Here is a 230,686-nt window from a genome sequence, read left to right as displayed (position 1 = left end):
CTTCCAGCGAAGCCAACCAGGGGGCGGCAATCGCGATGGGGGCATTGAACTCGCTTGGTGCACCCAAGCAGATCGAGGCCGGTGTCCTGAATGTCGGCTATGCGGAGTTGGGCCCAGCGAAAGGTCCGCCGGTGATCCTGCTGCATGGCTGGCCCTACGATATCCAGACCTACGCGGACGTCGCACCTGTTCTGGCATCGCGGGGCCATCGGGTGATAGTGCCTTACCTGCGCGGCTACGGCACGACGCGGTTCCTGTCGGGCGACACGACGCGTAACGCCCAGCAGTCGGCGATTGCATCCGACATCATAGCTTTGATGGATGCGCTGGGGATCGAGAGAGCCACCATCGGCGGCTGCGACTGGGGCGCCCGGACAGCCAACATCGTCGCCGCGCTCTGGCCAGAGCGTTGCAAAGCTATGGTCTCGGTGAGCGGATACCTGATCGGCAACCCACTGGTCGGCGAGGTCCCGTTGCCGCCGAAGGCCGAGCTGCCGTGGTGGTATCAGTACTACTTTGCCACCGAGCGCGGTCGCGCCGGTTATGAAAAATACACGCGCGATTTTGCCAGGCTGATCTGGCAGCTTGCATCGCCGCAATGGAAGTTCGACGACCCCACCTTCGAGCGCAGCGCTGGTGCGTTCGACAATCCCGATCACGTCGCGATCGTTATCCATAACTACCGTTGGCGCCTAGGTCTCGCCGAAGGCGAGACGCAATATGATGCGTTGGAGCAGCGGCTGGCCAAAGCACCGATGATCACTGTGCCCACGATAACGCTGGAGGGCGATGCGAACGGCGCCCCCCATGCAGAGCCCGGCGCCTACGCACGGATGTTCTCCGGCAAATATGAGCACCGGCTGATCAGTGGCGGCATAGGTCACAACCTGCCTCAGGAAGCGCCGGAGGCCTTTGCCCGGGCCATCACCGACGTGAGCGCAACGTGATCCGGGCCCTCCAATCAGCCACCGCGCCATTGCGGTAATTCTATTTCCGAACTCCTACCGCGAGGCGGATGGGCGCGACCTCCGTAGGTGGCGGCTTTCGTCCCGCATGTACCGGCCGCTGCCCGGCGAAGGCCTGAGAACCGTCGCCCGACGCCCGCATGCAAAAGCACGCTGCCTCCCCTTCAACGCAATTCAATGCTCTGCCGCAATCTTCGAACTTGGCTTCCGGTAGGGATAGAAAAGCTCCGTTTGGCCCATTTGCCACGCCGACCTGAGTTCGGATCTCGAAATGTCCCAGTCCATCCGAGATTTCATAGTCACCGCGCGCATATCCTGACGCAGCTCTTCCAATGTGGGTCGACCAAAGAACCAGTAGCCATTGTAGATCTTGTAGACGACCAGGCCAGGCTCCAAGACGACCACGTGAGGAATCATAGGATTGTGCAGGGGGTCCGTGTACTCCGCGATATCAAGGTCCTTTTGGATGATGCGCCGCGGGTCGGAAAGAAAAGGCCAATGGGCGCCAGCCCCCAATCGATACTCGTTCGTTTCGAGAAGATTGTCCGTCGTGATGGTCACGAGCCTGCAATATCCGACTTCCATTTCACCATAGAGCCGTACGAGCCCGTCAGTCTGCCGACGGTCCCGAGGACAAAACCCGCCTCTGCCGAGAACCACCACCATTGGGTCTTCCCCCTGCAGATCGGAAAGCTTTCGCCGTACCGCCGTGTGATCCGGTAACTCGTAATCCGGGAAATTGGACCCTGGAACGATGTCTGAGCGCATTTCGAAAAAATCCGCTAAATTGAGACCCGGGGACAACAAAGAGCGGAAGAACAATCAAAATCCATTATTCCAAGGTATCGGCAACACCATGGAACAATGAGTACCCCGGTGCGGGTTCCGACCGCTACGGCTGGAGACACCGTCGCAACCCGATGTCCCTCATCAAAACCGACACCAACGCATAATAGACCTTGGTATTGGCCGCGTGCATGGTGGGATGGGGCGAAGCTCACGTCCCGTGAGGCAAACATGCATAAGAAGACGCCAGCCATTCCCTTCGCGGGATCCGAACTGGGCGAAATGCGGCACGCCTGCGCATTCTTTAACGGCGACGACGAGGCGTCTCGGGTCTTGCTTCCCTTCCTGAGGGATGGCTTCGAGCGCGGTGACAAAGTCATCCACGTCGTCAATCCGGGCGAGCGCTGCAAGCATTTGCATCGCCTGGCAGCTGCGGGCGTCGATACCACGGCGGCGGAACAAAGCGGCCAGCTTGAATTTCGCACCAATACCGGAGCCTACCTTCGGGATGGTCGTTTCGATCAGGATCGGATGTTGGAGGTATTCGAACAGCTGGCCAGCGGCAATGTCAGAGGCGATTTTCCACTTAGTCGCATTGTCTGCCACATGGACTGGGCTTGCGAGGTCAGATCGCACATCGACGATCTGGTAGAGTTCGAAGCGCGGGTGAATGGGGTGTGGTCCCGTCACGAGGACGCGGTCATCTGTGTGTACGATCTGGCGAAGTTCGGTGGCGACACGGTCGTCGATATCATGCGGACACATCCCATGATCGTCATAGGCGGCATACTGCAGCAGAATCCATTCTTCGTACCCCCGGAGGAGTTCCTCCGCGAGCTTCGCCAACGAAGAGCCGGACAGATGCCGCGCAGCGAGACGGAGCTTTAGCGTGGAACCGCCGCTCGAGACCCCCTGGGATCAACGGCTCAAGCGCTTGATGAACGACTTGGTGAGCCTGCTAGCTCTCCCTGCGATCTGGGTAGGCGGAGATCCCAAGCACATCGCAAGCACATTGCTTGATGTGCTAAGCGCGATGTTGCCCGTTGATTTCGTTTATGCACGGCTGTTCGATGGCGAACGCCCGAATGAAATCGTTCGGGTCGGCCAGGCCTTTGCATTGGGGGTAAGCGAGATAGGCAAAGCGCTCGACCATCTGCTTGGAGATACGGAATCGAATTGGCCGTCTAGCGCCAGAATGGATGTCGAAGCGGGTGGCGTTTTTCTGGCGGTGGCGCGACTGGGGATCGAGGGGGAAGCTGGAGTCCTGGTTGTGGGTTCAGCCAGGTCCGATTTTCCCAGCCAGTCCGATCAACTACTTTTGAGTGTTGCTGCCAACCAGGCGAGCGTGGCGCTCCAGGGGGCACGCAAGGCAAGAGATCAGAACCGCCTTGCCAAAGAGCTCGACCAGCGGGTTACTGAGCGAACGAGCGAACTCGTCGCCGCGAATAGAACTCTGATGCAGGAAATTGAAGAACGGCGGCGGACAGAAGAAGCCCTGCGAGAAAGCAAGGAAGCTCTTGCGACGAGCCGGCACGATCTCCAGCTGATTGTCGATACCATTCCGGCCTTCGCTTGGTCGACCCGTCCCGATGGCCATGTCGAGTTTTTCAGCCAGCATTACCTTGACTACGCCGGTCTGTCTGCCGAGCAGTCGCATGGCTGGGGATGGACCGCCATAATCCATCCCGATGACCTGGATGAACTGACCGCCAAATGGAAGGCGTTGATGATCGCGGGTGTACCAGGCGAAGCCGAAGCACGAGTGCGTCGATCTGACGGAACCTATCGCTGGTTTCTGATCCGCGCCAACCCGTCGAGAGACCAATACGGCAACATTATCAAATGGTACGGTGCCAATACCGACATCGACGAACGCAAGCGCGCCGAGGAGAAAGTCATCGATGCTGAGCGCGAGCTTCAAAGGATGGTCGACGGTATCCCGGCGCTGGTTGGAGCTTTCGGCGCCGATGGCTCACAAATTTCCAGCAACAAGCGAGGACGCGATTTCACCGGGCTTTCTTCCGAAGATATCGCAAATGGTGGTTGGAGAAATAGAATCCATCCAGAGGACGTCGAATTCGAAGAGAACAAATGGCACGAATGTATCGCGACCGGAGAACCGTTTGAACTAGAGTACCGAGTGCAGGCGGCCGATGGTGCGTATCGCTGGCACATGGCGCGTCGCATACCGATCCGGGACGACGCCGGTAAAGTGGTGCGCTGGTATGGCGTAAGCCACGATATTGATGGTCGCAAACAGGCAGAAGCCTTTCTGGCGGGTGAAAAGCGACTGTTGGAGATGATCGCGTCGGGCAGTTCACTGCGTGATGTTCTAAACGCCTTGTGCACGTTCGTCGAAGAGGCTGCCCCTGACTGTTTCTGTGATGTTCACATGTTCGATCAGGATAGCCTGACAATTGCCTACGCCGTGGCTCCTTCCCTGCCTTCAGCCTACAGCGATCCAATCGCGGGTACGCCTCTAAGCGGTGATTTGCTGCCATGCGGCATAGCGGCCGTTGAAAAAGTACAGGTCGTTACAGAGGACATTGAGCGGGATCCTCGCTGGTATAACTCGCCAGTCAGGTCCCATGTGCTGCGACACGGATATAGATCGGTCTGGAGCACGCCGGTCTGTTCCAAGGAAGGGCGGGTGCTGGCCACCTTCTGCATCATTCAGCGAAAGCCCTCGTCGCCATCACCACACCAGCAGGATCTAATTGCGCATGCCACGCAGATAGCCAGCATTGCCATCGAGCGCTCGCTCACCGAGGCCGCACTCAGGCGAACCGAAACATTGCTTTCCGAAGCTCAGCGTCTGAGTTCGACCGGAGCGTTTTCATGGCGTGTGGATACGGATGAAATCGCGTTTTCCGAGGAGCTCTATCGCATTTTCGAGTTTGACCCTGCGCATCCAGTGACGATGAACCAAATTCTCGATCGAATCCATCCGGACGACATTCCATCCCTATCAACGCAAATGGCACGGGTTCGCGCCGGTGAGGGTAATCTGGGCTACGAGATCCGAATACGAATGCCGGACGACAGCGTCAAATTCCTGCGCACCTTCGGCCGCGTCGTGCGTCGCCAGGACGATCGGCTGGAGTGCCTCGCCGCGGTTCAAGACGTGACAGAGCACAGACGCGCAGAGGAAGCGCTTGGGAAGGCCCGGACTGAACTTGCATACGTATCCAAGGTTTCAAGCCTTGGAACCTTGACAGCGTCGATCGCGCACGAAGTCAATCAGCCGCTATCCGGCATTGTCACCAATGCTAGCACGTGCCTGCGCATGCTGGCTGCCAATCCGCCGAATATCGACGGCGCGCTCGAGACGGCGCGTCGTACAATACGCGACGGCAACCTGGCGGCGGATGTAATCGCTCGGTTGCGCGCACTTTTTAGCAAGAGGGCTCCGATAATAGAGGCTGTGGATCTGAATGAGGCTGTGCGCGAGGTCCTTGCGCTGTCGTCAGCAGACATTCGTGACGGTCGCGTAGTTCTGCAATCCCAACTGGCCGAAGGGCTGCCGCATGTCGCGGGCGATCGAGTTCAACTCCAGCAGGTGATCATGAACTTGTTGCGCAACGCCGCCGACGCCATGAGCGAGGTCGAAGATCGTCTCAGGCAGGTTGTGATCAGGACCGAGCCGGAGGTGAACGGCCACGTGCGGCTGTCGGTACAGGACGCTGGCAGTGGATTCGGTCCAGACGGCCCCGACCGTCTCTTCGAAGCTTTCTACACCACCAAGAACGATGGCATGGGAATAGGATTGTCCATCAGTCGATCCATTATCGACAGTCACTGTGGGCGTCTGTGGGCAGCCGCAAATGATGGGCCAGGGGTTACGTTTTCGTTTTCCGTGCCCGAGTTTTCCGAGGCCCTGCCGAAGCAAGATATGAATGTGACCCATAATGATAAAAAATCAGTGGGGGTTAGATGAAGACTGCGCATGTACTAATTTCTGTGGTCGATGATGACCGGTCGGTGCGCGAATCTTTACCAGATTTGCTCAAGGAATTCGGCTTCAGCGTGAAGACGTTCTCTTCAGCAAATGAGTTTCTCATATCGGATAGCATTGATGAGACCAGGTGCCTGATTCTTGACGTAGCCATGCCCGGGATGACGGGGCCTGAATTGCAACTTGAGCTGGCGCGTCGCGGACAGCTGATTCCGATTGTCTACATAACAGCGCGGAAGGATAGCACGGTCCGGCCGCGTCTGATGGAGCAGGGTGCGGTTGAGTGTCTGTTCAAGCCTTTCAGTGACCGAGCCCTTCAGGCGGCGCTTAGCTCGGCACTACGTGCACCTTAAACGTGGCGGTTGTTAACGATGTGCGAGAAGGATAGTCTGCTATGCATCCAGATTTGGCGACTGAACTGGGCGTTGGGGCAAGGTCGGCATCCATGTCGCAAGGAACGCCTGTCGTGTTCGTCGTCGACGACGACATCTCGGTGCGTGAATCGCTTGAGTTGCTGATCGGCTCCGCAGGCTGGCGGCCAGAGACGTTCGCCTCGGCGGAGCAATTTCTCAACTGTCCCCCGGCGCTGGTTCCAAACTGTTTGATTCTTGACATCAATCTCCCGAATCTCAGCGGGCTTGACCTGCAAAGGCATTTGTCCGTCGGTCGCCCCGACATGCCGATCATCTTTGTCACAGGTTATGCCGACGTGCCGATGAGCGTAAAGGCAATGAAAGCCGGTGCGGTGGAGTTCCTAACAAAACCATTTGGTGACGAAGAGCTCCTGGCGGCGGTTCAGTCAGCGCTGGAATGGAGCAAGACTGCACTCGCTGCCGGTTCGGAACTGCACGAGCTCAGGGGTCGGCATGCGTCGCTCAGCCGTCGCGAACAGGAGGTTATGGCACTGGTCGTCTCCGGTCTGTTGAACAAGCAGGTCGGGTTTGAGTTGGGCATCAGCGAAATAACCGTGAAAGCACACCGCGGTCAGGCCATGCGTAAGATGAGAGCTCGCTCGCTCGCGGACCTGGTGAACATGGCTGCACGGCTCAGCGGCGCTCACTAGCCAACCTGTCTGCGCCAAATCACGCTTCAGGTCCGCAAGACGGGAGGATTGCCGGATGGGGAAGCGTTCGCTTCAAGTGGCACGTTGGAAATCACTCCCCCCGTTTAGGCCAGCTGGCGAGGTAGACAGGCCCGTCCCCAATGTCACGGACGGAACTCTCCGCGCAAACAATGGCGGGCACTCGGCCCGCCATTGTTCGGCTCGGACAGGGATCGCGCCCTGGCTTGGAAGATCACGAGCCGGCGAACGCATTCAAGTCCGCGCAGAACTCCGCGTAGGGCTTCGTCATTGCGGCATCCTGGCACTCCCTCATCATCGCCTTGCGCTTCGTGCTCGGGAGAGTGGCCAGCGCCGCCCTGAACCGCGATCTCACGACGGGACTCGTGTGTCCCGTTTCCCTGACGGAACCGGTGTAAAATGGGTGCTGCTGGTTGATTGGGTCAATGACGTCAAGAGCCCCCGCAACCGCAATCCCGCCAAACGCCGAAAAAGAAAACGCCACTCCTAGACATACGCCTCTAATATTCACGACAAACTCCTTCCCCTGTTGATTGTGCCTCGCACAACATCGGCAACGACATTACGTTCCGACCACCGATACACTGGAGGAAATCCAGATGCGGGTATTAGGTATCCGCGTCTCAGCAAGCTTGCCATTGTTCGATGGTATCGCCGATACTTTGGAATGATTTGCCGGACAACTGCCAACCTTTTTTTTGGAAGCGCCGAATGTCCAAGCCGCTTCTCCGACTACGAACTTCCAGGATTCGATTGCGATCGGCGTCGCCGGCAGTTGCCGATACCAACATGCAATGGACTTATCTCCATCGGGATTGGATGGTGTCTCAACCGAGCCGATGGAGCGTGAGGTGACAGGAGCAAGATCGCTGACTCCCTCCGAGCGCGAGCTGATTACCGCGACTGCAAGTGTTGGTATCGTCGGCGCGCTTCCAGGCACGACGCAAGCGTGGAGGCGCGACCAGTATTTCGAACTGGCGTTGCCTGCGTCCGCGGGGCAAAGCGGGCGTGACGGCCGGAGGATGTCATTCGGCGGCGCCATGGCTCGGTTGATGCAGCTGACCGGTCTTCGTTGCCGCACGTCTATAGCGCCCGAAGGCTCAACCCAAGGAGTTCGACATGAGTAACGATGCAATGAGCGTTGCAACTGCGACTGAATCTGCGAAAACGGCCAGCATCGAGATGAAGGTGGAGGCCATCGTCATTGCTGTCTCCGACGTCGATCGCGCCAAGAGTTTTTACAGCCGTCTGGGCTGGAGGCTGGACGCGGACTTCGTCGTCGGCAATGCGTTCCGCGTTGTTCAATTCACGCCTCCGGACTCAGCATGCTCCTTGCAGTTCGGCAAAGGCCTGACTTCGGCCGAGCCTGGATCCACGAAGGTAATTTACCTTGTCGTCTCCGACATCGAAGCGGCACGCGCTGAACTCGTGGCGCGTGGTGTCGACGCTAGCGGGGTGTTTCATCGGGCCGGCCCCGGCCAACCCCCTATCAGCGGCCGAGATCCCGAGGGACGCAGCTATTCGTCTTTTGCCACATTCAGTGATCCCGATGGCAATGGATGGCTACTGCAGGAGATCACGCACCGGTTGCCAGGTCGAGAGGCCGCGCAGGACACGACATTCTCGAGTTCCTCTGAGCTTGCCGCTGCGTTGGGGCGGGCGGCTTCGGCACATGGCGAGCATGAAAGGCGGGCTGGTGGCCAGCGTGACGACAACTGGCCCGACTGGTACGCGCAGTTCATGGTGGCGGAGCAGACCGGTCGTCCGCTGCCGACATAGCGACCGCGCGCGCGGAGATTTCCGCTCCTGGGATCCATAGCTCCGGTCTGGCAATACCCCGGCAGTTCAAAGGTCGAGAACGACGTCCCCATCGGGGCGCGAGCAACAAATCAGCGTATTGGCCGTCGCCGGCGGATCGATTGGCTCGGGGCTATAGGTGACAGTCCCAGTGACAAGTCCCGTCTCGCAAGTATGGCAGACGCCAGTTCGGCATGACCATCGCGTGGGCACGTCGCACGCTTCGGCAAGTTCAAGTAAGCTCTGAAATCGTGGCCCCCAACGGACGCTCAAGCCGCTCCGGGCAAACGAAACGAGGGGGCCTGCGCTGGAAGGTTGAACGGGCGGATGCGGCGATCGCTGTGTAGCGCCGGCTATCCCAGGCGTGGTCGAAGGACCGGGACCAAACAGTTCCGTATGGATTCTGGCTGGGGCGATGGCCCATGCGGCAAGACCCGCAGTCATGCCACTCATGAATGCCGATGGTCCGCAGATATAGAAGTCGGCGTCTGGCGGCACACCCAGCTCTTGGAGCGCGCGGACATCCAAGCGCCCGATAGCATCGAAATCGACGCCTAACCTGTCGTCGCGATCGGGCGCGCTGTAGCGTATGTGGGAATGGCTGCGGGTCAACACCTCGAGCAGGTTTCGGGCCTCTTCGGCGAAAGGATGCTCGCGGCCGCAACGAGCCCCATGGAACCACCAAACTTCTTGCGTCGACTCTCGGGCTGCCAATGCGTGAAGCATCGACATCACAGGCGTAACGCCCACGCCGGCGCTCAGCAGCACTATCGGGCGATCCTCGTCCCCGAGGATGAAATTGCCGCGTGGCGCGCTGACGTCCAGGAAATCTCCAACCTGGACGCTCTCGTCTATAAAGGCGCTCGCCTCGCCATGCGGTTCCCGCTTTACGCTTATCCGATAGCATCGATCCCCTGGTGCGCTCGACAAAGAATAACTGCGCATAAGAGCTGGGCTATCGGACGAAACCGCGAGGCGTAGCACGACAAACTGGCCGGGGATCGCGGCGTACAGATGAGAATCATCCGTAGGCTCGAGGACCAACGACACCACAGTCCGGCTTTCGTGGACCTTGCGAGCTACCTTCAGCCGCCGGAACCCCAGCCATGCCGGTGGCGGTCCGGAGACAGGGTCCAGACCGGCATTTCCCGTCGTGGTTCCCTTCTCGGCTTGTGCGAGAAGTGCCCGGAATGATCCCTGCCAACCGGGGCTCAGCGCGGAAATGCGCAGTGCGCGCTCAAGCTGGCTCCGCGGATGGCTGGGCGTGTAAAGCAGCGCGTCCACCTCGGAGACCGTCATCGCCTCTGGGCCGATTTCCACCCGAGTGATTTCATCTCCCGCCTGAACCTGGCCTTCTTCCAGTACGCGCAGATAAAAACCAGGCCTGCCATGCGCGACCAACAGCGCGGCCATACGCGGCTCATTCATACGGATGCCAACACGGTAACAGGTGACGCGCGGCTGCGTCACTTCCAACAGCGCACTGCCGATGCGGTAGCGATCGCCAATGCAAACCTCATGATCTGACAAGCCATCGACCGTGAAATTCTCGCCAAATTGACCGTAAACGAAGTCGTTGCGACCTAGCTCTCTTTGCCAGAACCGATAAGAGTCGATTTGATAAACCAGCACGGCGCGTTGTTCGCCACCGTGCCCCGCGACATCTCCTTGCCGGTCGCCGTCGATGTTGAGCCGTCGCACCTGGCAGGAGCCTTCGACTGGCGCTTTCCAAACGGCGGTGTCGACGATCTTGCCTTGCCATGGAACGCCGCGCGGCAATCCCACATTGACCGATAGCAAGCGAGCCATGCTCCCTCCTTCTCCGTCGGCAATCGCGGGCTGCACCGCCCGCCAACATTCACCGAGGATGCCTTCGGATGACTACCACCGTAAGTACCATCGCGGGCCTACCGATGCGACCGAGACCAAAGTATTGGAGATACCATCGTTCAATATATTCTGTCTCGTGGCGCTGCCACAGTTTGTCCCGTTGAAGTTGCCGATGGATGTTGTCTTGGTCACGGTTTACAGATGGTACCCTCGTTTCTCCGGATAAATGTAGCCTTCGGCTTCCGCTTTGGTTTACCGTTTGGAGAATGTGATTATGTCCCATCATTATTCAGGTCCTGACTTTGGCTTTCCCCGCGGAGACGCACGTTTGGACCTCACTGACATTTATGCCTTCCCCAAACCAGGAGACGCGAGCAAGTCGATCCTCATCATGAATGTGCATCCATCCTCGACGGTGATTGATCCTCATTCCACAACCGCGGAGCCATTCGCCCCCGACGCGGTGTACGAGCTGAAGATCGACACAAACGGCGATGCGGTCGCCGATGTCGCGTATCGAATAAATTTTGCGTCCTTATCGGAAGGAAGGCAGATCGCCTCCATGCGTCGTGTGGAAGGCGCCTTGGCGGCTGGGGTCGACGACGGCGGGGAGGTCATCGTTATGGCGGCACCAGTCTCGACAGGAAGCGATGCCGAGGTGACGGAAGCAGGCGATTACCGTTTCTTCGCGGGTTGGCGAAGCGAACCGTTTTTCTTCGATACTCTCGGGGCCGTCGCCGATTTGCAGTTCACGGGGGCTGATTTCTTTGCCGACAAGGATATCTGCAGCATCGTGCTGGAAGTAGCCAATTCCGCGCTGGGTTCCAAGCCCATTGGTCTGTGGGCCCGCATTTTGGACAGACAGGGCGACCGTTGGATGCAGGTTGAACGTGGTGCTCGACCCCAGCAGGCAGTGTTCCTGCCCGGCGAGCAGAGAGAGGACTATCTCTCTGCCGAGCCGGCGGACGACAACCAGTTCATCAAGACGTTCGCGCACACGCTTGAGCACTCGGGAGGATACCGGCCCGATGAAGCAGAGCGCGTGGCAAGAACGCTGCTTCCGGACATTCTCGTTTATGACCCTGGACGACCTGCGTCATTCCCGGAAAACGGCAGAAGCCTGACTGACGATGCCGCCGATGTCTTTATGGCCATTTTCACGAACGGCAAGGTCCCGGGGGATGGAGTAGGGCCGCACCGCGACCTGCTTGCAGAGTTCCCCTATCTGGGGTCGCCGCACAACCCGCACCTTTGACAGTTGGCAATGCGCCTTGGGTTTGTTCGGCCTACTGACGGGCCGACAGCCGACCCGTGTGCTTCACTGAGGAGATAGACATGCGATTGATCCCGATTTCGATAGCTATAATGGTGGCCTTGGAAACGCCGGCCTTTGCCCACCCCGGCGCTGGTTCTGTCGTTTCCTTTAACGCAGGGTTCAGCCATCCCCTCACTGGCCTCGATCACATCACGGCCATGATGGCCGTCGGGATGTGGGCTGCCGCCAAGGGGAACCGTGCGACCTGGGTATGGCCGTCAACCTTCCTCGCGGTGATGTTGATTGGCGGTGCTCTCGGCCTGGCGCACATCGCGGTGCCGCTGGTGGAGCCGGGCATCCTGGCTTCGGTGGTCGTGCTGGGGCTCATGGCGGCGTTGGCAGTAAATCCGCCGGTTTGGGTCGGAGCTGCCATCATTGGTCTTTTTGCGCTGCTGCATGGTCACGCCCATGGGGCTGAGCTGCCCGAGGCCGTGAGCGGGGCTGAATTCGTCGCCGGATTTGCGTCTGCCACCGCGGCCTTGCAAGCAATCGGAGTCGGATTGGCGCTCGCCTTGCAGCGCTCAGCGTCAGTTCCCTTGAGCCGCGCGGGCGGCGCGCTCTGCGTCGCTGTCGGGGCGGGCCTGTACGCGGGAGTTCTTTGAAGCCGGGCCAAGCAAGAGCCCTCCTGGCCTCAAATTCATTGGTGGATTGCAGCGCAGGTCGGGCTGTGTGCTGGGACTGACGCAAGACTGTGGAGCGGGCAAACGGAGGAATGGAATGTCAGGACCAGAGATGGACGATGACATATCTCTCAGCCCAGGCGTCGTTCATGGGGGTCGCGTGCCTTCGCAGTTATCCACGGCGGGGGTGGTCCATGACCTCGGCAATCTCATCCAGGTGGCTTCCTCTGCGTTGAACCATCTGGCTCGCGAGCCCAGCATCTCAGCGGTTCCGGGAATTGATATTGTAATTGCCGGCGCCAGAACCGCATTGGATCGAGCGGGCGGCCTTGTCAGGCAGACGATCAAGACGGCCCGGGAGATTCAGGGCAATGTCGAGCAGGCGAACATAAGCGTCTGCCTGGTCGAGATTGAATCTCTCGTCCGAAGCGCTCGATATGAAAACGTTCGTTTTGAGTTTCGGGTAGATTCCAACCTCCCCTTGGTAAGGTGCGATCGGGCAGGCTTGCAGAACGCGGTCCTGAACCTTGTGTTCAACGCTCGTGACGCAATGCCTGACGGCGGTTTGATCTCAGTCGACGCCTTTGCCCCGGAAAGCCTTCGTCAGGTCGCCATTCGCATTCGGGACACCGGAATTGGAATGACCGGCGAGACAGTGGTCCGGGCGTTTGATCCCTTCTTCACGACAAAGGGCGGAGGCTTTGGTGGTGTTGGCCTGCCGATGGTGAAACGTTTCGCCGAAGAGTCCGGAGGAAGCGTGCATATTGAGAGCGTGCTCGGGATGGGCACAACCGTGACATTGCGATTGCCCGCCACAAGCTGACGAGACACTGCGCGCAGCCCAATCGTGAAGCGTCCGGCGCAGGTGTGCTGTGCCAATCCCCTCTCACCCGAGCCGGAAACCGTGAGGAGCAACAATGGAAAAGCCGTCCATATCTGAAGGCATCACACCACTAAGTGGGTTGGCGTTGGACGAAGCGGTGGCATCCGCGCACGGGGGGATGATCACTCCGCCCATGGAAAAATCTCTGATAGCGCGGTTTCCCGCTTCGTTCTTTGCGATCGGCCTGGGGACAAGTTCCTTCGCTGGTTCGTGGCAGTTGGCGCATCAGCTCTGGGCGGCTCCAGAGGGGATTGTTGTGGCGTTGATGTTGCTTGCCGCGTGCCTGTGGGCAGTCCTTCTGACACTCTACATTCTGAAGTTGTCGCTGGCTCCATTGGCGATGCGGGCAGAGCTCGCCAATCCCGTTCAGAATTGCTTCCCTGGTCTGGCGGGCGTCGGGATGATGCTCACGGCAGTGAGCATCATGCCCTACAGCAAGGTCGGGGCAGTCGTGCTGCTTTCTACGGGAGGTGTGCTCGCAACAAGCTACGGCATCTGGCGGACCCAAAAGATCTGGCGGGGAACGATTTCCCTGTCCGACGCGACCCCCGCCCTATATTTGCCGGTTGCCGCGGCCTCCTTTGTCCTGAGCATTGGCTTGTCGACATTTGGCTGGTTTGACTGGGCCGAGCTGGCGTTAGGAGCGGGACTCTTCTCATGGCTGGCGACCGAGTCGCTATTGTTTGGCCGGCTCTATTTTGGTGAGCCGCTAGCCGGCCAGATCCGATCGACGATGGGTGTCCAACTGGCGCCGCCGGCGGTGTGCTCACTGGCCTACGCTGATTTGTCGGGTACCGCTGGGGACGTCTTCATCCACTCCCTCGTGGGTTACGCGCTTCTGCAAGCAATTGTCGTTGGCGCCATTCTCTCACGGGTCGTACGACGCTTCTCGGCCGGACTTTGGAGTGTCAGCTTCGGGGCCACAGCGTTGGCAACGTCAATTGAAAAGCTGGCCGTTCGAGGCGACACGAATGTTGCGACGGTCCTTGCTCTTCCGGTCTTTGTTGGCGTCAACCTGCTTATCCTGTGGCTAGCCGTCAGAACGATCATTTCGGCTGTCTCCGGTTCTCTACTGCAGGTCACCCAGGAGGAGAAATGATCCCGTGTGAAAATTCCGCCCTGGAATAGCGGCCGCGTATTGCCGTGATCCGTGGTCTGAAGGGCCGCGACTTGGTAGGTGCTTCGGTCGGCACTGCAACGTCCCCTTGCCGCGAGTTGCTCACAACTGCCGACCTGCAAAGGAGACCCCGCGCAGGATTGGCAGCCAAGTAAGGTCGCGAAGATTTGAACTTTGTCTCAATAGGAGTCCCCGATGACCCAAGCAATCGTAGCGGATCAAATCTATGCAATGCCCCCGCAAAAGGGCTTTACCGTCGCGCATTTTTTGACAGTGGCCGACATCGGTCGTTCGGCGCGGTTTTACGAGAAGGTCTTCGGAGGCCGCATTCTGAGCCTGGGAGATAGCAGTGGCGCGCCGGGCTACATTCAGATCGCGAATACTTGGCTGATCGTGAATGTCGGCGGTGGGCCTACCCCCGACAAACCGTCCCGCCAAGCCGTCGGTCTCGTAAGATCTTGAGCACGGAAGCAGCGACTTTGAACGATCGAGACCCGTCACCGTAGCTGTGTAACAAACTGCGTAACACGCAGTGTAAAAAGCAAAATGTTTTCAATGTGATAGGCGTCGAATCGAAAGACGCTCGGTCCGCCAACTCGCCGCGTGCTTGCAGTACAATCCCATGTGGCCGAATACTCAAAGCTAGGGCTCTCACCTGCCGCGATTCTTTCCTTTGGCCAAGACGCCACCACCGACCGGCCACGGCCTCAGCAGCCAATTAAAAACGGCCGAAATGAGACCGAACGCGGTATGTCCGCTTTTGGGATAATTGGACAGAAAACCGACCTTGCATGCGGCGGCCGCAAGCCAGTTTCTGATTAACACACTTGGCGTAATTTGAGCCCAAGTGAATCTCGGCATAACCGCCTCATTGCGAACCGGCCCACGGTGTCACTTCAACAGCGCCATGGTCCTGTCCACTGCGCTGGGAAAGCCGTTCAGCGAGAGCGCCAGGTTGGTCTCCTTGCCGCCGTCGGCGACCACCTTGATCTTGAGGCTTTTGCCGTCGCGCAGGGAAGCTAAGGTCTCGGAGTCGAGGCTGATGTCCACGAGACAGCCACCGGGAAGGCAGGTTCGGAAGCGCAGTGGCGGCAGGGCCGGGCCGTCATCGACCTGAAGGGTTACCCCTTGGTCCAGCGACAGTCCGAACGGCAGCACGAGCGTGCCCTGGACGGCCTCGCCGGCCGGGCGCAGTTCCATCGCCAGCACGCGCTGGCGCGACTGGCTGTCGGTCTGCTCCTGCGACAGCGCGCAGACCTTAACGGCGGCGCCGTTCTGGCTGGCGAGATTGCAGGAGACGGTCCAGTCGCCATGCCCTTCCCTGAGCGAAGTCGCACCGCCAGGGAGAGCTGCGGTGTCTTGCGCGAATGCGGCCGCAAGGGAGAGCAGGCTTGCGGCGATCAGCGTGGCATATCCAATTCGTTTCATCTCGTTTCCATCTTCAAGAAATTCATCACGCCCAAGAGGCGAACGGAGAGAGTGCGCACATCTGCCCGCATTCCGATTGTCCAGCCTCGTTGACGCCGCTACCAGTGCACGCTGAAGCCGAGCTTGCCGCTGACGACATTGCTGCCGCCGAAGCTCGCCAGGCTGGTCTTGGCCAGCGCCTCGCCATAGACCGAGTATTTGCCGTCGCCGAAGTCGAGCGAGCCGCCGAGGCCGACGCCGCCCCAGACCTTCTGGTTCTGGCTGGAAAGCTTCACGCCCGAGACATCGACATCGGTTCCGTCAAGGAAGTCGTAGTAGAGGTTGGCGATGCCGTAGACATGCGCCCGGCTCACCTGCCCGGCGCTGTCGGCCCACTGGTCCTCGTAGTCGGCCGAGATGCCGAGGCGGCCGATCAGGCTGTCGCCGCTGCCGGGCGACACGATCGTGCCGAACGGATCGGTGAAATTGTCGAAGTCGACGGCCGAGTAGGAAAGCTGCGCCTGCGGGGTCAGCGACCAGTTGGAGCGCAGCGCGATCTTCTGGCCGCTCTCGATGCTAAGCGCATAGCCGAACCCCTTGTTGCCGTCGGCAAGCTTGCCCAGCACGGCCGAGTTGATGTCGCTGTCATACCAGGTCGCCTGGGCCTGGCTATCGACATAGAAGCCGCTGTTGCCGAGCCAGGTCAGCGTGCCGCCGACGCCGTAGCCGGTGGCCGAGATCGAGCCGGTGCCGAAGCTCGATGACACGTCCGACGAGACGGTGCCGTAGTGAACGGTGATGCCGCCCAGCAGGATGCCGGCCTCGCTCTCATGCAGCAGGCCGTCGACGCCGGCATTGAGCTTCCAGGTCGTCACGTCGTAGTCGGTGCCGGTGGTCGAGGTCTTGGGCTCGAACTTGCCATGGGCGGCATCGATACGCGCCCAGATGGCCTTGCCGTCGACAGGTCCCTGGCCGGGCACGTCCGCGCCCTGCGGCGTCGCGCCCTCGCCCCAGGCCCGATTGCCGATGCGCTGCTGCAGCGTGCCCAGTTCGTTGAAGCTCTGCAGCACGCCTGCATAGGCCTCGTAGAGCGGCGTGCTGGGCGCATAGAGCGGACCGGTCTGGTTGATCAGGGTGGAGCGCAGATACCAGTCGCCATCGGCCGGCGTGCTGACGCCGTTCTTGTAGAGCCGGTAGGCGTAGGCGCCGCCGACCACCGCCTGGTCACCCTCAAAGACATAGTCGCCGGCAAGCGTGAAGGTGCCGGCCGAGCTGCCGTCGATGTCGACGATCTTGATGCCTTCGCTGGTCTGCGCGCCCGCGCCGCCGACATTGCTGACCGCCAAGATGCCGGTGCCGGAGGTGTTGCCATGCACGACCAGCCTGTCGGTCGCAGAAGCATCGCCGTCGAGCGCGGCGTTGATGAGGATCTTGCCGCCATTGCCGACATAGTCGCCGCTCACGGTGAGCACTGTTCCCGGCGCCGCAGCGCCAAGCCGCACCGCCCCGCTGCTGTTGAGCGAGGCCACCGTCTGGTCGAAGCCGGCAAGGTCAAGCGTGCCACTGGAGGCGACGGTGAAGGCGGACAAGGGGCTCAGCACGTCCGCAGCGCCCGCCGCGAGCGTGCCCTGCTGGACGGAGGTGGATCCCGAGAAGGTCGAGCCAGCGGACGTCAGGACAAGCGTTCCATCTCCCGCTTTGTTGAATGCGCCCGATCCGGTCAATGCTCCGTTCAGGGTCAAGGTGGTACCGGCGTCGGTCGAGATAGTGCCTTGGCCGAGAACGTCGATGGCGCGATCGCTGGCGAAGCTGGCGGTGGAGTTGAGCGTGCCGCCGTTGAAGGAGAGCCCGCGCGCCGCATCGCCGAGGTTGGCATCGGCCGAGATCCGCAGCGTGCCGCCATTGATCGCGGTGCCGCCGGTGTAGCTATTGGTGCCGGTCAGCACCAGCGTTCCGGCATCCGTCTTCACCAGCTGGGCACTGCCGGTGAACGCCGAGGCGATCGTTGCCGTATAGCCCGCACCCGCGTTGGTGCCGTCGCCGACCCGGATCGTCGACTGCGGCCCGAGAAGGCCGATATCGCCGCCCTGGATGACATAACCGTCGGTCGAGAACTGCATGCCGGCGGCCGTTACCTGGCCGAGCCCGTTGTCCACCGTCACCGTGCCGGCCTGGCCGGCGAAGATGGCGAAGGCGCTGTCCGAATAGGCTGCGTTGATCGACCCGGTGTCTTCGGTCCAGTTGTCGTTGCCCGAAGAGCTCTGCCAGGTGCCGTTGCCGCCATTGATCGTGCCGTCGAACTTCGGACCGGCATCGCCGTCCCAATAGTTCAGGTTCAGTCCGTTTGCGTTGACCAGGTTCACCTGATGATCGACGGACGTCTGCACGAAGTAGTTCGAGGACGGGATGGAGCCGACGGACAGCCCGTTATTGGTCAAGGTCCCGCTGTAATCGAACACGCGGTAGATACCGGGGCCGAAGGTTCCACCCGGCGAGACAGTGACATTGAGCGTGCCGTCGAGCACGAGATCGCCGCCGACGGTGGTCAGATCGTTGAGAGCCCCGCCGGCGATATTCGCCTGGCCGAAGCTGTAGTTGAGGATCGAGCCGCCGGAGAGCGTCAGATCGCCGGCGATCGCCAGCGTTCCCGGCGTGCCATCGGCCGATCCCGGCGAGAGTGTCGCGCCGTCGGCGACCACCACGTTGCCGCCGATAATGCCCTTGCCGCCAAGCGTGGCGCCGATACCGACCGAAGTAATCCCTGTGGCCAGGCTGTTGTCGCCGTCGATATAGAGCCCGCCTGCCGTCACCGTGGTCGGCCCGGCATAGGCGCTGGCGCCGGTCAGCGTCAGCGCCGCCCCGCCCCGCTTGGTGAAGCCGCCCGTGCCGCCGACCACGCCGGAAAGCGTGAGATCGGCATCGGTCTGGAACGTGCCGCCGCCGGCATTGAGCGTGACGTTACGCGCCGAGCCGAACGCGGCGGTGTTTCGCAGGGTCGCGCCATTGTCGAATGACAATACGCCCGCCGCATCGCCGAGATTGGCGTCAGCCGAAACCTGCAACGTGCCGCTATGGATGGCGGTGCCGCCGCTGTAGCTGTTGGCGCCGCCGAGCACCAGCGTGCCGAGATCAGTTTTCACCAGTTGGCTCACACCGGTGAGATTCGAATTGATAGTTGCCGTGTAGTCTGCACCCGGCAGGGTGCCGTCGCCGACGCGGATCGTGGCCTGTGACCCGACCAGCTCGATGTCTTGTCCCTGGACCAAGTAGCCGTCGGTAGCGAACTGCATGCCCGCGGCCTGCACCTGGCCATTGGTGTTGTCGACCGTCACCGTGCCAGCGCTACCTGCGAAAATTGCGAAGCTGCCGTTCGAGAAGGCGGCGTTTATGTCGCCGTCGGAGCCGGTCCAGTTGTCGTCGCCGGCCGCCCGCCAGGTGCCGTTGCCGCCGTCAACGCCATCATTGGCCTTCGGCCCGGCATCGCCGTCCCAGAAGTTGAGGGTCATCGCGCTGATGTCGACCAGGTTCACCTGGCCTGCGACCGAGGTCTGCACCACGTGATCGCTCGACGTGGTATCAAGCCCGTTGTCAGTCAGAGCGCCGTCGTAGCTGATGACGCGATAGATACCCGGGCCGAAATTGCCGCCGGGCGCTTCCGTCACGTTGATCGTGCCGTCGAGCGCCAGATTGCCGTGGACGACCGTGAGGTCGTTGTAGGCGCCGCCGACCACGCCGGCTTGGCCGAACGAGTAATCAAGGTTCGAGCCGTCGGCCAGTTCGAGGTTGCCGTGGATGGTGAGCGTGCCGGGCGTCGGGCTAAGCGCACCAGGAGCCAATGTCCCCGCGACATCGACGAACACATCGCCGCCGATGATACCATTGCCGCCCAGTGTGCCGTTGTTGACGTTGGTCAGCCCGGTCGCTGCGCTCTGGTCGCCATCGATATAGAGCCCGCCGCCGCCGACAATTAGGGTGCTGCCGCCGTAAGTGTTGTCGGCCGTGAGCACGGTGTTGCCGGTCCCGTCCTGGGTGACGCCGCCGTTGCCCGAGATCGTGCCGCCGAAGGTATAGAGGTCGGAGCGGTTGAAGCTGAGGGTACCGTTATCGACCACGTCGCCCAAGATGGAGCCCGTGGTGCCGCCGGTGCCCAGCATCAGGATGCCGCTCGCAATCGTCGTGCCGCCGGCATAGCTGTTGTCGGCGCCGAGGATCAGCGCGCCAGCGCCGGTCTTGGTGAGCGCGCCCGCGCCGTCGATCGCGCCTTCCCACTGCACAGTGCTGTCGACCTGGAACGTCCCGCCGCCCACCTGAAGCGTCGCGTCGCGGCTGGCGACGATGCTGGCCGCGCCCTGCTGGTAGAGCGTGCCGCCATTGAAGGTGACCTTGCCGGCTGCGTCGCCGAGATTGGCATCGGCGGTGATCTGGACCGTGCCGCCATTGATGACGGTGCCGCCCTGGTAGCTGTTGGCGCCGCTGAGAACCAGCGTGCCGCCACCCTCCTTGGTCAAGGTCCCGGCGCCGCTCACGGTGTTGGTCAGCGTCAGCTTGGTCGCGCTGTCGGTGTCGAAGGTGCCGCCGCCGACATTGAGGGTCACGGCGCGGGCAGAAGTAATATCCGCCGTCGTGTGCAGCGTGCCGCCGTTCAGCGAAAGACCGCCGGCAGCCGCGCCGAGATTGCCGTCCGACGCGACCTGAACCGTGCCGCCATTGATCGCGGTGCCGCCGCTGTAGCTGTTGGTGCCGGACAGCACCAGCGTGCCGAGCTCCGTCTTCAGCAGCTGGCTGCTTCCGGTGAGGTTCGAGGTGATCGTCGCCACATAGGCCGCACCGGCTGCAGTGCCGTCGCCGACGCGGATAGTCGATTGCGGCCCGACCAAAGCGACGTCGCCGCCCTGGATGAGATAGCCGCCGGTGGCGAACTGCATGCCCGCCGCCTGCACCTGGCCATTCGTGTTGTCGACCGTGACGGTCCCGGCGGCACCCTGGAAGATGGCGAAGCTGGCGTTGGCGAAGGGCGCGGCGAAGGTGCCGCTGGCATCGGTCCAGTTCTGGTCGCCGGCCGCCCGCCAGGTGCCGCTGCCGCCATCCACCGCACCGTTGGAATGGGGGCCGGCATTGCCGTCCCAAAAGCTGAGCGTCAGCCCCGCGGAATTGACGAGGTTGACCTGGTTGGCGACCGCGGTCTGCACGAAATAATCGGGTGACGTGACGTTCAGTCCGTTATTCGTCAGCGAACCGCCATAGTTGAGGATGCGATAGACGCCTGGCCCGAAGGTGCCGCCCGGCGTCTGCGTGATGTTGAGCGTGCCGTCGAGCGTCAGGTTGCCGCCGACATTGATGAGATCGTTGAGCGGTCCGCCCGGCACGTTCGCCTGGCCGAAATTGACGTTGACGGCCGACGTGTTGTTGAGCGTCAGGTTGCCGCCGATGGTGAGCGTGCCGGGCGCATTGCCCGCGCCGCCGGGAGCGAGCGTGCCGCCGTCGGCCACGGTGACGCTGCCGCCGATCGTGCCGGTGCCGCCGAGCGTCGCCCCGCTCGCGACAGTAGTCTGGCCGATAGCACCCGACTGGTTGCCGTTGATCAGCAATGTCCCGGCATTGACGTTCGTCGCGCCGATATAGGTGTTGGTTCCGGTTAGCGTGGTGGTGCCGGTGCCGAGCTTGTTGACCACGCCACTGCCGGAGATGGCGCTGTCGAATGTATAATTGTTATTCAGATTGAAGGCGAGCGTGCCGTTGTTGGTCACATTCGGCGTCGCCAGCGCGCCGGCCACCCCGCCATTGCCGATCTGCAGCGTGCCGGCCGAAATCGTCGTACCGGACGTGTAGCTGTGATCGCCCGTCAGCGTGAGGGTGGCGGCGCCTTGCTTGTTCAAGCTTTCGAAACCGGTAATCTGAGCGCCATTGAGCGTACGGCTGAAGGTTGTGGTCACCTGCAGCGTGTCGGAGCCGCCGCCGCCGTCCACCCCGACTCCGGCGATCGTCGCAAGACCGCTCAACAGGAAAGTGTCGTTGCCGCTGCCGAGATTCAATGCGGCTGCGCCGGTATTGAGCGAACCGGCGGCGAGATTGACAATGTTGCCGCCTCCGCCCAGCGTGCCGTTGCCGAGCAACGTGCCGCCAGTGAAGTTGATCGTGGCGCCGCCGGTCCCGCCCGTGAACAGCGTCTGCGTGCCACCGGCTGCCTGGACCGTGCCGCCGCCGACGTTGAGCTTCGAGCCGGAGTTCATCGTGATCGTCGGCGTGGTTATGGAGGCGCCCCCTCCGTTGCTCTGCAGCGTGCCAGCGTTGATCGTAATCCCCCCGCTGCTCGTCAGGCTGCCGTTCACCTGCAATGTGCCGGCGTCGATCCGTGTGCTGCCGCCGATCGCGTTTGTTGCCGAAGTGAGGATTGTCGTGCCGGTGCCGATTTGGGCGATGTTGCCGGCACCGCTCAGCGTGCCCGTGAAGCTGAAGCTGTCGGAGCGGTTGAATGATAACGTCGAGGTCGAGTTGACGACAACGACGTTGCCTGTGCCGGCATTGCCCGACGTGCCGCCATTACCGATGATCAGGTTGCCATCATTGATGACGGTGTTGCCGGAATAGGTGTTGTTGCCCGTTAGCACCCAGGTGCCGCTATCATTCTTGGCCAGAGTCGTTTTTCCGGTCGCGGCGTTCTGGTCGATAATCGTGCCGCCCATGATGTTCAGGCCGGTGTTGGTGCCCCCCAGCGCCAGCGTGCGCGGCCCGGCGCCGCTGTATAATGCGGAGCCGGTATTGGTGAACTGGATCGCCCCGCTGCCGGACGATTCGATGAAGCTGACTCCCGTCTGTAACGTGAACAGCCGGTCGGTCATATCGCCCGTGCCTGTATAGCGAAGCGTCGAACCGCTGCCGATCACCAGGTTCGATGCCAGGTTTGATGATTGCCCGATCGAACTCGCCTGGCCGCCATTGGCCAGCTTGTCGACGGCAAGCACGCCGCCGCTGATCGTCGTGGCGCCGGTATAGGTGCTCGTCTGGTTCTTGAGCACCCAAGTGCCGGTGCCGGTCTTGCTGAGTGAAGTCGTGCCGCTTGCGGGATTGTCAATACGCGCCGAAAGCGAGTTGTTGGCCGTGCTGAGGCCCGCGAGCGTCAGCGTGCGGTTACCGTTGCCCGACATGGTGACGGGCGCCGTGCTGGTGAAATTGATCGGCCCCGGGCCGGAGGCGTACGCGTCGAGACCGCCGCCATTAGGGCCGAGCGTGAACTGCCGATCGGTGCTGTCACCGGGACCATTATAACGCAGCACGCCGCCATTGATGATGAGATTGTTCGGCGCGGAACTCGATGCTCCAATAGAGCTGTTGGTGCCCCCATTGGCAAGGCTGGCCACGGCGAGGATACCGCCATTGATGACAGTCGGGCCGGTGTAGCTGCTGGCGCTGCCGGACAACGACTGCGCACCGGCGCCGTTCTTCACGAGCCCGCCACTGCCGCTGATAGCGCCGTTGTAATTTCCGTTCGACCCGTCGCTGATCGTCAGGTTGGCGCTTCCAAGCGTGATGTTGCCGCCGGTAATCCCCAGATTGGCCTGGCTGATATAAAGAACTGTGTTGTTAAGATTGTTGAGGTCCAGCGTTGCGCCGGTTGTGTCCATCCGCAGGCCGCTCGAGCCAAAGGCACTGGTCGATCCCGCGCGCAGGATGCCGCCATTGACGAGGGTGGCGCCATTATATGTGTTGGCGCCGGAGAGCACCAAGGTGCCCGGACCGGTCTTTTGAAGCTGCGTCCCAGTCGCCACACCACTGAACTCGAGCGTGGTCCCGGCATTGGCTACATTGATGGTGCCTGCGTTAAGCGTGAAGCCCCGATCCGTGGTAACACTACCGCCGGTGTAAATCAGTGTGCCGCCTATGAGCTGCAGATTTGCCGATGCGTTGCTCGATGCGCCGATGTCGCTCGCCTGGCCGCCGTTGCGTAGGCAACCGACGCTCAGCACGCCGTTGATGGTGGTTGCACCCGTATAGCTGTTGGTACAGCCGCTGAAAGTCTGCGCACCGGCAGCGAGCGTGACGCCGCCCGTGCCGCTGATCGTGCCTGAAAAGGCGTTGCCGCTGTTATTGATCCTGAGCGTGGCGGAGCCCAGTGTCACATTGCCCGCGCCGATGAGACCGCCGACGGTATTGTTGTTACCGGCGAGATCGAGCGTTGCGCCGGCTAGCACGTTCATCTGCCCAGCGCCCGTTCCGTTCGCGTCCGTGCCGCCGAAGGCGCGCGTCGAGCCCGCCCGCAAGATTCCGGCACTCACCGTGGTAGCGCCGGTGTAATTGTTGGTCCCCGACAGCACCAAGGTACCGGCGCCGCCCTTGGCGAGACCGCCCGCCCCGGTGGCTACGCCGCTCATCGTCAGCGTGGTGCCGCCGACTACGTCGATGGCTCCGCCGCCGGTGCCGAGCGTGAAGCCGCGGTCGCTGGTGGTGGTTCCGCCGATATAGCTGAGCTTCCCACCGTTCTGTAGCAGAAGATTGGAGGAAGCGTTGCTCGCCGCGCCAATACCGCTCGTCTGCCCGCCATTGGCAAGCGCGCTTACGGCCAGCGTGCCGCCGGCAATGGTGGTGACGCCGACATAGTCGTTGCCCGCGTTGGTCAGCGTCAGCGTGCCGGCGCCGGTCTTGGTGAAACCGGCATCGTCCGGGCTGGTCACTTGGCCGGAGAAGGTCAGGTCGGTGGCGGCATTGGTGACCTCGACGATGCGAGACGGACCACCGTTGACGAGGGTGAAGCCGCGGTCGGTCGAGGCCGTGGCGCCGGTGTAGCGCAACGTCCCGTTTTCGATCACCAGGTTCGAAGGCGCGTTGGACGAGGCGCCGATGCCGCTCGCCACCCCGCCATTGGCGATACTGTTGACGGCGAGCGTGGCACCGCTCACCGTCGTCGCACCGGTGTAACTGTTGCTGCCCGTCAGCGCGACGACACCGGTGCCGGTCGAGCCTCCCGTGCCGCCTACCGTGAAGGACGTCGCGCCCCCGTTGTCGACAATGTTGGAGGCGACCGTGAAGGTGCCGCCACTATTCTGCTGCACTCCAAGCGCGCTGCCACCGGCGCCTCCGGTCAAGGAGCCGCCCTGGATGGTCTGGTTAGCGGTGCCGACTAAGGGAGAGATGATTATAGTGCCGTCAACGCCGAGTATATTGCCGGCGCCAACAGTGACGGTGGAATTGGCCGCCGCAGTGTATTTGAGGCCCCCGAGCGCGACATTGCCATTCACCGTGCCGAAATAGGGCGTATTGGCGCTGCCGCCTTCATCGCTGAGGATGTTGCCGGTTGCCCACAGCGCCGCATTGTCCTGATTAACATAAGCGGTGAATGCTGTGATGAAGCCGCCCGACACTTGCGCATAGTCGGTGCCGTTGACGGTTGCCCAGCCGCCGAGCGCGCCGTCGGCATTGCTGGTGGCCATGGACGTTCCCGCGCTTATGCCGAAATCGACCAGACCGCCGGAACGGCTGACTGCGCCTAGATTGACCGCAAGCGAGCCGCCCGCGCCCGCCGTCGCGGTGATCCTGTTGTTGCCCGCCGTGACGTTCAGTCCGCTGAAATTTTGGCTATTCGCCCCCGTGCCACCTTTCACGGTAAGCGTGCCGCCGTTCATATTGAGCGCCGAGGAAGCGGAAATGATATTGTTCGTCGGCGCGCCGGGCGCTGTGAAATCGAGCGCCAGCGTGCCGCCGCCGATTGTAGTCGCGCCGGAATAGGTGTTGGCGCCGGTGAGCGTCTGCGTGCTGGCGCCGAGCTTGGTGAGGCCGCCGGCTCCGGTGATGACGCCGGCATAGGCGGTGCTACCTGATGTGCCGTTCAGCGTCAGGTTATTGCTGCCGAGATCCATAGTCCCGCCGGTGCCCGCCAACGAGCGAGCGGTCATGTCGAAACCGCCCAGGTTCAGTGTGCCGCCATTGACGACAAGCGGATTGGAAGGCCCGAATGCAGCAGAACTTCCGGCGGTGAGCGTTCCGCTCTGGACCGTGGTGGTGCCGGTGAAGGTGTTGCTGCCGCTCACCACCCAGGTGCCGGCGCCGTTCATGGTGAGGTTGCCGGCGCCGGAGATCACGCCTGACAATGTGCTCGTCCCCGCGAAGCTGCCGCCGAGCGTCAGCGTGTCGGCGACGCCGCCGGCGACGAAGCTCGCCGGGCCGCTGAATGTGAGCGCGCCGGTGCCGTCATTGCTGATGGTGCTGGGACCTGAGATCGTCAGCGTGCGGTCGGTCGCCGAGCCTGCTCCGGTATAGCTCAGCGTGCCGCTTTGAAAATTAATGGTATTGCCGGTGCCGAACGAGCCGCTGGTGCCGCTGTTCGCCAGTGTCGCGGCTTTGACCGTGATGGTGGTGATGAAGGTTGGTCCGGTATAGGTGTTGGCGTCGCCAAGCGTGATGGTATGGCCCGCGTTGCCGCTGAACTGAATGTTACGAGCGACCGAGGAACTGATGACACCCAGCAGGTCCATGTCGGCGGCCGCCGCGGAGAAATTCATGGTGAGCCCGAACCCACCACCGGCCAGAATGTCGCCGGTCAGCGTCAGCTTGCCTGTTCCGGCGTTCTGGAAGGTGTTTCCGCCGCTGGATGTGTTGTTGAAACGCCAGTTGCGGTTGGAGCTGTCGCCGTCACCGAAATAGACCAGATTGCCGCTCAATCCGCCGCCGGCGCTTACAGTGATGGTACCCGATGCCGCATCCGTTGGCGCGCCGAGCGAGCTTGCCACGCCAAGGTCTGCTACCGAAGTGAAGCCATTGGTGCTCTGGCCAAAAACCGTTGCCCCCGTATAGTCATTGGCGTCATTGCTGATTGTGCCTGAAACCTGTAGCCCGCCAGCCCCGGTGAAGTGCGCTGTGAGCGCTCCGCTAGCTGCGAACGCACGCCCACTAACAATCGTAATAACCCGGTTGGCGGCAAGTGCGCTGGTCGAGCTGATCGAGGTTCCATTCGCAAGCGATACGCCATTGCCGGCAGCGCCGAGCGACGCATCGCTGGCGAGCCCGAGTCCTCCGGCCGAGACGGTGATGTCACCCGTGAAAGTATTCGCACCCGTGAGCGTCAGCCCGCCCGCGCCGACTTTGGTGAAGCCCGATCCGGCGATCACCGAACTGATTGTGGTGTTTCCGGCAGTGGAAATCGTCGGCGTCGTGCCGGTGAGCGTCAGCGTGCTGCCGGCGATTGTATAGCCCGCGACACCGAAGGTCAGATTGTGGGCCGTCATCGGCCCCGCGAGCGTCACCGTTCCGGCGATGCCGTTGAAGATAGCATTGTCGCCGCCCACGGCGGCATTGTTCCAGATGGCCATCGGCCCGGTGACGCCGTCACTGCTCGGATTCCAAAACAGCGACGAGGTGTTCCAGGCTCCGGTACCCCCGAGTCCCACAGCCGTGCCGTTGACGTCCCAATAGAGATCGGCCGCCCCCGCCGGCACGGCGCCAAGTCCGGCCAATAGCGTGGCTGACACAAGCGCACCCCGCAAGATCGGAGCTGCCGTCGAAGCCAGATTGGTAAGGCTCGGCGCATAGCTCGCCGCCTCGCCTTTCCATTTGGTCATCCGGCCGCCGCGCAGGAACTGCGTGAACAGAGGTCCGCGTTTCCGCCCTTCCGGCCGCCCCTGCGAGCCCGAACGCGCCTGGGAGGATGCGCGTTCGGGGTGTCGGGTATCGGCTTTCAACTTTCGGTCGCCGGCGCCATCGCCGGATTCTACGCGGCCGTGGATCGTCCCAGCGCAGGCCAACCCAGCCATCTATCCCCCTTTGTATTAGTAAGTAATAATGTTCATGTCCCGATGGAATCAGGACACAATTTAAGAGAAAGGCATGGAACGTGCGTTGCGTATTTCAGAAAAGTTCGACGTTTTGTAAAAACGTCCGGCCGATTGCCGCCTTAAAGCAACTTAGATAAAAGTGTTACTCCAACAGCACAAGTTGTTATTCCGTAAGGCTAATATAGCTTTAACGAGCGAGCCTCGGTTCGACGATTTCAGATCGAGGAGCGGAAGCGCGTCGGCGTTGTCCCGCGATGTTTCTTCATCGCAGCCGTTAAATGGCTCTGACTGGAGAACCCGCTGAGATAGGCGACATCCGTGATGGTCGCGTCCCCCTCAGAAAGCAGCCGCGTTGCGTGATCCAGCCGCAGATCCAAAAGATAACGATGCGGCGACTTCCCAAAGGTTCTGCTGAAGGCCTGGGTGAAATGCTTGGGCGAAAGATTGGCAAGCGTCGCCAACTCGCCGACCGAAACTTTCCGAGCAAGGTTAGCCTGCAGGAAGTCCTCAAGATTGTGCGCCGCTTTTCGCGTCAGCCCGCCTTTGAACTGCTGGGGCTCCTTGTCGCGCGACGTGTAGGCATGAAGGATATGAACTCCGAGGATAGCTATGAGGCGCTCGACGTAAAACTCGGCAGCGCCCTGCTCTTTGGTAAGTTCGGCTTTGAGCAACTGCCCAACGCGCAGGGCGGTGTGATCGAGCGTGCCGAGGGGCGGAGGTTTCAACTCGACCTGTTCAGTGCCGAACTGTTGTCTCGCAAGTTCCTTCAGGCTGTTGTCAGGGTAGACGATAATCGAACTTTCGCGCGCCTCCGACAAATGCAGGCGAGCTTCAAGATACGCCGGCTTCACGATGATGGCTCCTGCCGGCGCGTCATAGCGCTCGGCCTTACCCTCACCCAGTCTCGCGCAGGTGCCGGGCGCGGAGTCGAGGCCGACATATACGACATGGTGACTGGCCGGAAGAGTGTATGGTCCGGGCGGTGAGATTGAATAGGCGGCCGTTCCCCGCCTGGTCGCTATCGCCCAGCCATCGGCCACCGAATGAAGAGATTCCAGGTCAGCGTCGGCTGAAGGCGGATCAGCATCTAGATCGCATTCTGAGGACGTCATGCCATTTTAGCCTGTAACACAGGTTATCCTTTAGCTTCGCCTAAAATATATTCGCCTAACCGGCCTTGAAACCCAACGTTGGTTGCGAGTGCCTGGTTCCCATCCAATTCACACTTGTGAAATCTCAGCAAGCCGCGTGACATTGAGCCAGCCGCGGGTCGAGTGGCGGATTTTCGATTTTGGAACGAGCAATATTCGGAAGAGCAGGCGGCCTCGATCCTCTATCCTCTATCCATGATAGATGCACGTCAGTACGTCAAAATTGCCAATCTGCCGTGTTGCCAAACGATCATCGCTGCACCAGTTTCCCGCCGCCAAATCCCTGACTCTCGGCAGCGTCGAGGACGGTAAGCTGAGCTCTTAATCGACAACAGATCGCATCATCGAACCCTCCGTTCGGGATTTTGAACATGGAAGCCAATCCGTCTTATGAACTGAAGGACATACGCTGCTTTGTTCAGATCGCCCGCGCTGGAAGCATATCGAGAGCGGCGGACACCTATAGCGTTCCCAAGTCGACGCTCAGCCATTATTTGCAGACATTGGAGGATGCGCTTCAGGTAGAGCTGTTCGTGCGCAGGCGCAGAGGGCTGGAACTTACGGACGCCGGGAGGGAGTATCTCGACAATTGTACGGCCATTTTCGACAGCTGCGATAACGCGGCCAGCGCTGCACAGCGCGCTCACTCGTCCATCAGCGGGAGTGTCCGTGTTATTGCCAGTTCCGAATTTGGGACGGCAATCATCGGCGCTGCGGCGCACTTCCTCCTGCGCGATAACCCGAACATCGATGTAGACGTGAAGATCATCCCGAACGACAAGCTTATCGTGGGGGACTTCGATTTCGACTGCATGATCTATGTTGGCGAGCCTCCAAACTCGGTCCTGATGCGTCGAACCCTGGGCGCCATCTCCTACGCATTGTATGCCAGCCCCGACTTTCTGGCCCGGCACGGAACGCCGGAAACCATTGCCGACATCGAGCGGCTGAACGGCGTGGTTTACATGCGCAACAGCGTGGTCGAACGATGGCGGCTTCGCAAAGACAAAGGCCATTGCCGAGGCGAAGCCGATCGGCAAGTTCAAGGTCAACGACTATTGGATGACGAAGTACTTCACGGCGATAGGATCGGCGATCAGCTACCTGCCGGATTTCTTGGTTGAGTACGAAGTGGCGGCAGGCGCGCTGGTGCCCGTCTTGCCAGACTGGCGTTCCGAGAAGCGATCCATCTATGCGCTCTACCCAGCGCAAAGACACCGCAGTCCCCGGGTGATGAAGTTCGTGGAAACCGTTTCTCGAGAGTTCGATCGGATCATCCGCTATCCCGGCTACCTGCTGGTGAAGCTGCAGGAGAGCTCTAACGATGAGACTCACCGCGGTGCGCCTCCGCCGACGGACGGCAACGACATTGCGAGGCTCCACACCGCACCCGATCCATTTCCAACAGGTCACGGCAAGTAGTCTCTAGTGGCCTGGATTCGGGGCGTTGAGGGTGCCCTCCGGGCATGGCGGCGAGGCCTGGTCGTTTTGGACAGCGTTCGGCATCGGCGCCGAATTGGCATTCACATTGTTCCAGTCTCGCTGACGATATCGCCCGTGCGCAAAATGCCGGGCAGATTATCGGCGCATCGAAAGTCGCCCGGGATATCACGGCAACGAAGGAGCACGAGCATCGCATTCGAATGTTGATGCGCGAAGTCAACCACCGGGTCAAAAAACCAATATTGCGTCATTCCTCGATGATCAGGGAAACCAACAAGCTGCGCACAATCCCACAGCTTTCGAGCGGCAGGTTCGTGAGCGGATCATGGCTCTGTCACGCTCGCATGATCTCCTTGTTAGCGGCGACCGGGAGGGAGTGACGGTTTTCGAACTTCTGCTGTCGCAGGCCGAACCGTTTGAGAGTGAGGGACGAATCTCCATGTCCGGACAGTCGGGCGCTGATCGCCGGCGCCTGAGGTTGATCATCGATTTCAAAGACGTTCGTCGACCCAACCTTTGATGTCGGCCATGACCACCTCTTTATCCTTGTCATTGAGGAGGTCATGGAAATGGCCGTCATACAGCTTCAGCGTCCTGTCGACGGCGCCGGCGGTGTCATAGAAGAGTTGGCTGCTGCTCGGTTTCGTCGCCTTGTCGGCCGTGCCGTGGAGGATGAGCAAGGGCAGCTTAATCAGTGGGAACTGCTCCTTGAGCTTCTCATCGGCGCGAACCATCTCGGCAATTGTTTTGGTCGGCTGGGTTTCATGGGCGATGAGTGGATCGGCATTCATAGCCTCAACGACGGCCGGATCGCGAGAAAAATCCTCGTTCTTGAGGTGCAAGACATGCGCGTGTGGCGCGATGTGGCTAAGCCCCTTGAGCACCGCAAGGGCGAAGTCGGGCGCCGGCACCTGGAACGCGAAGCTCTCGCAAATCAGCCCCGCCAGCCCAGCTTGGTTTTTCAGCGCGTAGAGGCAGGCGACCACACCGCCTGCACTGTGTCCGAGCAGAAACACCGGCAGACCGGGCTCCCGCGACTTGGCGATCTCCACGACACCCGCGACGTCGCTCACATAGTCGTCGAAACTGTCGACATAGAAGCGCTCGCCATCCGACCTGCCGCGTCCGCGCAGGTCAACGGCATAGACGGCCAGCCCGTCGCCTATGAACTGCTCGGCCACCCAATCATCGTAGCCGCTGTGCGAATTGAACCCGGGGACGATAACGACGACGCCGTTCGGATTGGCGAATGGGCGCCACGACCGAAAGGTTATCTTCAAACCGCCGCGGCTCTCGAAGCGATCATCGACGGGGTTGAGGACTTCCTGGTTCATTTTCTTCTCCCGTCGAGCGCGAAGCTGAGGCTTTCGAAGATATCGGCTCAATGTCCTTCGACCGCGAAGACGATTTCCGCGAAGGCCGGAACCGTCTTTTCGCGGAGCCAGTCGCGCTGCAGTTCGCAGGCGAACTGAACCCAGCTGACTGGCACCGCCCCTGCTTGCAGAATGCGTTCGAGCCCGGCCCGGTGTGCCTCCATGGAGGTGCCCCCGACGGCATCGACCACTGCATAAACCTCGAAACCGTCGCGCAATGCATCGAGCGCGGGAAAGGCCAGGCAGACCTCGGTCCAGAGAGCGGCCATAACGAGCTTCTTTCGGCCGGTTGCCCTGACAGCGTCGGCAAAGTCCTTGTCTTCCCATGCATTGATCGCGGTGCGGTCGATCGCTTCAACGGCCGGGAAGATGTCGCGCAGTTGGTGAATGAGGGGCTGGTTGCGACCGGTATTGACGTTCACTGTCGTCAACACGACAGGTACATCATAGAGTTTCGCCGTCTTCGCCAGCGCTACAATGTTGCTGACAAGGGTCCGCCGGTCCATTGACGCTACGGAGGTTACCTGGACCGGTTGATAGTCGATGATCACGACGGCGCAGTTGCTGGGTGTTAAGAGGTGGTCCTCGACTGGATTGCGCGTGGGTCGGCTTGCCATGGGTCTGTGCCTTCAGGTGCTGTACTTGGCCATGTTGCCGGGCAGCTATCTGGCGAGAAAATCCGTGACCAGCTTTATCGTGGCGTCGGGATTCTCCTCCATGATCCAATGTCCGGAGCCGGGTATGATCTCGGCGGTCACATCGGTTGCGACAAAGCGCAGAACATCCGCCTGACCCGCGCCGAAGGATTTTTCGGCACCCAGCGCCAGCACCGGCATGGCAACCTTGCCGCCCTTTTCGACGAATTCCTTGTTGTCGGCCGCATCCTGGTTGAACGCGGCGAACTGCTCGAAGGCATCGTGCATGGCACGCGGTCGGGCGTAGAGCTTCGAATAATGCTTACGGGTCGCTTCATCGATGGCCTTGGGGTTCGCCGACAGCTCATTCCATCAGCGATCGAGATAGATGCGCTCTCTGCCCGCAACCAATCGCTCCATGTCGGGGCCGCGGAAGTTGAAGTGCCACAAGAGCGGCAAGTGGATGATGTTTTCCCAATCGCCGATGCCTGGCAGCGGCGCATCGATGACGGCCCAGCGTGTGACGCGGTCGCGATACTGGGCGACGAAGGCATAGCCGACCATGTTGCCGATATCGTGGGTGACGAGATCCACCTTGTCGATCTTCAGATGATCCAGGATGCCGGCAATGTCGAGCGCCTGGTTTTTCTTGGTGTAGCCGGTATCTGGATGGGCCGAGAGCCCCATGCCGCGCAAGTCCGGCACGATTACGGTATGGTCCTTCATCAGCCTGGCGGCGAGCGGCGCCCACATGTCGCCGCTGTCGCCAAAACCGTGCAGCAAGAGCACCGCAGGCCCCTTGCCGCCAACTCGGACGTAAAGGCTGGTGCCGTTGGTGTCGATCGACTGCGCCTTAAATTCAGACGGAAAGGGGACAATCCGAGCCGACGCCGGCAACGTAAGAAGCATCACGCCTAACGCCGCTATCACTATCTTGAGCATGTTGTTCTCCCGAAGCTTTGAGCATGTGAACCGAGCTGTGTCGGCCCGGCTGACGACCTGGCCTCGGGAACAATAGGTTTCCGTGCTCCTATTGGATTGCTCGAATCTGACCTGGATTGAAGGAAGCAGCCCTTTTCTCGCGCCGCCCTTGCGCGCGGACGATTTTTTCGTTCCGAGCGAAACCTAGGGTGATAGGCTGTTGTCCCACGGTCGAGGGCGCGTCATGGACAGAAGTGGGGGAATGGTTGACGATGCTGGCGCGAAGCTGAAACTGCTCGAGCAAGAACTTGCCCATGCGAGGAGCGAGCTCGATGCCAGCCGGAAGATTTCAGCTCAGCTCACCGAAGAGAAGGAGGCACTTCGTATCCATGCGGACCGGCGGCAGTGGGAGGCGGGCTTCCGGCTGGCGACTGATACGACACCCGGATTGATCTGGTTCGGCCGAGCGGACGGTTCGGTCGAATTTCTGAACAGCCAATGGTGTGCCTACACCGGGCTCAGCATGGAGGAGGGGTTGGGCTGGAACTGGGTAAGCGTCATCCATCCGGAGGATCTCCCCGGCCTGATCGAACATTGGGGCGAGATCATCAAGTCGGCACGTCCAGACGAGCATGAAGCGCGGATGCGCCGGTTCGACGGCGCGTATCGATGGTTTTTATTGCGCTGCGCGCCGCTACTCGAGGAGTCGGGCGCCGTGATTCGATGGTACGGCACGAATACGGACATCGAAGAGCGTAAACGCGTAGAGCAGGCGCTCAGTGCTTCAGAAAATGTATCGCGTGGCCAGGCCGAGGCACTCAAGAGCACGCTCGATGCACTGGCGATGGAACCCGTCGCCGACAAGTTGGTGGAACACGTGCTGCGCATCATCACCGAGCAATTCGGAGCTCATAGCATCAGCGTCTGGCGACGGGATCCCGCGACTGGAATGATAGGCATCGAGATGGCCTTCGAAGAGGGCCGGGTGGTAACCAGCGCCGATCCGCGGTTCGCCGGAATGGACAAGTGGCTGCCGATGGAAGAGCGCTGGCCTTGGCCGGAGGTCTTTCGTACGGGTAAGCCCAGCCTCATTGAAGACATCCGCACGGTCCCGGCATTTTCTCTGCGCGATCGTCTGCTGCCGATGGGCATTATCACTGTGTTGCTGGTGCCAATGTTCGTCGCTGGCCATCTTGAAGGGGCGATCGGTCTTCGCTTTGTCGAGAAACGGGTGTTTGGCACGGAGGAGATGGACCTTGCTCAGGCTTTGGCCAACCAAGTGATGCTGATGATCCAGTTCGCGCGCCTTTCCACTCAGACCCGCGAAACGGCCGTGATCGCGGAACGCAATCGCATCGCTCGCGACATACACGACACTCTTGCCCAAGGGCTGACGGGCGTGATCGTGCAGTTGGAAGCCGCCGAGGACGCAAACCTGCGGGGGCTTTCTGCGGAAGCTGGAGAGCATCTGGACCGCGCCCGCCGCCTGGCTCGCGAAAGTCTTAACGAAGCCCGGCGTTCAGTACACGCGTTGCGTCCGCAGGCATTGGCCGACAGCAATCTCAGCGGAGCGCTGGCGGAGCTGTTCACGAAGATGACGGCAGGAACGAGCCTGAAACTGGATTTCGCGGTGCTTGGCGCACCACGATCACTGCCTCCCGATTCGGAAGAGAATCTGTTTCGTATCGGCCAGGAGATCCTTACGAACGCCTTGCGTCATGCACGGGCGAAACTGGTTGTCGCCAAGCTGATCTTTTTACCGGGAGAAGTCTGCCTTGATCTGACCGATGACGGACGCGGCTTTGATCCTTCGAGCAAGAATGATGGATACGGTTTGCTTGGAATCAGGGAGCGGGTCGAAAGAATAGGCGGTCGGCTCGTTGTTCAAAGCTCAGCGGCGAAGGGCACGGCCGTGCGCATCACCTTGCCATCGCAGAAGGCTTGAACGTCATGAGCATTGCTCCCGAAAACACGCCAGCCGCCAAGATCAGGGTTCTAATTGCTGACGACCACGTAACAGTGCGCGAAGGTCTGGCGGCAATTATCGGCCGTCAGCCGGACATGCTGGTCGTCGCGGAAGCCGCAACCGGCCGTGATGCCGTCGATTTCTGGCGGCAGCAGCATCCTGACGTCGTGCTGCTCAACCTGCGTATGCCGGTTCTCGACGGTGTCGCGGCTATGGGCGAAATCCGGCAGCAGGATCCTTTTGCGCGCGTTGTCGTTTTGACGACCTTCGACACGGACCATGAGATTTCCCGCGCCATCAAAGCCGGTGCCCGTGGCTACCTGCTGAAGGACGCTCAGCGGGAAGATCTACTCGACTGCATTCGCAAGGTTCATGCAGGCGAAATCTGTATCCCGTCGCTGCTGGTCGCAAAGCTTGTAGCTGCCGTCAGCAGCGAAGAACTCAGCGGCCGCGAGATGCACGTGCTGACGCTGCTGGCGCAAGGCAAGGGGAACAAGGAGATCGGCCTAAATCTGCACATCAGCGAAACGACTGTGAAGTCGCATTTACGCAGCATCTTCAACAAGCTCAATGTTCTAAGCCGGACCGAAGCGATCTCCGTCGCCAGCCGGCGGGGTCTGGTTCAGCTTTAGCAGATCACAGGCTCAAGGTCTTCTCGCGCTTCTGTCGGCGTCCCGGCTGCGCTTGCGGGCTTCGTTCGAAAGTATGAGTCGACGCCGGGCCATTGGAAGTATCGGAAATTCCACCGCTTCACCAATTTCGCGAGACCTCCGCGAAGTGCATCCTATCGGCATTGCAGGGACGTTGTGCTGCCGCGAGGGACAACCGGTGAACAGTCAAACGACCGATCGTTTAGGCGAAACGACGACGGGCTTCATGGCAGCCGCCGAGAAAAGGGTTGCGCACAGACAGATGCGATGCTTGACCGGCGTTAGTGTCGAAGTCGCCCACCTGCATGGTCCCGGTCGGCATCTGGAGGACCTAGGGTCAAACCGGCCGCGACTGACCGCGATCCTGGAGCAGATCGGCGGCCGCGCGGAAATGCTTCTGACGCCCTTCTGCCCGACCCAGTCCATGCCTCCCTCCGCGGGAGGGGCTGTCAGACATCTCACCTTCGTGCCAGCCGGGGTTACCTCTCTGGCAGTTTACCCGACAGTGCCACTACATCCGCCGGCTGGTCGTCGATTTCGATCTTCCTGAACTGGCGGTACACTTCGGTGAAGCCTTCGAGTTTACATCCCGCCTTACGCCGCGTGTAATGTTCCACGACAACCGCCTCCTGGCTCTGGTTGAATTGCTGGCCGATGCCTGCATTCACACCCACCCAGATGATCGCCTCTATGGAGATAGCCTCGCCCTGGCGATATCGTACAATCTGTTCGGCTTGAGAGGGCAGGAGGAAAAACGGGGTGGACTTGCCCCCGCACGGCTCCGCCGAGTGACCGTGCTCATGGAGCAGAGTCTACCCAGAGCCATCCCTTTAAAGGACTTGGCCGATATGATCGGACTTTCCGAGGGCTATTTTGCTCGTGCTTTCAAGGCTTCTACAGGAATGTCGCCGCATCGCTGGTATCTTGCCGCGAAGATACGAGAAGCACAAAAAGCGCTGCTTCAAACAAGCGACGCGCTGGCTCAAGTGGCACTTGCCAACGGATTTGCCGATCGGAGCCATTTTACGCGTGCCTTCAGAACGATCACTGGCTACTCACCCGGGGCTTGGCGCAGGAGCCATCCGACACAGGAATCCGATTTTGCCGCTGCCTAAGCGCGATACATCGCGCCTGGGCGTCCTAACTTGCTCGATCGCGTATCGATCAAACAATAAGGCCGCCCCGGTTAGACCGGGACGGTTATTGATTTATGATGAAAGTGTTTGCGGGGACGGCCAGCCACTGAAACCGACATTCGCTGGCTGTGAAGTCTGAAATGGCGCAGATATTCGGAAGAAGTCACCGCTTCCTTGTTTGTCATTTCGGCAGACCAAAACGAGTGCTTACCGCGTTATCGCCGCATTCCGAGCTTCACCAATCGTCGTCCGCTAGCCTCAAGGGACTGCCCTCCCAATGAATGTTCGAGATGACCGAATTGAAGCCCGAAGAACGAACCCGCTGCGCGGGATGGGCGCGTGGGGTGAGGTAGAGATCACGAGCCGGACGTCGCTCTCGCATTGAGGGTGGTTCGGCAGCGGCAGAGCATCACGGGCTTCTTCAACAAGGAGCCTGACCATGCCCTATCCTGTTCTTGATGCACCTATCAGTCCACTTCGTCAGCGGCTGATCGACGACATGAACATGCGGCGTTTCTCACGGGAGACGCAGCGCAACTATCTGGGCGACATCGGACGCCTGGCGACGTTCCTCGGGCGTTCACCAGACACAGCGACCACCGACGACCTGCGCCGGTTCCAGATCGAGCAGCAGGACGACGGTGTTCCCGTGCCGAGGATGAACAGCATCGTGTCGGCGCTGCGCTTCTTCTTCACACATACGGTCGATCGTCCCGATCTGGCGACGGGCCTGCGCAAGAGCTACGAGCAGATGGAAGTGTTGAAAGGCATCGACTTCGAGATGGCCGCCGGCCAGAGATCGCGCTGATCGGCCCCTCGGGCTCGGGCAAGGCCACCTGCCTGCGCTGCCTGAGGAGCCGAGCGCCGGGAAATCCATCTCGATGGCGAACGGATCGGCGTCAACCGCGGCCGGCCGATGAACGATCGCCGTTCGCCCCGCAACGCGCCGAAATGGGAATGGTCTTCCAGCTGTCCAATCTCTGGCCGCATCTTTCGGTGACGGAGAACGTCGCGATCGCCGTGCGCAAGGTGCGCGGGCTTCCCGCCAGGGAAGCGAAGGAGCTGGCGCTGGAGATGCTCGCCAAGGTCCACATGACCCACCGCGTCCACGACGAACCAACCTCGGCGCTCGATCCGGAACTGGGTGCATGAGGTGCTGAAGCGGCCGGCAGGACGAACTTGCCGTCGACCTGCTTGAACTGGGCTCATTTCTCCTCCAGCCTCTTTCGAAACATCACCGAATGCGGCAATGATCGGTCCGAGGGACACGGAAAGAAAGAGTATCCCTGCCACGGGCGATACGCGGAAAGCTGTACTGTGACTCGCAGGTGTCACAGCTTTCCTACTCCGTTGTGCTGGCTTTTTTTCTGCGCCGATTGGTGTGCGACTGCGCGACGGCCACTTTCAACTCGGGTGTGATCTCCAACGGCGCGTTCCCATGTGGGTTCTGCAGCCCCTCGACGTGGACGGTCGGGAATGGGAGTTCGATGCCCTGCTCCTTGAAGACCTGGCGGAGACGTACATAGAATTTGCGTTTCATGTTGAAGGCGCCTCCCGGTCTGGTTGTGGCCTTGACCCTCAATACGATGCCGTACTCGCCGAACTCCTGTACGCCCTGCATTTTGATCGGTTCGAGCACCCAGTGTTTGAACTCGGGATCTTCCGCCAGTTCGAGCCCGATCCGCTTGATTAGCTTGCGGGCGAAGTCGATATCGGTGTCATAGCCGACGGTGATATTGAATTTGTCGATAACCCAGTCACGGCTCTGGTTCTGAACTGCCCCGAGTTCACCGAAAGGTATCGTGAACAGCGGACCACGATGGTGGCGCAACTTCACCGAGCGCAGCGAAAAGCTTTCCACAGTACCCTTGTAATTGCCCGAGGAAATATATTCGCCGACACGAAACGCATCATCGAGCAGAAAAAACACGCCCGAAATGATGTCCTTGACGATGGTTTGTGCCCCAAAGCCCACCGCGACGCCGACGACGCCAGCGCCAGCGATCAGCGGGCCAATCTGGATACCCAGCGAGGCGAGCATCATAAGCACCGCCATCACTATGATCGATGCGAGCAGAATGTTCTGGAGGATAGGCAAGAGCGTGTGCAGCCGCGCCTGCTGCGGATCGAGGATCGGGACGTCCTCGTCGCCGATCACAGGGTGCGGTGTTTCGATGCCCAGCTTTCGTTCGATCAAAGCTTTGATGATCGACCAGCCGAAATCGGCTGCGAGGGCAATGACCACGACATTGATCAGGCCGCGCAATACGACCGTGGTCGTCGTATCGCTGTCCCGCATCGACTGCATGTCCAGGCCCCAGACACGCGCGAGAAAATAAGCCGCCGCCAGGATCAAGATCATCCGGACTCCGCGGTCGATGACAGCGATCGTCACCGCCGGGATCGTAGGCCGGCCAGCATCCTCAGAACCCGGCCGCAGGACGAAATTGACCCCGCGCTGCGTCAGCACGACCGCCAAAGGCAGGAAGAATGCGGCGAAGGTAAACCAGAATAATATATTGAGGCCGGCGATGCGCAGCAGGAACAGAACGACGAAATAAGCAGTCAATAGCCATGTCGCTGCCGTGTGGCCGCTTTGGTGCGCACCGTCTCGCTGTGTTCTTGGTCGACGCCAAACCGCAAGCAGCAAGAGCAACAGCAGTACGAAATCGGCGCCCGTTGACAGGACCAGCATTCCGTCCCGATCGATGCCGAGACCCGGCAAGAGGATAAACGCCGCGCCGAAGAAGGCGAAGACGCCGACGATCCGGGGTAGCCAATAGAACCAATGGTCGGCCGTTTCGTTGGTGATCGGCAAAGCACGAACCTCGACGGCGTTCTCGACTTTCATGAAGGAAGGGACGAGCATGGCTGCGAGGTACATGCGCACACCCGCCGTAACGACCGCAGCCATCAGAAATGTCAGCACGATCTCGCGGATAAGCATTGGCCAGTCGAACAACATGAACGCGCCGGCGCTGCCCAGCGCGAACGATACGATCAGCAGGCTGGAATAAAGCGTGCGGCCGCCAATCTTCTTGGCTCGCCCAATCGGCGTATCCTTCGACTGCGCGATGATCCAAAAACGAAACGGACGGGTGAGCCTGTACATTGCCCAGGTGAGCGCCACGCCGGCGGCGATGAAGATCGCAATCAGCATGAATACGCCGGCAGAGCCCTTGCTTGACATATCGTCCATGGTCTCCGTGCGAACGCGCGCGAACTGACCTGGCAGCAAGGGCACGGTTCGCGCAATTCTTTCGATATGATGCTTGATCCGATCGAGCGTCGAGGATGCCATCGTATTCATCTGGCCCGGTGCGGCCGCGGGGTCGGACGATATGTCGGCCGGCGAAGCTCCCGCCTCGGCAGGCGCTCCCGTCGGCCCGGAGCCCTGCTTTCGCTGTTCGGCCACCCAGGCCTTCACTGACGGATCGTCGAGAAGCTCGAACAGCTGTTTGACCTTTTCAGGCGGGACGGCCGCCGGCGCCTGTGCCTGTACCGGACCGGCCAACAAGAGGGCGATCCCAAGGACGAGCGGCCCGGCAATCACCGCCAGCAGTGCCGTCAGATCTCCGAAATGTCGTGCCGGTCGCGCCAGATACCCGGCTCCCAATCGTCGATTCATGAGTGGCATCGTGGTTTAACCTTCCCTCAAATCGGCAGGCAACGACGTCTATGTCCCCCATTACTCCTACCTTGAAGAAGCCGAAGTTGTGGTGCAAGACTTCATCGTTCCGAGCTAGACCGTTGCGCCGGGCACGTTTTTGACATTCGCCGACTCTTGCCGAAGAAAACGAAAGCTCGATGATCCAGGACAATGCTACCGCAGGCGGTGTGATACCGATGTTCGATGCCAAGAAAACCATCGGCGCAACGCTTGCCGGCATCCGGCGGAAGACCTACCAGGTACTGGATATAGTCGTGATGGATGATGGGTCGACGGACGGATCGGCGTCGATTGTGACGGCCTGCGCCGAGAAAGACCAACGCATCCTGTTCCACCTTCGAACTAGGCGCGGGTAGGACGGCGTGGCGTCTAATCCTTTGGTTTCAATCGTGGTTCCTGCGCACAACGCGGAGGTAACGCTGGCGCGCGCGCTCGATTGCCTTCTCGATCAGGAAATAGTGGATTGGGAGGCGATCATCGTCGACGACGCCTCCACGGACTGCACCCCCGCTATCATTGCCGGTTATGTGGAGCACGATGCCCGATTTCGGGCGTTGAGGTCTTGTGCGTATAGCGCCGCCGGCGCGCGCAATAGCGGGATTTCGACAGCGCGCGGCCAATGGCTCATGTTTCTGGACGCGGACGATTGGGTGGATGCCAGCTTCCTTGCGAAAATGCTGGCCGCGTTGAAAACCACGCCCGATGCAGTGGCCGCCTATTGCGGTTCTCGGCGCGTGATGCCCGATGGCGAACTCACCCCGTCGAGCATCTCAACTGAGGTTGCGATCCAGCCCTTCGAAACTTTCGCCCGCCGGTGTGCCATTCGCACTCACGCGTTGCTGGTCGACCGGGAGACAATTGTCGAGTTGGGCGGTTTCGATGTGTCGCTGCGCACCTGCGAGGACTGGGATCTGTGGCAGCGCCTCGCACGTCTAGGCAAACGTTGGGTGATGGTCGACGAGCCGCTCGCTTTCTATAGCGTCAGCCCCAACTCGCTCTCCCGCAATTCGACGCAGATGCTGGCAGATGCGGAAATCGTGATCGCCCGCGGCTTTTCTCCTGATCCCAGGGTCAAACACCCAGCATCGGCTCACGCCAATGGAGCGATCGAGGCGAACGGCCGCACCGCTTCCCAGGCACTCGCGTGGTTCGCACTGTGGAACGCCGCGTCGGATTGCGGCGGCGGCTCGCACTCGATCAACCCGCAGTCCCTGCGCGCGCTCCCGGCAGGACGTAAGTGGGCGCGTGAGATCGCCAAGGTGGTCTTCGATGGCCTTTTGGTAGGAAGCCTATCGGTGCCAACGCAACTGGCTGCCAGATGGGAGAGGTTCGGCGGCTCTCTCGCCGAGCTGATCATCGAACTCGGCAAGATCTGGGACGATCCCGCTGCGGGTCGCCGCGTCCAGTATCACCTTGAGCAAATGCTTCTCGACTTCGACGATCTCGCCGCGCCGCGCAGACTGGCACGGACACTGGGAATTCGCGTCGACGCTCGAAATCCGATCTCGATAGAATTGCCGGAAGGAATCGACCAAATTTATGCCTATCTGATGGTGGACGGCCGGATCGGGGCCCGCGTGCAGTTCGGCGCGCTCGGGAAAGTGACAAGGAGCCATTGGATTAAGCTGGCCTCGCAGAGCGGCGTTGCCGACGATTCAAACCTGTCTGCAGCCGAGGCGTCTTTGCCCATGGCGGAGCATCCGTCTGATCCGGACAGCCACTTCGGCGAACTCGCCCGATTGGTCGCTGAAGCGCAGGGGCTGGTTCGGTCGAGCGCCGAAATTACAGAGCCTCTTGCAGTGCCGCGCCGTCCACGGGCCGCGGATGACCACGACAATGATCGCACGTCTTTCTGGAATCGTTATTTCGCGACGGAGGACCCCTGGAACTACAGTTCACCCTATGAGCAGGAAAAATATGAGCGGCAGCTCGAAATTCTGCCTGCCGGTCCTATCGGACGGGCGCTTGAGCTGGCCTGCGCGGAGGGCCACTTCACGCGGCAGCTGGCGCCGCGAGTGGGCCATTTGACCGCAACTGACATCTCCGCCATAGCCATCGGGCGGGCGCGCGCGCGATGCAGCGATCAGCCGAATGTTGAATTCGGTGTGCTGGATTTCTCGGCGGACACGCTGCCAGGTGGGATGGATCTGATCGTCTGTTCGGAAGTGCTCTACTACCTGGATGATCTCGCCGAGTTGCGGCGTATCGCCAAGAAATTTGTTGAGGCGTTGGCGCCTGGCGGCAGTTTCATCAGCGCACACGCATTCGTACTCCGTGACAATGTTGAAAGGACGGGCTTCGACTGGAACACTTTCGGCGCACAAGCGATCTCAGAGACGCTGGCAGCGACTGAAGGCCTCGTCCTCGAGCAATCGATCCAGACCGAGCTCTATCGCATAGACCGCTTCCACCGCCTGTCACCAGACGACGTGGCGACGGAACCGATGATTGATCATGTGCCGATCCGCGCACCCATCGGTATTGGGGTCGCGCGAAATATCGTTTGGGGCGGGGCACGGGCCTTGCGCCGCGACGTCGCACGTAGCGAGCGGCGGCAGCGTATCCCTGTCCTTATGTATCACAGCGTCGCCGATGATGGTCCGGCCGCGCTCGCCCGTTTTCGGTGCACGCCCGCCGCATTCGAAGGCCAGATGGCATGGCTGCGTTCCAATGGCTTTCACGCGATTATGTCCGAGCAGCTGGAATGGTCCATTGCCAACCGCCACCCTTTCGTTGGCCGCCCAGTGCTCATCACTTTCGATGACGGCTTCCAGAACTTTGCCGACCATGCCTGGCCGACCTTGCGGAAGAACGACCTGACCGCGGAAGTATTCCTGGTGACGGACTTGGTGGGCAAAAGTGCCCAGTGGGACGCCCACAGTGGTCCGCCGACGCAGCTTATGGACGCCGGGATGGTGCGACGCCTCGCCGGCGAAGGTGCGTTCTTCGGAAGCCATCTGGCGACGCATCGCGCGATCGATGGTCTGTCGAGTTCTGACTTGGCCGCCGAGCTCCTGCGTTCTCGTATGTTCATCGAACGGTGGACCGGTCGTCCAACCACGACGTTCGCGGCACCCTTCTCTGTCACCGACCGACGGCTTGGCCGGCTGGCCAAAGAGTGCGGCTATCGGATCGGCTTCGGCGGCAAACACGGGCCGGCGGACCTCGATTGCGACCCCATCGACCTTCCGCGCATCGAGGTTCGCGGGGATCGCTCGCTCGACGACTTTGTTGCCACTGTCGAGGCCGTGCTCGAATGAACGGTGAACAAACCTCTTCTGCTTTTTTGTCGGTGTCCGCCGACTACCTTGGTCGCAAGCCTATTGGGCGACCTGGGACACGGCTGACATCAGCTCCTGCGGGTTCGGCGCCCCAAACATGTATCGCCCACCCTCTGGGACTTCAGTGAAGCTCCAGCGGACGACCCCCTGCCGGTCCAGCAGGAACTGACCGATCAGTTGTCCGTGACCCGTTGCCATCATCTGCTCGTCGGCCTCGGTCACTTCGTAATGGTCCTTCTTGTCGAGGAATTCGCTGGCCGCAAAAGGATCCATGGGAGCGGGCAACTCGCCTGGTATGTCGACCCGCATATCCTTTGCCGCTGCCATCGAGACCTTGTACGGCCAGTTCGTTTCGTCTTGGGTGAATTCGAGGTTGGGCAGTCCAAAGGCACGATGTGAAGCGCGTTCGGGGTCGGAAGCCGCAAGCAGATTCGGCATCGGGTGGTAGCGGAAATAGAGACGCGCCCGCTCAATCGGCGTGTTGACCACCGTCAGGCTTTCCACCCCCTTTTCGCGCAGTTCCGGATCAAGCCGCGCCTGGGCTGCGATATGGCGCCGGCAGAACGCACAATGGAGACCTCGAAACAGACCGACCAGCACCGGTTTTTGTCCGCGGAAGTCGTCAAGCGCGATCTTGCCTTCCTGGGTGATGGCGTCGAGCACCACGTTCGGCGCACGATCGCCCGGTTGAAGCGGTACCAAGTCAATACGCGCGGACATTTTTCAACCTCCCACCCGGCTAATCGAGAAAAGGCAGCACCACAAGCGCTTCCGGGTCGAGCCCGTGCTGGGCGCATATTCCCTGCGCCAGGGAAAAGTAGCGTTCAGCCTCGGCCAGATTGTCGAGGTCGAGGTTAAGCGTTGCAAGGCCATCATAGCACGGAAACAGCAGTTGAGGCTCACTCGTTTCGCGCGCTACGTCCAGTGCTTCTTGGAACAAGCCAACCGCCAGTTCCGGACGACCGTTGCACTGGTGGATCTGCCCAAGCACGATCAACGGCACCGGCAGGTGCTCGCGCTGGTCGAGCGCCCGGTCGATCTCGATGGCCTTCTCGGCAGCAGGCACGCCCTCCGTTGGGCAGCGATCCGTGAAAGTGCAACAAGCAACCGCCAGGTTAGCGAGGAGGCGCGCCTGGAAGCCCAAATCACCAATATGGCGCGCCACTTCAAGACCGCGGCGACAGACCTTTATGGCCTGTGCCGGATCGATGGTCGTGTAGAGCACGCCGAGATTGGTGTAGCCGCGGCAGGCCGCGCCCAGCAGACCGGCGGCTTCGGCCAATTCGATGCTGCGCTCAATCTGACGCACGGCTTCATGGTCTCGCCCAAGGCGAGCCAGCGCAACAGCCTTGGTATTGAGTGCCTCGGCGGTCACAAGAGTGGCATCACGCCCCATCTCTGAGGCATGCTCGGCTGTCAGAGTACGTACGCAATCCAGCGCCGCGTCTGCCCATTTTGCCGCGAGAGCGTGATCTCCGCCACGAAACGCCTGTCGGCCACGTTCTTGCCAGAGATGCGCCTGCTCGACCGGGGCATCCGCGCCATCGAGAAGCGCTGCCGCTTCGGCATAACGGGATTCTGCGTTGTCCCGCTTGCCGACGTCCCAGAACAGCCGACCGATCTTGCGCAAAACTCGCGCCGAAGCGACGCGATCGCCCGACTCGCGATATGCCTGCAAGACCGTCTCGTAGTGCTGGTGCGCGATCTCGCGGCGGCCTAGCGGACCGCTCAAATCGGCAATGCGCTCTGCAATTGCCAGTTTGAGCGGTGTTTGCCCGACCGCGCCCAACGCAGTCATGGCTCGCTCGTAGAAACGAAGGGCGTCGTCGTTGGCATATATCATGCGAGCGCGATCGCCCGCCGCCTGCAGGTATTGCGCGCCCCTTTCCCGCTCGGCGCTCTGTGCGAAATGATGGCCGAGCACGGTCAAATCCTCGAGCCGTTCCGGCTTGTCGCCGCACAGTTGCTCCAAGGCGGCACCGACCCGCCCGTGGATGTCGGTCCGGCGTTGCAGGAGCAGATTCTGATAGATCACGTCCTGCAGCAGCGTTTGCGTAAAGCGGTAGCTTTGCGATGAGACCGAACCTGATCCGGCAACTTCCTCGATGATTTCCGCATCGCAAAGCAGTTCGCAGCCGGCTTCCAGGCGTCCGGGGTCGGCTGTCACGGCTTTTAGAAGTGTGGCATCGAAGCGTGGGCCGATTACCGCGGCTTCCTGGGCCAACCGCCGCACCTCTTGGGGCAGCCGGTCGACGCGGGCAAGCAACATTGCCTGGATAGTGGCGGGAATGCCGGTTGCGACTTCGCCTGCCACCGTCCGCCATCGCTGGCCCTCGCGCACCAGAATACCGCGATCGATAAGGCCGCGAACAATCTCCTCTATGAAAAGCGGGTTGCCGCCCGCGCGCTCGAGGATCTGGTCGGGAAGCCCTCCTGCGGTGTTTACCCAGCTCTCGCCGAAAAGCGCCGCCAGCAGGCTACGACCGTCATCACCGTTGAGCGGCGAAAGCCTGAGCGCCGTGTGACTGACTCGACTTGAGTCGAGCTGGTTGTTGTGCGGCGCCGGACGATGCGTGACCAGCAACATCAACCGCGTGCGTTCCAACCTGTCCATCACGAAACGCAGTGCCTCGAGCGACACGGCGTCGGCCCAGTGGAGGTCTTCGACGACAATCAACAGCGGCGACAACGCAAGCCGCCGTTCGATGATCGTGCGGACCGCGTAGAGAATTTGCCGCCGCAGTTGCTCGGGCTCGACATACTGCAAGGTGGCGTCGGGGTCGCCAAGCCCAAGCACATGGTAGAGCAAAGGCATCAGCCGCTTCACCTCCTCGCCCTGCAGGCCGAGATCGGTAAGCAAGTCTGCGAGCTTGCCCCGCATTTCCTCCCCACTGTCGTTTTGCATCATCCCGGCAGCGCTGCGCACCACTGCACCCAAAGCGCCGAATGATTGTTCGCCAAGCGGCGAGCACGTGGCCTGCCGCACGGCGACGTTGCGAAAACGATCCTCGTCGCCGACGCGGGCGACGAACTCCCTCACCAGCCGCGATTTCCCGATACCGGCTTCTCCGACGAGGCGGACAAGCTGGGCCGAGCCGCCGCACGCCTGATCAAGGCTGGCCAGCATTCTATTGAGCTCCGCACCGCGGCCTATTATCGGCGCGCTGAGGCCGAGCGCCTCGAGCCCGCGCGCTGCACGCGGCGCCGCAAGCGGTCCATCCAGTCGGTGGACGAGCACGCTGCCAGCCTTGCCGCGAAGCACGACATCACCCAGCGACTCGTAAGCAAAGGCATGCCGGGTCAGCCTGTGAGTGAGCTCGCCAACCAGCACCTCACCCGGTGCGGCCAGCGATTGCAGGCGTTGCGCCGTATTCACCGTATCGCCGGTTACCGAATAGGATTTGGCGGTACCGATACCCAATCCCCCAGTAACGACCGGACCAGTGTTTATGCCGATGTGAAGCAACAGAGGCGAGCCGGAGTGGAAGGTGCTTTCGCCGAGCCGTGCCGTCCGGGCCATCATGTCGAGAGCGGCGCGAAGCGCGCGTTCCGGATCGTCCTCATGCGCGACCGGTGCACCGAACAAGGCAAGCAGTGCATCGCCGATGAACTTGTCGACAAAACCACCAAAGTTTCGCACTGCCGCTGTCAATTCCTTGAACAGTTCGTTCTGCAGCGTTTGCATGACCTCTGGGTCGAGCTGCTCGCTGAGTGTGGTGAAGCCGCAAAGGTCGGCGAACAAGACCGTTACCGTCCTGCGATCGGCGTCAGAGACGGGATGCAGCCCGTCTTCGCTTTCGATGTTTGCAAGCAGCGACGGAGTTCGAGAAGGCGGCACAATGGTCCGGCTTGGTGTCGGAGCAGGCCGTTCGACGGCTTTTGCCGGCGCACCGACGCTTGTCCCACATTTCGGACAGAACTCGAAATCAGGTGCGCAGACGTAGCCACAACTGGAGCATGGCACGGGCTGGCGCCTGCCACACCTCGGACAGAAAGCGTAACCGTCCTCAACCTCGAAACCGCAGCCCGCGCAGTCCATCGAACAAGACCTCACCAGGGGCCGTGACGGCGTGATCTAGCTACGCACTTCACGGTCGGGTATTCACACAAGGATGAACCGATAGCCGTCGACCAGCAAGCGGCAACGCAAATGGGCATCGAGCGATTAGTGTGGGTTCTGTGGCAGAGCGCTGTCGATTCGGGCGGCTGCCTGGCCGTCCCTTGCGAAAGTTCCCTCTTACCCTCCGTCTTCCTGCTATCCTGGAGATGAGGAGACGACCCATGAGCGAGAATCGTAAGCTAGCGGCAATCCTGGCTGCCGATGTGGTCGGATACAGCCGGCTCGCGAGCGCGGACGAAGATCGTACTTTGGCGAGGTTGCGGGCGCTGCGCAGCGACCTGATCGATCCGACCATCGAAGTGCACCACGGGCGGGTGATCAAACGCACCGGGGATGGGGCGCTGGTTGAGTTCCGCAGTGTGGTGGATGCCGTGCGCTGCGCCGTTGAGGTTCAGAATGGTATGGTCGAGCGCAATGCCGGCGTGCCGCAGGACCGCCGCATCGAGTTCAGGATCGGCATCCATCTGGGCGATGTGGTCGAAGAGAGCGACGGCGACCTGATGGGCGACGGCGTCAACATCGCCTCGCGTTTGGAGGGCGTCGCGGCGCCCGGTGCCATCTGCCTGTCCGAGGATGCCTATCGCCAGGTCAAGGCGAGGCTCGACCTCTCGGTCAGCGATCTCGGCAGCACACAGCTCAAGAACATCGCCGAGCCGATCCGGGTCTATTCGCTGCAAGTCGGCGCCGGGACCAAGGCGGCCGCGACCCCGGAAACCGCGCCGAGCCGGCCCGCGACGGCAGCGCCGCCGAAATTGTCGATCGCCGTCCTGCCGTTCGCCAACATGAGCGGTGACGCCGAACAGGATTACTTCGCCGACGGCATCTCTGAAGACATCATCACGGCGCTGTCCAAACTGTCGCAGCTCTTCGTCATCGCACGCAATTCGTCGTTCACCTTCAAGGGCCAGAACGTCCAGGTGCAGGAGGTGGGCTCGAAGCTCGGCGTGCGGCATGTACTTGAGGGCAGCGTACGCAAGTCGGGGAACAGGGTGCGCATTACCGCGCAGCTCATCGATGCAGCCTCCGGCGGCCATCTTTGGGCCGAGCGGTTCGATCGCGACCTGACCGACATATTCGCCGTGCAGGACGACGTGACGCAGCAGATCGTCGGTGCGTTGGCGCTCAATCTGACTGAGGGCGACCGTCAGCGGCTGGCGCCCGAGTATGCGCGCAACACGGAGGCGTATGACTATTTCCTACGGGGCCGAGAGCTGTGGCACCGCCTGACGAAGGAGACGAACGTCGCAGCCCGCGACCTTTTGCAACGTGCCATCGAACTTGATCCGAAATTTGCCTCTGCCCACGCCTTCCTCGCCCTCACGCACGGGCTCGATTACCTGAACAGGTGGAGTGGGTCGCCGCCGGAATCGATGGCGCAAGCGGAAGAGGCTGCGACGCGAGCGGTAACGCTGGATGAGAGCGATCCCTGGGCGCACTGGGCGTTGGCTATCGTCAAGCTGTATACACGACGGCACGATAAGGCCATCAACGAGGCCAAGCACGCGATAGCCCTCAATCCGAACTTCGCCGAAGGGCACGTGATCCTCGGCGAGGCGCTGCACTATTCGGGCAGGTCCGAAGAGGCGCTCGAGAGTTTCGCCCGGGGCAAGACCTTGAATCCATACTTTCCGGATGTGCTTCTGCATTTCCAGGCTTTGGCGTCGTTTCAACTCGGAAGGTACGAAGAGGCCGTTGACCTCTTGCTGCAACGGCTGGCTCGCAACGCTGCCACCGATGTCTCGCGCGCGCTTCTGGCCGCCAGCTACGGCCATCTGGGCCGTTTCGACGAGGCCCGTGGGGCATGGCAGGAGGTGCTGCGCGTCAATCCGGACTATTCGCTGGACTACCGACGCAAAGTCTTGCCCTACAAGAACCCTGCCGATTTCGAACTCGTCGTAGACGGGCTCCGCAAGGCCGGTATCGTGCAATGACAGGTGAGGCCAAGTCAGGTCAGGCCTGAACTGCGGCCGATCGCGATGGACCCTCGTGACCGTTTCGTTTTTCCGTTTGGCTGCTGCTAACCCTCAAGGAAGCGGCCGGATCAGACGCCAGAGGCTCACCGATAGATCGCCGTCGCTTGCGGTTGCACCCTAGAAAAACAGCCTGAGATAAGGGCTGAGTGAGGCTCAGGTCGCCTTGATCTCTGCCTGGCCGATCTTGCGCCACCGGGCGTCTTCGCGAACGAGTTTCAGGTCGTCGGTCGTCTCGGCAAATGTCCGCAAACGATATTGCCGGAGTAGTTCCGGGAAGAGCGCCCCCTCGGGTAGGCCGGCAAGCTGCTCGCGGACCGAGATCTTTTCATCGATGACCCGCATTCCCCAGGCATTTTCCCGGACCTGCAGCTCGGCAGCCAGATCGCGCTCTTCCGGCGCGTTTTCGTCTAGCGCAGCCAGCAGGATCGAGTGGAAAAGCGCTACATAGCCAATCTGTCTCAAACCGCCCACAGCCCGCACGCGCGGCAATATGGCAAGAACGAGGAACATCAGGAACAAGTTCGGCAGCAGCACGCCGTCCAGCAGCGCCTGCTTGAGATACGGCCGCTCGAACGGGATGGAAAGACCATGCGGCCTGTCGGGCTCGACCAGGTGCCCGTTCTCGAGGACGAGCTTGCGCACGCGCTCCTCGCGGATGCCCCAGAAATAGGCCGTGGTATTGGGCAGGAATCTGCCAAATGGGCTCGATGCGGCCTCTTGCAAGGCACGTTCGAGACGCTGGCGCCTTGCGGGCTCAACGAGCAGCCTGGACAGAAGGCTGTCGTCATATTCCAGATGCCGAGCCATGGCAGCCGCGGCGAGCCGATCATCGATGAAAACCGGCAGGGCCATGCCGGATCGATCCCAATTGGCGACCAGATCCTGGTTGAAGGCTGTCAGCGCATCGGCAGCGGTTCCAAACACCTTGTCTTGACTAGCAAGCAGTGTGCCCAGCCAGCGGCTGGCATCCGTTTCATCGCCCACCGCTTCAAGCGCGCGCTTGTTGAGGGAGACGGGACCGGCCAGGCAGACACTTTTGCGGCACAGTTTGTGGCGCCCCATGCCGAACAGGTTGATCTTGTCGTCGCCGACATCGAGCCATCCCGGCCCCTCCCGGCCAATTGTTTCCATGGTCATCGTCGTTCCCATGAAGCCGACGAAGGCCGACAGCCTGTTTTCGACCGCGCCGAGCCAAGCAAGCAGGAGGGCATCGAAGGTGATCCGGTCCATCAGAAGCAGGCAGTGCAGGCCGGACTGAATCACCGGTCTGTGCTCGAACTCTTCGAGGGCCTTGCCGATCTCCTCAGGCTGCATAATCACACCGAGGCGCTGATGCAGGACTTCGCGCAGGATCGAGCGGGCAGCGATCGCGGGGCCGGATGTGGGCCTTGCCACCGGCCGCCACAGATGGCGGGCGTAGTCGGAAACCGGTGCATTCCAGTTCTGCTCGATGTCACGCACGACTTCCGGGCAGAGTGGCGACAGCAAAGCCAGAATTTCCACCGGAGGCGTAGGGGTCGGGTCAAAGACGGCGGTCATTGGTTCCCGTCAGCCGCTTGCGGTGCAGAGGCCAAGGGAACCAGACTTGCTGGACGCGCTCGGCCCACGCAACGCGATCAAATGGTGTAAGACGAAATTGACCGTATCCCACGGAGTTCTCCATCAGCAATCACCCGTTCGCCGACTCGGCACAAAATGTCAGATCGGCTGCACGGCCAAGGCCAACAGCGGATCTCAGAACCGCAGCCGGGCCATGCTCAGGAGGTCGTGGTACCGCCCGTCGGTAAAACCGGCCTTCACATGCCGACCTTCGATCTCGAAGCCGTGGCTCGTGTAAAGACGGATAGCCGGTTCGTTGTCGGCATAGACGGTCAATTCGACCCGCTTCAGGGCCCGCCAGTTGTCGGCCACGTCAAGCAGCGCGCCAAGTATGGCGGAGCCGATCCCCTTGCCGACAAAGGCGTCGTGAAGGCCGATGTTGATCTCGCCGATATGCGAACGGCGCGGCGAGCCCTGCACGACCAAGCTGCCATGGCCGACGATCTTGCCGTCCACCTCCGCAACGATCCAAGTGGTTTCCTGGCCGGCCTTGGCGATGCGCCGCTCCACCTGCTCCACCATCTCGAAAGGCATTCTGAACGTGCCCCGGCGGAAGCCCGGCATGTTGAAGATAGCGCAAAGTGCCTCCGCATCGCTTGGCCGGACAGATCGGAGCTGCGGCTGGATTTTGTTGGAGGATGGCGAGGTCGTGCTGGTCATGGCGTTCCCGGCGAAGGCAATCGGCCCTGCACGATGCACCGGACCTCACCTGGAAATCCAGCCGTGTCTGCAAGCTATGATGCCGATTGCGAGCTAAAATACCGGGAGGCGGCGTAGAGTTTGAAGACGCCGCTGATGCCGATCCAGCCGAAAAGAGCGAGCCAGCACAACGTCCCGGTCGCCGTCCAGTCGATCCGGTGCACCGCAGCGTCGGTGATGACGAGGCCAAGGATGGCAAGCAGGCCAACCAAAAACTGCGCCAGGCCGAGCACCACCAGCTCCTCGCGCGGCGCGCTTCTCCAGGCGAGAAATATGCCCCCCGCGCCGGCGAGGAAGATGGCGCTGTAGACCTGCGCGTGGAAGGCATCGATCGGCCATGGCCAGAAGCTACTGAATGTCAGGGGAAACACCAACAGGCCGATGCCATAGAATCCGAGGATCGCCAATTCCACCGGCATGTAGCCGCGCCATGCCGGGTTTAAGGTGACGCCCTTTGCAGAAGGACGATCCCAGGCCTGCCACAGGAACAGCCCCGATACTGCGACCGAGCCAAGATAGACCAAAAACCACAGCCACGGCGCTTTGCGCTCGAAGTTGAAATAGCCGAGATTGATGAACGAAGCCGCCGACACGATGACGGTGAAGATGAAGGCCATGACCAGCACGAGTCTGCCGGGCGACCAGCGGTTCCAGAACAGCAGCGCCGCCATCACGACCATTTCGGCGGTGTAGAAGCCGCCGAGGAAGCGGGCATTGAACGGGGTGACGGCCCAAGGCCACCTCGGCTTGACCAGCACGGGCGCGAAAAACAGGCCCGCGCCCACGATCAGGACGATGATGACGGCCACCGAAAAAAGGCGCAGGGCCGCGGGAAATGGCGGATTGTCGGATGTCGGCATGGGAGAGAGTCCCCAAGGTGAATGCCCGTGGACCATCATAGTGCCGCTTGCGGCCGGTGAAAATCTGCCGAATGGAATTGAACCGTCATCAGGTTTGTCTATTCGAATGGTCGCACGGTCCGTTTCGAAGTAAAATGCAGCGGCCGGACCAAGGAGCGGTCCGGTCAACATGGCTTGGGCGCATTTTCGGAGCCTGCACGATGAACGAAGCTCAGGATCTGTTCTCGCTTTTGCGGCAATCACCAGATGTCGATCCACTGGCAATCGACGCGATCCAGCGAACCATCGCGGAAGGCGGGGACCGTGAGCTTTGCCGCATCAATGCGCCGGCCTTCGCCAGCAAGCATGGCCTCGACGAGGAGCGCACCATAGGCGCCTTTCTCCATGCGGCGCGGGTCGGCATCTTCGACATTTCGTGGAATGTTCTGTGCCCCGGCTGTGGCGGCGTGCTCGACACCAACGCCACGCTGAAAACGGTGCAAAAGGACGAATACACCTGCACGCTGTGCGCCGAGGGTTATTCACCGACCCTCGACGAGATGGTCGAGGTGACGTTCACCGTCAGTCCCCGCATACGCAGGATCGCCGCCCACAATCCGCATGAGCTGCCGTTGATGGAGTATTTCCGGCAGATCTACTGGGCGTCCGGCGTCGATCTGCCGGATGAAGACTTCGCGAAAAGGATGGAAGAAATCTCGCTGGAGGACATCGAGCTTGCGCCCGGTGAAAAGGCGGTTCTGACCGTACAGCTTCCGTCCGATTTCATCATCGTCTTCGAGCCGGTTACCCATTCGGTGCAGTTCATCGACGTGAAGGGTGAGCCGACAAAGGAGCGCCGAAGCCTTTCGTTGGTCTTCGACCGCGACCATGTCCAGAGCCAGACGCTGGAGATGCAACCCGGGCCGTTGCGCATTTCGCTGGAGAACAGGACCGACACACGCGTGCTGCCGACGGTCTTCATCGCCAGTCAGGGCTTGCACGATCTGCTGGGCAGGCGCCGGCCCTTCCTCACAGCCAAGCGCCTGCTCACCAATCAGACGTTCCGCGATCTCTATCGCACGGATACGCTCGACATCAACCAGCGCCTGAAGATCACCAGCCTGACCTTCCTGTTCACCGACCTGCGCGGATCGACCGCGCTTTACGAGCGGGTGGGCGATCTTTCGGCCTTCGATCTCGTGCGCGCGCATTTTCAGGTTCTGCACGAGATCGTCGCGGCGGAGGCTGGCGCGGTGGTGAAGACGATCGGCGATGCGGTGATGGCGACCTTCGCGACGCCTGATCGTGCGATTGCCGCGGCCCTCAGGATGCGCGATGCCATGCGTGCGCTCAACGACGAGAGCGGGCGCGAGGATCTGCTGCTCAAGATCGGAATCCATTCCGGCCCCTGCATCGCCGTGTCTATGAACGAGCGACAGGACTATTTCGGCCAGACGGTCAACATTGCATCGCGGGTCCAGAATCTTGCCAATGCACAGGCGATCTTCGCCACTCGTGCGGTGGTCGACGACAATCTCACCGCCGATCTGTTGCAAAGGAAGGCGCTGACGCCCGTGCCTCATGAGGTCTCGCTGCGCGGCATTGAGCGGGAGATAGCAGTCTATACGATCCCTTGAAGACTTGGTCCCTAAAGACCCGTCTCCACCCTCACACGCGCTTGCAGAGAAAATAACGATCGGCGGGCTCCGGAGTTGGCGCCGGCAGGCGTTGCAGCTGCGGGTGATCGAGCGGCGTGCCGCTCACCGCGAAGCCGCCGACGCGAAGCATGCGCGCAATCAGATCGGGAAGCCAGGTGGCAGTCACTGCATCGCGATCGTCATAGCCGGTGCCTATGTCGGCATGGACGAGAGCGGCGTCGATGCCGATGAACCTCCTCGCCGTCTCGCGTATATCGCCGAGCACGAGATTTTCAGCTTCGGGAATTGAGCTGGCGTGTGCGCCAACTTCGCGGTCGAACACCACGATCCGGCGTCCGGGCAGGCGCTCGCGCAGATGGTGGAACGTCCGGCCATTGCCGAGGCCAAGTTCGAGCACAAGCCCCTCCATCTTCGCCACCTCGGGGCAGATTTGATTGAGAATGTCGCGCTGTGCGGTCATCCGGCTGATGAAATTGTCGAGGCGACTCATATGCGATTGTATGTCCTGAACCAGCAGCCCCGATCGAGGCTTGCCGCATATAAAGGCGAATGACGAACCCTGCAATAACGCACCGGCCGCCGACAAGCGTCATTCCGGGTGGAGCCGTCGGCAGGCCGCGCGGCGGAATACAACGATGTCACTTGTAGGGGTCTGCGGCGTCCCGCAGGCCGTCGCCGAGGAAGTTGAACGCCAGGATGACGAGAATGACGGGGAGGATCGGCAAAAGCAGCCATGGATAGAACGCGATCACGCTAACGCTGCGCGCCTCGGTGAGCAGGATGCCCCAGCTGGTTATCGGCGCCCTCAGGCCGAGCCCGAGGAAGCTCAGCGCCGTCTCGCCCAGGATCATGCCGGGTATGGAGATCGTCGCCGTCGCGATCAGATGCGACATGAAGCCGGGAATGAGGTGCCGCCGGATAATGCGGCTGCTGCTGGCGCCCATCAATTGCGCGGCCAGAACGTAATCCTCCTCGCGCAAGGCTAGAAGCTTTGAACGCACGGCCCGCGCCAGCCCGGTCCAGTGGAGCAGCCCGAGGATGACGGTGATGCCGAAATAGATCAGGATCGGACTCCAGGTTATCGGCATGATCGCCGCCAGAGCCAGCCATAACGGAATGCTGGGGATAGATTGCAGAACTTCGATTATCCGTTGAACGATCAGGTCGAACATACCGCCATGATAGCCGGCCAGCCCGCCGATGACGATGCCGAGCAGGAAGCTGAAACCGATGCCGACCAGGCCGATTGTCAGTGAAATGCGTGCGCCGTAGATGATGCGCGAGAGCACATCGCGCCCCAGCCTGTCGGTGCCGGCCAGGAAGAGCTGGCCGTTTTCGGCAGGACAGACAAGATGCCTGTCGCCTTCGATCAGGCCCCAGAACCGGTAGCTGTCGCCCTTGCAGAAGAAACGGATCCGCTGAACATCATCCTGCTTGTCCATATAGTTCCGCTTGAGCGTGTCCATATCCAGCGTCATCTCGCGGCCATACACGAACGGCCCGACAAACTGGCCGTTGTGGAACAGGTGCACCCACTGCGGCGGCGAATAGATGTAGTCCATGTTGCGCGTGTGCAGATTGTAGGGCGCCAGGAACTCGCAGATCAGTATCCCAAGATAAAGCGCTGCCAGGAATATGCCGGATATGAGGGCAAGCCGGTGCCGTCGGAATTTCCACCACATCAGCCGCAACTGCGACGCCTGGAAGACTTTCGACTGCTCAGGCGTCATCGCCTCGACCGACTGCAGGTCAAAGGGCGCAATGGAAACGTAGTGTTGTAGTGGAGCACCCGGAGCGGGCAGCGGCGATTGCGTATTCATTTGGTGCTCCCGCCCTGCAAACGAATTCGCGGATCAAGCAGCGCCAGCGCGAGGTCGGAAATCAGGACGCCGATGACCGTAAGGAAGGCGAGGAACATCAGGAACGACCCTGCCAGATACATGTCCTGGCTTTGCAGCGCCTTGATCAGCATCGGCCCGGTCGTTTCCAAAGACAGCACGATTGCCGTGATTTCGGCGCCGGAAATGATGGCCGGCAGAATAGAGCCGATGTCTGAAATGAAGAAATTGAGCGCCATGCGCAGCGGATATTTGACCAGCGCCTTGAAGGGATGAAGGCCTTTGGCGCGCGCGGTCACGACATATTGCTTGTGTAGCTCATCGAGCAGATTGGCGCGCAGCCGCCGGATCATGCTTGCCGTGCCACCGGTGCCGATGATCAAGACCGGGATCCAGAGATGGGCGAGGATCGACTTCGCCTTGGCCCAGCTCATCGGCTCGCCGAGATATTGCTGGTCCATGAGATGGCCGATGGACGTGCCGAACCAGATGTTGGCGAAATACATCAGGATCAGCGCCAGCATGAAATTCGGAATGGCAAGGCCGAGAAGGCCGAAGAAAGTCAGGCCGTAGTCGCCCCAGCTGTATTGATGGGTGGCTGAGTACATGCCGATCGGAAAGGCGATGAGCCAGGTGAAGATGATCGTGACGAAGGAAACCAGCACGGTCAGCCACATTCGGTCCCCGATGACGTCGCGAACCGGCAGCTCATATTCGAAGGAATAGCCGAAATCGCCGTGCAGCATTCCGCCGACCCAGTAGAAGTAGCGAATGACCGGCGGCTTGTCGAAACCATACTCCTTGCGCATCATCTGGATGCGATCGGAATCCACCGCTTCGCCCTGAGCCCGAAGCTCGGAAACATAGCTGTCGAAATAGTCGCCCGGGGGAAGTTCGATGATCGTGAACACCAGCGCCGATATGATCAGCAGCGTCGGAACCATCACAGCAATGCGCCAGACAATATATCGAAGCACGCTCAGGACTCTCCAAGCCAGAATGTGTCCATCATATAGACACCGAAATAGGCGGTCGGGTCGTAGCTGTAGAGCGCCTTGTCAGGCAGATTGCGCAGCCGCGAGGACGCCAGAATCGGCTGATGCGTTCCGTTCACCGTGCCGATCGAAAACACCTGATCGGTGTAGATCGACAGCATTGAATTCCAGATTTCGGCGCGCTCAGCGGCTCCGGTCGAAGCGTTCCAGCGCTTGAGCAAAGCCATCAACTCGACGACAGACGGAAGATCGGGCGCCTCACCGAGCGTGCCATGGGACAGGTAGTGAGCACCCCAGAGCGGCCATTGCAGCTGGTCGTCCATGGTGGGAGCCAACTGGTACGGATTCATATCGGCGGTCGGCACGCCATTGTCGATGCCCGACCATATCGACATCATGATCTCGCCGCCAAGCGCGCGGCTGCGGAAGATGTCGCGCTGCGAAGTCCGGACGAACAGGGCGAGGCCGATCTCGCGCCAGTGATCGGTGATGAGTTCGAGCGCGTCGGTTTCCAGTGTGCTTTCGCCGGCCGTTTCCACGATGATTTGCGCCGGGCGTCCGTCGGGAAGTATCCGCAAGCCGTCACCGTCACGCGTCTGAAGCCCGACCTCATCGAGCAGCGCATTGGCCTGGTCGGGATCATGGGCTACCCAGGCTTTCGCGAATTCCGGCCGGTAGAGCGGGCTCTCTGGCAGGACCGTATCGGCACTTTCCTGCGCCAATCCGTAGAACACCGCCAAATTGATCTCGCGCCTGTCCACAGCAAGCGAAAGTGCGCGACGCATGCGCACGTCACGAAAAAGGCCACGCCACACCTGGTCGGCACAATTCAGATTGGGCAGCAGCGCCAGCCGCGAACCCTGTGTGCGTTTCCACAGATGCATCTTCACCGGGTAGCGCTTCTCCGCATCCTTCAGGAAGGAGTAATCGGCAAAGTCAATTCCCATACATTGCAGGTCGCTCTCGCCGGCACCGGTCTTGGCGGAGATGATCGCCGACGAGCTCACATTCATGATTACCCGGTCAACATAGGGCAGTTGCCGGCCATTCTCGTCTATTCGATGAAAGAACGGGTTTCGCTCGAAGACAAACTGCTCGGCCGGCGGCTTGGTCCGGTTCTGCCAGGGATCGAGCGTCGGCAGTTCCGGGTTCTCCGGGCGATACTGCCGAGACATGCGGATATGCAGGAGCGTCCATTTCTTGGCCCTGTTCTCCTCCATCAGGCCGGCGAGCCGGAATGGATCCTGGTATTTCTTGTGGAACTGCTTGAGATAGGCGGCCGGCAGAACAAGCGATAGCGGCGAAGCGGCAGCGAGCTTGGGCAGGAAGTCGGGATTTGGCGCATCCCAGCTATAGCGGACCGTCAGCGGATCGACGATCTCGAAGCGTGGCGGCTTGCCGTCCGCCAGCAGCGTCGGGGGGAGCCCGCCTTGCGTAAGCTCATCGTTCAGCCAGACATCTTCCCAGCAATAGCGAAAATCCTCCGGCGTCAGCAGGCTGCCGTTAGACCATTTATGTCCTTCCCGTATCTTGAAAGTGAAGACGCGATCGTCCGCCACGTCGAAACTTTCGAGAATGTCGGGTTGCAGGTTGAGCTTTTCGTCATAGCCGACCAGGCGAGCATATCCGTAGATGGTCATCAACCGGATATCTTTCTGGCTGCCGATGATCGTGCGCAGCGTGCCGCCATACTGGCCGGGCTGCCGGCCCATTGCAGCGAGGTTCACCACGCGCGGGCTCTTGGGCAGGCGTTTGGCGAGTGCCGGCAGCGCCAGGGCCTTCAGCAGCGGCTGAAGAAATTCTGGCTCCAGATCGCCGGCGTGCAACGTGCTCGGCACAAATGCCGAAGCCAAGAGTCCGAGGACGGTGCGCCGGCTGATCAATGGCGCAGCTCGCTGACATCGGCCGAACGCCGGGCCAGCACGAGGTGGCCGCCGCCAAGATCGAGCGGCGATAGCATATCGTCGCTGCCCTCGTCGCGGAATTGCGGTCCCCAGGCGCTACTGTCGGAAGCGCCGCTGAGCTTCAGCGTCTTGAAATCCATCGGCCTGTCGAGATCGGGGAAAGGCACTGCGGCGACCAGTGAGCGCGTGTAGGGGTGGATCGGTTTCCTGAGCAGGATTTCGCGCGGCGCAAGCTCGACGATACGCCCGCCGCACATCACGGCTATGCGGTCTGCCATGTAGTCCACCACCGCCAGGTTGTGGGATATGAACAGGTAGGTCAGTCCCAGTTCCTTCTGCAGATCCTTCAGAAGGTTCAGGATCTGCGCCTGGACGGAGACGTCGAGCGCCGAAACCGGCTCGTCGCAGATTAGCAGTTCAGGCCCCAGCGCTAGCGCGCGCGCGATGCCGATACGCTGACGCTGCCCGCCGGAGAAACTGTGCGGGTAACGTTTGATAAAGCGCGGATCGAGCCCGATTGCCTGCATCAGGTTCTTGACCATGGCTAACCGGGACGCGGCATTGCCGCGCTGATGGATTTCCAGCGGCTCGCTCAAGATGTTCTCCACCGTCATGCGAGGTGAAAGCGACGAAACCGGATCCTGAAAGACCATCTGGATTTTCGCGCGCAGCATGTGCAAGGCCTCTCCCTCGCCTGCCAGGACGTCGATCGGTCCCTCGCGGCTGTTGAAGATCACAGAACCACCGCTGGGAGTGACGGCCCGCATGAGGATCTTGCTGACGGTGGTTTTGCCGGAACCGCTTTCGCCGACCAGACCCAGGCATTCACCTCGCCTGATGTCGAAGCTCACACCGTCGACGGCGCGAACAGAGGTTTGATGATCCCCGCCGAACCATCCGGACTTGCGGATGGTGAAGGTCTTTGTCAGATCCCTGACCGACAGTAGGATGTCGTCCGGCCCCTCCGATGCCGGCGCGGTCTGCTTGCCGAGCAGGTTTCCGACATTCACCGGCACCTCGCGTAGCGCCTTTAGCCTTTCGCCAGGCTTCAGGTCGAAATGCGGAACGGCTGCCATCAGGCCCTTAAGGTAAGGATGGCCTGGCCGGCGGAATATCGCCTCGACAGGTCCCGCCTCCATGATCTCGCCATGGTACATGACCACCACCTCGTCGGCGACATTGGCGACCACGCCGAGGTCGTGCGTGATCAGCAGCATCGCCATGTTCAGCTTGGTCTGAAGCCCGCGCAGCAATTGCAGGATTTGCGCCTGGATGGTGACGTCCAACGCCGTCGTCGGCTCATCGGCGATCAACAGGGCGGGCCGGCAGATAAGCGCCATGGCGATCATGGCGCGCTGACGCAATCCTCCAGAAAGTTCGAAGGGATACATGTCATAGGCGCGCTTGGGATTGGGAAAGCCGACGAGGCTGAGCATTTCCTCGGTCCGCGCCTTGCGCTCCGCCCGAGCCATGGGCGTATGAATCTGCAGGGATTCGCTGACTTGGTTGCCGATCGTGTGGAGCGGCGACAGCGATGTCATCGGCTCCTGAAAGATCTTGCCGATGCGGCTGCCTCTCAACGCCCGGATTTCGGGCCCATCACGCGACATCTTGAGAATATCCTGCGTCGTGCCGGGCTTTTCAGGATCGGAGAACAGGATCCGGCCGCGAACATGGGCTGTGTTCGGCAAAATGCCCATCACGGCTTGGCTGAGAACCGATTTACCGGAACCTGACTCGCCCACAAGCGCGGTAACCTTACCGGGCAGGACGCGAAGATTTGCGCGCCTGACGGCATGCAACGGCCCCCCCATGATGGCAAAAGAGATGCCAACGTCTTCGATCCGCAGCAGATCGACACTCGAATTCATTCTCACACCAGCCCCACTCTGGCAGCTCTCCAGAAAGCGAGACTAGCGCATTGTCAGCGCAGAGCAACTTGGATTCGAAGCGGTCGCCAGTGGCGGTACCGACGACCAAACTGGCTACCAAAGGCGATCGGGCCAGATCGCGGCGGTTTACTGGAGCTTACTCGGGTCGCCCGCCGCCATCCGCGCGGCATCGCGATGAAGCAGCATGACCTGCTCGGCGTCCGATCTTCGGTCGTGAATCGGCTCCGGCGCACCGTCTTCATCGGGTACGAGGGCTCCCGACAGATCGGGTGAAAGCACCATCAGCTTCTGCTTGATGCCAGCCAGTTCCTCGTGGCCGAGCGTCAGCCAGCTGTTGGCGCCGCAATAGCCGGCGAAGTCTTTGCTGGCCAGAACGCTGTGCGGATATTTCTTGGTCAGGGTCTGCAGGCGCTGGACCTCGTTCACAGCCGAGCCGAAGACAGAGAATGTGAGCCGGTCTTTAAGCCCGACATTGCCAAACATCACATTGCCGACATGCAGGCCGATACCGAATTTGATGTCTGACAACCCCTGCTCCTTTCGGCGCAGGTTGAGATCCATCATGCGCGCGCTGGCCTTGTGCGCGGCCGCAAGCGCAGCCTGGCAGGCGATCTCGGACTGCGAACGGTGCCTTTCGCAAGGGTAGACGGCAATGAAGCCATCACCGATGAAACTCATGATCTGCCCGCCGTTGCGATTGAAAGGTGCGGCAACGGCGTCGAAAAACTGGTTCAGCGTATCGATATAGACTTCGCGGCCGGAGGTTTCGGCGAGCCTCGACGACCCGCGCATATCTCCCATGACCAGTGCGGCCCGGATTGTATCGCCCTCGCCGCGCTTGATCTGGCCGTCAAGAACGCGCCTGCCAGCGTCGCCGCCGAGATAGGTGGTCATCATGTTGTCGGCGAGCTTGGTGAGCACCGCCATCTTGGTGGCGATAGCGAGATGGCTCTGGATGCGCAGCAGCGCCGAAATCATGCTGTCGCTGAAGCCCGCGGCGCTGTCGGTCGACCAAGATCCCATCATGCCCTGACTGGCGTTGCCGCTGAAGGGATGGACGAAAGCCATGTAATCGGTGATGCCCATAAGTCGGAGGTCATCGAAAACAGGAAACTCCGACACCACCGACGGGTCGAGCCGGCGTCGCAGATGGTCGAGCTTATTGCTGAGCAGATGGTAGTATGGGCTGGTCAGGAATCTCTCAGACGGCACACCGGCCTCCTTGCGGAAGCCTTCCACTTCCATGCCCTGGCCGCGAACCCAGGTGAAGCCAAGCGCGTCATAGAGCGGGTGAAGCATCGAGAAGCTCAAATGCACCCGCTTCAGCGGCAGGCCGGCAGCAGCCAGCCGTTCGCAAAAGCCATTTACCAATGTTTCCAGGTCGTTGCCCGCCAGCGCCGATTCGTTCAGCCAATCGGCAACCTTATCCATGAGAATGGTGGAAATTTCTGCGTACGATGTGCTCATGCTATCTCGAAACCCGTCGGAAGACGGAACCATTATCCTCTGATCTGCCATAACACAGTCCGTCAACGACCCAACGATAAGACACCCGAAGTCAACAAGGCCGGCCTCGGCGGCAAAAGCGGCGAAGAATATCCCGGATGACTATCCTTGCGGCCAAGGGGAAGGCATAAATGCATCTGTATTCGGTGGCGTTATGTGGCGAGTCAGCCGACGGAGTGCAACCACGATCCTGACACCGCACAAGAAATTCGCCGGCTCAGATGCCGTCAGGCCTTTAGCACTGTCTCTCGGTCCAGCCCGAGGCGGCCAAAAACATTGCGTGTGTCGACGATTAGAGGGGCGTGATCGGCGATCGTCTGATAGTCGATCGCGTCGTGGTCGGTTGCAACGACGACAGCATCGAAATCCTTCAGAGCCGCCTCGGTCAATTCGACCGAGCGGCGCCCCTTGATCGCCATATGCTCCCGCGTGGTCGGTATCTCGGTAACATGCGGATCGTGGAACTCCGCCTTGCCGCCCCATTCCTCGATGAGTTCAATGAGCCGCAATGAGGGGCTTTCGCGGATATCGGGCACATTCTTCTTATAGGCGAGCCCGACGATGAGAATGCGCGAGCGGCTGAGCGCCTTACCACAGCGCCGGTCCAGCGCCTTCGCCAGTTCATCGACCACATGACGCGGCATGGCCGTGTTGATCTCTGCCGCCAGCTCGATGAAGCGGGTCGGCAGTTCGTATTCGCGCGCCTTCCACGTCAGGTAGAAGGGATCGATCGGAACGCAGTGCCCGCCAAGTCCGGGGCCAGGATAGAACGGCATGTAGCCGAAGGGCTTGCTCTTTGCCGCCTCGATCACCTCCCAGATGTCGATGTCCATCGCACCGAGCACGACCTTCAACTCGTTGACGAGTGCTATGTTGACCGAGCGGAAGATGTTTTCCGTCAGCTTGACCGCCTCGGCGGTCGCCGTGGTGGAAACCGGAACGACGGTCTTGACCACGCCCTGGTAGAAAGCCTGCACGAGCGTCGCCGCTTCAATGCCGTCGCCTGCCACGACCTTAGGGATCGTCGCGACTTCGAAGCTGCGGTTGCCGGGATCCTCGCGTTCGGGCGAGAAGCCGAGGAAGAAGTCTATCTTCGACCGCAAGCCGGTTTCTTCCAGTATGGGCTTGATCACGTCATCGGTGGTGCCGGGATAGGTGGTCGATTCCAGCACGACCAGCTGGCCGGGACGCAGATGCTTCGCAATGGTGCCTGCCGTTTTCCTGACAAAGGAGAGATCCGGCTCACGGTTTTTCGTCAGCGGTGTCGGAACGCAGATGATGATGACCTCGCAGACGGCCAGTTCCGCAAAATCCGCAGTGGCGCGGAACCGTCCGCTCGCCACCTGGCCGGCAAGGGCTGTCGACGCCACCGCCTCGATGTAGGATTGGCCGTTGTTCAGGCTCTCGACCTTGTGGGCTTCGATGTCGAAGCCCGAAATCGGGAAGCCGGCGCGTGCGACCGCAACCGCCAGCGGCAATCCGACATAGCCCAGTCCGATCACGCCGACTTGTGCAGCGCGCGTCGAAATCCGGTTTAGAAGATGGTCATATATCGATCGTGAGGCGTCCAAAAATCTGCTTTCCCGTCAATTCGGACAGGCTGTCCGTTCCCGTGGCGAGGCTCACTTGGTCTCAAGGACCATGGCCGAGGCATATTGCGGAAGATCGGTTTCCGCAAGCCGTCATCAAACCGGCACCTTCGCCTTCAGGCTTGCGGCAGCCCTCGCATAGCCGCCGGCCGCGCCATCGATGAAATGAAGGTGGTCGCGCTGCAGCGGCGAAGCGACGAGGCATGTCATCAAGGCCGATTTCTGGCGGTGCAGGCCATAGGTGCAGATGCCCGCCTCTTCCGCCTGTTTCAGCCGGTTCTCGATCCGTTGCAAGACGTCCGAGTCAACGTCGATGGTCATCTTCAAGCCGTCGTCGAACTTCCGGAAATCCGAATTGCTGGCCACGTCGCGTTTGTAGACCTTCGGATCGAAACGACCGATCGTCCACCCGAATCGATCGGCAACGGCCGCTAGCGTCAGCAGGAACAATATCCACAGCTTCGACAACCACCGCCGTCCTGCCGGCGCCACGGCCCTCGCCTCGAGATCGAAGCCGGCGGGCGAAAAACTGTAGGCCGGCCCGTTCACCGGCACTGGATGGCCATCGCGTTCCTGCCTGCCGGCAAGGGCAATGATGTCGGAAACCAGAGACTGAAAACCGCGCAAGTCGCGCGACGGACCCGGTATGGCTATGATCGAGACGATGTCGCCATGCCGTGCTTCGATCGGGTTCCAGCGGCAGGAGAGGCCGGTCAGATCCGGCCGCGCGCCGGCCGGCGCAGGATCGACGCGGTAGCGCCCGGCTTTCATCTCGGTTTCCGCCCAACTGCCACCACCGCCGGCGAACATGGCATAGAAGACCGCTTCGGAGGCTTGGAACCTCGCCACGCGAACGTCGAGACCTTGCGCTCTTATATCCTTTATCGGCACGATTGCGGCACGCAAGGTCAGGTCCAGTTCGTCCGCCACCCATCTCTGGACAGCCGCCAGCGCGTTGCGGGTGATCTCCAGCGCCGAGCCGGGAAACGCCACGAGCGCGCCGTCGCCGCCGAAAACAAAGGGAAAATCTTGCCGACCCAGCGCATTGAGCAGCGCCGAAATGACACTGGCCCCGGCCATATTGACGGTTTTATAGCGCCCAGCCTCGATCGCCTTGGTCGAGCCGACGATGTCGGCGGTGGCCAGCGCCCAGCCATCGGGGAGAGGCCGATAGTTGTCGATATCGGCAACGCTTTCGAACTTTGCGAAAACCGGCAGAGAAGCCACAAACGGGTCGGACGCGGCAGCTGTTTCCATGGGCATCAGATAGCACATTCCACTGCTTGAAGGGTGAAGTCGATCATGCTGCGAAATTGACTTGCGCCGGCTTTCCGATGATAGGGTCCGGCAATGCGAATTGCCTTCTACGCGCCGCTGAAGTCACCCAATGATCCCGTTGCCTCAGGCGATCGCCAGATGGCACGGACGCTGATCAAGGCGCTGGAGCATGGAGGGCATAGCGTCGAACTGGCATCCGAATTGCGCTTCTACCTACGCGAACCGGAGCCGAAAAGTCTCGATGCGCTCAAGATCGAGGCCCGAGAGGAAGCCGCGAGGCTGACAAGGCTTTGGGATCGTGACGGCAAGCCCGATCTCTGGTTCTCCTATCATCCCTATTACAAGGCGCCCGACCTGATCGGGCCCGAGCTGGCGTCGGCCTTCGCTGTCCCCTATGTGACGGCGGAAGCCTCCTATTCGAGACGGCGCAACGCCGGTTTGTGGGCCGATACGCAAGCGTTGGTAACGCGAGCCGTCGAACAGGCGGCACTGAACATCTGCTTCACGCAAAGGGACCGCCAGGGACTGGCGGATGCGGTACCCGGCGCCACTTTCGGCACGCTTTCGCCCTTCATCGACACATCGGCATTCCGTGAAATGCCGGCACGGGGTTGTCCGACGCGCCTCGTTACCGTCGCCATGATGCGCCGGGGCGACAAACTCGAAAGCTATCGCATGCTGGCGCAAGCGCTCGGTTCGATCGGTCACCTGCGCTGGACCATGTCGGTCGTCGGGGACGGGCCCGCCCGTGACGAGGTTAAAGCGCAATTCGCCGGCTTGCCCGCCGACCGTATCGAATGGCTCGGCGCGATTGAGCCGGCCGCCGTGCCGGATGTCCTCTACAGTGGGGGAATTTACGTCTGGCCGGGTTTCGGCGAGGCCTATGGCGTTGCCTATCTTGAAGCACAGGCCGCCGGCCTTCCGGTGGTGGCTCAGGACATCGCCGGCGTGCCGGAGGTCGTGCGGGATGGCCAGGCCGGGTTCCTCACCCCGCCGGGCGATGTGACGGCGTTCGCTTCTGCCATTGAAAGGCTTCTGGCCCGTAACGACGAAAGAACCATCATGGCCGCAGAAGCCAGACGTTTCATCCTCGAGGAGCGCTCGCTCGATACGGCGGCGGCGCGTCTGGCCGAACTTCTTGCGAAGATCCCGGTCTCATGACATCCGATCCGATCTGGCAACCTTTGGTGGAAGAACTGGCGCGCTGGCAACGGGCGGACCGCAAGGCAGAATTCTGGCTGCGCGACGATGACGCCGTGGATCCGACGCTTGCGCTTGATCGGCTGCTCGACCTCACCAGTGAATTCGGGGTTCCGGTCGCTCTGGCCGTCATTCCAGCCCTGACTGATGAGAAGCTTGTCGTCCGGCTTGACGAGGCGCCGCATGCCACGGTCGCCATCCATGGCTGGGCGCACCGAAATCATGCGCCCGAGGACCAGAAAAAGCAGGAACTCGGGCCGCATCGGCCACCCGAGGCGGTGCTCGATGATCTGGCTCGCGGGCTCTCTCGCATAACCGGCTTGCACGGCGCACGTGCCGTTCCGATGCTGGTGCCACCCTGGAACAGGATCGACGCCGGCTTGGTATCCGACCTTGGGTCGATAGGATTTTTGGCACTGTCGGTCTTTGGGCCGCCGAAGCCGGCTTCGCTGGCGGTCATCAACAGCAATGTCGACATCATGGATTGGCATGGCACGCGCGGCTGCCGCGATCATGGCCTATTGGTTCAGGCCGTCGCCGCGCAATTGCGGCATGCATTCGACGGCGGCGAACCGGTCGGCCTGCTCACCCATCATCTCGTGCATGATGAATCGGCCTGGCTTTTCCTCGAACGGCTGTTCGCCGTCACCGCACGCAATGCAGCCTGTGCATGGCATCCGATCAGGACATTGATCGGGCGCAGCGCCAGCAGAGGAAAATAGCTCAGCCCGCTTTGTGCGATAAGACTGGAAATTCGAGCGTCTGACCATCCCGCGCGGCAAAAGAGCCGGCAAACCTGTTCTTGGCCAGTTTCTCGATCTCGTCCAGTTCCTCGTCGGTGCGCGCCGGATCGTGGTGAACCAGCGCAAGCTCCCGCGCACGGGCCGCCTCGCAGAGCTTGACCCCCTGTTGCCATGTCGAGTGCCCGTTCCCGCGGTAGCGTTCCATTTCCTCCTCGGTGTAGGCGCAATCGTAAATGACGAGGTCGGCATCTTCGATTAGGCCGAGCACCGCCTGATCGAGTTTACCCGACTCATGTTCGGTGTCTGTGATCACCGCCACGACGCGGCCACCCCATTCGACCCGATAGCCTATACAGCCACCGGGATGGGTGAGACTGCCGGTTCGGATCACCACCCCTTCACGCGGCCGAAGCACGTCTCCTGACACGAAATCGCAATAGTCGAGGCTTGCCTTGCAGACGTCCAGTCTCACCGGAAACCAAGGCGGCCGCATGAACTCATCGACCATCTGTCGGGTCGTCATGCGTCCTGCAAGATGCCCGGACCAAAGCCTGACTTTGACGCTGCGGTCATAGATCGGCTTAAATGCCGGCAGCCCGATGATGTGGTCATAATGGCAGTGGGTGAAAAACAGGTCGAAATCGGTCACGCCCGACGCCCGAAGCGCCCAGCCGGCAGGCCGCAAGCCGGAGCCGGCGTCGAACAGAAGCGTATGCTTGCCGCATCGCATCTCAATGCAGATCGTGTTGCCGCCATAGCGGGAGAAGTCTGGCCCCGATACCGAAATGCTGCCGCGGACGCCCCAAAACCTGACCAGGAAAACGTCGTCGTCCATGCAAGCCCTTCATAGTCCCCTAGGCCATCGTAGCCAAACAACTGCTGCTAGGCGAGACAGGTTTTCCTCCTGATGACCTTGTCCATGAGAGGTCAGTGCCATCACGACGGCAAGGATCGGCGCAAATCATTCGTTATTTGGCGCTTCGTGCGTCGATCAGATCCGCGGTCGTATGGCTTAGGCGATCGGCGAGAACCCGAACCATCTCGACGGTCATTTCCGGGAACTCCTTCATAAGCCTCAGGAAATGATCCTTGCGAATTCTCAAGGCTTCCACCGGACTTGCGGCTCTGACGGTGGCCGTGCGGGAGCTGTTGCACAATATGGCGATCTCGCCAACGATCGAATTTGGCAGCAGTTCGGCAACTTTTATCGGTCCGCTCTCGGAATCGACCAGAATATCGGCCTTGCCTGAAAGGATGACATAGGCGGCGTCTCCCTCGTCGCCCTGCCGGAAAAGGATCTGGCCGGCGCTGTAGCTTACGCGATCAGATGTGAACGCAAGCAGCTTGAGCTTTGCCGGCTCGATGCCAGAGAACAAGGGAACGCGTTGCAGCATTCCGACCTCATCCTTGAGCAGCATTGTCGCAAACCTCCCAAAATTCACGTTTGCCAGACTAGAACAACCGACATCCAGATGGAATCAATTCTGCTTGCGGATAGCGGGACGAACCGCGCGAACGTGGCGGCCTGATCAGTTGGAAACGTTAATCTCTTGAGCTTGCAGCAAGTTCCCATCGGCGGAACGATCCCATCTGAATGTCCGGGCTCTATGACAGCAGTTCCTTGAAAATACCGCTCCCCGCCAAAAGCGTCTCGTGTGGTCCGTCTTCCACCAAACGACCCGAGTCGAAGACGACAACGCGATCGAACATCATCGCCATTGCCGGATTCGTCACGACCCACACAATTGCCGGCGAACGGCCGTCGCGTCTGGCTTCCTCGAGCACGTTTTGCAGCACCTTTTCTTGTACGCGCTGGTCGAGCGCCGACAGCGGCCGGTTGAAAATGAGAAAATCGGGACGCTTGAGCAGGGCCCGGGCAACATCGAGCTTCTGTCGCTGTCCACTGGTCAACCGCCTGCCGCCGGCGCCGACGTTGAAGTCCAAGCCGACATCCAGCAGTTCGGCATAAAGCCCCAGTTCATCAAGAATATCATAGACAATGGAGCGTATGCGGTCCGGCGCATCGGGATGGTTGCTGCCCAGACGCCCGAACAGGACATTGTCCATGACAGTAGCCGCAGCAATGTATTTGGCAGGATCGTAGCGTTCGACGGCGTTTTGCAGCTCGGGCGGCAGGTCTTCATAGAACTGGTTGCGTGCGGCGACGATCTTGTTCATCAATTCGTCGCTGAGCAGGCCGAAGCGATGCCGGGGCTCGATATAGGCAAAGCTCAGGGTGACGATCATGGCGCGGTCGTTCTCCGAGACCGTCTCGTAGGGACGGTTCTTGAGCCGTTGCAGCAAGGTTTCGTAGGCTGGTATCTCCTCGGCGCTCATGAAGGCGAGCTGCTGGAAGAACTGGTGATCGGGCGGCAGGTCGGCAAACAGCTCGATCGCTTGTTTGGCGATATCCATGCCCATTTCGTAGAGCGTGCGATCGAGGCCGGCTTGCCTCAGCACGGAAGCAAAATAGGGATTTGCCGCCAGAGCCCTGTCGGCCAGCTCCGGGCCGGCGGCAGCGCCGAAGAGCAGGTTCTGGCCGATCGTTGCTTCCTTATTGTAGGCGCCCGGTTCGAAAGGAACCACCAGTCCGTTCAATCCTTCGTGTTCCAGCCGGGTTCGCAGCGCCGCACGCAGTTCGACGATCCGCCCAGCAAGCGCCGTGTGACGCGTGAGGTCGGCCGAAGAACGCAAGCCTAGATCCAAAATGTCGCGCGACAGAAGAACCGCGTCGAGCACCTGGCGCACGGCTTCAAAGAGGTCGTGCGGGCCGGTAGCGCCGACGGAAGCATAGTCGATCCAGTCGCTGTGGATATCAAGGTCCGGGTTGCCCGACCGGCGCGCCTCGTGGATGTTCCAGCGGTGCTGGTCCGCCGCGGCACCGTCATAAGTCACCGATGTCAGCGGCGCATGCTTCAACCCGTAGAGCAGATTGTCGCGGAGGCTTGCCTGGAACAGGAAAACGTCCGACGAGGCATAGGACATGCGCCGGCCGGTCACCGCTTCGGGGAGTTCAAGCAGGTCGTCGGCACCCGAAGCGACCTTTCCGCTTTCCGGCCAGTTCAGCCGCGCGAAGGCCTCTGCAAGCGCCTCCGCTCCACCTGTTGAGGTGCTGACCAGCGCCACCGTCTCACCCGGCTTGACCTGGAGAGAGATACGGTCGAGGAGCATTGCACCGCCATCGTCTGCCATGGACAGACCGATCGCCGAGAGGGGGTTGGTCATCGGACCGGGATCGTCGATCGTCAGTGCCCCGATTCGCGGCGCAATGAGACCCTCGACGGTGAATTGTTCGACGACCTGCTGGTATTTGACCTGGACATCCTGCCGGTCCTGATCCCAGTCGATCAGTTCCTTCATCGGTCCGGGCAGGTCCTTGTAGGCGCCGATCACGGCCACGAGCTGACCGACGTCCAGCCGCCCCTGAATGACCAGATACCCGCCGACCATGTAGAACAGAAAGGGCGTGATCTGCGCGAGAAAATTGTTGAGGAACTTCACCATGAATTTCCATTGGTAAAGATCGAAGCGGATCTTGAAGATGAGCCCGAGCCGGGCAGCTATGTCGGCGCGCTCGTAGTTTGACGTATCATGGACGTGGACCGCGCCGATGCCGTCGACGATTTCGCCGACGCGGCCCGATAGCGCGCGCGCCGTCAACTGCCGTTTGCGCCCGAGCACGATCAGCCGCCGCCGCATTCGCGGGATCAGCACGATCTGGATCAAGACGATCACGGCGGCGATCATTCCGAGCCAGAAGTTCTGGACCACAATGAACAGCATGGCCGTCACCGCCTGGCCGCCGAGCAGCACCGGCTGCAGGAAAGCATCGCCGATGAAACCGCCCAGCGGCTCCACCTCGTCCTTCACCATGGTTGCCACCTCGGCGGATTTCACGCGCTTGAAATAACGCGGCGGAAACCGCAGCACACGATCGACCAGTTCGAAGCGGATACGGCGCAGCATCCGTTCACCGAGGCGGCCCTTGTAGGTATTGATGTAGAATTTGAACAGGCCGTTGATGATGACCAGCAGGAGGAACACAAGGCTCAGGGCAAGCAGCGTCGTCGTGCGGTCGAGCTGAAAGCCAGGAAAGAACTGGACCTCTCCGATGAACGGCAGGTTATAGTGTAGCCTCATGAATGGCTGGGTCGCGCCCGGCTGCTCGAAGCCGCGACCTTGGATCGGGCCGTTGACAATCAACTTCGGCAGGTCAAAGGACATGAAATACGGGATCATCGAAAGCAAGACGATAACCAATATCCAGAGCTGCTGCTTCTTGGTGTGCGTCCAAATATAGCGAGCCAGGCTGGGTTCCATATGCGACTGTGGACCTTCAGTTTAAAGAACAAAGTAAAAGCATCAGCTGGTGGACGGCGCATCGGCAATCATCACCGACGACATGTTCGAAGCCTGCGAGGCGGCTTGGCGGGGCAAGATTGCGTTGTGTCGCCCGAAATCCCAACGTACAAGGCGAATATGATGGATGTCACGCAACCGCGCAATGCCGGCATGGACGGGCACGAGCAGGCCTTGGACCTCACGCGGGGAATTGCTGCCTATGTCAACCACCCTCTCGTGGCAGGGCTGGCGCGCGTCATCGCCAAACATCCGAAGGCGGACATCGCCAACGCCTTCAACCACAAGCAGGTGGCCTGCAAGATGTGGGCGCTTGACAGGCTGTTCGAAAGCTGCGGCGGGCGCTTCGGGCGCATATGGGTTCTGGGCGGATGGTACGGCATATTGCCGGCAATGCTTTTCAACGACCCCCGCTTCGATATTGCGGCAGTCGATAGCATCGACATCGATCCCGAAGTCGCGCCAGTTGCCCGGACCCTCAACCGGGAAGCCGGCGGCCGGTTCCGGGCGCTAACAGCAGATATGTACGCACTCGACTATGCGGCCGGGCCGTCCGATCTGATAGTCAATACGAGCTGCGAGCACATAGCCGATCTGCGTGCCTGGCTTGCTCTGCTTCCGCGGGGCACGAATGTACTGCTGCAATCAAATGACTATTTCAGCGAGCCGACGCACATCAACTGCGTGGCTTCACTTGCAGCTCTCGAAGCAATGGCGGCGCTGCGGGAGATACGATTCTCTGGCGAACTACCGACAAAAAATTATTCGCGCTTCATGCTAATTGGAACTGTTTGATGCATTTAGGACAACGACATGCATCAAAACAAAGACTTAAAGCGCGGCGCCTGAATCCGGTTCGGCGCGACGCGCTTTAGGCCCCGCCATCTGCTTGATCATGTCCTATTCCGAGACCGGGCCTCATTTTAGGGACCGTGTTCGATGCCGCTCGCACAGGATTTGCGCCGAGTGACGCGCCCCTTCCAGATCGAGACGATGCGCCGACGGCCTCGGTGCCACAAGCGCCTGTTCGATCGCCTGCGCCAAACCTTCAGGCGTCAGGTCCTTTTCCATGAGCACCGTTGCAAGCCCGAGTTCTTCGAGCATCAGGGCGCGAACTGTTTGTTCGGTTTCCCCGCCGGCTGCAAACGGCACGAGCAGGGAGCGACAACCCGCGCGCAGGACATCGCAGACCGTGTTGTAACCCGCTTGCGAGACCGACAGGCGGGCGCCGGTCAGCAAGCTGGCAAAATCCTCGCGGAAGCGGAAGATGGACAGGCCCGGCGTGGCATCGCGTGCGATCGCGTCAAACTCGTCTTTCGGCAGGTTGGGGCCGGTGATCAAACACCATTTCCAGCCATTGTTGGCATTCCGCGCCGCTGCGATGGTGGAACCGACAAGGCCCCTTCCGGCAGCCCCGCCGCCAACCGACACCAGAATGTCGAAGCGCTCGGTGGCCGCGGGCGATGGCGGCGCGGCAACGAGCCCTGTGTAGGTGACCTCGGCCCTGATTGCCCCAGCCAGCGGAAATGTCTTGTCGATGGTTGCGAAAGCCGGATCGCCGTGGACCATGACAAGGTCGAAATGCCTGTTGATGAGATCGACCGTTTCCTCATTTCGGCCCGGCTTGACGCGCTCCTGAAGGATATCACGGACGGACGTCACCAGCAGCGGCCTGGGCGACGTCGCGTCGATGGCCTCGATCAGCGGCAAGAGTTCGAAACGCATCTGCCGGCGTCCAAATGGAAACGCCTCGACAATGACGATATCAGGCCTGCAATCCAGGAATGCCTGCAGCAGCATTCCTGAACGCCGTTTCTTGAAATCATCGTCGATGGGTTTGCCCTGCAGGTCGACAAGTCCGGAAAATCCTTCATCACCGGAGGTGACGGGTGGCAGGGACACAGATTTTACACCCAGTCCTGGAAACCCCGCGATCGACGCTCCGCCAGTCACCACGGTTACGTCAAACCCGTCATCGACCAGCGCCGCCGCAATGCGGCTGGCGCGCGCGAGATGGCCGATACCGAGGAGGTGCTGGACATAGAAGAAAGCGCGCGGTCGCTTCATTCGGCGGCCCGCCACTCCCGCTCGAACAGTTCCTTGAGCTGTCCAATGCTAGCCATATGGTCGAAATTGCAGCGCACGCACTGCTCCGCGGCGTCGCCGAGGCGGGCGCGCAGCACGGGATCACGGATCAGGCGCTCCAGCGCCTCTGCCAGGGCAATTGGGTTTTCCGTCGGAACCAGCAGCCCGGTTTCATCCGGCGATAAAAGCTCCGGCACGCCGGAAATATCGGTCGACACGCAGGCAAGCCGCTGGCTGGCCGCCTCCACCAGGACATTCGGCAGACCGTCCCGGTCGCCATTTGCGGTGATCCTGCAGGCCAGGGCGAAGATGTCGGCGAACCGGTAGTGCTCAAGCACCTCCTCTTGCGCAAGCGCGCCCTTCCAGGAGACGCGTCCATCCAGTCCGAGCTTTTGCGCCAGCGCCTTGAGCCGTTCCAGTTCCTCGCCGCCGCCGATATGCTCGAAACGCCACGCCAAATCGCCAGGCAAGAGGGCAAGGGCCTCCAGCAAGGTATCGTAACCTTTCTTTGCAACGGCGCGCCCGACGCTCAGAATGATGACCGGTTCGTCCGGCGCCGAGCCGTCCCGCTGTTTTCGCGCCTCGCCGAAACTGCCGAAGCGATCAAGGTCGAGCCCATGGTAGCTCAGATGCACGGACGAGTTGCCATTGGCGAGTTCGTTCAGACGGTCGAAGCCGGTTTTCGTGCAAGTGACCGTCCAGCGCGCCGAGGAAAGCTTGCCGGCCAGATCCCAGTCCGCCGAAGTCCAGATGTCCTTGGCATGGGCTGAGCAGCTCCAGGGCAGATTACGAAGCAGGCTGGCATAGCGCGTCACCGAGGCCGGCGTGTGCGCGAAATGTGCATGCAGCCATCCCGCGTCTTGCGGCCATTCGGCCGCCAGCACGAGCGCTTGCCCGAAGCGGCGCACGCGATTGCGCGTAAAGTCGCGGGGGATATCGGCAGCCAGCGATCCGAGCGCGCGCCAGAACCCCGGCCGCAGCAGATAGGCAAACAGCGAGCGAACCACGCGCAGCGGCTCGTGATGCAGATATTCCGGCAGATAATGGACGGGCGCTTTGATCTCGTCATGCACGGGGTGGCGTTTTGCGTCGGTCGGCCGCCTGAGCGCGACGAGTATCAGGTCGAATCCCGCGCGCTCCAGACCGAGCAGTTCCTGCGCGATGAAGGTTTCCGACAGCCGCGGATAGCCCTTCAGAACCACGACGATCTTGCGACGTTGCAACTCAGCTCATTCCCTCGATGACCGAAAGGTGAGGGCTGGCCCGCCGATCGAGCAGTTCTGCAACGATTTCGGAAATATGAGGCAGCCCTTCCAGCCTCAGATGCGGATTGCTCTGGGATGGGCGGGGCCGGTCCGGTAGCGCCACCAGTGCATCGGCAAACCGCTGGGAATCCTTGGCTTCGTCCGGCAAAAGCATCTCGATGAGGCCGAGTTCGGCTGCGCGCCGAGCGCGGATCAGTTGTTCCTGGCGGGGCTCGACGCGCGGCACGATCAGCGCCGGCTTGTCGAAAGACAGTATCTCGCAATAGGTGTTGTAACCACCCATTGCCACTACCGCCTTGGCGCCGGCAATCAGGTCTTCCATGCGGTTGTCGAACTCGATTATCTTGACGCAGGGGATCTTGGACCCCTTCTTGAGCAGCTTGTTGCGCTTGCGCGCCGGCATGTAAGGCCCAAGCACGATCAGCGCCCTATGCTGCAATTGCGGGTCCTGCTGATAGGCATCGATGACGTCGTGGATCAGTTCCGCGCCGTCACCGCCGCCCCCCGTGGTAACGAGGATATACTCGCCCTCGGGCCGGTGGCCGGGCAACTCGTTCCGCTGCAGGCTCCGTTGCAGGAAGCCGACGAACCGCATCTTTGCCCTGACAGCCGGCGGCACATCCAAGCCGGTCAACGGATCGTAGAAATCCGGCGGGCCATAGGCCCAGACCTTGTCGTAGAACAGGCCTATCTTGCGCATCACATCCCTGCGTGCCCACTCTGCTTCGAGCAGATGCGGCGCATCCATCACCTCGCGCAGGCCAAGCACGAGCGTGGTACCTCGCGTCTTGAGGTAGGACAGCGTGTCCTCGATCTCACCGCGCAGGCCGAGCGGTTCCTTGTCGACGATGAAGATTTCCGGCCGGAAGGTCTCGGCTGTGTGGCGGATGATCGACTGCCGCATCCTGAGCGTCTCATGCAGATCGATATCCTTTTCCAGCGAGGTGTATTCGCCGTTGCGCAACTTGATGACGCTGGGGATCTTCACGAAGTCGACACGGGCGCGATAGTCGAAGGCGCCGGCGATAGGCGCGCCTGAAATGATCAGCACCTGAAGTCCGCGGAAATCCTCGACCAGCGAATGCGCGATCGTCCGGCAGCGCTGCAAGTGGCCGAGCCCGAACGTGTCGTGGCTATACATGAGAATTCGAGCGTCTTGTACGTGCTGCGTCATATTGAACGTCTTTCAGAATTCTCGCGTTGAGAACCGGGGACGACCCGCTGGATTCGAAACCACCCTCGCGAGCCCACCGACCTGTTGTGAAACATGAGGGCAAAATTTTCAATTTGTATTCCTCAAAGGGTCCATATGCTGAAGCGGGAGCCGCACCCGCTCAGTTGCCCGCTTGCCACGGATCATGAAGAACCTGCACCATTCGCTGGTATTGATCATCCCCGATTTTCCATCTTTGGCTGCCGGCCCTGAGCGCTGCCGCCGTCGTTACGCGGTTGATCGCCTTGCGGTTGAACGCCCGTGAGCGCAGAGATTGCGGACCGTCACACTGCTTCGACGACCCCGCGCCTGCCGGCTTGATCGCTGATAAGTCGCGGCCGCTTTTAAGATGGAACCGCTCCAACTTCCATTGCCACGTCGGTGACGTGGCGTTCGGCTGGGTCAAACCAACGGATTCCGTCTTGCGGGCTTGGTATTTGTCTGACATAGTTTACCATCTCCTAATGTTGCAGTGGGTAATTGGGGCACAGAAATGGCGAAGGAATCTTCGAGTGCCGCTTCTTCGGCAAGTAAAGCGGACGCAAATCTGATAGGTAATGCAGAGGGAAACGGGCTGAACTTCATGGCCTCCCAGGCTCGCGAGGGCGGGGCCGGCGGTGATGCTCCAGGTGTCGACAAGATACGCGATCTTTTGTTCGGCAATCAGATGCAGGACTACGACCGCCGTTTCTCCAAGCTTGAAGAGCGGTTCCTGCAACGCTTCAAGGATGTCGAGTCCGAAACCAAGCGCAATCTTGAAACCTACGAGTCGAATGCCAAGAAGCAGGTCGACTCGCTGGCGACGCAGTTGCGCAACGAAAAGGATGCGCGCGCCGAGGCTGACAAGGAGATCGACCGCAATCTTCGCGATCAAAACCAGGCGCTCGAAAAGCAGGTGCGCGCCTTGTCGGACCAATTGAGCGAGCTCGAGCGTGAATTCGCGGATCGCATGAGCAGAAGCGACCATTTGCTGCGCGAGGAAATCAAGCAGAAGAACGAAAGCGCTCAAATGCTGATGGAGAAGATCTTTTCCGATCTCAGCAACGTCAAGACTGACCGGAATCTTCTGGCCGGCCTGTTCGTCGAGGTCGCGAAATGTCTCAACCAGGATCCCGTCGGCAGCAAGGGCAATTCGGAGCGTGGCTGGAAAGTGAGTTGATCGGAACTTGACGTCGAGCGTCGAACCAATCAGCCTATCTCAAAGACAAGCTTCGAACGATACCGGTATTGATCGCGAGGCTTTGGCCCGCCTTTTGGTGGAAATTGCCCGGAACGTCGATCCGGACAACCGTGCCCTTTACGAAGGCGTTCCGGCCGCCGACCATCGGCTTGAAAGGCTCCGCCAACTGCTCGTCGGCGGCGAGATCTCGGAGTTGTCACGCGTTACGCACCTGCTCGACGAACCCGAGCAGCTTGCCGCCGCGGTGGGAAACGTTCTGCCCGAAGCAACGGCGCGCGCGTCCCATGCGCAACTCGGCGAGGCCCTTGCCCCGGCCGTCGAGAGAGCCGCGCAGCGGTCCATCCAAAAGAACCCGAACACGCTGACCGATATATTGTATCCGGTTTTTCTGCCGGCCATTCGCAAGTCGATCGGCGAAAAGATCGACCAGACCTTCCAGTCGTTGAATGAGTCTCTGAGGCATATATTCACTTGGCATGGGTTGAAGTGGAGGTTTGAAGCCTGGCGAACGGGGACAAGCTTCTCGGCAGTTGTTCTCAAGCATTCTCTTATCTATCGCGTGGAACATGTCTTTCTCATCAGTCGCGCTTCTGGGCTCCTGATTGCGCATGTAACATCCCAAGACGCAACCAGCGAAGACCCTCAACTGATTTCCTCGATGCTGAGCGCCATCCAGGATTTTGTGAAGGACTCTTTCAAAGAGAAGGAAAACAGCGGCCTCGACACCATCCGGTTTGGGGAACTTCGCCTCTGGTCGGAAGTCGGACAGTTTGCGACCCTGGTTGCGGTGATCCGGGGAAATCCTCCGGAGGAACTGCATGAAGTCATCCGCGACGTACTGCTTCGCATCCATCAAGAATCCTCGCGAGCCCTGGAGCGGTTCGACGGCGATAGTTCCCAGTTGCCCGGCGTGGAGACGCAGTTGCAGACCTGCGTCGAGCTGCAGCACATGGATACGAAAGAGGGATTTCCGTGGCTGGTGGTGACGGCGGTCCTGCTGGCATTGATCGTGGGGGGCGGCTGGTTCTTTCTGTCCTGGCAATCCGCACACCGCTGGCAGACCTACCTGTCGCGGCTGGCAGCCCAACCGGGTATCGTCGTTTCGGACCAAAAAATCCGTGGCGGCGAGTTCTATGTCGCCGGCCTGAGAGACCCGCTCGCCGCGGACCCACAGTCGCTGCTGCCGGGAACGGAGGTCGATCCCGCCCGCGTTCATTCAAACTGGCACTTCTATCAGAGCCTCGAGCCGGAATTCGTGCTGAAGCGGCTGTCGGCGTCGCTGGCGCCGCCGGATTCGGTACGACTCTCGGTCGTCGATGGTCGCATCGTCGCCGAGGGCGAGGCGACCACCACGTGGATCGACCGGGCGCGGGCCGCTGCCCAGCAGCTTTCGGCAGGCGGCCCGGTCTTCGATATTTCCGGGGTCAGCGATGTGAGCGCCGAGGAGCGCTGGCAGGCCTACGTGTCGCAACTGGAGACCCAGCCTGGCATCATCGTCGCCGATCACAACGTGCGCGACGGCCAATTCTACATTACAGGTCTGAGAGACCCGCTTGCCGCCGACCCAAGGTCGCTGTTGGCGGGAACGCAGGTCGATCCCGCGCGTGTTCATGCAAGCTGGCAATTCTACCAGAGCCTTGAGCCGCAGTTCGTGCTTAAACGGCTGACGGCCTCGCTTGCTCCGCCGGATTCGGTGCGGCTTTCAGTCGTCAATGATCGCATCGTTGCCGCGGGTGTAGCCACCACCGCGTGGATCAACCGGGCGCGCGCGGCCGCCCAGCAGCTTTCAGCCGGCGGCCCGGTCTTCGACATTTCCGGGGTCCGTGATGTGAGCCCCGAGGAGCGCTGGCAGGCCTATGTGTCGCGCCTGGAGGCGCAGCCCGGCATCATCGTCGCCCAACAGAATGTGCGCGATGGCCAATTCTATATTGCCGGCCTGAGAGACCCGCTTGCCGTCGACCCGCAGTCGCTGCTGTCCGGGACGCAGGTCGATCCCGCGCGCGTTCATGCCAGCTGGCAATTCTATCAGAGCCTTGAGCCGCAGTTCGTCTTGAAGCGGCTAACGGCGTCGCTGTATCCGATGGATAAAGTGCGACTTTCAATCGTCAAAGGTCGCATTGTTGCCGAGGGTGAGGCTCCCGACACCTGGATAGATCGGGCGCGCGCAGCGGCAAGACAGCTTTCAGAAGGCGGGCCGGAGTTCGACATCTCCAAGGTTCGTGATGTGAGCCCCGATGCACGCGCGGCGGAGCATTGGCAGTATTATGTGTCGCGACTTGAGGCCGAACCGGGAATCATCGTCGCTCAGCAATCGGCGAGGGGCGGAGATTTCTACATTTCCGGTCTGAGAGATCCTCTTGCCGTCGACCCAAAAGCTCTGCTGTCCGGAACACAGGTCGATCCCGCTCGCGTTCATTCACAGTGGCAATTCTATCAGAGTCTTGATCCGAAGTTCGTGGTGAAGCGGCTGACGGCGTCGCTGTCCCCGCCGAAATCGGTTCGGCTTTCGATCGTCCAGGGTCGCATCGTCGTTGTGGGCGAGGCACCTGCCGGCTGGATCAGCCGAGCGCGGGCCGCCGCCGACCAACTTTCGGCGGACGGAGTGGTTCTGGATGTCTCGCAGCTGAGCGAGCTAAACCTTGCAGAGCTTAATCAGTTGAGAGAGGCCATCCAGACGACCGATATTTTCTTCTCTTCCGGTAGAGTTGTCCCGGGACCGGAGCAGACGCCGGTGCTCGACAGACTGGCTGATCAGCTGAAGGAATTCGCAGAAAATGCCCACAAGGCAGGCGTGACGGCGCGGTTCATGTTGACCGGCCATTCGGACATAACGGGTCGCGAGACGGCCAACGCGTCGATCAGCGCCGCCCGCGCCGAGACAGTTCGCGCGCTTCTCAACAAGCGCGGCGTCGCTCCGGAACTCCTGCAGGTTCGGGGCGCCGGCACCTTCGAGCCGGCGGTGCCCGAAAATGAAAATAGCCGAACTGGGAACTCCACCAATCGCCGGGTTTCGATTACGGTGAACCTAGAGTAGCGCGGAGCCCAGGATGCTGCAAAAAAAGATCTGCATGTTGGGCGGGTTCGCCGTCGGCAAGACCAGCTTGGTGCGCAGGTTCGTCCAAAGCATCTTCTCGGAAAACTACCTGACCACGGTCGGCGTCAAGATCGACAAGAAGAGCGTCGCGTTTCCGGACAAGACAGTGGACCTGATCTTGTGGGATCTGGCCGGCGAAGACGATATCGGCTCGTTCCGCGTCAGCTATGTGCGAGGCGCGACCGGGCTCGTGCTGGTCGCCGATGGAACCCGGCCAGCCACTCTTGCGGTGGCGCTCACGCTGCGCGAACGGTGCGAGGCCGAATTCGGCGCCATGCCGTTCATATTGCTGTTCAACAAGTCCGACCTGACTGATCGGTGGGCGGTACCGGAGGGCGAGATCGACGAACTCAAGCAACGTGGATGGCAGATCTATCTGACGAGCGCGCTTTCGGGCGAACATGTCGACGATGCGTTTCGTCAGCTTGCTTCGATGGTCGCCAACTAGACCATGTCCAGTTTGCCGAAAGAAGTCAGAAGCTGGATATACGACTTCTTCTCGAATGAGCGCTTCGCAGCTTATCTGATGATCGATACCCGGCAATGCATAGAAGCCAAGGGCGGCAATCTCGACTTTTACGGGCTCTCGTCGCTTCGCCTCGGCGAGTCCGTTGCCCAGCAGCTTGAATTCATGGAAGGGCTGCTGCCTTGCCCCGAGCTTCCATTCCATATGCCCATGATGGAACTGCCCGGCGGGCATGTCGCGGACCTTCACTTCTTTGGCGATGGCGACTCGGTGTGGCTGGTCTTTCTCGACGCCACGCCCGAACGCGACCACCAGCAGCGGCTTCAGCAGAAGGCATACGAAATGACGCTTCTGCAGGAGAGGGAGCGTCAACTCAATGCGAAGCTGCAATCGACGAATGAGGCATTGAGGGAGAGCCAGGAGGGTTTGTCGCGCGAGTACCGGCGCGCCGAATCCCTGCTCCTTAACATTCTTCCGGCCTCGATCGCGGAGCGGCTGAAGGCGGACGAGCAAATTGCAGACAACCACGCGGAGGTCAGTGTGCTCTTTGCCGACATCGTCGGTTTTACGGAAAGAGCGCGGAGCGTCGGAGCCACGACGACGCTCGCTATCTTGAATTACTTCTTCAGGGCTGCGGATCTGCTCTCGGAACAGCATGGCTGCGAAAAGATCAAGACCATCGGCGATTGCGTCATGGCGGTCGCTGGCCTGCCCGTCGCGCGACCAGATCACGCGCACGCCCTTGCACATTATGCGCTCGAGCTGCGGGAGGCGGCCAGGTGCGAGCGCTTCGCAGGAGAACCGCTAAGCCTTAGAATTGGAATTCACTCAGGGCCAATCGTCGCGGGCGTCATCGGCAAAAGGCGGTTCGTCTATGACCTGTGGGGCGACACCGTCAATCTCGCCGCGCGCATTCAAAAAGCCGCAGAGCCCGATGAAATCCGTATTTCGGATGCGACTCATCAATTGCTTGGGCCGGAATTTGCTTGCGAGCCGCTCGGGGAAACGGAATTGCGTGGCACAGGTCGCGTGCGAATGTGGCGGCTCTAGGCACCTTTACGCTTGCCTCGAAGGCATTCTATTTTGGAGGGCAGCAGCCACTCGCGGGCATAGAAATGTCGGTACTGCCTTTTGTAAGAATTTACGCGCCGCTCAACGCGGTGCTGGCTGCGCCGGGGCTTCTGGCGGTGGCTGGGCTCACGATACCGGACATGTCCGGACGAAGCAGGCTGGCTCTGGCTGTGGTGCTCGCTGTCATTTGGGGCGCCTATCTCCTGCAAATGGCCGCGACGCTGCTCAAGCGCCAGGCGGTAGACGCTAGGGACAGGACGCCGGCAATCGCCATCGATGTGCTCGCGGTCTTGGTTCCACTCGCCGCATTTCTGCTCGTTGGCACGCCCGACCGGAGCCTCTACTGTGCTGTCTGGCTCCTGAAACCGCTGCGCGACTCGACTTTCTTCCCGGTGCTGGGCAGGGTGCTGGCCAACGAAGCGCGCAACCTGATCGGCGTTACCACGCTCTTCGGCGTCGTTCTGTTCGGTGTCGCTCTCGCGGGCTATGTCATCGAGCGCGATATCCAACCGGAAAAGTTCGGCAGCATCCCCCAGGCAATGTGGTGGGCGGTGGTCACGCTGTCCACCACCGGCTATGGCGACGCTATTCCGCAAAGCTTCGCTGGCCGTGTCCTTGCTGGGGCTGTCATGATGAGTGGCATCGGCATCTTCGCCCTCTGGGCAGGCATTCTTGCCACCGGCTTCTATCAAGAAGTCCGTCGCGGGGACTTTGTCCGTAATTGGCAATTGGTCGCCGCCGTGCCGTTGTTTCAGAAGCTCGGACCGGCCGTGCTGGTCGAGATCGTGCGCGCGTTAAGACCTCGCACCGTGCCGGCGGGCGCCGTGATCTGCCGCAATGGCGAGAGCGGTGACCAGATGTTCTTCGTCGTGGAGGGGCGCGTCAGCGTCGCAACACCGAATCCGGTGGAGCTTGGCCCTGGCGCCTTCTTCGGCGAGATGGCGCTGATCAGCGGCGAACCGCGTATGGCGACCGTCAGCGCCGCAACGGCGGTCTCACTGCTATCGCTGCACTCGTCGGATTTCCAGATGCTATGCGGCAGCAGCCCGGAGATCGCGGAAATCATCCGCAAGACCGCGCTCGAGCGGCGCGGCGCGGCGCCGATGCCTTGACGGCGAGCCGGTGCTTGGAGAGCTCGAGACCGTCCCAGGTCTCCACGTTGCCTTCAGCCACAGTGGCGCCACGCTTGGACTGATTGTCGGAGAGTTGCTTGCCCGTGAGATTGTCTCAGGCAACCCGCACCCAATGCTCGCGGCCTTCCGCGCCAGCCGTTTCAGTTGAGAGGCAACGTTAATTGTCTAAATGGGCTATGGTAGCTCAACGTTAGACTCCATAAGCACGCCGATTTCACCGAATGCGACGCCCCTTCGAAATGCCAAAAGACACTTCAAACGAGAGGGTTCGAATCCATAATATGAATCGACTCTCAAAAATTCAGCGAGAACAGTAGATGTAGGCATAGTGTGGTAGGCTCGGAGGGCGTGAGAACAAACGGGAAAATCAATACGTTAGCGGCTGGCCCGCCAACCTTTTTCCCTCGTACTCTCTCGTATGGTCTGACGAACCCAAAGACCAAGATGGAGAGTGATTTGAAGCTGTTCCATGCGCAATTCAACCCTACGCTAAGACGATCCCTCCCCTCTTTGAACGCCCTCGACACTTCCTCAAGCTTTCCGCTGAACCAGCCGTTCTGAGCCGAATCCGACTCAAGCATTCCACGGGTAAACGGCGGCTCTGCGCCAAGAAGTGGGCTTGGCGATCGCGCGGCCACCGAGCGAGTGGTCAGTGGTAGTAGATGCCGCCGTCGACGTTGAGCGCCTGGCCGGTGACGAAGGCCGAGAGATCCGAGGCGAAGAACAGCACCGGTCCGACGATGTCTTCCGGCGCGCCGAGGCGCTTCAGCGCCGCGACCTCCTCCCAATGGCGGATCGCCGCTTCGCTGCCCAGATTGTTCTTGCCCATCTCGGTCAGAATGATGCCGGGGCAGATGGCGTTGACGGTGACGCCGTCCATGCCGACCTCCTGCGCCAGCACGCGGGTGAGCGTGATCACCACCGCCTTGGTCGCGGCGTAGTGGCCCTGCGTCGGCACGCCCTGCCTGCCGGCGATCGAGGCGATGTTGATCACCCTGCCCGACTTCCTGGCGCGCATATGCGGCAGCACCGCCTGGCACATCATCAGCACGCCCTTGGCATTGACGTCGAAATGCGCATTCCAATTGGCCTCGTCGAGATCCTGCAGTAGACTTGGCTTCAGGATACCGGCATTGTTGACCAGAACGTCGATGCTGCCCGCAGCCTTGAGCAGGGCCTGCGCGGCCGCCTCGATGTCCTTCTTCTTGCTGACGTCCATCGTGTAGACATACGCTTTGCGGCCGGCCGCCTCGATCTCGCCCTTGGTCAGGTCGAGCTCCGCCGCCTGCGACGGCAGATCGGTGATGGCGACATCGAAGCCCGCTTCGGCGAGCCCCTTGGCGAGCGCCCTGCCGATGCCGCGGCTGGCGCCGGTGACGAGAGCCGTCTTGCCCTTGGCTTCGGGGAGAATGGTCATGCTGCTTCCACCTTTGATGTCTTGACCGGGAGCGAGTTCATCGCCGCGATCGTGTCGTCGAACGAAACGAGTTTGCCGTCGGAGCCGAGCCCCATCGCCACCTTGGCGGCGACCGCGCTGGCAAAGCGCGCGGACTGTTTCAGGTCCCAGCCCTTGACGATGCCGACGATGATGCCGGCCGTGAAGGAATCGCCGCAGCCCGTGGTGTCGAAGACCTCGACCTCGAACGCGGGCAGATGGAAATCCTCGCCATGTTCGGGCGAGACATAGACGCCGCCGGCACCGAGCGTCAGGATGCAATTCTTCACGCCTCTCGCCTTGAAGAAAGCGGCGACGCGGGCCGGATCGCGGTCGCGCGCCATCTCGCCGGCTTCGTCGATGCTGGGCACGAAATAATCGATATAGGGCAGGCAAGGCTCGACCAGCTTCCAGGTCTCCGGCGTCGCCTGGATGAGGTCGAAAGTGGTGATGCGGCCAAGCGCCTTCGCGCGCTTCAACAGCCGTACCGTTGGTTCGCCGTCAAAGCGCTTCAACAGGCCGGTGCCGCCGACATGGACTACGGTCGCGTCGAGCGCGGCATCGAGATCAGCATCGGCGACCTCGAACAGGGCGGCTGTGCCCGGCACATGCAATGCGGGACGCTCGCCGTTCGGCCGCACCGGCAAAATCGTGGACGAGGTCTGGACGCTTCCGTCGCGGCGCACGAGGCTCGTCTCCAGGCCGTATTTCTTGAGCTTGGCGAGGAACCAGTCGCCCATATCGTCGGTGCCAAGCGTGGTGACGGCCCGCGTCTTCAGGCCGAGGATGGCGCAGTCCATGCCGGTCGCGCCCGCCGTGCCGGCGACGGTCATACGGATCTCCTCGATATAGTCGGCCCGGCCGCCTTCGGGGATGCGCGAGACCGGCCGCCCGAGAATGTCGAGGACATAGAAGCCGATCGAGCTGACGTCGAATTGTGGCATGGTTGACTTAACCTTTCGAGTTCAATGGGCGGCGCGGCGCAGGCCGAAGCTCGCGGCCAGCACCAGGAAGACGAGCACGCCGATGCCGACCTGCTGCCAGTAGAAATTCCAGCCGACAAGCAGCAGCCCGTTCTTGACGATGGCGAGCAGCAGCACGCCAAGCAGCGTGCCGATGACCGAGGGCTTGCGCTCGCGGCTCAGCGTCGTGCCGATGAAGGTGGCGCCGATCGCATCGAGCAGGAAGGCGTTGCCGGAGAGCGGCACGTAGGACTTCACGGTCGCCGAGAGCAGGATGCCGGTGACGCCGGCAAGCAGCGCGCACAAAACATGCACCATCGACAATTCGCGCGGCACGCGGATGCCGGAATACCAGGCTACGCCGGGCTGCGCGCCCATGGCCTGCACGTAGCGGCCGAACACCGAGCGATGCAGCAGGACATGAACCGCGACGGCGAGGACGATCAGCACAATGACCGGGGTCGGTATCCCGAACAAAGCGGTGCGGGCGATGGCGTTGAACTGGTCTGCTGCATACCCGCTGGTGAGATAGATCGGCTGGCCGCCGCTGGTGGCGAGCTGCTGCGTGCTCTGGCCGATGAAGAGCACGCCGAGCGTCGCCAGGAAGGGGCTGATGTTGAGCCTGGTGATGAGGATCGCATTCAGCACGCCGACGATCAGCGCGGCGCCGAGCCCGCCCGCGACGCCAACGATGCCGCTGTAGCCGGCGGCCAGAAGCATGACGAAGATCATGCTTGCCATGTCGACCGAGACGCCGACCGACAGATCGATGCCACCCGACGAGATGACGATGGTGAGACCCAGCGCGACGATCGCCAGCATGACGACGTTGTTGACCAGCACGTTGAAGAGGTTGGCCGGCGTCAGGAAGGTCGGGCTCGCCACGGCGAATAATATGACGATAACCGCGAAGGCGATGAGCACGCTGTATTTGGCGAGGAAGCCGCGCACACTCACCTTGGCTGAATTGTCGTTGGCTGAGACGCTCATCGCGAACCCTCCGAACCGCGGGCAAAGGATGTGATGGCCACCACCAGCAGGATCAGCGCGCCCTGCACGCCGTTGACCCAGTAGCTGGAGACGTTGAGCAGCTGGAAACCGTTCCCGAGCAGGCCGATGAACAGCACGCTGAGCAGCGTGCCGCCCATGGTCGGCACGAAGCGGCGGGAGAAGACGGTGCCGAGCAGCGCGGCCGCCAGCACCGACAGGAGCAGCTCGCCGGAGCCAGGCGTGCTGGCCGACAGGCGCGAGACGGTGAGAATGCTCGCCACCGCCGCGCAGAGGCCGCTTAGAACATAGGTGAAGGAGACATAGAAGGGCACGCTGATGCCGGCCGCGCGCGCCGCCTCGGGATGGCCGCCGACAGCGTAGAGCCTGAGACCGAAAGAAGTACCGTGAACGAGCACGATCATGATCGCGGAGAAGACGATCAGCGCCCAGGCAAGCGCGGAGACGCCGAGGAAGCTGCCCGAAACCAGCACGCCGAGCAGCGGGGAGGATGCGCCGACCACCGTGTTCTGGGTGAGCGTGAGTTCCATGCCGGCTGCGACGTTGAGCACGGCAAGCGTTGCGAGCAACGGCAGGATGCCGAGGCCGACCACGGCAAGGGCGTTCAACGCGCCGACCGCCATGCCGACGGCGATGGCCGCGAGCACGGAAAGGAAATCGCCATAGCCCATCGACAAGAGCGTCGCGTAGACGGCGGCGCAGAGCCCCATATTGGCGGCGATCGACAGATCTATGCCGCCTTCAGTGACATCGGAACCGCCGCCGATGATGACGGCCGTCATGCCATAGGCGAGCACACCCAGAATCGCCGACTGCTCGACGACGTTGATCAGGTTGAAGGTCGAGGTGAAGCCCGGCGCGAAGATGACGAAATAGGCCATGATCGCGGCGAAGGCGGCGATCGCGCCGAGCCGCACGACGAGCGCGCCAAAGCGCCGGCCGGCGCTCTTTGCGGCGGTCTGCTTCTCGTCGGAAACGCCGACTTCGGTGTGGAGAACAGTCGCGCTCATGCGGCCACCCCATCGGTGTTCGAGCGCGCGCCGGACGAAGCCGCCAGCAGCGCGTCGCTGTTCATCGCGGGACCGGAGAAGCTGCTGGCAAGCCGGCCGCGATAGACGACCAGGACACGGTCGCAGACGCCGACCAGCTCGAGCAGGTCGGAGGACAAAAGCAGGATCGCCGCGCTCTCGCCCGCCAGCCGGTTCAGCAGGTTGTAGATCTCGACCTTGGCGCCGACATCGACGGCGACCGTCGGCTCATCCAGCACATAGACGCGCGACTGGCAGCTCAGCCATTTGGCGATCGCCACCTTCTGCTGGTTGCCGCCGGAGAGCTCGCGCACCAGCGCGTCGCGATGCGGTGTCTTGATCGACAGTTCCTTGATCAGGCCGTCCACCGCCTGGTTCTCAGCGCCACGGCTGACCATGCCGCTGCGCGAATAGCGGCGCAGGCTGGCCAAGGAGATGTTCTCGCGCACGGACAGACCAAGCGCCACGCCATGCGCACGGCGATCTTCCGGCAGCATGGCGATGCCATCGCGCACGGCCTTGACCGGCGTGGACAGCGACAGCTCCCTGCCCTCGACCTTGACTTGGCCGCCATCGGCAGTCTTGAGGCCGAACAGGCACTGGACGATCTCCTTGGCGCCGGAGCCGAGCAGCCCGGTGAGGCCGACGATCTCGCCGGCGCGCACATTGAAGCCGATGTTCTCGAAACTGCCGCCTAGGCGGAGGTTGGAAACCTCCAGCACCGGCGCGCCTAAAGTGACCGAGCGCTTCGGGAACATCTCGCCGACATCACGGGCAATCATCATCGCGATGATCTCGTCGATCGGCGTCTGGCGCGGATCGACTGTGCCGACATCGGTGCCGTTGCGCATCACGGTGACGCGGTCGCAGAGTTTTTCGATCTCCTGCATGTAGTGGGAAATGAAGACCACGGCGATGCCGTCGTCGCGCAGCCGGCGCAGCACGTCGAACAGGCTGTCGACCTCGCGCTTTACGAGCGCCGCCGTCGGCTCGTCCAGCACCAGCACCGACGCCTTCTGCGCCAGCGCCCGGGTGATCTGCACCACCTTCTGCTGCGCCGTGGTGAGGTCCTTGACGAGGGTTCCGGCCGGCAGTTCCATGCCGAAGAAGCGCTTCAACAGATCAGCGGCGCGGCGCTCCATGGCACGGCGGCTGACGAATGGACCGAGGCCGATTTCGTGGCCGAGGAAGACGGCTTCGCCGACGGTCGCGGTCGGCACCAGAAGCCTGTCCTGATGGATGAAGTGCACGCCGAGCTTTTCGACCGACGCTGGTGTCAGCGAGGTAATGACCTCGCCATTGATGACGATCGTGCCGCTGTCCGGCTTGATGATGCCGGCCAGCACCTTGATAATGGTCGACTTGCCGGCGCCGTTCTGGCCGACAAGGCCGAGGATCGAGCCTCGCGCGATCTCGAGGTTCGCGTTTTCCAGCGCGCGCACCGGACCGAACCGTTTCGATATGCCCGTCATCGATACAGCAATTTCTCTTGTTGCTGTCTGCATGGCCGTCAATCCTGGTTGGCTGTGACGGGCGGCCGCATAGGCGCGGCTGCCCGTCGTTCCGTTCCGTCCTATTGAACGCCAGCCTTCTCGGCGGCGTCGAGGAACGGCTTTCCTTTTTCGGCGGCGTTTTCCTTGTTGATCAGCACCGAAGGCACGAAAGTGAAGGGCGGCACCTTTTGGCCGGCCAGATATTTGGCGGCGTTGTCGACCGAGGTCTTGCCGATCTCATAGGGCTGCTGAGCCGCGACCGCGCCGGCCGACGACTTCGGGTCCATCACCATCTTGATGACTTCCGGGCTGCCGTCGATTCCGTAGGTCTTGACCTCGTTGCGGCCGGCGGCTTCGACCGCCTGCGTGGCGCCGATCTGCGGCACGTCCCAGCACGCCCAAACCGCGCCGATCGACCCCTTCTCGGGCGACTTGGTCAGCATGTCGGTGACATTGGAATAGGCGCTCTGCACCGTGTTCGGGATGACGTCGCGCAGTTCCGGCTCGATGATCTTCACATCCGGGAACGAGGTCAGCACGTATTTCAGCTGGTCGTAGCGGATCTTGCAGACTGGCACGCTGTAGAAGCCGTTGAAGACCAGCACATTGCCCTTGCCGCCCATGTCGGCGACCATCTGCAGCGCGATCTCGGCGCCGATATTGTAGTTGTTCGACGTGGTGTTGTTGATGGCGTGCGGCGTCGCGGTGTCGACCGTGAACAGCGGAATGCCGGCGGCGCGGATCTTCTGCAGCCAGGGGTTCAGCACTTCGAGGTTGCCGAGCTGCTCGATGATGGCGTCGGGCTTCTGGGCGATCAGCGTCTGCAGCTGCGCGATCTGCTGCTGGTCCTTGCGGCCGGCATCGAGCGCGATGACTTCACCGCCGAGTTCCTTGACGCGATCCTGGATGCCGCGGAACGCCATCAGGTCCCAATAGTGGTCCGTGCCGATGGCGGAGACACCGATGCGCTTGCCCTTGAGCGACAGCTCCTCGGCACTCGCGCCGGAGACGGCGGCAACGCTGCAAGCCGCCGCTAATCCAAAAGCGAGCGCCTTGACGAGGCCTTTTATGGATCTGGTCATTTTCATTCCTCCCTTGTTGATCGCTCCGGGCCTTCCCGGAGGATATGCGAAACTGTGAAATTGCTGCCCCTCAAGCAGCGGCGTCATTGTCGCGCAGGCCGTAGCTCGCCATGCGCTTGATGACGTTTTCGATCTCCTCGTCGGACAGGATCGGCGGCTCGCCGATCTGCAGGGCGCCGTGATACTGGCGCGCCAGCGTCTCGACCTCGACCGCCAGCCACATCGCCTGGGCGAGGCTCGATCCGACGGCGATCATGCCGTGCTGGGCAAGCAGGCAGGCCTTGCGGTCGCGCAGCGCCTCCACCGCATGCGCCGAAAGCTCCGCCGTGCCGAAGGTGGCGTAGGGCGCGCAGCGTATGTCGCTGCCGCCGGCAACCGCGACCATGTAATGGATCGCCGGTATCTTCCGGCCCATGATGGCGATGGTCGTGCAGTAGGTCGGATGCGCGTGAACGACGGCGTTGACCTCGGGCCTGGCCTTCATGATGTCGAGATGGAAGCGCCATTCGCTAGACGGTGGCAGGCGTCCGTCGACCTCGCCGTCCCAGCCCATGAAGACGATGTCTTCCGGCTGCAGCGTGTCATAGGGCGTGCTGGTCGGCGAGATCAGCATGCCCTCGCCATGGCGCCGGCTGATGTTGCCTGACGTGCCCTGGTTGATCCCCAGCGCGTTCATCTCGATGCAGGCATCGATGATGGCCCGGCGCGCCTCAAGGTCCGAAAGGGTCATGCGGTATTCCAATCCTTGCGAGGCCAATTACCAGGCCGTGTAGCCGCCATCGATCGACAGGATCGCGCCCGTGACGTAGCTCGACGCGGGCGACGCCAGGAACAGGATCGCCGAGGCGATCTCCTGCGGCGTGCCCAAGCGCCCCATCGGCGTCATGTCGATCCAGGTGTTGAAGAGTTCGGGACGCTCGCGCATCTTCAGCGTCATCTCGGTGCCGACATAGCCCGGCGCCAGCGCGTTGACGCGCACGCCTGACTTTGCCCATTCGACCGCTAGCGCCTTGGTCATCATATGCACGGCGCCCTTGCTCACCATGTAGGACGGCGCCGTCTGCGGACGGTTGATGATCAGGCCCGACATCGAGCCCAGATTGACGATCGAGCCCTTCTTGCGAGCGACCATCGAGCGGCCGAACGCGCGCGAGGCCCAGTAGACGCCGTTGACGTTGACATCCATCACCAGGCGCCATTCCTCGTCCGGCGTGTCGAGCGCGGCGTTGAGTCGCGCGATGCCGGCGCTGTTGACCAGGACATCGACCTTGCCGAAGTCCGCGACGATCTGAGCGGCCATCGCCTCCACGGCTTGCGGATCCGTGACGTCGAGCACGCGGCCATCGACCCTCGCGACGCCAGCCGCCTTGAGCGCCTCGGCAGCAGCTTTCAGCCCGTCCGCATTCATGTCGAGAAGCACGATACGCGCGCCGCAAGTCCCCAGCGCCCTGGCGGCCTCGAGACCGATCCCGCTGGCGCCGCCGGTGACGACGGCGACCTCGCTCGTTAGGTCGAATTGCGACCGGTAATCCATGCACGTCCTCCATCAGGACGAACTTGAGCGCGGGCAAAACACTGCCCTCGCCGCCGAAGCAGCGCCGCAAGCCAGCCGATCCTGATAATGCCTCCGGGGTCAGGCTCCTCCCGACCCCGTGACAGGGACGTTACAGAAGCTTTTTCCACCCGTCAATCTGGTTATAACCAGAAAACAGATTCTTTTTTGGTGACTGGCAAGTCAGGTGCGATCGACGCCGTTCACCGTCGCTGACGGCTGCTCGACCGCCATATGGATGCGGGCGACGGAGGAATTATAAAAGGCCTCGTAATATTCGAGCGCGGCACCGTCCGCGTCATAGGCGATTGACTCGATCTCGATCAGCGGCGTGTTGGCGGCGACGCCCATTTCGTCGGCCTCTTCCTTGGTGGGGAGCGCGGCGCGCAGCCAGCGGTCGGCGCGCTTCACCGTCAGGCCGAACACGGCGCGGATAGTGCCGAAGATGGACTGGTTTTCCGACAGGATGTTCTCCAGACCCGGCACCCGGTGCCCCGGCAGACTGATGCGCGTCATGGTGATCGGCGTGCCGTCAGTCATATAGACGCGGCTGATGCGGACCACGCTGCCATTGGCGGGAATGCCGAAGACCTTCGACTCCTTGTCGCTCGGCGGGCAGCGGTAGATCTCCAGCGTGCGGGTCGAGACCTTGTGGCCCTTGGCGGTCAAATCGTCGAAGACACCGAGATTGGCGGTCATGAAGTCGACATGCTCGCGGGGTGCCGCGACGAACATGCCCTTGCGCGGCATCTTGATGATGCGGCCTTCGTTGGACAGCGAGCCGATCGCGGCGCGCACCACAGGGCGCGAGACGCCGAAGAAATCGCAAAGCGCCTGTTCCGAGGGAATGCGTGAATTGGCGGCAAGCAGGCCGGTGTTGATCGCTTCCTCGACCTGGTTGCGCAACTGCACCCAGAGCGGTGCGGCCTCGTCGCGGTTGAGCTGCACTTTCGAGCCGATCGAGCGGAAGGCCTCGGCCGCCTCGGCGTCTTCCTGATCGTAACGAGGACGCCCGCGCGTTCTGGTTGCTTGTTCCATCCGGTCCTGCCGCAATTCATTTGCCGCGACTCAGATAAGCGGCAGCGCCTCCCTAGCGGAGACCGCCGGTCATTTTCACGCTCTCCGGCAAGTTTCGCAACCATAGCATGGCGGCCGCCCCCAAAAGTGGTCCGGGAACCAGGAGCAGGAAGGCCCAGCGCCAGCCGCCAATGAAGTCGGCGAAGCGTGGGGTCAGCCAGATGGCGAACACCGTCAGCGCAAAACCGGCGCCGAGTTGCACCGATAGTGCCGTGCCGACGAAGCGGCGGTCGGCAAGCTCGGTGACGGCGGCGGAGAATTGCGCCGAATCGCCGATCACTGACACGCCCCAGACAATGGCCACCAGCATGAACAGCCAGGGCGGGCCGGTGAACAGAAAACCCATCAGCAGCGCGCAGCTTCCCGAGATGATCATCATGCCGGCGGTGGTGGCGGTGCGGCCGACGCGGTCCGACAGATAGCCTCCGAGCAAACACCCCAGAATGCCGGAGGCGACGACGAGGAAGGTCGAGAGCGAGGCAGCGGCCGCCGTTCCGATCGCCTGTGCTTCGAAGGCGGCGCGCGTGTAGGCGAGCAGCCACGCCCACATGGCGTACAGCTCCCACATATGGCCGAGATAGCCGAGATTGACTAACAGCAGCGGCTTTTCGCGAAAGACCTGGCCGATGCGCGAGGGCTCAAAGATAGCCTTGCCGAAGGGATGGGGTCCTTCCTTCGCGAACAGCAGGAAGAGCAGCGCGCCCGCCGCAGTGGCCAAGCTTGCCCCGGCAACCACCGGACGCCAGTCGAGCGCGGTCGAGACAGCGCGGAAAAGATGCGGCAGCGCCGAGCCGACAGTCAGCGCGCCGATGACGGCGCCGAGCGCCAGTCCCCTGTCGCGCGCGAACCAGGTGGCGACCAGCTTCAGCGCCGGCGGATAGACGCCTGCGAGCGCAACACCGGTGGCGACGCGCGCGGCGATCATGCCGCCAGGCCCGGGATGGAAGAGCAGCGTCGCGTTGGCCAAAGCGGCGACGAGCGCCGCCGCCGCCATCAGGTGACTCAGCCGTACGAGGTCGGGAAGATTGACCAGACTCGCCGCCAGCGCGCCTAGAACGAAGCCAACCTGGACGCCATTGGTCAGCCAGGCCTCGGCGCCCGCGCCCAACGCCAGCTCCTGCCTCAGTTCAGGAAGGATCGCGGTCGCCGAGAACCAGGTGGTCAGCGACAGGACGACTGCGAGGCAAAGCAGCGACAGCACGCGCCAGCGCTCGCTGTCGGCCGCCGTGCCAAGCCCGCCGGCCGTGCTCATGCGCCTTGCAGCGGTACGGTGAAGACCGTGGCTGTGCCGGTGAGGCAAAGCTCGCCCTGGCCGTTGCGCACGCTGGTCTCGATCTTGCAGATAGGCTTATCGGACCGCACTTCCTTGACCTCCACGCGTCCGGTGATCTCCTCGTCAACGCCGACCGCCTTGACGAACTTCCAGGCCACTTCGAGGAACACGGTTCCGGGGCCAGGCAGATCCTCCGCGACCAGCGCGTTTAGGATGCCGGAGGTGACGCCGCCCTGGACAATCAGCTTGCCGAACACCGACTTCTCGGCCAGCGTTCGGTCGTAATGCAGCGGGTTACGATCGCCGGTGATGTCGGTGAAGGCCTCGATGTCGCTCATCCTTGTGCGGCGCGTGCGCTCGGCGAAGGCCCCGACCTGCGGGCGACCCTTCACGACACCCACCCAACCGTCTTTCGTCTCGGTGCTCATTGCGGCTTCTCCTCTGCTCCGGGTTCGACTGGTTTGAAGGCCGGCAGGACGCGACCGCCGATGGCTGTCGGCGCAAGCCGAAGCATGTCCCCGATCTGTAGCGGCCGTGTGCCGGCCAGGATGAAACTCAGCATCGTCGGGCCTTCGACCAATTCGATAAGGCCGACCACATAAGGTGCCACAGGCAGCCAGCCGGCATGGCCGGGCTTGTGCACCTCCGAAAAAGACTTGAGCCGCCCTCTGCCCGATGCGTCTTTCCAGACCAGGCGCTTGTTCCAGCAATGCGGGCAGATCGGGCGCGGATAGAAGATAGCCTTGCCGCAGTCCTCGCAGTGCTGGATGGTCAGCCGGCCTTCGGCGGCGGCATCCCAGAACGGCTTGGTCAGCGCGGTGATCGTCGGGCCAGGGGTTTTCAGCGTATTGAGATCGACGGACATCAGGCGGCTCCCAGCACGAGCGCTGTCGCTTCGCTCATCGTCGCGCCATTGCCGGTGACCAGCGCGAGCCCGGCCTTGCCGATCTGGCGTTCGCCCGCCTCGCCGCGCAGCTGGCGTACCGCCTCGACGACATGAGTCATACCGCCGGCAAGGTCCGGCTGGCCGAAGCCGAGCTGGCCGCCATGCGTGTTGAGCGGCTTGTCGCCCTTGTGGGAAAGGTCGTGGTCGTTGAGCCACGCGCCGAACTGGCCCGGCGCGCAGAGGCCGGCATCCTCGATCGTGGTGGCGACCAGGATCGTATAGCAATCATAGAGCGACAGAAGGTCCATCTCATCGGCCCGCGTGCCGGACTGTTGGAAGGCCCGCGCCATGGCGCTCTTCAACGGACCGGAGGTAAGACTCGGCGCCTGGCTGACCGCGCGGTGCGTGACTTTCTCGCCGGCGCCGAGCAGATGCACGGGCGGCTTTCGCAACGACCGCGCGCGTTCGACCGAGGTGACGACGACCGCTTCGCCGCCGGCGACCGGCATGACGATTTCGAGGAGGTGCAGCGGCGAAGCGATTATCGGCGAGGCCAGCACCGCCTCCACATCGGCCGGCTTGCCGAAGAAGATGGCGTCGGGATTGAGCTGCGCATTGGCGCGCGCGGCCGCGGCGATCAGGGCGAAGTCCCGCGCGGTCGAGCCGTATGCGGCCATATGCGCCTGCATCAGCAGCGCATAGGAGATGTTGGCGCCCGAGGCGCCGAAAGGCACGTCGAACTCGCGGATCGGATTGCGGTTGGGAGAACGAGGCGGCGTCTCCTCGCGGTTGTTGGCGAGCACGCACAGCACCGTCTCGCACATGCCTGCCTCGATCGCGGCGGTCGCGCGCCAGACCATGCCGGCGCCGGATGCGCCGCCGAGGTCCACGACATTGGCCATGGTCGGCGCGAGACCCAGATATTCGGCAATCGTCGCCGGCACATGCTGCGGCGTCTCGCCGACCTGGGGACCGACCAGCAGCCCGTCAATTGCCGCCGGATCGAGCCCGGCGTCGAGCACCGCCAGGCGCGAGACCTCGGCGATCATCTCCAGCGTCCTCACGCCGCTGGTCAGGCGCTGCGGCTTCAACTCGCCGATGCCGACGATCGCTCCCTTCGGCCGGCTCATGCCGCCTTGCTCCGGTCGAGCGTGCGGTATTCCTCTAGGCATGCCGGATTGGCGAGCGAAGCCATGTTCTTGACCGGCTTGCCCTCGAGCGTGGTGCGGGCGGCGCCCTCGACACGCTTGCCGTTCAGCGTGTAGGGCACGGCCTGCACGGCATGGATGCGATGCGGCACGTGGCGCGGTGAAGCGCCTTCACGGATCGCGCGGCGGATTTGCGCGGCAAGCTCGGAGGTCAGCGTATAGCCATCGTTGAGCTTGACGCAGAGCACGATTTCCTCGTCGCCCTCGACGGGCGCCCCAAAGACCAGGCAATCGTCGATCTCGGCGAAATTCTCGCAGGCCGCGTAGATCTCCGCCGTGCCGATACGCACGCCGCCGGGCTTCAGCGTCGTGTCGGAGCGGCCATGGATAACGGCTGAGCCGTAAGCCGTCATCTCGGCGACATCGCCATGCGTCCAGATCTCGTGGCGCGCGGCGAAATAGGTGGCGTGATAGCGCGCATCGCCGTCCTTGCCCCAGAAGGTCAGCGGCATGGACGGGAACGGCTCGGTGCAGACGAGATCGCCCTGGCGGCCGACCACCGGCGCATTGCGCTCGTCCATCACCGCGACCGCCAGACCAAGCCCCTTCACGGTCAGCTCGCCGCGCCGCACAGGATGGATCGGCGATCCCAGCAGGAAGCAGCCGACGATCTCGGTGCCGCCGGAAATGGAGGCGAAGATCATGTCGCGCTTCACATGCTCGTAGACCCAGTCGAACTGCGCTGGAGAAACCGGCGCGCCGGCCGACAGCAGCGAGCGCAGCGGCGAAAGGTCGTGCAGGCGCCCCGGCGCGTAATTTTCGGCGGCAAGCGTCGCCAGATATTTCGGGCTGGTGCCGAAATGCGTGACGCGGGCACGCTCGGCCATCGTCCATAGCGGACTGGGGTCGAGGCCATCGGCCGATTTCAGGATCGGCGCGCCGTCATAGAGAACCACTGTCGCATCGCAGGCGAGGCCGGAGATCAGCCAGTGATACATCATCCAGGCGGTGTTCGTGTACCAACTCATGACGTCGCCGGGGCGAACATCGCCGTGCAGCAGGTGCTCCTTCAGATGCTGGAGCAGCACGCCGCCGGCCCGATGGACGATCGCCTTCGGTGCGCCTGTCGTGCCGGAGGTGTAAAGCACATAGGCAGGATGGTCGAAGGGCACGCGTTCGAAGGTGAGTGGCCTTTCGCCGCCGAATTTGTCAAACGCAACGCTAGCCGCCGCGCAATCCGGCTTGGCGGCCGCTTCGCCGGTCAGCACCAGCATCGTCACTGTCGGCATCGCGGCGACGATCTCGCCCAGCCTGCCGGAAATGTCGTGCTCCTTGCCCGCATAGCGGTAGCGGGGCGCGGCGAACAGCGCCTTGACGCCGATCTGGCCGAGGCGGTCGACGATCGCGGCGGCGCCGAAATCCGGCGAACAGGACGACCAGACGGCGCCGATGGAGAGCGTCGCCAAAAGCGCCACGAGCCCTTCGACCCTATTGGGCAAGATACCGCCGACACAATCGCCCTCGCCGATACCGGCCGCGCGCAGGCCGTCGGCCGTTCGAGCTACAAGCCGGCGCAATTCAGCGAGCGTGATCGCCTGGAAATGGCCGCCCTCGTCGGCCTCGATCACCGCGACCCTCTCGCCGTCGCCACGCAACAGGTTTTCCGCAAGATTAAGCTTTGCTTCCGGCAGGAAGCGGCTCCCGGTCATCGGCGCATTGTCGTCGCGCAGGAAGGAGATCGCGCCTGGATCGCCGACGATCTCGGCGAAATCCCACACCGCCCGCCAGAAGGCCCCGGGATCGCCGATCGACCAGCGATGCAGCGTATCGTAGTCGCGCGGGTCGAAGCCGTTGGCGGTCGAAAAGCGCGCAAGGTTGGATGATTGGAACGCGGCCGGCGCCGGCGTCCAAAGCACGGATGACATGGATTTCCTCCCGCAACGCAGGCCGGGCTCGATGCCGCGACCTTGCCTGCCGATGCATTTCATGATTATTGGTTATAACCAGAATGTCAAGCGGCGATCCCGCCTGTGTGGGTCGCGCGTGCGGAGGATCGGAAATGGATGCGGTTTATGTCGTTGCCGCCAAGCGCACGCCCATCGGCAAGCTGAACGGCGCGTTCGCCAGCCTGTCCGCGGCGGAGCTGGGCGGGCAGCTTATCCAGGCAATGCTTGCCGATGCTCAGCTCGCGCCCGATGCCGTCAGCGAGGTGATCATGGGCCAGGTGCTGACCGGCGGCGCCGGGCAGAACCCGGCGCGGCAGGCCGCGCTCAAGGCTGGCCTTCCGGTCAGTATCCCCGCCATGACCGTCAACAAAGTGTGCGGCGCCGGCCAGAAGTCGATCCATCTCGCCGCCCAGGCCATTCGCTGCGGCGACGCCGATTGCGTGATCGCCGGCGGACAGGACTCGATGACCTCGGCACCGCACTTCATTTCCGATATGCGCGGCGGCATCCGCATGGGCGACCGTACCCTCAAGGATTCGATGATCACCGACGGGCTGTGGGATGCCTTCCATCAGGTGCATATGGGCGTAACGGCCGAGGCGCTGGCGCAGCGTTACCAGATCACCCGCGAGGAACAGGACAGGTTCGCGCTGCGCTCACAGGAGAAGGCGGACGCCGCCATCCAGACTGGCCGGTTCGACGAAGAGATCGTCCCGATCTCGATAAGGACAAGGCAGGGCGATCTCGTCATCGACCGTGACGAACATCCCAATCCCTCCACCACCATGGAAGTCCTCGGCCGGCTGAGGCCGGTCTTCGATGCGGCTGGCACGATCACGGCCGGCAACTCGTCAGGCCTCAACGACGGGGCGGCGGCGGTGCTGGTGATGTCGGAGGCGCGGATGAAGAAACTCGGCCTGACGCCCCTAGCCCGCATCGCCTCCTACGCTTCAGCCGGGGTCGAGCCTATGGACATGGGCCTCGGACCGGTGGCGGCCTCGCGCCGCGCGCTCGACAAGGCCGGATGGCACGCGTCCGATCTCGACGTGATGGAGGTCAACGAAGCGTTCGCCGCGCAAGCCATCGCGGTCAACCGCGAGATGGGCTGGAACGAGGACATCATCAACATGAGCGGCGGCGCCATCGCGCTTGGCCATCCGCTGGCCGGCTCCGGCTGCCGCATCGTGGTGACGCTGCTCCACGAAATGATCCGCCGCGACGCGCGGAAGGGCCTCGCCTCGCTCTGCATCGGCGGCGGCCAGGGCGTGGCGATCTGCCTGGAGCGGTGAGCCTGAAACTCTGAGCAGTTAGTTGCCTGAGGGAATTGGGCAATGAGGCTTGGCCAGAATCTGGCGAACGACAGCTTTGGGTCAACGATAGAGCTCAAGACTACGGCCGACATTAGGCGCGAAGCAGACGTTCAAGACTTTGTCAGCAGGAGGTCACTTCGGTCAACTTGCGCCATGCGCTTGACAAAGTCGGACTGCCTTAATGGCGACCGGCAGCGGTCCAGCTGCGCCGAGTTGGGACCTGCGAGTAATATTCGGGAACCAAACCAATCCACAGAAATATTTTGTTGGTCAGCACTGCTTTTGCGCGACTCTTAACCATTTGAAACGACAGCCAGATTTCTCTGACTTGGATTCCGCCTCTGGCACCATCCCCTCTTCTCCCGACATTCCCCTGCGCCGAAGCTTCTACGCTCAGTCGAAGAAACCCGCATCCTCTTCCCTGAGATATTTCCTGGCCGCCTCGGCATCGATATCGAGCCCCAGTCCCGGCGCTTCCAGCAGGTCCACCATGCTGTCCTTCACGATCTGCGACGGCAGGCCGATGACGATGTCTTCCCACCAGGGATCGGAGGCGCTCGGATATTCGAAGGCGATGTAGTTGGCGGGCAAGGTGGCGCAGACATTGATCAGCGCGCCAAGACCGAGCAGGCCGTTGGCGGTGCCGTGCGGCGCCATCAGGATGGAATGCATGTAGGCGTGCTCCGCCACCCATTTGAGTTCGGCGATGCCGCCTATATCGGCCGGATCCGGGCCGATGACGCGCACCGCTTGCGTCTCGATCAGCTCCTTGAAATTGTGCCGCAGATAGATCTGCTCGCCGGTATGGATCGGCGTCGAGGTGGAGGCGGTCAGCTCGCGATAGGCCTGCGGATTGACCCACGGCACATAGTCGCCGGTCAGCATGTCCTCCAGCCACATCAAATTGTACTTCTCGACCGCGCGGGCGAATTTGATCGCGTCGGGCAACATCCAGCCCGGGCCGCAGTCGAGCGCCAGGCTCACCTTGTCGCCCAGCACCTCCTTCATCGCGATCACGCAGTCGAGCATGTGATTGAAGCCGCGCTCGCTGATAACGCCCTGATCCATGGCGCCGTGATAGCCGGCCTTCTTCTGCGTCACGCCGTAATGGAAGCCCTCGATGGTGTCCTTCATATTGGAGTGGAACGAGATTCCCTGCTTGATCATGAAGAAGTTCTGCGGCTGCTCCATCATCCATTTGACGTCGGCGGCGTAGTCCTCCGGCCGGTCGCCGGTGCGCTTGCGGCGGATCGAGCCGTTGTAGACGCGCACCTTGTCGCGCACCTTGCCGCCAAGCAGCTTATAGACCGGAACGCCGGCGGCCTTGCCGGCAATGTCCCACAGCGCATGTTCGATCGCGCTCACCGCCGCGCCATAGGGCTTGAACGAGCCGCGCTGGCGGATCTGCAGCATCACTCGCTCGACATCGGTCGGGTCCTCGCCCATCAGCGCCTCGCGGAAATGCAGAACAAAGGGCTTGAGGTAGGTCTTGGTGAACTCGACTTCGCCAAGGCCGTGAAGACCTTCGTCGGTCACGATGCGCACGATGGGGTGCTTGCCGATGACGGCGCAGCGCAGGTCGGTGATCTTCATGGCGCAGTCCTAGTTCACAGACGAGAAAGCTGTCGGCGTGAGCAGCTGGCTGCTGATATTGGCAATGATCTGCCCGTCGCGCTCAGACTCGTCCCGGGCCCTGTGCCATGCCGGATCGGTGACGAAAGCCACCCATTTCGCCTCACGCTCGGCCAGCGATTCCCAGGCGAGGAAATAGGTGAGACGATTGCTGTTTTCGCCGATCGCCGTGGTGAAAAACCCGGCCTGGCGGATGCCATGTTTCTCCCAGATGGCCAGCGTTTGGTCGGAAAAGCGCTTGAGCAAAGCCGGCAGCCTGCCCGGCAGGCAGTCATAGATACGCAGTTCGTAGATCATGGTTTCGTCCGTTTCCTTCTTCATCTCCGGCTTAGGAGCGGTCGACACGAATGGTCGGTCGTTGGTCCTGTGAATCTGGGGGAATGAGGGCGGGCGATCCGGCTAACTCCAGGTCCGGTCCCAGCTATATTCATTGTCCCAATGCTCGGTGGATTGCCATATCCCCGTGACACCGGGCTGCAGATGCTGCGCGAGCACCTCGTCGACGACGTCGTCGATCCCCAGGCCCGGTCTGTCCGGAACGGTGATGAAGCCGTCCTTCACCAGCGGTTTGGGCAGGCCGGTGACGATATCGTCCCACCAGTCGACATCGGCGGAATGATATTCGAGCGCCATGAAGTTTTCGGTCGCGGTCGCGACATGCGCCGCGGCCATCGCGGCGATCGGGCTTTCGGCCATGTGGATCGCCATGGCAACGCCGTGGTCCTGCGCCATGTCGCCGATCTTCTTGCTCTCGAGGATACCGCCGCTGGTGAGGAGGTCCGGATGGACGACGGAAAGGCCGCCGCTTCTCAGCAGAGGGTCGAAGGCCTCCTTGAGGTAGATGTCCTCGCCGGTGCAGATCGGCACCGAGGTCGCTTGCTGCAGCTGCCGGTATTGCTCGGTGTATTGCCAGGGAATCACATCCTCGAGCCAGGCCGGGACGTACTTCTCGATGCGGCGCGACAGGCGGATGCCGTCTTGCAGAGAGATGTGGCCGACATGGTCGATGGCCAAAGGGATCTCGTAGCCGATGACCTCGCGAACCTCGTGGATGTACCGCTCGAGAAGATCGATGCCCTTCTCGGTGAAATGCAGACCGGTGAACGGGTGCCGCACGTTCTGCGCGTCATAGGCGAGATTGCGGGCCTTGCGCTCCTCGATCGTGCCGCCGCGGCCGCGCGGATTGGCGTGAAACCCTTCGAGCGCGCCGGCGGGCGATGTCACAGCACCCGGAATGTGGGCGATCTGCATCAAGCCGAGATCCATCTTGAGGAAGGTGAACCCGCGGTCCATGCGTTCCTTGAGGCGTTTACCGGTCTCGGTGCCGCTCGGTTTCTCGGCGTCGGTATCGCAATAGACGCGCACGTGATCGCGGAACTTGCCGCCCAGCATCTGGTAGATCGGCACGCCATAGGCCTTGCCGGCGAGATCCCAGAGCGCGATCTCGACCGCCGACACGCCGCCACCCTGCCGCCCGTGCCCGCCGAACTGCTTGATGCGGCGGAATAGCCGGTCGACATCGCAGGGATTCTCGCCGAGCAGCCGGCTCTTCAGCATCAGCGCATAAGTGGCGCTGGCGCCGTCGCGCACCTCGCCAAGCCCGACGATGCCCTGGTTGGTATAGATCTTGAGCAGCGCCGAGGTGAACGGCGCGCCGACGATTTCGGCCACCCGCATGTCGGTGATGCGAAGCTCGGACGGCCTGGAATTGGTGTTGATCCGATTGAGAGCTTCGTCGGCTCCACTCGTCTTTGGCATGGCTTGTCCTCGTTTTGGTCGGCGGAACTGGTCGCCCGTCGCGCGGCCGGCAGTAGCGCTAGCCCAACTCGATCTCGTGGGCCTGCAGGTAGTCGCGATTCATCTCAACACCGAGACCCGGCTTCGAGGTCAGCCTGAGGCTGCCGTTCGAAACGTCGAGCGGCCTGTCTATGAGGTGGTCGTATTTGGAGAGGTCCCACTCCGAGGTTTCGAGCTTGTAGAAGTTGGGAACCGTCATCATCACCTGCGCTCCCGCGACCACGTTGATCGGTCCGGCGGCGTCATGCGGCGAGACGGGCACGTAATAGGCTTCGCACAGGGCGGAAATCTTCTTGAGCTCGGTGACGCCGCCGGTCCAGGTGACGTCCGGCATGATGTAGTCGGCGAGCTTGCCCTCGAGCACCGGCACGAAATCCCACTTCGTGTGGCCGCGCTCGCCCCACGAGACGGCGGCGCTGACCTTGTCGCGCACCTGTTTGAGGGCATTGAGGCTCTCGGGCGGACAGGGCTCCTCGAACCAGTCGATCTGGCCCGCCTCTTCGAGGCTGCGGCAGAGGCGAATGGCGGTCGGAACATCGAAGCGGCCATGCGCATCGATGAGGATGTCCACATCGGGGCCTGCCGTTTCGCGGATCAGGGCCGTCAGTTCGGCGGCCTCGCGCTCGTCCTTGCGGGTCATGCTGCCGTCGAGATAACCGTCCCGCCTTTCGCGGGCTACGCCATCGACGCTGGGGCCCTGATGGGGAAAAGGATCGAATTTGAGGCCGGTGTGACCGGACTCGACGATGTCGCGAATTTCGCGGATCACGGCTTCCTTGCTGGTGAATTTGGCCTGGTTGGGATGGGTATAAAGCGCGATTTCGTCGCGCACCGGTCCGCCCAGCAGTTCGTAGATCGGCTTGCCGAGGACTTTGCCACGGATATCCCAGAGGGCGATGTCGATGGCGCTGACGCATTCGACGGCGGCGCCGCGGCTGCCCATATAGGTGAAGCTGCGGAAAATCTTGTGCCAGAGATACTCGATACGCGCCGGATCCTCGCCTGTCATGGCGGCGCCGATCTGCCGCAGGATCGTGCAGAGCGCGCGGTTGGCGAGCTTTGTCGTCGTGGTGATCTCCCCCCAGCCACTCACCCCCTCGTCGGTCGTCACTTCGACGAACAGGAACTCTCCCCAGTAAGAAGCATCGGACTTGATCAGCCATGGCCGAATGCTGGTGATTTTCATCTGGACTATCCTCTCTGAAACGGCCAGGCTGACGGTGTTGCGGATCGGCTACCCTGCCCGGGCGGCGCTTCGCGCGCGCATGTGTTCGAGGACATGCCGGCCGGAGCCCTCGACATGGCGGGCAATGAGTTCGGCCGCCTTCTCGGCCTCTCCCGATTTTACCAGCGCGATGAGCTCGCGGTGCTCGCGGATGATCGCGGCGCGCCTGGCAAGCGTGAAATTGAACCGCCGGCTGACCGCCCTCAGCACCTCGCGATGCTTCCACCAGAGCTCGGCCGCATGGCGGTTATAATGCCGCTGGTACATCACGGTGTGGAAGGCGGTATCGAGCTCGCTGTGCCTGAACGTGTCGGCAAAATTGTTCTCCTCGATCAGGTTCTGGAGACGTTCGAGCTCGGCGATGTCCTCGTCGGTGGCCATGTTCACGAACCATCGCGTCAAGGCGGGTTCGATCAGGACGCCGATCTCGTAGATATCCCGGACAAAGTCCTGATCTATGGGTCGCACGCGTGCCCCGCGATTGGGACTGAAGATGACAAAGCCCTCTCCGCGCAACAATTGCAGGGCCTCGCGCACCGGGTTGGTCGAGGTGCCGTGACGCCGGGCGAGATCGGCGACCACAAGCCGTTCGTTGGCGGCCAGCCGTCCTTCGATGATGTCATCCCTGATCAGTTCATAAAGCGAGGCGCCCTCGCTGGAAGCCCCGATGGGGTCTATTCCCGCAGGTGGCTCCGCTTTGAAATCGCTTGTCTCGGCCAAGGCCCATCTCCCCCAAGTGAATACACCCCCGCCCTATATCACGCTCGGTTTCGATAAAACAATGTACGATTCTTCGCGTTGACAGATAATCTATGATCTGAAAACGTACAAAGTCGTCGAAGGGATACATTAGAACCGGCAAATATCCCGCGATCGAACGAGCAACGACCGCTTGCCTCGACGCAGAGCGGCACGGGAGAGAAACCTGGAGGATACCTATGACGAGGATTACGCTCGGCGGTGCCGTCCTGCGCGGCACTGTCTCCACTGCGTTAATGGCATTGTTGATGGCCGCGCCGGCGCTGGGCGCGCCGCCGGTCGACCTGAGCAAGTGGTCGCCGGAATATGTGCGCTCCATTGCGGGCACGCAGGATTTTGACACTGCGGGCGATTGCGCCAAGGTCACCCCGCTCGACTACAAGGGCCGACTGACCTTCTGGTACCAGGGCGTGTTCGAGGGCGACCCGGACCTTTTGCGCCAATACTACAAGGATTTCTTCGCAACCTTCCGCAAGACCTATCCGAACATCCAGCTCGAGGAACAAGCCCTCACCTACAACGACCTTCTCGACAAGTTCCGCACGGCGCTGCTCGGCAACGCGGCGCCAATGGCGGTCCGCCTGCAAATCCTGGGCGGCACCGAATTCGCCTCGAAGGGCTATCTGCAGCCGCTCAAGCCTGAGGATGTGGGGTATTCGACCGAGGACTTCTGGCCCGGCGCCATGAAGGCCGTCACCTGGGACGGCGTGACCTACGGAATTCCGACCAACAACGAGACGATGGCTTTCATCTGGAACGCCGACATTTTCAAGCGCGCGGGCCTCGATCCGAACAAGCCCCCGGCAACCTGGGACGACGTCGTCAAATATTCCAAGCAAATCCACGACAAGCTCGGCATTGCCGGCTACGGCCTGGTGGCGCGCAAGAATGCCGGCAACACGCCTTATCGCTTCATGCCGCAGTTGTGGGCCTATGGCGGCGGCGTCTTCGACGAGGCTACCCCCAACCCAACCTACAAGCAGATCGAGCTCGACAGCCCGCAGAGCAAGGCGGCGCTGCAGGCCTCCTACGACATGTATGTCCGCGACAAATCGGTTCCGGTCTCGGCGCTCACCAACCAGCAAGCCGACAACCAGCCCCTGTTTCTCGCCGGCCAGCTCGGCATGATGATCTCGCATCCGTCCGACTACAACGTCATGCTCGATCTGCAGAAGAAGGCGACGGGCACCGACAAGGACAAGGCACAGACCGTCATCGACAACATGCGCTATGGCCTCATTCCGACCGGCCCCGACGGCAAGCGCGCCGTCGTGTTCGGCGGCTCGAACATCCACATCCTGAAGCCCGAATATGTCGAGGGGGGCAAGGTGGACGAGCCGGCCGCAAAGGCCATCATCTGCATGTGGACGAGCCCGGAATGGTCGCTGAAGATGGCCTATGCCGGCTCGAACCCGGGCAACCTCAACGGCTTCAAGACCAAATGGATGAAGGAACGTCTGGACAACATCAAGTTCCTCGACGTCACGACCTCGATGCTGCCATACGGCATCCCGTTCCCGGCGCTGCCGCAGTCGCCCGAAATCATGAACATCATCATCCCGGACATGCTGCAGAATGCCCTGACCGGAGCGATGACCGTCGATCAGGCGGCGGAGGACGCGGCCAAGAAGGTGAAAGACCTGATGGGAGGCGGGCTCTAATCCGGGCCTGACCGACGATCGGATCGGCTGCGCCGTGAGCGCAGCCGATACTTCCCCAAGAACAAGGGCGCGCTACAGTGACGATCGCGACCGGCAAGGCCGAGGCTCGCCGCAGATTGCAACCCGCCGGGTCCGGCGTGCTCCGCAGTGTCTGGGAGCATCGCGCCGACTACGCGTATGTGCTTCCCGCGATCGCCGTAATGCTCATCGTCATCGCCTATCCGATCTACTACACAATCGAGCTGTCCTTCTTCAACACCCCGCCCGGCCTGCAGCTCCGCGACAAGATCTTCGTCGGCATCAACAACTACACGGCCATCCTCACAAGCGAGGTGTTCTGGAAGGTCACCTGGAACACGCTTATCTGGACAGCGGCCTCCACTTTCATTTCCTTCGTCCTTGGCTTTTGCGCCGCGCTGGCGCTCCACCGCGACTTTGTCGGCCGCGGTATCCTGCGCGCCATCCTGATCATTCCCTGGGTCATCAGCGCGGTCGCCGCTTCCTATATCTGGAAGTGGATCTACCATTCGGATTTCGGGGTCATCGGCGCGGTTCTGGTTGGCCTCGGATTGGCCGGAGGGCCGCCGAATTTCATCGACAATGTCAGCACGGTGCTGCCTTCCCTGATCGTCGTCAATATCTGGCGCGAGTTTCCGTTTGCCATGATCATGATGATGGCCGGCCTGCAGACGGTTCCCGACCAGTTGCTGCGCGCGGCGACGGTCGACGGGGCCAATGCATGGCAGCGCTTCTGGCACGTCACCTTCCCGCATTTGAGAAACGTCTCGACGGTGACGATCCTGCTTCTGGCGGTAGCCAACTTCAACTCCTTCATCATCCCATGGATCATGACCGGCGGCGGGCCGTCCAATGCGTCGCATATCTGGATCACCCACATTTATGAGCTTGCCTTCGGCCGGCAGCGCTGGGGCGTGGCGTCGGCCTGTTCGGTGCTGCTGTTCTTCATCCTGATGACACTCGGCTATTTCTATGTCCGTGCGCTGAGCGGCAACGAGCGGAAGGATGGAAGCGCATGAGCACGATTGCCGAGACAGCCCCTCGAAACCAAGCCCGTCGCCGCATGCGAATCGACGGATGGCGGTGGGGCGGCCGCATATTCCTGGTGTTCATGCTGCTTTACACCGCGCTGCCGATGATCTGGATGCTGCTGACCTCGATCAAGTCCGGCTTCGCGGCGATGCAATTTCCGCCGCAATGGTGGCCGGATCAGCCCACCCTTGCCAGCTACCAGAAGCTGCTCGATCCGCAGAACAGCGTCGGTCAGGATTTCCTGCGCTTCTTCTGGAACAGCCTTTACGTTTCCACTGCCACGACCATCCTTTCGGTAATCGTGGCGGTTCCCGCGGCTTACGCGTTTTCGCGCTTTACCTTCCCGGGCCGAAACTTCCTGTTCTTCGCAGTGCTGCTCCGAAACATGTTCCCGGCGGTGATCTTTCTCGTGCCGCTGTTCATCCTGATGCGTGCGCTCGGGCTGGTGAACACGCATGGTTCGCTCATCCTCACCTATCTGACCTTCGGCTTGCCGCTGGCGATCTGGCTGCTCAAGGGCTTTTACGACAACATCCCGGTGCAGCTCGAGCAGGCGGCACGCATCGACGGCGCTACACGGTTCCAGGCCTTCATCCTGATCGTGATGCCGCTCTCGACGCCGGGGATCATCGCCACCGCGATCTATTCCTTCATCGGCGCCTGGAACGAGTACATCTACGCCTACACCTTCCTCTCCAAGAACGAGCAGTTGACCCTGCCGGTCGGCATCCAGCGCTTCTTCTCGGAAAATACGACGGACTTTCCGGGCCTGATGGCGGCAAGCTTCATGATGAGCGTGCCCGTCGTCGTGCTGTTTCTCGTCCTGCAACGATACTTCGTACGCGCCCTGACGGAAGGCGCGGTCAAGCACTAGGAGTCGCTGCCGATGGCCCACGTGGTCCTCAAAGATCTCGTCAAGACCTATGGCGGCTTCAAAGCTGTCAACGACGTCTCGCTGACGGTCAATGACGGCGAGTTCGTCGCTCTCGTCGGCCCTTCAGGCTGCGGCAAGACAACCACGCTCAATCTCGTGGCGGGTCTGACCTCGGTAACATCGGGCGATATCATCATCGGCGACCGCGTGGTCAACCACCTAGATCCCAAGGACCGGGACATCGCGATGGTGTTCCAGAACTATGCGCTCTACCCGCAGAAATCGGTCTACAAGAACCTGGCCTTCCCGCTGCAGATGCGCAGGCTGCCCAAGAACGAGATCGACAAGAAGGTCAGGGAAGCGGCGCGCGTGCTCGATATGACGCAGTTGCTCGAGCGCAAGCCGCGCGAACTTTCAGGTGGTCAGCAGCAGCGCGTGGCCCTGGGCCGCGCCCTCGTTCGCGATCCGGCGGTGTTCCTGATGGACGAGCCGCTCTCCAATCTCGATGCGAAGCTGCGCGTGCAGATGCGGTCCGAGATCAAGCGGTTCCACCAGGACCTGAAGGCGACGATCATCTATGTGACGCACGACCAGCTGGAGGCCGTCACCATGGCGGACAGGATGGCGGTGATGAACGGCGGCTACCTGCAGCAATATGATTCGCCGGCGCAGGTTTTCGCGCATCCCGTGAACATGTTCGTCGCGAGCTTCGTGGGCAGTCCGGCGATGAGCCTTATTCCGCTCGAGGCATCGACGGCGAACGGCGGCACGGTGTTGACCAGCGCGGAGGGCTGGAGCCTTGAGCTGTCGCCGCCCAATGCGCGGAAGGTCGCGACAGCAACGACCCGGAAAGTCGTGCTCGGCGCGCGACATTCGACGATCAAGCTGCACAAGAGTGCGGTGCCGGGCAGCGTTCCGGCCAAGGCCTACACGGTGGAGCCGACCGGAGACGTGACTTTCGTTCAGGCGTTCCTGTCCGGCGCCATTGTCAACGTCAGCGTGCCGCCGAGCATTGCCGTCGCGCCCGACGAGCGGATCTGGCTCGAGTTCGACCAGGAGCGCATGCATCTGTTCGACAGCGAAACCGAAATGGCCCTCGGGGCCGATTGACGCGGCGAACGCGTGTGGACGTGGCGCGAATGACGACGAAACTTAAGATCACCGCGATCAAGCCCTACCCAGTGTGGGTGGGAACGCGCAACCAGATGCTTGTCAAGGTCGAGACCGATCAGGACATCTTCGGCTGGGGCGAGAGCGGCTTGAGCGGCCGCGAGAAGGCCGTGGCCGGCGCCGTCGAGCATTATCGCGAGTTCCTCGTCGGCCGCGACGCCATGCAGATCGGCCGGATCTGGCAGGAGCTTTATCGCAGCCAGTATTTCGAGGGCGGGCGGGTTCTGCAGGCGGCGATTTCCGCCATCGACATCGCCCTTCACGACATCAAGGGCAAGGCGCTGGGAGTGCCGGTCTACGAACTGCTCGGCGGCAAGCAGCGCGACCGCATCCCCACCTTCGCCTCGACCGGAGACGAGGCCGAGGGCGATGCTGCCATCGAACGCGCCCATGAGTTGCGCGCGCAGGGATGGCAGGCCATCCGCTTCTTTCCCGCCGGCCAAAACAGCAAGGACATCTTCGAGCCGCGCGAGTCAATCGGCGCTACGGCGAGCATGCTGAACAAGGCGCGTGAGGCGCTGGGCGAGGATGTGGTGCTCGGCATCGACTACCATCATCGGCTGTCGGTGGCGGAGGCCGCGAGCTTCTGCAACAAGCTCGGCCGCGGCGTGCTCGATTTCCTCGAGGAGCCGATACGCGACGAGACGCCGGAGGCCTACGAGTCCCTGCGCAGGATGACCGACATCCCCTTTGCCATTGGCGAGGAATTTGCCAGCAAGTGGCAGTTCCTGCCCTACATCGAGCGCGGCATTCATCAGTTCAATCGGCTCGATGTCTGCAATGTCGGCGGGCTCACCGAGGCGATGAAGGTCGCGGGCTGGAGCGAGGCGCATTATGTGGACCTGATGCCGCACAATCCGCTCGGTCCGGTGTGCACCGCCGCGACCGTGCATCTGGCGGCCGCCGTGCCCAACTTCGCCTGGCTCGAAACCAGGGCGCCCGAAAGGAAGCTGGGCTTCGACAGTTCCGACTTCTTCCCCGTGCAGCCGCGGCTCGACGGGACCGATTATCCGGTCGGCGATCTGCCGGGGCTCGGCGTCGAGGTCAATGAGAAGGCGATCAAGGCGCAGAGTTTCCGCTTCTGGGAAGCGCCGCATCTCAAACGCCGCGACGGTTCTGTCACCAACTGGTAGTTCCAACTCATCCGGAGTTCGACAATGACGCATATTCCCGACATCACGCGTCCGCCCAAGGACCTGATCGACGCGCTGAAGGAGATCGGCGCCGCGACGGTTGCCGGCACGCTCGGCCACATGGGCTTCCGCAGTCCGCATATGGTCGGCCCGGTGGCGCAGAACCATGGGAAGTCGATCGTCGGGCCGGCGCTGACGCTGCAATTCCTGCCGCAACGGCCGGACCTGTTCGACGAGGGAGAATATACCGATCCGGAAACGCAACTGCACCGGCATGTGCTCTATCATGCGCAGGAGGGCGACGTGGTCGTGGTCGACGCCCGCGGCGACATGAGCTCGGGCGTCTTCGGCGATATGATGTCGACCTATTTCAAGGGCCGAGGCGGCGCCGGCATCGTCATCGATGGATGCATGCGCGACCGGCCCAATGTCGAGAAGCTCGATCTGCCGCTATGGCTGCGCGGCTGGACGCCAAACTATCATGTGCAGACCAGCATCTATCCCAATGCGGTCAACGTCCCGATTGCTTGCGGCGGCGTGACAGTGATCCCCGGCGACATCATCGTCGCCGACGATGACGGCGCGGTGGTGGTTCCCGTCGCAATGGCCGCCAAGGTCATCGAGGAGGCTCAGAAACACCACGATTGGGAAGAGTTTTCACGCGAGAAGCTGATGCAGGGCGCTCCGTTGCAACGCTACTATCCGCTGCACGACGATGCCCGCGCAGAGTATGAGGAGTGGCGCAGGACAAGACGCCTTTAAGTCGGCAAGCGGGCCTCCCGACCGGCGGCGCAAGGCATCGACCATTCGGTCGCGCAAAGACGGCTTCCCTCGCCGTGAAGGCCTATTCGAACGAATAGGTAAATCCTTCCGGCGACGCGCCGACGATGACTTTCGCCATCTTCTTGCCCTCGAGCGAGCGGTTGAGGACGCCGCGGCTGAGTTCCGGCAGCAGCGTGTTGGTGAGGATGGCGTCGATCATGCGGCCGCCGGATTCGATCTCCGTGCAGCGCGCCTTGACCAGGTCCATGACACCGTCGCCGATCACCAGCTCGGCGTCGTTGGTATCCTTGAGGCGCTTGGCGATCTTGCCGAACTGGTGACGGGCGATCGCCTCGATCATGGAATCCGACAACGGGTAATAGGGTATCGTGACGACGCGGCCCAGGAAGGCGGCCGGGAAGACCTTCAGCAGCGGGGCGCGCAGCGCGGTATCGAGATCGTCGATGCCGGTCCGCACCGTGCCTTTCTTCGTGCGATCCATGATGACGTCGGATCCGACATTCGAGGTGAGCAGGATCAGCGTGTTCTTGAAGTCGATGCGACGGCCTTCGCTGTCGTCCATCATGCCCTTGTCGAAGACCTGGAAGAAGATCTCGTGCACGTCGGGATGCGCCTTCTCGACCTCGTCGAGCAGGATCACCGAATAGGGTTTTCTGCGCACCGCCTCAGTCAGGATGCCGCCCTTGCCGTAGCCGACATAGCCGGGCGGCGCGCCCTTGAGCGTCGAGACGGTGTGCGCTTCCTGGAACTCCGACATGTTGATCGAGATCAGGTTCTGTTCGCCGCCATAGAGCGTCTCGGCAAGCGCCAGCGCGGTCTCGGTCTTGCCGACGCCGGAGGGGCCGCAAAGCAGGAAGACGCCGACCGGTTTTTCCGGCGCGCCGAGGCCGGCGCGGCTGGTCTGCACGCGCCGGGCGATCATCTCCATCGCGTGATCCTGGCCGACGACGCGCTCGGACAGGGTCGCGGCGAGCCTGAGCGCCTTTTCGGTCTGGCTGGAGAGCATGCGTCCGGTCGGGATGCCGGTCCAATCCTGCACCACGGCGGCGACCGCATTGCGGTCGACCGAGGGCAGGATGAGCGGTGTCTCGCCTTGCGCCGCGGCAAGATCGGCCATCAGCTCGCGCAATCGCGCGAGATTGGCAGCGGCTTCGTCTGCCGGCTCGGCGGACACCGCTTCGGCCTTCGCAGCCTTGGCGTTCGTGGCCTCGGCATTCCTGGTCTCGGCAGGCTTGCCGTCGCCAGTCTTGCTCTCGCCGATCTTGCTCTCGGGCGCCGTTTGCTCAGGCGCCTTTGCCGCGCCCTCCGCGCTCTCGGCCTCCGCAGTGACCTCATCGTCGGCCGCATCGAGCGGCACGCCCTCGCCGCGCAATTTTGCGCGCAGGTCGAGTATCTCGGCCACCAAGGCCTTTTCCCGGTCCCAGCGCGCCTGGGCAGCGGCCAAAGCAGTCTCGGTTTCCGCCAGTCCGGCGTCGACACGGGCCTGCCGGTCGGCGACGTCGATGCCGATCGCGGCTTCGCGGCCAATGATGCCGCTCTCGACCTCGAGTGCCTGGCGGCGGCGCAGGATGTCCTCGACCTCGGCCGGCGTCGCATGCTGCGAGACCGCGACGCGGGCGCAGGCGGTGTCGAGCAGGCTGACCGCCTTGTCCGGCAATTGCCTGGCCGGGATGTAGCGGTGCGAGAGCGAGACCGCGGCCTCGATCGCCTCGTCCAGGATCTGCACCTTATGGTGCTGCTCCAGCACGCTGGCAACGCCGCGCAACATCAGCACGGCCACCGCTTCCGAGGGCTCATCGATCTTGACCACCTGGAAACGGCGGGTGAGCGCCGGGTCCTTCTCAATATGCTGCTTGTACTCAGCCCAGGTCGTGGCCGCGATGGTGCGAAGCTCGCCGCGCGCCAATGCCGGTTTCAGGAGATTGGCGGCATCGCCGGTCCCGGCCGCGCCGCCGGCGCCGATCAGCGTATGCGCCTCGTCGATGAACAGGATGATCGGCACCTCTGAGGCTTGGACCTCGTCGATGACCGCCTTCAGCCGCTTCTCGAACTCGCCCTTGACGCTGGCGCCGGCCTGCATCAGCCCGACATCGAGCATGCGCACGCTGACATTCTGCAGCGTCGGCGGCACGTCGCCCTGGGCGATCCGCAGCGCAAAACCCTCGACCACCGCGGTCTTGCCGACGCCGGCCTCGCCAGTCAGGATCGGGTTATTTTGCCGACGGCGCATAAGGATATCGACGATCTGCCTTATTTCCGGGTCGCGGCCGACGACAGGGTCGATCTTGCCGTCGCGGGCGCGCTGGGTGAGGTCGGTGGCGTATTTCGCCAGCGCCGAATCCCCGCCCGGACCGCGCTTCATCGGCGTCTCGGCAGCGTGCTCGGCGGGCGGTGAGCCGGCCTCGAGCGAGCCTTCGGTGACATCGGCGAAGCGGGAGATGACCCCATCGGCGTCGATCTTGTCGAATTCGGCGCTGATCTTGGAGACCAGGCCTTCCAGCACCGGCGTCTTCAGGCAGGCAAGCAGGATATGGGCGCTGCGCACTTCCTCGACGCCGAACTCCAGCGTCGCAAGGTTCCATCCTTCCTGGATGGCGTGGAAGATGTGGTCGGAGAATTCCTCCACCGAGGTGGCGCCGTAGGGCAGCTTATCGATGGCTCGGGTCATGTCGGCCGTCAGCCGGCTGGCATCCAGTCCGGCGTCGGCGATGATCATCTGCACATCCGAGCGTTCTGACAGCACCAACTGCTGGATGAAATGGACAAGCTCGACATAAGGATTGCCGCGCAGCTTGGCCGTGTCAGCCGCGGCCTTGAAGGCGCGCACCCCGGTGGCGTTCAGCTTGGCAACCAGTTCCTTACGCTTGAAGCTCTGCGATGACCGGCGCTGTTCCATCGAACCTGCTCCCGCAACCTGCCGACCGTACCCTGCCATATAAGCGGCTGCTTGACAAAGCCGCATGGCGGATAAGGTTTTTGAATCTATCCGGGCGGCACCGCCCGGATACACAAGCCTTGCAAACTCGTGGCCAACAAACACGATTGCTGCCCGGGCTATGCGAGCCATTTCACATACCGGGTCCGGCAATCGCGCAATGGGTTTCGCCGAAGAGAACGGTCGCGTTTAGCTTCCGTTAGTTTTTGCGCAGGTGCTCAATTGTCGTCGCGCGAAGCCGGTGATAACGTTACGTTACATAGGGGTCTCAGGGCCGCTGGCTGGGGGTTGGTGTGATTGATCTCGCACTCTGGCTGAATCCTCTGAACGGTGAGAATCCGTCGGGAGAGGACTTGCGCAACGACCCGGCCTTTCATGAGCTGGAGCGCCTGGCCGAGCCTCAGCTCAAAGTTGTCCATGACGGTAACGGCAAGCCCACCTCGCAACCCAGTCCTGTCGACTGGGCGGCGGTGCTCGAAAAGGCCGAAGAGTTGCGCGCCCGCGGCCGGGACCTGCGCCTGCTGGTCATCGTCGCGCGGGCCTTGGCCAACGAGGAAGGGCTGGCCGGCCTCGCCCAGGGCCTGACGCTGATCGCGCGAACCTTTGAGCAGTATTGGGACACCATGCACCCGTCGCTGCGGACAGGCGCGCCGCGCGATGCTGCCTTGCGGCGCATCAACGCGCTGCTCGATCTGCAGAACGGCCACGAAGGCTTGCTGGCGAACCTCAGGCAGATGGTCTTCTTCTCCCCGCGCGCGATCGGACCGATTAGCGGCCGGGACCTCGAACAGGCTGCGCTCGACGAACGCGTCATGCTCCAGGAAGCGGCCTCTGGCCTTGGGGCCGCCGAAAAGGCGGCGCTGACGAGCGCCCACAATCAGCTGTTGAACCGCGTGCGCACCGGATGCGCGGCGCAAATCGATCAAGCAGCGGATGTGATGACCTCGCTGCTCGCCGACGCGCGGGCCGCGATCGCTGCCCTCGACGCGGTGGACGCCGCGCTCAACGCCCGCATCGATGGCCATGGCGCCACTGTCCCGGAATTGAAGAAGTTCCTGCAGCGTTTGCTGACGACGCTGGAGCGGAATTCCGGTGCCGGCGCCACGGCGAATGGTGCCGCGAAGGCCGCTCCGCAGGCGGCGGCGGAACCAGCAATGCCCGCCCGCAACGGTCATGGAGCCGAGACGATGGCAAGTGTGGCAAGCGCCGTGGAAGCGAGCACCGGTCTGCCGGACCGGATCAACTCGCGCGACGAGGTCGTCAAATGCCTCGACCTCGTGGTCGCCTTCTACGACCGCACCGAGCCGTCCAGCCCCATCCCGCATCTCGCCCGGCGCGTGCGCCGGATGGTGCACATGGATTTCGTGGAACTGATGGAAGATCTCGCCCCGTCGGGGCTGAAGGAGTTCCGGCTGCTTGCCGGCGTTCCCGATCCCAAGAAGCCGGCCCAGAAGGATGAAAGGTAGAAAAGCATGCCAGCAGAGAGCAAAGCGAAGGTCATCGAAAGAAACCGCGCGCCGCGCGTGCAGATCGCCTACGACGTCGAAACCTACGGCAGCCCGACGACGATCGAACTGCCGTTCGTCATGGCCGTGATGGCCGATCTTGCCGGCGCGTCGCAGACCAAGGAAGCGTCGAAGTCGGTGCTTGACCGCAACTTCGTCGAAACCGACGCCAACCGCTTCCCGAAATTCATGGAGGCGATGGGGCCGCGCGTGAAGGCGCGGGTGAAGAACACGCTGCCGCAGGCCGAGGGCCAGGAGCGTGAGGAAGAGCTCATGGTCGATCTCACCTTCTCCAAGATGGGTGACTTCGCGCCGGACAAGATCGCCGAGCAGGTCCCGCAACTGGCCGAGATCCTGAAGATGCGCCGTCAGCTCGAGGAGCTGCTGGGCTTCATGGACGGCCGCGTCGACGCCGAAAAGCGCATCGCGCAGCTTTTGAACAACGAGCCGCTGCTGAGCAAGATCGCCAGCCAGGCGATGGATGACGGCAAGGGCGAGGAGTAAGTCATGGCCGAACAGCAAAAGACCGCAGCCGCCACCGCCGAGGCGGAAGCCATCGATCTCGGCGAATTCAGCGGACTCCTTGAAAAGGATTTCAAGGTCAAGAAGGACGACAGCGAGAAGCTGCAGCAACTGGTGCGCAACCTGGCTTTGGCCGCACAGTCGCGCTCCGAGACCACAACCATCTCTTCCAATGCGATCAAGTCGATCAAGTCGCTGATCGCCGGCATCGACAAGATGCTGACGACGCAGGTCAACGAGATCCTGCATGCGCCGGAAGTGCGCGAAATGGAAGGCACGTGGCGCGGCCTCTGGTACCTGATCAACAACACCGAGACCGATACCAAGCTGAAGATCCGGGTGATGAACATCTCCAAGGAGCAGCTGGCCGACACGCTCGAAGACTATGAAGGCCAGATGTGGGACCAGAGCCCGATCTTCAAGAAGGTCTACACGGACGAGTATTCGATGCTGGGCGGCGAGCCGATCGGCTGCATCATCGGCGCCTATGAGTTCTCCAACCACCCGCGCGACGTCGGCCTGCTGCGCAACATTTCCGGCGTCTGCGCCTCGGCGCACACGCCGTTCATCGCCGCCGCCTCGCCGCGGCTGTTCCGCATGGACAGCTGGCAGGAACTGCCCAACCCGCAGGACCTGCAGATGATCGTGAACAACCCGGCCTATGCCTCGTGGCAGTCGCTGCGCGAGAGCGAGGACGCCCGCTATATCGGGCTCACGATGCCGCGCGTGCTGGCACGCCTGCCCTACGGCTCGGAGACCGTTCCGGTGAAGGGCTTCACCTTCGAAGAAGAAGTGGGTGGCGACCACAACAAATATGTCTGGATGAATGCCGCCTTCCCGATGGGCGTCAATATCAACCGCAGCCACAAGCTCTATGGCTGGGGCACCCAGATCCGCGGCGTCGAGAATGGCGGCACGGTGCTGAACCTGCCGGTGCACGCCTTCCCGACCGACGACGGCTCGATCGCGATGAAATGCCCGACCGAAGTCGCCATCGACGACCGGCGCGAGGCGGAACTGGCGAAACTCGGCCTGATGCCGATCCTGCACCGCAAGAATACCGACCTCGCGGCCTTCATCGGCGCGCATTCGCTGCAGGACGACGAGACGCGCGCCGGGCGCCTGGTCGATCCGGACGCGCAGGCGAACGAACGGCTGAGCGCCAACCTGCCCTATCTGTTCCCGGTCTCGCGCTTCGCGCACTACCTCAAGGCGATTGCGCGCGACAAGATCGGCTCGTTCAAGGAACGCACCGACATGGAGATCTGGTTGACCGAATGGATCAACCGGTATGTGCTGGCCAATCCAGCCTTTGCCGATGACAAGGCGCGCGCCAAGCGCCCGCTCGCTGCGGCCGAGGTCCAGGTCGACAGCGTCGAGGGCCGGCCCGGTTACTACAATGCCCGTTTCTACCTGCGTCCGCACTACCAGCTGGAAGGCATCAACGCCTCGCTCCGGCTGGTATCGGAACTGCCGTCGGTGAAGGGCTGAAAATCGTTAAGCAAAGTCATCTTGTTTGTAGCGGTGGAGAAAGACAATGCCAGAGAGAACCGATGCGCCTTCGACGAAGATCGACGGCTTCCTGAAAGTCCCGGACATCAAAGGCCCGAGCAAGCGCGACGGCCATGAAGACGAAATCGAGATCCATGGCGTCGACTATAAGATGATCGCGCCCTACGACCCGAATTCGCTCTCGCGGCGCGGCCGCGTGTCGATGGGTATGATCAAATTCATCAAGCATTACGACAAGTCGTCGCCCTATCTGAAGAAGGCACTGTTCGAGAACAAGGCGCTCGACGAGGTGGTGTTCTCGGCACGCCGCACCATCGACGGCGAGACCAGCGACTATCTGGTGGTGACGCTCACCGACGCCTCGATCATGGAATACGACATGCGGCAGGCGCACGACGAACCAGACCTGATCGAGGAAGAGGTCAGCTTCGCCTACAAGAAAATCAAGTTCGTCTACGACAAGGACGACGAGATCGAAATGGACGTCTATGTCGGCAAGTGAGGCCAAGCGGCCGGCCGCGAAGGCGCAGCTCGCCGGCAGCTCTCGGGCAAAGCGCGAGGCCGTCCAGCCCTCCCTCTGGGACCGCCTTGTCAACGATTTGCCCGGGCTGACGTCGGAGATCGATGGGCTGCGCCGCCTGCTGGATGAAGAACTCGGCGCCGAGCGCGTCGAGGCCCTTCTTGCCGGCAGCGCCCGCGTCATCGATGCCGATGCGGAATTGACGCCCGAGCAGAAACGGCGACTGCACAGGCTGGTCTTCCAGACCGAGCACCGCACCGAGATCGAAAGCCGCGGCGTGGTGGTGTCGGCGCGCGTGCTCAGGGAAGCGGTCCGGCGCGATATCGAGGCCCTGTTCAACACAGAGCGTTTCGAGTCCGTCCCGATGCTTTCCGACGCCGAGCATGAACAGTCCTTGGACGAATTGCCGCCGCTTGCCGATTTTCCGGAGGTGCGGCGCAGCGTCGTCAATTACGGCGTGCCGTCCTTTTCGGGCCGTTCGTCGCGGGATTTCGACCGCGATACTTTAGCGCGCGAAATCCGTGCGGTGCTCGCCACTTTTGAGCCGCGCCTCAAGGAAAGCGCCACGACCGTCAACGTCACGCTTGGCGACAAGACCGTCGGTCTCAAGATCGAGATCGACGCCGTGCTGATCATGACGCCGACGCCGGAACGCATGCGGCTGCGCACCACGATCAATCTCGACAACGGCCTGGCGCGAACCGAATTCCGGGAGACCTGAGATGGATCGGGTCTTCGTGGAGTATTACGAAGAGGAACTGACCCATATCCGCGCGCTGGCCGCGGAATTCGCCGACATGCATCCGGCGGTGGCCCGCAACCTTTCCCTCGATACCGTCCCCTGCCCCGATCCCTATGTCGAACGGCTGCTCGACGGCGTGGCCTTTCTTGCCGCGCGCACGCGGCTGAAGGTCGACGCCGAGCGCTCGCGCTTCTCGCGCGCCGTGCTCGACGTGCTCTATCCCGACCTTGTGACGCCGGCGCCGGCGACGGCGATGGCCGTGCTGAAACCTGGACAGCAGGTGCAATCGATGATCGCCGGCCATGCCGTGGCGCGCGGCACGCGGTTGGTTTCCGGCCTGCATCCTGGGCTCTCGACGCGCTCGACCTTCACCACCGCGCAAGAGGTCACGCTGTGGCCGATCGCGATCAATTCGGTCAGCTATTTCCAGGACCGCAGCGCGCTCGCCGCCGCCGGCATCGCGCCGGTCGGCGGCGTGCGCGGCGAAGCGGCATTCCGCATCGCGCTTACCCGGACCGGAAAGGGCAAGCTCAGCGAATTGTCGCTCGACCGCCTCGATCTCTATTTCGCCGGACGCGCCAAGGCGCCGCTCATCTTCGACGCGATCTTCGGCGCCTGTTCGGCCGTCGGCGCGCGGCCGGAAGGCAAGACCAATCCGCTCGCCGCGCTGCCCGAGCCCGAAATGGTCGGGATCCACGACGATGAAGCGCTGATGCCGCGCACGCGGCCGACCTTTGAGGGATACCGGCTGCTGCGCGAATATTTCATGATCCCCGAACGCTTCCACTATGTGCGCGTCGCCGGCCTGCAGCCGGTGGTGCGCAAGTGCGATGGGGGAATGGAGATCGTCCTCCTGTTCCGGCGTCCCGTGCCGGAGCTCGCCGATGTGACAGCGGCCGATTTCGAGCTGTTCGCGACGCCGATCATCAATCTGTTCGAACGCGAGTGCAACGTCATCGAGATCGATCCGCGCCGGACGCGCCAGGTGCTGCACGCCGACCGCACCCGGGCGCGCGATTTCGAGATCTTCCGGGTCACTCGGGTGGAAGACGCCGATGCCGAAGGCAGCGAGGCGACCATCCCCGAACTGTTCAGCCTGGGACAGAACCGCGGCAGCGGCTGGGTCTATTCCGCCGAGCGGCGCCCGCGGCGGGCCACGGAGGATGAACGGCGCGACGGCCTGACCCGCACCTCCTACACCGGCGACGATGTCTTTATCGCAGTCTCGCGTCCGGCCGGCAGCCAGCCGAACCGGCCGCTCAAGCGGCTCGACGTGATGGCGCTCTGCACCAACCGCGACCTGCCGATCCTGGACGATACGCCGTCGCTGACGCTGGAGACCGCCGACCCGGTGGAAGCGGTACGCCTGCTCGGCGCGCTGCGACCGCCGCAGCCGGCGATCCCGGCGGCGCTGCCGGCCGGCGCCGAAGGCGAATCCCGCGCCGACAATCTCGCCTGGCGGCTGGTGGCGCAGCTCTCGCTCAATTTCCTGAGCCTCGCCAAAGAAGGCCGCGGCGTCGATCCGCTGCATGCCTTGCTCGACCTCTATGCCGATCGTGGTGATCCGAGCCTTGCCCGCAACGTGCATTCGATCACCCGGATCGATTCGCGGCCGGTGATCGAGCGGCTCAAGATCGACGGGCCGATGTGTTTCGGACGCGGCACCGAGGTGACCCTGCATGTCGATCAGTCGGTTCTGGCGGGCCAGAGCACGCTGCTGCTTTCGGCCCTGCTGGCGCGGCTGTTTGCCCGCCATGCCGGGATAAACGGTTTCGTGCGGACGCGTACGCGGCTGCTGCAGAAGCAGGAGGATGTGCCATGGCCGATGACGCCCGGCAATCGCTACCTGATCTAGCGCAGCCCGCCCCAGCCGAGGCCGAGGCGCTGTCGGAGAGCTTCGACTTCTTCGAGCTGTTGCGCCGCCTGGAGCAGCGGCGCGGACTGTTCGGGCATTCCGGAACCGCGGACCGTGAGCCGGCAAGGCTCGGCCAACATGTGCGCCTGAGCTTCTCGGCCAGGGACGTGATCAAATTCCAGGACGCCAGGGACAAGGCTCCGGCGCGGGTGACGATCGCCAATCTCGGCCTGCTCGGGCCGGAAGGGCCGATGCCGCTGCATCTGACGCGCTGGGTGCTCGACCGGCTGTCGCAGCGCTGGTTCAGCGGCGCCGACGCCGAGCAGACCAGCGACACGACCTTCGTCGACTTCGTCAACATCCTGCAGCATCGCATGATCGCGCTCTACTACCGCGCATGGGCCGATGCGCATCCGGCGGTGCAGGTCGAACGTTCGGTCGGCGGGCGCGTGCGCGCCATGCTGGAGGCCATGGCTGGCATCGGCCTTCCCGGCACGCAGGATTCCGAACTCGATGCGGTGCGGCTGCGCCAGGCCGGGTCGCTGGCCAACCAGGTCGACGGCGCGGAGCGGCTGACGCTTTTTCTCGCCACGGCCTTCAAGGTGCCGGTTGAAATCAAGGAATTCGTCGCCGCCTGGATCACCATTCCCACGGCGCTGCAGAGCCGCGTCGGCAAGGCCTATGCGGCGCTCGGCGGCGGGGCAACGATCGGCCCGCGCGTCTTCAGCCGGCAGAGCCGGATCGAATTGCGCGTCGGCCCGCTGAGCCTCGACGACTTCAAATCGTTCCTGCCTGGAGAACGGCGCCTTGCCCTGTTCAAGAAGGCAGTGCGCGACATGATCGGCGAGGCGCTGGACGTCGATCTCAGGGTCGTGCTCGCGCGCGAGGCGGTACCCGCGCCGAAGATGGGAACCATCCAGCTCGGCCGTACCTCCTGGCTTTCGCGCCCTGTCGAAAAGGGCGACGCCGACGATCTCAGGCTGCGCACCATCGTCGGTTGGCGACCGGACATGGCGGAGGCAGCCTGATGAGCCTCCTGCTGACCCTGGAACAAGGCCCGCGCTCGCAGGTGGTCAGACAGGCCCGGCTGGACGAGGGCGAGCTGGTGATCGGCCGCAGCGCCGATGCCGGCTGGCAGATCGACGATCCGGACATGTTCGTCTCACGCGCGCACTGCAAGATCAGCGGCGGCCGCGACGGCTATTACGTCACCGACACGTCGAGCAGCGGACTGTTCATCGACGATTCCGACAGCCCGCTCGGCACCGGCAGGTCGACGCGCCTGCAAAGCGGCATGCGGCTGCGCATGGGCGACTATGTGCTTCATGTCGAGGTGCAGCCCAGCGCCGGCCACACCTCCATCGGTCAGGCGCCGATCGCCAATGCCGCGCCGGCATGGTCGCCACAATCGCGGACGCCGGCCAGCATCGGCGGCGACGACTTCTTCTCGGCCAAGGTCGAGGAAGAGCCGCTGCGGCCGCGCCCGGCCGGGCTGCCGGATCCGTTCGAGCAGCCTGTGCCCGGAGCTTACGATCGCAGTTCCAACCAGCGCAGCTCGCCCGCCTTCGACGACCCGTTTAGCCTCGATCCGGTGGCGACGCCGGCATCGAACAACGAGCCCGCCGTCGGTCGGTCGGATCCGTTCGGCTTCGGCGACATGCCGTTGCGCAGCGACACGCCCGAACCCGCGGCGAAACCGTCCGGCTTCGACGATTTCGGCTTCGGGCCGGCCGCGGCGCCCGCTTCCAGCAACAGTGCCGATCCAGCTGGCCGCGTCGAGCGGCCCGCGGAGAAGCCGCAGGCCGCCCGTCCATGGGAGATGCCGGTGCGGGCCGAACCCGGTGCGCCGCCGCGTCCCGCTCCCAAACCGTCACGTCCGATGCAACCGGCGCCCAGCGACATGGCGTTGCGCGCGGCGTTCCTGCGCGGCATGGGCGTCGAGGAGGCCGATTTCCCCGGGCGCGATCCGATCGCCGAAATGGAGAAGTTCGGGCGCGAATACAGGCTGATGCTCGATGGGCTGATGCAGCTCTTGCGCAAGCGCGCCGAGGAAAAGGGCAGCGCGCGCGTCGCCCAGACCATGGTCGGCGCCTCCGAGGTCAACCCGCTCAAATTCCTGCCGACGGTCGAGGATGTCATCGTCACCATCATCGCGGAACGCAGCCCCGGCTTTTTGTCCGGCGAGGCGGCGATCGGCGACGCGGTGAAGGACCTCGCGCAGCACCACGTGCGCGCCTGGCGCGGTGTGCAGGCGGCGCTGCGGCGCATGATCGACCGCTTCGATCCGGCCGCGATCGAGGAAGAGCTCAAGTCCAATTCGGCGATCGGCAATCTGCTTGCCGGCGGGCGCAATGCCAAGCTGTGGGAGCTTTACCAGAAACGCCATCGCGACATCGCCCAGAGCGCGGAATCGAGCTTCCTGGGCGAGATCGGCGCAGATTTCAGGGACGCATACGAAGAGGAGTAGGGACATGATCGACAGACGTGAATTCATCGTCGCCATCGGCGCGACGGGGCTGCTTGCGGCTTGCCAGAGCGGCCCGCCGAAACCATCGGTCATCTCGGTCAACGTGACCGGTGGCGCGGGCATGAATCCGGGACCGGGCGGCGGCGACAGGCCGGTGACCGTGCTGGTGATGCGGCTTGCCAGCACAGGCAAGTTCAACTCGGCCGATTATTTTGCGCTGCAGGGCGATGCCGGCTCGGCGCTGGGCGCCGACCTCATCGGATCGGACGCGATCTCGGTCGCTCCGGGCAAGACGGCGGCCAAGACCATCACGGTCGAACCGAACGCGACGGCGCTCGGCTTCGTCGCGCTGATCCGCGAGCCAGGCGGACGCAATTGGCGCACGACCAAGTCGGTATCGCCGGGGTCGAAATTCACCATCAACGTCAGCCTCGGCAAGGGCGGCATTTCCGCCTGACGACGAGACAGCACGGCAGTGCAGAGAGCAGTGGCATGAGCGACGCAAACAGGGTGCTGTGGTCCGAGGGACTCTTCTTGAGGACCCAGCACTTCCAGCAGCAGGACCGGTTCTTCGAGGGGATGGTGCGCGGCGCGTTGCAGGCCGGCCAGCTCCATACGTTCGGCTTCCAGCAGCTGACGCTCGACCAGTCGCTGCTCGATGCCGGCCAGGTGTCGATCGTGTCCGCCCGGGGCATCTTCCCGGACGGCACGCCCTTCTCCATTCCGGAACTGATGGACGCGCCGAAGCCGCTGCCGGTCACGGCCGACACCGGCGCCGGGCCGGTGCTGGTGGCGTTGCCGCTCGAGCCGCCCGGCGGCGTCGGCTTCGATCCGGCGCATTCCGCGTCGACGGGCGCGCGCTACCACGGCAAGATCGTTGCGGTGCGCGATGCCGTGCAGGGCGGTGCCGATCCGGAGGAGATCGAGATCGCGCGGCCGCAAGCGGTGCTGCTGGCGCCCGGCAAATCGGTCGGCGGCTACACGGCGCTGCCGGTCGCCGACATCAAAGGCGTGCGCGCCGATGGCGGCGTCTCGCTCGACCAGGCCTTCCTGCCGCCGACGCTGATCACCGGCGCCGTCCACTGGTATCGGCAATTGCTGCAGGAGGTCGTCACCGGCCTTGACCAGATCGCCGAGGCGCATGGCAAGATGGTGATGGGCGGGGCCGGCCGCAGCGTCGAGGACCTTTTGATGCTGCACCTCGCCAATGCCGCGCGGCCGCGCCTTGCGCATATGCTGGCGCAGGATGTCTTCCATCCGGCCGAGCTCTATCTCGAGCTTGCCGGCCTCGCCGGCGAGATGGCCACCTACGGCTCGAGCTCGCGGCGGCTCGGAGAGCTGCCGGCCTACGACCACATGGCGCCCGGCCCCGCCTATATGGCGCTGGCCGACGCCTTGCGTTCGCTCATCCTCAGCCTGCGCTACATCGAGCCGAAGTCGCGCGCGCTGCCGGTCATGCGGCACGCGACCAATGTGTGGAAGGTGCGCATCGACAACCCGAAGCTTTTGGTCGCCAGCCGCATCGTCATCCGCGTCGGCTCCGAGCTTTCGGAGGATGCGCTGCGCAAGATCTTTGTCAACCAGGCGACGGTCGGCTCCGCCGACCAGTTCGAAGGCCTATGGAAGTCGCGCCTGCCGGGCATTCCGCTGAAACCGCTGCATTCGCAGCCGCGCGAGATCCCGTATGACGGCGACAGGCTGTGCCTGGAGCTCGACCAGAAGAGCGAGCATTGGGCCTCGCTGCTCGACGCGCCCGGCTTCGTCATCGGTGTTTCCGGTGTACTGCCGAGCGAGCCGCAGGTCGACTGCTATTCGGTGAACAGGTGAGGCCATGAGCCGGGATGATCCTTTCGGACTGTCGGAGGATCGCGAGCGAACCCGCATCCGGCTGACGGGTGCCGCGCCCCGGCCGATGGCGCCGCTGGCGCCCGGCGCGCCGGTCAAACGGGCGCGTGCCCATCCCAACACGCTGATCAACATCTTCGCGCCGCTGCTCGAATTCGCGCCGGAACTCGAAAGCGCGCTGGCGCCGGAGAACCCGGAAGTCATGCGCACGCGCCTGCTCGACGAGCTGGTGCGGGCGCGCGATGCCGCTGTTGCCGCGGGCTCGTCGCTGGAGCGCGCCGACCAGGCGGCTTGGGCGGTGGCGGCGCTGCTCGACGATCTCGCGCTCAACACGCCGTGGGGCGGCGCCAGCGCCTGGCCGCGCCAGCCGCTGGTGGTCATGCTGCACGGCGATGTCGATGCCGGCACCCAGTTCTTCACCCGCCTCGACGAGCTGGAGCGGCATCCCAACCGCGACCGCGAAATGCTGGAGCTGCAATATTACTGCCTTGCGCTCGGCTTCCGCGGCAAGTACCGCGTGCCCGGCCGCGCCGGCGACCGTTCGCTCAATGCCGTGCGCGTGGCGGCGGCGCGCTTCCTGCGCAATGCGGACGCCGAGGACGCACCGCTGTCGCCGAACTGGAAAGGCGTGATCGCCTCCGACGAGCCGCAGCGCTTCATCGTGCCCATCTGGGTGATGGCGCTTGCCGCGATCGTCGTCGCCGCAGCCGCCTATATCGGCCTGTCGATGGGCCTGAGCAGCCAGGCGGTCGAGCTCTCCGCGCTGGTGCGCACGCTGCCGCCGGCCTCGCGCGGCGACATCACCCGCGCCGCGCCCAAGCAGGATGCACCCGCGCCCGAGCCGCAGCCGGTCGATTTCGCGCTGCTGCCGGAATTCAAGGCCGAGGCGCCGGACAACCTCAAAGGGGCGCTCAGCGGCACCGAGAGCGTCTCGCTGGCCAAGCTGATCATCCAGTCCTCCAATCCCGAGCTGTTCCAGTCTTCCCGACCGACGCTGACGGAAGGCTACGAGCCGCTGATCGCAGCGATCGCCAAGGTGATCCTGGACAATAAGGAACTGATCGGAAAAATCACCGTCGTTGGCCATACCGACAATGTGCGCCTGCAAAAGTCCAACCCGCTGGCCAGCAACCAGCGGCTGTCGGAAGCGCGCGCCGAAACCATAGCCAAGCTTCTGGTGCAGGCCGGCGTGCCGCCGGAGAGCATCTCTTCCGAGGGCCGCGCCGAAACCGATCCGGTGGCCGACAACTCGACGCGCGAGGGCCGCGCGCTCAACCGGCGCGTAGAGGTTCTGGTCGAGAAGAGGCTCTGAGATGTTCATCCTGCGCTTCCTCTGGGCCGTCATCACCTCGCGTTTTCTCTGGACGCTGATCGGCATCGCGCTGCTTTCGCTGCTGATCTGGGTGTTCGGCCCGATCGTGCAGGTCGGCCCTTACGCGCCGTTCGAATCCGACAATGTGCGCATCGCCATCATCGCCGGGCTGATCATCCTGTGGCTGATCTGGCTGATCATCGCGCAGCGCCGCGCAATCCGCGCCAACCGCATGTTCGTCGCCGAGATCGCGGCGCCGGTCGCCGAAAAGCAGCTTACGCCCGGCGAGGAAAGCGTGGCCGCCGTCGGCGCCAAGTTCGGCGAGGTGATGGCGGAGCTGAAGCGCCGTAAGCTCGGCGGCAGAAAATTCCTGCGCGAGATGCCCTGGTATGTGATCGTCGGTCCGCCGGCCACCGGCAAGACCACGGCATTGCGCCAGTCGGGCCTCAATTTTCCGATCGACCTCACGGACGACCTGCAGGGCGTCGGCGGCACGCGCAATTGCGACTGGTTCTTCTCCGAGAACGCGGTGCTGATCGACACGGCGGGCCGCTACGTCCAGCAGGAAAGCCAGCCGGATGTCGACGCGGCGGAGTGGCTGGGCTTCCTCGACCTTCTAAAGAAGCACCGAGGCCGGCGCGCGCTCAACGGGGTGATCGTGGCGTTGTCGATCGATGCGCTGTCGGAGGGCGACGACGCGATCAAGGCGCATGGCAGAAAGATCCGCCGCCGGCTGGCGGAGCTGAACGACCGGCTGGAGATCCGCCTTCCTGTCTACCTGATGCTGACCAAGGCCGATCTGATCAAAGGGTTCGAAGCGTTCTTCGGCGGCTTGTCGACCACGGCGCGCGAGCAGGTGTGGGGAACCACTTTCCCGCTCGATGCCCGTGTCAGTGCCGGCACGATCCAGACGGAACTCGCCAGGCTTGCCACCGAACTGGAGCGGCGGCTGGTGCCGCGGCTGGAGGACGAGGACAAGCTTGGCCAGCGCGCCGAGATCTTCCGCTTCCCGGCGCAACTGGCGAGCCTCTCCGAGCCGATCCAGGTGCTGGTCGAGGCGATGTTCGGCGAGAGCCGCTATGAGGAAGCCGCCTGGCTGCGCGGCCTCTATCTGACCTCGGCGACGCAGGAAGGCGCGCCGATCGACCGGCTGACGGCGGCGCTGTCCTCATCGTTCGGGCTGCCGCCGCGTCGCGCCATGCCGGCGGCGCGCGTCGAGAAGCGCAGCTTCTTCCTCAGGAATCTGCTCACCGAAGTGATCTTCAAGGAAGCCGGCCTCGGCACATTCGATCCGTTGGCGCAGCGCCGCCGCGCCTGGATCTGGCGCGGAGCCGCCGCCGCCTGTGCGCTCGCCGCCCTGCTCGCCGGCGGACTGTTCACCTGGTCCTATCTCGACAACCGCAATGCGATCGCCGAACAGGCCGGCCAATTCGAGGCGCTGCAGGCGCCGCTCACGGACGTCGCGGCGATGCCGGCCGCGGTCGAGCAGCCGACCATGGACGGCGCGCTGGCGGCAATGGACGCGGTGGCCACGGCCCGCACGGCACCGCCGGATGCCGTCCACAACCTGCTCGGCCCGACCGCCTCGGCCGAGCTCATACGCGCGCAGACCGATACCTACGACCATGTGCTGCGCAACGTGCTGGAGCCGCATATGGTCGCGTTGCTGGAGGCGACGATGTGGCGGCAGATCCGCGATCCGGATTTCATGCTCGGCGCGCTGAAAACCTACCGGATGATGACCGGCCTGTCGCAGATGGATACCGACTTCGTGCAGAACTGGTGGGTGAACAGCCTGCCACAATTCGCGCCGGCCGCACCCTTCCCGACCGCCGATGCCGAAGAGCACCAGCTTGCCGCGATCCGCCGCATGGCGGTCGACGACAGCTACATCGCGCCGGACAAGGAGCTGGTCGCCGAGGCGCTGAAGACGGTCTGCACGATCTCGCTGCCGGAGCGCGCCTACAAGCAGCTTCTGGCCGACCCGGAAGTGGCGGCGGTCAAGGAATGGGTGCCGGCGAATTTCGCCGGACCGAACGGCGCCAAGGTGTTCGCGCGCCGCTCCGACAAGACGCTGCGCGTCGGCGTTCCGGGCCCCTATACCTATGCCGGCTTCCACGACGCGATCCTCGACCGGGTCGAAGATGTCGCCGGACAGGCGGCGCTCGACCGCGCGGTATTTGCCGGCGGCTGTTCGGAGAATTCGGAGACGTCGGTCTCGGCGCTGTCGGAAGACATTCTGAAGCTCTATTACGACGACTATATCGCGCAGTGGGATAGTTTCCTGCGTGACATGCGGCTGGCGCCGCTGACCGACCTCAACGTCGCCAGCGAGAACCTCAAGGATCTTTCCAGCGCCGACTCCGCGCTGAAGCGCCTGCTCACCGCGGTGGTGCAGGAGACCGACCTGACCCGTTCCGACGAGGCGTCGGCCGACGACAAGAGCGGCGCTGCCAAGACCGGCTCGAAGCTTTTGAGCAAGCTCGGCAAATTGGGCAAGGTGGTGAAGACGGGAGCGAAATTGCTGCCCCGCGCGGGCTCGGCCGATCAGGTCGACATGACCGGCAGCCTGGTGGCCGAGCACTTCAAGCCGCTCAAGGGCACGATCGCCCAGGTCGACGGCCAGCCGCCGGCGCTCGACGCCGCCATCGTGGCGCTCACGGCCCTGTCCAATGTGTTGCAGACGGTGACCGCCAACCCCGATCCGCAAGACGCCATCAAGAAACAGGGTGGGCTTGCCGAACTGACAGGCGCAGTCGCAAGGCAGGCGCAGATCCTGCCCTCGCCGATCAACGACTGGCTGGGCGGAATTGCCGGCGACACAAGCGGCCTGTCGCAGAAGGCCGTCACCAACGAGCTCAACGCCATCTGGCGCGCCGACATCCTGCCCTTCTGTCAGGCGGCGCTCAACAACCGCTATCCGTTCAGCCCCGACAGCGCGGTCGACGTCAATGTGCGCGACTTCCAGCGCCTGTTCGGCCCGACCGGGCTGATCGACGCCTTCACCAATGACCATCTGATCAACTATGTCGACACCGCCAGCGAGCCATGGAAATGGCGCGCCGATTTCGGCCTCGACCCGGCGGCGCTGGCGGCGTTCGAGCAGGCGCGCCACATTCGCGACGATCTGTTCCCCGGCGGCACCGGTCCCGTGATGAATTTCACGCTGGAACCCAAGGATCTGTCGCCCAACGTGGCGCGGGTGACGCTCAACCTCGATGGCCAGAACCTCGTCTACTACAACAACGCAACCAGGCCGCAGCCGATGACATGGCCGGGCAAGGACGGCACCGGCGTGATCTCGCTCGCCTTCCAGCCGGTCGACGGCTCGCCCGAGGTGATGCTCAACGAGACCGGCAGCTGGGCGTGGCTGAGGATGCTGCGCGGCGGCCGCTTCAACGCGACCAAGCTCACCGACGTCTACAGCCTGCGGCTCGGCACCAAGGGGATGTGGGCCGATTTCGAGCTCAAGGCGGCCAGCGTCGAGAACCCTTACACGCTCGAAATGTTCAAGAAGTTCACATGTCCGCCGCAGATCTGATCCTGCCCGGCTTCTACGGCAAGATGCCCGCCGCCGGCGATTTCGTGACGCGCCGGCTGCCGGGCGATTTCGTGCGCGTGTGGGACCGCTGGCTGGCGCAACATATCGTGCCGCTGTTCGGGGTGGAAACCTGGCCGGCGGACACGGCGCTGCGGTTTCTGGCCGGCCCTGGTTCCTTCGGCGCCTCGGCAGGCATCGTGCTGCAAAGCGCCGACCGGGTCGGCCGGCGGTTCCCGCTCAGCGTCGTCGCCCGGATTTCGGAGGCGCCGCTGAAGCTGGCTTATGCGGATAGGTGGTTTGACGGCATCGAGAATGCCGCCCTCGCCGCGCAACGGGGCGAGCTGACGCCCGACGAACTCGACGCGGCGCTTGCGGACCTGCCCATTCCGCCCGTCGAGGGTGAGGGCGATGTCATCGACGGCCTCGTGGCATGGACGGCGCATACGGATATTTTCGACGTCGATCCGCAGGCGCCGCAGCCGGTGCTGGAGCAGATTTTCGCGGCTAGTTGGGAGACCAGCTGATGCAGATCTGGAACCAGATGGGCTATCCGCACCAGTTCACTATGGGCATGGACAAGGCCGGCCATGAATGGCTCGTCGTCGTGGTGAAGGGTACGTTCGACTTTCCTGAGAAGCCTGGCGGACTGGTGCAGAAATCGGCCGAGCAGGTGCCGCTGGTGATGGCCGACACGCACACCGGCGTGCCGGGCTATTCGGCGACGCTGTGGGAGACGGATTTCGCCTTCCGTAAGCCGCGCTGCGATGTCATCGCCAATGGCTGCGCCTATGCGCCGGGAGGGCGCCCGGCCGAGCGCGTGCCGGTCGGCATCAAAGCCGGCAACTGGTCGAAGCTGTTCGAAGTCGTCGGCCACCGCGAATGGCGTGCTATCGGGCCCGTGTTCACTGCAACGGCGCCGCAGCCCTTCCTGAAACTGCCGATCTCCTACAACGTCGCCTGGGGTGGCGTCGACCGGCTGGATCCGGAGGACAAGCTGCCTGCCAGCTACAAACACAATCCGGTCGGCACCGGCTGGTCGCGAACCAGGAACCAGCGTCTCATTCCTGGCCTGCGGCTGCCGAACACGCAGGCCGTTGGTGAAGAGATCCGTTCACCCTTCGGCGACTACAAGCCGATGAGCTTCGGGCCGATGGGCCGCGGCTGGCCTGGCCGCATTGAATATGGCGGCACCTATGACGACAACTGGACGAAGAACATTTTTCCGTTCCTGCCGCCGGACTTCGACGAACGCTATTTCCAGATGGCGCCTGAGGACCAGCAGATCGATCACCCGCATGGCGGCGAGGAGATTGCGCTTGTGAACCTCACGCCCGATGGGCGTGTTAGCTTTCGGCTGCCGTCGACTGCATTGCCCATCACCTTGTTCAAGGGGAACCAAAAGGCCTACGAAGGTGATATTTTTCCCGACACCGTCCTCCTTGACCCCGAAAGGCGTCGCTTCTCGCTGGTCTGGCGCGTCTCACAGCGAATCCAGCGGACCATCCTCGATTTCTCCGAGTGCTGGGTCGGTCCGCCCACGCCGGCAATGCTGAAGGCGCGCGCGACAGGCCGCACCTATATCCGCGCCAACGGCACGGCGCCGGAGGAGGAGGAAGCATGACCTCCCCGGTCGAGATCGTTTCGGTTGGTATGGTGACGGCCGTTGGCCTTGACGCGCCCTCAGCCTGCGCAGCGATGCGCGCTCGGCTCGATGGCTTCCAGGAAACCCGTTTCGTGGGCTCACCCGCGGGCTGGCTTACGGGTGCGCCGGTGCCGCTGCCACGCAACTGGATCGGCGAAAAACGAATGGCCCACCTAGCAGCAGGGGCGATATCGGAAGCGTTCGGAAATCATCCGCAAGCTCGAGGGCAGACGGCGCTCATCCTCTGCCTACCGGAGGAGGATCGCCCCGGCCGCCCGGTCCGGGACAATCTCGCCTTGCTCCGCCGGATCAGCGAAATCGTCGAGATCGAACCTCATCTGCGTTCTCGCATCGTGGCTTATGGACGTCCTTCCGGGCACGTAGCGTTCGATCAAGCGCGCAGACTGCTTGCATCTGGCGAAGCTCCCTATGTCATGATTGCAGGCGTCGACAGCTATCTGACCGGATCAACAATTTCCCACTACCTCAGCAAGCGCCGCTTGCTTACGGCGGATAATTCCAACGGCTTCATTCCAGGCGAAGCCGCTGCGGCCATTCTCTGCTCGAGACCGCAGGGTAACGGTTTCCGGCTGTTCGGGCTCGGTCTTTCGCGCGAGGAGGCTTCTATTTACAACGACCAAGATCTGCCGTTGCGCGCCGATGGCATGACGGCTGCCTACGATGCGGCGTTCCACGAAACCGGGATTGATATGAACCGGCTCGGCTATCGCATCGCCGACCTGATCGGCGAGCAATACTGGTTCAAGCAGACCGCGCTGGCCTCGATCCGCCTGCTGCGGGGGCGCCATGAGTTCCAGGACCTATGGTCGCCCGCGGAGTCTCTGGGCAACATCGGTGCCGCAGCCGTTCCGCTTATGGTAGGCATGGCGTGGACCGCAGCCGGCAAAGGATATGCCGCCGGCAATCCGGTCCTCATCGAGGCGTCTTCCGACGCAGGTGCGTGCGGCGCCGCGGTGTTCGCTTACGGGAGAAGGGCATGACCGTCTACGCCAATAGTCTTGAGATTGCCTGCAAAGCGCAGGCTAACCAGGTCATCGCGGCCTTTCCTTACGTCTGCTTCACCCCGCCACAAACTCCGGCAACACCGCCCGGCGTCCCGGTACCCTATCCAACGTTTGGAATGGACAGCGACACGGACAACGGAACAGGCACAGTCAAGATCGGCGGAAAGACTGTCACGCAGAAAAACAAATCTTACTACACCAGATGTAGCGGCAACGAGGCGGGCTGCGCGCCAAAGAAAAACATCATCACCTCGGTCAATACGGGCAAGGAATACGCCCATGCCTGGTCCGGCGACGTCAAGATGGATGGCGAGCCGATCAGCCGTTTCACCGACATTTCATCGAACGATCACGCCTCCCCTACCGCGGGCGGACCTCCAATGCCGAAGGTCGCTACGGCCACGCCGGCAACCTTCAAATGCTCGGATCTCGAGATAAAGCCGTACAAGGAGCTGGAATGCCCGGAAGGCTATGAAAAGGAGCATACCGTTGAGGTCCAGTTCTTCACGGCCGAAGGTGTGCGCGACCTGACTCTGGACTGCTGCAAGGACTACGACGACAAAGAAGCGCCATGCATTTGCATGAAGGCGAAATGGATGGCGGGCGAAGCGGCAAAAGCCAAGGCTGCGGGCGCGCCCGGCAAAAAGGTGGTCGGCAAGAAGCGCAAAACCCCGCACAATAAAAAGTCTGCGGATGCCCGCAACTGGCTGAGCAACAATTCTGCCGGCAAGCTGGGCGATTTTACTGACGAATGCGTGAACAGCACGGTGAAAAACCTTGACGACCCCAAGATTCCGCCTGCCGTGCACGCCGCTGCCACAGAATGCCTCAAGACTGCGAACATGGAATACTTGAAGAAGAGCATGAACAAGTCCGAGAAACAGGTGAAGGACAAGAAAGCCTGCCACGGGACTTGCCCTAAGGCGAAGGATCAGGCTCGTCTTGTTCAAGTCGCCAAAAAGCGCCTCAGGAAGGCGGCGGGTGGGGAATCCGTCGTTGTGACAGCCGCGGATGTGGCCCCCTCGAAAGTTTCCTGCTAGCCGGAAAGGACGAAGCGAATGAAGATGGACAAAGAAGACCTCGAGGGATTCGCAACCGATCCGGACACCGACATCGAATGCCTGCAGGTTGCGCCGTTGAGCGGCAACAAAGTGGCCATCCTGTTCCTGCTCAGCGATGCCGACTACGTCACCACTGTCTCGGTGATTTTCGTCGTCGAGAATTTCGACCCCAAGAAATCCCGTGGTGCCCTGGTAACGTCTGAATGGCTGATGGCGCTCTCAGCCGCGCCTTCTGGCGAGTTGTTCGCACTTGAGGCGACCACCTGGATCTGGCGATACGCTGGTACGACTTGGGCACGTGACAAAGTCAGCGACAAAAGCCTCAGGCAGGTCTGGGCAGAGGATGCCGGAGGGCCGATCACGGTTGGCACGGACGGCGTGGCCTTCCGGCTCGTTGGGCCGCGATGGCAGGCGATTACGCCGCTCGGATCCAACGAGTACTTGGATATTCATGGACACCGCAAGCACGGCATCTATGCATGCGGTGAGATGGGCACTCTCCACCGCCTGATGGGTGCAGGCTGGCAGCCCTTGGAAACACACCGGCACGATCAGTTGCGCGGTATCGACGTCGCGCCTGACGGCAAGATCAGGGTCGCCGGCGATGACGGCGTCTGCCTTCGAATTGCAAATGACGAAATAACCGAGATAACCGCTACCGCCGACATGACTTATCTCTCCGTGCGAACCTTCAATGGCAATGCCTATTGGGGCGACGAGGCCGGGCTGAACATCGAAAAGGCCAACGCGCTTCTGCCATTCGAGGACACCGGCATTGCCTCAGACCTCCGCACGGATGGCGAGTTCCTGTACGTCGCCGGCATCGACACGGCGTGGCGGTTCGATGGCCGCAGATGGAAGACGCTGACTCTTGTCTACGATGACGGGCTTCGACTTATCTGAAACTGCCCAGCGGGGGCAGTATTTCTTTACCTCCGCAGACGAGGTTCACACTACGGACGTCTCACCAGACTGATGGCCGTTCTGCGACAGGTACGCTCGCACCTTGGCAAGGTCGAGGTCGGCAACGCGTTTCGGCGCGCCGTCGATCAGCATGCGCAAGACGAACATCTCTCCCGCTTCGGGATACTCGGCATAGAGGGCCTCAGCAATTTCCCGTCCGGCATCGCCGGCGGTCCGGAGGCCATCGAGATGAGCATCCAGCCTTTCGACAAGGCGCTCGAGCCGCTCCTCGTCCATATCGGGATTCTCGTCGGGATGCAGCAAATGATGGTCATAGACGGTCCAAAGAAACGCCGCCATTTCCGCGTGCTGACGCACGATCTCGCGCAGGACAACCTTGGGCATCAGTTGAGATTCACCGATGCCCCACGAACACGGTTGGTTGCGCTGGCATGGCTCGTTACGTAGGTGCCGCGGATCGTGATGCGTCCGTCTTTTTCCATGATGATCGTGGCCTTTCCGCAGCGAAGTTCAATGCGCTCATTTGCGTTGATCCTCACACGTTCTCCGTCCCGAACCACGTGCGGCGCATCAGATTTATGCGCGGGGTCAACAATCCGCCCGACAATCAGCGGCCGGCCTGGATCGCCCTCCTGGAAGAGCAGTGCCACCTCGGCGCCGATCATGTCCGAGGTCAATTCCGCGAGGCTTCGCGCCGACACGGCAGTTTCCTTTGGATTGCCCGGGAAAACCACAAGGGGGGAATCCTCACCGAAGCCCAGGAAAATGCCGATCACAACGCCATCAATCCGTTCTTTTGTCACCGCCATGGCCAGCCCTCAGTTCTGCTTTATCTCTGACCCCTTCATCGTGATGTCGCTCGAGGCCTTAACATTGATCTTGCCGGAGCCCTTGATGGAGATGTCGTTGCCTTCGATGGTTATGGTGCCGTCTTTCTTCATCGTAATCGCTGCGGAGCCGCATTTGAGGGCAATCGAATCGCCGGCCTCGATCAGGAATGTCTTGCCGACATTTATCTTTCCGTCCTCGCCGATTTGAACCATGCTCCCTTTGGCGATCCGCAACTCGTAGGCGCCCCCCACCTTGGTTCCGTCGTCGGCGGCGATTTCCGCACGCCTTCCCTTGCCGATCTTCGACTTCTGATCGCCGGCGATGTTGACGGTTTGGCCGCCGCCGATCGTCACGTCCTGATTTGACGCGATGTTCCAGCTGTCGTCGGCACCAATTTGGTGGCTCTGCGCCGACCCCACAGTGACCGACCGTGTCGCCCCAATCGTGTTCGTCTGCGAAGCGCCGACAGTTCGCGCTTCAGCCGCCCCCACCGTATCCACACGCGCCGCGCCCACCGTGACCGTCTGCACTAGCCCCACCGTCTGCGAGTGGTTCGCGTCGATGTTCTCCGTCGAATTCGAAACGACGTGAATCGTCTCGTTTGCCATCACCGTCAGCGACCTGTTCTTGCCCACCGTCTCGGTGTCGTTCGACCCGATATTCGTCGTCTGGTCGACGCCGATCTTGACCGTCTTGTTGTTGCCGACGTCCTCGTCGAGGTTGTGGCCGACGGAGTGCTTGGCGTCGTGGTCGATGCGGTCGGACTGGTCGTGCTGGACCGTCTTGTTGCGGTCGTGCTTGATCAGCAGGTGGTGATCCTTCTGGGCCTGGAAGTTGACCAGCTCGGAGCCGGCCTTGTCCTCGAACATCAGCTCGTTGTAACCGCCGCCGCCTTTCGAGGAATTCGACTTCCAGCCGGATTGCGTGGCGTTGCCGGGCAGCCCGTAGGGCGGCATCTGCGAGGCGTTGTAGACGCGGCCGGTGATGATCGGCAGGTCCGGATCGCCTTCGATGAAATCGACGATGACCTCCTGGCCGATGCGAGGGATCTGGATGAAGCCCCAGTTGCTGCCGGCCCAGGTCTGCGAGACGCGCACGAAACAGGAGGAGTTCTGGTCCTTCTTGCCGAGCCGGTCCCAGTGGAACTGCACTTTCACCCGCGCATATTTGTCGGTGAAGATCTCCTCGCCCGAAGGGCCGACAACGGTCGCGGTCTGCGGACCGCGCATGATCGGCCGCGGCGTGATGCGCGCCGGCCGGTAGGGCAGTTTGGTGGGCGCAACGCCGAGCACCACCTTGAAATTCTCGCTGTGAGCCTCGTTCTGGGTGCGGTAACCCGGGTCGAACAGCCGGTATTCGGCGCTGACCACCAGATAGTCCTGGTTCTGGTCGTCGCGCGGAAAGCTCTCCAGCGTGAACTTGCAGCCGGAAAAAAGGCCGCGCACCGTGCCAACCGCCGTGCTGTGCTGATGCACCGCCTGGAGCTCCTCGCGGCGGATCCCGGCGATCTTGTCGCCGCGCCCGACATCGAGATGCGCGCCGGGCTGGCGATAGTTCTCACCCGAAGCCTCCTTGTGGGCGAAAGGCTGGGCGGATTTCGCCATCAGATCGGCGCCGGGCTTCTCGAAATCATAATCCGTATGGGCATAGGCGCCCGGCCGCACCGCGCTGCCCGGAATCCACTCGGTGATGTATTCGACATCGCGCCGCGAGGCCTGGCCCTCGAAATTGTAAAGCACCTTCTCATAACCGGGCGCCGGCTTTAGCTTGCTCATCGCGTCACAGAGGATGAGCGTGTGCTTGCCCTCGTCATGCTCGAAGAAATAGAAGATGCCTTCGTGCTCGAGCAGCCGCTGCACGAAATCGAGATCGCTCTCGTCGTACTGAACGCAATATTCGCGCTGGGGATAGGACCCCTGCAGCCGCTTCTCGAATTTGGCGATGCCGTATTTCGAGAATATCTTCTCGACGATCTCCACCGCCGTCATGTTCTGGAAGATGCGGCAGTCGGTGGTGTTGCCGAGAAACCAGGGCCATGGCCTGACGGTCGCCTCGTAGAAGGCCAGGCGGTCCTCGATGCGGGTCAGTTTGAAATCCGACACGAGGCCGCTGAACCAGCGCTTCGGATCGGATTCGCCCTCGACCGAAACGACGCCACCCAGCATCTTCAACGGATCGATGTCGCGGTTCTTCGAGACGAAGCCGACCGTATAGGCAAAACAGCGGCTGATCTCATCGCGGCCGATGAGATGGGTGAAGGTCAGGTCGGCGCCCGCCGGCGTCTGCACAACCGTGGCGCGTTCGTTCGGCATGGTCGTGCCCCTCCTGGACGCGGCCGCCAGTATGATGGATTGAAGCCCCCGCTATGTTAACCGCATCACGTTCGGGAACTTTTCACGCCCACCGCACCGGACCACTTTCAGCCTAGCACATGTTTGGCGGCCGCCAAATAACAGCCGTGGCTAAACTGCCCATGCGCCGGTGTGAAACGCTGCTCTCCCGCCGCGCTCGCTAGCTGCTAGAATGCCAGAGCATTTCCAGGAAAGCTGCGTTGGCGTTTCCGCCTGGAATTGCGCGGAAAATAAGCATTTGTTGACCAAGTTGGGCGACGCTTCCGGATGTTCATCTCGCTCCAGATCAGCAATGTCGACAGGCTGCCGGCCGGCACTGTCGACAGCTATGCCGCCCGCGACCGCAGTTTCGAGATCGGCCGCGAGAATTGCGACTGGACGTTGTCCGATCCGGACAAGTTCATTTCGGGCCGGCACTGCGAGATCCGCTACCAGGCGGGTTCGTTCTGGCTCTACGATGTCTCGCGCAACGGCACTTTCGTCAACGGGTCGAGCCAGCGCATGAGCGGACCGCATCGGCTGGCCCAGGGCGACCGGCTGCTGATCGGCCGCTACGTCGTCGGCGTTTCAATCGAAGACGAACGGGCCGCGACCGGACATCCGCAGACCAGGACAGGATCGACGCAGCGCGAGCTGCCGCCCTCGCCCGGCGGCCCGTCGGTTCCCAGCCATGAGCCGTTCTTCACTCCGGCGGAACAGCGCCCGACCGGGACGGCGCCAGTCTCCAGATCGTCGGCCCCGCAGCCCGGTCCGGTGGCCCCGGCCAATCGGCCGGCGGAAGCGGACGCGATGCTGCGGGAGATTGCCAGGGCGGCGGGCATCGCGCCTGAATTGCTGCAGTCGCGCGACCCGCACGATGTCGCGGCCGAGATCGGCTCCGTGCTGAGGACCACGGTTGAGCAGCTATCCCTGCTGCTCAAGGCGCGCGCGGCGGCAAAGGTGCTCGCCAAGAGCTCGCACCGCACGATGATCGGCGCCGAGGACAACAACCCGCTGAAATTCGTGCCGGGCACTGACGACATATTGGAGATCATGTTCGCCAGGCGCAGAGCCGGCTATCTCGATGCCAGGCGCAGCATCGAGGATGCGTTCCGCGACCTGAAGACCCATGAGATCGCGACCTATGCCGCCATGCAGGCCGCGCTGTCCAGGTTGCTTGACGACCTGTCGCCGGAGGCGATCGCCAGGAAGATCCCGCCGGCTTCCTTCTCGTCCAGGAAGAGTCAGGCCTGGGATGCGCTTGTCGCGACCTGGCGGACGATGGAAGACAAGCACGAGAACGGCATGCTGGATGTCTTCCTCGCCTATTTCGCCGAAGCCTACGCCAAGGCCGACAAGCAGAAATAGCTGCGCGGCACGACCGCGCCGGCCGTATGTGACGGGTCTCATAGAAGAAGCCGCCCCTTCGAGCATCTTGCTCTCCGATTTCAATCGGCGGGCCGTTTCAATTGGGTATCCGGGCGACTAGAATGCCCAGGGACGCTTGCCCGGCGGGCAACGCGGCGTGGCTTGGGGCGTGTGCAGCAATGTCATGTTTCGGCGAGATGAGCCTGTCCATGCGGTGCACCGCCGAGGCTCAGGCTGGAACGCGTTTCCCCGGACCAAAACCTGCTCATTGCAATTCGAAGGCGGGTCGTCGCCGATGAGTTCCAAGGACGATCCTTCCAGGTCGGCGGATAGAACCGTCATCCGCGCGCCGCGGCCGAAGCAGAAGCCGCTTGCGGCTCCCGAGAGATCCGGTCCGGAAGGCGCACGTCCTGCTCCATCGCCTGCCAGCGAGGCGACAGTGTTCGACCCCGGCGGCGGTCGACAGATGCCAACCGGTTGGTCGTCCGGAACCGTGCTGTTTCAGGGGCCTGCCCCGGGAGCGGTGGACAATGCGACGCCGGGGCTGCCGCAGGACGCCGTGCTCGCCGCCGCCGAGGGCGTGCGATATGCCGCGACAAATCCGATCCTTGCCGCGGCGGCGCCGCTGCTGATGCTCTTCGGCCAATTGCGGCTGATACCGGTCGAACGGCAAGCCGCACCCTTGGCGGAGCGTATCGCCGATGCGATCGAGACCTTCGACCGCGCGATCGCCAAAGCCGGCGTAGCCGAGGAAGACGCACGCATCGCCAAGTTCGCCCTTTGCGAAACCGCCGACGACCTCGTCGGCAATCTACCTTGGTCGGACAAGGACAGCTGGCTTCAGCACAGCCTGGCGGCGCGGTTCTTCCACACCCAACCGACGGGCACGGGCTTCTATGGGGCGTTGAACAAGATTCTCGCCAAGCCGGAAGCGCATTACGACCTACTCGAATTGATGCATGCGTGCCTGTCGCTGGGCTTCGAAGGCCAGTATCGGGGGCTGGCGGGCAAACGAAACATGCTCGAACGCGTCCGGCGCGACGTCTACGACACGCTGCGCTACCTCAAGCCGCGCGCCAATGATGACATCTCGCCTCGCTGGCAAGGCATGGCGGCGGCGCTGCCGAAGGCAAGGGCGCGGCTGCCGCTCTGGGCGGCAGCGGCCGCCGCGGCGACGCTGGTGACAGCGGCCTTCTTCGGGCTGCGGGTGCTTATCGCCGACGAAGGCGACGCGACCGCCGGCGAATTGCTGGCGCTCAACCCGTCGACGCCCGTCACCATCGAGCGCGCCAGCGTGGCGGCGCCCACTGAGCCCGCGCAAGCCAGCCCGCCACCGCCCGCGGTTCCGGGCACCACCCAGATCGACCGCATCCGCGCCGCACTTGCCAAGGAGATCGCCGGCGGCGGACTGAGCGTCGGCGAGAAGGGCGAGTTCATCGTCGTCGAGATCAACAACCAGCTTTTGTTTGCGCCCGGCCAGGCGGAGCTGAAGCCGCAGTTCCAGCCTGTCGCCGCCGACATCGCCACGGCGCTCGATGCCGAACCCGGGCCCATCAATATCATCGGCCACACCGACAATGTGAAGCCGAAGAAATCGAGCACATTCAAATCGAATTTCGATCTTTCCGTTGCCCGGGCGAAGGCCGTCCAGGCGATGATGGCCAAGCAATTGAAGGACCCGTCGCGGCTGAGCGCCGACGGCAAGGGCGAGGATGAACCGATCGCCGACAATGGCACTGCGGAAGGCCGCGCCAGGAACCGCCGCGTCGACGTGATGATCCCGAAACAGGAGACCCTGCAGACGAGCGCGGCGGCGGAGAACGGCAACTGATGCGCTGGATGCTGCGGATCTTCAGCCTGGCCGCGCTTGCCGGTTTCTCGGCGGCGGTCTGGTATGCCGGGCCGCTGATCCGCTTCGCCGATACGCGCCCGCTTGGACCTGTGTGGCTCAGGGCCACCATCATCGGCGTCACCATCGTGGCACTCGCACTGTTCTACGGGATCCGCTTCTGGCAGCGGCGCAAGGCGCAAAAGGCGCTCGAAACGGCGATCGTGCGCAGCGACGAACGCAACGACGATTCGCAGGTGCTTGAAGCGCGCATGAGCGAAGCCATCGCGACGCTGAAGCGGACGAGCGGCAAGCGCAATTTCCTGTATGACATTCCTTGGTACATCATCATCGGCCCGCCAGGCGCCGGCAAGACGACGGCGCTGGTCAATTCCGGGCTGAAGTTCCCGCTTGCCGGCTCCGGCAGCGCGCAGCCGCTGGCTGGCGTCGGCGGCACGCGATCCTGCGACTGGTGGTTCACCGACGAGGCGGTGCTGATCGACACGGCCGGCCGCTATACGACGCAGGAATCGGACCGCGAGCGCGACAAGGCAAGCTGGCTCGCCTTCCTGGGACTGCTCAAGAAGCACCGCACCAGGCAACCGATCAACGGCGTGATCCTCGCCATCAGCCTTGCCGACCTGATCGGCTTCGACGACCGGCAACTCGACGCGCATGTCGCCGAGATCAGGAGCCGCCTGCGCGAGCTGCACGAGACGCTGAAGGTCCAGTTCCCGGTCTATCTGCTCTTCACCAAGGCCGATCTCATCTGCGGCTTCATGGATTATTTCGGCGATTTCGACGAGGCGCGCAGGCGCAAGGTATGGGGGGCGACGTTCCAGACCGCCGACCGCACCAAAAACATGGCCGGCGAGGCGCCCGCAGCCTTCGACGAGCTGGCGAAGCGGCTCGCCGAAGAAGTCGCCGATCGCTTGCAAGAAGAGCCCGACCCGGTGGCGCGGATCGCGCTGTTCGGCTTCCCGGCCCAGTTCGGGGCGCTGAAGAACCGGATAACGCAGTTTGTCGGCAGCCTGTTCGACACATCGAGGTCGCAGGTCAATGTCAGCCTGCGCGGGCTCTATTTCTCGTCCGGCACGCAGGAAGGAACGCCCTTCGACCAGGTGTTGGGCGCGATCGGCCGCAGTTTCGGCAGTGCCTCGCAGGCGCATCTTTCCGGCGCCGGCAAGAGCTTCTTCCTGCACGACCTGCTGGCCAATGTGATCTTCCCGGAATCGGGCTGGGTGTCCTTCGACCGGGCGGCCGAGCGGCGCGCGCAGCTCGCCAGGTTCGGCGGCCTTGCCGCGATCGCGCTGGCGGCGTTCGCGGCGCTCGGCATGCTTGGCTTCAGCTTCTTCGCCAACAAGGCGCTGATCGCTTCCACACGCCAAGCCATGGCGCATTATCGCGACAGCGCCGATAGCCTGCTCAAGAGCACCACGGTGACGGATGTCGACCTCGAAAACGTCATCGGTCCGCTCGACCAGCTGCGCAACCTGCCGGCCGGTTTCGAAAATAGCGACCAGGGAAAGCCGATCGAGGAGACGTTCGGGCTCAGCCAGCGCGAGCGGCTGCTGTCGGCCTCCAAGACGGCCTATCGGCAAGCGCTGGAGCGGACCTTCCGCTCGCGGCTGCTGCTTCAGGCGGAACGGACGATCCAGGCCAGGATGGCCGATCCGATCGCGCTCTACGAGCCGCTCAAGATCTACCTGATGCTGGGCGGCAAGGCGCCGAAGGTCGACGACGAGCTGATCGTGTCCTGGATGAAGCAGGACTGGGAGGAGAACCGCTACCCCGGCGAGAACAATCGCGAAGGCCGCGCGCAGCTCGAAAAGCATCTGCGCGCCATGCTTGCGCTTGACGACGCCTATGATCCGACCTTCGCGCTCAACCAGCCGCTGGTCGAGGCCGCGCAGCGCTCGCTCGGACGCATGAGCCTCGCCGACCGCGCCTCGGCGCAGATCAAGTCAGCGGTCTACGCGGCAAAGCTGCGGGATTTCTCCATCGCCGCGAAAGCCGGTCCGGAAGCGCAGTTGGTGTTCGAGCGCACGGATGGCAGCGAGCTCGCCGATCTTCAGGTCCCCGGCCTTTACACGCGCGCCGGGTTCAATGGCTTCTTCCTGCCGCAGCTCTCGCGCATCGCGCAGATGCTCGTCGATGACCAGTGGGTGCTCGGCGGCGGCGGGGAACAGGGCGGCATCGACCAGGACCTGCCCAGGCTCGGTCCCGAGCTCATCGACCGCTACGGCAAGGAATTCGCCGCAGCCTGGAACGGCGTGCTCGACCAGTTGAAGCTCAAGGCGATGCTGAAGGACAAGCCGCAATATCTGGCGCTCTCCGCCCTCGCCGCGCCGGACTCGCCGCTCGACCAGCTCTTCACCGCGATTGCCGATGAAACCGCATTGACGAAGGATAGCGGCGCCGACGGCGATATCGGCACGGCGCAGCAGGATCCGGCTAGCATGGCCAAGGGACTGGCTCGCATCGGCCTGCAGATCGCCGGCGGCAAGTCGCAGAGCCGCGCCGGCGCAAGCTCGGCCGTTGCACAGAATGCCGGCGCTAGCATCGAGGTGCAGTTCCGTTCGTTCCAGGCGCTGGTCGGCGGGGCCGCCGGGCGCCGGCCGCTTGATGCGCTGACGCAGAACTTCCACGACATTTTCCAGAGCTTGAAGCTCGCGGCCGATGTCCCCACACAGACCGAACGCATCAACGCCAATTTGCAACTGCAGATCTCGACGCTACGGGCCAATGTCTCGCGCCTGCCGAAGCCGCTGGCGCGCATGGTCAACGCGGCGGCGGACGAGCTCGAAGGCAATGTCGCCGAGGCCTCCGTAGCCAACCTCAACCAGACGCTCGACCAGACGGTGACGCGCGTCTGCGAGGAGGCAGTCAACGGCCGCTATCCCTTCACACGCGACGGCACCGACGAGATCTCGATGGCGGATTTCACCAAGCTGTTCGCGCCGGGCGGCCTGATGGACCGCTTCTTCGCGCAGAACCTCGCGCCGCTGATCGACATGACCGGCCAGGAGTGGACTTGGAAGCAGGACGCCCGTTCCAGCCGCGACCTGGCCAAGTCGACCTTGAAGGCGTTCCAGTCGGCGGCGGAAATCCGCGGCGCCTTTTTCCCTTCCGGTGGCTCGGTGCCCTCGGTGTCGATCACCATAACGCCCGCCTCATTGAACAGCGAAGTCGACAGTGCTTTGCTCGACGTCGACGGGCAGACGGTCCAGAGCGCCCAGGCCGGCAACGCGCCGAGCATCGTGACATGGCCGAGCGGCGCCGCTTCCGGATCGGCGAGCCTCAGCCTCGTGCCGGAAATGCCCGGCCGGGAGTCCGCGCTCAAATTTGAAGGACCATGGGCATTGAAGCGGCTTTTCGACAAAGCAACCATCACCGGCGACGGCGCCAACACCGAAGCGCGCTTCGTGATCGGCGGACGCGATGTCGCCTACACCATCCAGGCCGGCTCGGGCGCCAATCCGTTGCTGCTGCCGGCCTTGTCCGGCTTCAGCTGTCCGAAGGCGTTCTGAGATGGTCGGTCCCAGCCTTCATTTCGGTACTCTAATACATACGCTTGTGGCAGAGTGGCCTGGGCACGCGGCCCATGGCTGGTCACAGAGGACGCCTGCTGAGCGCTTGGTGGCAAATTGAGTACTGTCGCCTTCCCCATCGACAGCTTCGGCGTGAGCCACAAGGGCTGCGTGCGCGACCACAACGAAGACAATTACCTCATCGAGCCGCAGACCGGGCTGTGGGTGGTGGCCGACGGGATGGGCGGGCATGAGGCCGGCGAAGTGGCCTCGGCCAGCATCGTCGACCATCTGGCGACGATCGGAATTGCGAGCTCGGCGCCGGATCTTCGTGCCCGCTTCGAGGACAGGCTCAGCCGCGCCAATGCCGAGATCCGCAACATATCGCGCTCGCGCGGCATCACCATCGGCTCCACTTTCGCGGCCCTGCTTGCCATGGATGGGCGCTTCGCCTGCCTGTGGGCCGGCGACAGCCGCATCTATCTCGTCCGCAACGGCTCGATCTTCCAGGTTTCCAAGGATCACACCGAGGTGCAGGAATTGCTCGACCGCGGCATGATCAGCGCCGAGGAAGCGCGCGTCTGGCCGCGCCGCAACGTGATCACGCATGCGATCGGCGTCAGCGACGAGCTGGAGATCGATTTCCAGCAGGGCGAGCTGATGGCGGGCGATGTCTTCGTTCTGGGCACCGACGGATTGACCGCGCATGTCAGCGACGCCGAGATCGAGGCCGCGGTCAGATCCGCCACGCCGCGGACGGCATGCGAGAACCTCTTGAAAACCGTGCTGGCGCGCGGCGGAACCGACAATGTGACTATCGTGCTCGTGAAGATCGGCGACGGGCAGAGCGGCGCGCACCATTCGGATCGGTCCGCAGCGGAGGGGCTGGCCGGATGAGCGACGACGACAAGACACGGCTGTCGACGAACGTCACCTATACGGGTGTCGGCACGCAGCTCAGCGGCATCTACGAACTCGACGAGAGGATCGCCTCCGGCGGCATGGGCGAAGTCTATCGCGGCCACAACATCCAGACCGGCGACCATGTGGCGATCAAGATCGTGCTGCCCGAATTCGCCCGCGACCAGACGATCCTGTCGCTGTTCCGCAAGGAAGCATCGATCCTCAATCATCTGTCGCATGACGCGGTGGTGCGCTACCACGTCTTCACCATCGATCCGGGGATCGGCCGTCCCTATCTTGCGATGGAGTTCGTGGACGGCCAGTCGCTGTTCGACGTCATGCGCCGCGGGCCGATGCCGGGGGATGATGTGCGCCGGCTTTGCCATCGCCTCGCCTCGGGGCTCGCCGCGGTGCACCAGGCAGGCGCTGTCCACCGCGACCTCTCGCCGGACAACATCATCCTGCCCGGCGGACGGGTGGAGCGCGCCAAGATCATCGATTTCGGCATCGCCCGGTCGGCCACCGTCGGCGGCGAAACGCTGATCGGCGGAAAGTTCGCCGGCAAATACAATTACGTCTCGCCCGAACAGCTCGGCCTCTATGGCGGCGAGGTCAGCGAGCAATCCGACATCTACAGCCTCGGCCTGGTGCTGGCCGCGGCGTTGCGCGGAAAGCCGCTCGACATGAGCGGGTCGCAATATGAGGTCATCGAAAAGCGCCGGGCGGTGCCGGACCTGTCGGATATCGATCCCGATTTCCGCGAGCTGATCGAAGCCATGCTGCAGCCGGATCCGCGCGACCGGCCGGCCAGCATGGCCGAGATTGCCAGGGCCTCGCGCGGCGAGGATCTCGAGGCGACATTGCCGCCGCCGGTGTCGTTTGGGGCACGCGAACGCTCCGGCCTGCCGCGCGCCGGTTGGACGGCGCTGCCGGATTCCAAACCGCAGCCGCCGGCGTCTCCCGGCGAGCCCCGCTTCGTTGAGCATGTGCGTCCCGCACATCTGTCGGAGCCACGGCCCGCGCCGGCAGCCGCCCCGGCCAGTGCGCCCGCACCGGCCGCACCCAAAAAGACTTCGCGCATGCCCGCCATCGCCGGAGGGGTCGCGGCTCTCGCTGTGCTGGTTGGGGGCGGCGTTTATTTCAGCGGTGTCCTGGCGCCCCCGCCGGCAACGGTAACACCTAAGCCACTGACGCCGAAGCCGGTCGCCGAAGCCGCCAAGCCGGCGGCCGAGGCGCAGCCACCGGAGGCGCCGAAATCTCAGGCGCAGGCACCGGCCGCGGCTCAGCCGCAGGCGCCGAAGCCTGACGGCGCCGCCACCATCGAGACGGCGAAGCCGCCTGTCCAACCCGATGCGGAGGCCAAGACGCCCGTCGAGAGGCCGGCCCGGCCTGCCACTCAGCCGGAGAGCGAGGCCAACAGCCAACCGCATCTCCCACAGGTCGAGACCAAACCGGCGCAACCGCCGGCGGCGCAATCGCCGAAGCCTGCGCCAGCTCCCGCGCCAGCGGCCGCCGAAAGCCACAAGCCGGCGCAGCCTGCAGGCAAGCCGGCAGCCAAGACGCCGGAACCGAGCCAGGCGGCTGAGAACAAGCCGGCGCAGGAGGCAAGTCCGCCGGCGGCCAAGCCGAGCGTAAAAGAGCTCGTGGAGATGCTTTCCAAGTTGCCCAAGCCGGCGGCTTCCCCACCTCCAGCTTCGCAAAGCCAGGCATCGACGCAGCCGACGCCTCCGCCGGCCGAGCCGAAGGCGCAGACCCCAACACCTAGTCAGCCGGAAACGCCGATCGCGCCGGCACAACCAGCGCAGCAAGCGCAGACACCGGCGGCCAAGCAGCCCGACAACACCGACGTTGCCATCAATGTGCCGAAGCCGGCGCTTCCTTCAGCGGAAGACGACATGATCAAGTGGAACGACCAGCGCTCCTGGGTGCGTGATTTCAGCGGCGGCAGCTGTTTTTACGCGAACGTCACTTCCGGACCTGGCGCCACCCCGACGATCGAGGGATACGCAACGGCGGTGCAGCCCTTCGAACAATTGCTCAACGATTTCCAGACGAGGTTCCATGTCGAGCCGGACATCAGCGTGCGCCTGATCACCCCGCCGCAGTGCGGCGTGCCCACCTTCCTTCGCTTCCTCGACCGAAGCTCGGCTGCAAAGCCACAGCTTGTCCTCGACCGGACATCGGTCCCCGACGGATCGCCGGTCAGCGGCGCGCTGTATACGGGCGGCGGGCTTGTCTCGAACATCATGCTGATCGACCACAAGGGCATCGCCTTCAATCTCGACGACCGCATGGTGCCGCAGACCGACAAGGTGACCTTCAACATCCCGATCGGTCTCGCTGCCGCGGACAAAGCAGCCGGCAAGGCGGTGCCGCAGATCATGCTGGTGATCACCGGCCCCAAGGACATCCAGGCTGCCATGTTCTCCAGACCGACGCCGGCCTCGGAGCTTTTGCCGAGGATCCTCGAGGAGATCGAGGCCGATGGATCGCAGTTCTCCGCCACGGCCACCTATTTCCGGCTTGGCGGATAGCATGAACGCCGATGGACCTTCGCCGCCTGCGTTATTTGCACCAGCCCTCGCCACGCAAGCAGCGTAACCGGCTCCGATTGCCGGGCCGCATGACGCTTGTGGCGCTGCTCGGCGCGGCGCTGTTCTCGATCCTTTCGCCCGGCAAGGCGCATGCCGAATTCACCGTCTGCAACCAGACGCTCGACGTCGTCAATCTCGCGGTCGGACAGAAGGTCGACAATGCCGACCAGACGGATGGCTGGTGGACCATCGGCGCCAACCAATGCGTCAACGTCATCCGCGAGGAGCTGGCCAATCGCTACATCTACCTCTACGCGACGGACGTCTTCGGCCACGCGATCCTCAACGGATCGACCGAGATGTGCATCGACCGGCGGCGCTTTTCGATCCGTGGCATCGAGGAGTGCTGGCAGCGCGGCCATATCGCGGCGCGTTTCGTCGAGGTCGATACGCAGGAGCAGGTGCGCTGGACCTACTTCCTGACCGGAAGCAGCCCGTGACGCACTCGATCGACAGGAGCTTCAAACAGAAGAAGCTGGCGCGCTTGGCCGAGCGCCGGCGCAAGCTCTGGCGCGGAATCCTTGCAGGGGCCGCAACGCTCGCCGTCGTCGCTTTGGCCACCGGCTTCTACCTGACCAAGGACTATTGGTCGTTCGGCGACGAGGACGAGGAGTTGCATCCCGTCGAGGGCATGGAAGACGTGCCGCCCGACGCCTCGGTCTATGTACCGGCGATCATCGACCTCGCCGGCGATCCGATGTGGATCACGCTGGCGCCCGATGCCGACAGCGCGACGAAAGGCAAGACCGTCGCGCGCCCTGCTGAGCTCGACAGTTCCGGGGCTTCGCCGCAGATCGAGATCCTGTCCGACGTGATGCTGAGCGCCAGCGAGAAGTTCATGACGACGATCCCGTCGACGCAGGAGGATTTCGCCTTCTTCCAGGCGCAGCGGCAGGCCGCTTCCAAGCCTTCGGCGGCGACGCCCGACGACGCGCAACCGGCACCGCCCGCTCCGGCCGCGGCGCCAGACGATCAACAGGGCGATCCGCAGGGCGACCTCGAGAACGACCTCCAGGCGGCGCCTGACGAGAGCGACGCCGGCCCGGCGCCCAAGGCCGACGCCGACGATCCCGAGGCCGGCTGGGGCGAGACCATCGACCAGGGGGAAGCCGCGCTCCCGGCTTTCAAGAAGACCGCGGTCGAGAACAACACGACCGTGGCGACCGTCGCCAGCGAATACCAGCGCTTCGAGGCGACCGAGGATACCTTCGTGAAGATCCTCAACGACCGCAGCCTGGACAGCGTGGCACTCGACGCGCATTTCTCCGCCGACGACGCGAAGCTTGCGGGCGAGGCGCTGAAGACGCTGTTCAACCGCGACGGGCTGGAGCCCGGCTTTGTGGTGGCCATGCGCGGGTTCCGGCCGAACCGCGAGACGACGATGATGTCGCTGATGCAGGTCTCGATCTACGCCAAGAATGTCTATGTCGGCACGCTGACGCGCAATGCGGCCGGCGCCTTCGTGTCGGGCGTCGACCCCTGGGTCCGCGAGGACCTCTTCAACTATTCCGGCGCCTCGGACCAGGGCGGGCCCAAGCGGCAGTACCGCCTGCTCGACGCGATCTATTCGACGGCGGCGCGCAACAAGGTGCCGACCAGCGTCATCGGCGAGGCGATCATGTATCTGTCGCGGGGGCAGGATCTCGATGCCTTTGCCAGCGAGGACCAGCGGCTGGTGCTGATCTACTCGCAGACGCCGCGCGGCCAAGGCGAGATCTCCGGCCGGGTGCTCTATGTCGGCGTCCAGGGCGCGCAAAAGAGCCTCGACTGTTTCGTCTTCCAGCAGAGCGATGGCCAGTATGCCTGCGTGACGGGTGACGATCAGGTGCGATCGCTGACCGTCACGAACGGCATGGTCACACCGGTCGCCGGAGTGATGACCTCGACCTTCGGCCCGCGCAAGCATCCGATCCTCGGCACGGTTCGAATCCACAAGGGCGTCGACTGGGCGGCTCCGGTCGGCACACCGATCGTGGCCGCCTTCGACGGCGCGATCTCCTTTCAGGGCGATGGCGGCGGCTACGGCAATCTGGTGAAGATCACGCATGCCAACGGCCGCGAGACGCGTTATGCGCATATGCAGAAATTCGCCATCGCCAGCGGGGTCGGCACCAAGGTGAAGGCCGGCGACGTCATCGGCTATATCGGCACAACAGGGCTTTCGACCGGCCCGCATCTGCATTTCGAGCTCTACCAGAACGGCGAGGCCATCGATCCGCTGGGCACGGTCACTTCGGTCGCCACCGCGGTTTCCGTCAGCTCCGGCGGCTCAGGCGATTCCGCCGTCGAGACGCTGACCGACCGGATCGTGCACGTCGAAAGCGGCGGCAGCGCCCGTGCCAAGAACCCGCTTTCGTCGGCAACCGGCGCCGGCCAGTTCATCTCCAAGACCTGGATCCGCATGATGAACACCTATCGTCCCGATCTCGCCCGCTCGCTTTCGACCGCCGACCTTTTGGCGCTCCGCTACGACGCGACGCTGTCGCGCGAGATGGTGCGCAACCTGGCGCGCGAGGGAGAAGCCTATCTGCGCGCCCGCGGCCACCAGATCACCGCCGGTCGCCTCTATCTTTGCCATTTCCTCGGCATGGAAGGGGCGCATCAGGTGCTGGCGGCGCCGGGCTCGTCGCAATTGACCGCGGTTCTGGGATCAGCCGTCATCCAGGCCAACCCGTTCCTTACCGGCAAGACCGCCAGTTATGTCGTGGACTGGGCCGAGCGGAAAATGGGGCAGAAAGCGCCGCGCGTGCTGACTGACCAAGGCCAGCCGGCGACGACAACGACCGAAATCCGGCAGACGTCTCCGGAATTCGAAAAATACAAGCAGGCGATCACCGCGCTGATAGGTTCGATCCAGAATACGCTGGAGCCCGGCTAACGGCACTGCACAGGGATTTTGACCTCTGTTTGCGTTGGCAGATGGCATGCATTGAAGATTGGCCGAAACGCCCATCGCGATCGTCATTCCAGGGCGGAGCGGGAGCGAAGCGACGCGCGCAGACCATGGAATGACGAGGTTGGGGCGGCTTCAATCAATTCCCAGCGTTTGCGCCGATTTCACGGAAATGATCAAGGCGCTGATCTTCGGCACCGGCATCGCGGTAGGCGGTGCGCTCAAGAACTGACCGAGGACAAAGCCCGGCCGGTCGGCGGGCCGGCTGTCTCGCCATGAGCCGTTTGGAGAGGGGCGGCCGCCTATTGCGTCCTGATCCGCATTTCCACCCGGCGGTTGACCGGATCGTAGGGATTGGCGACGCGCGGATGCGACTTGCCCAGGCCGATCGGCTCGAGGCGGGTCGATTGAACGCCGTTCGCTGTCAGGAAGGCCGCCACCGATTGCGCCCTTCGCTGCGACAGGTCCTGGTTGTAGCGATCCGTACCGGTCGCGTCGGTGTGGCCTTCGACGACGAAGCTGAACGTGCTCAGCCTATTGTCCTTCAGCGCCTTGGCGAACTCGTCCAGCTCCGTGCGGGCGGTCTGGTCGAGCTGGGCCGAATCCAGGGCGAAATTGATCATCATGTCGAGGCTGCCCTTTTGGGGCGCCTCGTTCTTGTCGGCTTTGCTCTTGCACTCTTCTTCGGTGCCGACGCAGATACCCCGCGACGCGCCAAGATTACCCTGGCCGGCGAAGAACTTCACGATGTCTTCCGATTTCTGTAGCGGATCGGCAAAAACGTGCGTTGAAAAAAGCACGGTCGCCAATGCCAAGGCTGAGCTGCCCCACCGCATGACCGTCACTCCTGTTTGAGCGGGTTTCGCTGGCGCGCACCATATCAAATCTTGAAGCGATTGTGTGTGAACAAGCGCACGTTGCCGATGGCCGCCACCTGCTAAAAGCTAGAGCATGATGCCGAAAAATATGAAGCGGTTTCGGGCGGCATCATGCTCTAGTTCTTTGATTTAGAGACGGGTTCATCCGGCTCTAAGGCTTGACCGGCTCTCGGCTAAAGGCTTGAGTGGTTATCAGCTGGCTCTCGGGGTTTGGCAGCCATGGCCAACGAACTCGGATACAGAACCGCAAGGGATCTCTTTCTTGCCTGTCCCGCGATCGCCCGGGACATGAAATCGCCGCCCGCCAATCAATCCCCGCTCGAGTTCTGCCGCGCCCTGCTCGCCGGGCGCGTGCCGGAGGAGGCTGTCACGTTCTGTGCCTATCTCCTGCCGGAACGCGCCGCGGTCTGGTGGGGGCATGAATGCCTGAGCCATCTCTCAGAACTCCTTGCCGATAGGGACCTCGAATTGCTGGCGCTCGTCAATGACTGGGTCGGCGAGCCTGGCAATCCCCGTCATCGAATGGCGCTGGGCGACGCCGTCGATCCGTCGCCGACGACGCCGGCTGCTTGGATCGCTCTGTCCGCGGCGTGGCGCGACCCGGCCTTCGATATGCTGTCGACTGGATTTCCCGCCGCCCACGCCGTCAACGCCGGGATCCTGGCGGGGCTGGCGCGCGTCTCGACCGCGGACCGCTTTGGCGTGCTTTCGGCCTTCGTCGATATGGGCATCCAGATGGTGGAGATGGAGGCGCAGCGGCAATCGGTCGACGCGTATTAGGGCCTACCGCACACAGTCATTTGCAGCCGCCTTGCGCCCACCTGGCCAAAGCGACCTTGAAGCGCGTGCCGAGCGGATGCTGCAGGCGCAGCACGGAGACGTCGTTGGCAGCGAAATTCTTCGCCTGCTCGCAAAGGCGGGTCTCGTTCCACTCGTGGCAGCCGTCGCAGTGCTTGCCTTGCCAGACCGACTTGTCGAGGCCTTCGACCGGACTGAAAAGCGGTTGTCCCTTGATCAGTTGGGCTATGCTCTTGCCGTCGATCGCCGGGTCGCCGAACTTGACCGGGCGATCGAAAAAGATCGGCCCGTCCGTCGCCAGCCTCGGGATTCTTTCACGCAGCGCATTGAGCGCAAGCTGTTCGTCGCTCTGGCCGGACGCCGCGCCGGTGTTGCGCGTCCCGGAGCCCGCTTCGGCCTGCGGCGGGCCTGCCTCGCCGACGATCAGCGGCGCATTGAGATCGATCCTGTGCAGGACGACCTCGGTGGTCAGCGAGACGTTGATCCAGGGGCGCTGCTTGCCGGCAGTGGCCTTGAAGACATCGCTGGTCACCCTGTTCATCGCTTCGGTGATGGAGACGTTCGCTTCACCGATATGCTGGAGCAGCGCCGTGGTGAACGGCGAGTGGTCGCCCGAACCGTCATAGGCGAGCTGGTTCGGACTTGCGGCGAAGGCGACCAGCGTGCCGGCGCCGCCATTCTCGATCGGGATTTCAGCGAGGCCGCTGCTTGCGCCCTTGATGCCGGCGGTCTTCGCCAGCACGTCGGCAAGCGGATTGTCGCGGCAAGCGTCCAGGAAAACCAGTCTTATGCTGGTCTCGCGCGACATCTGGCGCAGGACGAAATCGACCGAGACGGCCTCGAAATCGAGCGAGGTCTCGTCCTCGAGCGCGGCGTCGACCGGAAGCAGATAATTCTTGCCGGAGACCTGCAGGCCATGGCCGGCATAGAAGAAAAGCGCGATGTCGGCGCCCCGCACCTGCTTGGCAAACTGCGCGACCGTAGTCTGTGTCTGCTGCTTGGTGAGGTCGAAGCCGGAGACCACCTCGAAGTCGAGGTCCTTGAGCCGATCGGCCATGGCCTGCGCATCCCGCGCCGGATTGGCGAGCGGCGCCGCGTGCTGATATTGCGAGTTGCCGAGCACCAGCGCGACGCGCCGCTCGGCATTGGCGGCCGCCATCGTCAGAATCAGGGCAAGCGCCACAACTCCCGCGGCGCGAAGCAGGCCACCGCAAAAGGCGATCGGACCAGGACCCACCGCCACCTCAGTTGGCGAGCTTGCTGGCGGAGAATTCGATCCGCCGGTTGAGCGCCTTGTTCTTGGGCGTGTCGTTGGCGGCGACCGGCTTGTCCTCGCCATGGCCGGCCGAGCTTATCTGGTTGCGCGGCACGCCGTCGGCGATAAGCGCATCGGCGACCGCCTGGGCGCGCCGCTCGGAGAGCGCCTTGTTCGCCTCGGGCGATCCGTCGGAATCGGTATAGCCGGACACTTCGACCTTAAGGGCCGGGCATTTGCCGACGACGCCCTCGACCTCCGCCAGCAGCGGGCGGCTCTTGGCGTCGAGCCTCGCGCTTGCCTGGCGGAAATAGATGGCGCCGGTGCGCGAGAGCACGGCAAAGCGGTTGAGGCACTCCTCGTCGCTGAAATTGGCTTTCGCGGCATCGGTGGCGACGGGGCCGACCTCGGCGGTCGAGGCGGCAACGGTCTGCACGGCGGCCGGGTTGGCGCCGTCGGCGGTGAAGACGAAATCGAAGGACACCGACGCCGTGGGCACGATGTTGGTCACGTTGGCCGCCTGCTGCAATTTGTCGATATTGGGCAAGAGCCCGAAATCCTCGACATGGACCGCGACGGGCGCTTCCGAAGCGACGGAAACCTGGGTGTCGCTGATCATGGTGACGACGACGCTTGCCTCGAGATCCTTGTCGACGCCATGCAGGCTGAGGCGAAACGGCAGTGTCGTCTTCACGCGGCGCTTGGCCGGCAAATCGGCGAACGCCGCCGGATCCACCTTCGCCGTCACCTCGGCCGTCGGATAGGTGAATGTCTCGAAAAACAGGAAACGCATGCGAACGTTGCGCAGGTCGACGCCCGTATCGACGGAATTGAGGTCGAAGCTGATCCTGGCGTCGCCGGCGGAACTCAGCGTGCCGGTGATGTTCCTGATCTTGTTGGTCTCGACGATCGTGTTCTTCTTGACCGATTGGTAGGTGAGCACCGAAGCGGACGGATCGAGCGTCCAGTTCGGCGCGGCGCTCGCAGCCTGCGATCCGAAGACCAGCAGCGCGGCAACGACCAAGCCAAAAGCCGCGGCCTTGGCTCGCATTTTTCGCCAGAATGCGACGACTTCGAACATGGAACGCCCCCGCCAGGACAACCCGATCTCGATACCGGCATGTGATCGGAGCATAGAGCACTTGCCTTTGCTTGGCGAGCGGTTCTACTCGACCTCGAAGGATGTGACGACACCTATCGCGCGACGGCGGCCCTGCCTGCTATCGACCGCTTATCCGCCCCAACCACCGCCACCGCCGCCACCGCTATTGCCACCGCCAATTGAAGGCGGAGTGACGACAGGCGCGGTCTCGGTCTGAACGGGCTTGATCAGTTTCTTGGCGGTAACCTTCTTGCGCTCGACGACTTTTGGCGCGGTCGTCGTGCGAACAGCCTTCGTCCTGTGCTTCTCCGTCGGGGCCGGCTCGACCCTGGGCGTCACGGTCGTGCAGCCTGCGACCGCGAGAGCACCGGATAGGATTGTTGCGACGATTGCGTGTTTCGATGCCCAGCCCACAACATTGCCTCCTTGCTGATCAGAACAGGTCCCGTCGCGGATTGGCTTGTTCCCAGACCGCCCTGGCCGTCTTGACCAGCTGATCGTCCAACGAGCCGTCCGCCGAAATCTTGGATTTGAGTTCCCCACGCATCTGTTTCAGAGCCGCTGTCTTCGCCTTGGCTCCAAATTTCGCGAGCGTCGCCTTTGCGTCCGGAATCTCGTTGCGAAGATCGAGCGCGGCCGCGAAAGCAAGATAGCGCGCGGCCACCGCCTGGTCGGCCTTGTCGCCTCTTTGCATCTCCAGCGCCGCGCGATCATATGCGGCCGACTGATCGCCGCGATCGGTCGCCAGCTCGAACAGCCTTTGCGCCTCTGCCAGATCCTGCTGCACGCCGACACCGTCCCTGTACATGCGTGCAAGGCTGCCGGGGGCATAGGGCTGGCCGAGATCCATCGATTTCTGGAACAGCGTGAGCGCGGTTTTTGGATCCTTCTCGACCCCCGTGCCGGAGAGATAATTGCGCCCAAGCAGGTTCATCGAATACATGTCCTGCCGCTCGACGCCGGCCTTGAGGAAGGCCACGGCGCGAGCCGGATCGGCCGGCACGCCGTTGCGGCCTTCGGTGAAGATCGCCGCAAGGTCGTTCATCGCATAGGTATGGCCCATCGCCGCCGCCTTGAGCAGCAGGTCCAGCCCCTTGCCGGTATCGCGGTCGACGCCGTAACCGTTGAACAAGGCGCGGCCCCATGAAGTCATTCCATAGGGATCGCCTTTGTCGGACGCCGCGGCATAGAAAGCGTTGGCCTGCTTGCGGTTGGCGGGCATACCCGTGCCGGTCGCGTTGAGGTAGCCCAGCTCGAATACAGCGCGGACATGTCCCTGGTCAGCGGCTTCCTTGATCGCCTTCTTGGCCTCCTCGACCTTGCCGGCGGCGAGCAGCGCGCGGCCGAGTTCGTAGTGGAAGCGGGCGACATCGGGATAGGCCTTCACGGCCGCCCGGCAGGCCTCCACCGCGCCGGCGCCGATCTCGTTTGGCAACAGGCCGGGAACGACGCCCTGCAGGTCCAAGGGTTCGCCTGCCTGCGTGTCGCAGGGATCGACGCTTGGCGACAGCTTCATCGTCGCCGGCTTCGACGATGTGTTGTCAGCTCTGATTTCGACGCCGACTATCAATGGCTTGACCGCGCCTATCTGCGGTTCGTAGCGCAGTTTATCGACCTCGTCGGCCATCAAGCTCGATTGCGGCGACAAGGTCCGGTCCGGCAGGGACAGCGTCCCGGTTGCCGGATAGCTCGCAAGCTTCACGCTTACGGCCGGATCGTTGGTCGGGAAATCCAGCTTCAGCGGCACCGGGCCGACACCGACCGGAATCTTGACGTCGCGGTTCTCGATCGCCTCGGCGGCGCCGGCGATGTGGATGCCGCGCTCCACCACCTGCTGCTTCTGTTTCGACTCGAGCGAGGCGACAAGCTGCTTGCCCGCGGCACCCTCGCCATTCTTGACCCGGAACACCAGTATGCCCTGCGATCCGCCGCCCCATTCGTCATGCGCGGCATAGGCCAGCATATCGACCTGGTCCTCGGCGTCGGCGCCCTTCGGCACATCCATCGCGAGCCGCGGCAGATCCTTGCCCTCTATCGGCTCGCCCGTCGCGACCGGCTTGCCGTCCAGGATCAGACGCCCCAGCGCCGGCGGCCTTTCGATGCTGATGGTGACCGAGCCGCCATCGACATCGACCGGCACCGGCAGGTCGAGCGCGACCGGACCGACGCCCGACGGTACGGTCTTTTCCAGCACTGGCGGCAGAGCCGGCCGGCTGGCGCGGCGCATCAGCACCACCTCGTCGATCAGCGAGGAATTTTCCCAGGGAACCTGCGCGCCCTTGGTGGCCTCGACCACATCGCGGCGGACGGCCGCCATGACCGAGCGTATCTCCTGGTTCGGCGCCAGCGCGCGGCGCGAGAAGGCGGATGAAAACGGGCTGAGATCGCCGGACCCGTCATAGGCGACGGCGCCGGGTTCCGTGGCGAAGGCGATCAGCGTGTTCAGCGAGCTTTTCACCTGCGCGAGGCCGGTGCCGCCGGCCGCGATCAACTGGTCGCGCAGCCAGTAATCCTTGCGCGGGAACGGGTTGTTGCGGCAGGCATCGAGGATGATCACCTGGATCTTCGATTTGGCGCGCAACTGTTGCAGGACGTCGTCGAGCTTGACCGCCTGGACCTCGATGTCGGCCGCATCCTTGAGCGACGCATCGACCGGAATCAGGAAATTCTCGCCGCCGATCTGAAAGCCGTGACCCGAATAGTAGACGACCGCCAGATCGGCGCCGTCCGCCGCCGCGAGATAATTGCGAAATTCCTTCTCGAACTGGAGCTTGGTGAGATCCTTGGCGACGAACACATCGAAGCCAGCCAGCCGGAACGTGCTCGACACGTCGTCGGCATCCTTGTCCGGATTCTTAAGCCCAGGGATTTCGCGATATTCGGAATTGCCGATGACAAGCGCAACCCTTCGATCGGCGTGCGCCTGCACCGTCGCGAGGCCCACGAGGATCAAGGCTGCAATCAGCGCGCAGCATCGCAGCATGGTAAAATCCCTAACTGCTATCACCTGTCGGCCACAAGAACGCAGCTTGCGGCATCGCGGTCTGTTAAAGACTTCACAATCTGCCAAGACGGCAAGGAACGCGCCTGCGATGGCAAGGCAGATCGCGCATTCAACCAGCTGCTAAAATAACCCAGAGACCTCGGCGCCGCAATGACCTGGGTAAGCGCGTCGCCGTCTGTCGATGCAGGATCGCCATCGGCGAGCCACGCCTCCGCGCAGCGCTGCGTGTCCGTGACGCCACAGCGTTTCATGGAAGCGGCGAAAACTCCTGGTCTCTTTGCTTTTACGCAATTCCGGACGGAAGGCTACGGCGACCCGCCGAGCCCAAGCCGGCCTCTTTCCTGGGTCAGGCGCCGCTCCACATCGCGTCCGGCACCACCACCAGCTTGCCGACGAAGTCCTTGGCCATGAAGTCGGTCTGAGCGCGGTGGAAGTCCGACAGTTTGTAGACGCCGCCGACCAGCGGCTTGATCTTCTTTTCCTCGATGTAGCGCACGATACGGCGGAAGTCCGCGCGCGTGCCTTGGCTCGAGCCGTGGAGTTGGAGCTGCTTCAGATACATGGTGCGGAGGTCGAGCTGCACGACCGGCCCGGCGATCGCGCCGGCAGTCGTGTAGCGGCCTTCGGGCCGCAGGATGCGTAGGAGGTCGTTGAAGATGGCGCCGCCGACGAGGTCGGCCACCACATCGATGGGCTGGCCATTCGTCGCTTCGTTGACGGCGGTGAGCAGGTCGGCCACGCCGCGCGTGATCACCTTCTCGGCGCCGATGTCGAGCACGGCCTGTTCCTTGCCCTTGCCGACGACGGCATAGGGGATCGCGCCCCGCGCCCTCGCCAATTGCACGATGCCGGAGCCGACACCGCCGGAGGCGCCGGTGACCAACACACGCTCGCCAGCTTTCAGCGCCGCCCGTTCCAGCATCTGCTCGCCGGTGAGATAGGCGCAGCAGAAGGTGGCTAGCTCGACGTCGCTCAGATCGGTGTCGACGACATGCGCGTTCTCGGCCGGCAGCGCCTGGTATTCGGCATAACCGCCGTCACGGCCGTGGCCCATATAGTCGATGTCGGCCAGCGAATCGTCGTCGCGATTATAGATCGAGAAATCGACCATGACGCGCTCGCCGATGCGCTCCGCGGACACGTCGTCGCCGACGGCGACGATCGTGCCAACAGTGTCGGTGCCCTGGATGCGCGGGAAGGTCAGAGTGTTGCCTTGCCGGCGCCACGTCGACACCGCCCCGGCATCTTCCTCCGTGCCATAGGCGCCCTGGCGCACCCAGACATCGGTGTTGTTCATGCCGCAAGCGCTGACCTTGACGAGCACCTCGCCGGCGGCAGGTGCCGGCACCTTCACATCCGTGCGGTAGACGAGCTTCTCAAGGCCGCCATGGCCCGTAAGCTGCACGGCGGCCATGGTGGCGGGAAGAGTTCTTGTCATGGCATTCATGTCGCTTCTCGGATGTCACTTCTCAGATGCTGGCCAATACGCTGTTCACCGCGTCGGCGGTCTTTGCGACGACGATGTCGGCTTCCTCGCGCGTCAGGCAGAGCGGCGGCGCGAAACCGAGGATATCGCCCTGCGGCATGGCGCGGCCAATGACGCCGCTGGCGGCGAGCGCGGTGGCGATCTGCGGCCCGACCTTCAGCGCCGGATCGAAGAAGACGCGGTCGTCGCGGTCCTTGACGAACTCGATTGCGGCCAGCATGCCATCGCCACGCACCTCGCCGACATTCCGGTGGCCGCCGACGGCTTTGGCCAACTCGGCGCGGAAGTAAGCGCCGGTCTCGCCGGCGTTCCGCACAAGGTCCATCTCGTCGATCAGCTCGAGATTGGCGACACCGGCGGCAACGCAGATCGGGTGCGCCGAATAGGTCCAGCCATGGCCGAGCGAGCCAAGCTTGTCCGAGCCCTTGACCAGCACCTGCCATACCTTGTCGGCGACGATGACGCCGGAAAGCGGCGCATAGGCTGAGGTCAGGCCCTTGGCGATGGTGATCAGGTCAGGCTTGATGCCGTAATGGTTGGAGCCGAACATGGTGCCGAGACGACCAAAGCCGGTCACCACCTCGTCGGCGACGAGCAGGACGTCGTATTTGTTGAGCACGGCCTGGATCTTTGCCCAATATCCGGCCGGCGGCGGAACGATGCCGCCGGTGCCGAGGATCGGCTCGCCGATGAAGGCCGCGACCGTGTCGGGGCCTTCGGCCAGGATCATCTCTTCCAGCTTGTCGGCGCAATGCTGCGAGAACTGCTCCTCGCTCATCGAGCGGTCGGCGCGGCGGAAATAATACGGCGCTTCTGTGTGCAGGATCGGCGCCCGCGGCAAGTCGAAGGCGTTGTGGAACAGCTCGAGCCCGGTCAGCGAACCGGTCATGACACCCGAGCCGTGATAGCCACGCCAGCGCGAGATGATCTTCTTCTTCTCCGGCCGGCCGAGAACGTTGTTGTAATACCAGATCAGCTTGATGTTGGTCTCGTTGGCATCGGAGCCGGAGAGACCGAAATAGACTCGGCTCATGCCCTTCGGCGCGCGGTCGATGATCATCTTGGCAAGCGTGATCGAGGCCTCGGTGCCATGCCCGACATAGGCGTGGTAGTAGGCAAGATTCCTGGCCTGCTCGGCGATGGCATCGGCGATCTTCTGGCGGCCGTAACCGACATTGACGCAATAGAGGCCGGCGAATGCATCGATGCTCTTCTTGCCATTGTTGTCCCAGACGGTGACGCCTTCGCCGCCGGCCATGATGCGGGCTGGTGACTCACCCCGCGCATGCGTGCCCATATGCGTCGACGGATGGAAGAAATGGTCGCGATCCCAAGCGGAGAGTTCGTTGGACTGTTCGAGCATTTTTGACTCCTGACGAGAATGAGGCCCGCGTAGCTTAGGCTACGTCGAGGCAAAGGGATTTGAGGTCTGTAAAAGCTTCGAGGCCGTGGCGAGAGCCTTCGCGGCCGATACCTGATTGCTTGACGCCGCCGAAAGGGATCGGCGCGCCGGTGATCTTGACCCGGTTTATGGCGACCATGCCGTACTCCAAGGCGCGGCCCATGCGCGCCTGGCGCGCGCCGTTTTCGGTGACGACATAGGCGACCAGGCCGTATTCCGTGGCATTGGCGCGGGCGACGACTTCCGCCTCGTCGTCGAATGGCGTCACAGCCGCGACAGGGCCGAAGGTTTCTTCGCGCATGATCAGCGCTTCGTCCGGCACATCGGCGAGCAGCGTCGGCTGGTAGAACAGCGGCCCGGCCGCGTGACGCTTACCGCCGGCCAGGCAGCGCGCGCCGTGGGTGAGCGCATCGGCGACTTGCTCCTCGACCTTCTTGACCGCGCGCTCATGCATCAGCGGTCCGATATCGGCGTCTGCCGATAAGCCATTGCCGGTGCGGAGTTGCTCGATGCGGCGGACGAAAGCGGCGCAGAAGCGATCATAGATCGGCCGCTGCACATAGATGCGGTTGGCGGCGAGGCAATCCTGGCCGGAGGTGGCGAATTTGGCATCGAGCGCTATCGCCACCGCCTTATCGATGTCAGCGTCGTCGAAGACGATCAGCGGCGCGTGGCCGCCGAGCTCCATCACCAGTCGTTTCATCGTCGCAGCGCTCTGCGCGGCGATCAGCCGGCCGACCTCGGTCGAGCCGGTGAAGCTCATCGCGCGGACCCGCGCATCGGCGCACATCGCGCCGACAATCGTGCGCGCATCGCCGGTGACGACGTTGAAGACGCCTGCCGGCAGTCCGGCACGCTCGCCGAGCTCGGCCAGGGCCAGGGCCGACAGCGGCGTCTCCGAGGACGGATGCGCCACGATGGTGCAGCCAGCGGCCAAAGCTGCCGCCGCTTTGCGGGTGAGCATGGCTGACGGAAAATTCCAGGGCGTGACGATGCCGACGACACCGAGTGGCTCGCGGCGCACCGACATCTCCGCATTCGGCAGATGGCTGGTGACGCTTTCGGCGTTGAGGCGTTTCGCTTCCTCGGCATACCACTCGACGAAGGACGCAGCGTAGTCGATCTCGCCCAGCGATTCCTTCAGCGGCTTGCCTTGTTCCAGCGTCATCAGCAGCGCCAGATCATCCTTGGCGGCGATGATCAGATCAAACCATTTTCGCAGGATTTTCGAGCGCTCCTGCGGCAGCGCCAAGCGCCAGCCAAGAAACGCGCGTGACGCGGCATTGATCGCCTTTGTCGTCTGGGCAGTATCGAGCGCGGCTACGAAGGCGACGGTAGCGCCGGTGGCCGGATCGGTAACCTCAAAACTTGCCGCCGCTTCGCTCGCCGTCCAATGGCCATCGACATAGGCGAGCGCGCGCAGCAGCCGGCGATCGGCGAGGCGGTCGAGCGCTTCATGGTGGTTGGTACGGGCAAAATGCGCGGACATCAGTCGGGTCTCCCGGTGCCGAGGCGATGTGGAGAGACTAGTCGTGCAATCGGGACAAAGAGGCTGTTTCGACAGGCTGATAGAGAGAGATTGTCTCTATTTGTCCGGGAGAGCAGGTCAATCTCTCTGGCTTACCAGCCGCCGGATGTCACCAACCGGTGAAATTGGCCGCCTCCACAACTTCGTCATCCACGGGCGGAGCGGAAGCGAAGCGGACGCGTAGACCCGAGGATCCATTCGGTGACCTTGATCGAAGGGCGCAGCGGAGCAGAATTCTGCACCGTTGCAACGCCTTGGCCTTACGGAATGGATCCTCGGGTCTGCGCCGCGTCGCTTCGCTCCTTGCTCCGCCCGTGGATGACGAAGTGACGGACGTTTCGGCTAATCTCCACGCTGATCGTGAGACCGACTCACCCTTATTCCGGCAGCAGATCGGCCACCGGTAGCACGGTCTCATCCTTGACCGTCTTGGTGACGATGTAGGTGAAGTAGCGGTCGATGCCGATCTCGCGCTCAAGCAGGCCGTCGACCAGCCGCTGATAGGCGTCGATGTCGCGCGCCATCACTTTCAGCACGTAGTCGACGCCGCCGCCCACCGACCAGCAGGCAATGATCTCCGGGGTATCGCGGACCACCCGCTCGAAGCGGTCGAAGTCAGCCTGGCGATGATTGGCCAGGGTCACCTCCATCAGCACCGTCGCCACCGGCGCGATGACACGCATGGCGATCGCGGCGTGATAGCCGGAGACGATGCCGGCCTTCTCCAGCTTGCGCAGCCGCATCCAGCACGGCGTCGGCGACAGGCCTACCTTCTCCGCCAGCGCGAGCTTGGTGATGCGCCCGTCGCGCTGGACGGCGTCGAGAATCCTGAGGTCGATCGGGTCGAGTTTCGCTGCCGCCATGCGGGTCCGCCTTTCGTTGCGGACACCATGACGATGCATTATTTCGATTGTCAATTGCACTGATTTCGATCTCTAATAAGTCATGACATTTTGGCAGCCAGATCCTGCTCTCATCCGCCGACCGGCCTATCTCTCGCTGGCCGACCAGTTCGCGCGCGCCATCCATGACGGGCGGCTGGCCAACGGCACGCGGCTGCCGACGCATCGCCGGCTGGCGGACGATCTGAAGCTTTCGGTGCAAACCGTCAGCCGCGCCTATGAGGAGTTGATCCGCCGGGGACTGATTTCCGGCGAGGTCGGCCGCGGCAGTTTCGTGCAGACGCAGCGTCGCGAGCCCGAGCCGCCCTACATCCCGGAACGGCTGGGCGAGGTCATCGACCTCTCCATCCTGAAGCCGGTCTGCGAGCCGATGCATCTGGAGAAACTGAAGCAGGCGCTGGGCTGGCTGGCCGAGAACCTGCCGTCGAGTTCGGCGCTATCGTTCCGGCCGAACATGGTTTTCCCGCGCCACCGCGCGGTCGCGATCGAATGGCTGAAACTTTGCGGCCTTGAAGCCTCGCCGCAGAACATCAGCCTGACCAACGGCGCCACTGCCGGCATGACGGTGGCGCTGATGAGCGTCGCGCCGCCCGGCTCGACGGTCGCCACCGAGGCGATCGGCCACCACACGCTGATCCCGCTCGCCCGCTATCTCGGCTTCAATCTCGAAGGCCTGCCGATCGACGGCAACGGGCTGGTCCCCGAAGCGCTCGACGAGGCCTGCCGCCTCTCGGACATTCGCGCTGTGTTCGTGCAGCCGTCGGTAATCAACCCGACGGCGACGCTGATGGACGCCACAAGGCGCGAGCAGATCGCGGCGGTCGCACGCAAGCATGACATCGCCATCATCGAGAACGACGTGCTCGGGCCGCTGGTTGAAGGCAGGCCGCCCGCGGTTGCCGCCTTCGCGCCGGAACGGACGCTCTACGTCACCTCCTTCACCAAAATCGTCGTGCCAGGCCTGCGCATCGGCTATCTCGCGGTACCGGACCGCTATGTCGCGGCTGTCGCCAACCGCCATCTCGTCTCGAACTGGATGGCGACGCCGATGGTGGCGGAGATCGCCACGCGCTGGGTGACCGACGGCACCGCGATGGAACTGGTCAACTGGCAGCGTGGGGCGTTGAAGCGGCGGCAGGAGATTGCCGCCGAAATGCTGGCCGGCGTCGATTACCGCTGTCACCGCGACGGGCTGCATCTGTGGCTCGAGCTACCGGGCGACCGGGCCGAGGAGAGCTTTGTCGCGCAGGCGCGCCTGCGTGGGGTGGCGATCGCGCCAGGCACCTCGTTCCGCATCGCCGACACGCCCTGGCATCCGGCCGTGCGCATCTCGCTCGGATCGACCACCGAGGGGGAACTGCGGGCGGGCCTGAGCGTTGTCGCCAAACTGCTGCTCGGCGATCCGGAGCATCTCCTGCTCGCCATCTGATGCACAAAGGAAACTCAGATTGCCCTGAAATTGTGCCGCGCCGGAAATATTGTCATGATATTATTTTCCCAATTGACATGATTTGGCGCGTTTCGCATCGTTAAGGGCATAGGCTCCAGAACGGGGGAATGGATTGCCCGCGCCCATCATCAAGGTTGATGCGATTTCGAAGAGCTTCGGCGCCTTCAAGGTGCTGGACGGCCTGTCGATGGAGGTCATGCCCGGCGAGAAGCTGGCGCTGATTGGTCCATCCGGCTCAGGCAAGACGACGATCCTGCGCATCCTGATGACGCTGGAGAAGATCGACGGCGGCCATATCCAGGTCGACGGCGAGCAGCTCTATCACATGGAACGCAACGGCCAGCTGCTGCCGGCCGACGAGCGGCATCTGGCCAGGATGCGCCAGAAGATCGGCATGGTCTTCCAGCTGTTCAATCTCTTCCCGCACAAATGCGTCATGGACAATGTCACCCTGGCGCCGATGCTGACCAAGGGCGTCGCGCGCGCCGCCGCCGAGAAGCGGGCGATGGAACTGCTCGACATGGTCGGGCTTGCGGACAAGGCGAAGGCGATGCCGGCGCAGCTCTCCGGCGGCCAGAAGCAGCGCGTGGCGATCGCCCGGGCGCTGGCGCTGTCGCCCAAGATCATGCTGTTCGACGAGGTCACCTCGGCGCTTGACCCCGAGCTCGTCGAGGAAGTGCTCAACGTCATGCGCAAGCTCGCCGCCGAGACCGACATGACGATGCTTCTGGTCACCCATGAGATGGGCTTCGCCCACGACTTCGCCGACCGCGTGCTGTTCTTCGACCGCGGCAGGATCGTCGAGGAAGGCAAGCCCGATGAGATTTTCCGCCATCCCAAACAGGAAAGAACGCAGAGCTTCCTGAAGAAGATCATCGCGGCCGGACATCGCGTCTGACCGCAATGCGAGCGGGCGGCGCAAGCCGTCCACGGGCGGCCAAAGGCCGTCCCGAACCAGGCAAACCAAGAAGACAAACAAGGAGTTGGGAACAATGAAGAAACTTGGCATTCTGGCTGGCGTCGCCAGCCTCGCGATCACCGCGATGCTGCTCGCCCCCGGCGCGCGGTCGGCGGATGACGCCAAGCTGGAGCAGCTCAAGCAGCAAGGCTTCGCCCGCGTCGCCATCGCCAACGAGCCGCCCTATACGGCGGTCGCGGCCGACGGCAAGGTGTCGGGCGCGGCTCCCGACGTGGCGCGCGAGATCTTCAAGCGTCTCGGCGTCAACGACATCGTCGCTTCCATTTCAGAATATGGCGCGATGATCCCCGGCCTGCAGGCCGGCCGCTTCGACGTCGTCACCGCCGGCCTGTTCATGAAGCCGGAGCGCTGCGCGGCGGTCGCCTATTCCGAGCCGGTGCTTTGCGATGCCGAAGCGATGCTGGTGAAAAAGGGCAATCCGAAGGGCTTCAAGAGCTATGAGGACATCGCCAAGGACAGCTCCGCCACGGTCGGCGCGCCGGGCGGCGGCACCGAGGAGAAGCTGGCGCTCACTGCCGGCGTGCCGCGCGATCGCGTCATCGTCGTGCCGGACGGCCAGAGCGGCCTGAAGATGGTGCAGGACGGCCGTATCGACGCCTATTCGCTGCCCGTGCTCTCGATCAACGACCTGATGAAGAAGGCCAACGACCCGAACCTCGAAGTGATCGCGCCGGTGCAGGGCGCGCCGGTCTATTGCGATGGCGCGGCCTTCAAGAAAGGCGACGAGGCACTGCGCGACGCCTATGACGTCGAGCTCGCCAAAATGAAGAAGTCCGGCGAGTTCGCCAAGATCATCGAGCCCTACGGCTTCTCCGCCAAGGCGGCGATGTCGACGACGCGCGAGAAGCTCTGCGCGGCGAAGTAGTGCTCCTTTGCCTTCTCCCCGCTTGCGGGGAGAAGGTGGCTCGAAGAGCCGGATGAGGGGCGCCAAGTTCTGCAAGGCTGGCTCCGCCCCTCATCTGCCTGCCCATCCTACGCAGCAGCTGCGCTGCAGCTATGGAGGGTAACCGGCATCTCTCTGTCGATGGGAGGCGCCAAGCACATCAATGTTGGGAAACTTCTAGTTTTATGACCCAGTGGTCCGGCTATCTCGGCCTGATATTGCAGGGAGCGCTTGTCACCATCGAGCTGACGCTGATGGGGTCGGTGCTTGCGCTGATCATGGCCTTCCTGGCCGGCATGGGGCGCGTGTCGCGCTTCTTCATCATCCGCGCGTTGGCGACGACGTACATCGAATTCTTCCGCGGCACCTCGATCTTCGTGCAGCTGTTCTGGGCCTATTTCGTGCTGCCTTTCGCCGGCCTGTCGCTGACGCCGCTGCAGGCCGGCGTGCTGGCGCTGGGCTTGAATGTCGGCGCCTATGCCGCGGAAGTCGTGCGTGGCGCCATACTGTCGGTCGGCCGCGAGCAATACGAGGCCTGCACGGCGCTCAATCTCGGCCGTTGGCAAGGCATGCGCCATGTGATCCTGCCGCAGGCGCTGCTGGTCATGCTGCCGACCTTCGGCAACAACGCGATCGAGCTGCTCAAGGCAACCTCGGTCGTGTCGCTTATCTCGCTCGCCGACCTGACCTTCCAGGCGCAGGTGGTGCGCTCGCAGACCGGCAGCACGCTGATGCCCTTCCTCTCCGTTCTCGTCATCTATTTCGCGCTGGCGCTGATCATCTCGTGGGGCATTCGCACGCTGGAGCGCCGCATGGCGCGCGGCCTCGACGGAGTGCGCGTCTGATGGAATGGGATTGGAACTTCGTCTGGGAGATCATGCCGACCCTTATCCAGGGGGTGAAGATCACCATCCTGGCGACGGTGCTCGGCTCGGTCCTGGCGGCGATCGTGGGGCTTGGGATCGCGCTGGCGCGGCGCTCGGAGAACCGCATCGTCGCGCGCAGCGTCGGCTGGTTCGCCGAGTTCATCCGCGGCACGCCGCTCCTGGTGCAGCTCTATTTCATCTTCTACGTGCTGCCCGACATCGGCATCCTGCTGCCGCCGCTGGTGGCGGGCGTCATCGGGCTCGGCCTGCATTACGGCACCTACACGGCCGAGGTTTACCGCGCCGGCATCGACAATGTGCCGCGCGGCCAGTGGGAAGCTGCCAAGGCCTGCAATCTGGGCGGCCGCCACACCTGGACGCATATCATCCTGCCGCAGGCGATCCCGCCGATGATCCCGGCCCTGGCCAACTACTTCATCGCCATGTTCAAGGAGACGCCGCTGCTGTCGGCGATCACCGTGCTGGAACTGATGAACCAGGCCAAGAGCGTTGCCAACACCTATTACCGCTACATCGAACCAATGACGTTGGTCGGCGCCTTCTTTCTCGTCATCAGCCTCTGCTCCGTCGTGCTGTTGCGCTGGCTGGAGCATCGCTACGGCAGGATCGAAAGATGAAAGTCATGAACGCATTGCCCGAGATCCGCCTCGAAACAGCGCGTCCCACTCTGGACTCGCGTCCGCTGGAAAAGCGCGTCGGCCTGATTGCTTTAGCTACGGATCACACCAGCGAAGTGGATTTCCGGCGCATGGTGGCGAGCGAGCGGATCGGCGTCTATGTCGCGCGCATCCCCTACGCCAATCCGACGACGCCGGAAAACTTGCGCAAGATGCAGCCGTCGCTTTCGGCGGGCGCGGCGCTGATCCTGCCGGACGAGCCGCTCGATGCGATATGCTATTCGTGCACCTCTGCGTCGGTGGTGATAGGCGACGCCGAGATCGAACAGGCGATCCATTCAGCCAAGCCAGGCGCGCCCGTCGTCACCCCGCCGATGGCCGGCGTGCGCGGCCTGAACGCTTTCGGGGTGAAGCGCATCAGCATCCTGACCCCCTACACCGTCGAGACCAGCCGGCCGATGGCGGGCTATTTCGCCGCGCACGGTTTCCATATCGAAAGCTTCACCTGCCTCGGTTTCGAGGACGACCGTGAGATGGCGCGCATCACGCCGGCGTCCCTGGTCGAGCTGGCGCGCAACGTCACCCATCCGCAGGCCGATGCGCTGTTCGTCTCATGCACCGCGTTGCGCGCCGCACTGGCGGTTCCCGGCATGGAAGAGGCGATCGGACGTCCGGTCGTCACCAGCAACCAGGCCAGTGCCTGGAACTGTCTGCGGCTGTGCGGCGACGAAACGCCCCGGCCCGAATTCGGCCGACTGTGGACGAAGCCGCTGGCCCAGTGAACGAAATGCCCGTGATCGAAATGATTGTTGAGCTTCAGCATATTCGCGCGGCGCGCGAACGCATTGCCGGCAAGGTCGAGCGGACACCCATGGTGCTGTCGCAAAGCCTCTCGGACCGCGCTGGCCGTCCCGTTCATCTCAAGCTGGAGCATCACCAGACCACCGGCGCGTTCAAGCTGCGCGGCGCTTCCAATGCGATCGCAGCATTGAGCGCGGAAGAAAAATCGCGCGGCGTCGTCGCGGCATCGACCGGCAATCACGGCCGCGCGCTGGCGCATGCGGCGAAGCTCGAAGGTATCCGCGCGGTGATCTGCATGTCGAGGCTGGTGCCGGAAAACAAGCTCGACGCCATCCGTCGCCTCGGCGCGGATATCCGCATCGTCGGCAACAGCCAGGACGACGCCCAGCAGGAAGTCGACAGGCTGGTGGCGAATGAAGGGCTGGTCATGCTGCCGCCCTTCGACCATCCCGATATCGTCGCCGGGCAAGGCACGCTCGGATTGGAAATCATGGAGCAGGTGCCGGATGCCGCGGCCGTGCTGGTGCCGCTCTCCGGCGGCGGGCTGGCGGCCGGTGTGGCGGCGGCGGTCAAAGGCGTGAGCCCGCGCACCAAAGTCATCGGCATCTCGATGGCGCGCGGTGCTGCGATGAAGGCCAGCCTCGACGCCGGCCGGCCGGTGCAGGTCGAGGAACTGCCGACGCTGGCGGATTCGCTCGGCGGCGGCATCGGGCTCGACAACCGGCTGACCTTTGCCATGTGTCGTGGCTTGCTCGACGACGTCGTCCTGCTTGCCGAGGACGAGATCGCCGCCGGCATCCGCCATGCGTATGAAGAGGAGCGCGAGATAGTCGAAGGCGCCGGCGCCGTCGGCATCGGCGCGCTGCTTGCCGGCAAGGTCAAAGTGAGCGGCCCCACTGTTCTCATCCTCTCCGGCAAAAACATCGACATGGACCTGCACCGCCGCATCGTCTGCGGCGAGACAATCGCGGAGCGCGCAGCATGAGCCGCATAACCATTCTCACCGAGAGTGATCTGCGCAAGATCGTGACGCTCGATCTGGACGCCGTTGCCTGCGTCGAGGACGCTTTTCGCGCCTTGGCCACGCTGCCGGTGGCGATGCCACCGATCCTGCGGCTCGACATTCCCGAGCATCGCGGCGAGGTCGACGTGAAGTCTGCCTATGTGCCCGGCATAGACGGCTTCGCCGTCAAGATAAGCTCCGGTTTCTTCGACAACCCGACGCTCGGCCTGCCGAGCGGCGGCGGCATGATGGTGCTGCTTTCGGCCAAGACCGGTGTGGTCGAGGCGCTGCTGCTCGACAATGGCTATCTCACCGACATCCGAACCGCTGCGGCCGGCGCGGTTGCGGCAAAGCATTTGTCGCGCCAAGACTCCAGCGTGGCCGCGATCTTCGGCGCCGGCCTGCAGGCCGGCCTGCAGTTGGAAGCGCTGCGTCTCGTCAGACCGATCGAGGAAGCGCGCATCTGGGCGCGCGACGCCGCCAGGGCTGAAGCCACCGCCGCGCGCTTGCGCGAGAAGCTCGGTATCCTCGTGCGCGCCGAGCCGGATGCGGCGAACGCGGCAGCGGGCGCCGACATCATCGTCACCACCACGCCTTCGACCGAACCCCTGATCAAGGCCGGCTTCGTCACCGCCGGCCAGCACATCACCGCCATGGGCTCAGACGCCGAGCACAAGAACGAGATCGCGCCGGCGATCCTGCGCATGGCCGATCTCTATGTCGCCGACAGCGCCAAGCAGACACGGCGCCTCGGCGAGCTCCACCACGCCATCGAGGCGGCGGTCTTCGCCGCCGACGCCGAGGTCACGGAACTTGGCCAGATCATCGCCGGCAGCAAGCCCGGACGGCGCTCGGCCGGCGACATAACCATCGCCGACCTCACCGGCACCGGCGTGCAGGACACCGCAATCGCCACTTTGGCTCGCGACCGTGCGCGCGCCGCCAATGTCGGGCTCAATTTCGAAAGTTGATGCTGGCCGCCAGGCCCAACAAACGAGGACAACAAAATGCAGCCAAATTTGAAATTCTCGCGCGGCGAATATGCGGAGCGCCTCGCCAAGGCACGAAAAGCCATGGAGGCTAAAGGCGTCGATCTGCTGATCGTCAGCGATCCCTCCAACATGGCCTGGCTGACGGGCTATGACGGCTGGTCATTCTATGTGCATCAGGCCGTCATCGTGCCGCCTTCCGGCGAGCCAGTCTGGTACGGCCGCGGCCAGGACGCCAACGGCGCCAAGCGCACCGCCTATCTCGCGCATGACAACATCATCGGCTACGCCGACCACTATGTGCAGTCGACCGAGCGGCATCCGATGGACTACCTCGCCAGCGTGCTGGCCGAGCGCGGCTGGGACAAGCTTAGCATCGGCGTCGAGATGGACAATTACTGGTTTTCGGCCGCTGCCTTCGCGGCGCTGCAGAAGCACCTGCCCAACGCCCGCTTCGCCGATGCCACAGCGCTGGTGAACTGGCAGCGCGCCGTGAAAAGCCCGACCGAGATCGAGTATATGCGCAACGCCGCCCGTATCGTCGAGGCGATGCACCAGCGGATCGTCGACAAAATAGAGGTCGGCATGCGCAAATGCGATTTGGTCGCCGAGATCTACGATGCCGGCACGCGCGGCGTCGCCGGCATCGGCGGCGACTATCCGGCGATCGTGCCGCTCTTGCCGTCGGGAGCGGACGCCTCGGCGCCCCATCTCACCTGGGACGACAAGCCGATGAAGGTGAATGAAGGCACGTTCTTCGAGATCGCCGGCTGCTACAATCGCTATCATTGTCCGCTGTCGCGCACAGTATTCCTCGGCAAGCCGACCCAGGCCTTCCTAGACGCCGAGAAGGCGACGCTGGAAGGCATGGAAGCCGGCCTCGCGGCCGCCAAGCCCGGCAACACCTGCGAAGATATCGCCAACGCCTTCTTCGCCGTGTTGAAGAAATACGGCATCGTCAAGGACAACCGCACGGGCTACCCGATCGGCATCTCCTATCCGCCGGACTGGGGCGAGCGCACCATGAGCCTGCGCCCTGGCGACCGCACCGAGCTCAAGCCCGGCATGACCTTCCATTTCATGACTGGACTGTGGCTGGAGACGATGGGGCTTGAGATCACCGAGTCGATCCTGATCACCGACACCGGCGTCGAATGCCTGGCCAACGTGCCGCGCAAGCTGTTCGTGAAGGACTGAGCCGATGTCCGCTTTGCGTCCCTCGCCGATCACGCCGACCGTCGACTTCGAGCGCGACGGCGTCCAGCACGGCTTCCTGCGCCTGCCCTACAGCCGCGACGATTCCGCCTGGGGCTCGGTGATGATCCCGGTCTGCGTCATGCGCAACGGCAAGGGCTCGACGGCGCTGCTCACCGGCGGCAATCACGGCGACGAGTATGAGGGGCCGCTGGCGCTCTACGAACTCGCCCGCACGCTAGATCCGAGAAACGTCTCCGGCACGGTCATCATCGTGCCGGCGATGAACTATCCGGCCTTCCGGGCCGGCACGCGCACCTCGCCGATCGACAAGGGCAACATGAACCGTTCCTTCCCCGGACGTCCGGACGGCACGGTGACGGAGAAGATCGCCGACTATTTCCAGCGCGAGCTGCTGCCTCGCGCGGACATCGTCTTCGACTTCCATTCCGGCGGCAAGACGCTGGACTTCGTGCCGTTCTGCGCGGCACATACGCTGCCGGACAAGGCGCAGGAAAAAAAGGCCTTCGCCGCGGTCGAGGCTTTCTCGGCGCCGTTCTCGATGCGCATGACCGAGATCGACGCGGTCGGCATGTATGACACGGCGGCAGAGGAGATGGGCAAGGTCTTTGTCACTACCGAGCTCGGCGGCGGCGGAACCTCGCGCGCCGAGACGGTGCGGATCGCCCGGCGCGGCATCCTCAACGTGCTCCGCCACGCCGGCATCGTCGATGGCGCGATCGAGAAGGGCAAAACCCAGTGGCTGGACATGCCTTCCGGCGATTGCTTCGCCTTCGCCGAGGATGACGGCATGATCGAGACGATGGTCGATCTCGGCGAACCAGTTGAGGACGGCCACGTGGTCGCGCGCATCCATCCGGTCGGGCGCACCGGGCAGCCGCCGCAGGAAATCAGGGCCAGGATGTCGGGACTGCTCGCCGCGCGTCATTTCCCGGGCCTGGTCAAGGCTGGCGACTGCGTCTCGGTGGTGGCCGTGGCCGTTCGCGAATAATCTTGGTGCGGCGCCCTACTGCACCACGCGCTTCTCGAGCTTGCGAGCAAGCGTGCGCCGGTGCAGGCCCAGCCGGCGCGCGGTTTCGGAGATGTTGAAGCCGGTTTCGACCAGCGTTTCGTGAATGCGCTCCCATTCGAGGTTCTTGATCGAGGTGGGGCGGCTGGTGAGCGGCACCGAAACGTCACCCTCGGCGCGGCCGAAGGCGGCTTCGATGTCATCGGTGTTGGCGGGCTTGGCCAGATAGTGGCCCGCGCCGAGCTTGATCGCCTCGACGGCCGTGGCGATGCTGGCAAATCCCGTCAGCACGACGATGCGCATCGACGGATTGCGGGCGCTGAGAAGCTTGACGCATTCGAGACCCGATCCCGATCCGAGCTTGAGATCGACGACGGCGTAGGCCGGAACGGCCGTTTCCAGCGCGACCAGCAGCGCCTCGCGGTCGTGGCAGACCACGACGTCGTAGTCGCGCTTTTCAAACGAGCGTTTGAGCGTGCGCGCAAAGGTCGCGTCGTCCTCGATGACGAACAAGGATCGATCAGATTTCACGATCGTCTCCATAGGTCAGCGCCGCCAGCGGCAGCGAAAGGGTAACACGGGCGCCCTCGGCCATGTTGCGCGCCGAAACGTCGCCTCCAAGCTTGCGCACCACGTTGAACACCAGGAAGAGGCCTAGGCCGCCGCCCGGACGCCCCTTGCTCGACATATAGGGCTGGCCGAGCGTTGCCAGAATATCCTTGTCGAAACCCGGGCCGCGATCCTCGACGGAGAGCACCAGCTTCTCATCCTGCCGCTCGGCAGTGATGCCGACCCAATCGTGCGATGCTTCCTGCGCATTGTCGAGCACATTGAAGATCACTTGTTTCAGCGCCGTGTCGGACACGATCGGCTCGTCCGGCTCGAAACCATTGCCGTAGTCCAGCTTGATAGGCTGGCGACTGACGCGCCATTCCTCGACGAGATCGTCGAGGAACCGGCGGATCGTAGTGCGGATGGTGCCCTCGCCCCGCGCCTGGCCGGAGGACATGAGAATGCCCGTGACGATGCCTTTGCAGCGCTCGATCTGCGCCTGCATCTCGGCCACGTCCTCGGAAAGCTCGCGGTTGCGCTTGACGCCGCGCATCTGGCGCCAGTCGGACAGGATGACCGATATTGTCGACAGCGGTGTGCCCAGTTCATGCGCGGCACCCGAGGCCAGCAGGCCCATGCGCACGATGTGATCTTCCTCGGCCGAACGCTGGCGCAGGTCGGCGAGATAGGCATCGCGTTCGCGCAGGTTGCGGTTGATGCGCGTCATGAAGATCACGATTAGGCCGGCCGCGAGCACGAAGCAGATGAACATGCCTCGCAGATGCAGCGCCAGGAGGTCGCTGCCGCCGTGATGCGGAAGTGCGATCGGCTGGAAGACGAAGATGAGGAAGACGAAGCAGGCCGAGGCCGCCACCACCAGGAGCCAGGTCGACCATGGCGCCAGCAGCGCGGCGCCGAGCGTGATCTGCAGCAGGTAAAGCGACACGAATGGATTCGAGGCGCCGCCGCTCAGGTAGAGCTGCGTCGTCAGCGCCGCCATGTCGAAAATAAGCGCGACGAAGAGCTGCGCGTTGGAGATCCGGCGGTTGCCGCGCAGGGCGAGCAGGCTGAAGATGTTGAGGCCGACCAGGAAAAGCACCACGCCCGCCATCTCGGCGAGCGGCAGCGGGATGGCGAACCAGTATTGCGTGACCAGGATGGTCAGCACCTGCCCCGCCACCGCCAGCCAGCGCAGCTGGATGAGCAGGAGCAGGTTCTTCCTGTTCGTGACGTCGGCGTCCGACGCGGCGCCTCCCTGCCGCGTTGGAGGAAGCGTCAGGAACGGCTTGTCGCGATGGGGCCACGCGATATTCATCACGCTGCATCCCAGTTCCGGCGGCCGGAGAAGACCTGTCTGGCAAGCGCCATCGCCAGCATCCCTGCAAGGGCAAACCAGGTCAAAGCATAGATGAGATGGCTGTTGCGGAAGGTGACGACCGTGAGCCCGCCGCGCGGCCAGCCAGCAGCGCCGGATGCCTCGGCATCGATGAAATAAGGCGCGACATCCGCCAGGCCGCGCGCCTTGGCGATTGCCGCGACGTCGCGCGAATACCAGCGATCGGCAGCCGGATCGTTGCTGCGCAGGAAACCGCCGCCGGGCTCGCTGATGCGCAGCAGCCCGTCAACCGTCGCCGGCGAGGCGAGCGCGGCATTCTCCCGCTCGAACTCCACCTTGCGCTCCTGCGGGATGAAGCCGCGATTGACGAGGACCGTGAAACCGCGGTCGTCGCGCATCGGCGTCAGCACCCAATAGCCGCCGCCAAGCTCGGTCACCGCCTGCACCAGCGTGTTGGCGCCGCCCTGCAAGCGCCCGGTCAACCGCACGTGGCGATATTCGTAGTCCGGTGCGCTCAACCCGCTCCAGTCCTGCGGGCCGGGCGCATCGACGACGGGAGCATGGATGCGCTGGTCGACGCGGGCGATCAGGTCGAGCTTCCAGACCCGTCTTTCCAGTTGCCAGACGCCGAGCCCGAGAAACATCAGAGCGCCGAGAAGCCCAAGCACCACAGCCAAGAATCGCGACGTGGAACCCTTCGAGGCCGCATGCGAGCCGATACCTGCCCGGCCGGTCATGTCCTTTGCCTCGGCTTTGGCCCTCCCCGCGCGCAACACGCCCACGCCCGAAATGGGGCTCATGGCATCTCCCGCATCTCGTGGAGCCCGGGCATCATGTTGGCGTTGAGGTGGTACATCACCCAGAGCGAGCCGCTCAGCACGATGACGACGAGAACCACCGTGAAGATGAGCGCCAGCATCGACCATCCACCTTCCGAGGCGGGGTTCATATGCAGGAAGAAGACCATGTGCACCACGATCTGCACCACCGCGAAGGCCATGATGATGATGGCCGCGGCCTGTTTGTTGTCCATGGCGCCGGTCATGACCATCCAGAACGGGATGGCGGTGAGGATCACCGACAGGACGAAGCCGATCAGGTAGCCCCTCAGCGACCCGTGCGCGGCGCCGCCATGGGTATGGTCGCGATCGGCATGATCATGAGCGGTCATCTGAGCATCCCCATCAGATAGACAAAGGTGAAGACGCCGATCCAGACGACGTCGAGGAAGTGCCAGAACATCGAAAGGCACATCAGCCGGCGGCGGTTGGCCTCGATGAGGCCGTGTCTCGCGACCTGCACCATTAGCGTCACCATCCAGACGATGCCGAAGGTCACGTGCAGGCCATGCGTGCCGACCAGGGTGAAGAAGGACGACAGGAAGGCGCTGCGCTGCGGCGTCGCGCCTTCATGGATCATGTGCGCGAATTCGGATAGCTCGATGGAGAGGAACGCCAGGCCGAACAGCATGGTCACCACGAGCCAGGCCTGCGTCGCGCCGGCGCGGCCCTTGTCCATGGTCAGCATGGCAAAGCCATAGGTGATCGAGGACAAGAGCAGCATGGTGGTGTTGACCGCCACCAGACCGAGATCGAACAGATCCTTCGGCGCCGGACCCGCCGCGTAATTGCCGCCGAGCACGCCATAGGCCGCGAACAGCATGGCGAAGATCAGACAGTCGCTCATCAGGTAGAGCCAGAAGCCGAGCATGGTGCTGCCGCCTTCGGCGTGCGCGTGCTCTTCTTCCAGGTGGAAGACCGGTTCCGCGACGGCCGTGATCGCGCTCGATGCCATGCTTAATTCCTAGCCCTGGGCGGCGAGGAGCGTCGTCCTCGCCTCTTCGGTTTGCGTGACCTCGGCAGCCGGGATGTCGAAGTCGCGGTGGTAGTTGAAGGTGTGGCCGATCGCGGTTGCGATGAGGCAGACGAAGCTCAGCGCCGCCAGCCACCAGATGTACCAGATCAGGCCGAAGCCGAGCGCGACGCTGAACACCGCCAGGACGACGCCGGTGCCGGTGTTGCTCGGCATGTGGATCGGTTTGAATCCGGACAGCGGGCGCCGGTAGCCGGCCTTCTTCATGTCGAACCAGGCGTCGTTGTCGCGAATGACTGGCGTGAAGGCGAAGTTGTAGGCCGGCGGCGGCGAGGAGGTCGACCATTCGAGGGTGCGGCCGTCCCAGGGATCGCCGGTGTGATCGGCCAGCGCTTCGCGCTTGCGGATGGAGACGAATATCTGGACCAGGAAGGCGGCGATGCCGCAGGCGATCAGCACCGCGCCGAAGGCGGCGATCACGAACCATATCTGCAGCGAGGGATCGTCGAAGACGCGCATGCGGCGCGTCACGCCCATCAGGCCGAGGATGTAGAGCGGCATGAAGGCGAGCCAGAAGCCGAGCACCCAGCACCAGAACGAGACCTTGCCCCAGAACGGATCGAGCCTGAAGCCGAAGGCCTTGGGCCACCAATAGGCGATGCCGGCGAACAGGCCGAAGAGCACGCCGCCGATGATGACGTTATGGAAATGCGCGATCAGGAACAGGCTGTTGTGCAGCACGAAGTCGGCGGGCGGCACGGCAAGCAGCACGCCGGTCATGCCGCCAACGACGAAGGTGAGCATGAAGGCCACCGTCCACATCATCGGCAATTCGAAGCGGATGCGGCCGCGATACATGGTGAACAGCCAGTTGAATATCTTCGCCCCGGTCGGGATCGAGATGATCATCGTGGTGATGCCGAAGAAGGAATTGACACTGGCGCCGGAGCCCATGGTGAAGAAGTGGTGCAGCCAGACGAGATAGGACAGGATGGTGATGACTATCGTGGCGTAGACCATCGAGGTGTAGCCGAACAGGCGCTTGCCGGAGAAGGTCGAGGTGACCTCGGAGAAGACGCCGAACAGCGGCAGGATAAGGATGTAGACCTCCGGGTGACCCCATATCCAGATGAGGTTCACATACATCATCGGATTGCCGCCGAAATCGTTGGTGAAGAAGTTGGTGCCGACATAGCGGTCGAGCGCAAGCAGCGTCAGCACCGCCGTCAGCACCGGGAAGGACGCGACGATCAGCACGTTGGTGCAGAGCGAGGTCCAGGTGAAGACGGGCATGCGCATCATGGTCATGCCTGGGGCGCGCATCTTGATGATGGTGCAGATCAGGTTGATGCCGGACAGCGTCGTGCCGACGCCGGCGACCTGCAGCGCCCAGATGTAGTAATCGACGCCGACGTCGGGACTGTAATTGATGCCGGAGAGCGGCGGATAGGCCAGCCAGCCGGTGCGGGCGAACTCGCCGACGAACAGCGAGGCCATGACCAGGATCGCGCCGCCGACCGTCATCCAGAAGCTGAAATTGTTGAGGAAAGGGAACGAGACGTCGCGCGCGCCGATCTGCAGCGGCACGACGAAGTTCATCAGCCCGGTGACGAAAGGCATCGCCACGAAGAAGATCATGATCACGCCATGGGCGGTGAAGATCTGGTCGTAGTGATGAGCGTTGAGGTAACCCTCGGAACCGTTGAAGGCGATGGCCTGCTGCAGGCGCATCATGATGGCGTCGGAGAAGCCGCGCAGCAGCATGACGAGGCCGAGCGCCATGTACATGATGCCGATCTTCTTGTGGTCGACGCTGGTGAACCACTCGCGCCACAGATAACCCCAAAGCTTGAAATAGGTGACCGCGCCGAGCACCGCGAGGCCGCCCAACGCCACGACGATGAAGGTGACGACGACGATCGGCTCGTGCAGCGGCAGCGACTCCAGAGTGAGGCGGCCGAAGATGAATTTGGTCAGCGACTCAGGCATCCGCCATCCCTCACAATTCGAAGCGCAGCAGGCCGAGCGACGGGGTCCCGGCATCGGCGCGGCGGCTGCCGGCCCCTGGACTGAGCAGCCCTGCCCCGCGCAGCGGGGAAAGATCGCGCATTGGCCAGTATTTCGCGCCGGCATCGCGGGCCGCGCGCAAGGCGGCGGCCGCTTCCTCGGCCGTGCAGATGCTGGCGACATAGGACGGATCGTTGCCGAACACCGCGCCGCGCCGGGCAAGCTTGTCATATTGCAGCGGCAAGGTGTTGCGCACGCCGGCCAGCCCAAGGCCGCCCTTGGCGTCGATCGACATCATCTCGTTCATGCACATCTTGCCGCGCTCGACGCACAGATTGAGGATCGCGCCATAGAGGTCGGGATCGACGGAGGCATAGTGGCGGACCGGCTCGTTCTCGCTCGGACGCTCGAGCTCGAGATAGGTCTCGCGGCTGAGCGTAGCCTGCGCACCTTTGGTCTGCGTCACCCACTCACCGAAGGCCTGATCGGAGAGCCCGTGGAACGCAAAGCGCATGCCGGAGAAGCCGGCGCCGCTGTAGTTGGCCGAGAAGCCGGAATAGGTGCCCGGACGGTTGATGACCGCGTGCAGCTTCGTCTCCATGGCGGGCATGGCGTAGATCTGCCCGGCAAGCGCCGGAATGTAGAAGGAGTTCATCACCGTCGAGGAGGTGATGCGAAAGTCAATCGGCTGGTTGACCGGCGCCGCCAGCTCGTTGACGGAGGCAATGCCGTAATCCGGATAGATGAAGAGCCATTTCCAATCCAGCGCGACCACGTCGACCCTGAGCGGCTTGTGGTTCTGGCTGACCGGCTGTCCTGGTTCGATCCGGTCGATGCGCCGGTAGGGATCGAGCAAATGGGAGCCGAGCCAGGTGAGCGCGCCGAGGCAGATGATGACGAGCAGGGGTGCCGCCCAGATCACCAGCTCCAGCTTGGTCGAATGGTCCCAGTCCGGCGTGTAGATCGCCGTGGTGCTGGATTGCCGGTAGCGCCAGGCGAACAGCACGGTCAGCGCCATGACCGGCAGGATGATGAGCAGCATCAGCAGGGTCGAGACGACGAGCAGGTCGCGCTGCTGCACTGCCACGTCACCCGCGGGCGCCAGCACGACCAGGTCGCAGCCGCTCAGCAGCACGGCGAGCGGAAAAAGAAGCAAGGCTCCGGATCGTCTCATCAAACGCTGCCCTCGATGGCCCTGCAGCAGGATCTCTGCAGGTTGCGATGCGATATGGACCAACGGCTACTGCCGCGGGCACAGCGACGACATTGGACAATTTGTCCAATGCCCAGCCGGTATGGCTTTCGCGAAAGTGTGCACGCATAATTGGATGACGACAACATAGCGTCGGGACGACGACAATCGCGTTCCGAAGTTGAGTTTGGTGACGACGGAAACGATGGCTGAAACTTCGACTTCCGAAACGGACAGCAGGCTGATCGGCTCGCATCACGGCCAGGTCAGCGCTGGCGATATCGCGGTCGGCGTGATCATCGGAAGGACGTCGGAATTCTTCGATTTCTTCGTCTATGCGATCGCTTCCGTGATCGTGTTCCCCAAGCTTGTGTTCCCAACCCACGACCCGCTGGTCGGAACGCTCTACTCCTTCGCCATCTTCGCGCTGGCCTTCATCGCGCGCCCGTTCGGCACCGTGCTGTTCATGGCGATCGACCGCGCCTATGGCCGCGGCGCCAAGCTGACGATCGCGCTGTTCCTGCTCGGCACCTCGACGGTCGCCATGGCGTTCCTGCCCTCCTATCAGGACGTCGGCGCGGTCGCCGCCTGGCTGCTGGCGCTCACCCGCTTCCTGCAGGGCCTGGCGCTCGGCGGGACATGGGACGGACTGCCCTCCCTCTTGGCGCTGAATGCGCCGCAGAACCGGCGCGGCATCTATGCGATGATCCCGCAGCTCGGCGCGCCGATCGGGCTCATCGTGGCAAGCTCGCTGTTTGCCTTCTTCGTCGCCAACCTCTCGGCCGACGACTTCTTCGCCTGGGGCTGGCGCTATCCCTTCTTCGTCGCCTTCGCCATCAACGTCGTGGCGCTGTTCGCCAGGCTGCGCATCGTGGTCACGCCCGAATTCTCGAAACTCTACGAGAGCGGCGACCTGCAACCGACGCGCATCAGGGAGATGGTTCGCACGGAAGGCCGCAACGTCGTCGTCGGCGCCTTCGCGCCGCTGGCGAGCTTCGCCCTGTTCCATATGGTGACGGTGTTCCCGCTGTCCTGGGTGTTCCTGTTCACCAATGAAGGGCCGGAGCGTTTCCTGGTTATCGAGGCGGTGAGCGCGCTGTTCGGCATCGCGGCGATCGTTGCATCGGGTCCGCTGGCCGACCGTGTCGGACGCCGCGCCCTGCTCGGCGGCGGCGCCGTCGCCATCGCCGCATTCAGCGGCTTTGCCCCGCAGCTTCTCAATGGCGGCACCGTCGGCGAGACGGTGTTCATGGTGCTCGGCTTCATCCTGCTGGGCCTAAGCTTCGGGCAATCCTCGGGCGTCGTCGCATCGAGCTTCTCGCGACAGCACCGCTATACCGGCTCGGCGGTAACGTCGGACCTGGCCTGGATGTTCGGCGCCGGCTTCGCGCCGCTCGCGGCGCTGCTCCTGGCCGGCAATTTCGGCCTCATCGCCGCCGGCGCCTATCTGCTTTCGGGCGCCGCCTGCACGCTGATCGCGCTTTGGATCGACAGGCAGGCACGCCGGGCCGACTGAACGAGCGGCGAGCTCGGATAGTCGCCGTTCTATCCCTTTGTTTTTGACGCAGTTCCAGACGGAAGGTTACGGCGAAGGCGCCGAACTCAACCGCTCACACTTTTCCTGGAATTGCTCTGACCTGCAATCAGACCTGGTAGAAATCCCGATACCATTCCACGAAGCGCGGGACGCCGATCTCGATCGGGATCCTGGGCTTGAAGCCGATCACCGCCTCGAGTGAGGCGACGTCGGCATAAGTCGCAGGCACATCGCCCGGCTGCAGCGGCATCAGGTTGCGGATTGCCTTGCGCCCGAGAGCGTCTTCCAGAACGTCGATCAGCCGGCTGAGCTCGACAGGCGAGCTGTCGCCGATGTTATGGATCCTGAATGGCGCGGTGCTCGTCGCGGGGTCCGGTGCAGCGTTTGTCCAATCGGGATTGGGCGTCGCTGGATGCTGCATGACGCGGGCCACTCCCTCGACGATATCGTCGATGTAGGTGAAATCCCGCTGCATGTTGCCATGGTTGAAGACATCGATCGGCTGACCGGCGAGGATGGCCTTGGTGAAGATGAACAAGGCCATGTCGGGCCGTCCCCACGGACCGTAGACGGTGAAGAAGCGCAGGCCCGTCGTCGGCAGCCCGAACAGATGGCTGTAGGTGTGAGCCATCAGCTCGTTTGCCTTCTTGCTGGCGGCATAGAGACTGAGGGGATGGTCGGCGGAATCATGCACGGAGAACGGCATGCGCGTGCTGCCGCCATAGATCGAGCTTGACGATGCATAGACGAGATGGCCGACCGAGGCCTGCCGGCACCCCTCCAGGATGTTGAGGAAGCCGTTGAGATTGCTTTGCGCATAGACATGCGGATTGACCAGCGAGTAGCGGACGCCCGCCTGCGCGGCGAGGTTGACGACGATCTGCGGCGCGACCGACGCAAAGACCCCCGAGATGCCATCGCGGTCGGCGAGATCGACATGCTCGAAATGAAAGTTTGGGAACGCCTTCAGCCGCTCGAGCCGCGCCTGCTTCAAGGTGACGTCGTAATACTCGTTCATGGAATCGAGGCCGACAACCTGCCGGCCTTCGGCAAGCAGCCTCTGGCAAAGGTGAAAACCTATGAAACCGGCTGCGCCGGTGATCAGGATCGGCCTGCTCGACGTCAATGCATACCCCTAACGCTGCAGTCAGACCTTGCAGGCCATCGAGAACTTCCGCCTTTTATGGCAGGGCTGCAATGAATTCAACGATGCGCTTTCTCTCACCGTCATCGCCAGCGGCGGCAAGATCGGCCGCCAGCCGGATGTCCGTATTGCCAAGGCGCACGCAGCCGCCGGGATCCGACAGCGGAAAAGCGATCTCAAGCCAACGCTGATATGCGAGCGTGATCAGCAGTCGGGCACTTCCGTGCGGAAAAAGATTGCGCGCACACCGCGGATCGAGGATTTGGTTTTCTTGGTGATCCCTGTTGCTTGGGGCAAACTGCTGGCGGGCTGTCAGGAGGAGAAATGAGAGCACGCGCGGCGACGGTCGGAGACCTGGAAGATGTTTTCCGCGGTCTGTCCAAGCGAATGTCGGACGAATATGTGGCGGCCGGCAAGGACAGCAAAAGCGCCTATGACAATTTGATGATGAACCTGAAGGAAGGCCGGGCCCATGCGCTCGTGCAGGACGACAGGACGGTGGCGATCATCTCTTGGCATGAGCACGCGGACGCCGCCGACACGCTCTTTGCCGCGCGGGAGGATTTCTTCAACGCCACGACGGTCCGCTTCTGCAAGCGCCACATCCGCCATGTCCAGGCGCTGGCCGGCAACCTTCCCGTCCATTCGCGCAGCTGGCTGCACAGGCCCGACGTCGCGAAATGGTTCCGCGTGATCGGCTATGTCGACCGAGGGCGCGAGAACGGCGCCACCTTGTTCGAGCTGCCGTCGGCCGCCAATAGCTGACGGAAGCGAGGGCGATCCGTTACGGCGCCCCAAAAACGGGCGCTTGCGCGAAAATCCGATTGGAAAGATTGTATGCTCAGGCACCGGGCAACCCGGCACGCCGGATGGGGTTTGGCTGCTGGAAATCGGGATGTTGCGCGTCTGCCTGGCTTTTGTCGCCATCGCTGCCCTGACGAGACCGTCAGGGGCGGAACCGCGCGCGTCCCATCTTTTCGACCGACCCGGCCTCGCGGCGGCCTATTCGGGCCAATCCGATCTTATCACCGCATACACGACCGGCATGGCGCGTTACCGGCTTCAATATTCGGGCGCCGCGGCCCAAGCCGGTTTAGCCGCGCCGCTCGAGCCTCGGCTGCTGCGGCCTGAATTCCAGCAGCGGACATGGCGTTCCTCGGATGGCAGCCTGCTGCAGGGCTTTGCCGGCAAGGGCGGTTTCCGGCTGACCACAGGCAACTGCGTGGCCCGCATCTGCATGGCCATCGAATGCAGCGAGGCCGGCTGGCCGCTCTATGCCTGCAGCGACGGGCGCAAGCGCAAGATGTCGGTCAACAACTTCGTGACGGCAACATTCGACGGCGTCTCCTATCGGCGGCTGAGCGCGCCACAGGAGTGAAATTGGCGACCTGAACCGGGTAACACAGCCGCTTGCGCCCATCTCGCCAGGCGTGGCATCGGTTGCGGCGCTTTGAGATGTTCGAAGACAAAGATAGTGGCACGCCAACCCGACAGACGATCCGCAAACCCAAAAGTCAACCTCGCCCGAGCGCTCTCCAAGCTCGGCTTCTGCTCGCGCACGCAGGCCGAGCGTCTCGTCGTCGAGGGCCGCGTGCAGGTCAACGGAAAGACAGTGCGCGATGCCTTGCTGCGCATCGATCCCGACCGCGACCGCATCACCGTCGACGGCGAGCGCGTCATTGCCGAGCGCAAGGTCTATCTGATGCTCAACAAACCGCGCGGGCTGGTCACCACCCGCGACGACCCGGAGGGCCGCGGAACCGTCTATGACTGCCTGGGAGGGCTTGACCTGCCGTTCGTGTCGCCCGTGGGCCGCCTCGACAAGGCGAGCGAAGGGCTGCTTTTGCTGAGCAACGACACGCGCTGGGCGAACGGCCTGCTCGACCCCGCCTCGCATGTCGCCAAGACCTATCACGTGCAGATCGCGGCCGCGCCCGACGAAGAAATGCTGGAGCGTTTTCGTCAGGGCGCCGTCGTCGACGGCGAGTTGCTCACCGCAAGCTCGATCGCGCTGTTGCGCAGCGGCGGGCGGACAGCCTGGCTGGAGATCGTGCTTGACGAGGGACGCAACCGGCACATCCGCAGGCTACTCGCCGCTTTCGACATTGAGGTGCTGAGGCTGGTCAGGGTGGCGATCGGGCGGCTGCAGCTTGGCGAACTGGCCAAGGGCAAGGCTCGGCATTTGACGGCCGAGGAGCTGGCGATGGTCAGAGTCTAGCGAAACGCCTCAGCTTCGTCATCCACGGGCGGAGCGGGAGCGAAGCGGACGCGCAGACCCGAGGATCCATTCCGTGACCTGGCGCAAAGGGTAAAGGCGGCGCAAGACAGGGGTCGCTCTGCACCGCGGCAACGCTCATTGGTAACGGAACGATTCTAGGGTCTGCGCCGCGTCGCTTCGCTCCTTGCTCCGTCCTAGAATGACGAGGCTGAAGGGTTTCGCCTAATCTCCAGAGACTCCTGAGCTGCTATCGAGCTGCGGCTACTTCTGGTTCCAGCGGCGTATGACCGGCTCGGTCAGATCGTGCTCATAGCCCAGGATGCTGAGGCTGGCGGTATCGAGCACGAAGTGCTCGCCGCCTTCCGGCGGCAGGCCGACCCAGCGCGCCGCGAACACACGCAGGAAATGCGAGCTGGAGAAGATGAGCACATTGCCGGCAACCGCGCGCAGCCCGGCGATGATGGCGTCCGCGCGGGCACCGACATCGGCCGCCGTCTCACCTTGCGGACAGCCGTCGCGAAACAATTGCCAGCCGGGTCGCTTGGACAGGATCTCCTTGGTCGTCACGCCTTCATAAGCGCCGTAGTCCCATTCCTGAAGGTCGGATCTCTTGACCGCGCGCTCGCCAAAGCCGGCGAGCCGGCAGGTGTCGAAAGCGCGCTGCGAGGGGCTTGACCAGACCGCCTGGAACGTCAGGCCCTCGAGCCGATAGGCGATGCCGCGCGCAGCCTCTTCGCCTTTCGCCGTCAGCGGGATATCGGTGCGCCCGGTGTGCCTGCCCGATGCGCTCCACTCCGTCTCGCCATGGCGAACGACATAGATCTCGGGAAACGCACTGCTCATCGACCGCCCCTGAATGCAACGGGAATGCATCGGCAGGAGTGCCGCGCCGCGCCACCCTATGCGGCAGCCGACAAAAAGAACAGGCCGCAGCGCTTGCCACGGCCTGCTCGGCATCGGGAGGATGCTGGTTGGCTAGGCAGGCTGCAGGCCGCCCGACAGCGCAAGGTCTGCCTCTTCCGGCAACTGGCCGGCCATGGCGGCGGCGAATTGCTTCTGGTCGAGCTCGCCTTCCCAGCGGGCCACGACGATGGTCGCGACCGCGTTGCCGACAAAGTTGGTGAGCGCGCGGCATTCCGACATGAAGCGGTCGACGCCGAGGATCAGCGCCATGCCGGCGACCGGCACCGAGGGCACGACCGAGAGCGTGGCGGCCAGCGTGATGAAGCCGGCGCCGGTGATGCCGGCCGCGCCCTTCGAGCTCAGCATCGCGACGAGCAAAAGCAGTATCTGGTCGCCGAAGGTGAGTGGCGTGTCGGTCGCCTGGGCGATGAACAGCGCGGCAAGCGTCATATAGATATTGGTGCCGTCAAGGTTGAAGGAATAGCCTGTCGGGATGACAAGACCGACCACCGAGCGGTTGCAGCCGGCGCGCTCCATCTTGGCCATCAGGCCGGGAAGTGCCGCTTCCGACGACGAGGTGCCGAGCACCAGGAGCAGCTCTTCCTTGATGTAGCGGATCAGCGCCAAGATGGAAAAGCCGTTGTACCATGCGACGGCACCCAGCACTACGAGCACGAAGAGCAGCGACGTCAGATAGAAGGTGCCGATCAGGAAGGCGAGGTTGGCGATCGCGCCTATGCCGTATTTGCCCACGGTGAAGGCCATGGCGCCGAAGGCGCCGATGGGGGCGGCCTTCATCAAGATGGCGACGAGGCGGAAGACCGGCGCGGTCAACGCCTGCAGGAAATCGACGACCGGGCGGCCGCGTTCGCCGACCAGCGCCAGGGCGATGCCGAACAGCACTGAGAAGAACAGCACCTGCAGGATGTCGCCCTGCGCAAAGGCGCCGGTGATGGTGTCGGGGATGATGTTCATCAGGAAGCCGACAATGGTCGTGTCATGCGCCTTCTCGGTGAAGGTCGAGACCTTCGAGGCGTCGAGCGTGGCCGGATTGATGTGCATGCCGGCGCCGGGTTGGACGACGTTGGAGACGACGAGGCCGACGACGAGCGCCAGAGTCGAGAAGACGAGGAAATAGATCATCGCCTTGCCGGCAACGCGGCCGACCTTCTGCAGGTCGGAAACACCGGCAATGCCGGTCGCCACGGTGAGGAAGATCACCGGTGCGATCACCATCTTGACCAGCTTGATGAAGGCATCGCCAAGCGGTTTTAGCGAGGCGCCCAAGTCGGGATAGAAATGGCCAAGCAGGATGCCGGCGGCGATCGCCACCAGGACCTGCACATAGAGATGCCGGTAAAAGGGAACCTTGCCGCGCGGTTCGGCGGCAGCGATTGCTGTCTGCATGATATCCTCCATTCGGCCCCCGATCGAAACGCTCGACCTCCCTGGGGGCTGTTGACCTCCACAGCCTCACGGCTGCTACGGATGCATTTGCAACGCGCGTGCCAGGTGATAGCCGAAGCCTCGAAACATTGATTTTGTTGGCTTTTTCGAACCGACGACGGGGCATCTTCGAGAGCTTCCGTGCGCTTATCCGCATAGGTCGAATTGTGCTTTGTGCGAATTCATGCACAGATGCGGCATGCTGCAACGCCCTGCCGCTGCCTTCGCCTCGACGCCCGAACTGCTCGCCGGGCGGGCGCGGCGCGCCTGGCTGCTGTTCGGAGCGGTGGCGCTGGCGATCGTCGCGGCAGCGCTTTACAGCGCAGGCCTCTATGGCCGCTCGACCGAGATCGAGGCCTTGGCCACGCAGGGACGCACCGACGCCAACCTTAAGGTGGCGCTGCTGCGCGCGGTGCTGGAAAATCCGCGCGCGCTGCCGCTGCTGCTGTCGGAGGACCAGCAGGTGCATGACGCGTTGAGCGAGCGCAGCCCTGCCTCGATCGACGTACTCAACCGCAAGCTCGAAGGGCTGGTGTCGGGCACCAAGGCCTCGGTGCTCTACGTCACCGGCCCGGACGGCCTGGCGATCGCTTCCAGCAATTGGCGCGAGCCGGTGAGCTTCGTCGGCAACGACTACGGTTTTCGCGCCTATTTCTCGGGCGCAATGGAAACCGGCACGGCCGAATATTTCGCGCTCGGCAATGTCAGCAAGCGTCCGGGTCTCTACATCTCGCGCCGTGTCGACGGCGCTTCGGGGCCGCTCGGCGTTGTCGTGGTCAAGATGGAATTCGACCAGCTCGAGGCCGACTGGCACGAGGCCAACCGCCCGGCCTATGTGAGCGACGAGCATGGCGTGGTGCTGATCACCAGCGTGCCCTCCTGGCGCTTCATGACGACGGCGCCGCTGGCGGTTTCGGTCAGCGCCGCCATCCGCGCCAGCCAGCAATTTGGCGATGCGCCACTGGTGCCCCTGCCGATCACAAAACCGCAACCGCTGAGCTCGGACGTCGCGCTGGTCCATGCCATCACGCCCGGGGGCAGCGACGCCGAGTATCTGCGGCTGTCGACCGCGGTGCCATCGACGCCGTGGCGGCTCGACTATCTCGTTCCGGCCGAAGCGCCGATCGCGGCGGCGCAGCGCGAGATGCGGCTGCTGACACTGGGCGTTCTTGTCCCGCTCCTCGCATTAGCCGCCTATCTGTTGTGGCGCAGGGAGTCCGCGCAGATGCGGATCGCCGCCGAGCAGGCCGCGCGGGCCGAGCTCGAGCGCCGCGTCGTCGAGCGCACGCAGGACCTCAGCCTGGCGCGCGACCGGCTGCAGGCGGAGATCACCGACCATCGCAGCACCGAGGCCAAGCTGCAGGTCATGCAGCAGGAGCTGGTGCAGGCCAACCGGCTTGCCACGCTTGGCCAGGTCGCTGCCGGCGTCGCGCATGAAATCAACCAGCCGGTGGCGACGATCCGCGCCTATGCCGACAATGCGCGCGTCTTCCTGGAGCGCAAGCAGAGCGCCTCGGCTGAAGAGAACCTTGGCGCCATCGCCGCGCTGACCGAGCGCATCGGCTCGATCACAGAAGAGCTGAAAGCCTTTGCCCGCAAGGGCCGCACCGCCGCCGAACCGGTTGAGCTGCGCAGCGTGATCGAAGGCGCGGTGGTGTTGCTCAGGAGCCGCTTCGCCGGCCGGCTGGACGCGCTGGCGATCACGCTGCCGCCGCCGGCGCTCAAGGTGATGGGCAACCGGCTGCGGCTGGAGCAGGTGCTGATCAACCTGTTCCAGAACGCGCTGGAAGCACTCGATGGCCGCGATGATGCGAAGATCGAGGTTTCGGCGACCGAGACCGGCGATAACGTCACGCTCATGGTCTCGGACAACGGGCCGGGCATCCCGCCCGCGATCCTGAAATCCCTGTTCACGCCCTTCAACACCTCGAAGGAAAGGGGCCTCGGGCTCGGCCTCGTCATCTCCAAGGACATCGTCGCCGACTATGGCGGACGCATCGAGGTTTCGAGCAGCGGCCAAGGCACACGCTTCACCATCCATTTGTCGAAAGCCGGCGCGGCATGACCAGGCATGACCCAGCACCGGTGATCCTGATCGACGACGACAGCGATCTGCTCAAGGCGACAAGACAGACGCTGGAGCTTGCCGGCTTTGCGGTGTCGGCCTACTCGGTGGCGAAGGAAGCGCTGGCAGCGCTCGACAGGAATTTCGCCGGCGTGGTGGTGTCGGACATCCGCATGCCGGAGATCGACGGGCTGCAGCTTTTCGACCGCGTGCTGCGGCTCGACCCCGACATTCCCGTCATCCTGGTCACCGGCCATGGCGATATCGCCATGGCGGTCAAGGCGATCAAGGACGGCGCCTACGACTTCATCACCAAGCCCTTCGCCGCCGATCGTCTGGCGCAGAGCGTTGCGCGCGCGGCGGAAAAACGCCGGCTGGTGATCGAGAACCGCGCTTTACGAGAAGCGGCCGAGCAGGCTCAGGAGGGATTGCCGCTGATCGGCCAGACGCCGGCGATCGAGCGGCTGCGCCGGACGCTGCGGCAGATCGCCGACACCGATGTCGACGTTCTGGTGACCGGCGAGACCGGCTCCGGCAAGGAAGTGGTGGCGAGCCTGCTGCACCGCTGGAGCCGCCGCGCCAAGGGCAATTTCGTGGCGCTCAACTGCGGCACGCTGCCGGAGACGGTGATCGAGAGCGAATTGTTCGGCCATGAGGCCGGCGCCTTCACCGGCGCGCAGAAAAGGCGCGTCGGCCGTATCGAGCATTCGAGCGGCGGCACGCTGTTTCTCGACGAGATCGAAAGCATGCCGGCCTCGACACAGGTGCAGATGCTGCGCGTCTTGGAAATGCGCGAGGTGACGCCGCTCGGTACCAATGAGGTGCGGCCGGTCGACCTGAGGGTGGTCGCGGCAGCCAAGGTCGATCTCGGCGATGCCAGCCAGCGCGGCGCTTTCCGCGAGGATCTCTATTACCGGCTCAATGTGGTGACGCTGTCGATCCCGCCGCTGCGCGAGCGAAGGGACGACGTGCCGTTGTTGTTCGGATACTTCGCCGAGCGGGCGGCGGCCCGTTTCAGGCGCGGCGTGCCGGCAATCTCCGCCTCGGTCCGGCGCCACCTCAGCGACCATGACTGGCCGGGCAATGTGCGCGAGCTCGCTCATTTCGCCGAACGTTTCGTGCTCGGGCTCGAGGACGTCGCCGGATCGCCTTCCCCGGCGGCAACGGAACGCGACACCTCCGTGTCCTTGCCGGAACGGCTTGATCGCTACGAGGCCGAACTCATCCGCGAGACACTTGGCCGTAATGACGGCGACGTCCGGCGCACCATCGAGGCGCTCGGCATCCCGCGCAAGACCTTCTACGACAAGCTGCAACGGCACGGCATCGTGCGCAGTGATTTTTCCAAGTAGATCAGGGCCAGAGATGGAGCTGATATCGTCGGAAAACCCCTTCGCATCTTTCGGCATCATGCTGTGGGAACCGCAACGCCGCTGCGCCGTTGGAACCGACCGGGAAACCGTGGCACGTCGGCATCAGCCGGGCAGCGAATGCATCGGCGTGGCGGTTTTGCCGGGTTGCGCTCGGCAGGCGTTGATGGTTTGTTGCCGCCCAGCGGAGAACGAATGATGCGCGAATCCCTCGGTCAAGACGAATATGGCTCGACCAGTCCCTTCGACCCTGACGACCTGCCCAATCTCAATGCGATGGGGCCGGCGATGGGTGGCGGCAATGATTTCGAGAAATACGCGGTCGCCGTCATCATCGTCTTCGGCGCGCTGATCATCGGCGGCCTGATGGCTGCCTCCATGTCCTTCGGCCATCGCAACGGCTTCCTCTTCGCGCTCGGCGGCGCCACGGCGGCCTGGATTTCCGGCAATGCGCTGCTACTCGACCGGCCGCGCATCTATGCGCTGTTCGTCGCCATCGCCGCCGTGATGCTGATCGCTTCGACCATCACGCTGGTCATCTGATCAATTAATATCCCAGCGCCTCACCGGCGGCAGCGCGGCTGTCGATGGCGCCGTTGTAGCGCGCGCCGCCGCCTTTCTCGATCTGTGCCAGGCTCTTGCCACCGACCAGGATGCCAGCCGCCTGCCCCCAGGTTTGGTCGCTGAGATCGAGGTGGTAGCCCATGCCGGCAAGCAGCTTCTCTGTGTCCGGCGACAGCCCGAATGGCTCGACATAGACCGTGTCCGGCAGCCATTGATGGTGGATACGCGGAGCGTCGATCGCCTGCTGGATGTCCATGCCGTGGTCGATGACGTTGATGATCGCCTCCAGCGTGATGGTGATGATGCGCGAGCCGCCCGGGCTGCCGATGACCATGAACGGCTTGCCGTCCTTCGTGACGATCGTCGGGCTCATGGAGGATAAGGGCGTCTTCTTCGGCTGAATGGCGTTCGCTTCGCCCTGCACTAGGCCGTAGAGGTTCGGCACGCCCGGCTTCTGGGTGAAATCGTCCATCTCGTTGTTGAGCAGGATGCCGGTGCCGTCAGCGACGACGCCGGCGCCGAAGGAGCCGTTCAGCGTGTAGGTGACGGCCACCGCGTTGCCGTCCTTGTCGATGATCGAGTAATGCGTGGTTTCCTTCGACTCGCCGAAGCCCTTCGGCATCAGCTCCTTCGAGACGCCGGCGCGGAACGGGTCGATCTTGTCGCGGATGTCTTTCGCATAGGCCTTGTCGACCAGCTTCGAGACCGGATTGTCGATGAAATCAGGGTCGCCGAGCGCCGAGTTGCGGTCGACATAGGCGTGGCGCATGGCTTCCACCATGACGTGAACCGTCTCGGCCGAGCCGGCGCCGAGATAAGAGAGCGGGTAGCCCTCCAGCACGTTGAGAATCTCGCAGATGATGACGCCGCCCGAGCTCGGCGGCGGCGAGGAAATGATCTCGTAGCCGCGATAGGAACAGGTCACCGGCTTCAGCTCGCGCACGGCATATTGCTCGAAATCAGGCTTGGCGAGGATGCCGCCTTTCGCGCCGCTCGCCTTGACGATTTCATCGGCAATCGACCCTTTGTAGAAGGCGTCCGGGCCTTTTTCCGAGATCGCCGAAAGGGAGGCGGCAAGGTCCGGCTGAACGAGCTTCTCGCCTATGCCGTAAGGCTTGCCGTCCTTTTTGAGGAAGATGGCGGCGGCAGCCGGGTCCTTCGCCAGCCGCTCGGCGCCGCCGGCGAACGAAGCCGCGTCGCCCTGGTTGAGCACGAAGCCGTCCTTGGCGTAGGCAATCGCCGGCGCCATCAATTCCTGTCGCGGCAGCGTGCCGTATTTCTCGCGCGCCATCTCGAAGCCGGCGACCGAGCCGGGCACCCCGACCGCGAGATAGCCGTCGAGGCTGGCGCCTTTGATCGGCTTGCCGTCCTTGTCGAGATACATGGTTTTGGTCGCCGCGAGCGGCGCGCGCTCGCGGAAATCGAGAAAGGTCGTGCGGCCGTTCTTCATCCGCACGGTCATAAAGCCGCCGCCGCCGATATTGCCGGCATTGGGATAGACTACGGCGAGCGCATAGCCGACGGCGACCGCGGCATCGACCGCGTTGCCGCCCTTCTTCAGCACGTCGACACCGATTTCGGTTGCAAGATGCTGGGCAGTCACCACCATGCCGTGCTCGCCTTTGGCGGGAGTTGGCGAAGCGGCGAAGACGGTGGTCGGCGTGAAGGCAAAGGTGAGCGAAAGGCTGACGGCGATCAGCGTCCGGCGGGTCAAGGGCATGGCGGTGCTCCTGGCGTTGGGGGACGCCTAGGAAAGACCGTTGAGGTGGGTGAGTCCAGCCAATTGTGACGGTTGGCAATCCTTCACACCCCCCTCTGGGCTGCCGGCCATCTCCCCCGCAAGGGGGGAGATCGGATGTCGCCATCGCTTTCGCCAATCACCAACGTTGCAGGAACAGCGCCGTCGGCGGAACTGCTGATCTTCCCCCTTGCGGGGGAGATGTCCGGCAGGACAGAGGGGGGTGCTCAAGCGCTGCCGTCGCCCGTTGGATCGACAGGAAGTTGACTACACAATCCCGCCGCCGCCGCCCGCAACAGCCGGCCGCTCCGCGGCGACCTTTGCCCGATAGCCGGCGTCGCGATAGGCGGCCACGGGATCGATGGCGCCGCCCTTCTTCAGCCGTGCCATGGCGAGGATCGGCTCGACATCTGTGCGATAGGCGACTTTGAGCGTCTGCGTCGCCATCAAAGCATCATTGGCATCCTGAAAACCTTCCAGCGCCTTGCGGTCGACCAGCAGCGCCTGCGCATAGGCGCGCTGCACCTCGACCGCCGACAGCATCAGACTCTCGATCGGGTCGGTGACGTTGTGGCTCTGGTCGAGCATATGCGCGGGATCGAAGCCCTTGGCACCGGTGAGCTCGGCATCCACCAGCTCGTTGAAGACAAGGAACAGCCGGTAGGGGTCGATCGAGCCGGCGTCGAGATCGTCGTCGCCATATTTGGAATCGTTGAAGTGGAAGCCGCCGAGCTTCCCGAACTGGATCAGCCGCGACACGATCATCTCGATGTTGACGTTGGGCGCGTGGTGGCCGAGATCGACCAGGCAGAAGGCCTTGTCGCCGAGCTCCTTGGCGATGATGTAGTTGGTGCCCCAGTCCTGCACGACGGTCGAATAGAAGGCCGGCTCATACATCTTGTGCTCGGTGAACAGTCTCCAGTCGTCCGGCAGGCCGGCATAGATCTCGCGCATGGCGTCGAGATAGCGCTCGAAAGCCTTTGCGAAATTGACCTGGCCGGGGAAGTTGGAGCCGTCGCCGATCCACACCGTCAGCGCTTTCGATCCAAGCGTCTTGCCGATCTCGATGCATTCAAGATTGTGCTCGACCGCTTGGCGGCGCGTGCCGGCATCGGCATGCGACAGCGAGCCGAACTTGTAGGAGAGCTTCTGGTCCTTGGCATCGGAGAAGGTGTTGGAATTCATGGCATCGAAGCCGAGGCCGAAGCGGGACGCCGCCTGCTTCAACCGGTCCGGATCGGCCTTGTCCCACGGGATGTGCAGCGAGACGGTGGGCGTTGCCTGCGTCAGCTGGCTGATAACGGCGCAGTCCTCGATCTTGTCGAAGATATCGCGCGGCTCGCCGGCGCCGGGAAAGCGGGCAAAGCGCGTGCCGCCGGTGCCGACGCCCCAGGACGGGATCGCGACGCCGAATTTCTCGACCTTGTCGCGGATCGGATCGATGGCGATACCGCGCCGGTCAAGGCGCTCGCCTAGCGCGGCGTAGTCGCGCTCGAGATCGGCCTGGCGCGCGGCGTTGTGCTTAGCGACGAGGTCGGCTGAAATGATCACTTCGGACAAAAGCTATTCCTCCCAAGAATGCGTTCGGCTGGCGCTGCCCCTCATCCGCCTCCCGGCACCTTCTCCCCGTGGAACGGGGAGAAGGAAGCTTAGCGCGTAAAGCTCTGCGCGTTGCCGGCGTCGACGTTGACGATGTTCCCCGTGGACTTAGCCGACATGTCGGAGGCGAAGAAGTAGATCGCCTCGGCGATGTCCTCCGGGAAGACCGACCGCTTCAGCATCGAGCGCGAGCGGTAATGCTCCTCGAGGTCGTCGGTCGACATCTTGTAGGCGGCGGCGCGCTGTTCCTTCCACTCGCCGGTCCAGATCTTGGAGCCGCGCAGCACGGCGTCCGGATTGACGACATTGACCCTGATCTGCGCCTCCGCCCCTTCCAGCGCGAGGCAGCGGGCCAGATGGATCTCGGCAGCCTTGGCCGTGCAATAGGCGGACGCGTTCGGCGAGGCGGCGAGCCCGTTCTTGGAGGCGACGAAAACCACATTGCCGCCGATCTTCTGGGCGCGGAACAGGCGGAAGGCCTCGCGCGAAACGAGGAAATAGCCGGTGGACAGGATGTCCATGTTCTTGTTCCACAAGGCCAGCGTCGTTTCTTCGATCGGTGCCGAGGAGGCGAGACCTGCGTTGGACACAAGGATGTCGATGCCGCCGAATTCGACCGACGTTTCGGCAAAGCCCGAGGCGACCTGATCTTCCGACGTCACATCGATCCGCACCGGACGGACGAAGTCCTTGCCGTAGGCTTTCGAAAGTTCGTCATTGGCGCTGGCCAACGCGGCCTCGTCGATGTCGGCCAGCATTACGCAGGCGCCTTCGCGCAGCAGCCGGGTGGCGGTGGCGCGGCCGATGCCGCCGGCGCCGCCGGTGACCAAGGCGATCTGCCCGGCAAGCGCCTTCGGTTTCGGCAGTCGCTGCAGCTTGGCCTCCTCGAGCTGCCAGTATTCGATGTCGAAGGCTTCCTGTGCAGGCAGGCCGACATAGGACGAGACGGTCGAGGCGCCGCGCATGACATTGATGGCGTTGACATAGAACTCGCCGGAAATGCGCGCCGTCGCCTTGTCGCCGGCAAAGGTGAACATGCCGACGCCCGGCATCAGATAGACCACGGCATTGGGATCCCGAATGGCGGGCGAGTCCGGATGCTTGCAGCTGTCATAGTAGGCCTGATAGCCGACGCGGTATTCGGCGATGTCGTCGGCCAGGCGCGCGATGACGGCATCGACATCCGGCTTTGCGGGATCGAACTCGATCACCAGCGGCCGGATCTTGGTGCGCAGGAAGTGATCGGGGCATGAGGTGCCGAGCGCCGCCAGCGGCCGCAAGTCCTTTGAATTGACGAATTCGAGCACGGCGGGCTGGTCATCGAAATGGCCGAGCTTATGGCTCTTTTCGGAGATGAGGCCGCGGATCCGCGGCATCAGCTTGGCCGCGATGGCGCGGCGCGCGGAAGCGTCGAGCGATTGGACCGCCTTGCCGCCGAAGATCGCCTTGCCCTCGGATTTGCGCTCGAACCAGTCGATCGCCTGGTTGATCACCGAGATCGTCGTCTCGTAGCACTCCTTGGGCGTGTCGCCCCAGGTGAACAGGCCATGGCTTTCCAGCACGACGCCCTTGGCATCAGGGTTTTCGAGGCAGAATTTCTCCAGCCACAGGCCAAGCTCGAAGCCCGGCCGCTTCCATGGCAGCCAGCCGATGGCGTCGCCGAATATCTCCTTGGTGATCGCCTTGGAATCCTTAGCGGCGGCGACCGCGATGATGGCGTCGGGATGCATGTGGTCGACGCAAGCCTTCGGTACGAAGGCATGCAGCGGCGTGTCGATCGAGGCCGCGCGCGGATTGAGGTTGAAGGTGCAGTGGGGCAGATAGGCCACCATCTCGTCCTCATGCTCGACACCGCGATACAGGCCCTTCAGCGCCCGCAGCTTTTGCATGTAGAGGGTGGCAAAACCGTCAAGCTTGATCGAGGCGCTATCGCCGCCCGAGCCCTTGACCCACAGCACCTCGACCTCCTCACCGGTGAGCGGGTCCTTCTGCCAGACCTTGGACGAGGTGTTGCCGCCGCCATAGTTGGTGACGCGCTTGTCGGATCCCAGCGTGTTCGAGCGATAGACCAGGAGCTCAGGACCGCTCATCCCTTCGGCCTTTGCATCGTCCCAAAGACTGGCGAGGCGCGAGCCGGAGCGCTTGTCGAGCATAGGTATCCTCCCTTGGAGCACGATGCCGCGCCCCTCATTTCTCGACCGGGAATGTCTACGCAAGCGCCGCGCTTGTCAATCACAAACGATCAATATCAATCATATTGCACTGCACAATGAAAATATATGATCGGAAATGATTGACACTGCGCGTTTTCTAAGGCCTGATGCTTGGGCAGGGAGGAACCATGCACGAGAAAGAGCGCCACAGGATCATTCTGTCCGCCGTCCAGGAAAAGCCTGTGGTGACGGTGCAGGAGATGGTCGAACTGACGGACTCTTCCGAAGCGACGATCCGGCGCGACATCGCGGCGCTGCATGTACAAAAGCGCCTGCGCCGGGTGCGCGGTGGCGCCGAGGCGATCTCGCCGCCGCAGTTCATCGGCCTTGCCGGGCGGCCCTTCTCGGTCAACGAAACACTGAACGCCGCGCAAAAGCGGGCGATCGCCCGCGAAGCCGTGAACCTTTGCGCGGACGGCGAGCCGATCATCATCAATGGCGGCACCACCACCTTTCAGATGGTGCATTTCCTGACCGGACGCCGCATGCCGATCTTCACCAACTCCTTCCCGATCGCCGAGCATCTGCTCAAGCACTCGAAGAACACGGTGATGCTGTCGGGCGGCACGATCTACCGCGAGCAGAACATCATCCTGTCGCCCTTCGACAATGACGTGACGCGCAACTTCTATGCGCGGCGCATGTTCATGGGCGCGCAGGGGCTGGGGCCGCTCGGGCTGATGGAAGGCGACCCGCTTCTGATCCAGGCGGAGCAGAAGCTGATCGACCAGGCCGACGAACTGGTGGTGCTGGTCGATTCCTCGAAATTCCGCATGCGCTCGAGCCTTATCCTGTGCGGGCTGTCGCGCATCGCAACCGTGATCACCGACGACGGCATCGAGGACCGCGAGGCCAAGATGCTGGAAACGGCGGGCGTGGCGCTGATCGTCGCCCGCGGACAGTCAAGCGACAAGGAGGAATCTTCACTGCAGGCCTGAGGAAACTCTCGCCCGCAGCGGCGATGGAATGCAACGCTCAAGGGAGGATATTCGATGAGCTTTTTGAAGAAACTGCTGGTTACGGCGGCCTTTTCCGCCGCCATGTTCGTGAATGCCGCCTATGCCGAGAACGTCAAGATCGCGCTGGTGGTGAAGTCGCTCGGCAACGGCTTCTTCGACGCCGCCAACAAGGGCGCCGAGGAAGCGGCCAAGGAACTGGGCGATGTCGATGTCATCTATACCGGTCCGACTAAGGCTACCGCCGAAGCCCAGATCGAGGTGATCAATTCGCTGATCGCGCAGAAGGTCAATGCGATCGCCGTTTCAGCCAATGATGCCGACGCGCTGGTGCCGGTGCTAAAGAAGGCGATGGACCGCGGCATCACCGTGATCTCGTGGGACTCCGGCGTCGCCAAGGAAGGCCGTCAGCTCCACCTCAACCCGTCCGACACCAACCTGATCGGCGAGACCATCATCAAGCTCGCCGCCGACTACCTGCCGGAAGGCGGCGACGTCGCGATCCTCTCGGCCTCCTCGACCGCGACCAACCAGAACGCCTGGATCGAAGCGGCCAAGAAGGTGCTGCCGGAGAAGTTCCCGAAGATCAAGCTGGTCGCCACCGTCTATGGCGATGACGACTCGGCCAAGAGCACGGATGAAGCCAAAGGCCTCTTGAAGTCCTACCCGAACCTCAAGGCGATCATCGCGCCGACCACGGTGGGCGTCGTCGCCGCCGCGCAGGTCGTCACTGACGAGAACCTGATCGGCAAGGTCAACGTCACCGGCCTCGCGCTGCCGTCGGAGTTCAAGAAGTTCATCGACAACGGCGCTTCGCAGGCTGTCGCTCTCTGGAACCCGATCGACCTCGGCTACTCGGCGATCTACCTTGCCCATGACCTGGCGGTGAAGAAGGAAGAAGCCAAGCCCGGCGCCACGCTGTCGATCGGCCGCGTCGGCAAGGTGACGCTCGACGACACCAACTCGGCCGCCATGGCTCCGCCTTTCCAGTTCGACAAGAGCAACATCGAGAAGTTCTCCAAGATCTATTGATCTCGGACTGATGGCGCTGCCCCCTCATCCGGCCGCTCGCGGCCACCTTCTCCTCGGTGGGGAGAAGAGCCAGGAGCCAAGCTCGCAAACCTCCTCTCCCCTCGGGGAGAGGTCGACCGAGCGAAGCGGAGGTCGGGTGAGGGGAAGTCTACACGCAATAGATTGACTGGGCTTGATACGACTATGGACACGACGGCCCATGACGGCACGGTAAAGGAGCGGCTCCCCGCCTCCGCTCCTCGCCTGACGCTCTCAGGCATCTCGAAAAGTTTCCCGGGCGTGCGCGCCCTGCACAATGTCAGCCTGTCGCTCTATCCCGGCCAGGTGACGGCGCTGATCGGCGAGAACGGCGCCGGCAAGTCGACGCTGGTCAAGATCATGACCGGCATCTACCAGCCCGATTCAGGCGAGATCAGCATCGACAGCCAGGCCACGACGCTGCCCAGCGCGCATGCCGCCTTCGGCCACGGCATCACCGCCATCCACCAGGAGACAGTGCTGTTCGACGATCTTTCGGTTGCCGAAAACATTTTTCTCGGCCATGCGCCGCGCACCCGCTTCGGCACCATCGATTGGCGCACCATGCGCAAGAACGCCCGCGAGGTATTGGAGACGATGCGCGCCGGCCACATCGATGCCGACACGCGGCTGAAGGACCTCGGCATCGCCAACAAGCACTTGGTTGCGGTTGCCCGCGCGATGTCGATCGATGCGCGCATCGTCATCATGGATGAGCCGACCGCGGCACTTTCGATGAAGGAGATCGAGGAGCTTTTCCTCCTGATCGAATTCCTGAAGAGCGAAGGCAAGGCGGTGCTCTTCATCAGCCACAAGTTCGACGAGATCTACCGCATAGCCGACCGCTACACCGTCTTCCGCGACGGCGAGATGGTGGGCGAAGGCCTGCTGAAGGATACCGGCCAGAACGAGATCGTGCGCATGATGGTCGGCCGCAACGTCGACCACATCTTCCCGCAGCGCGAGCCGACGATCGGCGCGCCGGTGCTCTCCGTCTCCGGCCTGTCGCACCCGACAGAGTTCGACGACATCGGCTTCGAATTGCGCAAGGGCGAGATCCTCGGCTTCTACGGGCTGGTCGGCGCCGGGCGCAGCGAGGTGATGCAGGCGATCGCCGGCATCACCCGCACCAGCCGGGGCGCGATTTCGCTGGACGGCAAGACGATCGCACCGAAATCGGCGGCGGACTCGATCGAGGCCGGCATCGTCTATGTGCCGGAAGAGCGCGGCAAGCAGGGCGTGGTGATCGGCCTGCCCATCTTCCAGAACGTGTCGCTGCCGTCGCTGAAGCGCACCTCGAAATCCGGCGTGCTGAGGCTGGCGGAAGAGTTTTCGCTCGCGCGCTCCTACACCGAGCGGCTCGACCTGCGCGCCTCATCGCTGAGCCAGGATGTCGGCACGCTTTCCGGCGGCAACCAGCAGAAAGTCGTTATCGCCAAATGGCTGGCCACAGCGCCCAAGGTGATCATCCTCGACGAGCCGACCAAGGGCATCGACATCGGCTCCAAGGCCGCCGTGCACGGCTTCATGGCCGAACTGGTCGCGCAAGGCCTGTCGGTGATCATGGTCTCGTCGGAACTGCCCGAAATCCTCGGCATGTCCGACCGCGTCGTGGTCATGCGCGAGGGCCGCATCGCGGCCACCTATGACAACAAAGGGCTGGACGCCGAGACGCTCGTTCGAACGGCGGCGGGGATCGCGGCATGAAGAGCTTTCTCAAATACCGCGAGATCTGGCTGCTTGCCGGCATCGTCGTGCTGATCGGCCTGATCTCGACGCGCTTCCCTGGCTTCGCCGACCCCGCCAATCTGCGTCAGGTCTTCAACGACACCTCGATCCTGATGATCCTGGCTCTGGGTCAGATGGTGGTGATCCTGACGCGCTCGATCGACCTGTCGATGGCGTCCAACCTCTGCTTCACCGGCATGGTGGTGGCGATGCTCAACGCCGCGCATCCGGCGATCCCGATCCCGGTGCTGATCGTGATCGCTCTCGCCGTTGGCCTGGTGCTTGGCGCCATCAACGGTTTCCTGGTGTGGCGGCTGAACATCCCGTCGATCGTGGTGACGCTGGGCACGCTGACGATCTATCGAGGCGCCACCTTCGTCGTCTCGGGCGGCGCCTGGGTCAATGCCGACCAGATGAGCTCGGACTTCATCAATTTCCAGCGCGCCGCCTTCGTCGGCCTGCCGGTGCTGTCCTGGATCGCGATCATCGTGATCGCGCTGTTCTTCCTGGTCATGACGCGTACGCAGATCGGCCGCTCGATCCACGCCATCGGCGTCAACCCGACCGCGTCGGTCTATGCCGGCATCGATGTCGGCCGCACCAAATTCATCGTGTTCTGCATTTCCGGCATGATCGGCGGGCTCGCCGGCTATCTGTGGATCTCGCGCTACGTCATCGCCTCGGTCGAGGTCGCGAACGGCTATGAGCTCAACATCATCGCCGCCTGCGTGATCGGCGGCATCTCGATCGCCGGCGGCATCGGCTCGGTCGGCGGCGCGGTGCTGGGCGCGCTGTTCCTCGGCATCATCTCCAACGCGCTGCCGGTCATCAACATCTCGCCCTTCTGGCAGATGGCGATATCGGGCAGCGCCATCATCCTGGCCGTCGTGCTCAACGCGCGCGGCGAACGGCGGCAAGGCCGCATCATCCTGAGAAAGGCGGAAGCGGCATGACCGAGACCCCTGCCCCGCGCCGTATCCCAGATCGGCTCGACAAGCCGATGTCGTCAGCGATCTTCTCCTGGGAGGCGCTGCTTATCATCATCGCGATCCTTATCTTCACGGTGAACAGCTTTGCTTCGCCCTATTTTCTCGATCCATGGTCGCTGTCGGACCTGACCTTCAACTTCACCGAAAAGGGCCTGATCGCTTTAGCCATGGCGCTGCTGATCATCTCGGGCGAGATCGACCTGTCGGTCGCGGCGATCGTAGCTTTAGCCTCGACGATGATGGGCATGGCCCTGCAGGCCGGCGCCGGAACACCGGTGCTGGTGGCAATCGGCGTCCTCGTGGGACTCGGCTGCGGTGTCTTCAACGGGCTGCTGGTCACGCGGCTCGGCCTACCGTCCATCGTCGTCACCATCGGCACGATGAGCCTGTTCCGCGGCATCGCCTTCATCATCCTCGGCGACCAGGCCTACAAGGGCTATCCGGAGAGCTTCGCCTTCTTCGGCCAGGGCTATGTCTGGTGGGTCTTCTCGTTCGAGCTGGCGCTGTTCCTCGCCGCGGCGCTGATCTACTGGTTCGTGCTGCACCGCACGAGCTTCGGCCGCCGCGTCTTCGCCATCGGCAACAACCCGGTCGCCTGCCAGTTTTCCGGCGTGCGCGTCGACCGCATCAAACTCATCCTGTTTTGCCTGACCGGGCTGATGTCGGGCATAGCCTCGGTGTTGATCACCTCGCGGCTTGGCTCGACGCGGCCGTCGATCGCGCAGGGCTATGAGCTTGAGGCGATCACCATGGTGGTGCTTGGGGGTGTGTCGATCCTCGGCGGCGCCGGCAGCATCCTGGGCGTCGTGCTCGCCGCCTTCATCATGGGGCTGGTGACGTTCGGCCTCGGACTGCTCAACGTGCCCGGCATCGTCATGTCGATCTTCATCGGCCTGTTGCTGATCATCGTCATCGCGCTGCCGATCGTCTGGCGGCGGCTGCGCGAGGGGCGCTTCGCCTGATGGAGAAGTACGCCTTCAAGATGAAGCTCAATCCCGGCATGGAGGCCGAGTACAAGCGCCGCCATGACGAGATCTGGCCCGAGTTGGTCGCGCTGCTGAGAGAGGCCGGCGTCTCCGATTATTCGATCTATCTCGACGAGGAGACCAACATCCTGTTCGGGGTGCTGTGGCGCCGCGATGACCACGGCATGGCCGATCTTCCGAAGCACCCGGTGATGCAGCGCTGGTGGGCGTATATGGCCGATGTCATGGAGACCAAACCCGACAACGAGCCGGTGGCGGCGCCGCTGGAAACCGTGTTCCATATGGCATGATCGTCGCCGTCATCGATATCGGCAAGACCAACGCCAAGGTGGCGCTGGTCGATCTCGCGACACTGAGCGAGATTGCGCTGCGCCGCTTCGCCAACGCGCCGGTGCGGCAGGCGCCCTATCCGCATCACGATGTCGAGGCGCTGTGGACGTTCATCCTGAACAGCCTCGCCGATCTCAACCGCGAACGGCGGATCGATGCAATCTCGATCACCACCCATGGCGCGACCGGCGCGCTGGTCGACCGCTCAGGCGAACTGGTGCTGCCTGTGCTCGACTACGAATTCGACGGTCCCGACCAGCTTGCGGCCGACTATGACGCCGTGCGCCCGCCTTTCGGCGAAACCGGCACGCCGCGGTTGCCCATCGGCCTCAATCTCGGCGCGCAGTTCTTCTGGCAGCAGAAGCGTTTCCCGGCGGAATTCACCAAGGCCACCGCGATGCTGATGTATCCGCAATACTGGGCGCTGCGGCTGACCGGCGTCGCCGCCAATGAGGTGAGCTCGCTCGGCTGTCACACCGATCTCTGGAATCCCTGGACGTCCGATTACTCGTCGCTGGTCGACCGGATGGACTGGCGCCGGCTGATGGCGCCGGTGCGACCGGCAAAGGATCGGCTTGGCCCGATCCTGCCGGAGCTGGCGCGGCGGACAGGGCTCGACCCGCAGACGCCCGTGTTCTGCGGGCTGCACGATTCCAACGCCTCGCTGCTGCCGCACCTTTTGTCCGAGGCACCGCCCTTCTCCGTCGTCTCGACCGGCACATGGGTGGTGTCGATGGCGGTGGGCGGCAGGAAGGTGGAGCTCGACCCGGCGCGCGACACGCTGGTCAATGTCAACGCGCTCGGCGATCCGGTGCCGTCGGGGCGCTTCATGGGCGGACGCGAGTTCTCGCTGCTGACCGAGGGCCAAAGCCAGGAGTGGAGCGAAGACGATGTTGCCGCCGTTCTGGCGCGGCGGGTGCTGCTCCTGCCTGCCACTCAGCAGGGTTCGGGACCGTTTCCGCATCGCGGCGCACAGTGGGTCAATGCCGAGGACTTGAGCGCCGGCCAGCGCTTCGCCGCCATCTCGTTCTATCTGGCGCTGATGACCGCGACCTGCCTGGAATTGATCGGCGGCGACGGAGCGACGACTGTCGAGGGACCCTTCGCCCGGAACCTGCTTTTCATCAGAATGCTGGCGGCAGCTACCGAGCGACCGGTCATTGCGTCAGAGACCTCGACCGGGACCAGCATCGGCGCGGCCTTGTTAGCCTCAGATCGCGTCATCGCGATGAGCAAGGGTGAGCGCACAGAACCACCGACCGATCAGTCCTGGGGCGGATATGCTCGGGCTTGGCGCCGCTCTACTTGACAGGTTGGCGCCGCCCCTCATTGCCCTGCCGGGCATTTCTCCCCGTATAGTGACGGGGAGAAAGAGGCCGTCACCGGCGATTTCGCCAATTTTCAACGCCGCGGAAATGCGTGTCGGCATGGCCACAGCTCTCTTCTCCCCGTTCAACGGGGAGAAGGTGCCGGCAGGCGGATGAGGTGCAGCGCCGACCTCGGCAATTAAAGCCTTCAGCGCGCCGTCCCGTAAAGCAGTCCCCGCGGATCGATCTGCGGCTTTCTGCCGGCGACGACATCGGCTAGGAACTGCCCCGAGCCGCAGGCCATGGTCCAGCCGACATGGCCGTGGCCGGTGTCGAGATAGAGATTGCGGTATTTCGCCTGGCCGATGACCGGCACCGAATTCGGCATCATCGGCCGCAGGCCGGCCCAGAGCACGGCCTTCTTCTCGTCGAAGGCGCCGGGAAAAAGATCCTTGCCGGTTTCCAGGATGGTCCGGAAATCGCCCGGCTTGAAGCTACGGTCGAAGCCGGTGAATTCGGCCGTCGAGGACATGCGCAGGCGATTGCCGAGCCTGGAATAGCCGATCAGCCGGTCCTCGTCGGCGCCGCCCATGGTCGGCCCCTTGCTCTCGTCCTCGAGCGGGATGGTCGCGGTGTAACCCTTCACCGGATAGACCGGCAGGTCGATACCATAGCGGCGGCCGAGCAGGCCGCTTTCCGGCCCCATGGAGATGACGACGGCATCGCCGGTGACCGGTCCTGCCGAGGTCATCACCGCGCGCACCCGATCTCCCTCGATGTCGAGGCCCTCGACCGTCGTGCCGAACAGGAATTTCACGCCGAGCCTCTCGGCTGCATAGGCGGCGAGCCGGTCGGTGAACTGCTTGGAATCCCCGGTCTGGTCGATCGGCGAATAGATGCCGCCGGCGATCTTTTCCTTCACGCCGGCAAGACCAGGCTCCAGCTCGACCAGACGCTCGCGGCCGACGATCTCGATCGGCAGGCCGTGCTCGCCCAGATAGCGGTAATTGTCGGTGCCGGTGTCCAGGCTCTTTTGCGAGCGAAAGAAGTAGAGAATGCCCGTCTTGCGCTCGTCGTAATGGATGCCGGTTTCCTCCGACAGTTGATTGATGCACTCGCGAGAATGGAGCGCGAGCCTCAACTTGACGTTGGTGTTGGCGCGCAGCCGGGTCACCGTGCATTCGCGCAGGAAGCGCAGGCTCCAGGCATAGAAATAGGGATCGAGGCGCAGCCTGACCTTGATGCCGAGGTCATGGTTCCAGAGCGCGCGCAGGAAGGTCTTCAGCGCCGCGGGCGAAGCCCAGGCGGTGGCGTCGCCCGGCGACACCAGGCCGGCATTGGACTGGCTGGTGCCCCGCGCCGCCGCTTCATGGCGCTCGATCACCGTCACCTCGTGACCGTCCCTTGCCAGATAATAGGCGGCCGCCGTGCCAACCACGCCGGCGCCGAGAACCAAGACCTTCATGCCGTTCCCTCAAGCATCATCGCAGCGGCGGGCCCGCGCGCCGCCGCTGCATGAGGCTCAATACCGCGTCCAAACGCGCCGGACGAGCCCTTGGCCCAACAGATCAGTTTCGAACGGAGTTCTTGGTCGTCAGGATCCGTTCCCAGGCCAGCGCGTCGTTGACGATCAGGTCGAGATCGTCGCGCTGCGGCGTCCAGCCGAATTCCTTGCGGGCAAGCTCGGAATTGGCGACCACGGCTGCGGCGTCGCCCGGCCGGCGGTCCCCCATGCGCACGTCGAAGTCATGGCCGAAGGCGCGGCGCACGCTGTCGATCACCTCCAGCACCGAATAGCCGTGGCTGTAGCCGCAATTGGCGACGAGACTCCCGCCGCCATCGCGCAGCCGCTGCAGCGCCAGCCGGTGCGCGGCGGCGAGATCGCTGACATGGATGTAGTCGCGCATGCAGGTGCCGTCCGGCGTCGCATAATCGGTGCCGAAGACCTGCATGAACGGCCGCTTGCCGAGCGCGGTCTCGCAGGCGACCTTGATCAGATGCGTGGCACCGGGCGTCGATTGTCCCGTGCGGCCCTTCGGATCGGCGCCGGCGACGTTGAAATAGCGTAGCGCCGTATAGCGGATGTCGTGCGCCAACGCTGCATCGCGCAGCATCCATTCGCTCATCAGCTTGGAAAGGCCGTAAGGCGATTCCGGCGCAAGGCGGGCATCCTCACGCACCGGCTCCAGCCCGGCGCCGCCATAGACGGCGGCGGTGGAGGAGAAGATGAAATGCGGCACGCCCTCGCGCACCGCCGTTTCGATCAGCGTGCGGGTCTTGCAGGTGTTGTTTTCGTAATAGCCAAGCGGGTCGGCGACCGATTCCGGCACCACGATCGAGCCGGCGAAGTGGATGATGGCGTCGACCTTGTTGTCGCGGATGATCCGGCCGACCAGATCACGATCGGCGACATCGCCGACGGTGAGCCTTGCTTCCGGGGCGACCGCCCATTCGAAACCGGTGGAAAGCCGGTCGAGCACCACGACGCTTTCGCCGGCGTCCAGCAGTTCCCAGACCATGTGGCTGCCGATATAACCGGCACCGCCTGTCACCAAAACCGTCATCATCTACCTCGCTGATCAAGATTTGTCGGAAACTGTCTCAACAGCCACCGCGCTGGAAAACCCGCCGCAAGCCCACTAGCCTCCCTATGTGTTAAGTCCGTAACAGTTCGTCGCGCCCGAGGCATCGTACTGAAACCAAGTTGCTTCAAACAGCAGGGAATAGGCCACGATCCGGCATCGTTAGGAACAGGGCACGGGCGTGGCATTTTGACCGGTTGGGCGCGGTGGACGCGGCATGGGGCAGTGATTATGATCCGGCCCAAAATTGGGAAGTCGACATGAACTATCAGCGGTTCTTCGAGGATGCGATCGACCAGCTCCACGCCGAGCGTCGCTATCGCGTTTTCGCCGACCTGGAGCGCATCGTGGGCAAGTTCCCGCGCGCCATCTGGCGTTCCAACGGCCGCGCCCAGGAAATCACTGTGTGGTGCTCCAACGACTATCTCGGCATGGGCCAGAACGAGGACGTGATTGCCGCCTTCCAGAACGCGGCCGCCAAGATGGGCTCGGGCGCCGGCGGCACCCGCAACATTTCCGGCACCTCCAACCCGCTGGTCGAGCTCGAGCAGGAGCTCGCCGATCTGCATGACAAGGAGGCAGCGCTGGTCTTCACCTCCGGCTTCGTCTCCAACGAGGCCTCGATCTCGACCATCGCCAGGCTTCTGCCCAACTGCCTGATCATCTCGGACGAGCTCAACCATGCCTCGATGATCGAAGGCGTGCGGCGCTCTGGCGCGGAGAAGAAGATCTTCCGCCACAATGACGTGGCGCATCTGGAAAGCCTGCTTCAGGCCGCGGGGCGCGAGCGCGCCAAGCTGATCGTCTTCGAAAGCGTCTATTCGATGGACGGCGACATCGCGCCGATCAGGCAGATCGTCGAGCTCGCCGAACGCTACAACGCCATGACCTATATCGACGAGGTCCATGCGGTGGGTATGTACGGACCGCGCGGCGGCGGCATCACCGAGCGCGAAGGCCTGGCCGACCGCATCGATATCATCGAGGGCACGCTGGCCAAGGCCTTCGGCACGCTTGGCGGCTACATCGCCGGCACCAGCGCCGTCATCGACGCGGTGCGCTCCTATGCGCCGGGCTTCATCTTCACCACCGCGCTGCCGCCGGCGATCGCGGCCGCCGCCACCACCTCGATCCGGCATCTCAAGCGCTCGCAGACCGAGCGCGACGCGCAGCAGCGCCAGGCGGCGCGCACCAAGCAGGTGCTTGCCGCCGCCGGACTGCCGGTGATGGAATCGGCCACGCATATCGTGCCGGTGCTGGTCGGCGATCCCGAGCTTTGCAAGATGGCCAGCGACCGGCTGCTCGGCGTGCACGGCATCTACATCCAGCCGATCAACTATCCGACGGTGCCGCGCGGCACCGAACGGCTGCGCATCACGCCGACGCCGTTCCATTCGGACGCGCTGATCGCCGAATTGCAGGATGCGCTGGTCGAGACCTGGGATGCGCTGGGTATTCCCTATGCCAGCTCCGGCCGTCCCGCCGTCGCCAAGAGCGACCGGATCATTCCGCTGCTGGTGCCGAAGTCGGGCGGGTGACTTGCAACTGTCGGGGCGCTGGCCGCGCTCCGCTTGTTGCTGTTCTCCAACGCTGCGCCGCTCCTAAGTCACGGCATGGATCCTAGGGTCTCGCGACGTCGCTTCGCGACTGCTTCGCCCTAGGATGACGACGTCCATTTTGCCAGCCGATAATCGCAAACGTTGGAGATTGTCCAAGGCCGTCCTCCCGTCGTCATTCTAGGGCGGAGCAAGGAGCGAAGCGACGCGCGCAGACCCTGGAATCCATGCCGTTACGTCTGCCTAAGAACGAAGCGGTGCAGAAAAAAGTTCGCAAACAAACACTTCCCGTCCGATTGCGACCTCACACCGTCTTCATCCACCTCGCCAGGCGATGCGCCGCTTCCTCGAGCTGATCGAGGCGGCGGTGGAAGCATAGTCTGAGGAAGGCTTCGCCGCCGGGGCCGAAGGCGGTGCCAGGCGCCAGGCCGACATTGGCGTTTTCGACGATGTCGAAGGCGGCGGTTCGGGAATCGGTGATGCCGTCGACCCTGAAGAACAGATAGAACGCGCCCTGCGGCACGGTGAAACGCGCCTTGCCGGTCGCGCCGAGTATGGCGCAGACGAGATCGCGAGCGGCGCGTGCACGCTCCACTTGTTCGGTAATGAAGCCGTCGCCCTCGTCGAGGGCAGCGACCGCGCCGCGCTGCATGAACTGGGCGACGCCGGAGGTTGAGTACTGTATCAGGTTTTCGAACACCTGCTGCAAGGCTGGATGGGTCTTGATCCAGCCGACACGCCAACCGGTCATCGCCCAGTTCTTGGAGAAACTGTTAACGAACAGGATACGATCGTCGGCCGTGGCGACGTCGAGGAAGGACGGCGCGCGGCCATGGCCGTAGTGGAACAGCGAATAGATCTCGTCGGCAATGATCCACAGGCCCTTTTGGCGGGCGAGATCGAGGATTGCCTGCAGCGTCTGCCTGTCGGCGGTCCAGCCGGTCGGGTTGGACGGCGTGTTGATGAACAACAGCTTCGTGCGCGGCGTGATCGCGGAGGCGATCTTTTCGACATCGCAGGACCAGCCATTGCCGGACTGGTCGAGGGTGACCGGCACCGGAACGGCGCCCGCCACGCCGGCGGCCGCGGCGAAATTCGGCCAAGCCGGCGAGAGGTAGATCACCTCGTCGCCGCTGCCGGCGATCGCGTCGATGGCCAGTTGGATGGCGTGCATGCCGGATCCGGTGACGATGAACTCCTCCTCGGCGAAGGTCTTGCCAAAATGCCTGGCGTAGTAGCGGGCGAGCGCCTGCCTGAGCTCGGGAATGCCCTTCTGCCAGGTGTAGAACGTCTCGCCATCGGCCAGTCCCTTGGCGGCGGCATCGCTGATGAAGGAAGGCGTCGGCAGATCGCCCTCGCCAGCCCAGAGCGGGATCAGGCCTTCGCGCAGGCGGCCGTGATTGACGACAGCGACGATGCCGCTTTCGGGCGCCGCACGGGCTTCGGCGCGCAAGGTCTCGATCAGGGTCATGCAAGAATCCGTCCGGTTTTTCGCGACTGCTAGCCTCTTTTACGACAGCCGCAAACAGAAAACCCCGGCCGCAAGCGGCCGGGGTTTTGGTCCAGGGCGCCCGTTGAGGAGTTACCTTTTCGCCAGCAGGTCGCGGATCTCAGTCAGAAGCTGTACGTCGGCGGGCGGCGGTGCCGCGGCAGCAGCCGGCTTCTCGCGCTCCAGCCGCCTGCGCAGATTGTTCACCGCCTTGACCATCAGGAAGATGATGAAGGCAAGAATCAGGAAATTCAGCACGACCGTGATGAAGCTGCCATAGGCGAAGACGGCGCCTTCTTTCTTGGCATCGGCCAGCGTGGCCGAATGGACGTTCGATGACAACCCGAAGAAGTAGTTGTTGAAGTCCAGCCCGCCGAAAATCGCGCCGATGATCGGCATGATAATGTCGTTGACGAGCGAGTCGACGATCTTGCCGAAGGCGGCGCCGATGATGACGCCGACGGCTAAGTCCATCACATTGCCCTTGGAAATGAATTCCTGGAATTCTTTCAGCATTCGGCCCTCCTTGCCATGACCGGCCGTGCAGCCGCCCCGGCTCTCCGGCACCGATCCGAAGCCACAATAACAAAAACCCCCGGTTGAAAAACCGGAAAAAAGGGCGAAGACACCGGTTTGTGCTTACCTGCCTCGTCAGCCGCATATGCGCCAAAAGCCGCGATGGACTTGGGCTCCAAGCTGTGGTTGCGTCTTAACGACCGGATGAGGAAACCGGCCAGGGAGGAAGTGCGGACCGTGCAAGGCTGGTTCGTCGTCATCATCGCGATCGCCTATGTGACGCTGCTTTTCGCCATCGCCAGCGTCGGCGACCGGCGCTCGGTGGCAGCCGGGCTCGGCCGGGCGCGGCCTTTCATCTACGCGCTCAGCCTCGCCATCTACTGCACTTCCTGGACTTTCTTCGGCTCGGTCGGCCTTTCCTCCGAGCGCGGCCTCGAATTCCTCGGCATCTATACCGGTCCAGTGCTGGTCTTCGTATTCGGCTTCCCGCTGCTCAACCGCATGATCCGGCTGGCAAAAAGCGAGAAGATCACCTCGATCGCGGACTTCCTCGGAGCCCGCTACGGCAAGAGCTTCACCGTCGCGGCGATCGCGACGCTGATCGCGACCATCGGCGCGGTGCCCTACATTGCGCTGCAGCTCAAGGCGATCTCGGGTTCCGTCAGCCTGATGGTCGAGCACTATACGGGCTCGCCCCCCTCTTTCGATCCGTTCGTCAGCGATATCTCGCTGGTGGTGGCGATGCTTTTGGCGCTGTTCGCGGTGCTGTTCGGCACCCGCCATGCCGATGCCACGGAACATCAGGACGGACTGGTTCTGGCGGTGGCGGTCGAGACCGTGGTCAAGCTCGCCGCCTTTCTCGCCATCGGCCTGATGGTGATGTTCCTGATCTTCGGCGGGCCCGGCGACATGTTCGCCAGGCTTGCCGGAAACAGCCAGGTGCGCCAGGCGATGAGCTACAGCACCTCCCTGGCAACCTGGCTGGTGCTGACCGGCTTGAGCGGGTTTGCCGTGCTGATGCTGCCGCGGCAGTTCTACGTCACCATCGTCGAGAACCGCAGCGAGGCGGAGCTGCGCACGGCGACCTGGGTGTTCCCGCTCTACCTCGTGGCCATCAACCTCTTCGTGCTGCCGATCGCCTTTGCCGGCCTGTCGCTGGTCGGCGGCAAGACCAGCAGCGACCTTTATGTGCTGTCGCTGCCGCTGTTCAGCGGCCATGACGTGCTGGCCATGGCCGCCTTCGTCGGTGGACTGTCGGCGGCGACCGCGATGGTGATCGTCGAGAGCGTCGCGCTTTCGATCATGATCTCCAACGATCTCGTCATTCCGCTGTTCGTGCGCCGCGTGCTCAAGACGAGTTCTTCGGAGAACGAGGACTGGTCGACGCTGATCCTCAATGTGCGCCGCGCCTCGATCTTCATAATGCTGTTCATCGCCTTCCTCTATTATCGCGAGAGCACCAATAGCGCGCGGCTGTCCTCGATCGGGCTGATGTCGTTTGCCGCGATTGCCCAATTCGCGCCGGCGCTGGTCGGCGGGCTGATCTGGCGCCGCGCCAACGGCCGGGGCGCAGCCCTCGGCATGGTCGCCGGCATCGCCGTCTGGGGTTACACGCTGCTCCTGCCTTCACTCGTCGGCCCGGCTTCCGACATAGTCGTCCACGGTCTGTTCGGCTTCGAGGCGCTGAGGCCGCAGGCGCTGTTCGGCACCGTCGGCGAGCCGCTGAACCATGGCGTGCTGTGGAGCCTCTCGGTCAATGCGCTGTTTTTCGTCCTCGGCTCCCTCTCCCGCGCGTCCGTGCCGCTGGAGCGCATCCAGGCGGCGATCTTCGTGCCGCGCGAGGCAGGCCCGATGCCCAGCCTGCGCCGCTTCCGCACCGCCGTCACCGTCAACGACCTGAAGGATACGATTTCACGCTATCTCGGTGTCGAGCGCACGGAGCGCTCGTTCCAATCCTTCGAGAGGGACGCGAAAGTCTCTCTGCACGGCACCGAACAAGCCAGCATGGATGTTATCCGCTTCTCTGAGCAATTGCTGGCGAGCGCCGTCGGCTCGTCCTCGGCGCGGCTGATCCTGTCGCTGCTCTTTCGCCGCAACGATCGCGACTCCAAGGATGCCTTCAAGCTGCTCGACGACGCCACCGAGGCGCTGCAGCACAATCGCGACCTTTTGCAGATCGCGCTCGACCAGATGGAGCAAGGCATCACCGTCTTCGATCGCGATTTCCGACTGATCTGCTGGAACCGGCAATACCGGCTGCTGTTCGACCTGCCGGACGAGATGGGCCAGGTCGGCGTCTCGCTCGACCGGATCCTCCATCATCTCGCCGAGCGCGGCGATATTCCCGCCGACCAGCGCGTGACGATGCTCAACCGGCTGACCAGTTTCGCTGGCCCGTGGCAGATGGAGCTGAAGACCAGCGGCCGCATCCTGGAGCTGCGCTCCAACCCGATGCCCGACGGCGGCATCGTCGCCACCTATGCCGACATTTCCGGCCGCGTCGAGCAGGACCTGGCGCTGAAGCGGGCCAATGAATCGCTGGAGCAACGGGTCAAGACCCGCACCATCGAACTCACCCGCGTCAACGAGGAACTGGCGCAGGCGCAGATGCTGGCCGAGGAAGCCAACCTCGGCAAGACGCGCTTCCTCGCCGCCGCCGGCCACGACATCCTGCAGCCGCTCAATGCCGCCCGCCTCTATTGCTCGTCGCTGATCGAGAAGGCAGGCAAGGGACCGGCCGGGAAGGCCGCCGTCAACATCGAATCCTCGCTGGAATCGGTCGAGACCATCCTCGGCGCGGTGCTCGACATCTCTCGGCTCGATGCCGGCGCCATGAAGCCCGACAATACCGCTTTCAACCTGGGCGGACTGCTTGGCCAGATCGGCAACGATTTTCGCCCGTTGGCCGCCGAAAAGAAGCTCGATCTGAAGATCATCCCATCCTCGCTCGGCGTCATGACCGACCGGAACCTGTTGCGCCGGCTGATCCAGAATCTCGTTTCCAACGCCATCAAATACACGCGCCAAGGCCGCATCCTGGTCGGCGTGCGGCGACGCGGCGAGCTGGCCGAGATCCAGGTGATCGACACCGGCATCGGCATTGCCGGCGACAAGCTCAGCACCGTCTTCCACGAGTTCACGCGCCTCGACGAGGGCGCGCGCGAGGCCGAAGGCCTTGGCCTGGGGCTCTCCATCGTCGACCGCATCGCCAGGGTGCTGAGGCTCGAAATCCGCATCTACTCCAACCCCGGCAAGGGCACGCGCTTTTCCGTGATCCTGCCGGTCGCGGAGGTCGCCGCGCCGCCGCGCGAGGCCGGCAAGGCGCCGGCCCGCTCCGCCTCGACGCTTGCCGGGCTCAATGTGCTGTGCATCGACAATGACGCGCGCATTCTCGACGGCATGCGGTTGCTGCTCGAAGGCTGGGGATGCCGCGTCGAGACGGCTTCGGGATCAGGCGATCTCCTGAAGCCCGGCGCGCCGAAGCCGGACCTCGTGCTGGCAGACTATCATCTCGACGGTGGCACCGGGCTCGATGCGGTCGCCACGCTGCGCGCCGCCTACGGGCAGGACCTGCCCTGCGTGCTGGTCACCGCCGACCGTTCCAGCGAGGTGCGCGCGGCTGCCGGCCGGCTCGACATTCCGGTCATCAACAAGCCGCTGAAGCCGGCCGTGCTGCGCTCGATGATGGCGCGCGTCAGGCCGCTGGCGCCGGCGGCGGAGTGACCCCAAAGCTTAGCCGCGATGGCCGAGGCTCCGGAGATAGGCGCAGAACATGTCGGCCAGCGCATCGGAATAGGCTTCGATCTCATCGGCCGTTCGCTCCCTTTCCGAAAAATCCGCCCCCACGGCGCTCAGCGTCTTGATGATCAGGTCGCCGGCCAGGGCGCGGCCGATATCCGGCGCGTCAGGAAGCGTCTCGCGCATGAAGGTCTCGACGGTCCGGCTCGCCGCCGCCCTCGCCTCCTCGGCCTCCGGCGCATCCCGGTAGAGCGGTGCTGCGTCGTTCAGGGCGCCGCGCACCGCCGCCTCCTCGCATTCGGAGCGGATGAAGGTATGGACCAGCGTTCTTATCCGCTCGAGCGGCGATAATTCGGCGTTTTCGAGAATGCCGCACAAAAGCTCGGTGGTCTCGCGCCATTCGTCGCTCTGCAACCTGAACAGCAGGGCCGCCTTGTTCGGGAAATACTGATAGAGCGAACCGACGCTGACGCCCGCCCTTTCGGCGACGCGCGTGGTCGTGAAACGCTGCGCGCCTTCAGCAGCCAAAACCTGAGCAGCCGCCTCTAAAATCGCCGCGACCAGCTCCGTGGCGCGCGCTTGCTTTGGCTGTTTTCGGGTGGAAATTGAAGGGCTTGAGCGTTGGATCATGGTCGCGCGCCGAAATGCGAATTGGAAACCTGAAGGATTATTCGTATTTTTCGAAGCAACACAAGAACCCCGCCGGAGACAGCCATGACCACCCTGACCGCAACCCCTTTGGCCCCACTGCTCGCCCGCCTGTTCAAGGAGGCCGACGCGGCGACCAGTCCGGCGATCGCACGGTACTCGCGCGAGGAACGGACGCGCTTGCTGCACAGCAAGACCGAGTATCGCCAGTTCTACGGCAGCCTGAAGGACCTGTGGCTTGCGGTCTCGCCGGAGACCGGCACGCTGCTCTACATGCTGGCGCGCAGCACCGGCGCGCGCATCATCGTCGAATTCGGCACATCGTTCGGCATCTCGACGCTCTATCTCGCCGCGGCGCTGCGCGACAATGGCGGCGGCCGCCTGATCACGACGGAATTCGAGCCGTCGAAGGTAACCCGGGCCAAGGCCAATCTGACGGAAGGCGGCCTCATCGACCTGGTGGAGATCCGCGAGGGCGACGCGCTGGAAACGCTCGCGACCGATCTGCCCGAGCGGATAGACCTCCTGCTGCTCGACGGCGCCAAGGCGCTCTATCCGGAGATATTGAGCCTGGTCGAGAGCCGGCTCAGGCCGGGCGCGCTGGTCATCGCCGACAATGCCGACTTCTCGCCCGAATATCTGGAGCGGGTGCGCGGGCCGGCCGGCGGCTATATGTCGACGCCGTTCGGCGACGACGTGGAGCTGTCGATGCGGCTCGGCTAAGGCCTGCTCGAAACTACCCCATGCTGCTTCTGAGGCAGCCGTAGGCGTTTACGTCAACCAACGCGCAATCCCGGCCTTCTGGCTCCGGCCTTCGGCCTTTGACGCGTAGGTGACATCATGACCCTCCTCCCATCGTTCTGGCGCGGGCTGCCGCGCCCGGCCCTGCTCGGCCTCTTCCTGTTCTTCTGCGCCGGTTTCGCCGACGGCGCGCTGGTGCCCTTCTTTCCGCTCTGGGCGAGCGGCGAGGCGAAGATTCCGATCGGCGCGATCGGGCTTTTGTTTGCCTGCTATGCGGGCGGCGAATTGATCGCCGCGCCGCTGATCGGCGGCATCGCCGACCGGATCGGCCGGCGGCCGGTGCTGATCCTGTCGTCGCTCGGCGTCGGCTGCGGCTTCGTCGCGCTGTTCTTCGCCCATGGCGTCGCCGCCACCGCGGCCGTGCTGCTTTTGACCGGCATATGCGAGTCGGTGCTTCACCCGACCATCCTCACGGCAATCGCCGATGTGACGGAGCCGTCGGCGCATCCGCGCTGGTTCGGCATGGCGCGCGTCAGCTCGAGCGCCGGACAGATCCTCGGCCCGGCCTGCGGCGCGCTGCTGGCGCTCGTTTCGCTTGGCAGCGTGTTCCTGGCCGGCGGCGGTATGCTGCTCTTCGGCGGCATCGTCATGCTTGCCGCATTCGCCGAGACGCGCGGCCATGCCGCAGCCGACCATGGGGAAACGGAGGAAGAGGAAGGCCTGTCGGCGCTGCTGCCGGCCTTCCACGACGGCCGCCTAGCAAAGCTGCTCGCCTGGGTCGTGCTGTTCGAGATTTCCGGCAACTGGATCGAAGCGGTCATCCCGCTCTATGCGCAGGATGCCGGCACGCTCACCCCGTCCGGTGTCGGCGCGCTGTTTGCCTATGCGGCCGCCCTGACGGTCGGTTTGCAGATGCTGGTCAGCCGCTTTGCCGAGACGCGATCAGCGCTTTGGCTGGCAGCCGGCGCCGGCATCTCGACGATCGCCGCCTTTGCCCTGCTGGCGACCTCGCCGGCGATACTTTCGCTGGTCGCCGCAGTCAGCTTCTGCTCGGTGGGACAGATGCTGGTCGGGCCGCTCGTGCCGACCGCCGTCAACGCGCTCGCGCCATCGCCGCGACGCGCTTCCTATATGGCCGCCTCGTCTGTGGCGGTCGACCTCAAGGACTCGCTCGGACCGTCGATCGGTACGGCGCTCTATGCGCTCGCGCCGCGCCTGCCCTGGATCGCCGGCATTCCACTGGTGGCGATCGCTTCGCTGGGCCTCGGCGCCGCGATCGGGCGGGCGCGGAATCCTTCAGGCCCGACCGAGGATGATGCCGCGTCGCAGTTGGGCTCCGCCGTCGAAAACTATCGCTGACGGGCGCAGCCATCGACCCGACGCGAAGCGACCGCATGATCGATCCGCGCTGGTCGGGTTCAGTTAGGGTGAAAAGCTTCGCCTGAGGTGCCTGCGATCAGCCGACCGGCTGCAGCGGGTCGCCGCCGATCTTCGACAGCTGGATGACCGCCTGGGTGCGGCTGTCGACGCCGAGCTTCTGCAGGATGGCCGAGACATGCGCCTTGATGGTGGCCTCGGAGACGCCGAGCTCATAGGCGATCTGCTTGTTGAGCAGGCCCTCCGCCAGCATGCCGAGCACCCGCGTCTGCTGCGGCGTCAGCGCCTGGAGCCGCTTGATCAGGTCGGAGATTTCCGGGTCGCGCTCGACGCCGAGCTCAATGCCGGCCGGCGCGGCAATGTCGCCGGCAAGCACCGCCTGCACAGCGCCGCGTATCTCATCCATGCTGGCCGATTTGGAGATGAAGCCGGAAGCGCCGAGATCGAGCGCGCGGCGGATGGTGACGGGATCGTCGTGCGCCGATACCACCACCAGCGGCACCGCCGGATGGATGCCGCGCAGCGAGATCAGGCCGGAGAGGCCGCTGGCGCCCGGCATCGACAGGTCGAGCAGCACCATGTCGATATCTTCATTGACAAGCACCAGCGCCTTGGCGCTTTCGAAATCGCCGGCCTCGTGGATGGCGGCAACGTCGCCGATGCCGGCAAGCGCCTCCTTCAGCGCGCCGCGAAAAAGCGGATGGTCGTCGGCAATGACGAAAGTGTGGCCCGACGGCAAATAGTCCTCCCCCGATCCCATCATCATTGTGTGCTTCTTGCGGGGACCGGAATGATTATGCGGCGACGCGGCGCGTTTTCAAGCGGCAAAGGCCGCGCGCGGGGTTTTCCCCAAGGCGGCTTTGCAATCAGGTCTTCTGCTGGTTCAGCTTGCCGCCGCCGTCTTCCTTGTCCAGGTCCTTGACAATGTCCTTGAAGGTCCGGAAGAAGCGCTCCATGTAGCCCATCGTCTTGTTGAAATCCTCTTCGCTCGGCAGTTGCGATTCCAGCCGGGCCGAGAGCGAATTCTCGAGCTTGGCGACGCGCGCGTCGAGCGCCTTGACCGAATTGTCCAGCCGGTCGATCTCGTCCTGGTAGGCGGCCCGCTCGTCGGCGGCCATCTTGCAGACGAGCTGGCCTGAGCGCTCCTCGCAGACAGACATGGCGCCGGTCCTTGTGTCCATGCGGACATAGCCGTTGGCCGACTTCTCCAAACGGTAGTGGTCGGTTTCCTCGGAATAGGCGGATGCGGCAACCAGCGAGCAAAGCGCCGCGGGGATCACGATGTGCTGCAGACGCATGTTGTTCCTCCATGAGCCAGTGAAGGCGGGCTATCACAGGTTTGCGCCGGAAATGGGGAAGAGTCGAGCTTCGAGCCTTCCCCGCACCTTCGGTTCGGACTATAGCGCGACAATGTCTCAGATTATCTACAAGATCGCGCCCGAGGCGCTTTGGCGTGAAGCCGAGAAGAACGGGCGCTTCGCCGGCGCGCCGATCGACATCGCCGACGGCTTCATCCATTTCTCCACCGCCGGCCAGGTTCGCGAGACGGCGGCCAAGCATTTCGCCGAGCAGACGGACCTGCTGCTGATCGCGATCGACGCGGCAAGGCTGGGTGATGCGCTGAAATACGAGGTCTCGCGCGGCGGCGGCCTGTTCCCGCATCTCTACGCCGAGCTCGACCTTGATGCGGTTCTCTGGGTGAAACCGCTGCCGCTCGGCGCCGGCGGCCACGAATTCCCGAGGCTGGAGGGCGAATGAGCGTGCTCGACCGGATCGGCCAAAAGCTGCTTTTCTCCTTCGATCCGGAAACCGCGCATGGCCTGTCGATCGCGGCGCTGCGCTGCGGGCTGCCAGTCGGCGCGACGGCGCCGCGGCGCCCGACGCATGACGCGCGGCTCAAGATCAGCCTTTGCGGCCTCGACTTTCCAAACCCGCTCGGCATGGCCGCCGGCTACGACAAGAACGCCGAAGTGCCGGACGCGCTGCTTGGGCTTGGCTTCGGCTTCGCCGAGGTCGGCACCATCACGCCGCTGCCGCAAGCCGGTAATCCGAAGCCGCGCATCTTCCGGCTGACGGCGGACGAGGCGGTGATCAACCGGCTGGGCTTCAACAATGAAGGCCACGCGGCCGCCGAAAAGCGCCTTGCCGCGCGCAAGGGGCGGCCAGGCATCGTCGGCGTCAACATCGGCGCCAACAAGGACAACGCCGACCGCATCGCCGATTATGAGCGCGGCGTCGCCCGCTTCGCGCCCTATGCGAGCTATCTGACGGTCAACATCTCCTCGCCCAACACGCCGGGCCTGCGCAACATGCAGGCGCGCGAGCAGCTCGGCGAGCTGTTGTCACGTGTGATGAAAGCACGTGCCGCGGCCCCCGCGCAGCCGCCGGTCTTCCTCAAGATCGCGCCGGACCTCGTCGAGGCGGAGCTGGAAGACATCGCCGCCGAGATCGCCGAGAAGAAGATCGACGGCGTCATCGTCTCCAACACGACGCTTGCAAGGACGGGATTGCGGAGCACGACCGTGGCAGGCGAAGCCGGCGGCCTTTCGGGCAAGCCGCTGTTCGAGCGTTCCACCGCCGTGCTCGCCCGCATGCGCAAGCTGCTCGGCCCAAGCATTGTCCTCATCGGCGTCGGCGGGGTCGATTCCGCCGAGACGGCGCTGGAGAAGATCCGCGCCGGAGCCGACCTCGTCCAGCTTTACACCGGCATGATCTATGCCGGGCCGGCGCTGCCCGGGCGCATCGTCGCCGGCATGGCGCGGTTCATGGAACGCGAGCGGCTTGGGTCGATCAGGGACCTGCGAGACTCGGCTTGCGAGCGCTGGGCTTCAAAACCGATCAGCTGAAAGCTGTCTTCACCCTGAGCCTGAGCACCGTCAGCAGGCTCAAGCCGCGCACCAGCAGGAAAACATGCAGCGATGCCCACAGGCCGCTGTTGCCGAGTGCCGGCGCCAGGGTGATGAGCGCAGCGCTGAAGATGAGGAACGACAACAGCATCATGTTACGCATGTCGCGTGACCAGGTGGCGCCGATGAAGACGCCGTCCATCTGGAAGGCCAGCACGCCGCTCAGCGCCGTGAAGGCGGCCCAGGGAAGATAGGTGTCGGCGACCGCGCGAACATCCATCGAGGTCGTCACGAGCGCCACCAGACTGGCGCCGGCGGTCAGCAGGATGAGCGTGGCGATACCGGCGAGGCCAAAGCCCCAGATCAGCGTCAGCCGGACTGCCTGCCGGAACGGGGCGGGCGCATGCGCGCCGATGGCGCGGCCGGCAAGCTGCTCGGCGGCGGTGGCGAAGCCGTCGAGGAAATAGCCGGCGATGAGGAAGAAATTCATCAGCACGGCGTTGGCGGCGAGCGTCACCGTGCCGAACTGCGCGCCCTGCCTGGTGAACAGCGCGAAGGCGGCAAGCAGCGAAAAGGAGCGGATCATGATGTCGCGGTTGAGCGACAGCATGCGCCGGTAGGCCGGCAAATCGAGGATACGCCGGCGCGACGGCCGCTGCAGCTTGCGGAAACGGTTGAGCACGATGGCAAGGCCAAGCAGCATGGCCAGGAACTCGCCGGTGACGGTCGCCCAGGCGACGCCGGCAACGCCCCAGCCGAGCTCGAGACCGAGCAGGAAGCAGAGCGCGATGTTGATGCCGTTGAGCACCGCCTGCAGCATCAGCCCGAGCCCGCCTTCGCCTCGCCCCAGCACGTAGCCCAGTATGGCGTAGTTGATCAGCGAGAAGGGCGCGGCGAGCAGCCTGATGCGGATGTAGACCGACATCGCTTCGCTAACGCGCGGCTCGGCGCCCATGAACCATTGGCCGGCGACGGCAAAGAACGGCGCAAGGGCGGCGAGCACGACGCCTGCGACGACCGCGATCAGCACGGCGCGCCACAGCACCGCCTGCTCCTCCAGCGCATCGCCGCGCCCGAAGGCCTGGGCGACGAGGCCGGTGGTGCCGGAGCGCAGGAAGTTGAAGCTGGTGAAGACGACGTCGAAGACCAGCGATCCCGCCGCCAGGCCGCCAAGCAGGGCCGCGTCGCCGAATTGGCCGACCACCGCCGTGTCGACGATGCCGAGCAGCGGCGTCGTCAGATAGGCAAGCGTCATCGGCACGGCGATCGCCAGCACCGAGCGGTTGGTGACGACGAAAGACCTGGCGTTGGCTTGAGTCGCGTCCAAGGGATTGCTGCCTGTCCGATTCCGGCTTGATCGAGGACCCGATGTGCCCCAGTTTGCCGGCATCACGCAACCATATCCGCCGGGCTGCCAACCGAATTGCAAACCTGGCGCAGCCACCAATTCATGCCGCTGCAGATCGTCCATCACCCCGATTATGACGCAGGCTTCGCCGTCAATCATCGCTTTCCGATGAGCAAATATCCGCTGTTGATGGAGGCTTTGCGCTTACGCGGTCTAGCCGTGCACGGCGCGCTTTCGATGCCGGAACCGGCGCCGGCCGCACGCCTGAAGCTGGCGCACGCGGCCGACTATGTCGATCAGGTGATCGCCTGCCAGGTACCGGCGAAAATAGAGCGCGAGATCGGCTTTCCGATCGGCCCGCGCGTGTCGCTGAGAGCGCAGCTCGCCACCGCGGGTACGGTGTTGGCTGCCAGGCTGGCGCTTAAACATGGCATTGCCTGCAACGCCGCCGGCGGCAGCCATCATGCCAGGCGTGCGCAAGGCGCCGGCTTCTGCACCTTCAACGATGTCGCCGTCGCCGCGCTGGCGCTGCTGGCCGAGGGCGCCGTCGCAAACGTATTGGTCGTCGACCTCGACGTGCATCAGGGCGACGGCACGGCCGACATTCTCAAGGATGAGCCTCGCGCCTTCACCTTTTCCATGCATGGCGAGCGCAACTACCCGGTGCGCAAGATCGCCTCCGACCTCGACGTCGCCTTGCCGGACGGGACAGGCGACGACGCCTATCTCGAACGGCTCGCCGCCATCCTGCCGGAACTCTCCGGGCAAAGGCGCTGGGACATCGTCTTCTACAATGCCGGCGTGGATGTCCATGCCGAGGACAGGCTCGGCCGGCTGGCGCTCACCGACGACGGTCTCAGCGCCCGCGAGGACATGGTCATCGGCCATTTCCGCAACCGCGGCGTGCCGCTGTGCGGCGTCATCGGCGGCGGCTACTCGACCGACGTGCCGGCGCTGGCCGCGCGCCACGCCATCCTGTTCGAGGTCGCCTCGGGATATGCGTGAGGCCGCGCCGAACTATTTCCGGTAGCTGGCGATCCTGAGCAGGATGAACACCGGCACAACGATCGCGGCGCCGAGCAGGATGTAGCCCAGGAAGCGGTCGATGGCGTGGAAGCCAAGATTCCACAGATCGACGAAGAACTGGCGGATGCCGTAAAAAACGTCCATCGGCGACCAGCCGAAGGCATGCATGACAAGACCGACGAGGAAGGAGACCACGAGCAGCTTCAGGAACACCCTGAGCGGCGTGTCGCCAAGAAAGCGCGTCAGTGCGGACAAGGCCATCCTCCGGTTCGAGCCGCCCGATTCGGGGCGGGGCGATATCAGAGATACGCATTCCGCGGAAAGGCATCAAGCAATGGAGCCGCGGTTCCGCTTTGCCGATTGCTTGACGCCCTGCCATCATGTTAACGAGGTGGCCGAAGCGGGTATGATGTAATGGTAGCTTGTCAGCTTCCCAAGCTGAACGCGCGGGTTCGATTCCCGCTACCCGCTCCACCAGCTTGCACCGCAGGGATTTGAGTGAGGCCTCACAAAGGGGCCAAATTGCGCGTCCGATTCAGGTCGGCTGCCGGCGATCGCGGGGCGGAATTGCATCGGGTCGACCCTCAGGCCGGGCAGTTTGCGCGAGGGTGAATTCGGCTGTTTGTAAAGCGAGCGTTGGGGTCTTGCACACCCATGCAAGACCCCAGTCAGCGATTCACCCGGCAGCCCCGATACATGGTCGCTATCGACCTAGATGATCATGCTCTAGAGCCGGAAGCCGATCCAGACGCGGCGGCGCCAGCAGCGGACATGACGCCGGCCATGGCGCCAGTAGCGCCGGCAGACCCTTCTCCAAACGTGGCGCCGGCGGCGGCGGTAGTACCGATCACGGTAATACCGACGGCGGTAGTACTGGGCTGGCTGCAGCAGATCGGCCTGGTCATCCTCCTCGTAGATGGCCGGATCCGGCTTATCCAATTCATCCAGAATTCCGTTGCCGGCGGGAATACCGGCAACGGCCTTGCTGGGTCCGGCCAGGCTTGCAAGCGCTGCCGCCCCCGCAACGCCAAGCATTCCGGTGAGAAACAACCGACGTTCCATAAAAACCTCCCGAGCTGTTGGGCACGGCAGCCCTTCCTCACCCGCAACGGGCTCCAGGGAGCGACCGATCGGTTTGAACGTGCAAGTAGCATTCTCGTTCCATTAGCCCACCTCGCGCAAAATGAAGTCGTGCAGCATCTTGGCGGCGGGCGAGAGCGCGCGGTTCCTGACCGTGATCAGGCTGTAAGGCCGGACCTCGATGTCGAACTCGGTCTGCACGACATCGATGGCGCCGGCCAGCCCATCGCCGCCCTGGATGAACTTGGCGACCTGGATCGAGACCGGTGCGATGGCGTCGGACTGCGCCACCATCACCAAGGTGAGCAGCAGCGAAGAGGTGTTGAGGATGCGGTCGGGCAGCGGAATGTCGCGATTCAAAAAGTTGCTTTCCATCGCCTGGCGCAGCGGCGAGCCGCCGGACTGGAACACCCAGTCATAGGCCGCGGTATCTTCCAGCCGCACCATCTTGCCGCTCGCCAGCGGGTGGCCGCGGCGCACGATGAGGCAGGCCTTCTCGACGCCGATGACGCGCGATTCGAAGAGCCGCGGATTGAGATCGTCCGGGATGCGGGCGATGATGAAGTCGTGGCGCGAGGCGATCAGCTCGCGGGCCAGCACGTTTGAGGTCTCGACCTGCATTGTGATCTCGATGCGCGGATAGATGCGGCGGATCTCACGGATCGCCGGCACGGCCAGCTCGATCGCCGGCGCCGTGACCGCGCCGAGGAATACGGAGCCGCCCTTGCCGGCCTTGAGCTCGGAAATCTCACGATCGGCCTCCCGCATCTCGAGCAGGATGGAGCGGGCGCGCCGGGCGAGCGCCTGGCCGTAGGGGGTCAGCGTCACGCCGCGCGGCAGCCGCTCGCACAACTTCACGTCGAGCACCGCTTCCATCTCGGCGATCATGCGCGAGGCGGCCGGCTGGGAGATGTTCATGACCTGGGCGGCGGCGCTCACCCGCCCGTGATCGTCCAAGGCGGCAATCATGCGCATCTGGCGGAGACTGAGGCCGCTGCGCAGCAACGTCTCGCCATCTCGCGGCAATTTCTCGTAACCACCTGAAATCGCATCGGGATCGCGCAACGCCGCCATTGTTTTCGGTCTCCTGTGCGGGTTTCTATCGATCGCTTAAGCCATACCAGTCTTGATATAGCAACCAGCAAAGATCGCATTTGACAGTTATGTCAAAGCAACCCACCCTCCGCGCGTTCCGATGCGCAGGGGTCGGCGACGAGCGAAATCGTATCGATTGAAACTGCGCCGCGGGGCCGATTGGGAGGATACCGGAGATCGATAAAGCCGACAGTGGCGCGCCAGCGCACCTGCTCGACTGCGCGGCCCGCGAAGCCCCGAGGTGTCGCGTCCATCAACCAGGGAGAGTAATCGTGAAGATCATCAAGACGCTGGCCGCCATCGCGGCCCTTGGCATTGCCGCCACGACCTATTCGGCGCATGCCGCCGACAAGGGTCTCGTCGGCGTGCTGATGCCGACCAAGACCTCGCAGCGCTGGATCAATGACGGCGACGCCGTCAAGTCCCAGCTCGAAGCGCTCGGCTACACCGTCGACCTGCAATATGCGCAGGACGACATCCCGAACCAGCTCAGCCAGCTGGAAAACGAAATCACCAAAGGCCCGAAGGCGCTGATCATCGCTTCAATCGACGGCACCACCATGGCCGACGCGCTGCAGAAGGCCAATGATGCCGGCGTCGTCACCATCGCCTATGACCGCCTGATCAAGAAGACCCCGAATGTCGACTACTACACCACCTTCGACAATTTCGGCGTCGGCGTGATCCAGGCGAACTCGCTGGTCAAGGGCCTCAAGGAGCGCTTCCCGAACACCAAGCCGTGGAACGTGGAGCTGTTCGGCGGCTCGCCGGACGACAACAACGCCTTCTTCTTCTACAACGGCGCCATGTCCGTCCTGCAGCCGCTGATCGACGACGGCTCGATCAAGATCAAGTCCGGCCAGATGGGCATGGACAAGGTCGGCACCTTGCGCTGGCTCGCCGCCACCGCCCAGGCGCGCATGGACAACCTGCTCTCGGCCAACTACTCGGACGGCAGCCGCGTCGACGGCGTTCTGTCTCCCTATGACGGCCTGTCGCGCGGCATCACCGCCTCGCTGCGCGCCGTCGGCTACGGCACGGAGGCGCAGCCCTGGCCGATCGTGACCGGTCAGGACGCCGAGACCGCCTCGGTCAAGCTGATCATCTCGGGCGAGCAGTACTCGACCGTGTTCAAGGACACCCGCGAGTTGGCCAAGGCCACCGTGCAGCTGGTCGACAAGGTGCTCTCCGGCGGCAAGCCGGACGGCCTCGACACCAAGACCTACAACAACGACGTCAAGGTCGTTCCCTCGATCCTGTTGACGCCGCATGAGGTCGACAAGTCGAACTACAAGGAACTGGTCGTCGACTCCGGCTACATCAAGGCTGAAGAGCTGAAGTAATCCAGCCTCACAGGAAGGGGTCCTGCGCGACCGCAGGACCCCTTTTCGTTCACAAGCGACCCCGGTATTGTTTTTGCCGGCTTATGCAGCGCCGTGCGCAGTCGCGGCGCTGACCAGACTGCAGTATGTTGATTTCGCGCATGACGCTTTCCGCGAATGGAAGGCAGGCGCCAGGGAGCAGAACCTCATGGCCTCGACGATTTTGGAGATGCGCGACATCACCAAGACGTTTCCCGGCGTGAAGGCGTTGTCGAACGTCAATCTCAGTGTCGAGGAAGGTGAGATCCACGCCGTCGTCGGCGAGAACGGCGCCGGCAAGTCGACGCTGATGAAGGTGCTGTCGGGCGTCTATCCGTCCGGCACCTATGAGGGCCAGATCATCTTCCGCGGCCAGGAATGCCATTTCAAAGGCATCCACGACAGCGAGCATATCGGCATCGTCATCATCCACCAGGAGCTGGCGCTGGTGCCGATGCTGTCGATCGCGGAAAACATCTTCCTCGGCAACGAACACGCCACCTACGGCGTCATCGACTGGGACGCCAACGAGACGCGCACGGCCGCCCTGCTCAAGAAGGTCGGGCTCAAGGAGGATCCCAAGACGCTGATCACCAATATCGGCGTCGGCAAGCAGCAGTTGGTCGAGATCGCCAAGGCGCTTAGCAAGGAAGTGAAACTCTTGATCCTCGACGAGCCGACGGCGTCGCTCAGCGAAAAGGACAGCCAGGCGCTGCTTGACCTTCTGCTCGAGTTCAAGCGCCAGGGCATGACCTCGATCCTGATCTCGCACAAGCTCAACGAAGTGAACCGCGTCGCCGACAAGGTGACGGTGATCCGCGACGGGCGCACCATCGAGACTCTGCCGAGGAAAGATATCTCGGAAGACCGCATCATCACCTCGATGGTCGGCCGCTCGCTCGACGACCGCTACCCGCCGCGCGAGCCGGAGATCGGGGACGTCATCTTCGAGGTGAAGGACTGGTCGGTTTACCACCCGATCCATGCCGAGCGGCAGGTGATCAAGAACATCAACCTCAATGTGCGCAAGGGCGAGGTTGTCGGTATCGCCGGGCTGATGGGCGCCGGCCGGACCGAATTCGCGATGAGCCTTTTCGGACGCTCCTACGGCCGGCATATCACCGGAGAGGTGTCGCTGCGCGGCAAGCCTATCGACCTCTCATCGGTGAGCAAGGCGGTGGCGAGCGGCATCGCCTATGTCACCGAGGACCGCAAGACCTACGGCCTCAACCTGATCGACCACATCAAGCACAATGTGACTTTGGCCAACCTCTCCGGCGTTTCCAGCCGCGGCGTCATCGACGACATGCGCGAGATGAGCGTAGCCAACGACTACCGCAAGAAGACCAACATCCGCGCCTCCAGCGTCTACCAGCTGACCGGCAACCTCTCGGGCGGCAACCAGCAAAAAGTCGTGCTGTCGAAATGGCTGTTCGCCGATCCGGAGGTTTTGATCCTCGACGAGCCGACCCGCGGCATTGACGTAGGCGCGAAGTACGAAATCTATACGATCATCGCGCGCCTTGCCGCCGAGGGCAAAGCGATCATCGTCATCTCGTCGGAAATGCCCGAACTGCTCGGTATCTCCGACCGTATCTATGTGATGAACGAAGGGCGTATAGTCGGCGAAATGGCTGCAAGCGACGCAAGCCAGGAAAAAATCATGCGCGCCATCGTTCGCGGAGAAGGAAAAGCATCATGAGCACAGAAAGCGCTCCCGCGCCGCAAAGCGGCCTCGCCGAGGACGTCAAGCAGCAGGGTCCGCGCGTCGCCGTCTCGGCGCTGACGACGAACCTGCGCGAATACGGCCTGATCATCGCGCTGATCGTCATCATGCTGTTCTTCCAGTACACGACGTCGGGAACGCTGTTCAAACCGGTGAACCTCAGCAATCTGGTGCAGCAGAACTCGTTCATCATCGTGATGGCGCTTGGCATGCTGTTGGTGATCGTCGCTGGCTATATCGACCTCAGCGTCGGATCGGTCGCCGGCTTCATCGGCGCGCTGGCGGCAATGATGATGGTGATCTGGCCGCTTGGGATGTTCTCGAATCCGCTGGTGGTCTCGATCGTGTGCCTGATCGTCGGGGCGCTCATCGGCGCTGCGCAAGGCTACTGGATCGCCTATCACAAGATACCGAGCTTCATCGTGACATTGGCGGGCATGCTGATCTTCCGCGGCATCTGCCAGGCGCTGCTCGGCGGTGGCTCCTCGGTCGGTCCGCTGCCGGACAGCTTCAAGGCGCTGAGCTCCGGCTTTATCCCGGACGTGATCGGCCCGCTGACGCTGATCCCGCCGACGGTCAACGCCGCCGGCAAGACGATCGTCGGCAGCGGACTGACGCTGCATATGACGACGGTCGTGCTCGGCCTCATCGCGGTGCTCGCCTATGCCTATTTCGGCTTCAGGACGCGGCGCAAGCGCGAGCGTCACGGCTATGAGGCGGAGCCCTTCCCGCTGTTCGTCGTCAAGACGCTGGTGGGCAGCGCGCTGGCGCTGTTCCTGGTCTTCCAGTTCGCCAGCTACAGGGGCCTGCCGGTCGTGCTGCTGGTGATGGGCGTGCTGATCTCGCTGTTCGTCTTCGTCACCAAGCGCATGACCATCGGCCGCCGGATCTACGCCATGGGCGGCAACGCCAAGGCCGCGCAGCTTTCGGGCATCAACACCGAAAGGCTGACCCTGCTGGTCTTCATCAACATGGGCGTGCTCTCGGCACTGGGCGGCCTGATCATCGCGGCGCGCCTCGGCCAGGCCGTGCCGGCTGCCGGTCTCGGCAGCGAGCTCGACGTCATCGCGGCCGTCTTCATCGGCGGCGCCTCGGCAATGGGCGGCGTCGGACAGGTGATCGGCGCCGTCGTCGGCGGCTTCATCATGGGCGTGATGAACAACGGCATGTCGATCATGGGCGTCAATGTCGACTGGCAGCAGGTGGTGAAAGGCCTGGTGCTGCTCGGCGCCGTCATCTTCGACGTCTACAACAAGAACAAGGCCTGAAGACCTGAAGCGGACTTAAGGAGGCATACGGGTTTCAGATCGCGAAGCTGCCGGCAACCCGTCGGCGCCAAGAAGTCCAGGCAAGGACCGGGCTCGCGAGCGCAATCCGGACGAAGAATTTCAACCGTGGCACGGATTTCTCCGCGCCGCGCCGGTCAAGGTTTGCCCGCGGGCAGCCAGGCAAGATGAGAGAGGGTTCAAACATGCTGATCTCCCAGATCCTCGACGACGCCGAGACGATCCGCGTCGTCGCCCGCAATGGCGGCGGCAAGACCAGGGTCATCAACGGCGCGCGCAGCGTCTATTCGCTGGCGATGGAGGCCGCGCGGACAGGCACGGGCCTCGAAGCGCTGATCGAGCGCAAGGGCTATGGCGAGACGGTCGATCTCGATGCCGCCTATAAGAGGGGCAGGCTGGTCTCGCCGATCAACCATCCGGATCCCGCGCATCTGCATCTCACCGGCACCGGGCTCACGCATCTCGGCTCCGCGGCAACGCGCGATTCCATGCACAAGAAGCTCAGCGAGGGCGGCGAGGCGGAACTCACCGATTCCATGAAGATGTTCCGCATGGGCCTCGAAGGCGGCAAGCCGGCCAAAGGCCAGGTCGGCGTGCAGCCGGAATGGTTCTACAAGGGCAACGGCACGATGGCGGTGGCGCCTGGCGCACCCCTGATGTCGCCGGCCTTCGCGCAGGATGGCGGCGAGGAGCCGGAGATCGCCGGCATCTATGTCATCGGCGATGACGGCGCGCCGTTCCGCGTCGGCTTCACGCTGTCGAACGAGTTCTCCGATCACGTCACCGAGCGGGTGAACTATCTGTTCCTCGCCCATTCCAAGCTGCGCAACGCCTCGTTTGGCCCTGAAATCCTGATCGGCGAGCTGCCCGCCGATATCCGCGGCGCCTCGCGCATCTGGCGCGACGGCAAGCTGCTCTGGGAAAAGCCGTTCCTGTCGGGCGAAGCGAACATGTCGCACACCATCGCCAATCTCGAGCACCACCATTTCAAATATTCGGCCTTCCGCCAGCCGGGCGACGTGCATGTGCATATGTTCGGCACCGCGACGCTCTCCTTCGCCGATGGCATCAGGACCGAGGCCGGCGATACGTTCGAGATCGAGGCGCCGGATTTCGGCCTGCCGCTGCGCAATCCGCTGGAGATCGAGAAGCCGGTCAAGGTGGCGGTGAAGGCGCTGTAGCGCCCGATCTCCCGGTGACTGGCAGGCCAGAGGGGCGCGAAGGAAGCTGCCTCTTCCACTTCGTCATTCTAGGGCGGAGCAAGGAGCGAAGCGACGCGCGCAGACCCTAGAATCCATGCCGTGACATTGGGCGTAGACTGCTGCCGTCCAGAATAACCGTTGGCGCAGCGCCAGCTAAGATCGCAACATGACAGGCTATGTTTACATGACTGCGAGCCAGAAGGTGGCACGCTATTTCGGTGTCGCCAATGACCTTACCCACCGCATGCCGGGGCACAAGACCGGCCAAGGCTCCAGAAGATCATCCTGAATGGTTCGAGTTCTCTCGCGGAATTGGCTGGTGAGCGTTCGGCACCGTGGCGGCGCTCAGGCGTCACGGCATGGCAACTGTGTTCACGCGAATGCGGTTTTGTCGCGAATGATAGCGTTGAGGACGACCAGGAGCTTC

At 63.1% G+C, this 230,686-nt stretch carries 184 protein-coding genes, 1 tRNA gene and 2 pseudogenes (1 of these 187 cut by a window edge); 103 read left to right on the top strand and 84 right to left on the bottom strand.

Annotated features, from left to right (window positions below; all coding sequences use genetic code 11):
• Window positions 1-947 carry the 3' portion of an alpha/beta fold hydrolase gene (locus LB515_RS13495; RefSeq protein WP_224708009.1) on the top strand. The gene continues 97 nt to the left of window position 1, outside the view, so 947 of the gene's 1,044 nt are visible here — the last part of the coding sequence; its start codon lies beyond the left edge, outside the window; it ends in the stop codon at window positions 945-947.
• A 192-nt stretch (window positions 948-1,139) separates the two neighbouring features.
• Here the strand turns inward: LB515_RS13495 and LB515_RS13490 are convergent, their stop codons facing one another.
• The gene (locus LB515_RS13490) at window positions 1,140-1,733 is read right to left on the bottom strand and encodes a redoxin domain-containing protein (RefSeq protein ID WP_224708008.1); all 594 of its coding nucleotides are present in this window, start codon (window positions 1,731-1,733) and stop codon (window positions 1,140-1,142) included.
• A 249-nt stretch (window positions 1,734-1,982) separates the two neighbouring features.
• Here LB515_RS13490 and LB515_RS13485 point away from each other — a divergent pair, with 249 nt between their 5' ends.
• The 5 genes from LB515_RS13485 to LB515_RS13465 all read left to right on the top strand — a co-directional run bounded on the left by LB515_RS13485 (window position 1,983) and on the right by LB515_RS13465 (window position 8,566).
• Window positions 1,983-2,639: an MEDS domain-containing protein gene (locus tag LB515_RS13485; protein ID WP_224708007.1), complete on the top strand. Its 657-nt coding sequence runs from the start codon at window positions 1,983-1,985 to the stop codon at window positions 2,637-2,639.
• Window position 2,640: 1 nt separating this feature from the next.
• Complete coding sequence (locus tag LB515_RS13480) at window positions 2,641-5,688, top strand: PAS domain-containing protein (RefSeq protein ID WP_224708006.1); 3,048 nt, start codon at window positions 2,641-2,643, stop codon at window positions 5,686-5,688.
• On the top strand, window positions 5,685-6,059 hold the full coding sequence (locus LB515_RS13475) for a response regulator (protein WP_224708005.1): 375 nt from the start codon (window positions 5,685-5,687) through the stop codon (window positions 6,057-6,059). The genes LB515_RS13480 and LB515_RS13475 overlap by 4 nt, the downstream gene beginning before the upstream one ends.
• 92 nt (window positions 6,060-6,151) lie before the next feature.
• Entirely contained in the window at window positions 6,152-6,769 is a 618-nt protein-coding gene (locus tag LB515_RS13470) for a response regulator transcription factor (RefSeq protein WP_224708004.1), read from the top strand.
• Window positions 6,770-7,906: 1,137 nt separating this feature from the next.
• A complete protein-coding gene (locus tag LB515_RS13465) occupies window positions 7,907-8,566 on the top strand; it encodes a VOC family protein (protein WP_224708003.1) in 660 nt (219 codons plus the stop codon).
• 66 nt (window positions 8,567-8,632) lie between these two features.
• Here the strand turns inward: LB515_RS13465 and LB515_RS13460 are convergent, their stop codons facing one another.
• Window positions 8,633-10,393, bottom strand: coding sequence for an MOSC and FAD-binding oxidoreductase domain-containing protein (locus tag LB515_RS13460; protein ID WP_224708002.1), 1,761 nt, complete (start codon window positions 10,391-10,393; stop codon window positions 8,633-8,635).
• 349 nt (window positions 10,394-10,742) lie between these two features.
• On the opposite strand from LB515_RS13460, the gene LB515_RS13455 reads away from it, so the two are divergent.
• The 5 genes from LB515_RS13455 to LB515_RS13435 all read left to right on the top strand — a co-directional run bounded on the left by LB515_RS13455 (window position 10,743) and on the right by LB515_RS13435 (window position 14,811).
• Window positions 10,743-11,669: a DUF4331 family protein gene (locus tag LB515_RS13455; RefSeq protein WP_411969135.1), complete on the top strand. Its 927-nt coding sequence runs from the start codon at window positions 10,743-10,745 to the stop codon at window positions 11,667-11,669.
• Between the two features lie 80 nt (window positions 11,670-11,749).
• The gene (locus LB515_RS13450; RefSeq protein ID WP_224708000.1) at window positions 11,750-12,331 is read left to right on the top strand and encodes a HupE/UreJ family protein; all 582 of its coding nucleotides are present in this window, start codon (window positions 11,750-11,752) and stop codon (window positions 12,329-12,331) included.
• Window positions 12,332-12,461: 130 nt separating this feature from the next.
• Window positions 12,462-13,172, top strand: a complete 711-nt coding sequence (locus LB515_RS13445) for a sensor histidine kinase (RefSeq protein ID WP_224639971.1) — start codon at window positions 12,462-12,464, stop codon at window positions 13,170-13,172.
• 94 nt (window positions 13,173-13,266) lie between these two features.
• Entirely contained in the window at window positions 13,267-14,331 is a 1,065-nt protein-coding gene (locus LB515_RS13440; protein ID WP_224707999.1) for a dicarboxylate transporter/tellurite-resistance protein TehA, read from the top strand.
• A gap of 213 nt (window positions 14,332-14,544) precedes the next feature.
• On the top strand, window positions 14,545-14,811 hold the full coding sequence (locus LB515_RS13435; RefSeq protein ID WP_224707998.1) for a hypothetical protein: 267 nt from the start codon (window positions 14,545-14,547) through the stop codon (window positions 14,809-14,811).
• Window positions 14,812-15,240: 429 nt separating this feature from the next.
• On the opposite strand, the gene LB515_RS13430 is transcribed toward LB515_RS13435, so the two are convergent.
• The 3 genes from LB515_RS13430 to LB515_RS13420 form a co-directional block, all read right to left on the bottom strand.
• The gene (locus LB515_RS13430) at window positions 15,241-15,777 is read right to left on the bottom strand and encodes an invasion associated locus B family protein (RefSeq protein WP_224611464.1); all 537 of its coding nucleotides are present in this window, start codon (window positions 15,775-15,777) and stop codon (window positions 15,241-15,243) included.
• A gap of 98 nt (window positions 15,778-15,875) precedes the next feature.
• Entirely contained in the window at window positions 15,876-27,305 is an 11,430-nt protein-coding gene (locus tag LB515_RS13425) for an autotransporter-associated beta strand repeat-containing protein (RefSeq protein WP_224707997.1), read from the bottom strand.
• 428 nt (window positions 27,306-27,733) lie between these two features.
• The gene (locus LB515_RS13420) at window positions 27,734-28,369 is read right to left on the bottom strand and encodes a helix-turn-helix domain-containing protein (protein WP_224707996.1); all 636 of its coding nucleotides are present in this window, start codon (window positions 28,367-28,369) and stop codon (window positions 27,734-27,736) included.
• A 671-nt stretch (window positions 28,370-29,040) separates the two neighbouring features.
• Here LB515_RS13420 and LB515_RS13415 point away from each other — a divergent pair.
• The 3 genes from LB515_RS13415 to LB515_RS28280 all read left to right on the top strand — a co-directional run bounded on the left by LB515_RS13415 (window position 29,041) and on the right by LB515_RS28280 (window position 30,632).
• Window positions 29,041-29,793 (top strand): LysR family transcriptional regulator, encoded by a 753-nt coding sequence (locus LB515_RS13415; protein ID WP_263490274.1) that lies wholly within the window; start codon window positions 29,041-29,043, stop codon window positions 29,791-29,793.
• Window positions 29,732-30,091: a LysR substrate-binding domain-containing protein gene (locus LB515_RS28135; protein WP_263490273.1), complete on the top strand. Its 360-nt coding sequence runs from the start codon at window positions 29,732-29,734 to the stop codon at window positions 30,089-30,091. The genes LB515_RS13415 and LB515_RS28135 overlap by 62 nt, the downstream gene beginning before the upstream one ends.
• Before the next feature lie 346 nt (window positions 30,092-30,437).
• Window positions 30,438-30,632, top strand: coding sequence for an HWE histidine kinase domain-containing protein (locus tag LB515_RS28280; RefSeq protein WP_318012626.1), 195 nt, complete (start codon window positions 30,438-30,440; stop codon window positions 30,630-30,632).
• Here the strand turns inward: LB515_RS28280 and LB515_RS13405 are convergent.
• The 3 genes and pseudogenes from LB515_RS13405 to LB515_RS13395 form a co-directional block, all read right to left on the bottom strand.
• Entirely contained in the window at window positions 30,604-31,446 is an 843-nt protein-coding gene (locus LB515_RS13405) for an alpha/beta hydrolase (RefSeq protein ID WP_224707995.1), read from the bottom strand. The two genes, LB515_RS28280 and LB515_RS13405, sit on opposite strands and share 29 nt — an antisense overlap.
• Before the next feature lie 47 nt (window positions 31,447-31,493).
• Window positions 31,494-32,102: a hydrolase gene (locus LB515_RS13400; RefSeq protein ID WP_224603373.1), complete on the bottom strand. Its 609-nt coding sequence runs from the start codon at window positions 32,100-32,102 to the stop codon at window positions 31,494-31,496.
• A 45-nt stretch (window positions 32,103-32,147) separates the two neighbouring features.
• Window positions 32,148-33,062: pseudogene (locus LB515_RS13395) on the bottom strand (alpha/beta fold hydrolase).
• A 241-nt stretch (window positions 33,063-33,303) separates the two neighbouring features.
• Between LB515_RS13395 and LB515_RS13390 the strand changes: the two are divergent.
• From LB515_RS13390 to LB515_RS13370, 5 genes are all read left to right on the top strand, one after another.
• Window positions 33,304-34,986, top strand: coding sequence for a histidine kinase (locus tag LB515_RS13390; protein ID WP_224707994.1), 1,683 nt, complete (start codon window positions 33,304-33,306; stop codon window positions 34,984-34,986).
• Window positions 34,987-34,991: 5 nt separating this feature from the next.
• Window positions 34,992-35,639 carry a response regulator gene (locus LB515_RS13385; protein WP_224707993.1) on the top strand — a complete coding sequence of 216 codons (648 nt, stop codon included), beginning with the start codon at window positions 34,992-34,994 and terminating at the stop codon, window positions 35,637-35,639.
• A 626-nt stretch (window positions 35,640-36,265) separates the two neighbouring features.
• Complete coding sequence (locus LB515_RS13380; RefSeq protein ID WP_224707992.1) at window positions 36,266-36,772, top strand: helix-turn-helix domain-containing protein; 507 nt, start codon at window positions 36,266-36,268, stop codon at window positions 36,770-36,772.
• A gap of 460 nt (window positions 36,773-37,232) precedes the next feature.
• Window positions 37,233-37,601 (top strand): phage integrase N-terminal SAM-like domain-containing protein, encoded by a 369-nt coding sequence (locus tag LB515_RS13375; RefSeq protein ID WP_224523679.1) that lies wholly within the window; start codon window positions 37,233-37,235, stop codon window positions 37,599-37,601.
• Window positions 37,592-37,945 (top strand): ATP-binding cassette domain-containing protein, encoded by a 354-nt coding sequence (locus LB515_RS13370; protein WP_095765747.1) that lies wholly within the window; start codon window positions 37,592-37,594, stop codon window positions 37,943-37,945. Before LB515_RS13375 ends, LB515_RS13370 begins: the two co-directional genes overlap by 10 nt.
• A gap of 190 nt (window positions 37,946-38,135) precedes the next feature.
• Here the strand turns inward: LB515_RS13370 and LB515_RS13365 are convergent, their stop codons facing one another.
• Window positions 38,136-40,421 (bottom strand): mechanosensitive ion channel family protein, encoded by a 2,286-nt coding sequence (locus LB515_RS13365; protein WP_224707991.1) that lies wholly within the window; start codon window positions 40,419-40,421, stop codon window positions 38,136-38,138.
• A 179-nt stretch (window positions 40,422-40,600) separates the two neighbouring features.
• Between LB515_RS13365 and LB515_RS13360 the strand changes: the two genes are divergently transcribed.
• Complete coding sequence (locus LB515_RS13360) at window positions 40,601-40,819, top strand: glycosyltransferase family 2 protein (protein WP_140846269.1); 219 nt, start codon at window positions 40,601-40,603, stop codon at window positions 40,817-40,819.
• Window positions 40,820-40,825: 6 nt separating this feature from the next.
• On the top strand, window positions 40,826-43,723 hold the full coding sequence (locus LB515_RS13355; protein WP_411969134.1) for a glycosyltransferase: 2,898 nt from the start codon (window positions 40,826-40,828) through the stop codon (window positions 43,721-43,723).
• 60 nt (window positions 43,724-43,783) lie between these two features.
• Here the strand turns inward: LB515_RS13355 and LB515_RS13350 are convergent, their stop codons facing one another.
• Complete coding sequence (locus LB515_RS13350) at window positions 43,784-44,464, bottom strand: redoxin domain-containing protein (protein ID WP_224707989.1); 681 nt, start codon at window positions 44,462-44,464, stop codon at window positions 43,784-43,786.
• Between the two features lie 19 nt (window positions 44,465-44,483).
• Complete coding sequence (locus LB515_RS13345; protein ID WP_224707988.1) at window positions 44,484-47,783, bottom strand: adenylate/guanylate cyclase domain-containing protein; 3,300 nt, start codon at window positions 47,781-47,783, stop codon at window positions 44,484-44,486.
• A gap of 242 nt (window positions 47,784-48,025) precedes the next feature.
• Here LB515_RS13345 and LB515_RS13340 point away from each other — a divergent pair, with 242 nt between their 5' ends.
• Entirely contained in the window at window positions 48,026-49,795 is a 1,770-nt protein-coding gene (locus LB515_RS13340; RefSeq protein ID WP_224707987.1) for an adenylate/guanylate cyclase domain-containing protein, read from the top strand.
• Window positions 49,796-49,990: 195 nt separating this feature from the next.
• Here LB515_RS13340 and LB515_RS13335 read toward each other — a convergent pair whose 3' ends face one another.
• The 3 genes from LB515_RS13335 to LB515_RS13325 form a co-directional block, all read right to left on the bottom strand.
• Window positions 49,991-51,376, bottom strand: a complete 1,386-nt coding sequence (locus LB515_RS13335; protein WP_224707986.1) for a hypothetical protein — start codon at window positions 51,374-51,376, stop codon at window positions 49,991-49,993.
• Between the two features lie 195 nt (window positions 51,377-51,571).
• Entirely contained in the window at window positions 51,572-52,096 is a 525-nt protein-coding gene (locus tag LB515_RS13330) for a GNAT family N-acetyltransferase (protein WP_224707985.1), read from the bottom strand.
• A gap of 74 nt (window positions 52,097-52,170) precedes the next feature.
• A complete protein-coding gene (locus LB515_RS13325; protein ID WP_224707984.1) occupies window positions 52,171-52,995 on the bottom strand; it encodes a hypothetical protein in 825 nt (274 codons plus the stop codon).
• 200 nt (window positions 52,996-53,195) lie between these two features.
• On the opposite strand from LB515_RS13325, the gene LB515_RS13320 reads away from it, so the two are divergent.
• On the top strand, window positions 53,196-54,611 hold the full coding sequence (locus tag LB515_RS13320) for an adenylate/guanylate cyclase domain-containing protein (protein ID WP_224639747.1): 1,416 nt from the start codon (window positions 53,196-53,198) through the stop codon (window positions 54,609-54,611).
• A 31-nt stretch (window positions 54,612-54,642) separates the two neighbouring features.
• Here the strand turns inward: LB515_RS13320 and LB515_RS13315 are convergent, their stop codons facing one another.
• From LB515_RS13315 to LB515_RS13280, 8 genes are all read right to left on the bottom strand, one after another.
• Complete coding sequence (locus tag LB515_RS13315) at window positions 54,643-55,122, bottom strand: class I SAM-dependent methyltransferase (protein ID WP_140846271.1); 480 nt, start codon at window positions 55,120-55,122, stop codon at window positions 54,643-54,645.
• Between the two features lie 148 nt (window positions 55,123-55,270).
• On the bottom strand, window positions 55,271-56,452 hold the full coding sequence (locus LB515_RS13310) for an ABC transporter permease (RefSeq protein WP_224707983.1): 1,182 nt from the start codon (window positions 56,450-56,452) through the stop codon (window positions 55,271-55,273).
• Window positions 56,449-57,447 carry an ABC transporter permease gene (locus LB515_RS13305; RefSeq protein ID WP_095765758.1) on the bottom strand — a complete coding sequence of 333 codons (999 nt, stop codon included), beginning with the start codon at window positions 57,445-57,447 and terminating at the stop codon, window positions 56,449-56,451. Before LB515_RS13305 ends, LB515_RS13310 begins: the two co-directional genes overlap by 4 nt.
• 2 nt (window positions 57,448-57,449) lie before the next feature.
• Window positions 57,450-59,348: an ABC transporter substrate-binding protein gene (locus tag LB515_RS13300; protein ID WP_095765759.1), complete on the bottom strand. Its 1,899-nt coding sequence runs from the start codon at window positions 59,346-59,348 to the stop codon at window positions 57,450-57,452.
• Window positions 59,345-61,240, bottom strand: a complete 1,896-nt coding sequence (locus tag LB515_RS13295) for an ABC transporter ATP-binding protein (RefSeq protein WP_095765760.1) — start codon at window positions 61,238-61,240, stop codon at window positions 59,345-59,347. Before LB515_RS13295 ends, LB515_RS13300 begins: the two co-directional genes overlap by 4 nt.
• Window positions 61,241-61,387: 147 nt before the next feature.
• Window positions 61,388-62,728: an adenylate/guanylate cyclase domain-containing protein gene (locus LB515_RS13290; protein WP_095765761.1), complete on the bottom strand. Its 1,341-nt coding sequence runs from the start codon at window positions 62,726-62,728 to the stop codon at window positions 61,388-61,390.
• Window positions 62,729-62,994: 266 nt separating this feature from the next.
• Window positions 62,995-64,338, bottom strand: coding sequence for a nucleotide sugar dehydrogenase (locus tag LB515_RS13285; protein WP_140846259.1), 1,344 nt, complete (start codon window positions 64,336-64,338; stop codon window positions 62,995-62,997).
• A 114-nt stretch (window positions 64,339-64,452) separates the two neighbouring features.
• Window positions 64,453-65,631 carry a DUF3095 domain-containing protein gene (locus LB515_RS13280; RefSeq protein ID WP_224639748.1) on the bottom strand — a complete coding sequence of 393 codons (1,179 nt, stop codon included), beginning with the start codon at window positions 65,629-65,631 and terminating at the stop codon, window positions 64,453-64,455.
• Between the two features lie 75 nt (window positions 65,632-65,706).
• Here LB515_RS13280 and LB515_RS13275 point away from each other — a divergent pair, with 75 nt between their 5' ends.
• Both LB515_RS13275 and LB515_RS13270 read left to right on the top strand, forming a co-directional pair.
• The gene (locus LB515_RS13275; RefSeq protein ID WP_224707982.1) at window positions 65,707-66,795 is read left to right on the top strand and encodes a glycosyltransferase family 4 protein; all 1,089 of its coding nucleotides are present in this window, start codon (window positions 65,707-65,709) and stop codon (window positions 66,793-66,795) included.
• The gene (locus LB515_RS13270) at window positions 66,792-67,556 is read left to right on the top strand and encodes a polysaccharide deacetylase family protein (protein WP_140846256.1); all 765 of its coding nucleotides are present in this window, start codon (window positions 66,792-66,794) and stop codon (window positions 67,554-67,556) included. Before LB515_RS13275 ends, LB515_RS13270 begins: the two co-directional genes overlap by 4 nt.
• A gap of 1 nt (window position 67,557) precedes the next feature.
• Here the strand turns inward: LB515_RS13270 and LB515_RS13265 are convergent, their stop codons facing one another.
• From LB515_RS13265 to LB515_RS13255, 3 genes are all read right to left on the bottom strand, one after another.
• Window positions 67,558-68,412, bottom strand: a complete 855-nt coding sequence (locus LB515_RS13265; protein WP_140846255.1) for an MBL fold metallo-hydrolase — start codon at window positions 68,410-68,412, stop codon at window positions 67,558-67,560.
• A gap of 133 nt (window positions 68,413-68,545) precedes the next feature.
• On the bottom strand, window positions 68,546-68,995 hold the full coding sequence (locus tag LB515_RS13260) for a cyclic nucleotide-binding domain-containing protein (protein WP_095765767.1): 450 nt from the start codon (window positions 68,993-68,995) through the stop codon (window positions 68,546-68,548).
• A 187-nt stretch (window positions 68,996-69,182) separates the two neighbouring features.
• Window positions 69,183-71,897 carry an ABC transporter transmembrane domain-containing protein gene (locus LB515_RS13255; RefSeq protein ID WP_224707981.1) on the bottom strand — a complete coding sequence of 905 codons (2,715 nt, stop codon included), beginning with the start codon at window positions 71,895-71,897 and terminating at the stop codon, window positions 69,183-69,185.
• 159 nt (window positions 71,898-72,056) lie between these two features.
• Between LB515_RS13255 and LB515_RS13250 the strand changes: the two genes are divergently transcribed.
• Complete coding sequence (locus LB515_RS13250; RefSeq protein WP_411909021.1) at window positions 72,057-72,731, top strand: class I SAM-dependent methyltransferase; 675 nt, start codon at window positions 72,057-72,059, stop codon at window positions 72,729-72,731.
• Window positions 72,732-72,854: 123 nt separating this feature from the next.
• Here LB515_RS13250 and LB515_RS13245 read toward each other — a convergent pair whose 3' ends face one another.
• From LB515_RS13245 to LB515_RS13230, 4 genes are all read right to left on the bottom strand, one after another.
• On the bottom strand, window positions 72,855-74,003 hold the full coding sequence (locus LB515_RS13245; protein ID WP_224707980.1) for a glycosyltransferase family protein: 1,149 nt from the start codon (window positions 74,001-74,003) through the stop codon (window positions 72,855-72,857).
• Complete coding sequence (locus tag LB515_RS13240) at window positions 74,000-75,244, bottom strand: glycosyltransferase (RefSeq protein ID WP_224707979.1); 1,245 nt, start codon at window positions 75,242-75,244, stop codon at window positions 74,000-74,002. Before LB515_RS13240 ends, LB515_RS13245 begins: the two co-directional genes overlap by 4 nt.
• Before the next feature lies 1 nt (window position 75,245).
• Complete coding sequence (locus LB515_RS13235; RefSeq protein ID WP_224707978.1) at window positions 75,246-76,460, bottom strand: glycosyltransferase family protein; 1,215 nt, start codon at window positions 76,458-76,460, stop codon at window positions 75,246-75,248.
• 160 nt (window positions 76,461-76,620) lie between these two features.
• Window positions 76,621-76,947 (bottom strand): hypothetical protein, encoded by a 327-nt coding sequence (locus LB515_RS13230; RefSeq protein WP_224523648.1) that lies wholly within the window; start codon window positions 76,945-76,947, stop codon window positions 76,621-76,623.
• 24 nt (window positions 76,948-76,971) lie between these two features.
• Between LB515_RS13230 and LB515_RS13225 the strand changes: the two genes are divergently transcribed.
• The 6 genes and pseudogenes from LB515_RS13225 to LB515_RS13200 form a co-directional block, all read left to right on the top strand.
• Complete coding sequence (locus tag LB515_RS13225; protein ID WP_224545057.1) at window positions 76,972-77,658, top strand: hypothetical protein; 687 nt, start codon at window positions 76,972-76,974, stop codon at window positions 77,656-77,658.
• 7 nt (window positions 77,659-77,665) lie between these two features.
• Window positions 77,666-80,713, top strand: a complete 3,048-nt coding sequence (locus LB515_RS13220) for an OmpA family protein (RefSeq protein WP_224603340.1) — start codon at window positions 77,666-77,668, stop codon at window positions 80,711-80,713.
• 13 nt (window positions 80,714-80,726) lie between these two features.
• Window positions 80,727-81,221, top strand: coding sequence for a Rab family GTPase (locus tag LB515_RS13215; RefSeq protein ID WP_095765774.1), 495 nt, complete (start codon window positions 80,727-80,729; stop codon window positions 81,219-81,221).
• A gap of 3 nt (window positions 81,222-81,224) precedes the next feature.
• The gene (locus LB515_RS13210; protein WP_095765775.1) at window positions 81,225-82,289 is read left to right on the top strand and encodes an adenylate/guanylate cyclase domain-containing protein; all 1,065 of its coding nucleotides are present in this window, start codon (window positions 81,225-81,227) and stop codon (window positions 82,287-82,289) included.
• Between the two features lie 65 nt (window positions 82,290-82,354).
• A complete protein-coding gene (locus tag LB515_RS13205; RefSeq protein ID WP_224523919.1) occupies window positions 82,355-83,422 on the top strand; it encodes a cyclic nucleotide-gated potassium channel in 1,068 nt (355 codons plus the stop codon).
• Window positions 83,421-83,591, top strand: a pseudogene (locus tag LB515_RS13200) (D-amino-acid oxidase); the annotation flags it as partial. The gene LB515_RS13205 and the pseudogene LB515_RS13200, both read left to right, overlap by 2 nt.
• Before the next feature lie 501 nt (window positions 83,592-84,092).
• Here LB515_RS13200 and LB515_RS13195 read toward each other — a convergent pair.
• From LB515_RS13195 to LB515_RS13130, 14 genes are all read right to left on the bottom strand, one after another.
• Window positions 84,093-84,860, bottom strand: a complete 768-nt coding sequence (locus tag LB515_RS13195) for an SDR family NAD(P)-dependent oxidoreductase (RefSeq protein ID WP_140844173.1) — start codon at window positions 84,858-84,860, stop codon at window positions 84,093-84,095.
• Window positions 84,857-85,822 (bottom strand): carbohydrate kinase family protein, encoded by a 966-nt coding sequence (locus LB515_RS13190; RefSeq protein WP_224707976.1) that lies wholly within the window; start codon window positions 85,820-85,822, stop codon window positions 84,857-84,859. The genes LB515_RS13195 and LB515_RS13190 overlap by 4 nt, the downstream gene beginning before the upstream one ends.
• Window positions 85,823-85,843: 21 nt before the next feature.
• Window positions 85,844-86,830 (bottom strand): ABC transporter permease, encoded by a 987-nt coding sequence (locus LB515_RS13185; RefSeq protein WP_224707975.1) that lies wholly within the window; start codon window positions 86,828-86,830, stop codon window positions 85,844-85,846.
• Window positions 86,827-87,858, bottom strand: a complete 1,032-nt coding sequence (locus LB515_RS13180) for an ABC transporter permease (RefSeq protein ID WP_224707974.1) — start codon at window positions 87,856-87,858, stop codon at window positions 86,827-86,829. Before LB515_RS13180 ends, LB515_RS13185 begins: the two co-directional genes overlap by 4 nt.
• Window positions 87,855-89,348 carry a sugar ABC transporter ATP-binding protein gene (locus tag LB515_RS13175; protein WP_224707973.1) on the bottom strand — a complete coding sequence of 498 codons (1,494 nt, stop codon included), beginning with the start codon at window positions 89,346-89,348 and terminating at the stop codon, window positions 87,855-87,857. Before LB515_RS13175 ends, LB515_RS13180 begins: the two co-directional genes overlap by 4 nt.
• Window positions 89,349-89,449: 101 nt before the next feature.
• Window positions 89,450-90,451, bottom strand: a complete 1,002-nt coding sequence (locus LB515_RS13170; protein ID WP_224707972.1) for a sugar ABC transporter substrate-binding protein — start codon at window positions 90,449-90,451, stop codon at window positions 89,450-89,452.
• A 70-nt stretch (window positions 90,452-90,521) separates the two neighbouring features.
• Window positions 90,522-91,181 carry an L-fuculose-phosphate aldolase gene (locus tag LB515_RS13165; protein WP_095765789.1) on the bottom strand — a complete coding sequence of 220 codons (660 nt, stop codon included), beginning with the start codon at window positions 91,179-91,181 and terminating at the stop codon, window positions 90,522-90,524.
• Between the two features lie 27 nt (window positions 91,182-91,208).
• Window positions 91,209-91,985, bottom strand: a complete 777-nt coding sequence (locus LB515_RS13160) for an SDR family NAD(P)-dependent oxidoreductase (protein WP_224707971.1) — start codon at window positions 91,983-91,985, stop codon at window positions 91,209-91,211.
• A 201-nt stretch (window positions 91,986-92,186) separates the two neighbouring features.
• On the bottom strand, window positions 92,187-93,041 hold the full coding sequence (locus LB515_RS13155; protein ID WP_095765791.1) for a GntR family transcriptional regulator: 855 nt from the start codon (window positions 93,039-93,041) through the stop codon (window positions 92,187-92,189).
• Between the two features lie 52 nt (window positions 93,042-93,093).
• Complete coding sequence (locus LB515_RS13150; RefSeq protein WP_224707970.1) at window positions 93,094-94,332, bottom strand: MFS transporter; 1,239 nt, start codon at window positions 94,330-94,332, stop codon at window positions 93,094-93,096.
• Complete coding sequence (locus LB515_RS13145) at window positions 94,329-94,781, bottom strand: MaoC family dehydratase (protein WP_140844161.1); 453 nt, start codon at window positions 94,779-94,781, stop codon at window positions 94,329-94,331. The genes LB515_RS13150 and LB515_RS13145 overlap by 4 nt, the downstream gene beginning before the upstream one ends.
• The gene (locus LB515_RS13140) at window positions 94,778-95,218 is read right to left on the bottom strand and encodes a Zn-ribbon domain-containing OB-fold protein (protein WP_140844159.1); all 441 of its coding nucleotides are present in this window, start codon (window positions 95,216-95,218) and stop codon (window positions 94,778-94,780) included. Before LB515_RS13140 ends, LB515_RS13145 begins: the two co-directional genes overlap by 4 nt.
• Complete coding sequence (locus LB515_RS13135) at window positions 95,218-96,369, bottom strand: thiolase family protein (protein WP_224707969.1); 1,152 nt, start codon at window positions 96,367-96,369, stop codon at window positions 95,218-95,220. The genes LB515_RS13140 and LB515_RS13135 overlap by 1 nt, the downstream gene beginning before the upstream one ends.
• Window positions 96,366-98,312: an acetoacetate--CoA ligase gene (locus LB515_RS13130; protein ID WP_224707968.1), complete on the bottom strand. Its 1,947-nt coding sequence runs from the start codon at window positions 98,310-98,312 to the stop codon at window positions 96,366-96,368. The genes LB515_RS13135 and LB515_RS13130 overlap by 4 nt, the downstream gene beginning before the upstream one ends.
• 134 nt (window positions 98,313-98,446) lie before the next feature.
• On the opposite strand from LB515_RS13130, the gene LB515_RS13125 reads away from it, so the two are divergent.
• Window positions 98,447-99,622 carry an acetyl-CoA C-acetyltransferase gene (locus tag LB515_RS13125; RefSeq protein ID WP_224707967.1) on the top strand — a complete coding sequence of 392 codons (1,176 nt, stop codon included), beginning with the start codon at window positions 98,447-98,449 and terminating at the stop codon, window positions 99,620-99,622.
• A 414-nt stretch (window positions 99,623-100,036) separates the two neighbouring features.
• Here LB515_RS13125 and LB515_RS13120 read toward each other — a convergent pair whose 3' ends face one another.
• The 5 genes from LB515_RS13120 to LB515_RS13100 all read right to left on the bottom strand — a co-directional run bounded on the left by LB515_RS13120 (window position 100,037) and on the right by LB515_RS13100 (window position 105,017).
• On the bottom strand, window positions 100,037-101,236 hold the full coding sequence (locus LB515_RS13120; RefSeq protein WP_224707966.1) for a mandelate racemase/muconate lactonizing enzyme family protein: 1,200 nt from the start codon (window positions 101,234-101,236) through the stop codon (window positions 100,037-100,039).
• Between the two features lie 9 nt (window positions 101,237-101,245).
• Window positions 101,246-101,572: an NIPSNAP family protein gene (locus tag LB515_RS13115; RefSeq protein WP_140844200.1), complete on the bottom strand. Its 327-nt coding sequence runs from the start codon at window positions 101,570-101,572 to the stop codon at window positions 101,246-101,248.
• Window positions 101,573-101,674: 102 nt separating this feature from the next.
• Window positions 101,675-103,033: a mandelate racemase/muconate lactonizing enzyme family protein gene (locus LB515_RS13110; protein ID WP_224707965.1), complete on the bottom strand. Its 1,359-nt coding sequence runs from the start codon at window positions 103,031-103,033 to the stop codon at window positions 101,675-101,677.
• Window positions 103,034-103,091: 58 nt separating this feature from the next.
• Window positions 103,092-104,258, bottom strand: a complete 1,167-nt coding sequence (locus LB515_RS13105) for a mandelate racemase/muconate lactonizing enzyme family protein (protein ID WP_224707964.1) — start codon at window positions 104,256-104,258, stop codon at window positions 103,092-103,094.
• A 48-nt stretch (window positions 104,259-104,306) separates the two neighbouring features.
• On the bottom strand, window positions 104,307-105,017 hold the full coding sequence (locus LB515_RS13100; RefSeq protein WP_140844146.1) for a GntR family transcriptional regulator: 711 nt from the start codon (window positions 105,015-105,017) through the stop codon (window positions 104,307-104,309).
• A gap of 218 nt (window positions 105,018-105,235) precedes the next feature.
• Here LB515_RS13100 and LB515_RS13095 point away from each other — a divergent pair, with 218 nt between their 5' ends.
• The 6 genes from LB515_RS13095 to LB515_RS13070 all read left to right on the top strand — a co-directional run bounded on the left by LB515_RS13095 (window position 105,236) and on the right by LB515_RS13070 (window position 111,706).
• A complete protein-coding gene (locus LB515_RS13095) occupies window positions 105,236-106,717 on the top strand; it encodes an ABC transporter substrate-binding protein (protein WP_224707963.1) in 1,482 nt (493 codons plus the stop codon).
• 77 nt (window positions 106,718-106,794) lie between these two features.
• A complete protein-coding gene (locus LB515_RS13090; RefSeq protein ID WP_224707962.1) occupies window positions 106,795-107,754 on the top strand; it encodes a carbohydrate ABC transporter permease in 960 nt (319 codons plus the stop codon).
• Window positions 107,751-108,641, top strand: coding sequence for a carbohydrate ABC transporter permease (locus LB515_RS13085; RefSeq protein ID WP_224627407.1), 891 nt, complete (start codon window positions 107,751-107,753; stop codon window positions 108,639-108,641). Before LB515_RS13090 ends, LB515_RS13085 begins: the two co-directional genes overlap by 4 nt.
• Window positions 108,642-108,653: 12 nt before the next feature.
• Entirely contained in the window at window positions 108,654-109,751 is a 1,098-nt protein-coding gene (locus tag LB515_RS13080) for an ABC transporter ATP-binding protein (protein ID WP_224707961.1), read from the top strand.
• A 29-nt stretch (window positions 109,752-109,780) separates the two neighbouring features.
• On the top strand, window positions 109,781-110,944 hold the full coding sequence (locus tag LB515_RS13075) for a mandelate racemase/muconate lactonizing enzyme family protein (RefSeq protein ID WP_224707960.1): 1,164 nt from the start codon (window positions 109,781-109,783) through the stop codon (window positions 110,942-110,944).
• A 24-nt stretch (window positions 110,945-110,968) separates the two neighbouring features.
• Window positions 110,969-111,706 carry a ribonuclease activity regulator RraA gene (locus tag LB515_RS13070; protein ID WP_140636299.1) on the top strand — a complete coding sequence of 246 codons (738 nt, stop codon included), beginning with the start codon at window positions 110,969-110,971 and terminating at the stop codon, window positions 111,704-111,706.
• Between the two features lie 82 nt (window positions 111,707-111,788).
• Here the strand turns inward: LB515_RS13070 and tssH are convergent, their stop codons facing one another.
• Window positions 111,789-114,623 (bottom strand): type VI secretion system ATPase TssH, encoded by a 2,835-nt coding sequence (gene tssH / locus LB515_RS13065; RefSeq protein WP_224707959.1) that lies wholly within the window; start codon window positions 114,621-114,623, stop codon window positions 111,789-111,791.
• A 332-nt stretch (window positions 114,624-114,955) separates the two neighbouring features.
• Here tssH and tssA point away from each other — a divergent pair, with 332 nt between their 5' ends.
• Genes tssA through LB515_RS12980 form a run of 17 tightly spaced genes read left to right on the top strand, consistent with a single transcriptional unit; the run spans window position 114,956 to window position 135,114 of the window.
• Window positions 114,956-116,128, top strand: a complete 1,173-nt coding sequence (gene tssA / locus LB515_RS13060) for a type VI secretion system protein TssA (RefSeq protein ID WP_224707958.1) — start codon at window positions 114,956-114,958, stop codon at window positions 116,126-116,128.
• Window positions 116,129-116,134: 6 nt separating this feature from the next.
• Window positions 116,135-116,671 (top strand): type VI secretion system contractile sheath small subunit, encoded by a 537-nt coding sequence (gene tssB, locus LB515_RS13055; RefSeq protein ID WP_095765809.1) that lies wholly within the window; start codon window positions 116,135-116,137, stop codon window positions 116,669-116,671.
• Window positions 116,672-116,674: 3 nt separating this feature from the next.
• Window positions 116,675-118,180 (top strand): type VI secretion system contractile sheath large subunit, encoded by a 1,506-nt coding sequence (gene tssC, locus LB515_RS13050; RefSeq protein WP_042638543.1) that lies wholly within the window; start codon window positions 116,675-116,677, stop codon window positions 118,178-118,180.
• A gap of 46 nt (window positions 118,181-118,226) precedes the next feature.
• On the top strand, window positions 118,227-118,703 hold the full coding sequence (locus tag LB515_RS13045) for an Hcp family type VI secretion system effector (RefSeq protein WP_095765810.1): 477 nt from the start codon (window positions 118,227-118,229) through the stop codon (window positions 118,701-118,703).
• Complete coding sequence (tssE, locus tag LB515_RS13040) at window positions 118,690-119,442, top strand: type VI secretion system baseplate subunit TssE (RefSeq protein ID WP_224707957.1); 753 nt, start codon at window positions 118,690-118,692, stop codon at window positions 119,440-119,442. Before LB515_RS13045 ends, tssE begins: the two co-directional genes overlap by 14 nt.
• 1 nt (window position 119,443) lies before the next feature.
• On the top strand, window positions 119,444-121,318 hold the full coding sequence (gene tssF / locus LB515_RS13035; protein ID WP_224523579.1) for a type VI secretion system baseplate subunit TssF: 1,875 nt from the start codon (window positions 119,444-119,446) through the stop codon (window positions 121,316-121,318).
• The gene (gene tssG, locus LB515_RS13030) at window positions 121,282-122,346 is read left to right on the top strand and encodes a type VI secretion system baseplate subunit TssG (RefSeq protein ID WP_224707956.1); all 1,065 of its coding nucleotides are present in this window, start codon (window positions 121,282-121,284) and stop codon (window positions 122,344-122,346) included. Before tssF ends, tssG begins: the two co-directional genes overlap by 37 nt.
• Complete coding sequence (gene tagH / locus LB515_RS13025; RefSeq protein WP_224707955.1) at window positions 122,346-123,785, top strand: type VI secretion system-associated FHA domain protein TagH; 1,440 nt, start codon at window positions 122,346-122,348, stop codon at window positions 123,783-123,785. Before tssG ends, tagH (LB515_RS13025) begins: the two co-directional genes overlap by 1 nt.
• Before the next feature lie 4 nt (window positions 123,786-123,789).
• Window positions 123,790-124,242 (top strand): type VI secretion system lipoprotein TssJ, encoded by a 453-nt coding sequence (tssJ, locus tag LB515_RS13020; protein WP_095765815.1) that lies wholly within the window; start codon window positions 123,790-123,792, stop codon window positions 124,240-124,242.
• Window positions 124,243-124,277: 35 nt separating this feature from the next.
• Window positions 124,278-125,612 carry a type VI secretion system baseplate subunit TssK gene (gene tssK, locus LB515_RS13015; protein ID WP_095765816.1) on the top strand — a complete coding sequence of 445 codons (1,335 nt, stop codon included), beginning with the start codon at window positions 124,278-124,280 and terminating at the stop codon, window positions 125,610-125,612.
• Window positions 125,613-125,616: 4 nt separating this feature from the next.
• Complete coding sequence (icmH, locus tag LB515_RS13010; RefSeq protein ID WP_224707954.1) at window positions 125,617-126,942, top strand: type IVB secretion system protein IcmH/DotU; 1,326 nt, start codon at window positions 125,617-125,619, stop codon at window positions 126,940-126,942.
• Window position 126,943: 1 nt separating this feature from the next.
• Window positions 126,944-130,483: a type VI secretion system membrane subunit TssM gene (tssM, locus tag LB515_RS13005; RefSeq protein ID WP_224707953.1), complete on the top strand. Its 3,540-nt coding sequence runs from the start codon at window positions 126,944-126,946 to the stop codon at window positions 130,481-130,483.
• Window positions 130,465-131,007 carry a type VI secretion system-associated protein TagF gene (gene tagF, locus LB515_RS13000; protein ID WP_224707952.1) on the top strand — a complete coding sequence of 181 codons (543 nt, stop codon included), beginning with the start codon at window positions 130,465-130,467 and terminating at the stop codon, window positions 131,005-131,007. Before tssM (LB515_RS13005) ends, tagF begins: the two co-directional genes overlap by 19 nt.
• A complete protein-coding gene (locus LB515_RS12995; RefSeq protein WP_224707951.1) occupies window positions 131,007-132,104 on the top strand; it encodes a DUF2169 domain-containing protein in 1,098 nt (365 codons plus the stop codon). Before tagF ends, LB515_RS12995 begins: the two co-directional genes overlap by 1 nt.
• Window positions 132,101-133,126, top strand: coding sequence for a beta-ketoacyl synthase N-terminal-like domain-containing protein (locus LB515_RS12990; protein ID WP_140844110.1), 1,026 nt, complete (start codon window positions 132,101-132,103; stop codon window positions 133,124-133,126). Before LB515_RS12995 ends, LB515_RS12990 begins: the two co-directional genes overlap by 4 nt.
• The gene (locus LB515_RS12985; RefSeq protein ID WP_140844108.1) at window positions 133,123-134,190 is read left to right on the top strand and encodes a PAAR-like domain-containing protein; all 1,068 of its coding nucleotides are present in this window, start codon (window positions 133,123-133,125) and stop codon (window positions 134,188-134,190) included. The genes LB515_RS12990 and LB515_RS12985 overlap by 4 nt, the downstream gene beginning before the upstream one ends.
• A gap of 18 nt (window positions 134,191-134,208) precedes the next feature.
• Window positions 134,209-135,114, top strand: a complete 906-nt coding sequence (locus tag LB515_RS12980; RefSeq protein ID WP_224707950.1) for a hypothetical protein — start codon at window positions 134,209-134,211, stop codon at window positions 135,112-135,114.
• Window positions 135,115-135,159: 45 nt separating this feature from the next.
• On the opposite strand, the gene LB515_RS12975 is transcribed toward LB515_RS12980, so the two are convergent.
• Genes LB515_RS12975 through tssI form a run of 3 tightly spaced genes read right to left on the bottom strand, consistent with a single transcriptional unit; the run spans window position 135,160 to window position 138,278 of the window.
• Complete coding sequence (locus LB515_RS12975; RefSeq protein WP_140844104.1) at window positions 135,160-135,519, bottom strand: hypothetical protein; 360 nt, start codon at window positions 135,517-135,519, stop codon at window positions 135,160-135,162.
• Window positions 135,519-135,944, bottom strand: coding sequence for a DUF6484 domain-containing protein (locus tag LB515_RS12970; protein ID WP_140844102.1), 426 nt, complete (start codon window positions 135,942-135,944; stop codon window positions 135,519-135,521). Before LB515_RS12970 ends, LB515_RS12975 begins: the two co-directional genes overlap by 1 nt.
• Before the next feature lie 9 nt (window positions 135,945-135,953).
• The gene (tssI, locus tag LB515_RS12965; RefSeq protein ID WP_224707949.1) at window positions 135,954-138,278 is read right to left on the bottom strand and encodes a type VI secretion system tip protein TssI/VgrG; all 2,325 of its coding nucleotides are present in this window, start codon (window positions 138,276-138,278) and stop codon (window positions 135,954-135,956) included.
• 306 nt (window positions 138,279-138,584) lie between these two features.
• On the opposite strand from tssI, the gene tagH (LB515_RS12960) reads away from it, so the two are divergent.
• The 8 genes from tagH (LB515_RS12960) (at window position 138,585) to LB515_RS12925 (ending at window position 151,644) form a co-directional block, all read left to right on the top strand.
• A complete protein-coding gene (gene tagH / locus LB515_RS12960; RefSeq protein WP_224707948.1) occupies window positions 138,585-139,664 on the top strand; it encodes a type VI secretion system-associated FHA domain protein TagH in 1,080 nt (359 codons plus the stop codon).
• 295 nt (window positions 139,665-139,959) lie between these two features.
• The gene (gene tssL, locus LB515_RS12955) at window positions 139,960-141,495 is read left to right on the top strand and encodes a type VI secretion system protein TssL, long form (protein WP_224707947.1); all 1,536 of its coding nucleotides are present in this window, start codon (window positions 139,960-139,962) and stop codon (window positions 141,493-141,495) included.
• Entirely contained in the window at window positions 141,495-145,022 is a 3,528-nt protein-coding gene (gene tssM / locus LB515_RS12950) for a type VI secretion system membrane subunit TssM (RefSeq protein ID WP_224707946.1), read from the top strand. Before tssL ends, tssM (LB515_RS12950) begins: the two co-directional genes overlap by 1 nt.
• Window positions 145,023-145,139: 117 nt before the next feature.
• The gene (locus LB515_RS12945) at window positions 145,140-145,919 is read left to right on the top strand and encodes a PP2C family protein-serine/threonine phosphatase (RefSeq protein ID WP_224707945.1); all 780 of its coding nucleotides are present in this window, start codon (window positions 145,140-145,142) and stop codon (window positions 145,917-145,919) included.
• Window positions 145,916-148,459 carry a serine/threonine-protein kinase gene (locus tag LB515_RS12940; RefSeq protein WP_224707944.1) on the top strand — a complete coding sequence of 848 codons (2,544 nt, stop codon included), beginning with the start codon at window positions 145,916-145,918 and terminating at the stop codon, window positions 148,457-148,459. Before LB515_RS12945 ends, LB515_RS12940 begins: the two co-directional genes overlap by 4 nt.
• 11 nt (window positions 148,460-148,470) lie before the next feature.
• A complete protein-coding gene (locus LB515_RS12935; protein WP_411969133.1) occupies window positions 148,471-148,959 on the top strand; it encodes a DUF1036 domain-containing protein in 489 nt (162 codons plus the stop codon).
• A complete protein-coding gene (locus LB515_RS12930) occupies window positions 148,956-151,397 on the top strand; it encodes a M23 family metallopeptidase (protein ID WP_224707943.1) in 2,442 nt (813 codons plus the stop codon). Before LB515_RS12935 ends, LB515_RS12930 begins: the two co-directional genes overlap by 4 nt.
• A 58-nt stretch (window positions 151,398-151,455) precedes the next feature.
• On the top strand, window positions 151,456-151,644 hold the full coding sequence (locus LB515_RS12925) for a hypothetical protein (protein ID WP_095765833.1): 189 nt from the start codon (window positions 151,456-151,458) through the stop codon (window positions 151,642-151,644).
• A 70-nt stretch (window positions 151,645-151,714) separates the two neighbouring features.
• On the opposite strand, the gene LB515_RS12920 is transcribed toward LB515_RS12925, so the two are convergent.
• Window positions 151,715-152,248, bottom strand: coding sequence for an OmpA family protein (locus LB515_RS12920; RefSeq protein ID WP_181174843.1), 534 nt, complete (start codon window positions 152,246-152,248; stop codon window positions 151,715-151,717).
• A gap of 261 nt (window positions 152,249-152,509) precedes the next feature.
• On the opposite strand from LB515_RS12920, the gene LB515_RS12915 reads away from it, so the two are divergent.
• Window positions 152,510-153,070 carry a DUF6931 family protein gene (locus LB515_RS12915; RefSeq protein WP_224707942.1) on the top strand — a complete coding sequence of 187 codons (561 nt, stop codon included), beginning with the start codon at window positions 152,510-152,512 and terminating at the stop codon, window positions 153,068-153,070.
• Window positions 153,071-153,086: 16 nt separating this feature from the next.
• Here the strand turns inward: LB515_RS12915 and LB515_RS12910 are convergent, their stop codons facing one another.
• The 7 genes from LB515_RS12910 to LB515_RS12880 all read right to left on the bottom strand — a co-directional run bounded on the left by LB515_RS12910 (window position 153,087) and on the right by LB515_RS12880 (window position 163,728).
• Window positions 153,087-154,271, bottom strand: coding sequence for a caspase domain-containing protein (locus tag LB515_RS12910; protein WP_224707941.1), 1,185 nt, complete (start codon window positions 154,269-154,271; stop codon window positions 153,087-153,089).
• A 61-nt stretch (window positions 154,272-154,332) separates the two neighbouring features.
• Window positions 154,333-155,424, bottom strand: a complete 1,092-nt coding sequence (locus LB515_RS12905) for an OmpA family protein (RefSeq protein WP_224707940.1) — start codon at window positions 155,422-155,424, stop codon at window positions 154,333-154,335.
• Between the two features lie 454 nt (window positions 155,425-155,878).
• Complete coding sequence (locus tag LB515_RS12900; protein WP_224707939.1) at window positions 155,879-158,428, bottom strand: caspase family protein; 2,550 nt, start codon at window positions 158,426-158,428, stop codon at window positions 155,879-155,881.
• Between the two features lie 367 nt (window positions 158,429-158,795).
• Window positions 158,796-159,896: an alcohol dehydrogenase family protein gene (locus LB515_RS12895; RefSeq protein WP_224707938.1), complete on the bottom strand. Its 1,101-nt coding sequence runs from the start codon at window positions 159,894-159,896 to the stop codon at window positions 158,796-158,798.
• A gap of 22 nt (window positions 159,897-159,918) precedes the next feature.
• Window positions 159,919-161,298 carry an aspartate aminotransferase family protein gene (locus LB515_RS12890; RefSeq protein ID WP_224707937.1) on the bottom strand — a complete coding sequence of 460 codons (1,380 nt, stop codon included), beginning with the start codon at window positions 161,296-161,298 and terminating at the stop codon, window positions 159,919-159,921.
• 34 nt (window positions 161,299-161,332) lie between these two features.
• Window positions 161,333-162,826, bottom strand: a complete 1,494-nt coding sequence (locus tag LB515_RS12885; protein ID WP_224707936.1) for an NAD-dependent succinate-semialdehyde dehydrogenase — start codon at window positions 162,824-162,826, stop codon at window positions 161,333-161,335.
• A gap of 416 nt (window positions 162,827-163,242) precedes the next feature.
• Window positions 163,243-163,728 (bottom strand): Lrp/AsnC family transcriptional regulator, encoded by a 486-nt coding sequence (locus tag LB515_RS12880; protein ID WP_224707935.1) that lies wholly within the window; start codon window positions 163,726-163,728, stop codon window positions 163,243-163,245.
• An 82-nt stretch (window positions 163,729-163,810) separates the two neighbouring features.
• Between LB515_RS12880 and LB515_RS12875 the strand changes: the two genes are divergently transcribed.
• The 10 genes from LB515_RS12875 to doeB all read left to right on the top strand — a co-directional run bounded on the left by LB515_RS12875 (window position 163,811) and on the right by doeB (window position 173,582).
• On the top strand, window positions 163,811-165,196 hold the full coding sequence (locus tag LB515_RS12875; RefSeq protein ID WP_224707934.1) for a PLP-dependent aminotransferase family protein: 1,386 nt from the start codon (window positions 163,811-163,813) through the stop codon (window positions 165,194-165,196).
• Between the two features lie 133 nt (window positions 165,197-165,329).
• A complete protein-coding gene (ehuA, locus tag LB515_RS12870) occupies window positions 165,330-166,115 on the top strand; it encodes an ectoine/hydroxyectoine ABC transporter ATP-binding protein EhuA (protein ID WP_263481480.1) in 786 nt (261 codons plus the stop codon).
• 94 nt (window positions 166,116-166,209) lie between these two features.
• Window positions 166,210-167,061: an ectoine/hydroxyectoine ABC transporter substrate-binding protein EhuB gene (ehuB, locus tag LB515_RS12865; protein WP_224707933.1), complete on the top strand. Its 852-nt coding sequence runs from the start codon at window positions 166,210-166,212 to the stop codon at window positions 167,059-167,061.
• A 203-nt stretch (window positions 167,062-167,264) separates the two neighbouring features.
• Window positions 167,265-167,924: an ectoine/hydroxyectoine ABC transporter permease subunit EhuC gene (gene ehuC / locus LB515_RS12860; protein ID WP_095765846.1), complete on the top strand. Its 660-nt coding sequence runs from the start codon at window positions 167,265-167,267 to the stop codon at window positions 167,922-167,924.
• Window positions 167,924-168,583 (top strand): ectoine/hydroxyectoine ABC transporter permease subunit EhuD, encoded by a 660-nt coding sequence (ehuD, locus tag LB515_RS12855; protein ID WP_095765847.1) that lies wholly within the window; start codon window positions 167,924-167,926, stop codon window positions 168,581-168,583. Before ehuC ends, ehuD begins: the two co-directional genes overlap by 1 nt.
• A gap of 5 nt (window positions 168,584-168,588) precedes the next feature.
• On the top strand, window positions 168,589-169,365 hold the full coding sequence (gene eutA, locus LB515_RS12850; protein ID WP_224708049.1) for an ectoine utilization protein EutA: 777 nt from the start codon (window positions 168,589-168,591) through the stop codon (window positions 169,363-169,365).
• 5 nt (window positions 169,366-169,370) lie between these two features.
• Window positions 169,371-170,369, top strand: a complete 999-nt coding sequence (eutB, locus tag LB515_RS12845) for a hydroxyectoine utilization dehydratase EutB (protein WP_411969132.1) — start codon at window positions 169,371-169,373, stop codon at window positions 170,367-170,369.
• Window positions 170,366-171,358, top strand: a complete 993-nt coding sequence (locus LB515_RS12840; protein ID WP_224707932.1) for a cyclodeaminase — start codon at window positions 170,366-170,368, stop codon at window positions 171,356-171,358. Before eutB ends, LB515_RS12840 begins: the two co-directional genes overlap by 4 nt.
• Before the next feature lie 36 nt (window positions 171,359-171,394).
• Window positions 171,395-172,573 (top strand): ectoine hydrolase DoeA, encoded by a 1,179-nt coding sequence (gene doeA, locus LB515_RS12835; RefSeq protein ID WP_224707931.1) that lies wholly within the window; start codon window positions 171,395-171,397, stop codon window positions 172,571-172,573.
• Window positions 172,574-172,577: 4 nt separating this feature from the next.
• Window positions 172,578-173,582: a N(2)-acetyl-L-2,4-diaminobutanoate deacetylase DoeB gene (doeB, locus tag LB515_RS12830; protein WP_224707930.1), complete on the top strand. Its 1,005-nt coding sequence runs from the start codon at window positions 172,578-172,580 to the stop codon at window positions 173,580-173,582.
• Window positions 173,583-173,597: 15 nt separating this feature from the next.
• Here doeB and LB515_RS12825 read toward each other — a convergent pair whose 3' ends face one another.
• The 7 genes from LB515_RS12825 to cyoA are packed head-to-tail and all read right to left on the bottom strand — an operon-like array spanning window position 173,598 to window position 180,481.
• On the bottom strand, window positions 173,598-174,131 hold the full coding sequence (locus LB515_RS12825; protein WP_210239569.1) for a response regulator transcription factor: 534 nt from the start codon (window positions 174,129-174,131) through the stop codon (window positions 173,598-173,600).
• Window positions 174,121-175,467 carry an ATP-binding protein gene (locus LB515_RS12820; RefSeq protein ID WP_224707929.1) on the bottom strand — a complete coding sequence of 449 codons (1,347 nt, stop codon included), beginning with the start codon at window positions 175,465-175,467 and terminating at the stop codon, window positions 174,121-174,123. The genes LB515_RS12825 and LB515_RS12820 overlap by 11 nt, the downstream gene beginning before the upstream one ends.
• Entirely contained in the window at window positions 175,467-176,288 is an 822-nt protein-coding gene (locus LB515_RS12815) for an SURF1 family protein (RefSeq protein WP_411969131.1), read from the bottom strand. The genes LB515_RS12820 and LB515_RS12815 overlap by 1 nt, the downstream gene beginning before the upstream one ends.
• Window positions 176,285-176,659 (bottom strand): cytochrome o ubiquinol oxidase subunit IV, encoded by a 375-nt coding sequence (gene cyoD / locus LB515_RS12810; protein ID WP_224707928.1) that lies wholly within the window; start codon window positions 176,657-176,659, stop codon window positions 176,285-176,287. The genes LB515_RS12815 and cyoD overlap by 4 nt, the downstream gene beginning before the upstream one ends.
• The gene (cyoC, locus tag LB515_RS12805; protein ID WP_224707927.1) at window positions 176,656-177,282 is read right to left on the bottom strand and encodes a cytochrome o ubiquinol oxidase subunit III; all 627 of its coding nucleotides are present in this window, start codon (window positions 177,280-177,282) and stop codon (window positions 176,656-176,658) included. Before cyoC ends, cyoD begins: the two co-directional genes overlap by 4 nt.
• Window positions 177,283-177,291: 9 nt before the next feature.
• Window positions 177,292-179,289 (bottom strand): cytochrome o ubiquinol oxidase subunit I, encoded by a 1,998-nt coding sequence (gene cyoB, locus LB515_RS12800; protein ID WP_224627364.1) that lies wholly within the window; start codon window positions 179,287-179,289, stop codon window positions 177,292-177,294.
• A 10-nt stretch (window positions 179,290-179,299) separates the two neighbouring features.
• Window positions 179,300-180,481, bottom strand: a complete 1,182-nt coding sequence (cyoA, locus tag LB515_RS12795) for a ubiquinol oxidase subunit II (RefSeq protein ID WP_224707926.1) — start codon at window positions 180,479-180,481, stop codon at window positions 179,300-179,302.
• 223 nt (window positions 180,482-180,704) lie between these two features.
• On the opposite strand from cyoA, the gene LB515_RS12790 reads away from it, so the two are divergent.
• Window positions 180,705-182,015 (top strand): MFS transporter, encoded by a 1,311-nt coding sequence (locus tag LB515_RS12790; protein ID WP_224707925.1) that lies wholly within the window; start codon window positions 180,705-180,707, stop codon window positions 182,013-182,015.
• 127 nt (window positions 182,016-182,142) lie between these two features.
• On the opposite strand, the gene LB515_RS12785 is transcribed toward LB515_RS12790, so the two are convergent.
• Complete coding sequence (locus LB515_RS12785; protein ID WP_224707924.1) at window positions 182,143-183,162, bottom strand: NAD-dependent epimerase; 1,020 nt, start codon at window positions 183,160-183,162, stop codon at window positions 182,143-182,145.
• Between the two features lie 28 nt (window positions 183,163-183,190).
• On the opposite strand from LB515_RS12785, the gene LB515_RS12780 reads away from it, so the two are divergent.
• The 4 genes from LB515_RS12780 to LB515_RS12765 all read left to right on the top strand — a co-directional run bounded on the left by LB515_RS12780 (window position 183,191) and on the right by LB515_RS12765 (window position 185,398).
• Complete coding sequence (locus tag LB515_RS12780) at window positions 183,191-183,508, top strand: hypothetical protein (RefSeq protein WP_224707923.1); 318 nt, start codon at window positions 183,191-183,193, stop codon at window positions 183,506-183,508.
• Complete coding sequence (locus tag LB515_RS12775; RefSeq protein ID WP_224707922.1) at window positions 183,505-183,945, top strand: hypothetical protein; 441 nt, start codon at window positions 183,505-183,507, stop codon at window positions 183,943-183,945. The genes LB515_RS12780 and LB515_RS12775 overlap by 4 nt, the downstream gene beginning before the upstream one ends.
• A gap of 43 nt (window positions 183,946-183,988) precedes the next feature.
• On the top strand, window positions 183,989-184,558 hold the full coding sequence (locus tag LB515_RS12770) for a hypothetical protein (RefSeq protein ID WP_224707921.1): 570 nt from the start codon (window positions 183,989-183,991) through the stop codon (window positions 184,556-184,558).
• A gap of 96 nt (window positions 184,559-184,654) precedes the next feature.
• Window positions 184,655-185,398, top strand: a complete 744-nt coding sequence (locus tag LB515_RS12765) for a pseudouridine synthase (RefSeq protein WP_224707920.1) — start codon at window positions 184,655-184,657, stop codon at window positions 185,396-185,398.
• Window positions 185,399-185,659: 261 nt separating this feature from the next.
• Here LB515_RS12765 and LB515_RS12760 read toward each other — a convergent pair whose 3' ends face one another.
• The gene (locus LB515_RS12760; RefSeq protein ID WP_095765860.1) at window positions 185,660-186,241 is read right to left on the bottom strand and encodes a histidine phosphatase family protein; all 582 of its coding nucleotides are present in this window, start codon (window positions 186,239-186,241) and stop codon (window positions 185,660-185,662) included.
• Window positions 186,242-186,373: 132 nt separating this feature from the next.
• Window positions 186,374-187,708 carry a dicarboxylate/amino acid:cation symporter gene (locus LB515_RS12755; RefSeq protein ID WP_224544994.1) on the bottom strand — a complete coding sequence of 445 codons (1,335 nt, stop codon included), beginning with the start codon at window positions 187,706-187,708 and terminating at the stop codon, window positions 186,374-186,376.
• A gap of 238 nt (window positions 187,709-187,946) precedes the next feature.
• On the opposite strand from LB515_RS12755, the gene LB515_RS12750 reads away from it, so the two are divergent.
• The 3 genes from LB515_RS12750 to LB515_RS12740 all read left to right on the top strand — a co-directional run bounded on the left by LB515_RS12750 (window position 187,947) and on the right by LB515_RS12740 (window position 191,725).
• Entirely contained in the window at window positions 187,947-189,812 is a 1,866-nt protein-coding gene (locus LB515_RS12750; RefSeq protein ID WP_224707919.1) for a sensor histidine kinase, read from the top strand.
• Complete coding sequence (locus tag LB515_RS12745) at window positions 189,809-191,164, top strand: sigma-54-dependent transcriptional regulator (protein ID WP_224707918.1); 1,356 nt, start codon at window positions 189,809-189,811, stop codon at window positions 191,162-191,164. Before LB515_RS12750 ends, LB515_RS12745 begins: the two co-directional genes overlap by 4 nt.
• 213 nt (window positions 191,165-191,377) lie before the next feature.
• Window positions 191,378-191,725, top strand: coding sequence for a hypothetical protein (locus LB515_RS12740; protein WP_224512899.1), 348 nt, complete (start codon window positions 191,378-191,380; stop codon window positions 191,723-191,725).
• Between the two features lie 4 nt (window positions 191,726-191,729).
• Here LB515_RS12740 and ggt read toward each other — a convergent pair whose 3' ends face one another.
• From ggt to LB515_RS12725, 3 genes are all read right to left on the bottom strand, one after another.
• A complete protein-coding gene (gene ggt, locus LB515_RS12735) occupies window positions 191,730-193,466 on the bottom strand; it encodes a gamma-glutamyltransferase (RefSeq protein ID WP_224707917.1) in 1,737 nt (578 codons plus the stop codon).
• A gap of 285 nt (window positions 193,467-193,751) precedes the next feature.
• Window positions 193,752-195,044: an L-rhamnose catabolism isomerase gene (gene rhaI / locus LB515_RS12730; protein WP_224707916.1), complete on the bottom strand. Its 1,293-nt coding sequence runs from the start codon at window positions 195,042-195,044 to the stop codon at window positions 193,752-193,754.
• An 89-nt stretch (window positions 195,045-195,133) separates the two neighbouring features.
• A complete protein-coding gene (locus LB515_RS12725; RefSeq protein WP_224707915.1) occupies window positions 195,134-197,236 on the bottom strand; it encodes a bifunctional rhamnulose-1-phosphate aldolase/short-chain dehydrogenase in 2,103 nt (700 codons plus the stop codon).
• Window positions 197,237-197,424: 188 nt separating this feature from the next.
• Between LB515_RS12725 and LB515_RS12720 the strand changes: the two genes are divergently transcribed.
• The 7 genes from LB515_RS12720 (at window position 197,425) to LB515_RS12690 (ending at window position 204,644) form a co-directional block, all read left to right on the top strand.
• Complete coding sequence (locus LB515_RS12720) at window positions 197,425-198,234, top strand: DeoR/GlpR family DNA-binding transcription regulator (protein WP_140844017.1); 810 nt, start codon at window positions 197,425-197,427, stop codon at window positions 198,232-198,234.
• Window positions 198,235-198,288: 54 nt separating this feature from the next.
• Complete coding sequence (rhaS, locus tag LB515_RS12715; RefSeq protein WP_224608691.1) at window positions 198,289-199,284, top strand: rhamnose ABC transporter substrate-binding protein; 996 nt, start codon at window positions 198,289-198,291, stop codon at window positions 199,282-199,284.
• A 183-nt stretch (window positions 199,285-199,467) separates the two neighbouring features.
• Window positions 199,468-201,009, top strand: a complete 1,542-nt coding sequence (locus LB515_RS12710; RefSeq protein WP_224608694.1) for a sugar ABC transporter ATP-binding protein — start codon at window positions 199,468-199,470, stop codon at window positions 201,007-201,009.
• The gene (locus LB515_RS12705; RefSeq protein WP_224608697.1) at window positions 201,006-201,983 is read left to right on the top strand and encodes an ABC transporter permease; all 978 of its coding nucleotides are present in this window, start codon (window positions 201,006-201,008) and stop codon (window positions 201,981-201,983) included. Before LB515_RS12710 ends, LB515_RS12705 begins: the two co-directional genes overlap by 4 nt.
• Window positions 201,980-202,981: an ABC transporter permease gene (locus LB515_RS12700; RefSeq protein WP_224608700.1), complete on the top strand. Its 1,002-nt coding sequence runs from the start codon at window positions 201,980-201,982 to the stop codon at window positions 202,979-202,981. The genes LB515_RS12705 and LB515_RS12700 overlap by 4 nt, the downstream gene beginning before the upstream one ends.
• Window positions 202,981-203,295: an L-rhamnose mutarotase gene (gene rhaM, locus LB515_RS12695; protein ID WP_224608704.1), complete on the top strand. Its 315-nt coding sequence runs from the start codon at window positions 202,981-202,983 to the stop codon at window positions 203,293-203,295. Before LB515_RS12700 ends, rhaM begins: the two co-directional genes overlap by 1 nt.
• Window positions 203,292-204,644, top strand: coding sequence for an FGGY-family carbohydrate kinase (locus tag LB515_RS12690; RefSeq protein ID WP_224608709.1), 1,353 nt, complete (start codon window positions 203,292-203,294; stop codon window positions 204,642-204,644). The genes rhaM and LB515_RS12690 overlap by 4 nt, the downstream gene beginning before the upstream one ends.
• Before the next feature lie 206 nt (window positions 204,645-204,850).
• Here LB515_RS12690 and LB515_RS12685 read toward each other — a convergent pair whose 3' ends face one another.
• A complete protein-coding gene (locus LB515_RS12685) occupies window positions 204,851-206,107 on the bottom strand; it encodes a D-amino acid dehydrogenase (protein ID WP_224707914.1) in 1,257 nt (418 codons plus the stop codon).
• 103 nt (window positions 206,108-206,210) lie between these two features.
• Window positions 206,211-207,206: a UDP-glucose 4-epimerase GalE gene (galE, locus tag LB515_RS12680; protein WP_095766183.1), complete on the bottom strand. Its 996-nt coding sequence runs from the start codon at window positions 207,204-207,206 to the stop codon at window positions 206,211-206,213.
• 278 nt (window positions 207,207-207,484) lie between these two features.
• Here galE and hemA point away from each other — a divergent pair, with 278 nt between their 5' ends.
• Window positions 207,485-208,762: a 5-aminolevulinate synthase gene (gene hemA, locus LB515_RS12675; RefSeq protein ID WP_224707913.1), complete on the top strand. Its 1,278-nt coding sequence runs from the start codon at window positions 207,485-207,487 to the stop codon at window positions 208,760-208,762.
• A 322-nt stretch (window positions 208,763-209,084) separates the two neighbouring features.
• On the opposite strand, the gene LB515_RS12670 is transcribed toward hemA, so the two are convergent.
• A complete protein-coding gene (locus tag LB515_RS12670) occupies window positions 209,085-210,251 on the bottom strand; it encodes a pyridoxal phosphate-dependent aminotransferase (RefSeq protein ID WP_224707912.1) in 1,167 nt (388 codons plus the stop codon).
• Between the two features lie 111 nt (window positions 210,252-210,362).
• Entirely contained in the window at window positions 210,363-210,785 is a 423-nt protein-coding gene (gene mscL, locus LB515_RS12665; protein WP_095766185.1) for a large conductance mechanosensitive channel protein MscL, read from the bottom strand.
• 237 nt (window positions 210,786-211,022) lie between these two features.
• On the opposite strand from mscL, the gene LB515_RS12660 reads away from it, so the two are divergent.
• Complete coding sequence (locus LB515_RS12660) at window positions 211,023-214,508, top strand: PAS-domain containing protein (RefSeq protein WP_224707911.1); 3,486 nt, start codon at window positions 211,023-211,025, stop codon at window positions 214,506-214,508.
• 9 nt (window positions 214,509-214,517) lie between these two features.
• Here the strand turns inward: LB515_RS12660 and LB515_RS12655 are convergent, their stop codons facing one another.
• Entirely contained in the window at window positions 214,518-215,153 is a 636-nt protein-coding gene (locus LB515_RS12655; RefSeq protein WP_224707910.1) for a TetR family transcriptional regulator, read from the bottom strand.
• Window positions 215,154-215,237: 84 nt separating this feature from the next.
• Between LB515_RS12655 and LB515_RS12650 the strand changes: the two genes are divergently transcribed.
• Together LB515_RS12650 and LB515_RS12645 are read left to right on the top strand one after the other, a co-directional pair.
• Window positions 215,238-215,894: an O-methyltransferase gene (locus tag LB515_RS12650; RefSeq protein WP_224707909.1), complete on the top strand. Its 657-nt coding sequence runs from the start codon at window positions 215,238-215,240 to the stop codon at window positions 215,892-215,894.
• Between the two features lie 117 nt (window positions 215,895-216,011).
• A complete protein-coding gene (locus tag LB515_RS12645; RefSeq protein WP_224707908.1) occupies window positions 216,012-217,271 on the top strand; it encodes an MDR family MFS transporter in 1,260 nt (419 codons plus the stop codon).
• A gap of 97 nt (window positions 217,272-217,368) precedes the next feature.
• Here LB515_RS12645 and LB515_RS12640 read toward each other — a convergent pair whose 3' ends face one another.
• On the bottom strand, window positions 217,369-218,028 hold the full coding sequence (locus LB515_RS12640; RefSeq protein ID WP_224708046.1) for a response regulator transcription factor: 660 nt from the start codon (window positions 218,026-218,028) through the stop codon (window positions 217,369-217,371).
• A 127-nt stretch (window positions 218,029-218,155) separates the two neighbouring features.
• A complete protein-coding gene (locus tag LB515_RS12635) occupies window positions 218,156-218,587 on the bottom strand; it encodes a hypothetical protein (protein WP_224707907.1) in 432 nt (143 codons plus the stop codon).
• Window positions 218,588-218,699: 112 nt separating this feature from the next.
• Between LB515_RS12635 and LB515_RS12630 the strand changes: the two genes are divergently transcribed.
• Together LB515_RS12630 and LB515_RS12625 are read left to right on the top strand one after the other, a co-directional pair.
• On the top strand, window positions 218,700-219,047 hold the full coding sequence (locus LB515_RS12630) for a DUF952 domain-containing protein (protein WP_224707906.1): 348 nt from the start codon (window positions 218,700-218,702) through the stop codon (window positions 219,045-219,047).
• Window positions 219,044-220,135 (top strand): quinone-dependent dihydroorotate dehydrogenase, encoded by a 1,092-nt coding sequence (locus LB515_RS12625; protein ID WP_224707905.1) that lies wholly within the window; start codon window positions 219,044-219,046, stop codon window positions 220,133-220,135. Before LB515_RS12630 ends, LB515_RS12625 begins: the two co-directional genes overlap by 4 nt.
• Here the strand turns inward: LB515_RS12625 and LB515_RS12620 are convergent.
• Complete coding sequence (locus LB515_RS12620) at window positions 220,128-221,462, bottom strand: MATE family efflux transporter (RefSeq protein ID WP_224707904.1); 1,335 nt, start codon at window positions 221,460-221,462, stop codon at window positions 220,128-220,130. The genes LB515_RS12625 and LB515_RS12620 overlap by 8 nt on opposite strands.
• A 123-nt stretch (window positions 221,463-221,585) precedes the next feature.
• Here LB515_RS12620 and LB515_RS12615 point away from each other — a divergent pair, with 123 nt between their 5' ends.
• A complete protein-coding gene (locus tag LB515_RS12615; RefSeq protein WP_140843989.1) occupies window positions 221,586-222,488 on the top strand; it encodes a histone deacetylase in 903 nt (300 codons plus the stop codon).
• A 12-nt stretch (window positions 222,489-222,500) separates the two neighbouring features.
• Here LB515_RS12615 and LB515_RS12610 read toward each other — a convergent pair whose 3' ends face one another.
• The gene (locus LB515_RS12610; protein ID WP_181166832.1) at window positions 222,501-222,770 is read right to left on the bottom strand and encodes a DUF6460 domain-containing protein; all 270 of its coding nucleotides are present in this window, start codon (window positions 222,768-222,770) and stop codon (window positions 222,501-222,503) included.
• Window positions 222,771-222,909: 139 nt separating this feature from the next.
• On the opposite strand from LB515_RS12610, the gene LB515_RS12605 reads away from it, so the two are divergent.
• Window positions 222,910-222,983: transfer RNA gene (locus LB515_RS12605), tRNA-Gly, on the top strand.
• A 252-nt stretch (window positions 222,984-223,235) separates the two neighbouring features.
• On the opposite strand, the gene LB515_RS12600 is transcribed toward LB515_RS12605, so the two are convergent.
• On the bottom strand, window positions 223,236-223,571 hold the full coding sequence (locus LB515_RS12600) for a protamine-2 (modular protein) (protein WP_095765885.1): 336 nt from the start codon (window positions 223,569-223,571) through the stop codon (window positions 223,236-223,238).
• Between the two features lie 102 nt (window positions 223,572-223,673).
• Window positions 223,674-224,663, bottom strand: coding sequence for a LysR family transcriptional regulator (locus LB515_RS12595; RefSeq protein WP_224707903.1), 990 nt, complete (start codon window positions 224,661-224,663; stop codon window positions 223,674-223,676).
• 293 nt (window positions 224,664-224,956) lie between these two features.
• Between LB515_RS12595 and chvE the strand changes: the two genes are divergently transcribed.
• The 5 genes from chvE to LB515_RS28130 all read left to right on the top strand — a co-directional run bounded on the left by chvE (window position 224,957) and on the right by LB515_RS28130 (window position 230,548).
• Window positions 224,957-226,027, top strand: coding sequence for a multiple monosaccharide ABC transporter substrate-binding protein (chvE, locus tag LB515_RS12590; protein ID WP_095765887.1), 1,071 nt, complete (start codon window positions 224,957-224,959; stop codon window positions 226,025-226,027).
• A 187-nt stretch (window positions 226,028-226,214) separates the two neighbouring features.
• On the top strand, window positions 226,215-227,747 hold the full coding sequence (gene mmsA, locus LB515_RS12585) for a multiple monosaccharide ABC transporter ATP-binding protein (protein ID WP_224707902.1): 1,533 nt from the start codon (window positions 226,215-226,217) through the stop codon (window positions 227,745-227,747).
• Window positions 227,744-229,039 carry a multiple monosaccharide ABC transporter permease gene (gene mmsB / locus LB515_RS12580; protein WP_224627329.1) on the top strand — a complete coding sequence of 432 codons (1,296 nt, stop codon included), beginning with the start codon at window positions 227,744-227,746 and terminating at the stop codon, window positions 229,037-229,039. The genes mmsA and mmsB overlap by 4 nt, the downstream gene beginning before the upstream one ends.
• Window positions 229,040-229,242: 203 nt before the next feature.
• A complete protein-coding gene (gene araD1, locus LB515_RS12575; protein WP_095766187.1) occupies window positions 229,243-230,238 on the top strand; it encodes an AraD1 family protein in 996 nt (331 codons plus the stop codon).
• A 187-nt stretch (window positions 230,239-230,425) separates the two neighbouring features.
• Window positions 230,426-230,548 (top strand): hypothetical protein, encoded by a 123-nt coding sequence (locus LB515_RS28130; protein ID WP_263481479.1) that lies wholly within the window; start codon window positions 230,426-230,428, stop codon window positions 230,546-230,548.
• Window positions 230,549-230,686: the final 138 nt, after the last annotated feature.

The organism is Mesorhizobium sp. CA15 (assembly GCF_020165215.1).
GTDB lineage: Bacteria > Pseudomonadota > Alphaproteobacteria > Rhizobiales > Rhizobiaceae > Mesorhizobium.
Note: the sequence above shows the minus strand (reverse complement) of the source record. Positions and strands in the feature narration are given on the sequence as shown.

Bases quoted from the DNA above. Each gene is read 5' to 3' on its own strand.
- LB515_RS13490 (WP_224708008.1), bottom strand. From the start codon at position 1,733: ATGCGCTCAGACATCGTTCCAGGGTCCAATTTCCCGGATTACGAGTTA.
- LB515_RS13485 (WP_224708007.1), top strand. From the start codon at position 1,983: ATGCATAAGAAGACGCCAGCCATTCCCTTCGCGGGATCCGAACTGGGC.
- LB515_RS13475 (WP_224708005.1), top strand. From the start codon at position 5,685: ATGAAGACTGCGCATGTACTAATTTCTGTGGTCGATGATGACCGGTCG.
- LB515_RS13470 (WP_224708004.1), top strand. From the start codon at position 6,152: ATGTCGCAAGGAACGCCTGTCGTGTTCGTCGTCGACGACGACATCTCG.
- LB515_RS13465 (WP_224708003.1), top strand. From the start codon at position 7,907: ATGAGTAACGATGCAATGAGCGTTGCAACTGCGACTGAATCTGCGAAA.
- LB515_RS13460 (WP_224708002.1), bottom strand. From the start codon at position 10,393: ATGGCTCGCTTGCTATCGGTCAATGTGGGATTGCCGCGCGGCGTTCCA.
- LB515_RS13450 (WP_224708000.1), top strand. From the start codon at position 11,750: ATGCGATTGATCCCGATTTCGATAGCTATAATGGTGGCCTTGGAAACG.
- LB515_RS13445 (WP_224639971.1), top strand. From the start codon at position 12,462: ATGGACGATGACATATCTCTCAGCCCAGGCGTCGTTCATGGGGGTCGC.
- LB515_RS13440 (WP_224707999.1), top strand. From the start codon at position 13,267: ATGGAAAAGCCGTCCATATCTGAAGGCATCACACCACTAAGTGGGTTG.
- LB515_RS13435 (WP_224707998.1), top strand. From the start codon at position 14,545: ATGACCCAAGCAATCGTAGCGGATCAAATCTATGCAATGCCCCCGCAA.
- LB515_RS13430 (WP_224611464.1), bottom strand. From the start codon at position 15,777: ATGAAACGAATTGGATATGCCACGCTGATCGCCGCAAGCCTGCTCTCC.
- LB515_RS13425 (WP_224707997.1), bottom strand. From the start codon at position 27,305: ATGACCAAATGGAAAGGCGAGGCGGCGAGCTATGCGCCGAGCCTTACC.
- LB515_RS13415 (WP_263490274.1), top strand. From the start codon at position 29,041: ATGGAAGCCAATCCGTCTTATGAACTGAAGGACATACGCTGCTTTGTT.
- LB515_RS28135 (WP_263490273.1), top strand. From the start codon at position 29,732: ATGACGAAGTACTTCACGGCGATAGGATCGGCGATCAGCTACCTGCCG.
- LB515_RS28280 (WP_318012626.1), top strand. From the start codon at position 30,438: ATGGCTCTGTCACGCTCGCATGATCTCCTTGTTAGCGGCGACCGGGAG.
- LB515_RS13405 (WP_224707995.1), bottom strand. From the start codon at position 31,446: ATGAACCAGGAAGTCCTCAACCCCGTCGATGATCGCTTCGAGAGCCGC.
- LB515_RS13400 (WP_224603373.1), bottom strand. From the start codon at position 32,102: ATGGCAAGCCGACCCACGCGCAATCCAGTCGAGGACCACCTCTTAACA.
- LB515_RS13390 (WP_224707994.1), top strand. From the start codon at position 33,304: ATGGTTGACGATGCTGGCGCGAAGCTGAAACTGCTCGAGCAAGAACTT.
- LB515_RS13385 (WP_224707993.1), top strand. From the start codon at position 34,992: ATGAGCATTGCTCCCGAAAACACGCCAGCCGCCAAGATCAGGGTTCTA.
- LB515_RS13380 (WP_224707992.1), top strand. From the start codon at position 36,266: ATGTTCCACGACAACCGCCTCCTGGCTCTGGTTGAATTGCTGGCCGAT.
- LB515_RS13375 (WP_224523679.1), top strand. From the start codon at position 37,233: ATGCCCTATCCTGTTCTTGATGCACCTATCAGTCCACTTCGTCAGCGG.
- LB515_RS13365 (WP_224707991.1), bottom strand. From the start codon at position 40,421: ATGAATCGACGATTGGGAGCCGGGTATCTGGCGCGACCGGCACGACAT.
- LB515_RS13360 (WP_140846269.1), top strand. From the start codon at position 40,601: ATGATCCAGGACAATGCTACCGCAGGCGGTGTGATACCGATGTTCGAT.
- LB515_RS13350 (WP_224707989.1), bottom strand. From the start codon at position 44,464: ATGTCCGCGCGTATTGACTTGGTACCGCTTCAACCGGGCGATCGTGCG.
- LB515_RS13345 (WP_224707988.1), bottom strand. From the start codon at position 47,783: ATGGACTGCGCGGGCTGCGGTTTCGAGGTTGAGGACGGTTACGCTTTC.
- LB515_RS13340 (WP_224707987.1), top strand. From the start codon at position 48,026: ATGAGCGAGAATCGTAAGCTAGCGGCAATCCTGGCTGCCGATGTGGTC.
- LB515_RS13335 (WP_224707986.1), bottom strand. From the start codon at position 51,376: ATGACCGCCGTCTTTGACCCGACCCCTACGCCTCCGGTGGAAATTCTG.
- LB515_RS13330 (WP_224707985.1), bottom strand. From the start codon at position 52,096: ATGACCAGCACGACCTCGCCATCCTCCAACAAAATCCAGCCGCAGCTC.
- LB515_RS13325 (WP_224707984.1), bottom strand. From the start codon at position 52,995: ATGCCGACATCCGACAATCCGCCATTTCCCGCGGCCCTGCGCCTTTTT.
- LB515_RS13320 (WP_224639747.1), top strand. From the start codon at position 53,196: ATGAACGAAGCTCAGGATCTGTTCTCGCTTTTGCGGCAATCACCAGAT.
- LB515_RS13315 (WP_140846271.1), bottom strand. From the start codon at position 55,122: ATGAGTCGCCTCGACAATTTCATCAGCCGGATGACCGCACAGCGCGAC.
- LB515_RS13310 (WP_224707983.1), bottom strand. From the start codon at position 56,452: ATGAATACGCAATCGCCGCTGCCCGCTCCGGGTGCTCCACTACAACAC.
- LB515_RS13295 (WP_095765760.1), bottom strand. From the start codon at position 61,240: ATGAATTCGAGTGTCGATCTGCTGCGGATCGAAGACGTTGGCATCTCT.
- LB515_RS13290 (WP_095765761.1), bottom strand. From the start codon at position 62,728: ATGAGCACATCGTACGCAGAAATTTCCACCATTCTCATGGATAAGGTT.
- LB515_RS13280 (WP_224639748.1), bottom strand. From the start codon at position 65,631: ATGTGCTATCTGATGCCCATGGAAACAGCTGCCGCGTCCGACCCGTTT.
- LB515_RS13275 (WP_224707982.1), top strand. From the start codon at position 65,707: ATGCGAATTGCCTTCTACGCGCCGCTGAAGTCACCCAATGATCCCGTT.
- LB515_RS13270 (WP_140846256.1), top strand. From the start codon at position 66,792: ATGACATCCGATCCGATCTGGCAACCTTTGGTGGAAGAACTGGCGCGC.
- LB515_RS13265 (WP_140846255.1), bottom strand. From the start codon at position 68,412: ATGGACGACGACGTTTTCCTGGTCAGGTTTTGGGGCGTCCGCGGCAGC.
- LB515_RS13260 (WP_095765767.1), bottom strand. From the start codon at position 68,995: ATGCTGCTCAAGGATGAGGTCGGAATGCTGCAACGCGTTCCCTTGTTC.
- LB515_RS13255 (WP_224707981.1), bottom strand. From the start codon at position 71,897: ATGGAACCCAGCCTGGCTCGCTATATTTGGACGCACACCAAGAAGCAG.
- LB515_RS13250 (WP_411909021.1), top strand. From the start codon at position 72,057: ATGATGGATGTCACGCAACCGCGCAATGCCGGCATGGACGGGCACGAG.
- LB515_RS13245 (WP_224707980.1), bottom strand. From the start codon at position 74,003: ATGAAGCGACCGCGCGCTTTCTTCTATGTCCAGCACCTCCTCGGTATC.
- LB515_RS13235 (WP_224707978.1), bottom strand. From the start codon at position 76,460: ATGACGCAGCACGTACAAGACGCTCGAATTCTCATGTATAGCCACGAC.
- LB515_RS13230 (WP_224523648.1), bottom strand. From the start codon at position 76,947: ATGTCAGACAAATACCAAGCCCGCAAGACGGAATCCGTTGGTTTGACC.
- LB515_RS13215 (WP_095765774.1), top strand. From the start codon at position 80,727: ATGCTGCAAAAAAAGATCTGCATGTTGGGCGGGTTCGCCGTCGGCAAG.
- LB515_RS13210 (WP_095765775.1), top strand. From the start codon at position 81,225: ATGTCCAGTTTGCCGAAAGAAGTCAGAAGCTGGATATACGACTTCTTC.
- LB515_RS13205 (WP_224523919.1), top strand. From the start codon at position 82,355: ATGTCGGTACTGCCTTTTGTAAGAATTTACGCGCCGCTCAACGCGGTG.
- LB515_RS13195 (WP_140844173.1), bottom strand. From the start codon at position 84,860: ATGACCATTCTCCCCGAAGCCAAGGGCAAGACGGCTCTCGTCACCGGC.
- LB515_RS13190 (WP_224707976.1), bottom strand. From the start codon at position 85,822: ATGCCACAATTCGACGTCAGCTCGATCGGCTTCTATGTCCTCGACATT.
- LB515_RS13185 (WP_224707975.1), bottom strand. From the start codon at position 86,830: ATGAGCGTCTCAGCCAACGACAATTCAGCCAAGGTGAGTGTGCGCGGC.
- LB515_RS13180 (WP_224707974.1), bottom strand. From the start codon at position 87,858: ATGAGCGCGACTGTTCTCCACACCGAAGTCGGCGTTTCCGACGAGAAG.
- LB515_RS13175 (WP_224707973.1), bottom strand. From the start codon at position 89,348: ATGACGGGCATATCGAAACGGTTCGGTCCGGTGCGCGCGCTGGAAAAC.
- LB515_RS13170 (WP_224707972.1), bottom strand. From the start codon at position 90,451: ATGACCAGATCCATAAAAGGCCTCGTCAAGGCGCTCGCTTTTGGATTA.
- LB515_RS13165 (WP_095765789.1), bottom strand. From the start codon at position 91,181: ATGACCCTTTCGGACCTTGAGGCGCGCCGGGCCATCATCGATGCCTGC.
- LB515_RS13160 (WP_224707971.1), bottom strand. From the start codon at position 91,985: ATGGATTACCGGTCGCAATTCGACCTAACGAGCGAGGTCGCCGTCGTC.
- LB515_RS13155 (WP_095765791.1), bottom strand. From the start codon at position 93,041: ATGGAACAAGCAACCAGAACGCGCGGGCGTCCTCGTTACGATCAGGAA.
- LB515_RS13150 (WP_224707970.1), bottom strand. From the start codon at position 94,332: ATGAGCACGGCCGGCGGGCTTGGCACGGCGGCCGACAGCGAGCGCTGG.
- LB515_RS13145 (WP_140844161.1), bottom strand. From the start codon at position 94,781: ATGAGCACCGAGACGAAAGACGGTTGGGTGGGTGTCGTGAAGGGTCGC.
- LB515_RS13140 (WP_140844159.1), bottom strand. From the start codon at position 95,218: ATGTCCGTCGATCTCAATACGCTGAAAACCCCTGGCCCGACGATCACC.
- LB515_RS13135 (WP_224707969.1), bottom strand. From the start codon at position 96,369: ATGAGCCGGCCGAAGGGAGCGATCGTCGGCATCGGCGAGTTGAAGCCG.
- LB515_RS13130 (WP_224707968.1), bottom strand. From the start codon at position 98,312: ATGTCATCCGTGCTTTGGACGCCGGCGCCGGCCGCGTTCCAATCATCC.
- LB515_RS13125 (WP_224707967.1), top strand. From the start codon at position 98,447: ATGGATGCGGTTTATGTCGTTGCCGCCAAGCGCACGCCCATCGGCAAG.
- LB515_RS13120 (WP_224707966.1), bottom strand. From the start codon at position 101,236: ATGAAGATCACCGACCTGCGCTGCGCCGTCATCGGCAAGCACCCCATC.
- LB515_RS13115 (WP_140844200.1), bottom strand. From the start codon at position 101,572: ATGATCTACGAACTGCGTATCTATGACTGCCTGCCGGGCAGGCTGCCG.
- LB515_RS13110 (WP_224707965.1), bottom strand. From the start codon at position 103,033: ATGCCAAAGACGAGTGGAGCCGACGAAGCTCTCAATCGGATCAACACC.
- LB515_RS13105 (WP_224707964.1), bottom strand. From the start codon at position 104,258: ATGAAAATCACCAGCATTCGGCCATGGCTGATCAAGTCCGATGCTTCT.
- LB515_RS13095 (WP_224707963.1), top strand. From the start codon at position 105,236: ATGACGAGGATTACGCTCGGCGGTGCCGTCCTGCGCGGCACTGTCTCC.
- LB515_RS13085 (WP_224627407.1), top strand. From the start codon at position 107,751: ATGAGCACGATTGCCGAGACAGCCCCTCGAAACCAAGCCCGTCGCCGC.
- LB515_RS13080 (WP_224707961.1), top strand. From the start codon at position 108,654: ATGGCCCACGTGGTCCTCAAAGATCTCGTCAAGACCTATGGCGGCTTC.
- LB515_RS13075 (WP_224707960.1), top strand. From the start codon at position 109,781: ATGACGACGAAACTTAAGATCACCGCGATCAAGCCCTACCCAGTGTGG.
- LB515_RS13070 (WP_140636299.1), top strand. From the start codon at position 110,969: ATGACGCATATTCCCGACATCACGCGTCCGCCCAAGGACCTGATCGAC.
- tssH (WP_224707959.1), bottom strand. From the start codon at position 114,623: ATGGAACAGCGCCGGTCATCGCAGAGCTTCAAGCGTAAGGAACTGGTT.
- tssB (WP_095765809.1), top strand. From the start codon at position 116,135: ATGCCAGCAGAGAGCAAAGCGAAGGTCATCGAAAGAAACCGCGCGCCG.
- tssC (WP_042638543.1), top strand. From the start codon at position 116,675: ATGGCCGAACAGCAAAAGACCGCAGCCGCCACCGCCGAGGCGGAAGCC.
- LB515_RS13045 (WP_095765810.1), top strand. From the start codon at position 118,227: ATGCCAGAGAGAACCGATGCGCCTTCGACGAAGATCGACGGCTTCCTG.
- tssE (WP_224707957.1), top strand. From the start codon at position 118,690: ATGTCGGCAAGTGAGGCCAAGCGGCCGGCCGCGAAGGCGCAGCTCGCC.
- tssF (WP_224523579.1), top strand. From the start codon at position 119,444: ATGGATCGGGTCTTCGTGGAGTATTACGAAGAGGAACTGACCCATATC.
- tssG (WP_224707956.1), top strand. From the start codon at position 121,282: ATGGCCGATGACGCCCGGCAATCGCTACCTGATCTAGCGCAGCCCGCC.
- tagH (WP_224707955.1), top strand. From the start codon at position 122,346: ATGAGCCTCCTGCTGACCCTGGAACAAGGCCCGCGCTCGCAGGTGGTC.
- tssJ (WP_095765815.1), top strand. From the start codon at position 123,790: ATGATCGACAGACGTGAATTCATCGTCGCCATCGGCGCGACGGGGCTG.
- tssK (WP_095765816.1), top strand. From the start codon at position 124,278: ATGAGCGACGCAAACAGGGTGCTGTGGTCCGAGGGACTCTTCTTGAGG.
- icmH (WP_224707954.1), top strand. From the start codon at position 125,617: ATGAGCCGGGATGATCCTTTCGGACTGTCGGAGGATCGCGAGCGAACC.
- tssM (WP_224707953.1), top strand. From the start codon at position 126,944: ATGTTCATCCTGCGCTTCCTCTGGGCCGTCATCACCTCGCGTTTTCTC.
- tagF (WP_224707952.1), top strand. From the start codon at position 130,465: ATGTCCGCCGCAGATCTGATCCTGCCCGGCTTCTACGGCAAGATGCCC.
- LB515_RS12995 (WP_224707951.1), top strand. From the start codon at position 131,007: ATGCAGATCTGGAACCAGATGGGCTATCCGCACCAGTTCACTATGGGC.
- LB515_RS12990 (WP_140844110.1), top strand. From the start codon at position 132,101: ATGACCTCCCCGGTCGAGATCGTTTCGGTTGGTATGGTGACGGCCGTT.
- LB515_RS12985 (WP_140844108.1), top strand. From the start codon at position 133,123: ATGACCGTCTACGCCAATAGTCTTGAGATTGCCTGCAAAGCGCAGGCT.
- LB515_RS12980 (WP_224707950.1), top strand. From the start codon at position 134,209: ATGAAGATGGACAAAGAAGACCTCGAGGGATTCGCAACCGATCCGGAC.
- LB515_RS12975 (WP_140844104.1), bottom strand. From the start codon at position 135,519: ATGCCCAAGGTTGTCCTGCGCGAGATCGTGCGTCAGCACGCGGAAATG.
- LB515_RS12970 (WP_140844102.1), bottom strand. From the start codon at position 135,944: ATGGCGGTGACAAAAGAACGGATTGATGGCGTTGTGATCGGCATTTTC.
- tssI (WP_224707949.1), bottom strand. From the start codon at position 138,278: ATGCCGAACGAACGCGCCACGGTTGTGCAGACGCCGGCGGGCGCCGAC.
- tagH (WP_224707948.1), top strand. From the start codon at position 138,585: ATGTTCATCTCGCTCCAGATCAGCAATGTCGACAGGCTGCCGGCCGGC.
- tssL (WP_224707947.1), top strand. From the start codon at position 139,960: ATGAGTTCCAAGGACGATCCTTCCAGGTCGGCGGATAGAACCGTCATC.
- tssM (WP_224707946.1), top strand. From the start codon at position 141,495: ATGCGCTGGATGCTGCGGATCTTCAGCCTGGCCGCGCTTGCCGGTTTC.
- LB515_RS12940 (WP_224707944.1), top strand. From the start codon at position 145,916: ATGAGCGACGACGACAAGACACGGCTGTCGACGAACGTCACCTATACG.
- LB515_RS12935 (WP_411969133.1), top strand. From the start codon at position 148,471: ATGGACCTTCGCCGCCTGCGTTATTTGCACCAGCCCTCGCCACGCAAG.
- LB515_RS12920 (WP_181174843.1), bottom strand. From the start codon at position 152,248: ATGCGGTGGGGCAGCTCAGCCTTGGCATTGGCGACCGTGCTTTTTTCA.
- LB515_RS12915 (WP_224707942.1), top strand. From the start codon at position 152,510: ATGGCCAACGAACTCGGATACAGAACCGCAAGGGATCTCTTTCTTGCC.
- LB515_RS12905 (WP_224707940.1), bottom strand. From the start codon at position 155,424: ATGTTCGAAGTCGTCGCATTCTGGCGAAAAATGCGAGCCAAGGCCGCG.
- LB515_RS12900 (WP_224707939.1), bottom strand. From the start codon at position 158,428: ATGCTGCGATGCTGCGCGCTGATTGCAGCCTTGATCCTCGTGGGCCTC.
- LB515_RS12895 (WP_224707938.1), bottom strand. From the start codon at position 159,896: ATGAATGCCATGACAAGAACTCTTCCCGCCACCATGGCCGCCGTGCAG.
- LB515_RS12890 (WP_224707937.1), bottom strand. From the start codon at position 161,298: ATGCTCGAACAGTCCAACGAACTCTCCGCTTGGGATCGCGACCATTTC.
- LB515_RS12885 (WP_224707936.1), bottom strand. From the start codon at position 162,826: ATGTCCGCGCATTTTGCCCGTACCAACCACCATGAAGCGCTCGACCGC.
- LB515_RS12880 (WP_224707935.1), bottom strand. From the start codon at position 163,728: ATGGCGGCAGCGAAACTCGACCCGATCGACCTCAGGATTCTCGACGCC.
- LB515_RS12875 (WP_224707934.1), top strand. From the start codon at position 163,811: ATGACATTTTGGCAGCCAGATCCTGCTCTCATCCGCCGACCGGCCTAT.
- ehuB (WP_224707933.1), top strand. From the start codon at position 166,210: ATGAAGAAACTTGGCATTCTGGCTGGCGTCGCCAGCCTCGCGATCACC.
- ehuC (WP_095765846.1), top strand. From the start codon at position 167,265: ATGACCCAGTGGTCCGGCTATCTCGGCCTGATATTGCAGGGAGCGCTT.
- ehuD (WP_095765847.1), top strand. From the start codon at position 167,924: ATGGAATGGGATTGGAACTTCGTCTGGGAGATCATGCCGACCCTTATC.
- eutA (WP_224708049.1), top strand. From the start codon at position 168,589: ATGAACGCATTGCCCGAGATCCGCCTCGAAACAGCGCGTCCCACTCTG.
- eutB (WP_411969132.1), top strand. From the start codon at position 169,371: ATGCCCGTGATCGAAATGATTGTTGAGCTTCAGCATATTCGCGCGGCG.
- LB515_RS12840 (WP_224707932.1), top strand. From the start codon at position 170,366: ATGAGCCGCATAACCATTCTCACCGAGAGTGATCTGCGCAAGATCGTG.
- doeA (WP_224707931.1), top strand. From the start codon at position 171,395: ATGCAGCCAAATTTGAAATTCTCGCGCGGCGAATATGCGGAGCGCCTC.
- doeB (WP_224707930.1), top strand. From the start codon at position 172,578: ATGTCCGCTTTGCGTCCCTCGCCGATCACGCCGACCGTCGACTTCGAG.
- LB515_RS12820 (WP_224707929.1), bottom strand. From the start codon at position 175,467: ATGAATATCGCGTGGCCCCATCGCGACAAGCCGTTCCTGACGCTTCCT.
- LB515_RS12815 (WP_411969131.1), bottom strand. From the start codon at position 176,288: ATGAGCCCCATTTCGGGCGTGGGCGTGTTGCGCGCGGGGAGGGCCAAA.
- cyoD (WP_224707928.1), bottom strand. From the start codon at position 176,659: ATGACCGCTCATGATCATGCCGATCGCGACCATACCCATGGCGGCGCC.
- cyoC (WP_224707927.1), bottom strand. From the start codon at position 177,282: ATGGCATCGAGCGCGATCACGGCCGTCGCGGAACCGGTCTTCCACCTG.
- cyoB (WP_224627364.1), bottom strand. From the start codon at position 179,289: ATGCCTGAGTCGCTGACCAAATTCATCTTCGGCCGCCTCACTCTGGAG.
- cyoA (WP_224707926.1), bottom strand. From the start codon at position 180,481: ATGAGACGATCCGGAGCCTTGCTTCTTTTTCCGCTCGCCGTGCTGCTG.
- LB515_RS12790 (WP_224707925.1), top strand. From the start codon at position 180,705: ATGGCTGAAACTTCGACTTCCGAAACGGACAGCAGGCTGATCGGCTCG.
- LB515_RS12775 (WP_224707922.1), top strand. From the start codon at position 183,505: ATGAGAGCACGCGCGGCGACGGTCGGAGACCTGGAAGATGTTTTCCGC.
- LB515_RS12760 (WP_095765860.1), bottom strand. From the start codon at position 186,241: ATGAGCAGTGCGTTTCCCGAGATCTATGTCGTTCGCCATGGCGAGACG.
- LB515_RS12755 (WP_224544994.1), bottom strand. From the start codon at position 187,708: ATGCAGACAGCAATCGCTGCCGCCGAACCGCGCGGCAAGGTTCCCTTT.
- LB515_RS12750 (WP_224707919.1), top strand. From the start codon at position 187,947: ATGCTGCAACGCCCTGCCGCTGCCTTCGCCTCGACGCCCGAACTGCTC.
- LB515_RS12745 (WP_224707918.1), top strand. From the start codon at position 189,809: ATGACCAGGCATGACCCAGCACCGGTGATCCTGATCGACGACGACAGC.
- LB515_RS12740 (WP_224512899.1), top strand. From the start codon at position 191,378: ATGATGCGCGAATCCCTCGGTCAAGACGAATATGGCTCGACCAGTCCC.
- ggt (WP_224707917.1), bottom strand. From the start codon at position 193,466: ATGCCCTTGACCCGCCGGACGCTGATCGCCGTCAGCCTTTCGCTCACC.
- LB515_RS12725 (WP_224707915.1), bottom strand. From the start codon at position 197,236: ATGCTCGACAAGCGCTCCGGCTCGCGCCTCGCCAGTCTTTGGGACGAT.
- LB515_RS12720 (WP_140844017.1), top strand. From the start codon at position 197,425: ATGCACGAGAAAGAGCGCCACAGGATCATTCTGTCCGCCGTCCAGGAA.
- rhaS (WP_224608691.1), top strand. From the start codon at position 198,289: ATGAGCTTTTTGAAGAAACTGCTGGTTACGGCGGCCTTTTCCGCCGCC.
- LB515_RS12710 (WP_224608694.1), top strand. From the start codon at position 199,468: ATGGACACGACGGCCCATGACGGCACGGTAAAGGAGCGGCTCCCCGCC.
- LB515_RS12705 (WP_224608697.1), top strand. From the start codon at position 201,006: ATGAAGAGCTTTCTCAAATACCGCGAGATCTGGCTGCTTGCCGGCATC.
- LB515_RS12700 (WP_224608700.1), top strand. From the start codon at position 201,980: ATGACCGAGACCCCTGCCCCGCGCCGTATCCCAGATCGGCTCGACAAG.
- rhaM (WP_224608704.1), top strand. From the start codon at position 202,981: ATGGAGAAGTACGCCTTCAAGATGAAGCTCAATCCCGGCATGGAGGCC.
- LB515_RS12690 (WP_224608709.1), top strand. From the start codon at position 203,292: ATGATCGTCGCCGTCATCGATATCGGCAAGACCAACGCCAAGGTGGCG.
- LB515_RS12685 (WP_224707914.1), bottom strand. From the start codon at position 206,107: ATGAAGGTCTTGGTTCTCGGCGCCGGCGTGGTTGGCACGGCGGCCGCC.
- galE (WP_095766183.1), bottom strand. From the start codon at position 207,206: ATGACGGTTTTGGTGACAGGCGGTGCCGGTTATATCGGCAGCCACATG.
- hemA (WP_224707913.1), top strand. From the start codon at position 207,485: ATGAACTATCAGCGGTTCTTCGAGGATGCGATCGACCAGCTCCACGCC.
- LB515_RS12670 (WP_224707912.1), bottom strand. From the start codon at position 210,251: ATGACCCTGATCGAGACCTTGCGCGCCGAAGCCCGTGCGGCGCCCGAA.
- mscL (WP_095766185.1), bottom strand. From the start codon at position 210,785: ATGCTGAAAGAATTCCAGGAATTCATTTCCAAGGGCAATGTGATGGAC.
- LB515_RS12655 (WP_224707910.1), bottom strand. From the start codon at position 215,153: ATGATCCAACGCTCAAGCCCTTCAATTTCCACCCGAAAACAGCCAAAG.
- LB515_RS12650 (WP_224707909.1), top strand. From the start codon at position 215,238: ATGACCACCCTGACCGCAACCCCTTTGGCCCCACTGCTCGCCCGCCTG.
- LB515_RS12645 (WP_224707908.1), top strand. From the start codon at position 216,012: ATGACCCTCCTCCCATCGTTCTGGCGCGGGCTGCCGCGCCCGGCCCTG.
- LB515_RS12635 (WP_224707907.1), bottom strand. From the start codon at position 218,587: ATGCGTCTGCAGCACATCGTGATCCCCGCGGCGCTTTGCTCGCTGGTT.
- LB515_RS12630 (WP_224707906.1), top strand. From the start codon at position 218,700: ATGTCTCAGATTATCTACAAGATCGCGCCCGAGGCGCTTTGGCGTGAA.
- LB515_RS12625 (WP_224707905.1), top strand. From the start codon at position 219,044: ATGAGCGTGCTCGACCGGATCGGCCAAAAGCTGCTTTTCTCCTTCGAT.
- LB515_RS12615 (WP_140843989.1), top strand. From the start codon at position 221,586: ATGCCGCTGCAGATCGTCCATCACCCCGATTATGACGCAGGCTTCGCC.
- LB515_RS12610 (WP_181166832.1), bottom strand. From the start codon at position 222,770: ATGGCCTTGTCCGCACTGACGCGCTTTCTTGGCGACACGCCGCTCAGG.
- LB515_RS12600 (WP_095765885.1), bottom strand. From the start codon at position 223,571: ATGGAACGTCGGTTGTTTCTCACCGGAATGCTTGGCGTTGCGGGGGCG.
- LB515_RS12595 (WP_224707903.1), bottom strand. From the start codon at position 224,663: ATGGCGGCGTTGCGCGATCCCGATGCGATTTCAGGTGGTTACGAGAAA.
- mmsA (WP_224707902.1), top strand. From the start codon at position 226,215: ATGGCCTCGACGATTTTGGAGATGCGCGACATCACCAAGACGTTTCCC.
- mmsB (WP_224627329.1), top strand. From the start codon at position 227,744: ATGAGCACAGAAAGCGCTCCCGCGCCGCAAAGCGGCCTCGCCGAGGAC.
- araD1 (WP_095766187.1), top strand. From the start codon at position 229,243: ATGCTGATCTCCCAGATCCTCGACGACGCCGAGACGATCCGCGTCGTC.
- LB515_RS28130 (WP_263481479.1), top strand. From the start codon at position 230,426: ATGACAGGCTATGTTTACATGACTGCGAGCCAGAAGGTGGCACGCTAT.